Raw genomic sequence first — 230,686 nt, 5'->3', positions numbered from 1 at the left:
TGGTTGTTTGTCCGTTAGCCTGATATTGGCGTAACCGTTCGCTTAAATGTGTTAATCGGCTAACTAAAGCTTCTCTCCACTCTTTATCATTCATCTGTTTGGCAACACCTAACAAATCAAGAGCTATATCTATCTGCTTTTTCAGGCTGTCTACGTAGGAGCCTTGATCTGTCATGGAACAATTTTCAAACAGATGCTCAAATTTAGACGTATCAACAAACTCAGCAAAATCTACCTCTGTTGCTTGGTCCCCCAGAGCATATTCTAGCAAAATATCGTACTCTGCTTCCAGAGCTGGTTGAACTCTTGTACGGTTACATACGGGGCAATACATAATGGGTACATTGTGCACCAAGACGCTCTCATGACGTATCGTCCCTAAAGAACCAATCATTCCTGCTCCACAGCAAAATCCCATAGGTTTCCCCTCCCCATTGTTGCTGTGCTCTCATACGCTTTTTTGTCGAAGAGTAATCGATGTAGTAAATATAAATAGGCGTATGCACACGACATATTTTGTTTCTCGATTGTATCCTACCTGCGTACATTTTACTAGATTTAATTGCTACCAGTTCCACCAGTGAACATCCAATTCGTGATAACTCTAATGGGTTATCCATTACAAATTATAGCGGAAACCATTATTTTTTCAATGATCCAGTCTGTCATAATCGTTCAGTGCTATACTTAATAGCTCTCTTTTTCACCGATTGGTAAGTGAATTATCATCAGTGTACCCTTGTCCACTTCGCTTTGCACATCAAGCCTACCTTGGTGTAATTTTACGATTTCCAGACAAAGGGATAAGCCAATTCCACTCCCCGATTGCTTATGTTTCCCTTTATAAAAACGGTCTGTTACCCTCGGAATGTCTTCTTCATGAATTCCGAGACCCTGGTCTTCCACTTGAAGGATCAGCTCATCTTCTTCACGCATACTTCGCAATGTAATGGCGGTATTCTCTTCACTGAATTTCAATGAATTGTGTAAGAGATTAATGATCACCTGCTTCAGTTTATTCTCGTCTCCCCACATGATCAGGGGTTCCTCTGCTGTCTCAAGAATCAACTTGATATTCTTTTGACCTGCTCGAGCAGAAAATTGCTGTTTTATCTCTGCAAGCAAAGTATTGATGTCTAACTCAGCTTTTTGAATCTCCATACGTCCTGATTGCAACCTCGAAAAATCAAGCAATTGCTCAACCAAGCCTGTAAGTCGGTCCGATTCTTTCAAGATGATCTGCATCGCCATTTTCATTTCATCCTTGTCCTCCATATCACCTGTAAGGACCAGCTCAGACCATCCTTTGATAGAGGTTAATGGCGTACGTAGTTCATGGGATACGGAAGAAATAAAATCATTCTTCATTTCTTCTGTCTTTTCCAATTCACCAGCCATATAGTTAAAAGCCTCTCCCAGCGTTCCTATCTCATCATCGCTTTTTAATAGGGCACGATGTGAAAAATCCCCTTTTGCCATATGCTGTGCTACATCAGTTAACTCCAGTACTGGGCTGATCAGACGCTTAGCTAGCCAGTGATTAATCACAAGAGAGAAGAGAACCAAGCTGCTCCCAATTAGAACCGTGAATAATGTAATCTTTTTAACGACTGTATCTACTTCTTCAATCGAGGTAATATAGCGTAAGACACCTGCATTTGTTCCAGAATAGGTTAGTGAATCCGATACCGCCAGAACCCGTTCACCAGTCTCTGGATTTCGTCCTATCCAAGTACCTGTATTGCCTTCTAAAGCGTCTGTCACATCCTTAGTCTTGACTATCTGACGATCGGTAAAGCCGTTAAAATCGATAATCACATTCCCTTCCAGATCAATTACTTCAATATGTGCTGTGTCGTCCTGGGAAATATGCTCAAAGATATATTTGGCTTTGTCATGCAGATTATAATACTGAATATATTTATTGTAAAAAGTAGTTGCCACCTGAACCCGATTGGTCAATGCCTGTTCCGCCCCACCATAGTAAAAACCTCGCATGCTAATGACAAAGGTTGAACCTGAGACAAGTACTACAAGGAATACGACCAGCGTAAAATTCATGACTAACCGCTTTTTTATTCCATACATGTCTTAGGTACCCTCTTTCCACTCATAGCCGAATCCCCAGATCGTTTCCAGAAAAACCGGATTGGAAGCATCGTCCTCGATTTTTTGTCGAATCCGTCTGATATTTACATCCACTACCTTTAAATCACCAATATAATGTTTACCCCAGACCCGATCCAAAATATCATCCCGGCTCATCGCCTTACCCTTGTTTTCCAGCAATAACTGGACAATCGCATACTCTTTTGGGGTAAAATCGATTTCTTGACCATTCTTCTGGATTTTTCTCTCCAGTCGTTTCATTATAAAAGGTCCGGAGCGAATTGTATCTCCATCTTCTTTCGTTGTATCCAGTAAATCAACACGCCGCTTCAAGGAATGAATTCGGGCTACCAGTTCGCCTGCACTGAACGGTTTCGTTAAATAATCATCTGCACCTAATTGTAAACCTTTAATCTTATCTTCTTCCTGTGCTTTGGCTGTAAGCATGATAATTCCTATTTGAGGATTCTTTTTACGTAATTCTTCGCACACCTCGAGTCCGCTTATTCCAGGTAACATAACGTCAAGTACGGCAATCGCAATGTCATTAACTGTCTCTGCCAGTTCCAACGCTTTTTCCCCGGTCTCTGCCTCATATACTTCAAAACCATTCCGTTTAAGTTGTATCCGTACAAACCCTCGAATTGATTCTTCATCTTCTAACAACAAAATTTTCATGACTCGTTACTCCTCTCTGCCTGACTTTAGACCTCTCTCTAAGCCTCGATTCCCTTCAATCATCATTTCGATCCTGTACCGTTCACTCGATGTTTAACTGATTCTTCGAAATGCCTTCGCGATCTCGTCTAAGGTAAGCATCAATTCTTGATAACGACTCTGTTTGTCTACAAGGGCAGATTCCTCTGGTAATAACGCTATCACTACCTGGCTTCCTCCACCTGCCATTTTTTTAGACGCAGTCGGAGAAATCATCCGTTTCGCTTCTTCCCTCTCCCACTCTTCTCGTTTCATAACCATTAACCGGAATAACTCGCCTTCCTTTTTGCCGTCATCATTTACGTAATAAAAAATCATGGAACCTTGTTGGCGATCAGTTACATAGCTAATGGTGTAGTTATCCTTCCATTTATCAGGAATATCAAAACGGAATCCATGTTGGTAATCAAAATACATTTCATTCGTCTTCGTAAATGTATGATAACCATCCCACTGATGCCACTGAGTAACCCAAGGTGTATCTACCATAGATAAATCACCTGTTCCAACAGGAGCTATCATTGTACCTACTTCTAGAATTCCGTCGTCATTTATATCCTCACTGTATACCTGATATGGCTTAAAGAGCAGATTGTTTGCTTCTTCTCCAAATTTTAGCTGTGTTAACTTCCCTTTTACATTAGTAAATAATAACGTTTCAGCTGAGTGAGCTCCCATACCAACATCCACATAAATACCTTCTGATGTGGGTGCCACTTTTCCGAGTACTGCCTTTTCATACCCATTAAATGCTCCGTCCAAGGGAAGTTCCTCCGTGCGTTTCATACCCTGACCTTCGAATTCGTATACTTCTACCTTTGCTGTATAATTCTCCCGATCATGCTGAAAAAGGTATACTTCCGATTTACCATCTTGTTCTAAATCGCCTGCAACAGCTTCTTGATATGTTGATTGCATAATTGGCTGTAAGGATCCATTCGTCCATCTGTATCCGAATAATTCCTTGCTTAGCTCATCTTCTGAAATAAACCCAAGAAAAACTTCCTGCTTACCGTCCCCACTTACATCCTGAAACGATAGGAAATCGATATCTTTTCCTGCACCTTCTATCTCAGCTATCTTTTTATATCCTGACTGCTGTTTTTCCAGAATTAACAGTCCGTGTACGTAATCGCTCTCGTTATATCGATAAAGGGTTATGATTTCGTTACTGTTATCTCCATTAATATCTTTTTCAATAATGGGCCCGCCATCCTCCTGTTTTTTACGAGGGATCATCATGGTAGATCCAGGGGGCAAATTAGCGAGAACTGCTTCTCGAATGAGCTGTTCATCCTCTTTCATTTTCGGAGACCGCAATAATTCATCAGGAGACGCTACCGGGGTACAACCTACCAGTAATCCTATTGCTACTATCCCCATTCCATAGCGAACAAACCTGTCTCTCATGGTTTTTCTCCTTCCGTATTCCGTATTCCGTATTACATTACTCTTATTTCATTATAAGAGAGGGAGTCCTTCAATAGTTTGCAAAATAGTTACAGGTTACATACTTGAATTCTATACAGCTTGATTACATAAAACATATTGTTTTCTAAATCATTCATGAATTATGATGTATGAAATAATGGAGGTGCCTCAATGGTAAAAAAAATCTTAGATAGTAGTAAAGGATATAATAATATCGATGTACCTTACACGCTGCTTAGTAAAACAGAAGATGCAAAGAACTTAGTAATTCTACTACCTGGAACAGGTTATACGGTACAGTCTCCACTTCTCCATTATTCAACCGGTATTTATCTCAATAAATCCTTTGATGTCCTACATGTGAATTACCAATACAATACTGAGGCTTACCAGAATTGTAGTATAGAGGATGTAAGTGAAGCAATTCGATTTGATGTAAAAACAGTGATTGATAAAGTAATCAGTGAAACCAACTATGAACACTTTCATCTACTTGCTAAATCGTTTGGTACCGTTGCCTTGAGCAGTGAATTACAGAGAGATATCTTTACAAACGCTAAAGCTATATGGTTAACACCGCTTCTACACAGAGATGATGTTTTTGATGCGATGGTTCAAAGCCACCATGATGGATTATGTATGATTGGGGACAATGACCCGTATTATCTTGAAGATAGATACAATCAATTGGCAAACAAATCAAATATGACTACAAGATTGATTCCACAGGCGAATCATAGTTTGGAATATGATGACAGTGCTATTGCATCTATTGATATCTTAAAGAACGTGTTAGAAGATATTGAGGCGTTTTAGATAGATCTTCATCTGACTGCTTGACATAGTAATATATGTAGTGTAAAAATGATAACAAAATGATCCGAATAAATTCATTGACGAGAATGAGTACGCTAATCCCCTTGTCCCCCAGAGAGTTGGCCTTGTGCTGAAAGCCAACGTTCAAGATTTAGCCGAATATCCTCTCCGAGAAGGAAAGCTGAAGGTATTTTAGTAAGCAGACCCGGGATCCCGCCGTTACAAGGGACGCGTATGATGGTACGTAGTATGAGGTGCCGATAGATCAAGCTTTTATGATCAATATCGGAACAAGGGTGGTATTGCGAGTGAAATCTCGTCCCTTAGGGGGCGGGATTTTTTTGTTTTTTTACTTAGCATTACCTCCCACCATTCATGTAGATGAAGAAAGGATGGAAAGAATGAGAAAAGTTGATGTGAAAGAAAAAGCAAGGGTTCGCGAGCTACGTGTCTTGAATCAATGGAAACAAAACGATACGTTTCAAAAATCGATGGAAAACCGTAAAGGTAAACCTAACTTTGTTTTTTATGAAGGACCTCCTACTGCTAACGGAAAGCCTCATATCGGTCACGTACTTGGACGCGTCATAAAAGATTTCGTCGGTCGTTATAAAACGATGACAGGATACCGCGTTGTTCGTAAAGCCGGCTGAGATACTCACGGTCTTCCTGTCGAGCTTGGCGTTGAGAAACAGTTGGGTATCTCAGGTAAACAGGAAATTGAAAAATACGGAGTAGCCGAATTCGTGGAGCAGTGCAAAAGTAGCGTATTCGAATATGAGAAGCAATGGCGTGAACTTACTGAAGCAATCGCTTACTGGACAGACATGGATAATCCCTACATCACGCTGACTAATGATTATATTGAAAGCGTCTGGCACATCTTATCTGATATTCATAACAAAAAGCTGTTGTATAAAGGTCACCGCGTTAGCCCGTATTGTCCTTGCTGCCAAACAACGCTAAGCTCACATGAAGTAGCACAAGGCTACGAGGATGTTAAAGATTTGAGTGCAACGGTGAAATTCAAAAGCAGAGATGGAGCCGAAATCTTTCTCGCTTGGACGACAACTCCATGGACTCTCCCAGCCAATGTGGCTTTAGCGATAAACAAAGATCTCGACTACGTGAGAGTCAAACAGAACGGTGAAGTATACGTGGTCGCAAAAAACCTTGCAGAAAAAGTTTTGAAAGAGAACTACGAAATATTATCTACACACAAAGGTTCGGAATTTGTAGGAACTGCTTATGTGCCACCATTCAGTTTTAGTAGCGTGAACAAAGGACATATCATCGTCGATGCCGACTATGTAAGTGATAGTAGTGGTACCGGCATCGTTCATACAGCACCGGCTCATGGAGAAGACGATTACCGTACTTGCCGTCAACACGGTTTGGATTTTGTAAACGTAGTTAACTTGGCTGGCCGTTATACCGATCAGGTCACGGATTACGCCGGACGCTTCGTCAAAGATTGCGATCTAGATATTGTGAAGAGCTTGTCGCATCGCAACCTGCTGTTCGCAAAAGAACGTTATGAGCATAGCTATCCTTTCTGCTGGCGCTGTAAATCTCCTCTACTCTACTATGCGATGGAAAGCTGGTTCATTAAAACGACCGCAGTTAAAGATCAACTAATCGAAAATAACAACAAAATCGATTGGTATCCTTCTCATTTGAAAGAAGGTCGGTTCGGTAAATTCTTAGAAGAGCTGGTTGATTGGAATATAAGCCGAAATCGCTACTGGGGTACTCCATTGAACATATGGCTATGTCAGGATTGCGGTTTTGAGTATGTACCTACAAGCATGAAAGACCTACAAGCAATGTCAACAGAACCACTCGATGAGAACTTGGAGCTGCATAAACCATATGTGGATGATGTTACATTGCGTTGTTCTTGTGGTGGCACTATGGAAAGAACACCTGAAGTAATCGATGTGTGGTTTGATAGTGGCTCAATGCCATTTGCCCAGTACCATCATCCGTTTGGCGACGATAAATTGTTTCATGAACAATATCCAGCCGATTTGATCTCTGAAGGAATCGACCAAACGAGAGGATGGTTCTTCAGCTTACTCGCGGTATCCACATTGTATAATGGAAAATCGCCATACAAAGCGGTTATTTCAACTGGTCATGTACTAGATGAAAATGGTCAAAAGATGTCCAAAAGTAAAGGGAATGTCATTGATCCGTGGGAAATCATCGAAGAATACGGTGCCGACGCATTCCGTTGGGCAATGTTGTCCGATAGCGCACCATGGAACAGCAAGAGGTTTTCAAAACAGATCGTTGCGGAAGCGAAGTTCAAAGTAATTGATACGATCAACAACATCCATTCTTTCTATTCGTTGTATGCAACGCTTGATCACTATAAGCATGAGGATTATTCATATCAACCTTCAGTGAATGAATTAGACCAATGGATTCTTTCAAGATTACATTCCACCCTTCAACAAGTAACGAAAGGGCTTGAGGTTTACGATTTTCTAAATCCTGCGAAGCAAATAGAAACGTTTGTTGACGACTTGAGCAACTGGTACATCCGCCGCTCTCGAGACCGATTTTGGAGTAGTGGAATGACTGAAGATAAGGTGTGCGCATACCAAACTCTCCACGAAGTGCTACTGACACTTGCACGGATGATCGCTCCGTATGCACCACTCATTGCAGAAGACATCTATCAAAACCTTCATGCTGGTGAAAGCGTACATCTGTCGGATTATCCAAAGGTGAATGAAACAACTATCGATAAAACACTAGAAAGCGACATGGAAACTGCACGTCACATTGTAGAGCTAGCTCGAAACATCCGGAATGAAATAGGTATCAAGACTCGTCAGCCTTTGTCAGAGCTTATTATTTCATTAGACCGTGAATTTAACCTCAATCGGTTCGCGTATATCATCAAAGATGAAATTAACGTAAAAGAGATTAGAGTTGAACATAGCGACAGCGGCTTCGTTACTTACAATCTAAAATTGAATCTAAAAGTTGCAGGAAAAAAATACGGGAAGCTAGTCGGACCCATTCAAAATCATTTAAAACAGCTGTCCGCATTAGAAGCGAAGCAAACAGTCGATCGAGGCTTCTTGAATGTGAATCTTTCGGAAGAAGACATCCAACTTTCACTTGCAGAGTTACTTGTGGAAAAACAAGGGAAACAAGGCTTTGCTTCTGCGTCCGGTTATCAAATGAGCGTTGCTTTGCATACGACGTTAACCGAGGAGCTGATACAGGAAGGTATTGTACGTGAAATCATACGTACCATACAGGATTACCGTAAAAAGTTAGATTTACCGATAGATAAAAGAGTTATTCTTACCCTTGATATCGATGCTCAGTTGAAAGAAGCATTGGTGCGTTTTGATCAAGTATTGCGGGATAACGTATTACTTGCTGATGTTAGATATGATAAGAAGATAGACATGGAAACAGTATCGATAGGGGATAAACAATTCCGTTTACACATCGAATAACAACCATACCAGCTGAACCAAACAAAGAAGACCGGCATCATTGCCGATCTTCTTTGTGTTTACTCTCTATTATTCTTTAACCATTTCTTCGTATTGCTCAGCGTTCATTAGTTTTTCTAATTGGCTTTCGTCGGACAATTCTACAACGATCATCCAAGCTTTATCGTAAGAGGATGTGTTCACTAGCTCTGGCTGATCTTCAAGAGCAGGATTCACTTCCAATACTTTACCGCTTACTGGCGCATAAAGTTCAGAAACTGTTTTTACGGATTCCACGCTGCCGAATGGCTCATCTTGCTGGATGTCGGAACCAACTTCAGGCAGTTCAACAAATACAATGTCTCCTAGCTCAGATTGAGCAAAAGAAGTGATTCCAATATACACTTTGTTTCCTTCTACGCGAACCCATTCATGTTCTTCGCTGTAACGTAACTCTTTTGGAAAATCCATCTAAACTTCCTCCTTTATTTGACAAAGGGATTTTACTGTTCCCATTTACTTTATTGGACAGACAGGAGCCTAATCCTCTTCAATAGCCAAAATTCGATGCAAACGTTTTTTAACCATGTTCAAACCTTTTTCACCAGCCTGGAAGTGGCGAAGCTGCAAGCTTTCATCGAACAGATAATAGGCAGGAACATATTCGTTCTGGAATGCATCTGTTGTCTTCATTTCGTTATCAATCGCAACAGGATGAGTAAGTTCATATTGAGCGATTGTTTCCTTGATTGTATCAATGTTCGTGTCAGATTCAGAACGTGGCATATGAATACCAATTACTTTTAGGCCATGCTCTTTGTATTTTTCACGCCATTCGTTAATCTGTGGCAAAGATTCTTTACACATGTAGCAGCTAACAGACCAAAAATGAACCAATACTGCTTTTTCGCCTTGCAAGTCAGCTTTTGTCACCTGACCGTTTACCCATTCTGTGATGCCAGGAAAATCTGGAAGTTCTTCACGTAAACGCATGGCTCATACCTCCTTTGATATGTAAAAAGGGTCTAACGAGAAGGTTAGACCCTTTACTCAGAAAATCGTCTCGACGTTTTCCAATTACATGTATGACAGCGTACGGCCTGTACGAAAACGGTACGACCGTTAGACTCATATAATGCTTGTTACTGCTAAACTAATTATGCTTACAGGTTAGCTTGTCCTGGACGCCAGTTAGCTGCGCAAAGACCACCGGATTGCAATGCTTGAAGAACGCGTAGAGTTTCGTCATTAGAACGACCTACATTCAGGTCAGTTACTACTTGATATTTAACAACACCTTCTGGATCGATGATGAACAAGCCGCGGAATGCAACGCCTTCTTCTTCATCTAGTACACCATAGTCACGAGCTACAGTTTTGTTAAAGTCAGAAGCTAGTGGATAGTTCAAACCACCTAGTCCGTTATCGTCACGGGAAGTGTTGATCCAAGCTTTGTGAGAGTGAATGGAGTCTACAGATACACCAAGGATTTCGGCATCCAGGTCTTGGAAATCTTCTATTGCTCCGCTTAGAGCCAAGATTTCAGTTGGGCAAACGAATGTGAAATCTAGTGGATAGAAGAAAAGTACCAACCACTTACCTTTATAATCAGAAAGGGATACTTCACCGAATCCAGATCCATCACCCAAAGCTGTTTTCATTTTAAAATCCGGTGCTGGATTTCCAATAATACGTTGTGCCATATATATTACCTCCTTAGGGTTTGTAAACATCAATCACAAGTTTTATGATAACAAGACAGAAAATTGTAGTCAATATTATTTTGGAATAATTTTCATGAAGAATTGTTTATATACTGATAACTATCCTCAATACAATGACATTCGTCATGAATATCTGTTTTCCTTGTGAATCTAACCTATTCTACACCATTTATGTATCTTTTTACTTTCCCCACACGTCTTGCATGTTATCTTCCTTAAAACCTACAGTTGCCTTTTTGCCATCTGTAAGAATCGGACGTTTGATTAGCTTACCATCAGTTGCCAACAATTCTAGCATCTCATCCTCAGACATACCTGGCAGCTTATCCTTTACACCCTGTTCACGATATACTTGTCCACTTGTATTAAACATCTTTTTAATATCAAGCCCGCTTTGCTGCCAAATTTGACGCAATTCTTCTTTAGTAGGCGGCTGTTCCACAATTGGAATCTCTTCGAACGAAATTCCTTCTTTTTCAAGCCATTTCTTCGCTTTTTGACATGTTCCACATTTATTATACAAATATGCTTTCATCGTCATCATTCTCTCCCTTTTCAATAATTCTCTGTCAAAAGCATATCATGGTAAGAGGCTGGTCTCAATCTCGCAATACTATAGGAGAAATCTTAAAAGAGCATACAAGATTAATGTAACTCTATTTAGAGAAAATTATTCAGCGAAATGTTAGATGTCACCATTTTGTCTATTATTAAAATATAAAAAAGACTTCAGGAACTTGTCCCGAAGCCTTTTACATTGCTCTGTTTTTTCTGGAGCATTATTACTAATTCTTGTTCATCATATGACGTTTTCAAAGGGTTAAGCTTCAAACACCACTTGATACCCCGCATGCTTCCTCACCTGAAACACACCAGAGTCCATGATAAGGTATTGTCCTTTAATTCCAAGAAGCTTACCGTTTACTACCTCTAGTTTATCTAGTGATAGAGAAGTAATCTTGGCAAGCGACTCCAGGATCGGGTAAGTGATATCCACCCATTCGTCTTCCCGTAACTGGAACGCCTTAAATTCATCTGGGAAATGAGTAAAAACCTCATCTCTCATCTGAATTAGATCAGCTTCTTTCACATCTCCCTTAAGCATTTTGCGCCAATTGGTTTTGTCCGGCAAAAATTGGCTAAGATGTACTTCAAGCTCTCCTGCCATACGTCTTGTAGGTAATTCTGCAATAGGGATAGCGCGAATGGCTCCCTGATCTACCCAGCGTTTGTTTTGATTGTTTTTTCGTGTTAGTCCCACTTTTACGTCACTGGAAAGCGCCAGATATACGTAATGGGGAATCATGCAATAATTTTCACCGAAGCTCTCATCTCGACAGGTTCCTTGATCAAAATGGCACTCATGAGGCTTCACAATACATAAATCATTTACCGGTAACTTGATAAAACAGGGATAGCAATAGCCACTGTTAAATGTTTTGTTTGTTTTGCGACCACAGTTAATACAGTTTCGTTGGCCCTCAAATTTAATTTGAATCTGCTCACCCAAATATGGATTGAGCGCAATTTTTTGTTCATCTATTTCAAGAAAGTACTCTACCGGTTGATCTTTCCCCTGATACGTATGGGACAACCCATACAATAAACCGCTTGTTTGCACGTTCTGGTACCCCTCCCTAAAAACATCTTTCATCTTGTAACTCTCATCATACCATAGAGAGCGTATGTGCGCTTTTTCTTTCCAGCATGTTCTTCCACAGGTTAGGTGAAACTACTTTTAACTACTTACTGAAAAGGGAGGAGCTTGATGGTAAAGAACAGACGACAGAAGCTTCTTCTACTCCTTCTCCTGTTTGGATTTATTGGTCTCTCTCTTCCTGGGAGTCACCAATCACAACAGGTGTTTGAGCCTATCCACCGCGTACAGACCCATAAAAAAGTGGTAGCACTTACGTTTGACGATGGACCCGATCCAGTTTATACCCCACTTATTCTGGAAACGTTGCATAAAAACAAAATCTCCGCCACGTTTTTTGTTCTGGGTTCGCAAGTGGATCGGTACCCAAAGGTAATGGATTGGATGAAAAAAGCGGGACATGAGATTGGCAATCATGGCTATCATCACTATGATTTGAACAAGTTGACCGAACAGGAAATATATGACGACATCAAACAGGGTGAAAAATCTATTTATCGGCTGACAGGTGTCCTCCCCCAATATTATCGTCCTCCCGGCGGTGTCATTACCACAGATGTCATGAATGCTGTCCAATTATCGGGCTACGATATTATTTTTTGGTCAGTTGATCCCAGGGACTGGTCTCTTACCCGCACTTCTTCTGTTATTGTAAAAAGTGTGAAACAGCATACCTCTAGAGGCGACATCATTCTCTTTCACGATGGAGGTTTGAATCAAAAACAAACCCTCCAAGCACTGCAGCAGCTTATCAATGATCTAAAGTCTCAGGGGTATTCTTTTGTCACTGTAAGCGAACTACTTGATATAGGAGATCGGATCAATTAATAGCAGGAAAAAGGCAGATCAGTTCTCCACCTAAGAGAATAATCTGCCTTTCGTTTATGGAAAAACCTCGTCTATACAAAAACCTTACCTAAAAATGAACGGAGACGCTCATTCGTTGGATTATTAAATACTTCTTGTGGATGTCCCTCAGCCATGATGATTCCCTGGTCCATAAAAATCACACGGTCCGCTACTTCACGAGCAAAATTCATTTCGTGCGTAACTACGACCATTGTCATCCCTTCTTTTGCCAGATCCTTCATAACAGCAAGCACTTCACCTACCAGTTCTGGATCGAGCGCGGAAGTCGGTTCATCAAATAACATGACTTTTGGATTCATAGCCAGCGCACGGGCTATCGCTACACGCTGCATCTGTCCCCCGGATAGTTTGTCAGGATACACATCAGCCTTGTCGGCAAGTCCTACCTTTTCCAAGAGTGCTAAACCCTTTTTTTTCGCCTCTTCAACAGTCGTTTTGCGCACTTTGATAGGCGCAAGAATAACATTTTCGACGACAGTCTTATGTGGAAACAGGTTAAAACGCTGGAACACCATTCCTACTTCTTCTCTCACTTTATTCATGTCGGTCTTGCTGTCGCTTAGATCATGATTATTCACCACGATTTTGCCGCTGGTCATCGTTTCTAACTGGTTGATACATCGTAATAGTGTACTTTTTCCTGATCCAGATGGACCGATGACGCACACCACTTCTCTTTCTGCAATCTCAGTCGTGATACCTTTCAGCACTTCCAACTTGCCATAATACTTGTGGAGATCCGTTATCTGAATGATTGCGCTCATAGTACCCCCCTGTATTACGCCCCACTTTATCCATGGAGGCTCCACTTCCATATTAACGCAAATATCAGAATATTTAAATAACTGTACTTAATTTCATTTCATTTTATTATTGCTGGTGAATTCAAGTAATATACCACGTAGGTAAACCTATCGTCTCTTACATAGCGATAGGTTTTTTTATTTTTCTATAAAAGGAGGATGATAATAATGACAACAACGAATTGGCAAAGAGAAGATGTAACGGAGCATTATCTAAAGCGGGTTCGTGGAGGCATTCCATACGGGGTCGATTAAGCTAAAATCATGCTTCAGGTTGTAAATCATTTTACGCCCAATCCAAAGAAAATGATGGATTTAGGTTGTGGGAACGGATTTTTGGCGGAACTTTTGCTAAAATCATATCCAAAGGCTTCTGCCATATTAATTGATCATTCAAAGCCAATGGTAGAAAAAGCACAGATCCACATGACAGATTATCTAGACCGGTGCGAAATTATTCATGGCTTGTTTATCGACCATCTGGCATCTCATAACGATAGAAAACATGAAGACGTAGCTAACGAATATTACAATCGCTGGTGTTAAATGAATCTCTTATAGCGATCAGTTATTCTCCAAATGAGAAAGTGAGCTGGGACAATGGAAATACTTATCCTTCTTCTAATTATCGCTAGCCCCTATTTATTTTATTACCTCATCAAACTTAGCATTAATGACTCAGCCATCAAAAAACAAAATTTCAACATCCAAAAAACCCTATTAGAAATCAGAGATGAATTGCGAATAAATAATGAATTACTACGTAAACAACAATCGCAATCTTCTGATACAAAGGAGGAAAATGATGCAGACACACAATAACAAATGGCTACCACGCCAAGAGTCATTTTAACGAATGGCTCTTTTTGCTCATTTTTGTTCAGGCAAAAAACTTTTTCTACCCAATTTTCTTTTTTTATGTAGCACTTTCTGACTTAGCATCGTCAGATTATCACAGAACGAGAAGGTGAAGGTGATTCCCTTGAAGCCGCTAGGCAAGACAAATGAGCAAGTGCTAAAAGAATGGATCAGTAACCACCATGACTTAGTGTTTCGAACCGCCTTTTATTACGTCAAAAATAAATCCACTGCGGAAGATATAGCACAAGAAGTATTCGTAAAATCGTATGAAAAGCTCGATTCTTTTCGCGGTGATGCTACCCCATCAACCTGGTTATATCGTATCACCATTAACACCTGTAAGGATTACTTGAAATCATGGACGTATCGAAAAGTTTTATATACCTCTACTTTTTTTGAAAACCGCAGCTCACACTCTGTTGAAAATCAGGTACTTGAGCAATTCCAAAACGATGAACTTCTTCAAACTGTGATGGCACTCCCTACCAAATACAGAGAAGTAATTGTGCTTTACTACTTTGAAGAAATGAAGACATCTGAAATTGCTACTCTCTTGCAATTAAAAGAGTCTACAATTCGTGTCAGAATTGCTCGTGGTATAGAAAAACTTAGAAAATCCTTGAAAGGAGGAGATCACGAATGGATAACCTTGACCAAGAATTAAAACAGCGGAAAATTCTTGTTCACCAGTCTTTCGAATTATCCGAAGAGGAACTCAAACAATTGGAATTGCGAACAATATCCACCATTCGTGCACACAAAAATAAAAGAAATCGTAGTCATCTCCGTATCTTCACTTTTTCAGGGATTGCTGTTGCCATTTTAACCATACTTTTGATCGGACCTAGGTCATTTTTTTTACAAAAAGATGAACCCAATCAGGTGAGCACTCCACTTGGAATATCTGTGACTCAACCACTTGAAGTCCCGACTTCATTTATCCCATTACCAGATATTCAAGCTCCTCCCTTGGCATGGCAAACTGAACAGGACAAACTGGCACTTTTTCAGGTCTTTTCTATTGGTATGACCTATAGCGAAGCGAAGGAACTTTTTCCTGAGCTTGGAGAATTAACCTCAATATTTGGTTCAGATAGCTCTTTAGGTATTGACTTGCAGGAAGCAACCATGCCTGTCTCTCTCGGAAAAAATCAGGCTCTTCTTACACTCTCGTTTAACAAAGGTTCACTTTATGCTGCCAGATATCAAAGGGAGAGCAGAAACGAGCAAGAGATTAATCATGAAAAAGATCGCCTGATCACTTCTTATTCCTCTGTCTTTGGAAATCCCCAAGAAGAACAGATTGAAAATGGAACTTCAGTAACTTGGAGTCCATTTTTCGGTCTTGCTCTTACCAAAAACTATGATGGTCGTTATTTCCTTGGCTGGGGATTACAATTTGATGAGTCCCTTGATGAAATGTATCGTAATAGAATATTTACTGTTCAAGAGGCAATTGAAAAAGCAATGAGTAAAAATTCAAATAACCAGGAAAGTCCTGCTTTCCCTTCTCGTCCTGGTGACAGTTGGAATGAAGAAATGAATGTGACCCTGGGCGGAAAGCAAAAAACTCTTGCAACAGCAACATTGCGAACAAAGGTCAAATTACAAGCTACAGAAACCTATCTAGTCACTTTCGAAAAAGAATGGATTACAACAGAGAAAAAAATAAGTGATAAACCTATAAAAAGTTTCACGACCTATCGTGTTACTAAGGATAAAGTCGAGATGGTTGAGAACAACAATATTGATGAAGAGCTAAAAAGTTTTCTGCTCAGGCAAGAATAGAATGCTACTTGTTCTTAAACAGAAAAAAGCCCGCCACAAGTAGTGTCGGGCTGTCTCATAATCCAAATAATCAACTATCAAGCAATTCTCCTGATTTGGGCTCTCGCTTAAAAAACAACGCAGCCACAAAGAACAAGATGAACATGGTTCCCATTAACACAAAGATCGAAGTGGGTCCCACATTATTAATCACATATCCATTAATTGCAGGTGTAATAATACTTGCAATACTGAAATTCATACTAGCTACAATTCCGGCAATAGGTATTAAACTCATCGGTAGAAGGTCTGCACAGTAAGCAAGTCCCAATGAATAAAAGGAGCCCACCGCAGCACCAGCCATCCCGAGTAGTAACATCATCATCGGTACGGAAGAAATAGCTAATGGGAATAACATGAACGCTATACACCCAACAATTGCACAGGACATCATTATTTTTTTCCGGCCGATTCGATCGCTCAGGGTACCAAGTGGTAATTGCAAAAAGATACTACCGATAACAAATGAAGGTAAGATGATGGAAACTGCCTCAGCCGATAGACCTGTTCGCAATGCTGCGATCGGGAAGCTACCATTCAGGGTAGTCTCCATGAATCCGTATAGGAATGCAGGAATTAATGCAAGCCATGTCATCCGGATGACAGTCTTATATTTAACAGACGCTTTCGTTACTTCCTGTCCATTTGCTTCTTTCACCTTGGCAGGGAATTCATTTTTAAGCCGCAGAAGCATGATAAATGCAATCATATTAAAAACAACCAATACCATGAACGGAGCCCATAGACCATAATCCATTAAATTGATTGCCAGCGGTCCAACACTAAATCCTCCACCGTATGCCAAGCCATACAAGGAAATATCACGTCCACGACGTTCTGGTGGTGAAATTGTAGTTACCCAAATTTGACTCGTATAGTGAAGGGCTGAATCTCCCATCCCCATAATCAGTCGTAATACGAACCATATACTTAACGCACTAAACATCGGGATTAACAGTGTTGATAACGTAACCAAGAAAAGTCCCAGGAACAAACAATTTCGAAAACCAAATCTCCGTAAAAAAATCTCCATCAACGGAGACATAATTAACATACCTAGATATAATGCCGCTGCGTTGATTCCATTAGAAACAGCAGAAACCCCACGTTCTTCTAACAAAATAGCAAGTAAAGGTAACGTTAATCCTTGGGTGATCCCGGCAATGAAGACCACCACGATTAACGTTATAAAAGTAAATCGATACGATTTCATAAGAGTGTTGATCTCCTTTCCACTTAGAAGATCATACCCTCTTACACGCTATCATTTCAACCTCTACTTTTTCACAGTTTGTTTTCCGCTTCCGTTTTGTTGAAGTTGATACATCCGATAATAGATTCCATTTTGCTCCATCAGCTGTTCATGATTTCCTTTTTCGACGATTTCACCATGAGATAGAACAAGGATGACATCCGCTTCCTGAATGGTAGACAACCGATGTGCAATGATAAAGGTTGTTCTGCCCTCTGCCAGCACACGCAGTGCATTCTGAATGGTTGCCTCTGTCTCACTATCTATATTTGCCGTGGCTTCATCCAATATCAGAATGGCAGGATCTGTCGCCAGCGCTCTCGCAAAAGAAAGGAGCTGCCTTTGACCTGCTGAGAGTGTCGCTCCCCTTTCCACCACTTTTTCCTGATATCCGTTAGATAGTTTGTTAATGAATTCATCAGCAGATACGGCTTTTGCTGCCTCCCTCAGTTGTTCATCTGCAATCGTTTCCTGATACAGTCTGATGTTAAATGCCACGTCCCCTGTGAACAGATAGGGATCTTGCAGAACAAGCCCAATATTTTCACGAAGCGAAGCAGGACTGATCTCACGCAAATCCTGTCCATCGATGGTAATTTTCCCTTTATTAATCTCATAGAAACGAAGAAGTACATTCATGAGTGAGCTTTTTCCCGAGCCTGTATGTCCGACAAGGGCAATGGTTTGACCAGGCTGTACGTGGAACGAAATATCTTTTAACACATACTCTTCTTCACGATAGGCAAACGAGACATTCTCAAAAATGACTTCCCCACGTGGTCGATCCATCGGTTTTTCCCCTATTGTCTGCATCGGTTCCGTATCTACTATTTCAAAAACCCTGCCTGCCGATACAGTAGCCTGCTGAAGCTCTCCCATACGAGTCATAATCATATTTATTGGTTCAAAAAATCTTCCCAAATAATCAACAAAAGCATACAAAACCCCGAATGATATAGCCCCTTCCAGAGAAGAAGATCCAAAATACCAGATAACCAGTGTAAGCATCAGCTTTTCTAAAAAACTGACAGCAGGGCGTAATAGCAGTGCATCAAGCTTCGTTTCCCTTGCTCTTACTTTAAAATAAGACTCATTGATCTCATCGAATTCCGCCTGAATTTCTTTCTCTTTTCGGAAAGCCTGCACAACAACCATGTTCTGGATCATCTCGTTAAGTATTCCGTTTAACTCAGACAATTTTGCCCGGATGATGGTAAATGCTTGAGAGCTGTAGTGGCGATACACTCTGATCAATACAAGTATGATCGGCAGGAACGCGAGACAGAACAAGGCCAACGTTGGATCGAGAATATACATGGCAATCAGAATACCGGCCAGATACACAATATTTTGTACAAAGGTGGCAAGTACACTCACATATAATTCGCGAACCGCTTCTGTATCGTTCGTTACCCTGGATACCAATGCACCAACGGGCGTTTTATCAAAAAACGGTATCGGTAACCGTTGTAAATGTCTGAAAATATCAATGCGCATCCGTTGTACGATACGTTGTGCGATCGTCTGCAAACTAATCAATTGTACATAGGTAAGAACTGCCCCTACAACTATGAGTACTGCATACCCGACGAGTAGCCACAGCAATGGATGTAAATCGTAATCATAAAGCGAAAACACTTGTGTCTCATCAAGTAAAATAGCTTTGCTCTGTTTCATTACTTGACCATCTACATCCGTTAATGTAGCTATATATCGATCCTCGCCATCAGGGGTAGAAGTGAATGTCAATTTCCCCTCGCCAGGAAGAGGAGTTTCCAGTAAATAGTATTTCGTTCCCTCTGTAACAATATCTATTTCTTTCAAATCTTGTGACTCACTTGTCTTCCCATGATCGATCAGCCAATCTTCTCGAATCAGGACTACATTCCCATATTCTGCAACGTGTGTCTCCACACTACGTTTTTCATTCACCACTCCGTTAATTCCTTGATCGGTAGGAGTCATATACCAGTTTTTCTGTACGCTTAAAATATGATCATCAATCGCAATTTTAGCTATAATCGGACCTGCCAGATCTGCCGCTGTGCCCAGCAATAACAGAAAGAGTGCGAGCAGGATTTTCCCTTTAAATGGCCCAGCATATCCTACCAGACGACGGAACACGGTTTCATTTTTCATCCTTCATTCCCTCCGCCTGCTTGTATGACTTGCTCTTCCATCTGCTGTCTACGATACTGATCAGCGTACCAGCCATTCTGCTCCATCAACTCTTCATGCGTTCCTCCCTCTACCACAGTGCCCTCTTCCAATACCAAAATGTGATGAGCCCGCACCACTGCTGAGAGTCGATGTGCTGTAATGATAGTCGTTTTCCCTGCACGTTCCTTGCGTAGATGCTGAATGATTTTTTCTTCTGTCCTCGCATCTACCGCAGATAATGAATCGTCGAGAATCAAGATTTCCGCATTGGCTATTAGAGCCCGCGCGATAGAAATCCGTTGTTTTTGACCGCCTGACAGCATGACACCTTTTTCTCCAATCATTGTTTCCAGACCGTCGGTAAACTGTTGAACATCTTTTAACATCTCTGCCTGAAGCAATGCCTTCTCGATTTCTTCTTCAGTCGCATTCTCTTTCCCAAACGCCACGTTCTCCCTGATCGTACGGGAAAAAAGCAAATGCTCCTGTGGCACATAGGCAATCTTTTCACGCAAAGCAGATAGCGAGATTTGTTCAATCGCTAACCCTGAGAAATATACCCGTTCATTCCCTAGTGGATATTGATGAAGAAGAAGGCGACACAATGTTGATTTCCCACTGCCTGTGCGACCAACAATTCCTAATGTCTCTCCTTTGTCTAGATGAAAAGAGACTTGTTTTAAGGCAGGTGTCTCTGCATTTGGATATGTAAACGTAAGCTGTCGCATCTCAATACTACCCGCTTCCACTTTTTGAACCAGGTTATGCTCGCCATCATCTTTTACTTCAGGCTCTTCTTCTAATATGGTGTACAAACGTTTTAGCGAAGCTCTTCCTCGCTGTAACACGTTGACCAAATAGCCAAATGCAAACATCGGCCAAATTAATAAGCCTAGATAAAGCTGAAAAGCAATTAGATCACCAAGGGAAATCTGACTGCTGATTACTAAAAAGGAGCCAAAACCCAAAGCAATCAGAAAACTAAAGTTAATAATGATGCTAACAGTTGGATCAAACAGTGCATCTATTTTAGCCACACTAACATTTCGTTGAAGCGTATGCTCACTCACCTGTTCGAATGCTTCTACATCTTTCTCTTCCTGAACGAAAGATCGTAATACTCTCACTCCGGAAATTGACTGCTGCACATGGTCATTTAGCGTACCGAAAGCTTCCTGCGCCAAAAAATAACGGTCATGGAGCAGTTTACCGTAATAAGCTGTCGCGATTGCAAGAAACGGCATCGGCAATAAGGCTGCAAGCGTTAATTTCCAGTCAACCGCAAAAATCATCATTGAGAGCGAAAGGATTGTCATACAAAGGGAGTCAACAAGCGTAAGTACGCCAAAACCTGCCGTTGCTTCAATGGCTGGAATATCATTCGTAGATACTGCCATTAAGTCTCCACTGCGATTCCGATGGTAAAAAGAAGGGGACATTCTCTCCATGTGACCAAAAAAGCGTTGACGCAACATTTTCTCCAACCGGAGTGATCCACCGAATAGCAAAGTCATCCAGCCATATCGTAGAGCATATAAAAAAATTCCCATACCAAGCATAACGCCAATGAATAACCACAACGTGCTTGCGGTCAGTTCTCCTGTCCGTATCTGATCAACCAGTATCCCAATCAAATAAGGAGGAATAAGCATCATCACACTAATCAAAACCAGGCTGGCGCATCCGAACAGATACCGTTTCCAGTATTTACGGAAAAACCAGCCCAGAAGTTTAAACGTTTCCAAAAAGGGGCACCTTCTCTCCACCGTCCTGCATGTACTTTGCCTATATAAGACGGCTCTGTTTTACTCTCTTCCATTCATGCTGTAGCATCCCATATACAGCGTGATCCACGTAATGGTCATACAGCCATTCATTTTCCCGAATAATTCCTTCTAGCTGAAAACCCAGTCTCTCTGGAATCGCTCGACTTTTCAGATTAATCGTTGCAGCCGCAATCTCTACTCGATGCAGATTCCATTCTCCGAAGATTACACGATCCAAATAAGCTTCTATCGCTTTCGTCATGATTCCTTTTCCTTGATACTCACTTCCAAGCCAGTAGCCAATCGTGGTTTTACAATGAGCCCATTTAATACCGTGAACGGCAATAGTGCCAGCTAAATTACCTTGATACCAGATTCCATAATGAAAACCTTGCTTATTCTTCGCCTGCTCCATTCCGAATCTAATAAATTGACGTGAATCCTCTACTCCCCTTACCGTATCAAGCCAAGGAAGAAATTCCTTTAAAAATTCCCGATTCCGATCTGTTAAATGGAACAAGGCAGAGGCGTCTTCTATTCTACATTGAATTAACATCAAATCAGCGGAAATCTCTATCGTATTCATCGTATCGTCTCCCATCTCGTTATCGCAATTTTTTCTATTCTAAAAGAAGGGTGAACATTTGTATATACTTTTTATGGAGAATCCAAAATAACTTTTCTTGAACAAATTTTCTTGTTCGGCTCTTGGAATGCTACTTCTTTAATTCGATATGCTCCATGCTTTTGATCAAATTTATAAATAGTGACAAACGTACCTAAGTGATCCGTATGCCATAGACCATATACATGCTGATGTGTGTGTATTTCTTTTTGATGATCTCCGTTGCTATCACGGAATTCGTAATGACTTACAGGATCAACCCATGCACGTAATCGCTTCAAAGATTCTTCCCTATTCTCGATGTCCATATATCGTTCTTTGGAAAGGGATAAGTGTGCCTTCAGGTCAGTCAACTTATCATGAAACTGTAGCTGATAACCTCCCAGATAGGTCATTTCGAACCGCTCCGTATCACGAGGATCGTATTGAATGAGGGAAGGGCTATGAAATATTTCAACCCATTTGCCTGTTTTACACGAAAAAACATGTAAGCCAACCGCATAAGAGCTTCCTACATGATAACGATAGACAAGTATTTCTTTTGCGTGGTCCCCTATCATATCTTTTAGTTCCATATCTGCTGCTGCATACCATCTTTCATTGTTTAGGGGGAACACCTGTCTCTCGGTTCTTACTTCCCATGACTTAGCGAATTTTGTAGATTTTTGATAGTGATGGGCAATTAACTTTACGTCACTCTTTGTATCTGTATGACATAAATAATCAGATAGTTGCTGAACCATCCAAATCGGTTCGATTTCCTTATTAACTGGTAGTTCTTGCGTAATAGTAGAAAATGCTAGTAGAGTAATGAAGGGGATGGGGAGTATGTTCATGCTGTTCATTTCCTTTCACCCTAGTTTTTGACTGTATGATTTCTCTAATACAATCTCCTAAACGAAAGAAAACATGCAATCGTTATGTTCAAAACAAGGATATTCATCCTACTTTGGTGGTGAAAACCAGCTTCTCTTTTCAATCTTCGTTGATTCTCCAAAACCCCTATCTCCCCACGATTCTTATATGCATCGCGCCAGCGTTTTAAGCATTTCTTAGGTTTCTCTTTACCGTTGATTTCTATGTTAAATCCAGCTCTAAGAAAGATCTCCATGGGTGTTTGCCTATCTTCGTAAGCCCTTACGGCCGCCAACTTAAAATCTGGGGCATATGTAATGCTTTTGTTCGTTACATTCTGAACATTAGGATTAGATTCTAGTTGTTTCAACTCATGCTCAGTAAAATGCTTTGAAGTACCTCTCGTTTTCTTCATAAATTCTTTCATCGCTCTTTTCTGATCAGTTGATAAAAACGCAAATGACCCGCCAGAGGGTCACAGTTCATCTTTATTAAAAATGGTTTCTTTTTATTTGCTTCTAAATTAAGAATTTACACGATATTTTTTATCAAACTTTATTCCAAAGCTACATTTACACTAAAAAAATGAAACCTAAAGTAAATGGAAAAATTTATATTTTTATATTTACTGTAATTCAGAACTATGTTAGGTTAAATATATAAAAAAATATAAAGAATGGTAAAAATGGAAAAAATTAAAAAAATTAAACTATTTTCATTAGCCACAGCAACAATTATTGGATCTTCTCTAGTAACTTCAGGTGAACTAACTGCAAATGCTAGTTCGGATACTAATACTGATAATATTCAAGGTGCCTACTACTATATTGATGGCGTTGAATATGAAGTTCCAACAGAAGAAATTACTAATTTTGTAAGTAAAGATAATGTTACAAATTTACCACATGATTATTCCATGGATTCAGTATCCCAGAATATAACCCCTACTACAGCGTGTGATCCAACATGGGTATTTAGCGGTAAGAGAACAGATAGTGGTTTTCAACTTGGAAAATCTGGTACTAAAGTGATTAATAAGACAAAAGATAATCTAACTGAAGTATCTTCACTTTCTACTGATACGTCAGTTACAGGGAAAGTAACTGGGAAAAGTGGAGTCAATTGGGGAGTAATAAAAGGAGAAGTAGGGTTTGAAATAGGAGGAAGCGTAACGTGGAAGACACATGAATCAACTAGTATCACTGTAAGACCTGGCGATTGGGGATGGATTGATTATGGTGCACACACTGAGACTTGTAAAGGTGAATACTATTATGTAACAAATACATGTAAAATACAAGATAATGTAAACATAGAAGTTAAAGGTCCAAAATATAAAGCCAAATTAGCAAAAACGGAAAAATATTAATAACAGTTAGGAGGGGAGTTATTTGAATGAGATTTAAATTACTTTTACTTTTATTACTCCTATTTATATTTGTTTTCTTATTAGGATGTCAGCAAGAAAATATAAAAAGCCAAAATATAGAAACAATAATTCAAAATAAAAATATTCCTAATAAAGAATCTGAGGCAACTAAAGATAAAGAAGTGGAGTCGGTAACAGTACTTGAATCACCTGAAAATATCTCCTCCCCTTCGGGAAGCTATAATACATCAGTACGAAGTCACATTTAAGGATGGAAAAAAAGCAAATCCCGAAAAAAATTCTGTAATTTTCGAAACTACACTAGGTAGTAGTAGTATAGTTGCTATTCGTTCCCCTGAAGGGAAAAATAATTATGCGATTTTTCTCTATGAGTTTAATAATAAATGGATTATTAATGGGTTTCAAAGGTTACAAGGAGGTAAAGATTTCTCAGATAAAGAAGGATTAGATTTACCTATGGGAAAGTTCAATGCACTTAACTTAAAAATACCAGAAAAAAATATAAAACTTTGGACATTTGCAGATGAAAAAGTAATAGTTACAATCACCGTATATAATCGAGTTCCTTTTGTTGAAAGTTCTAATTCCGAAAAAATTTCTTTAAGCAATGGGAATGAAGCGTATATTACTACTGATCGGTTAAAAAATAAGTATTTGTATTATTTTGATACCGGAAAAACAATTGTTGTTTCAGGAAATGTAAGTGAACAAAAAATTATTAATTTAGCAAATTCCTTGCCAACTGTTGATTCTACATTTTTCCCCTAGCCCTGAAATAGATCAATCGACTGCCCTACTTTCATGGAGAAGACCAGCTTCTCTTCACTCTTCGCTAAAAGTCTTCGCCCTACGAGGGATTAGACTGTCCGCTCCGTGTGAAAAGAGAAGCTGGTTTTTCATGCTGTAGATTTTGTATCTAGTTTGTTAACCCCCTGAAGCCCTTTGCAGAAGAAGCATATTTTTTGTCCAGAACTATGTAAGGTCCTACTTAGCTACTCGGCAAAGAGTGCGGGTTAAAAAGTGCAATCCTTGGGACACTGCATAGCAATATCTCCATTTTGCACTTTCCGCACTCTTTGCCGAGTAGCGGACAGTCTTCGCCCCCTTGCTGGACCTTAACGAGTTTGCAGACAAAAAATGTGCTTCTTCTGCGCCCACTACAGTAGTACTTTCCTACAGTAAAAAAGGAGCACCTCCCTAAAAACCAGAAAAAAAGCTACCCTTACAGAGCAGCTTACTTTGGGTAGTTTCACCCTTCCCTCATCCTACTACCTATCGTACTGCTATCTGCTTCGCAACTCTACGTACGAGCTCCGTCACATCGGAAATCTCCTCAATCCCATTACGTTCTAACACCAGTGCCTGACCTATTTCCAATGCAAGTCTCTCTGCTTCTGCACGTTTTTCTTCATCAGGAATATTGTTCAGATCTGCCACGCCAGCAAGACCAATGACACGGCGCAATACTTTACATCCCGCGTATCCTACTGCATCCTGCAACAGATTTAGCACATAATCCTGCCATAAATCAGGTACTCGCGCGCTTCTTTCTTCTGCATGAATATGCCATAAACGAACAAATTGGGATACGAACTCATTCCACACAGCTTCTACTGTATCTAGAAGATACTCCCGATATTCCTCACGATCTGCTTCATCATTCTTTAATCCATGCTGACCTGCATAATTAAGTAGTAGATTAGCAATTACTGCCCCAATGTCGAAGCCCATCGGACCATAATAAGCGAATTCAGGATCAATCACCTTGGTAGAGATTTTGGTGACAAAGATGCTTCCTGTATGCAAATCCCCATGCAATAAGGCTTCTGCTTTCGTCAGAAAACCGAATTTCAGCTTCGCAATCTCCTTGCGTAATTCATGATTCTCCCAAATTGCCTCTACCTCAGGTCTAATCAATGGATTAAAGTTATTTGTCTCATGATCCTCATACGGATCTGTAAACACCAAATCTTCTGTTATTTTACATAGCTCTGGGTTGATAAATTGGCTTACGTTAGCCTTTTTCTCATACGGATGTAAGCCTATATCTGAGGTGAAAAATAGCGTTTGGGCGAGAAAAGTACCTATTTGCTTAGCAAATAGTGGATACTTTTCACCTTCAATCAAGCCTTTTCGTAGTAAGGTATGGTTACCCACGTCTTCCATGATGGTAAGGGACAGCTCGCTGTCATGATGGAATACTTCTGGCACTAAATCATTCACCAGTTTTCGTTGAATCTGCAACGCTTCTGCTTCAATCCTAGAACGATCCAGGGTTAACGGCCAGGATTCTCCTACCACACGTGCATAAGGTAGTGCCTGTTTCACAATGACACTCTTGTCCGTCCCATCCTCTTTGATTCGAAAAACAAGATTTAGGTTCCCATCACCGATTTCCTGACTAACCAGATTGCTATTTGCAGGAAAAATCCCATCTATTTTTTGTACGTAATCAACGACTTCTTTTTCTGATAATGCACGATATCCCATCTTCTTTCGCCCCTTTTTCCCATCTACCTTTTTTCTGATACATGTGCAATGATCTTCTCATATGTTGGTAACAGACAGAGTCTTCCATCCATTTCAGCAATCAACCGATATTGAATGAGATCCTGAACATGATAAGGATTAATCCGTTCCCTTACCTCATCCTGAGTAAGTACGCTCCAACCTGATTCCTGTTTGGAAACAAACCAGTCTTTGCCCCGAAAGCGAACCCAGGTATGACTATAATCGCAGCCAGTCGAGAATAACCGGGATCTTACTACATACTCGTCACCATGCTCCATAGCTAATAGAAAAAGAATGCGATATGCTTCTTGCCAGTTTGTAGCAAGCAAAAGATGCCAGGAACCACTTTCCTGTTGTGTTAAATTTGTGCTTATGTGACCAAAGGCATGCTGTAAGGCATTGCGAGCACTTCCTTCTTCCACAGCAATCTGACCAATCTCTTCGAACTGACCAAGTAAATACGAGGCAAAGGAAGTCCAGTCATGATCTCTATTTATCCGTGCCTCCTGGTGTTGAATTCGAAACGCTTTCGCTAATTCCTTGTATCGACGATATGATCGAAGCATCACCCAATATTTATGTTCTGCCCAGATTTGTTCACACCAAGCTTTGCTAATTGAAGAAAAAGAAAACCTCTTTTCCAAAGAAAAGAGGTCATTTGTACACGTTGTAATCACGCTACGTTTCCCCCTTATCTACCAGAATAAATTTGTATCTGCAGGAATTAGCACCGTGCACATCCCAATTATTACTGGGGATATGTCGGTTGCTGGGTTTCATCGGGCCAGTCCCTCCACCGTCTCTGGATAAGGTATCCATTATGAAATTATTCATTATCGATCATGAACTCATCATTGACAAGTCAAAGTCTTTACCAAGAAATATACACATGCACAAACTTTCTGTCAAATATTTTTTCATCCAAGAAGGGATTGACTCTTTCGGAAAAAAGAATTAAGATTTTCAGCAAGCAACTTAAAGTTTCTGAATTTTACCAAATCCATAATACTCTTATTGTGAGAAGGCGGAGGGACTGGCCCTATGATGCCCGGCAACCCTCGCATCTGCTTATTCGGATGCGAAACGGTGCTAAATCCTGCGTATAGTTATTTTTTGCTATACGAGAAATAAGAGAAGAAGCCTGTATATAAACAGATGCCTCCTTCTCTTGAAGGGGGCTTTTTTTCGTATCAGAATGATTACCCTTCCGAACATTCCATATCGAAATCAACTTAATCATAAATAAAGGAGGCGCCTTATGAGTACGGAACGTATTTTGGTCACCTACTTAACGCAAGCAAAAGATTTACAGAAAAAAGCAGAAGGCATTGCGGTTGGCATGACCGTCGGTTCCTGGACCGACCTACCACTCGCTAAACAGGAGCAGCTACGTAGTTATTTGGGAGAAGTAGCTCATATTGCTCCGCTCGATGTACTCGAAACAGGAGAAACACGCGGATTAATCACGATTAGCTATCCTTCCGCTTGTTTTACTCCCGATATCCCCTCTTTGTTAACCGGAGTTTTTGGCAAGCTTTCCATGGATGGCAAAATCAAGCTTCTTGATATATCATTGCCTCCCGCTTTCTTAGAACGTTTCTCTGGCCCAAAATACGGTATTCATGGTGTTCGTGAACGCCTTGGCGTGTTCGATCGACCGTTGTTTATGAGTATTTTCAAGTCATGTACGGGTCTTTCACTTGAGGAACTGGAAGTGCAATTTCGCGCTCAGGCAGAGGGTGGCGTTGACCTGATTAAAGATGATGAGATCTTCTTTCAAGATGATAAAGCACCATTCCTTACCCGAATCAAGCGGTTTAAGGAAATCGGGGAAGATGTAGCACAAAAAACAGGAAAACCCGTCTTATATGCTGCCAACCTGACCGGACCTAGCACGAAACTGATAGATAAAGCAAAGCAAGCGATCGAAGCAGGTGCCTCCTGCCTGCTTTTCAATGGTCTCGTTTACGGTTTAGACCTGTTACAACAGCTTGCAGAAGATCCAGATATTACTGTGCCCATCATGGCTCACCCAGCTTTAGCTGGTGCTTTTTATCCAAGTGCCGATTATGGCATTGCCGCACCTCTACTGCTAGGCACCTTACAACGATTAGCTGGTGCTGATCTTGTTCTTTTCCCATCACCATATGGAAATGTAGCGATGGCCCAGACCGATGCCAGCCAACTTGTTCAACAATTGATCAGCTCATCCGGTTCCTTGAAACCTTCCTTCCCTGTCCCTTCCGCTGGAATTCACCCGGGAATGGTACCGAAGCTTTATCAGGATTTTGGCTTAGATCAGGTTATTAATGCCGGGGGCGGTGTACATGGTCATCCCAAAGGCGCTGCTGCTGGTGGAACTGCTTTTCTAGCTGCCATCGAAGCCACACTGCAAGGAAAAAAATTATCTGACACAGCAACCGAGCATGAAGCATTGCGACTGGCACTAGATAAATGGGGAGGACATTCATGACGAAGCAACTCGTACTCTTTTGTGATTTTGATGGAACTATTACAGAAAAAGATAATATCGTAGCGATCATGCGTCAGTTTAATCCTCCTGGATGGGAAGAGTTAACGGAACAAATTCTCAGCCAAAAAATCTCCATTCAGGAAGGGGTAGGCAGGTTATTTGCCTCGATACCCTCTTCTCAAAAAGAGGAGGTCACACAATTTGCCCTCTCACAAGCAACGGTTCGTGAAGGCTTCGGTCCCTTCGTTCAATACTGTGAGGAGTACGATATTAAACTGCTCATAACAAGCGGAGGCATTAACTTTTTTGTGCACCCAATCCTTGAACCGTTTAACCTGACAGGACCAGTTTTCTGCAACGGAAGTGATTTTAGCGAGGAACAAATCCGCATTACCTGGCCTCACCCATGCGATGAACATTGCCAGAATAACTGTGGTATGTGTAAAACAACCATTTTGCGAAGCTATGATGCAAGCCTATATACACGTGTTGTGATTGGCGACAGTATTACTGATTTGGCAGCATCCCGACTCGCTGATTATGTCATTGCCCGTTCTTTGCTACTGAAAAAATGTGAAGAAGAGAACTTACCATATCAGCCTTTTACAACGTTTTACGAGGTTATTGACGCTGTAAAAAAAAGTCAAGTGAAATTGGGGGTTTCGTGATATGAGTGTGACATTGGAACAACGTAATAAAGCGTTTAAACAGCTAGATGAGGTAAAATTGGAGTTCGCCCGTCGTGATTGGTTCCCAGGAACAAGCGGTAATCTGTCCATTAAGATTTGTGATATACCCTTACAATTCGCCGTAACAGCGAGCGGCAAGGACAAAACAAAATTGACTCCTGAGGATTACCTGATCGTAGATGGTGATGCTACTCCTGTCGAACCTACCACGTTAAAGCCGTCCGCTGAAACCTTGGTTCATGCGGTGGTTTACCAGAACATCCCTGATGCTGGCGCATGCTTTCACGTCCATACCATCCCTAACAATGTCATCTCAGAAATTTATGCGAGTCAGGGCTTCTTTCACATTCGTGGACAGGAATTAATAAAAGGTCTGGGATTATGGGAAGAGAACATTCTTCTTCAAGTGCCAATTGTAGAAAATTATGCTGACATCCCTAAACTCGCAGCAGCAATCAAAGAGGCAATCCGTCCCGGAATACCAGGTGTCTTGATTCGCAATCATGGCATTTATGCCTGGGGACGCAATGATTTTGAGGCTAAGCGTCATGTAGAGGCTTTTGAATTCCTCTTTGAATATCAGCTCCGTCTCTTGCAAGTATCACAAGCTAACTCCGCGGCTACTAGCATAGCCATCTGATCGTTCAATTCAATCATTATCCGAATAATCAAAATACGAAAAGTGAGGGACGCTCCCATGGCAAAAGTACGTTTTCATGACAACAATGAATATCTGGAAGATCAAACAGCAGTTGAGGATTTTCTTGCTTCACAGGAAGTGATTTATGAGCATTGGGGAGTTAATAGACTTGACGCAGAACTGCGTAGCAATTACTCCCCTAGTGAAGAAGATAAGCAACAAATCCTGGATGCCTTTAAACCTGAGATCACAGCAATCAGCGACCGTCGTGGATACAAAACAGCAGATGTAATTGTTCTAAGCGACTTAACACCACAGTTAGATGAAAAGCTGAAAAACTTCGTCAAAGAACACCATCATACGGATGATGAAGTACGTTTCTGTGTAGATGGTCACGGTATCTTTGCTATTAAAGGAAAAGATGGTCGTTACTTCGATGTTCAGCTCTCAGCTGGTGATTTGATTTCTGTCCCACCCTCCTATCGCCACTACTTTACCTTGATGGATGACCGTAAAATTATCGCCATCAGATTATTCGTAACCCCTGCTGGCTGGGAAGCCATTTATTAAATGAAAAAAGAGTCTTGATCGGTTTGTTGATCAAGACTCTTTTTTATGTTTGCTATAAGCTATGCTTGCAATTAAAGAGCTGGCATAGGTTCAATTTCAGGTTTTACTTCAACTACGATTTTCATTGCTTGACCGATTGCAGGGTTACTCTTTGTTACCACTGGACCATAGAAGCCGTATACTTTTGATCCATTGCGCAGTGCTTCCAAATTTAAAGGAGCGTTGTTTTTTGCATCGATGATTTGAGTATCTTCAGTGATAGTTAGAGCGATCGTATCATAGGATTGATCGTTTAGTTTTTCACCTTTGATTACTAGTCTTTGTGTACCATCAGCTAATTTTTTCAAGTCAAAGTCAACTACTTCACCGAATGTACCTAGAACAACTGGTGCAATTTCTTCGTCCATTACCACGATTTTCTCTGCATTGGTCATTGGAGGAAGGCTCATTGTCATAAAGTTAGATGTTACTGTTTCAATAGATTGACCCAATTTCAGATCTTCTACTTTCAACGCTTCATTTTTTTGATTAACGATTACAGTTTCATCTGTGATGTTCAGACGAATACCGTTACTGTTACCATTCATCAAAATTTCGCCTTGTAGCTTGCCATCTTTATTTTCCAGGTTGATGTTTGTAATGCTACCTTTTTTAGCTACTTGTTGCATTTCATCGTTGATTTGGATTGTTCCATCTTCCCCTACGACTACTTGTTTTTGTAATACTTTTTCAAAGAAATCTAGTGGAACATAAGTAGTACCTGCTTTCATAGCCGGTGCTTTTCCAAGTTTAATGCTCATTTTCGCAAAGTTATAGTTATCTTGACCTACTGTAACAGTCGTCCATTGAGCACCCTTTGTCATTTCAGTGGTTTTTGTTTTTTGATTCCAGGTTACTTCATAACCTAGTTTTTCAGTGATCGTACGAAGCGGTACCATGATTACACCTTTATCTCCAAAAACTTCCCCAGTCACTTTTTCACCATTAATTACTATAGAAAAATCTTTATTTGCTCCTTCTTTAATTGTCACTTGTGCAGAAATTGGTGTAACAGCAGCTGGTGCTGCATAAGCAGTAAGAGAACCGGTAGCAACTACCGCTGTTAGCATTGCTGTGCTTAGGATTTTCATAGATTTATTCATTGTGTTTACCTCCAGTGATTGTTGTTTCTATTGTTTTCTTCGTTGCAGCAATGTTGTTTCTTTGTTGCTGTCTAACTCTTTGACGACACGTACTTTTGAAACGTTTCATAGAAAAAATAACTTTTTTTCGTGGTGTTAATTTCTTTATTTCGTGTGTTCAAACTCATTCTATTAAGCGAGAATTACATTTATATTTGAGAATTACATTTATATTTATTGAAAACGACACCAATGTCGTTTAATATGATAACTATAAAAAGAGTATCGTTTCTATTTTATTCCTATCAAAGGAGATGAAATTTTTTGTCACCAAAAGTAAGTGAAGCCTATAAAAAAGAAAAAAAAATAGACTTATTGCGAGCAGCGAAACGTGTGTTTATTAATAAAGGATATACTCACGCTACTATGCAAGATGTTATGGATGAATCCGGAATGTCCAGAGGTGGGCTTTATTCCTACTTTAATCATATCGATCATCTTTTTATGGAAGTGCTCCAGTTTGAGGATCAGGAAGATATCTTATTTTTCGAACCGTCTGATGAGTATCCTTTATGGACTCAGTTAACCGAGTGGCTTCGTCTACAACAAAAAAATATAGAAGGGATCAATAACTCCCTCGTTCGAGCTAAGGCAGAATTTTTTCTTACATCCAATTATGCTCGTGATAAAGAAAACTACCCTTACATCACAGAGCGTTATGACAATATAAAAAATGCGATCAAAGGATTTATACAGAAAGGAATAAAGCAAGGTGAGTTTCAACCTATTTTGGACCCAGAGCACATTGTCCTTTATTTTATTTCTTTTATAGATGGATTAATGTTAGACACCTTTCAGTTAGGTTCACAAAAAACGGATGTTAAGGTACAGCTAACAGCCTTTCAATTTTCATTGAAAGCGATGCTTTTACCCGTAGGCGAAAAATAATGTAGAAAAAGAGGAGTGTCTATTTATGATCTTTCAGTCACCCAAAATCGTGATGAGAAAAATGACAGCAAACGATGCTGAGCTTTATCATGTCTGGCGAAATGACACGGAAGTTATGCAGTCTACCAGCCCTTTTTTAGATTTGTATCATATGGAAGAAACGAGAGATTTTGTGAACCACGTTATACTTGGTTCACATGCTTCCAAGAGCTACATTATACTGGACAAAAAATCAAATACACCTATCGGCATTACTTCATTAGTAAATATCGACTTTAAAAACCGTAACGCCGAATGCATTATTGATATCGGAGAAAAAAGTCATTGGGGGAAGGGATTTGGAACGGAAGCCATGACGTTACTCCTTGATTATGCTTTTCATGAAATGAACCTGCACCGAGTTGCATTACGAGTCTTTTCCTTTAACAAACAAGCTATTACGTTGTATGAAAAATTGGGGTTCAAACATGAGGGGGCATCCAGACAAAGTATGTTTAGAGGCGGTGTTTGGCATGACATCATTTACATGGGACTATTACAAAATGAATACATAGAGAGGAAACCACACGTGGGAGTTTCATTCAAAACTCAATGAAGTCAGCTTTCCTATTTTGCAAACTGTATGAAAAGCAAACAAGCTGCCGAAGTTATCTTCGACAGCTTGTTGCCCATATTTATAAAGCTAACTCTTACACTACATATCCATCTGCTTCAAGAACTTTGGCAGTAATGGTACGTTTTGCTTGAATGATATTGAATGAATCACGGCGAGTTAGTTTTTTCAGGATGGAGAGGCGCATACGTAGGTCGTCGCCTTCTTCCATTGCAGCTAGTGCTTCCTTCGCTCCTGCTTCAATGCGATCAAATGCTTCCTGAACGTAAACAGCGGTCATTGTCAGCTTATGCTGTTCTTTCTCTTCACCGTTTTTCACGAGCGCTTTTTCTGTACGTTTTACTACGCTGTCCATGGAGTATAGCTCAATCAGCATATCTGCAGCGATGGACAAGAGCTCCTGCTCTTTTTCCAACTCTTTTTGGTATTTCATTAAAGCTGAACCCGCTACCATCAGGATGATTTTACGAGTGACATCAATCAGGTGCTTCTCCACAGCAAGGGGTGCATCTTCAATTTCTTCAGGATAGTAGCTCATTAGCTCATCCTGAAGACCAGCAGCTGCTTGCAAAAGAGGTAGTTCACCTTTCATTGCTTTTTTCACCAGCGTACCTGGAATGAGTAGGCGATTAATTTCATTCGTACCCTCGAAAATTCGGTTGATGCGCGAGTCACGGTACATATTTTCAATTTCATATTCAGACATGAAGCCGTACCCACCATGGATTTGCAAGCCTTCATCCACGCAGAAATCAAGAACCTCAGAGCCAAACACCTTATTAATGGAACATTCAATAGCGTATTCAGCGATTGCTTTTGCTACCTCACGACCATCATTTGCTTTTTCACCCAGGCTGGAGAGAGAAATGTCAAACAGACCAACCGTACGGTACACAGAGCTTTCAGCTGCGTATACTTTCGCTGCCATGCTAGCCAGCTTATTTTGGATCAATGGGAAGTTAGCAATCGGTGTCTTAAACTGCTTGCGCTCCTTCGCATATTGAGCTGCGATGTCTACAGCACGCTTGGCTGAGCCTACTGTTCCTACCGCCAGCTTATAGCGTCCCACATTCAGGATATTGAAGGCAATTACGTGCCCTTTCCCAATCTCACCAAGCAGATTTGTTACGGGAACCTGCGCATTATCAAAAATGACTGTACGAGTAGATGAACCCTTGATACCCATTTTTTTCTCTTCTGGACCAAAGGAAACTCCTGGGAAGTCACGTTCCACAATAAATGCTGTGAATTGTTCGCCATCAATCTTTGCATAAACGACAAACACATCAGCAAAACCTGCATTGGTAATCCATTGTTTTTCACCATTCAAAATATAGTGTGTGCCATCCTCTGATAAACGAGCAGTAGTTTTAGCCCCGAGTGCATCAGAACCAGAACCAGGCTCAGTTAAGCAGTATGCTGTCAGGCGATTACCTGTTGCAAGATCTGGCAGATAGCGAGTTTTTTGATCTTCATTTCCAAAATATACAATTGGTAAAGATCCGATTCCTACATGAGCACCGTGACTAAGTCCGAAGCTTCTGGCACGAGCAATTTTTTCCGTAATTAATGCAGAGCTGACTTTGTCCAGGCCGATTCCGCCGTATTCCTCTGGAACATCAGCTCCGAGAAGTCCCAATTCACCAGCTTCCTTTAATAAGCGAACCGTATGTTCAAACTTGTGCTGCTCGATCTCTTCCAGATGAGGTAGAACCTCATTTACTACGAATTCTTCCGTTGTTTTGGCGATCATTATTTGTTCTTCCGTATAATCCTCTGGTGTATATACATCATCCAGCGAGCCTTTTTCTATAAGAAAGCTACCACCGCGCACGATTTCTTTTACATCAGACATGTTCATCTCTCCCTTGCAAATTATTATCGATTCGATATGATTTACACCATTTCAAAAACGCCTGCTGCACCCATACCTCCGCCGATACACATGGTAACGACGCCGTATTTTGATTGACGCCGTTTCATCTCATTCAAGAGAGAAACCGTAATTTTAGCACCTGAGCACCCAAGTGGATGTCCGAGAGCGATTGCTCCACCGTTTACGTTAACCTTCTCCTGATCTAGTCCCAATTCACGAATAACCGCGAGAGACTGGGAAGCGAATGCTTCATTCAGCTCGAACAAGTCCACATCATCTACAGTTAGACCAGCTTGCTTCAAGGCTTTTGGAATCGCTACGACAGGACCAATCCCCATTACATCAGGATCGACGCCACCTACCGTAAAGGAAAGGAGTTTAGCAATTGGCTTGATTCCTAGCTCCTCAGCTTTTTCTCTAGCCATCAGGATAACTGCGGCTGCACCATCGCTGGTTTGCGAAGAATTGCCTGCTGTAACAGAACCCTTCACATGGAAAGCTGGACGTAATTTTCCTAATGTTGCAACATTACTGTCAGCACGAACGCCTTCATCAGTATCGAAGACAAATTCCTTTTCATGACGCTTTCCTTCATCATCTACGTGCACCTGTTTCACTGTAACGGGCACAATTTCATCTTTAAACTTACCTTCTGCTATGGCTGCAGCTGCACGCTGATGGCTTTGTACAGCAAACGCGTCCTGATCCTCACGACTGATATTGTAACGCTCGGCCACACGCTCCGCTGTGTGTCCCATGCTCATATATGCTTCTGGCATAGTCTCCACCAGCGTTTTATTAAGAGCAACCTTATTTCCTACCATTGGTACTAGACTCATGCTCTCCACACCGCCAGCAATAATCACATCGGCTCCTCCACACATGATTTGCTGAGCGCCATAAGCAATGGTTTGCAGACCGGACGAACAGAAGCGATTGATGGTAAGGCCTGAAACATTGGTTGGTAATCCTGCTCGCAGTGCAATCAATCTTGCCATATTCGTCCCTTGCTCTGCTTCTGGTACAGCGTTACCGATAATTACATCTTCTATTAAAGACGGGTCCAATTGCGGAACACGTCGTAATAAATCTTGTATGACATATGCACCCATATCTACGGGATTCACATCTTTTAACGAGCCGCGTTTTGACTTACCGACAGCAGTCCTTGAACCGGCTACGATAACTACTTCTCTCATGCTTTCTCCTCCTTCTGGGTACCGTTATTAATTGCGCAACGGTTTGTTTTTTGTAATCATATGCTGCATACGTTGTTGGGTTTTTTGTGTTTTCACCAAATCAAGAAAGCCTTTTCGCTCCAGTTCCAAAATGTACGTTTCGTTCACAATCGTACCTGCTGGCACGTCTCCACCTGACATGATGTAGGCGATCTTGCTGGCAATTAGCTCATCGTGCTCACTGATCATGCCACTTTGACGTAAGCCGTAAATGTTCTGACGCAATGTTGCGTACCCACTTTCACCAATCACTGGAATCTTGCGTTCTACAGGCGGAGAATAGCCTTGTCTATCCAGCTCGAGAACTGCTTGTTTTGCATCATACAGGAGATGATCCTGATTGATGGAGACACGGTCACTCGATCTCATATATCCTAATTTGATAGCTTCCTTACCACTGGTTGATACCTTCGCCATAGCGATTGTTTCAAATGCACGAGCTACAAAGGGTAACAAATCTACAGGCATTGTTGTGTTGGCTGGAATATTCTCCATGGAACGGAATAACATCTCCTTCGTTCCTGCCGCTCCCGGTAATACGCCTACTCCAACCTCTACAAATCCCAGATACGTTTCTGCAGCCAGTTGCACTTGGTCTGCAAGATAACAAACCTCCACTCCGCCACCCAATGTCATGCCGAATGGTGCTGCTACAACGGGACGTGGCATGGTGCGTACTCGTTTAATCGTTTGGTAGAATTTCTTTTGCAACATTTCTAGCTCGAACCAGTTCTCATCCTGTGCTTCCATGAGAGCCATGCCCAGATTTAGACCAACGGAGAAATTCTTACCTTGATTACCAATCACCATTCCTGTAAAGTTCTTCTCTACTTCATCTGCCGCTTTATTAAACATGTGCAGAATATCTACCCACAAGGTGTTATTCAGGCTGGTAAATTCGAAACAAGCTACTCCATCACCAATATCAATCAGAGAGGCACCTGCATTTTTCACGACAACCTTGCCCTGTTCTTTCAGTGCAGCCAGATTTATGATTTCCTTATTTTCTTCCATTCCTTTATAAGTGCCGCCAATATGGAAAGCTGCTACTATCCCTGCTTCCTTTTGATAAAAGGAAGTCTTACCGCTTGTGAGTAGCTCTTCTACGAGAGCTGGAATTTGCTCTCCTTCTTCTCTCATGCGAGCAACTGATTTTTCAACGCCAATGGCATCCCATGTTTCAAAAGGACCCATTGTCCATCCGAAGCCCCATTTCACTGCTTTGTCGATAGCAACGATGTCATCAGCGATTTCCGGAACTTTGGAAGCTGCATATAGCAATGTCTTCTTCAATACATTCCACACGAATTCGCTGCCTTTATCCTTGCCATACACAAGGGCTTTGTGTTTTTCTGCCAGTGTTTTTCCCTGTTTGGCAGCTTCAAGTGAAGGAAATTTAGATTTTATGCGTGGTCGATACTCTAACGTTTCCTGATCGAGCACCATGATTTCTTTACCTTGTTCTGTTTTTACCTGTTTAAAAAATCCTTGTCCGCTCTTCTGACCGAACCAGCGATTTTCAACCATCTTCGCTAACAGTTCAGGAATCTCAAATACTGCTTGTTCCTCTGGATCGTCAGAGTTATCACGAACGTTTTTAGCAACATGCACATACGTATCAAGTCCAACTACATCTAATGTACGGAACGTTGCACTTTTTGGACGTCCGATAACAGGTCCTGTCAAAGCATCTACTTCATCAGCACCAAGCCCTAAACGAAGCATCTCTTGAATGGAAACCTGCAATCCGTACGTTCCTATGCGGTTAGCGATAAAGTTAGGGGTGTCTTTGCACAGGACTGTTCCTTTTCCTAGTACAAATTCACCGAAGTGCATCATATAATCAACCAAAACGGGATCAGTCTGATCTCCCGGAATGATTTCTAATAACTTCAAATATCGAGGTGGATTGAAGAAATGCGTTCCTAGGAAATTATTTTTGAACTCTTCTGAACAATCCGCTGACATCTCATTGATCGAAACACCTGATGTATTGGAGGAGACGATTGTACCTGGCTTGCGATGCGCTTCAATCTTGGCGAAAACCTGTTTCTTAACAGCCAAATTCTCAACGACAACTTCGATAATCCAGTCTACCTCTGCCAGTTTTTCCAGATCATCTTCCAAGTTACCTACCGTAATGAGTCCGATGGAATCCTTGTCATACAGGGGAGCCGGCTTTTCTTTTAACAAACGGTCTTTCCCTGTCTGAGCAATTCGGTTACGTACCGCTGGATGCTCCAGAGTCAGACCTTTCTTTTGCTCTTCTTCTGTCAACTCACGAGGTACAATATCGAGTAAATATGTAGGGATGCCTACGTTGGCTAGATGAGCAGCGATTCCAGCTCCCATTACCCCTGAGCCCAATACAGCAGCTCTCTGAATTTTGCGTTCCATGAAGTCTCCTCCTTTGTTTCTCATTGGTATAACTGGGGTGAACAGCAATGAATGGTTCATTTTATAAGGAAATCATCAAGTTTATGACACTTGAATGAATACTCATTCATTATCTGTTTACAAAAAAATTCCACTTGTTATTCGCCTTATTTTCGACGCTTGTGGAATGGATGAACACGACAACTGAATGATCGTTCATTTTTTATTGTAAACGAATTTAGAACCTGTTGCAATGAAAAATTCAGAATTTATAAACGATTACTTCAAAATAGACTGATTAGAAAAAGCCATTGTTTTGAAACCGAAATCAATCTAGATTTCGGTTTTTCTTATTGGGCTAAAGGGCGGGTTTAGATGAATAAGAAGCTAGCTATTTGATAGCAAAAGGTACTCTACTTTTGATAAACAAAATTCTTTTTCACTAAATTTAAGCCAAACTAGTAGCCTAATCGTCTAATAGGTATATGACAGAAAATAAAGAAGGTGATGATTATGAATACGCTAGTAAAGAAAGCACAAAAAGGAAATGACAAAGCTTTTTTACAACTATTTCAAATGTATGAACAAGATATTTATAGAATTGCTTATGTATATGTTAAAAATGAAGAAGATGCTTCAGATGTGTTACAAGAAGTGGCTTATCGTTCTTTTAAAAACATCCATACAGTAAGGGAAGCATCGTATTTTAAAACATGGTTAATCAAAATAACCATTAGTTGTGCTATTGATTCATTAAGGAAAAATAAGAATATTGTTCAACTAAATCCAAATTATGAAGAATTTCTTGGAGCAAGTAATGAAGATATACCTCTTACCTTATCCATACAGGAGTTAATTAATGGTTTAAATGAAAACGAAAAAAGTGTAGTGATATTGAAGTATTATAAGGATTTCTCATTTAAGGATATTGCAGAAACCCTTGATATACCTCTAGGTACGGCAAAATCAGTTTTATATCGTGCATTGGATAAGCTTCGAAAAAGTATAAAGGAGGTTGGAGTTAATGAATAACAAGGTCAAACAAGAAATGGAAAGAATTAAAATTCCGGCTGATATACATGAACGTGCTAAGTTAGGAGTGAAAAAAGTGAAATCTGAACAAAGAAGAAGATTCAAAAAACCACTTGTTGCCTTTAGTGCAGCTGCAATTGCAGTAGGTGTATTAGTCGGTTCCGCTTCGGTTTCACCAACAATGGCAAATTTCGCTTCTACCATCATTAATTCAATTTTTAGCGAATCTGGAAATAAAGGATTGGAGCAAGTTAGTAAACTAGGGTTAACAGATATGGTCGGCGAAACAAAGGTTGCAGGAGGAACAGCACTTACAGTCACTGAATTGTTCTATGAGGGTAGTAAGATTACTATTGGATATTCGTTCGAAACAAAAAAACAGTTGAGTGACGATCATCATTTAGGTGTAGAAATCAAGATTAACAATGAAAGTGTAAGTTATTCTGGTGGTCAAAAAGAACAACAAATCGATCCAAACCATAGAACTGGATTAATCGATTTCGAACTACGAGGAAATGATGTAAAGGATAAATTTGATCTTGGTTTGGCTTTCACGGGAGAAAATGGTGAGAAATGGGAATTCACTCTTCCTGTACAAGCTCATACTAACATTAAGACTGTTGCGATTGATACTAAACAGACTGTTAACGGAAATAATGTAACTATTTCTGATTTAAAAATTAGTCCAGCAGGTTTAGTAATAGCTTTCCAGTCGGATTCTGCGATAGATAGTAATCATTTGATGAGCTATTTAGATTTCAAAGTGGTAGATGAAAAAGGAAATGAAATTGGTTCCCATTCTGGGGGAACTATGGGAGAAATAAAAGATGGAAGATATTATTATTCTGGCAATCGTTATTTTGACCCGATTGGTGATGATGTGAAAGAGTTGACAATTACTCCATATTTAGTATTACCTACCGGTGGTGGTGGAGTTGAAATCGATCAAGACGGGAAAGAAAAAGTGATTGAATTTAAACCAATTAAAGACGATATAACATTTAAGACTTTCAAGGTTAAACTACCTTAATAGTGGTAATTTATAGGGCAGTAACTCAATAGAGTATAGAATAATCCAATAGAATATTTTACGAGGGTGTTTTGGTGAATCTATTTCAAAACACCCTCTTTTTTTATCCGATTATCAAGGTTATTAGTATCAATTCGATCAAGCTTTCTTGTAAAGCAACATCAGACCACTTCGTCGGTACGATTCTTCTTTTACTTTAGTAAATTGCTACCTGTTTATTTTTTCAATTCACCTTGCAGCAGCCGAGGTAATTCGGCCATTTTCAATGGTCAATAGAACTGGTGAAGCAAGCTTTCCAATTCCAGAAATAGATCCGTCTACCAGTATTTGACCCGATGCCGTACCTTCTAGTGGTGCAATATATGCTTCTCCCGAAGGCCCAGGATAACCCCTGCCTTATATAAAGATTCTGCCAGTTCCTTTTTTACATCGTCAGTTACGATGAGTATGGACTCTCCAGTCTTCACATCCAAACAACCTTGAAGAACGTTCTTGCAGATCTCAACCATCGATTGTTACATAGTAACCACCTTTCTATAGCATCTCGGATAGAAATGCTCTTTTATATATTGATTCGAAAAATCATTTGGCACTCCTGCTGCTTATCATTAAGATAGTCCTGAAACATATCAATAGCCACTTTACCAGTCACATAGCAATATTTTAGAGTTTCCAACGTATCAGATTGATCTTGTGACCCCCCCTCCACCTACGCTAACGATTAGAGGTGGGGGCTTCTAATGTTAAAAAAACCACTATGTTTCAGCTAATACTGAAACATAGTGGTTTTTGTTTGCTTGTAAGATCTTACATCCTTAGTGTAAAGCTACCATCACGAAGCATCGTTAATTCGCCCATAAAAAATGCCAGATCTTCCGTTTCTTCAATACGGCCTGCTTCTAACAATAATTCAAAACGACGCAGCATCATGTTCGCAAAGTCTTGAATTTGCAGTGGTGTAGCGTTGATGTTATCACGATCGTGGATTACAATTGTCTCCACTCCCTGATAGTGGGTCATGATATTGAAGTTACCCATCTCACCTAGCATTTCTTTGTTGTTATACTTAGATTTTTCTAATTTCAGAATCATACTCATAATGTCGTGCGTGTCACTGGAAGAAAATGCAACCTGAAAAAAGGTACGCTCACTTGCTTCCTTTGTTTCTATAAGTAATACGTCATATGTCTGTACATTTCTTTGCTTTTTCCCAAATCCGAACATGCCGTTTAACCACCTCAAGTAATCGGGGTAGTCCCCCTATATTTACTGACCATCCCTTTTATGATAGAGGGAAATAGTGCAACAAACAACCCCCACTTATTTCTTCTTAGCAAATATTATTTACAAACCCTTCCTGATCCGAATCTATTGTCTGTCCATAAGCTTAAAATCATCCGGAAGTTGAAAGATTGTTACATCAATTTCCAGGAATAAATTTCGTTGAGAGGGTTTATCTTCCTCCCCTATCCAGCACGTGTATAATTCCACTTCTTCCCCTTTGTCCAAATGAATTTGTAAATACTTAAAAAGACTAATAGAGTAAAACGCCCATTTTAACAAACACTACTTCATAGAATGCACATTTTGATGGAGGGACCCGCATGAAGAATAGATGGTTGCTGATCATGGCTCTGCTAGTAGCAATAACAGGCTGTGGCGGCGGGAAGAAGGCAGATCAATCCGCTAAAGGCACGGACGGAGCAAAAAAAACAGAGCAAGTGGCAAAATCCACGACAAACAAAGCAACAGGAGGAAAAGTAACAGGAACCAAAAAAACCGATCACAAAGCGAAGGTAACAGCAGAAAAAGCAGCTCCATCTATCCCCCTTCAGCATATGGAAGGGAACAAGCAGGATGTTGTTATTTTTTTAACTCAAGCTGAACACGTCGTTCATGACTTACAGTATGCTGCAGCCAGCACGCTAGGGAGTAAAGAAGTACAGGACGATGCAATTCTCTATCGGCAATTGCCGGAGATGTACGATACACGCGATAAAATATTGGCTCACATTGAAAATTATTGGAATCGTTCACTTGCTGTCTCTCTTTACAATCATTTAGATACCAAAATTATTGATGACAAAGTATATCTTTCCTTAAATAGCCATCACAAACCTGTCATGATTACTCCTGAAAATACCAAATTAACTCTCGAGGAATCGGGTCTAGTTGCCATCGTGACGGAAAACGGAGGACGTTCTGCACAAACCATTACCTATAAGCTTGAGCGAGATAGAAAGACAGGGTTGTACCAAATCACCAAACGTATCCCAAAAATCTTATAATTTTCCTTTATGAAAAAAGGAAAAGAAGATGCCTTGACATTTACCTTCACTAGCAAGCATAATGTGTAATAAATCGATAAACTTTAACGCACTGAAGGGAAATAGTAAAGTCCGCTTTCTGCTTACAGAGAACGCAATCCATTGGCTGGAAGATTGCGTATGCGAAATGGCTTGAACCCGTCCCCGAGCAGCCAGGGATGACCTGGACAGGATTCTTTCCCCTGTTATCAAGGAAAGCGCTCCGTCTATGTAGCTTAGGAGTGAAAAGTGAGAAGATCGCACCCGCATAAATAAGATATGGGTTCGTGTTCTTCTAAATAAGGTGGTACCGCGAAAGCACAGTCTTTCGTCCTTATGCTCTGGCATAGGACGGAAGGCTTTTTTTTGTGAAAAACGTCTCGACGTTTTTCACAAAATTGGGATGTTACCGCTTGCGGTCTAACAAAACGGTTATGACCGTTTTGTTGTATAGAGATAAAGGAGTGCATACCAACATGAGTCAGAATGGAAAAATGCGTATTGTTGTGAAAGTAGGAAGTAGCTCACTCTCCAAAAAGCATGGAGGCAATGATCCGGAAAAAATGTCATTACTAGTCGATGCAATTGCCGCTCTCAGAAATGAAGGACATGAAGTCGTTCTTGTTTCTTCCGGTGCTGTAGCAAGTGGATATCGTCTTCTTGGCTATGAACAGCGACCCCGTACCGTCGTTGCCAAGCAAGCTGCAGCTGCTATTGGGCAAAGTATCCTTATGGAAAACTATTCAGCAAGATTTGCCACACATCAATACAAAATTGCCCAAATCTTACTCACACGGGATGACTTTTCCAATCAGGAACGGTATCGACATGCGTTTCAAACCATGTCTCTCTTACTTGCCAGAGGGATTACTCCCATCATCAACGAGAATGATACCGTTTCTGTTACAGAACTTACCTTTGGTGATAATGATATGCTAGGCGCACTGGTTGCCGGTATGCTCCATGCGGATTTATATATCATTTTGACAGATACTGATGGCATCTATGATCGTGATCCACGTAACAATCCAGAAGCAAAACGATACGACATGGTTGAGACCATCACAGATGAAATCAAAGCAGTAGCAGGCGGTTCCGGCTCATCGCTTGGCACAGGTGGCATGCAGTCTAAAGTAATTGCCGCAGAAACAGTTCTCAAAGTAGGAACCAAAAGCTTCATTGGTCGATTAAGCAATCAAAAGAGTCTGCTTCAGGTTATTAGTGGTAACGGAGAAGGTACCTATATTGGATGTACCGATCCTAGCACCCTAACAGCACGAAAGGAACAAGTCTCCACGCAAAAGCAGTGGATTGCCCTCCACTCTGCAATTGCAGGACGTTTACATGTAGACGTAGGTGCTGCTCATGCTCTCCTGCATCGTCACAGCAGCTTGCTCCTTGCCGGTATCATTGGTACGGAAGGAGATTTTCACACCGGAGACGTTGTAGAAGTATATGGCCCGGAAGGATTGATCGGGCGTGGTGTTTCTCGAATGTCGAGTGAAGAGATGCGTGTCCTGCTGCTAGATAATGGGCAGGAACCAAAAACAGAAAAACCGTCTGGAGAAGCGATCAATCGTGATCATTGGGTCTCTCTCCCTTCATTTCATACACAATAAATGATTCGTATACAAGGAGGAGGAAATTTCATGAATCAAAACATGACCGTTCAGGAACTGGTTACCAATCAGGCAAAAAAAGCACAGCTTGCCTCAAGAACATTAGGTCTATTAACCAGCGATCAGAAGAACCAGGCGTTACTTGCCATCAAGGATCAACTGTTAACTGACGAAGCATATTTGCTGGCGGAAAATGAAAAGGATGTGGCGACTGCCAGAGAAAACGGACAGCCTGCAAGCATGCTTGACCGTCTCAAGCTGAATCCGGAGCGAATTCGGGGACTTGCTCAAAGTCTAGAAGATTTGGCCACACTAACTGATCCAGTGGGAGAGACTACTGCGGAGTGGGTGCAAAAAGACGGGCTATCAATCAAATCAGTTCGCGTACCTTTAGGGGTTGTAGGCATTATCTATGAAGCACGTCCGAACGTAACGGTAGATGCCGCAGCGATTGCCCTCAAAACAGGAAATGCTGTCGTTCTTCGTGGTAGTGCCTCTACGACACGATCTAATCTGGCTTTGGCTGCAAGTATCCAGAATGCCATGAAAAAACTAGGCTTACCGTACGAAGCAATTCAATATCTCGCAACAGAAGATCGGGAAGCTGTAGATGTGATGTGCCGTTTGCATGGCATCATCGATGTAATTATTCCTCGCGGTGGTGCAGCATTAATTAATCGGGTCGTAAAAAATTCTGTCGTTCCTGTAATTGAAACAGGCGTAGGAAATTGCCACATTTTTATCGATCAGTCTGCTAATGAGAGGATGGCTGAAGCGATTGTTACCAATGCCAAAATGAGTCGTCCTGCCGTTTGCAACGCCTTGGAGACATTGCTGATTCATAGGGAGTATCCTCAAGCAGAGCATCTGCTCTCTTCTCTCCTAGATGCAGGTGTGGAGCTTCGGGCATGTGAGCAAACAATGGCTGCCTATCCATCTCTTCAGGACAAAATGGTTCCTGCAACAGAGGAAGATTTCCAAGTGGAATTCCTCGATCTCGTGCTTGCTGTTCGGACAGTAGCTGATCTAAATGGGGCACTTGATCATATCGCAACATATGGCACGAAGCATTCTGAATGCATTTTGACTGAGAAGCAAGAGAATGCTACCCGCTTCCTGCAAGCTGTTGATGCTGCTGCTGTTTACCACAATGCATCCACTCGTTTTACAGATGGCGGCGAATTCGGTTTCGGAGCTGAGATCGGTATTAGCACACAAAAATTACACGCACGTGGACCAATGGGTCTTCCTGCTCTTACTTCTATCAAATATCTTGTTCAAGGTACAGGACAAATCCGCAAGTAGAAAGGAGAATCTCCCGTGAAAATAGATCAGCAACTACAGAAGGACTTTCGGGCAAGTTTTCTGGGAGCAGGCTCCATTGCTGAAGCATTGCTAAACGGAATGATCAAGCAGAAACTGCTCCTTGCGCCCAATATTTATGTAACCAATCATTCCAATAACGAGCGACTTACTTTCTTACAGATAACATATGGCGTAACACCAATTCGTGATTTATCTGCGATGCTTGCAGAGTCAGATATTATATTTCTGGCGATGAAACCAAAAGATGTTGCTGATGCCTGCAATAGTCTGCGTGGTCTGGTGAAGCCTCACCATCTGGTCATTTCCGTTATAGCTGGAGTGCCACTTTCTGCACTGCAAGACTGGCTTGGTGTAGACTGTCCAATTATCAGAACGATGCCAAATACCTCTTCAGCAATCGGCTTGTCTGCAACAGGCATAGCACGTGGAAAATTCGCTACAGATGAGCATGTAGAGATTGCCACACGATTTTTCCAATCGATCGGTAGTGTATGCCTCGTTCCTGAAGAAGAATTGGATATCATCACTGGACTATCTGGAAGCGGTCCTGCTTATGTCTATTATCTGGTGGAAGCGATGGAGGGTGCTGGGCAGAAAGCTGGACTAACCAAAGAGGTCTCCCGCCAACTAACCGTACAGACACTCCTAGGAGCAGCACAGATGTTACTTGCATCCGACGAGGATCCTGAGATCCTGCGCAAAAAGATAACCAGTCCAGGCGGTACAACACAAGCCGCCCTCGAGGTACTGGAATCCTATGATTTTAAGCAAGCTATTACCAAAGCTATCTTACGTGCAACTGAACGCTCGAAGGAGCTGGGAGCTGTTTATCGATAGCTCCTCTCTTCCCCCTCAACTCGTGATATACTGAATCTACGGTGAAGGACGAGGGGTGAAAATCGTTGCAAGTATATGCATTATTTGGTCCGAGTGGAACAGGAAAAAGTTCGAGTGCATTAAAGGTTGCCAAAGAACGAGAGATTGACGCTATCATCGACGATGGTATCCTGATCTACGAAGGACACAAGGTTGCCGGTTATTCGGCCAAGTATGAAAAAACCAAAATCCGGGCAGTAAAAAGAGCTATCTTCCTATTTCCTGAGCATGCAGAAGAAGTTAAAGGAATCCTGAGCAAATTACCAATTAAACGATTATTGGTGTTAGGAACCTCTACTCGCATGATTAGAAGGATCGTAGAAGCTCTGGAGCTACCTGATGTAGTTGAGTTCATTCCCATTGAATCCATTAAGCCTCAGAAAGAAATAGAAGCGGCTCGCTACATCCGTGAAACAATGGGACAGCATACCATTCCCATCCCCCGTGTTGAGGTGGAAAAAGATTTATTTAAACGAATTGTCGACTCTGCATGGCAGATGTTTTCTACAAAGAAAGCTGGACTTGGCGATACCACGGTAGTACAGCCTTCCTTTTCAGGTGGACATATACAAATTCATGAGCAGGTTCTGCGAAAACTGGTACAACAAACCTGTCTTCGCCATTCCGTAGTAGCTAAGGTCAACAAGGTTTTATACGGGTTTGAATCACTGCCTACCTTACAGATCACTCTGACCTTACAAGCTAATCTTGGCGAAAAGTTACGTCCTCAGCTAGTTGAGTTACAACATCAGCTACAGCAGGACCTGGAGTATTTCCTGTTTATTGCTCCAGCTAGTATTGATATTTATGTAAGTGGAATCAAAATAAACGGGTAAAATAAAAAGACAAATACCAATACCAATGCTTTGATCACGTAGTATGCAGGATTAAAGCGTTGGTATTTGTTATCTGGATACGTAATTTCAGATGTCTCTCGCATATGGAAGATGAATAAATTAATAATATTGATCTGGTAATTCTTTCAGATGCCTTTCGTATTTCCAATATGAATAGATTATGGCATAGACTAAGAGGAGCCAAAATATAACAATCGAAAGAAAAGAGAGATCTCCATTTACCACCTCAACTAATGAAGTCACAATAAACAAACATGCTATTGCAATTACAATAATCCCCCTAAAACCATTTAGTGGACCTAAACCCCTGAAGGATCTGTAACTATCAATTGCAAAGCAGTCTGTATGATAGGGGACAACAGTAAAGAATTTCACTGCGGTTACTAAATCCTCTTTATATGTAATCTCTTCATAACATTTGTGACAAGATATCGATTTTTCCATCTACTACATCCTCCCATCCTGTTAAGAAGTAGAAAAACATTACCGAAAACTTTATCATAATTATTGCAACTATTATTACTATTGTCTATCTTTCTCTTATCGGCTCATCAAGCAGCCTCTCTTCAATCAACTCAATACATTTACTTCTATTTTCGGCATACGTACGAATATAGGAAGCGATATGAGGGAATAACACAATCTCATCAAGTTCCTGAAGCAAAATCCATTTTACATTCGTTTGATGGAGGTCTGGTTGCTAGGGCAGTTTAGGAATGGACCCCTCGCTTCGCTGGCAATCAAATATCATATGTAATCCATGTGGAGTTCCCTGGGCGTACCCAAAGAAAGCTGTTGTCGTATAGTGACAACAGCTTTCTGACATTATCGCTTTCGTATGGCTTCAAAAGTAATGATTTGATCCGCATTCGACGGTAGTTTCTCGTAAACATAATCAGCAGAGCATGTAATATCAGAGAAGCCGATATTTTCTAAAATAAGTTTAAATTCCTCAATTCCATACCAACGCAATGCAAAACGTTGTAACTCGGTTTGAATCAATTTTCCTTGGCGCCATTTCTCATATTTTAAATAGGATACAGTAAATTGATTGAGCCAATCCATTTCAATCGATTTGCTCTCCAACGTGATTCCATCCCCATTAGGTAGAGAAAAAGTTGAAGTAGTAATTTTTCCTGTCTTCCAATCATGAGGTAATTGTAGGTCAACAATCAAGCGTCCACCTGGAACAAGATGTTTATAAAAACATTTCAATGCGTCTAGGGAGTCTTCTCGATTTTCGATCAAACAAAAGGAACCAGTAGGAATAATAATCGCTCCATAATTAAATGGCAATGAAAAATTCTGTAACTTACCTTCATATAAATTAGGTTTTAATCCGCGTTCATCACAACGTTCACGACAAGATTTCAACATTTCAGGAGAATAATCAATTCCATCAATTGTATATCCAGCCTCAAGAAGTGGAATAAGAAAACGCCCTGAACCAACTGCCGCTTCAAGAATACGTCCCTCACAAGTTTTTAAACGTTCTTGATAATATTCAATATCACCGCTTAGAGAATATCCCACAGGTTTTGTAAAATCATAGAGTTCGGTACAAAGTGTACTGTAATAACTAAACATATTTTTTCTTCCTCCATTTTTATGTACGGAAGATTTTTAATAAAAAGAAATCTCTACTATTAATTAATCCTTCCGTACCTCGAATTTAATTGATGAATGGAAAGAGCTGACTGTCATAGTGAATCCCTCGCTTTCAATAAATTATAAAAACATTATACAACAACTCTCTTTTTTTTAATACTGGAACGATGTGAGGGTAAATCCTTTTATTCTCTCTAAATGAGGTGTCTCCCATTATCATTATGAACAATGAAACGAATAACGCATGAAAATTTGCCCCTATGCAAATCCTACTCAAGACACCATGCCCTACGATCGCACATGAAAAAGGAGGAAGTTCTATCATGCAGACAAACGTTGGCTCCATAAATGATATGCTTCAACAGCAACCCCCCATTCCGACTCCACCACAAGTCATTACCACCAAAGATCTCAGTTATCTAAAAGATGCTATGTCATGGGAGCTTGATGCTTTTAAGAAATTCCACTTTTATGCTGAGCATGCCAAGAACCCTGAGACAAAACAGCTACTCAATCAAGTAGGCTCTATGCATCAGAAGCATTACAACACTCTTTTACACCATCTTACCAACGATAATAATAGTGTAATGGCAACCATCCCTGCACCACCTAAACAACAATAAAGAAGAAGTGAAAGGAGGAAAATAGATTATGACACATACATTCCATCACCCAGGAAATCAAGGACAAGGTCAAGCTGGTATGCAGAATAAACAAATTGCTAATCCGCAATCTACTGACGTACCAAAAGTAAAAGGGCCGGAAATGAATGATCGAGATTTTCTAAACGATGCCTTGGCTACCTGTAAATATCTCGCTGAAGGCTTGAACATTGCGGCATGGGAAGCTAGCCACGACCAGCTTCACCAGACTTATATGCAATTACTTACCGAAACGCAGGATTCTGCTCGCGAACTATATAATCAGATGTTCCAAAAAGGATGGTACAAACTGGAGGCAGAAGACCAGCAAAAATTACAGCAAGCCTATCAACAGTTTAGCGGATACTCCACGCAATTCCCTTACTCACACTAAAGAAACCCGATCTAATTAAAGTAAAAGGCTTTCGCAATCAATCATTATGCGAAAGCCTTTTACTTGTTATGGGCAATACTATTTTATACCGTTTACATCATAGGTTTCTTATTCCGAAATGGTCCATAGCAGATTAATAATAGTGGTATAACACCAATAGACGTAGCTACCCCGAAAAATGTGTACGTATATAAAATTCCAAAATTATCCATGATGACTCCTGCAAAGAAATTAGCAAACATGGAACCTAATCCTATTCCTATCGAGGAAAACACTGCCAAGGCAGTAACTTGCAGATTGACTGGTGTGTTTTCTCGTACGAATTGTGCTGCTGTTGCCAGGAATAATCCGACAGAGAGGCCTTGCAAGAAGAAGAAGCCAAGAATAACCGTAGTGCTAGGGGCAGTACCATAAAACAGCCATCTACAAGCGGAGATGGTACATGCCAAGAGTAAGGTTTTCTCAAGTCCCAATCGATTTATAAATCGGTACGCCATCTTCATAGCTGGCACTTCACTACCAGCAAACAGAAGGAATGCAAATCCTAAGGAGGCTAGCTCCCCTCCGATATGTTGATAGTAGATATTAAACCAGGTATTGTGCGCATTAATCGATCCATACATAAAAAAAGCACTCACTAAGAATAGGGAATAACGTGGTATACGTAATAACTCTCCTGCACCTTTAAAACCTGGGGTGACGATTCCCCTGTTCTCCACTTTCTCATCTGGAATCTTGAACAGGAAGAGAATGGCAATTAAAAACGTAGCAGAAGCACTGTAAAAAATAGCAGATGGTCCAAATCGATCAACAGCCAGTGCCGTAAAAAAAGCAGCGATGGAGAATCCAACAGCTCCCCACAGTCGAATATTGCCAAATTGCATTTTACGTTTGGTCGTATAGCTTAATGTCAAACTGTCTGAGATGGGCACCACTGCACATTGAAAAATGGAAAATACGGTAATAAAGAAAAATACCCATGCATAGCTAGTCACTGCCGTAAATGCCAAGAGTGCAAGGGCAGCTAGCATTAAATTTAACAACAGTACCTTTTTACGTATTTGAAATCGGTCACAAACAATCCCCCAGACAGGCTGCAGCAATAGTGACACGACGGGTGTAATCGAGGCAAGTATTCCAATTTGTGTACCAGAAAAACCAATTCCATTAAAATATTCCGTTAATAATGGTGAATACGCTCCCATTGAATAATACAAAAAAAGATATAGGCCACTTAATGCAAAATAAACATTTGCAGGGTTTTGTCCAGATATAGCTGTCTGATTTTCTTGGCTACTCATATGTAGTGTCCCTTCTGCTTATAATCAATTAGTATCATATGCCTCTGGTACGACCTCTCTTTTACTCACCACCCAGAAAGAACAGCTCCCGTCGAGGAATGTTTCCATCCACTCGAAGAAGCTGTTACTGTTATCTAGGTCAGCTGCTTCCTTCTAGTCTTTAACCGTTGGCAGCAACTTATTAAAATTAACCGTACGTTTTTTCTCCCAGGTAGCCGGATTACTCTCCTCATACTGTTCCAGGAATGAAATAACCTCTTTGGTCAGCGGGGTTGGCGTTGAGGCACCAGAAGTAACTGACACCCGTTTTTTCCCTTTCAACCATTCCAAATCCAGCTCAGAAAGGTCAGAAATTCGATAGGCAGGTACCCCTGCAATCTCTTCTGACACCTGCGCCAATCGATTTGAATTGTTACTGCGAGGGTCACCAACCACGATAGTAAGCTCTGCCTCACCAGATCGATTGGCTACTGCTTCTTGTCTCACTTGAGTTGCCATACAAATCTCATTGTGAACTTCCACAGTCGGGTATTTTTCTTTAATCGCATCCATCAAGTGCTTAACATCCCATTGGCTCATCGTCGTTTGATTCGTTACGATAACCTTATCCTTTGGAATCTGCAAAGCATCAACATCGTCCAGACTGTTGATTAGATGAACCTTGTCAGGGGCAATTCCAATTGCACCCTCTGGCTCAGGATGGCTCTTTTTACCAATATAAAGTACTTGATAGCCTTCCTTCACTTTTTGCTCAATCAAATCATGTGTTTTGGTGACATCAGGGCATGTAGCATCTACTACGGTTAGCCCTTTCTCTCTAGCTTTTTTACGCACTTCCGGCGAAACACCGTGCGCAGTGAAAATTACTGTTCCGTGATCTATTTTATCTAAAAGCGCAAGACGATCTTCACCATCCAGCGTAATGATTCCTTCTTTATCAAAGGCATCTGTTACATGAGAATTATGCACAATCATGCCCAAAATATAGATAGGGCGGGGTAGATTCTGGTCTTTTGCTGTTTTAATTGAGAGTACCATTGCATCAACCACGCCATAGCAATAGCCACGAGGCGAAATTTTTACTACTTCCATTAACGAATCGACCTCCTTTACGTCACTTATTATACACTAGTTAAAGGCAATTCGCTTTTGTTAACGGGTCAGAATGTAAAATACTCTGGTCCGTATAAATAGAACCTGTGCCCTACCTTTTTTTAGAGCTTGGCAGATACCAGATTTTCTTCATATATTTTTAGATTGTTGTAGACGATTCTAAGTAGCGGTGTCTCAACTTCTTGCTCCTTAGCCAGTTTAAGCAGATAACCTTGCAAGTGATCCGCCTCTACATATAATCCTTTTTCCATGTCGCGAAGCATAGATGATTTTGTTTTATAGCCCTGCTTCTCAAATGTTACCATCCACTTTTCCAAAATATCTGAAGCGATCGGAGCATCCACTGCCTCCATAACCGCTATACATTCCCGAAACAACTGTTCAACCAATTCCATTCCATTGGGTGCTTCCTTAATAGGTCCTACTGATGATTTCATTAAGGTAGTGATACCAGATAATGTAGTGATGTACAGATATTTATGCCATGCTTCTGTCTGAATCTGTTCCGAAAGATCAAATTGCGCATTGGCATCCGCAAAAAACTCCTGTATTTTCTGAACACGTTCTGATGTCCCACCATTCCATTCCCCATATGCCAGACGGTGTACTTTACTGGTCTGAATGACATCTCCCTCTTGATTTAGCGTGGATTCAATAAAACAAAGCCCTCCCAACACCCGATCTGCTCCGAAACGTTGTTGCAAGCGTTCCATATGTGCCATTCCATTTAACAACGGCATAATCAGGGTCTCTTCTCCCACATATGGAGCCATATCCTCCATGATTTGATCGAGATGATACGCTTTGGGTGATAGTATAATCAAATCAAAAGCTTCTGAATTTTCACCAGCCACTAATAATAGTGGGGTAAGCGTAGCGTCACCATGCACGCTTTCGATGCGAAGGCCTCTCGCTTCAAGCTGTTTCTTCCGTCCTGAACGCACTAAAAATGTGATATCTTTCTTTGCTTCCAATAAGCGCCCTCCATAATAGCCTCCAACCGCCCCAGCACCAACCATTAGAATTCTCATCACTTAGCCCCCGTTTCCCATTTCCTCGAATTAGAACATGCCAGTTTCGCCTGTTAGTATTACGTTTCATTGTAGCCGCTGGTACTAATGAAAAACAACCCTTTACCGCACAATGGCAAAGGGTTGAAACTTACAGTCTTTCTAGCGATCTGCACCAATAATTTGGCTGACCTTATCAAATCCATCCTGTTTCATCAACTGATACAAACGTGCATTAATCTCGCCAGGAGCTCCTGGTCCGATATAGATCATACTCGTATAGATTTGAACCATACTTGCTCCAGCGCGCATCATACGATAAGCGTCATCACCGGTAAAAATACCGCCCACTCCGATGATCGGCAGCTTATCGCCCACTTCCTGATAAATATCACGCACAACTTCCAGTGCTCGCGGGAACAACATTGGTCCACTCAGACCACCTGTCTGTTCCGCCAGTTGGCGATTTGTAACATGTTCTCTGGATAGTGTAGTGTTCGTAGCGATTAATCCGTCCATGCCTTCTTCCAGAGCAACTTGTACGACGTCCTTCATCTGTTCATCAGACATATCAGGCGCTACTTTTAGCAAAATCGGCTTTCTTTTTGCTCCGTTTTTCTCCAGTTCATCTGCCTTTTGACGGATGGTACGAAGTAAATGGCGCAAGCTGTCTACTTGTTGCAAGTCACGTAAGTTAGGAGTGTTAGGTGAGCTTACATTAATTCCAAAGTAATGACCGTAGGGATACAAAGCTTCCAAGCATTTTTCATAGTCACTAGCGGCTTTTTCATTAGGTGTTAGCTTGTTTTTCCCGATGTTAATACCTACTGGCATCGCCGTATCTTGGTAGTGAGCAAGATTTTTGGCTACAATCTGAGTACCGGAGTTATTAAAACCCATACGGTTAATAATGGCATCATCTTCAACTAAACGAAAGAGGCGTGGTTTGTCATTACCTGGCTGAGCCAACGGAGTTATCGTTCCTACTTCTACATGTCCAAAACCAACATGAGCAAGCGGTCGATATACTTCTGCGTTTTTGTCAAATCCAGCAGCTAGTCCCACTGGATTAGGGAATACAATATCCCAAACCTTGTTAGCCAAATGGGGATTCTTATAGCCGTACAGAGAGTCTAGTACTTTGTTTCCTAAAGGTACGCTATCTGCAAGCTTTAGTCCCATGATTGCATTCTCGTGTGCCTTCTCAGGGTCCATTTTGAATACCCATTTTTTCAGGTGCTTATACATAGTTGCCTCTCCACTCCTAACGCATATTCTGTTCTCAATATTTGAGAATACCATAAACATTCTTGTTTGGATAGAAAGAATGCATAAAAAAGATCGTCCTCTTCCTACCATAGTGGAGAAAACCAGCTTCTCTTTTCACCCTTCGCTAAAAGTCTTCGCCCCGCAAGGGGTCGGACTGTCCGCTCCGCACTATTCCTCGGGGAAGCTCACAACGATGTATTCACTGTAAGACTTGCTGGGGTTCGCTTCTTACTCCCGATGAATAGTGCTCCGCTGGGTCGGGCTTCGCCAAGACGCTCTTTGTGAAAAGAGAAGCTGGTTTTTGCAGGCTGTTGGTGTTGTTATTGTTATTGTTATTGTTATTGTTATTGTTATTGTTATTGTTATTGTTTTTTCACCGAAGCTGTTAGCAGAAGAAGCAATCCTATAAAAAAATGCCATACCTTTTGACAAAAAGTATGGCACCTTACAGCATCATATTCTCTTATTTACTGCTTACCAATAATGCTTCTTCCAGCTCACTGTATGGCAAATTGTGCGCTTCGGCAACCGCCTTGAACGTTACGTGACCGTTAATAACGTTCACACCTTTCGCCAAAGCAGCATTGCTTCTGATGGCATCCAGATAACCCTTGTTAGCTAATTGGACAGCGTACGGCACCGTTACGTTCGTTAGTGCAAGCGTAGAAGTACGCGCTACTGCTCCAGGCATGTTGGCTACTGAATAGTGGATAACGCCATGTTTCTCGTAAGTTGGTTGATCATGGGTAGTAATGCGATCGACGGTTTCAATCGAACCACCTTGGTCGATCGCTACGTCTACGATTACAGAACCAGGAGACATCGATTTTACCATTTCTTCTGTTACCAAACGAGGGGCGCGTGCTCCAGGAATTAATACAGCTCCCACTAGCAAATCAGCTTTTTTCACTGCGTTGGCAATGTTAAAGCTATTGGAAATAAGCGTATGAATACGTCCATCGAACTGATCATCTAGCTGGCGTAGACGATCTGCACTGATATCTAAAATTGTAACATTTGCACCTAATCCTAATGCCATCTTAGCTGCATTCGTCCCAACGATACCACCACCGACAATTACTACCTCGCCTTTTGGAACGCCCGGTACGCCACCAAGTAACACACCTTTACCACCGTATGGCTTCTCCAGGAACTGAGCTCCGATTTGAACAGACATTCGTCCCGCAACTTCAGACATTGGCATTAAAAGTGGCAAGGAGCCATTTGGCATTTGAATGGTTTCGTAGGCAATAGCGATTACTTTTTTATCCACAAGTGCTTTCGTCAGCTCTGGTTCTGGCGCTAAGTGCAGGTACGTGAAAAGAATTTGTCCTTCACGGAAGTAACCGTATTCAGAAGAAAGTGGCTCTTTTACCTTCATAACCATGTTTGCATTCCAGGCGTCACTTGCTGTTGGAACAATCTTTGCTCCCACTGCTTCATATTCTTTATCGGTGAAACCGCTTCCAATTCCAGCGGTTGTTTCTATCAATACTTCATGTCCATTTTGCACCAAAGCTGTAACGCCTGCAGGTGTAATTGCGACGCGATTTTCGTTGTTTTTAACCTCTTTTGGAATTCCAATTATCATGACTATTCCTCCTTAAAATGCACCGCTAATATCTTCCTTTTTTTAGTGTAACAGCGATTCGCTTCAAGCAAAATTAGTGATTTTTTTGAGAAATTGTTGACTAATTTGTGAATTTTCACAAATACGCCTTATTTTATTCATATCTTCAACAGTTTCAGATCTGCGTACAGACTAAATCGATCATTGGGATCGTCCAGATTATACCCCGTAATTTCTTCGATTCGCTTTAGGCGATAGCTTAACGTATTAATATGGATATGGAGCTGTGAAGCTGTGACATTTACTTTCCCTACGTGATCAAGAAATACTTCCAATGTCTCCATCAGATTCGTTTGATTCTCCCTGTCATATGCCAAAAGCTTGCCTAAGCCTTCATTCGTATAACCTTGTGCATCATTAATTAAATGCATATGTGCAAGCATGCGATACAAACCTAACTTGTTATAATGAATAAGATGTCTAGTCTCTCGTGGAAATTGGCGTTTGACTTGAACCATTTGCAATGCCTCCTGATAACTTTGTCTGCTATCAGTCAGCGTCTGTACAGGTCTTCCACAACCAACAAATACATTTTCTTCTCCAAATTTATCTACAATCTTGGAAAATGCCTCTTCCATAAACTGATCGACAAGCTGTAATAGGGTACCATCATTACACTGTCCCCCTTTTCGTGAACAGATCAGTAGAATTACCTGTGAACCGTCTGTTACGTTATATACCTTATCTCGCATCAATAAAGGGTACAACAACTGGGTTAGCTGCTCTCCCTGCGGTTCTGTTATATCAACCACACTTATCAGAAAAGGCGGGGGTATTTCCATTTGTAGTTTGGCAGCTTTTTGTAACAGAAGGGATTCATCACGGTGACTCCCTAACAGTAGCTCCCACAAAAACTCCTTGCGTCTACCTTCCTCTGCCTTTCGTTTACCCTGTCGTTGCAAGAACAATGGAACGGCTGCCTTCGCTGCCTGCCGTAATATTTCGTCATCTTCACTCGTTAAAGGTCGATTTACTTCCTGAGCCCAAATGTATCCAAGTATATCCGATCCTCTGCGAATGGCAATCGCTACTCGCTGTCCAAGACCAATTTCTACCTTCTCTGGAATATGAACAGGATCAACTTGACTAAACAAATGCTGAAATACGCCATCTTTCCATAGGCGAGTCAATACTTTCTCAGGAACTCTGCGCCCCATAATCGTTGACCATCGTGCTTGATCCGTACTTTCACTATGAGAACTGTAAGCAAGCAGTCGGTGATCCATATCTTCAATGGTAACGGGATTCTGTAACAATTCACCTATGACATCTGCTAACTCATTTATGTCACTGTGTTGATGTTGATCGAAATATCCATGTGGCACGTATTTTCCCCACCTAACCTTTACTTGATCTCACCATTATTATAGCGAAAAAAGTATCCTTACCGCTACGAATTCATACGGAATTCCTGCATGTCCAGCCATGAAAACATCTTGATTGTATATTGTTCCATATAGGGACTATCAAATAGGTGAGTAGCACCCTCAGCCAGCCACAGTTCATACGTTTTATCTCTGTTTTTCAATTCATTCGCTAAACGGACTGCATGTTCTATTCCTACATTTTCATCTTCCGTTCCGTGTATGATTAAGACAGGACAACTAATATCCTCCGTATAATTAATTGGTGAGCGAATATCATATCCTTCACTCTCCTGATCTGGTTCTCCCACCAGCTTCACGAGCAAAGGGCGTAGGTCTTTTCGTTCTTCATACGTTAGATACATATCGCTAACGCCACTCCATACAACAACAGATGCATAGCGATCTGGAATCATTGCTGCTCGTAGCGCCATCATCCCACCACGTGAAAAACCGTATAAGTGAATCCGGCTGTCATCAACCCAAGACATTTCATGCAGTAGCTCATAAGCTACGTGAACGTCCTCCATATCGTCTCCACCGAATTCATCTTTGCCTGTTCCTCCCTGATTGCCACGATAATGAGGAGCAAGGACCGTGTATCCAAAAGCAGCCATCTGAGAAATGCGTAATGGATTAACTTGTCCAACCTTTTTGTAGCCGCCACGACAATATAAAATAGCCGGAGATTTCGTCTGCTCTCCTAACGCATCAGATTCACTATTGCTATGTATAGCCAATAGCGCCTTCACTTGAAAAGAACCACTCTTATATTGAATCGTGTATAGATTAACGCCATCTACGAGCTGTTTTTCCTCTCGTACAGCAGTTATTATTCCCTCCATGTCTGTAAGTAACCTTATGACTATCGGTTGTTGCACGATCCATTTCCCTCCATATCCAACTTGCTGGACCTTAACGAGTTCGTAGACAAAAAATGTGCTTCTTTTTCATGCGTATCAGGATGAGAAGCTCCGCAGTTTATTCTTTCCGATACAGTAACAAGAAAAGAGGAACCATTATAGTTCCTCTTCCCGTTGTATAACATCGCTGTAATTAATATCCGCGTTTGTTTTGTTTTTTATTAATTGTAGCCAAGTTTTCTTCGCTGTGCTTCATCCACTTTTTCAGCTTGTCTTCAAATGAGTCCTTTGGATTTTCGCGCTTATTGAAACCACGATCGCCGCCACGATTTCCACCGCGGAATCCGCCACGGTCTCCACCACGCTCTTTTTGCTCATCGCGGGCTTCACGTTCTGGTGCTGGCATAGCCGCACGAACGGAAAGGGAGATCTTACCTGCATCATCGATGGAGAGAACCTTTACTTTTACACTATCTCCAACGGAAAAGTGTTCATTGATATCCTTCACAAAACCATTAGCAACCTGGGAGATGTGAACTAACCCTTGTTGCGTTTCGTTTACAGCAACAAACATACCAAACGGTTTAATTGCCGTCACTTTTCCTTCAATGATGCTTCCAACTTCAACTGCCATCCATTTTGCACTCCTTTTATCTTTTCACCAAGTGTCGAGAAACCCATTTTTTATACAGGCTCATTTTATAAGTATAGCAGAGAAAGCGATTCAATGAAAAGCCCATTCTATTGGAATTATGCTAATACCAGTTCCGGTTGATTCAAGTAAAGCTGGTATGCATCGGACGCCATGACTAATTCTTCATCAGTAGGGATTACCATAATTTTCACAGGAGAGTAAATACTGTTAATAAATCCTTCTCCTTTATGATTACGGTTAACATCTTTATCTACAATGATTCCAGCGTATTCTAGACCGTTACAAACCAATTGGCGAGTAAGGACACTATTTTCACCAACACCTGCAGTAAAGATGATTCCATCAATACCATTCAGACGAGCAAGGTATAGTCCAATGAAGTCTTTCAAGCGTTGTGTAAATATTTCCATAGCAACTTTCGCTTGCTCATTTCCTTCATCAATTGCTTTTTCAACATCACGCAAATCGCTGGAAACACCGGATAGTCCTAATAGACCACTCTTTTTGTTCAGAATATCCATAGCGCCTTTTGTATCGATTTGTTCAATATCTGCAATGTATGGAAGGATACCTGGGTCAATATTACCACTACGTGTACCCATCATTACACCAGCAAGAGGTGTCATTCCCATGGATGTATCAATAGATTCACCGTAGCGAACAGCTGTAATACTTGCCCCGCTACCAATATGGCAAGAAATCAGGCGAAGTTTTTCTTTTGGTGTACCAAGCATCTGCTCTGCACGTTGCACCACATAACGGTGAGAAGTTCCGTGGAAGCCGTATTTACGGATACCATACTTCTCATAGTATTCATATGGCAACGGATACAGATAAGATTGTGGTGGCATGGTTTGATGGAAAGCTGTATCAAAAACTGCTACATGAATTGCGTCTGGACGGCATTTTTGAGCAAGCTCAATACCCATCAAATTAACAGGATTGTGAAGAGGAGCAAAACGGGATAAATCACTAATTTTTTGCTTCACTTCGTCAGTAATAACAACGGATTCTTTAAAATCTTCTCCACCATGAACAACACGGTGTGAAACCATTGCGATATCATACTGCTTGTATTTGTCAAAAATGGTATTGATAGTTTTTTCATATTCATTCTGTTTAACTTCTTCGACAATGCCTTTATCCAAAACCTTGCGGGATGGCATTTCATACAACTTATATTTTACTGAAGAGCTTCCGCAGTTAAGAACAATTGCCATTTTTTTCTCTTGAGCTTTAAACTGTTGGTAATTTTCACCACTAGTAACAGGTATAACTACTTCTAGCTCCATACCGTTTTTCAAACCTGCTGCGTTAGCTTCATCTGTATCGATATGCATCTCCAGACGGAAATCTTTGTGAACACGGCAAAGCACGTTTTCAAAAACGATTGAACGTGCACCAGGAACCTCTACAGAAACGATTTGTTTATCTTTTACACCAAACGCTTTTGCTTCTTCTTCAGAGAAGTGAATATGACGGAATGCAATAATAACACCTTCACTGATGTTAATTGTCCCATTCGGCCCTTCAATTGTAATCCCTGGGCTACCTTTAATGTCACCAGAATCGCGTACAGGAGGCTCTACACCTAGAATAAAGCTGTCGGTACGAGATACTTCCAACTGAGTTGCTTTACGAACAGGTCCAAGTACACGAATTTTATTGATGCGACCTTTTGGCCCAATTACGTTTACTACCTCTTCCGCTGCATATTGTCCAACCTGCTTCAGGTCTTTTAATTTTTTCAGTTCGTGACCAGGACCAAATAATAAATCCAGATCCTTTTGCGATAAGTGGATGTGACGATTTGATATACCAACAGGTACCTTCATAATTTCTTTGACTCCCCTTCTTTTATCATTGTCTAAGTTGCATTTATTTTATATAGGATGGGTGATTCCTTAAATTTTATCATCAAAGAATCGAGAAATGTAATGAACACCTATGAATAACCTGTGATCGTTTTGTTACAACTATATTAACCTTTGCTTTTTGTTCACCCACACTAAAAATAGAATCATCAGAAGAATAGCGAATAATGCCCCAGAAAAATCCAATAATACGTCAGATACTAAAGAAGAGCGATCAGGAGTAAAAGATTGATGCCATTCGTCCAACACGGCAAGCAACAAGCTCACCAACAGACTCCAAGGAACCGCAACCTGTAAGGTAGTTGAATAGCGAAAGGTTTGAAATGCAAGGAATCCCAACGTCATAAAACCAAAAAAATGACCTGCTTTTCGTATAAAAAATTCCAGGACACCTTCAACACCATCGTTTTCTACACTTACCTCTTTGTCTACATACTGAAACGAGAGATTGCCTATCCTATCTTCTACTCTGTCGAGATTTACGTAATTTTTAAGATCGTCACGAATATCCTGCTGTCCATATGGTTGTGAAGATAGGATAAATTGAATGCATACACCGATGATCAGGAGTGTGAGATAGATGAGTGCTTTGCGATTCATAGTTCACCTCAATTATGCGCGTTATCTGTATCATTACATTATATACAAGATAAGAAAAACTTCTATCGAAGTCCTTTCGAAGAAGCTGGTTCTTCATAAGCGGATGTTTTTCATGCGTATCAGGAAGTGATCCTTTGAAGTTTATACTTTCTGATACAGTTAGAAAACTTGGCTTTGCCAAGCCTCTGGCGCGGGTAAAGCCTTAGTTGCACTTATGCAGCTAGGTATTTTTATAAATTCCTAGCTGTAAATGCTAAGGCTGCCCATTTATCTAGGCAGCCCATACTTTCTTTATTTGGTGACTGGTAAAAAGTCTTCCTGACGTAAGTGATCCCGATCGATTTTTCCTTGATCTTGCTTCACTTCTTTCTTCTTCGCTGAATAACGTTTGTGAGAACGTGCATGAACGCCTGCATGATTCCACCAGTTTGACCACATTACTCTGATCACCCTCATATACGGTATGATCCGCCCCAGTTGTTCACCTTGGCACAGCTCACGATAAATGGCAGTGACCATATAAAATAGGATGGAAGGGATACATAGCATACCTATTGCCATAACTGCAAAATAGGAACGTGAAAAATTGGTGCCTGTCCATCCCATTGCAAACGGAAAGAAAGAGACTAACATAATGACAGGCAATCCTACAATTATGTCCAAATATTCCCTTGTACCTGCTCTCCCTCTGTACGATTTAATTTCTGTTACATCACGTTCCTCTTGATGTTCATCCATTGAGGCAATTAAAGCAAGACCTTGTTGCCAGATTAAAGCTGCGATTGTCATTGTTCCTAATATAGCTGCATGGTTGGACGGTAAACTCCAAAAAGACAACGCAATCACGGCGGGAACGAGTGCCAACGGAGTCACTAGTATGACAGCGATTACCGTTTTTATCTTCTGTTTCAACATAAAAGCAGACAATACCGTGAGCAAGGAGGCCAGTCCTGCAAAGATAAGCAATGGGCCATTTTGCTCCCAGCCTTTTAATCGTCTTTCCTCTTTCCACTCTACATTAGGATCTACCAATTTGTACCCTACTGGCAGAACCAAATCGCCTCTTTCAATTTCATACTGTAACCCTGCAAAAATCATATCTGCATCTAACGGATACATAGCATCCGGTAGGTCAATAATATCTGCACTCACTTCAATTTTGTATAGACCATTCTCCTGAATAATGGCAGGCGGTATCGATTCCTCCACGATTTCAGCCAGATTCTTCAGGTGTTGCATACCTTTATCTGTCGGAATCATCACATGTTCAAATTGAACCAGATAATCAAGGTACCCTTTCGGATAACTGATGGTGACAGAACTATCTCGGACACCTTCGCGTAGTACTCCGATTTGTTGTGATTGGAGATATCCTTCCGCTCTGCTTTTCACCTCTTCTGGCTTTATTCCATAGCTCTCTACTATCCCCTCTTTTGGCTTTACGCGCATTTGCTTCAGTTTGGGATTTTCATTATTAGTAATGGATACAAGCTGCTTATTTGCCTGTCCCGATCCATTCTTCTCTTCCAATCGCTCCATTACAATATGAGATACTTCTTCTAATTTAGAAAATGATGGTCCTGTAAAAGTAAGGGTAACATCAGAAGTAGTTGCTTTACTTTGCCCGCTGTTCCCCTGGCTTTCCTGATACGTGCTACCAGGAACCAAAAGTAGAAGATCCGTTACTTCCTTTTTTATTTTATAGCTGCTCCTGGTCCAGGATTTCGAATCACTCCAATTGAGATGTAAGGTGATTTTCTCTTTAGCAACCTCCGAATACATATCGCGTAATTCCGGAATTTTTTTCAGGCTTTGTTCCGCTAGCGTTGCAGTCTGAACGGCTTCTGCTAACGTAGTCCCTTCTGGTAGCGACAATTTTTCTTCCCCATTGATATGATTGAGAGCTGTTGACTCCTGACGATCCCAGAGCAGCATTTTATCGATAGGAATAAAAACTATCAGTGAGTGATACAGGATGATGGTCACCCCGATTGCTATCGCATACGGCGTCCATCCTAGTTGCATACGTTTATACCAACTCTTCATCATCCATCCTTTAAGTGCTATAGTCCGCCTTCTCTGCGCAGATAGCTCAGAGGATAATGAGTTTCTGTCAGAAAGACGCAGCCATCTGCTAGCAAGCAAAGGTACGACATATAGATAACTAACCACCACTGCGATAATACCTATTGCTAAAAATGGCAAGGATGCCAGTAAAGCCGGCTTGCTCTCCACGTCCGTAATCGAACTGTACACCAATGGAAGAAAACTAAGTGGCACCATCACAACAGGTAAAAGTATGGCAGCTACTCTGCTCTTGGTCGCCATCCATATATGCGCCCAATTCCAGATTGTTATTCGCCCATATTTTTCAAACAACACCACCCCTGCCCCCATGAAAACAAAGCTCATCAGCGCGAGTGGACCGATAGAACCAAGATGTAATGGTATCCCAGTTAGGTATAAACCAATAAAAATGACTGCCAGTCCAGAAAAAATACCGATTAACGAAATCAAGCCAGCTCGCCATTGACGAAACCGATATGCAATCCAGCAAGAGATCAGCACGGAAACAAGTATGATGATGAAAAACAGTTGGGTAAAAAGATTGATCAGTTCTTGTCCAGCGTTCTGATAAATCTTAAACTGATACATTCCATTTGCCGACTGATTGATCAGTTCTACTTGGTGACGTAGCTCTTGTTGCAGGGTAAATAAAGAAGAACCTTTTGATTGATTCATCTTAAGCATGATTGTTGGCTCGCCTTTATATATCGTAAGTGCTTCTGCTGGCTCATCTCGCATATCTTTTACATCAATAAACTGACGTAGGGCAACCTCGCCCTTGGCAGTTTGAATTGGTAAACGTCCGATCTCCTCTATTGTATCCGGAGCACTTGACCATAAAAATGAGGTGGACTGTTCATTAGTAACAATCGTCCCCAGTTGCTCTGATTTGCCCATATTTTGAAGCTGAGAACTTACATCACCTGGCGTTAATTGATAGGCTTGAAGTGCCTCGGGTCGAAAAATCAATTCGACTTGATTGGCAAGTGTTGAACCAGATTTTTCTACACGTAGAACCCCAGGAATTTGTTCCAATTGTTTTATAATCTCACCATCAGCTATCTGATGTAAGGATGGGAGATCCATTCCCGTTAAATAAAACAGTGCAACTGGCTCTTCCGTAAAGCCTGACTGATTTACGGTAATACTGAACGATTCACCGAGCGAAGCTTTTAATGGCTCAATTTTCTCTTCTAGCTCTTCTTTAAAAAGCGAATCAAAGTGGTTTGTGTTATGGAGCTCTATTGAGGTTTGACCTGCACTGGTTGTACTTTTTACGTCTTCGATTGAAGATAGCTGCTCTATTTGTTTTATAAGTGGCTGGGTTACTTTCTCGTCCATTTCCTTTGCTGTTAAATCAGGATAGGTAGCTACAATCTGATAACGAGACCCTAGCCATTCAGGATACATCTGTAGAGAGAGTGAGTTAGCAGCTACTATACCTCCAATTAGAATGAACAGAACGATTCCATAGATCCAAGCTTTCAAGTTTTTACGAACCCATTTATTGTTCATGTTGCTTCACCTGAACGATTTGTTCATCCGATAAGTGGGAGATGCTTGATTTCACAATGGCTTCCCCCTCTTCTAGTCCCTCTACCACTTCATACAAATTACCTTGGACTGTGCCCAGCTTGACTCGTGCCTTAAAAATTCTGCCATCCACAATGGAAAAAATATATGGTCCTTCATCCTCTATGCCTACAGCAGATACAGGTACGTATACACTGCTCCCTGACTTATTAGCCAAACGCACAGTAACCTCCATTCCCGCATACCAGTCTTTTGGAGCTTCCTGCATACTTATCTCTACCTGATACATATTGCTTTTCTCGTCAGGTGTTGAAGACACATATTGAACCGTTCCTGGCAAAGCTTTGTTCGAACCAGCGACGACCATACTTTTCATTCCTTGTTTCCATTGACCTAGTTGACTTTGGCTCACCTGAAGATGTACTTCCCAATCACCTTCTTCCGTAATTGTCAGAAGGGTTTGACCTGGTCCAGATCGTTCTGATACACGCTGATTAATATCGGCTATCACACCTGAAACAGGTGCAACTACTTTTGAATCCTTTAAATCTTGCTCTGCTTTGATTACCCCAGCTTGTGCCTGCTTAATGCCTGCATCTAACGATATTCTTTGTGCAGGATCAAGCCCTTGATTTATTTTTTTAAATCCATTTTCAGCTTCGCGTAAGCCAAGCGTAGCGTTAGACTCTTCCTGCTTTAGCTTATCAAGCTCATTTCTTGTAATAACACCGCTCTCGAATAACTTTTCGCCTTTTTCTCTTTCCGCTACAGCAGTGCTAAGCTTTTGCTTCGCTCCCTCTATACGCAGTTCCTGTTCTCTTACATCGTGTTGATTCGCACCCAGTTGCCCCTTCTCTCTCTCAGCACTAGCCTGATCCAGTCGGGACTTAGCTACAGAAATATCCTGTTGCCATGCAGTTGTATTTAGACTGGCCAAAAGTTGACCTGCCCCTACACGGTCTCCTTTTTTCACATGTATCTGAGCGATTTGCCCACTTACTCCAAAGGAAACATCAATTTGGTTAGGGGGAGCTACATTTCCTATGACTCCCTGGTCGCTGTTATTTTCTATACTAGTAACCACATAGCTTGTGACTACAGGGGGTTTTGGTTCTGATTCATATGAAAAAGATCGCATCTGACTTTCCGATGAATCTATTTCTGACTGCAACATATCGCAACCAGTTATGGAGATAGCCAAAAACAAACTGGAAATGAGTAACCTTCTCTTCATTACCTTTATCCTCCTTCTAAAAGAAAAAGTGTAACGTACGTCTAGGACGCTACCTTACACGGACTAGCCGTTCATTTGGAAAAACGTTTTTTATTAGTCAAAAAATTATGTATTTTACAAACCTATTATATTCCCCAATCGTAGTAATGAAAAGAAAATCCTTTACATCTGCCATATGACACATGTTTTCGCATTTATGAGAAAACAACGGTAGCCCTGGTTCAGACTTACCGCTCTTTTCGTTTTGCCATTTTATTGGCTATATTGTCTTCCTTGTATCTTTGAACAATTAGCAGAAAGTGTTTATAGTCCTTTGTATAAGGATATATATAAATCAATATCTTTTTTCAGCCAGTTGCTATAATCTTTCACTTTATAAACCTCCCATTCATCCAGTTTAATGGGGTTTTGTACACCAACAAAAACGTCGTTTGGATACTGTCGATCGATATAAAGTACAATATCTTTTCTAGGAAATGCATTTTCACCCACTTCTGGAATATAGGGGGTCTGTATAATTCTAATATAGGTATAGTCGTTCTGACTGGTTCCTTCTTCCTGGCTTTCTTGAAGGAATTCTAATTCTCGTTCGTTTTTCACCACTATATTCTCATCACTTTTTCGATATGTAAGACGAAATAAATCTATAGCATTTACTAAAATCCCCATATTTTGTGATGGTTTTGTGAAAGCAAAAATGTCATGTCCTCTTTGTACAATAAGTTTTTCAACGTTAGATTTATTCGCTTGTTCTTCTTCAGATGTTGTTTCTCTCTGATGAATTTCTCCTTGGGCAGAAACTGCACAGCCACTTACTATTCCAACCAAAACCAGTAAGAGGAAAATTTTTTTCATTACTACACACCTTTCGATCATATTTCGCTATCTAGTTTTTTCTCTCGTCGCTTCCTTCCACTTGCTTGTAATCGCTAGCTGAACGAAGAGGGATTTCTTTAAGGAAAAGAGTGAAGATAACAGCTACAGCCATAACGATTGCCCCCGCTAAAAATGTGCTGGTTAGCCCATAACTAAAGGTTTCACGGACCATATCAACCATTTTTGTTGCAATTTCCTGATACTCTAGCGGTAATTGACTTTGAATCTCTGCTAACTTAGGTTGATCAAGCAGTGTCTCCGGATTCATCAGCTTTTTAAACTGTTCGGCATAAGTGGGATCTATTTGTGCCTGATTTATTTGATTGCCTGAAGCAAGCATCTCCTGCATTTTCCCTGCCATGCGCGAGCTCATTACGGTTCCAAACACAGCAATACCAATCGTACTTCCCAAAGAACGGAACAACTGTGACGATGCCGTAACAACCCCCAATTCCTTCGGATGAGCGGCATTTTGAACCGTTAAGGAAATGACCGGCATGCTAACGCCAAGCCCAATACCGAAAATACACATATAGATGATTATGAAGTAAATAGGAGTGTCCAGATTGATAAAGTGCAAGAGAGACATCGCAATAGTCATAATCGTTAGTCCGGCAATCGCCATCATTTTATATTTGCCCCTCTTTGAGATAACTTGACCTGCAATACCAGTAACCACAGCCATCATAATTGACATCGGCATCATGATATATCCGGAATAAGTCGGAGAAACCCCTTTCACTCCCTGCACAAAAAACGGAACATAAATCATCGCTCCCATCATACCTGCACCTAACAAAAATCCTGCCATATTGGATACCGTAACAATACTGTTTTTAAACAATGAAAGTGGAAGAACAGGGCTTTTTACTTTTGTTTCGATTACGAGAAAAATAACGAGTGTAACTGCTGCACTACCAAACAATCCAAGAATTTGCCATGATATCCAGGCGAATTTTCCAGGACCATTTCCTGCCAAAGAAAATGCAAGTAGTAAAGAAACGATGGTAAGCGTTAAAAATATTGATCCAAAATAATCGATCGACTCCCCGGGTTTACGATCTACTCTAGGGAACATCTTTAAAATCATGATAAAAGCAACAACTCCCAAGGGAAGAAAAACCCAAAACACCCAGTGCCAATCAAAATGATCGACCACGTATCCACCTAAAGCAGGACCGAATACACTGGATAAACCAAATACTCCGCTTAGAATACCAGTCCAACGTGCTCGTTCCCTTGGAGCATACAGGTCTCCAACCGCCATGAACGCCGTTGACATAATAATCCCAGCCCCCATGCCTGATATACCTCTGTACGCAATTAGTTCAAAGATATTTGTGGAAAAACCGGATAAAACTGCACCTATCATAAAAAAACCGATCCCAAATAAAATAAATGGCTTACGACCATAAATGTCTGACAGCTTTCCAACGAGCACTGTAGCCACAGTCGAGGTTAACATATAAATAGAAATGGCCCACGTATAGTAGTCCATTCCACCAAGCTTTGAAATAATCCTCGGCATCGCCACACCAATAATAGTCTGATTAATTGCCGAGAAAAATAAGGCAACTAGAATGGCAATCATTATCATCCCTTTACGTTTATCAGTCAGATGCTCCATTCTTCTCCTCCTCTTGAACTTTTTCAATATTCCCTGATATTTGCTCGAATATTCTAACGATATGTTCAAGATCCGTTTCTGATATGTCGTTACAAATCATTTTCATCTTATTTCTGCCTTCTTTACGCAGCAAGTTCAATGTTTCTTTTCCAGTAGGGGTAATCTCGAGATAAACGACTCTACGGTCCTCTTCATCTCGGTATCGGTTTATATAGCCGTTAGCGATCAGTTTGTCAGATAAGCTCGTTACAGCGCCTGGAGTTAAGTCTATTGCTTCTGCTAATTCCGTCATTTTTTTCGCTCCGTTTTTTTCTAAAAACCACATAATATACGACTGTGAACCAGGAAAGTACTCGGCAAATATTTTTTTCCATATCAAATTCAAGTTTCTTGATACGTGCCAATACAATCCCTCGAATTTATTAAATTGATCTTTTTCCTCCAACATCATCACTCCTTTACTTCAACATCGAAATCGTTTTATTTATTGAATATTTCAATGATTAAAATAATATAAGTTATTTGTGTCATGAGTCAATATTTTTTTGGATAAAAATAGTATTCAATACTCGTACATGTAACATCAGTGGTTAAAACCATCTTATCCTTACAATAAGAAAAGCCATTCTCTCCATTGCAGTGTGATTCGTTCACCTGCATGGCTAAAATGGCTTATTCCATATAATTTTCGGCTATTACTTCTATTTAAACTCTTATTTACAAGCTACTTTTCGAAGATGTTCTACATCCCAAAGGTAATCAATAGCATCTGCAACCGTCTCTACTTCATAACGGGCCGCTTTCTTCACCTCAGGGTAACTATGTGACATCGCGAAGCTATGTTGGACCAGCATCATCATCGATACATCATTGAAGGCATCACCCGCACATGCGCACTCCTCAGGCTCGATTTTAAGCGTTTCGAGCAGGATCTGCAAACCGTTACCCTTGCTGACGTTATGTGGCATATAATCGATGCAATCCTTGTCAGCAATGTAAGAAACATAAGGATCTGATACCTGCTCACTTATATGTGTTCACAGTTCTAAGATTTGATCCAATTCTCCAATGAAGCTGATCTTTCCTGGTACATTCTGCTCATTAATCTTCTCCCATAAATCTGGATCATGGATGAGTGGAACTAACAATCTATCAGCTACAGATGCGGTATGTTTAGTGATTTTAGTGGTATAGATATTTTGTCCAATAGAAACCTGACAAGCAAAATCAAATGGTTTCCCCGCTTCATAAATCTTTTTCGCTGTACGCAAAGAGAAGGCTGCCTCGTACAAAAGCTTGCCATTCTTATCAAAGACATATGCACCATTCTGGCTGATTCGATGCACGGGAAATCCTAGCTGGTTAGCAACATCAAGGATCTCGTCATCCTGTCTTCCAGTTGCAATGCAGATTTCTACACCTTGATCATGCAAGTTGTTTAATGCTGCTTTATCCTCTTCACTCACACCAATCTGACCTTGAAACAATGTACCATCCAGATCACTAACAAACATTTTAATCAACTCTGACATTCCCCTCTGTCTGAACTAGGATGTTATAATGTTATCTTTTTACCAAACATATTATATGCCCCAGCTACAGGAATGAAAAGAAAATCCTTTTTAGTCACTTCATAGTTTGGGTAAAAGCTTATTCACTTTTAGATACCGCTAAAACACCCGCGATATTTCGCGAAGCACTAACGATGTTTCGATACGCATTTTCCAAAGCCACTTCTAGTGTGGTTATTCCAGGGACTACACTAAACACTGCGTCTATTCCATGATTATAGACAGCTTCATAGCCATCAGCAAGTGACCCAGCTAGCGCGATAACACGAACGTTATGCTTTTTGGCTACCCTAGCAACACCAATCGGCGTTTTTCCATAGATTGTTTGGCTGTCGATTTTCCCTTCTCCAGTTATGACAAGGATTGCATCTCGAACATGGTCTTCCAAGCTCGTAGCCTCAACCACAATCTCTATCCCTTTTCTCAAAGAACATGGAAGAAAAGCCAGTAACCCCGCACCTAATCCTCCTGCAGCGCCTGATCCGGGAATGCTACTAACATTCACACCTAAATCTCTTTCTATTACTTTTGCAAAGTGGTCAAGGTTCTGATCGAGGACACTCACTATTTCTTCTGTTGCCCCTTTTTGCGGCCCAAATACAGCAGAAGCACCTGTTGCCCCTAGTAATGGGTTCTCGACATCACATGCTACCTCAAAAGTAATTGCAGACAATCGTGGATCTAATCCCTCATTATTAATAGAATGCAAACTGGACAATGCTCCCCCGCCAAAACCAATTTCATGACCGTCCACATCGAGCAATTTTCCGCCTAAGGCCTAAACCATCCCTGCTCCACCATCATTTGTCGAACTTCCCCCGAGTCCCAAGATAATTCGATCCACATGGAGATCGAGAGCAGCTAAGATTAATTCTCCAACTCCATAGGTTGTTGTGTTCAGTGGATTTCTGTCTTCTCGTGAAACTAAATGTAATCCAGCAGCAGCTGCCATTTCGATCACAGCCATTTTCCCATCATGGATTAATCCAAAGAACCCTTCCACTTTTTTACCGAGCGGGCCGGTTACCTCATGTTTGATCATCTGTCCGTCTAATGAATTGACTAATGAATGGACGAGCCCTTCCCCGCCATCTGCCATCGGAACCTTTACGTAAACAGCGTCAGGAAAAATTTCGCGAAATCCTTCTTCAACAGCATTCGCAACCTCGATAGCAGATAAGCTCTCTTTAAAAGAATCTGGTGCGATAACAACTTTCATAATTATCATTCCTTCTACCTTTACTTTACTGAGTAAAATAGATTGATAAAATCAACGAAATCCTCCTTAGAACAAAGCTCATCAACCAATTTTTTGTTTTGTACGATCTTCCATAAATGATTAAAAAGGTGGCTAAATTCTTCCTTGTCCTTCTCATTCAATGCTAACAATAGTACCAATTGAACCGATTGTTCTCCCCATTTTACTGATTTTTTTAGAATCCCAATAGCGATACAGGACCCGAGAGCATTTGGTTTCAATGGATGAGGAATCGCAACAAGATTACCAATCGATGTAGGGGAGATTTCTTCCCGCTCAAGGACAGATTGTTGAAAGGAATCATCGACATAGCCATTACTATTTAGAATCGTTGATAATGATTTTATAATTTCAGTTGGATTTTTTTGATCAATCTCGGTAAAAAATAACTCGTCACTAAATAATTTTTGCAGTGTATGAAATGACTTTTTTTCATCTTCATGTAAATACTTGCTTGAAATATGCTCTTTAACCTTCTCAATATCCTTTTCCGTTAATAAGGTGTTAATGTGAAGTGCCGGAATTGGAGTTTTTTCATTAATCGGAATGGTACTTAAGATTAAATCTACGGATTCTTTATTAATGTTCTTTATGGAATAGGAAGGATAGGTTCCAACAATGTCTATTCCAGGAAACACACTCTCTACACTTGCTGCTAAGAGCTTGGCAGTACCTAAACCAGAGGCACAAACGATAGCTACCCGTTTCACTTCTCGCCGTTTTTTATTCTTCATTCGCTCAACGGCTGCTTCTAAATGAATTGCAATATAACCAATTTCATCTTCATTAACGATAAGCGTGCTGTTATTCTGAATGATTTCCGCTGCGACAATCCCCAACTCAAAGGAAAACGGATACTTATTTTTTATTTCCTTTAACATTGGATTTCGCAAGTTCATTCGATATTTTAATCGGTTGATGGCCGAACGCAAGTGAAGCCCTAACCCATAAATGAGCTCCTGGTCCTCCAGTAAATCAATCTGGTAAACCTGATTGATTTCTGAAAGAATATCAACCACTAATTGATAGTGACTCTCTCCTACCAAATCAACAGAGTCAGCCTCTGCTAAATTCTGATCTTCAAAATGTTTCGCACCTAGCAAATGAATCGTGATATATGCTTCTTCACCTATAGGTATTTTTATCGAAAATTTCTTTTCAATCGACTCGACAATTCTTTTTGCTACCTCGTATTCAACCTGATCTTCTATTTGATCGAGTTTGATCGTACCTACTTCAACATTTTTACCCTTTTTGATTCTCTGGATCGCAATCGCAATATGCATCACTAAATTATTGAATGGTAGCTCGGCCATACTAATTGGTAGCTCATCAATATGTTTCTTTGTGATCGCTTTTATTTCTTCGACGTTCACATCTGAAATAATAGCGTTAGAATCGATTTCAAGCTGAGCTTGTTCATTTCTCATATTCGCTAGGCTTTCAGACAAACAAAAACGAATATTCATTTCGTTTCCAGTCAATTTGATTCCGTAGTTTTGCTTTTTAAACAATGTTAAGTCGTATTTTTCTAATAGCTTCTCTACTTGTTTCAAGTCATTATCAACAGTTGATTTACTCACAAACAGTTCATTTGCAAGCTTTTCCGTAGCAATGAAATCTTCCGCCATAATAATGCTTTTTAAAATAAATAAAACTCGTTCCTCTGGCAATACAGGTGTATTTCCTTGCTCCTCTTCCTGGAGCATAAAGAGTTCTTCGATTAATTCTATTACAGGCTGTCCAAGCGATGGATCAATAAAATACCCAACACCTCGATTTGCTTCAATTTGGACACCGATTTTTTTCAATTCGAGATTTAATGCTTTCACATCATTTCTTATCGTTCGGGAAGTGACACCGATTACTTTAGCCAAGTATTCACTGGTCACAGGTTTCTTATGTGATAGCAATTCTTTTATCAATGACTTAAGACGGCTGTTTAAAACATACATAACTTCCCCCCCTTACTAAACGAATAAGAACTTTTTATGACACAACTGTTGTGTCTATTTGCTTTCGAATCTCCCGGATAGCATCGATTGCTTCTTCAACACATTCATTTGAAAAAGCCGTAACTAGTGTGATTGCTGCTTTTCGTTTACCAGCTCTGTTAAGAATGGCTGCCTCTTCTTCAATGTCACGTATTAAGGTCATCCATTTCTGCTCTAACCGATCAAAGGTTTTTCTAGCAATTTCCTTATTGTTATTAAATAAATCCCCATTTTCATTACCTTTTATTTCATCAAGCAAATCCCGGAACACCCACCAATACGAGTTTTTTGCCGATTGATCATGTTCAGATTTTGAAGGATCGGCTGTCTTCTCTTTCACCGTTCCGGCATTGGAGAGAATTTCCGGAAACTCCTGTTCACACATAAAAATCGGCAGATATAGCCCTGTACAAGGAGTTGCAGGTGACCACCAAATAAGTGGAAAATGCCATTTATCCTCTGGAAGTTCAAATATCGTCGACGAAGCGGTAATTCCCCATGTAAAATTGGCAGGAGACGAATGCATACAGATTGTTTGGAAATCTGGCAATGCTGCATTAAAAAATGGTCCTTCTAAGAAGGTATCTTCATAATGATCTCGTAAGATACGTTTAAGCCAATTGACATCAATCTGCCCCAATTTATTACTAAGTAATTGTTTCGTACGCTGGACACGAATATGGGAAACCTGCAACGAATTTGTAAAATCAGTATAAGCATAGGAAGCATCAAATTCCTCATGACGACCAATCCAATTCGAATGAACGGCCTTTTCAATAAAGCCCTCACTTTTTAATTCCCACTCATCACGAATACTCATTTCATTCGAGATCGAATGGAACTTATCTTGAATTCTTTTGGCTACCCAATCGTGATCCACTGTTTCAAGAAGCCACGCTTCTGTTGAATCTGCGATAATGAAAGAATTGTTGTAAGGCTTCTCCTCTCCCACGACCGCGCTGCCCCATTGACCATACTCTTCAATTAACGTCGTTATAACTTCCAAGGACTCTTTGGCCGTTTTACCTCTTTCTAGACCAAGGCGAACAAGCTCCATGCCCAAAATCCCTTTTTGTTTATCAGGATCAGCCGCACTTTCTTTCAGATCCTTTGTAAAAATAGCCTCATTCCCAATGGCAACACCGTGCTCATTAATGCCTTGCTCAAAGCCCCAGCACCAAAAAGGCGACGACCCAATGGTTAAAAGCGTTTCATCCACTTGAGGAATCTTCAGATAAGCTAATTCTAACATGTTACCATTTTCATGTGATTGCCGCTGATTATATACAAGTGGCTGACTTTCATAAGCAGGTCGATCACTATTCTTCGCAACAAGCATGCGAGATTGACTAGTGTATTCTGGCAATACAACTAAGTTATCACACATTTATTATCCCTCCGGACATTAGAAAACTTGGCTTTGCCAAGCCTTTGGCGCAGGCAAAGCCTTAGTTGCACTTATGCAGATAAGAATTTTTATAAATTTCATCTGTTAAAAAGAAAGAGATACCCCTAAAAAGAGTTGACTTTATCACTCAATTAATTAGGTATCTCCTTTCATTCTAAGATAATTTGAAACTAAAAATTTCGTTCGAACGAATGTCTTTTAATTGGATTTCATGGTTTTCAATTTGGATTCGCTCATCCATCACTGTGATAAGAGTCTCATTCAAATCAACAAGTTTAATAGCTTTGAAAAGTTCACGATTGATTTCAACTTTTACCGCATCAATTGGTTGATTTGTTGTATTAAATATTCTTAGTAGCAGACTATTATCAAATTCAGATTTTTTTACGGCGCTAATAGCCATACCATTATCATCAATGCGAATAAACATACACTGATGATGTAAAGAAGCAGAGTCTGACTTCACACTTACTGGTACAGTCACAAACGGTGTTGTAAATTCACTGGATTTAATGCCAATGTTTGCTTCCACTTCATTACCAGGGTGCGGAATAATCGAATATTCCATTTCATGCTTGCCCAAAAGGAGACTATCTGGGGTTTCAACATGGAGACCTGAACGTCTTCCAGGGCGATCAACTAAATCTTGTTTACCCATATAATCTGTTCCTGCAAGTAGCGTAAGAGCAATCGTTGGTTCCCCCCCATGTAAAATCTCATATTGCGGCAGACCTTTATTTAGAATTGCGATCCCTTTTTGATCATCTGATACATCAATGAATTTCTGCTGTGGATAAATTGGATAATATTTTTCTTCCCAATTTTCTTGCTCCCAGTATTCAACCTGCTCTAAATAGTTATCACGGCGAATCGTGCCAAATTGTTGGTCAGCGATATGCGTTTTCGTTTTGATGCCTGAATCAAATAATGCGCGAATTCGATGGTTTTTAACTGTATTATCAATCACCGTTTTGATATCGACGCGGTCTTCATAACGATTAACGGTCACATACGACTCGATTGTAGAAGCTTTCATTTCTACTGAACGGCTATTAACATCTGTATTTACAGGAAATTCCAGTTGATAGGATATTTTTACCGTCGAAAAGATTGGACCATTGTGAACAACCGAAATTTCTGGAACCGTTTCTCTTGTAGTGATAATGACATCTTCCCTAGGTGGCGAGAAATCATATTCATCTCCGGCATTTCCACCTTCTTCAAAAACATGTAATCCTTCAAAAATGGCTCCCGATTTTCTTTCTTTTATCGTTAATGCTCCATTTTTTTCGATGATGACTTCCATAAAATCATTTACAAATGTTCCATTTTGGTAAACATCTGCAAACGTATTGGACATTGTCGCTTTTTCTCTTACGTAATAGGTGCTAAACCCAAAGCCCTCTACTTCTGCTACAAATTTAATCGTAGTGGTAAAAACAAATTGATCGTCATTTTTCACACCAATTTCAATCTGTTTATCATTTAAATTCTCTTCTTTTGTTTCAATGATTTGATACGGTACTTCATTACCATTATAATCAACAATCGTAAATTCTTTGGATGTTAGATGCAGCGTTGCTTTCGCAAGATTTTTCCTTTTATGACCAAGTGTATTGAAGACTACTAACGGAACACCATTATCTTGGAACTTAATTTTGCTTAGTAACTCTTCCGTTGCTGTTTTCTGAACGGACTCGCCAATTTGCTTAGCAAATTCATATCTCATATCCATCTCTTGATGAGTGGCATCTGTACAAACATTACAAATAGAATCATGAGCATGATTTTGCATCATGTATTTCCAGCCTTTATTAATGACATCATTATCATAATGACTGCCAAGTAAAAATGATACGGAGTTTAAAGGCTCTACATATTTCTCATATAGATTTTGAACCTCAAAATTTTTCTTTTTCAAATCTAAACGAGTAGATGCAATACTTACATGCACGCGCATATTTTTACCTTTTCTAAATTCCCCTGAAAGGGTCTCTAGTTGTTTTGAATCACGTGAAATTTCTTCAAAATAATCTTGTAAACGACTCAACCTTACTTCAAATTTACTTCCATGCTCAGCATAATGTTTATTTAGCTCATCAATTATTTCAGGGAGATCTTTATTTGCGCTTCTTTGGTCAAATCCACACATCAATAACATGCTTGAAGTGGTGGCCATATCTTTTAATTTGTTGTGATTCTCTTCGATTATTTCTACATTCTGTTCAAAATTGGTTGAAAGCATTCGTCCATTTCCATAGCCTAATGGGAGATGAGTTGTCAGTACCTTTGAACCATCGGGACCTACCCACCAGAAATCGGTTTTTTCTGTTTCTTCGTTGGTAATCCCACGCCAAAACAATGCATAATTCATTCCAAACCCGCTTAAAACCTGAGGAATTTGCGCAGCTTGACCAAATGAATCTGGCAAATAACCGATTTGCATCGACGGACCGAACTCATCACCAATTTTCTGACCAATTAACAAATTTCGAATAAGCGATTCTCCACTTGGAGTAAACTCATCCGGTTGGATGTACCAAGGACCAATAATGAGACGTCCTTCTTTAACAAGCTGTTTAATTCTATCCCGATTGCTCGGTTTAATTTCTAAATAATCCTCTAACACGATCGTTTGTCCATCTAATAAAAATGACGTATAGGTAGGACTAGTTTCTAATAGCTCAAATAATTCATCCATAAAAAGGATTAATTTCACACGATATTGCTGATAGGTTTGGTGCCACTCTCGATCCCAATGTGTATGGGAGATGACATGAAAATTCATATAAAAACCTCCAGAACCATGAGTTTTTAATCTAAAAGAGGGTCCTGTAACAGTCCCCTCAGCGAAATTCGATTTATATTTTTATACAGTTTCTTACGAGTAAGTTACTTCTTCTTCTTCAATATTCTTTTTTAAGAATACTGTCATTAATGCAGTTGTAATAATTCCAGCAGCAAAAGCAAGTAAGAACATGAATGGTTTAATAAAGAACGGTATAACGAATACTCCACCACTAGGTACAGGGGCTGCTGCACCAAGTGCCATTGCTAATGCACCACCTACTGCTGAACCAACAACAATTGCTGGAATGACTTGAAGGGGTGCACTTACGGCAAATGGAATCGCACCTTCGGTAATCCCTGTCGCGCCCATGATCGTTGTAGGAAGAGCACTCTGTCTTTCTCCAACTGTAAATTTCTTTGGTGCAATTCTTGTTGCAAGAGCTAGTCCAATTGGTGGTGTCATAATACCAATCCAACAAGCTGCCATTGGAGCATAAATGCCTTGATTTAACATACCTACACAGAATGCAAACGCTACTTTATTAATCGGTCCACCCATATCAAACGCCATCATCGCACCAATAATAAGTCCAAGTAAAGCTAAATTTCCACCACTCATAGCTGTTAACCAGCCTTCTAAACCTTTCGAAGCAACCGCAATTGGCTGACCAATGATATACATTAATAAGGACACCGCTCCCACACCTAATAGGGGAATCACAATAATTGGTTTTAGAGCAGCTAAATACTGATGCATAGGAAGCTTTTTAATAAAATTAACAATATACCCAGCAAGGAAACCTGCAACGATACCACCTAAAAACCCTGCGCCAATTTCATTTGCAATCAATCCGCCAACCATCCCGGGAGCAATACCTGGGCGATCTGCGATGGAATAAGCCATATAACCAGCCATTGCTGGAACCATTAACGAGAAAATTAATACTCCTGTTTTAACAGTTTGTTTAGCAAAACCTGCCTCTTGTTCACCACCGCCTAGAAGTAGGCCAATGGTTAGGAGCAGACCTCCAGCAACAACAAACGGTAACATATAGGAAACACCGGTCATTAAATGAGTTTTAGCTTCTTCAAGGAATTTTTTCATTTGTGAATTTCTCCCCCTTTTATTTCACTAACTCAAGTGCTTTATTGATGAGTTCTTGCGGATTTTTTACCGCTTCCGCTACTGGAACCTTAATAGTAGGAATTTCATTGAAACGATCAGATTTTGCAATCGCTGTATCAACAGCTAAAATAAGAACATTTGCCTCTGCTACTTCTTTAGCTGAAATAGAATTTTCGATTCCCATTGCACCCTGCTTTTCAACCTTAATTTGAAGGCCCATCTTTTTAGCTGTATTTTCTAATGCAGCTGCAGCCATATTTGTATGCGCTACTCCTGCTGGGCAAGCTGTAATTGCGATAATTTTCATGATAATCTCACCTTTTCTTAGTTTGTTTTTTGAGTAGTTAATTCATCTAATAAGTCCAGAATTTGTTCGGGTTGTGTAGCATTCATGAGCTGATCCCGAAACTCATCGTCCATTAATTTACCAGATAGCGTTGCTAGAATTTGAAGATGAGTAGTTGCACCTTCTGCTGCTGGTATTGCAAGCATGATAATAAAAGTAACAGGGCTATTATCTAATGAATTCCATTCAATCCCGTTTTTCGTCTTCCCGATAATAACGCTCGCCGTTTTCACTGTATCGCTTTTACAGTGCGGAATAGCAAACCCATTGCCAAAACCTGTAGAAAACTCTGATTCTCTTTCAAGAACTCCTTGGATAAATGCAGACTCAGAATCAATTCTTCCTTGTTGTCCTAGTAACGAAGTTAATTGAGAAATCACTTCTTTTTGGGTGGTAGCTTCCAAGTTTAACTCAATCAAGTCTTCATTAATCAATGATATGATTTCCAACTCTTCACCTTCTATCTTGTGTTAAATTTTTTGAACTGAATTTTAATTTTGAAACCCTTTACAATAATAACGTTATCTTCTACACCTTGAATTTTATATATTTTCGAGTTCAAATAAAAATTAATTCTTTTCCTTTTCTTTTAGGAAACGGTTACAAACCGTATCATTGCTAGTATTAGCACCTTATTTAGTTCTTACCTGTATCAGAAAGTATAAAAAGCTGAGTGCTTCTGCCTGGTACGTTTCTAACTAATACAAAAATAAAAAAGCGTAACGATCCAATAATTCAAAGGATCGTCACGCTTTTTTGTTTTTAATATGCTTTAGCACTGAATCACATTCAAGCGATCTTTATGTATGTGAAACAATCAATTCACAAGTTCCGTAAATTTCAAATTCTCCTAATCCCACTGGAACAATGAAATGTGTTCCCTTGTTCAATGGATATTGCTCCCCATCGTGAACAAGTGTCCCCTCACCCTTGATGACACTTAGAAGCAAATATTGATCATGAAATGAAAAAGAAGATTTTCCTCGAACATCCCATTTACATACGGAGAAAAACTTAGACTCCACAAACGTTGTGATGGTTACATTCTCCTGCTCCTGAACTTTAGGAGTAATTTCACTGTCCTGATGAGGCACAGTTGTCACATCAATCGCTTTTTGCAAGTGAAGTTCTCGCAAATTCCCGTCCGCATCCCGACGGTCATAATCATATACCCGGTAGGTTGTATCAGAGCTTTGCTGAGTTTCTAACACCAGCGTTCCTTCACATAATGCGTGGATAGTTCCACTTGGAACGAAGAAAAAGTCGCCTGGCTTGATTTTCACTCGGCGCAGTAGCTCATTCCATTTACCTTCGTTAATTTGCTCGATTAATTCTTCTTTGGTATTGGCATTGTGGCCGAAAATCATGTCGGCCTCTTCTTTACAGTCAAGGATATACCAGCATTCTGTTTTGCCAAGATCACCATTTTCATGAACCTTCGCATAAGAATCTTCTGGATGGACCTGAACAGATAAATCCATGTTCGCATCCAATATCTTCGTTAATAGTGGAAAAACTTCTTCCTTCGGGTTTCCAAACAGCTCTGGATATTCACGCCATAACTCGTCTAAGGCCATACCTGCATACGGTCCATTTTCAATAATAGAAGGTCCATTTGGATGTGCGGAAATTGCCCAACATTCCCCTGTTTGATCATTTGGAATTTCATAGCCGAATTCTTCCTGTAAAGCTATACCGCCCCAAATTCTTTCTTTGAAAACTGGTTTTAAAAATAATGGTTGCAAAATGAATACCTCCAGAAGTATATCCAATTTTTAAAACTATTGTCCTCATTTTTCTTGAAAAAATAGAAAAACACCGCTTTGTTTGGTTACGTGAATGTGATGAGCAAACACTACCATACAGAAGAGGTGTCTTATCTATTTAGAAAGAAATCCGTGCATAGCCGTTTTCTTTGCTAACCCATTCACACGCTTCTCGCACACTTTTCACAATGTGTGTAGCATGCTGTTTCACTTCATCATCGGCATGTTCCATAGCAAAGCTGTTCGTCACCACATTAAACATCGGTATATCATTGTAGGAATCGCCAATACAGACGACTTCATCCTTAGTAAGACCTAATTCTTTCATCAGGAAATTAACCGCATTTCCTTTACTTACATGCAGCGGCATGAGATCAAGGCAATCGCTAAATGAAATATAAGAGTCGAACTGCTCAGGGAACTCTTCATGTAGCTTCTGTTGCAGTCTCTTTAATGTTTCTAATTCCCCCACATATGTGAGTTTGGTAGGGCGAAGCTCATCTCCAAACCGCAGATGAAGATCCAATTCTTCTATAATTGGACTGCTTAAGCCAGGATTAATTTCAGGTCTGTAGCTAGATTTCTGATTTAAGAAAATCTGTTCATTTGCTGAAACGAACCCTAAAGCATCAAATTCTTTTGCCGCTTCACATAATTTATGAGCCATTTCAGGTTCAAAATCTCTTGAATGTAACACCAGACCTTCATAATTAATAATGTGTCCACCGTTTTGGCTGATTCGATGGCTCCTGCAATTCATTTCTTGTATGGCCCATTTAATATCATTGTCAATTCGACCAGAAGCAAAGCAAATATCTACTCCCTTTTCTGCCAAGTAGAGTAATCCCTCACTATCTTCTGTCCTAATAGTCTTGTGATCAGTGAGTAAGGTTCCATCCAGATCACTGATAAACATTTTAATCATATAGTAATTCTCCTTCCAAATCCTCACTCATTTCTCTCTCTTGTGTTATCTTACCCTAAATTTTTGGGTTTTGACAGTGAGCATCAGTTTTACAAGAACTTTTTCAGGTTTGGTCATTTACAGTTGTCCGATACGTTATAACCTTTTATATTTTGCAATGTTCTGATAAAATTAATGTGTAAAACGCTTACATTACATAAACAACTTGTAGAGGAATTATTTGCTTTTTCCAATATGGAGGGAGAGGTGCATCTTGGCAAAAATTTTTCAATCGTATAGCGACATGGTTGCAGATATTCATGACGGAGCTACGCTACTTGTAGGCGGCTTTGGACTCTGTGGAATCCCTGAAAATTTAATTATTGCATTACGTGATAAAGGGGTAAAAGATTTAACTGTTGTTTCCAATAACTGTGGCGTAGATGATTGGGGACTTGGTCTCATGTTACAGGAAAAACAGATTAAAAAAATGGTTAGCTCCTATGTAGGAGAAAACAAGGAATTCGAACGTCAATTCCTTTCAGGAGAGCTGGAGGTTGAATTAACTCCACAAGGTACACTTGCTGAACGCATCCGTGCTGGTGGCGCTGGAATCCCTGCATTTTATACTCCGGCTGGCGTAGGCACTCCGATTGCCGAAGGTCGTGAAACCCGTGTATTCAATGGCAAAGAGTATTTGCTAGAGCCAGCGATTACTGGTGATTTCGCTTTAATTAAGGCTTGGAAGGCAGACAAACTAGGGAATTTAATCTTTGATAAAACTGCTCAGAACTTTAACCCAATGATGGCTTCTGCCGGTAAAATCACGTTGGTTGAAGTAGAAGAAATTGTTGAAGTGGGAGAATTGAATCCTGACCACATTCATACACCAAGTGTGTATGTTCAACGCATTATTCAAGCTCCTTCTTTTGAAAAACGCATTGAACGTCGCACGGTACAAAAAGCCTAACGGGACTAGATAAGGAGGGTATGATCCATGACGCTTTCACGTGAGCAAGTGGCCATGCGTGCCGCACAGGAAATAGAAGATGGTTTTTATGTAAATTTGGGAATTGGCATGCCAACATTAGTAGCTAACTATATAGAAGAAGGTAAAACGGTTGTTCTTCAATCTGAGAACGGACTACTAGGTATTGGCCCGTATCCATATGAGGACGACATTGATCCTGACCTGATCAATGCCGGTAAGGAAACCGTAACAGCAATTCCAGGTGCCTCCTTCTTCTCATCCGCAGAATCGTTTGCGATGATTCGCGGTGGTCACATCGATCTAGCTATCCTTGGAGCGATGGAAGTATCCGAAAAAGGTGATTTGGCTAACTGGATGATTCCTGGCAAGATGGTTAAAGGAATGGGCGGAGCCATGGATCTCGTGCATGGTGCGAAAAAGATCGTCGTAATCATGGACCATGTGAACAAGCACGGGGAGAGCAAAGTGCTACCTGAGTGCACCTTACCGCTTACAGGAAAACAGGTTATTAATCGCATCATCACAGATCGTGCTGTTTTTGATGTAACATCAGAAGGACTGCTATTGATTGAAGTGGTAGATGGTTTTACAGTGGAAGATATTAAAGAATGCACGGCTGCTTCCTTTAAAGTAGCTGAGGGTGTTAAAACAGTATCCGCATCGTAATAAAGCTTGCTATAACGTAAAACGAATTAGAAAACTTGGCTTTGCCAAGCCTTTGGCGCTGGCAAAGCCTTAGTTGCACTTATGCAGATAAGAATTTTTATCAATTCTTATCTGTCAAATACTAAACAGGATCATCAAGCAATATACCGCTTGATGATCCTGTTTTTTCTCCTGCAATCAGGTAAACTATCAGTATAAACCAAAAGGAAAGAAGGAAAGTAAATGCCCTCTCTCGGATTTCTGGTCCTTCACGGTTTTGCCGGAAGTATAGCTGATGTCTCTCCCCTTATCCAATTTTTACGGAACAGGGGTCATCTAGTTGTGGCACCTACTCTGGCTGGCCATGATGGAGATCGACTACACTTGCAACAATCATCTCGTGAGCAGTGGGTTCAAACTGCCGAAGCCTTCTATCAACAGCTGGCTGAACAGGTAGATACCATTGTGGTGATCGGCTTTTCTATGGGGGGTTTACTCTCTTTTCACCTGGCGGCAACCAGACAAGTCGACCTGCTTTTTACACTATGTACCCCTTACCATTATTGGGATGCACGACAAGCCTTCCTTTACATGAAAGATGATTTTATCTCATCTAGCAAAAAATATTGGAACAGTCTGGTTCGAATCCCCTTTTCCAGTATGCTGCATTTCAGACGGTTGCTTTCGGAAACCAAGCCGATTTTGCCACAGATTACCTGTCCTTATTACATCATCCAGGGATTACGCGATGATACTGTTAAGGCAACTAGTGCAGATAAACTACGTCAGCATGTTTCAAGTAAGCATGTTGAGGTTAAGTATTTCAATCACTCTGGTCATGTCATCCTGCTTGGACCGGAAACAGAGCAGGTTATTCACTATATCGATGAGATGCTGATGAGGCAGTTTCCCGACAGCTATGGTAATACCACCGTTTTATTTTGATAAACGAGAACACGATCTTCCAAATGCCAATGAACAGCACGTGCCAGAACAGTACGCTCAATTTGTTTTCCGAGTTGTTTCAGTCCGTTTACATCATCTCGATGCGTCACTCTTTCTACTCCTTGCTCAATAATTGGACCAGCATCCAGCTCCTCTGTTACGTAGTGAGCTGTTGCTCCAATTAATTTTACCCCACGTTCGAACGCTCTTTCATATGGTTTGGCACCCACGAAGGCTGGCAGGAATGAATGATGAATATTAATAATTTGGCACGGGAAATCCTCTAGGAAAGTAGGAGAAAGAATTTGCATATAACGTGCTAGCACGATCATATCTACGTTTCCTTTGATCAGTTCAATTTGCTTGCGCTCTGCTTCTACCTTGTTATCCTTGGTAACAGGGATATGGTAGAATGGAATATTCATACTCTCTACAGTCTCGCGCATATCATTATGATTACTTACCACCATCGCAATGTCAGCATGCAGATATCCAGCTTGATATTGCCACAGAAGCTCTAGTAAGCAATGGTCTTCTTTCGATACAAAAATCGCCATCCGTTTGCGCTTGCACACTTCAATCAGTTGCCACTCCATTTGGAATTTCTCACCGATAGGAGCGAATCCCGTGCGAACCTGCTCCAATTTAGCAGGTAAGCCATTCAGCTTACATTCAATGCGCATAAAAAAACGTCCACCCTCAGGATCTGTGGTGTACTGGTCCGATTGAATGATATTGGCACCCTGCTCATATAAATACTGGGAGACGGTTGAAACAATACCTGGTTGGTCAGGGCAAGTGATTAGCATTCGAGCCGTATCTTCATGTTTTTGCTTATATTCATTCCACTGCGTGTCAGAAACATGTTGCATGATTGGAAACCCTCCACTTTTTTTCTCCAAAGTATAGCACTTTCTATACTGTTCTCCAATTATTCAATTACGATAAAATTATATTGATCGATGAAAGAATTATTACGCTGTTATGTAAAATTGTAACCATTCTTTAATCTAATTCGTAGTTACTTACAACAAAGGAGGAGAACATATGCTAAGGTCATTTGGAATAGGTTTATTGCTCTCTCTTTTGTTCTCTTTGTATGTCCAAGACGATAGGGTACTTTTGCAAATCGCTATAGTCATTGGAACCGTCTGCTGGTTAATCAGTGCACTCTTAACCGTTTATCTTTTTGATCCTTCTGCCAGTGACTCATCTAAATATCCGCAAAAGCCAAAAAATACGATAACCAAAAAGCTGATGGCGGTCAAATTGTTTCTTACTGGTTTGCCATTGATGCTGATGTCGTTTCTTTTGTATATGGAGCTTTACTAATAGAGATGGTATGACAAAATACAAAAAGCATATCACTGTGCGATTGGTTAGCTTCTCATCCTCCCTATCGGAGCGGCGCAGTCTACAGTTGCGATTGTTTCAAAAAACTGTGAGAAAGCGAAGATAACAAAAAACAGGTCAATCATGGTTGTATCTGACCATTATCGACCTATTAAATGTATCGGCATAGCGTTATTTAGGTTATAAAATAAAGCATTCTTGTGCGTACAACAAATTCAAGAAATCATTGTACGGGTATTACATGGGTTAGATGTGTTATTGGTTGAATGACGCATTCATTCCGCACTGGGTAGCCCCCACAGCCTAGATTAATACAAGACGAACGCTACTCAACCAGTAACCTCAACACTCTTAATCTTTGTTTTAAGTGATTCAATACGTAGACTTAAATCCTTAGCATCATCTACGCCTAGCTCACCAACGAAGTTATCAATATCAAAAACCTTAATAATATTTTGTACTTCTTCATAGATTCGGGCGGATAATATTCCTTTGTCAATTTGTAGAAGAGCTAGAAAAATATAAAATATAGTCTTCTCAGTTTCGCCCTCTTCAATTACATTTGCAAACTCATACAAACATCGTCCACCAGCTTGCAGAGCATTTAATCCATCGTTAACTGAATTACTAAATACCTCTTCAACATATTCTATTAGCTCGTTATAGCCCCATTCTTGCATAGTGTTCTCCTCTCTGCCTATTTTACTACCTTACCATCATTTGTGAGTACATTTACTGTAATGTTTGGATATTCTCTTCTAAAAGCCATTATTACATCAGAGCAACTTTGGCAGGTAAGACGCTCAGTAAACAGATTAATTGTACCTTTTGCATTCTTGTTACCTGCAAGTTGTGATGCAATATCATTTAAAATTTTGTACTCCGTGTCATAGTCTCTTAAGTATGCTTCAGGTGTATCAATCCTTGCGTTATCGGGGTCAACCTTCTTAGCATTAAATGTAGGCTCTCCCTGAGGTTTCAAAGAGATACCAGACAGTGCACCCTTGTCTGTAACTTCGTTTACTGAACTATGAGCGAAAAACTCCTTTTTATTAATACCTTGAATATCTACTTCAGCATAACCAAAGTTTCCTGTCTTTTTCAACTTACTAGGTAACTGAGACCGTAATTCTTTAACTCGATCTAGGATACCCGACAAGTATCCACCATTTCCCGTCCCCTCAGCACCATTTCTCACATTCATATATTGCTCTTTCGCATCAGCATACTTCTGCCCAGAGCTAACTATATTCTTTCCTGCTGTTGCTCCTGTCATAGCCATGCCAGCAGCTAAACCAGCAAAAGCAACACTTACTCCTATTCCTGCAACACCCGATCCTGATACCGAAGAAATAGCGGAGGTTTTGGCTGCTTCTATCGAAGATTGCATACCTCGGAGACTTGCAGCAGTAATCACACCATGCATACCTGTATTGGTGTAATAATACAACATTTCTTGTCCTTCTGGTGCAACTCCTGTTATCCCTACTTTATCTGTGAGTCCCCAACTGATATCTTGTAACATCGCGTCAGTTGCCCCAAGTAGCATCGCTTTTCCTTCATCCCACGCCCCTACTTGAAAATATTCCCACATACTAACATCATTACGAGCACCGCTTGCCAACTCATCTGCCATTTGAAATGCATCTGCTTTTACCCTCAGCTCCTCTGAGATCACCTCTAACCTTTGGTATAGAAGCTGAAAATTACTCATGAGTATGGGCCATTCATATTCATACATTTCTTTCATCCGTCTTGACTCTGTATTTTGACAAAGTTCCAAGCAATCAAAAATCTTCTTTTCATAGCTTAGCCAGTGATCATTAACTTCTCTAAACTGTTGGGCTAGATGCCTTAATCGCTCAGGTTCAACGAGAATTCTCACTTATATGCGCTCCTTGCCTCCTTCAATCTGGTGTAACAACATGTTGCAAGGTTCTACGGAATAGAATCCAAAAAAAAACCAATTGACACAACCTTCTATCTTCCTGTTTCTTTAGTCATTTTGATTAGAAAAGAAGGTAATTAGTCATGGGAAGAAAGCGAGGGTCAGCCTTCGACAAATAACCTGATTTTTCAAGATCTAGTTTTTGATTCTATTCTCAAATAAAGGATCACAATATCAGAGCAGGAGATGGCAATGCGGCAACTGAATAAAATGGCAATCAAGCTGATTCTTATCTAAAACATACTTGATCTATCACTTCCTACTAGAAAAACTTCCTACTAAAAAAGAACAAAGGGTAGATTCTCAAGAACATATAATCTTGAGAACCTACCCTTCTTTAATTTTGTTTACTTACGTCGTCACGAGCACCGTCACATCTGCTGATAGACTAACCAAATAGGATCGGTCTACCTGATCAATTCCCCAGCTTGCTTTCAGTGCTTGTGCGTATAAGGCAAGCTGTTTCTGATACCTAGTACGCAGAATCTGACTCGCTTCCTCAAGGTTATCAGACAGTTGATCAGTCTTAAAATCTAGTAAGGTAATTTCATTGCGATCATTGATAAACACACAATCAATAATCCCTTGTACTACTACTCGATCTTCCTCTTGCACACTTGTGGACGTAAGAAGAGTATCATCCATATTCCCCAAGCGATTCTGAATATCTGATAATGGAAGCGAGAACGTAAACGTAAGTTCTCGATATACCTCTGTTGCTGATCGCATTTTCTGCCCCAGTTCGCTCTCAAAAAACCTAGCTATCGAAGCAACAGGGATATATTCGACCGCCTCTTGCACCAGTAGCTGTCTTCTAACCATCTTATCCATCTGTTCTCGAATATCTGCTTCATCCAGGTGTCCATCGAGCGTAAGATGTTGAATGACCAGATGCGTAAAGGTTCCGATTTCTGCACGGGTACATGCACAATTTCGACTAGGAGCCATCTCAGAAGCCTCACTTATGAATCGAGGCTTTCGTGTGATGGAGGCAAGTCCCCTTCCCTTTTTTCGAGACCAATCAATCACCTGAGCTTCTTCAACAGGATTGGTCAACCTCTTCAATTCACTCACGCTCCACTTGGCTGCCACCTCAGTAACACCCTGATGAGAGTAGCTCCAGGAGAGTGCCTGATGAATGTTCTCCCGCCATTCAGGTGCTTCCGGACGGCCTGCTACTGTTTCCCTTCTTTGCAGTGAGATGTATACCTCTTCATTCCAAACCTCTTCTATCTCCTCTCGCGACAAATCGCTAGGCTGGTAGAAATGGAACTTCCAGATAGATTCATCTCTGACAATCGGAACGGCAACATTCGCCTTATCCTCTGGACACAAATCTCGCAAAATGTCTGCACGTGCATGACGAAGAAGTGCTCGTCCTACCCAATCAAGGTAGCTGGTTGCTTGAACCAAATCCTGATCGGCAAGCGCTCCGTTCCCTGTCTCTTGGTCGCACCATGCACCTACTGTTTTGCCTAGATCTTTAACAGATCCAAGTAGAATCAATTTCTCTCTGGCACGAGTTAAAGCAACATAAAGAATTCGCATCTCTTCAGCCAGCATTTCCAGCTGTAGCTTTTGCTTGATGCCCAAATAAGCTAGACTCGGATAACGCAAACGAAGGTCAGGGTCTACCACTTGCGGTCCAAATCCCAAATCTTTATGAAGCAGGAACTGTCCACGACGATCACTTTGATTAAACTGCTTACCCATCCCTGCCACAAAAACAACTGGGAACTCCAATCCCTTACTCTTGTGAATTGTCATCAATCGAACTACGTTTTCACTCTCAGTGATCGTCCGTGCTTCTCCCAGATCACTCTCCTGTTCTTTCATCCGATCGATAAAGCGCAAAAAGCGGAACAGACCTCGATACGTAGTTGATTCATATTGCTTCGCACGATCATAGAGCGCACGTAAATTGGCATGTCTCTGCGCGCCATTCCCCAAAGTGGAAACATAGTCCACATAACCGGTCTCGGCATAGATATCTGATAACAGCTCAGATACTGAACTGCGTCTGCCTTTACTACGCCACCCGTCAATCAGATGGTAAAAACGGCGTAGTCGACGTTGAATTTTCTCATCCACTTCGCTTTCAGTTGTACTTACATATTGCTCAACTGCTTGATAAAACGGGCCTGTAGGCGTTTGAATGCGAAGCTTTGCTAAATCTTCTTCTCTCAATCCTACAATAGGTGATCGAAGAACTGCGGCTAATGGCACATCCTGCTTGGGATTATCAATAATTCGCAAGAGAGAAAGAACAACATCCACTTCATTGGCTGAAAAATAGCCGTTGTTCTGTTCTACGTAAATGGGAATGCCAGCTTGTTTACACTCTTCTGCCATAGCCTGACCCCATCCGGCTGTTGCCCGCAGTAGAATAACGATATCTCTGTACTCAACTGGTCGCATCCCCTGTGTTTTTTTATCAAAAACGAGCAGTGGTTGTCCGCCTACACCTGGTTCCATCCACTCCCTGATCCGTTTTGCAATCAATCTTGCTTCCAGTTGTGCAGCTGTTGCTTCTTCAGTTGCTTGCAAGAGGTCTGTTGAACCATCCTGAGAAGTAGATTGTGTTCCATCACCTTCACTAATAGAGCTAAAAGAAGCCTCGGTAAGGGCCCCATTACCATCTATATCTTCACTATCGCCACTAGCTGCTCGATCAATCAAATGAAGCTCAACAGCCAACTGCTCCGGTTCTATCTCCGGATAGCTTGCTCGCCCAATTAATTCCGCCGAGCGATCGTAATTTATTTCCCCTACCCGTGGTGTCATGATCATTCGGAACAAAAAGTTAACTGCATCCACCACTTCTTTTCTACTGCGGAAGTTGGCTGCCAGGTTAATCAGTTTACCTCTCAGTCGATCTTCAGCGGGAGGTGGGGCAAACGGATCTTGCTCCTCATCAGTAACGTAGTCACGATACTTATCCATAAAAAGCTTCGGTTCTGCCAAACGGAATCGATAAATGGACTGCTTTACATCCCCTACCATAAAACGATTCGCCTTTACCTCTTCTGTCTCTTGACGAGATACAAGGGTAAGAATCGTTTCCTGAACCAGGTTAATATCCTGGTATTCATCTACTAGTACCTCTGCGAATTGTTCCTGCAAATCTCTAGCGATTGAAGAAGGCACTCGCTGTCCATCCTCTTGCTCCGATAAAAGGATTCGTAGAGCAAGATGCTCCAGATCGCTGAAGTCGACCATGGCACGCTCTTGTTTAGCCTCTCGAAACGCTTGACCGAACTGGATCACTAAGCGCGAAAGAGTTTCCATGTACGGAGCCATTCGCTGTAAATCCTCTACGTATTGCTCCACCGACATGCTGAAATACTCTTCCATGATCTTCTTCACTTTTTCTTTCACACCGTTACGTAGCTTCTGTACTTGCGCTTTTCGTATCTCATCTGTTCCTTTTACCCCAGGCAAGCGACCGAATTTGATGGCTCGCATGCTTTGATCCAGCGATTGCCATCCTTCCAAGGCGGACTTTCTTGCTTTTTGAATCATCTCAAGCTCCTGCTCTAAGAGAGGGATATAAGCAGCAGGACCATCAGGCATATCAGCATATTGAATTGCGTTCTGAATATCTGATTCAAGTGATACGAGGTTCAGCGAGATCGTCTGAAGCATCGTATTCATCCAGAGTGAATTACTTACGGTATCCAGTTGTGTCTGGCTAAAGGTAGCCGCTGCATTCCTCAACCATCTATCCGGATCGGGATGGCTCCGTGAAAAGTCATACAGCTTAATGAATAGCCCCAATAGTGCAGCATCGTCCTGACCTTCAACCAATAAATCAGCGAGGGCTGCAAACTGTTCATCCTCCTCGTACCATTCCTCAAATTGTTGCTCCAGTACGTCTTGGCGCAACAATTCTGCTTCCATCTGATCAGCAATTCTAAAATTGGGATCAAGCTCCACCATGTAATAATACTGGCGAAGAATTCCGAGACAGAAAGAATGTAACGTGGTAATGGTCGAACGTTGAAGCATCGCCAGTTGTCTCCGCAGATGCGGAGAGGTTGGATCGCCCTCCAATGCTTTTCTCAAGGCATCCCCAATTCGATGTCTCATCTCGGCAGCAGCCGCATTCGTAAAGGTAACAACCAAGAGCTGATCAACCCCGACCTGTTCAACCAGGTCAGAGATTCGCCGGATAATACGTTCGACCAGAACGGAGGTTTTTCCTGATCCAGCAGCGGCAGCCACCAGTAAATTGTCCCCTTTTTCAATAATTGCTCGCCATTGTTCATCGGTCCAATGGCTTGGCTTCACAAGCGGTGTCTCACTGTTCATGACTCTCCTCCCCCATTTCCTGACGTATTAATCCCCATACCTCTTGATCCTTTTTTCTAGTGATAAGTCGAGGCTGGTTTCCATCCAGCAACTGGTCGAATTGACAGACGGAACGATACGAACAAATCTGACATGCGTTCATCTGTCCTTGTAAATAAGGCTCGATACTAATATCTCCATCCACCAGACGTCGTCCCAGCTTCTTGATACTGCCACGTACGTATTGGCGTAGAATATCAAATTCTTTACGCGAGGCAACTGAAGAATAGCTAGTGAACTCCCCATCTTTTTTAATACCAAATGGCAATAAATCTGATGTTCCTGTCTCAGTCTCATTATCCATCAGACGAGCAAGTTCAGGATCAGCCAGCATCAAGCCTTTCATTTTCAGCTTGGATTGACGTTCTTTGGCAACCTGATCAGGTGTAAGCAGCTGTTTGGCACTAACAAACGGATCAGCTACCTGGTAGTAGAAGACCCCGCCTACCTCTACCTCTTTATTCAGCCATTTATCTGCATTGGTAACCGCCACATCGAGATAAACGAGCAACTGAAGATTAAGACCGTTCCAGACATCTGAGAGAATTAATGCTTTCGGACCTGACTTATAATCGATTACTCGCAAATAGCTGGTCTCGGTATCGAGCGACTGATCAATCCGATCAATTCTGCCCAATAGATGTATGCGCATTCCGTCTTCCAGCTCTATAGTCATTCCTGGTATTTCCCCACCAGGTCCAAATGAAATCTCCAGACCAATCGGGGCAAAATGGCTCCGTCTCGCATGCTCACCTAGTACCGTAATTGCTCGTCCAACAGCTCGTTTCAGCTTACCAGTCACATAGCGATAACGCGCAGTGCGAGCCAAAATACTACTGCGAGTTTGAGGGACCAATTCCTCTACGACATGATCAGCAAGCTTCATGCTGGAAGTCTCATTCATTTGACCCCAATCTAGCTGCTGCTTGTTCATTTCTTCTACTGCCAATTTTAATGAGGCATGAAACAATTCACCTACATCAAAACGTTCCAGTCGAAATTGTTGTCGCTCCATCAGCCTCAGCCCATGTGAGGCAAAATGGGAGTACGGACATGCCTGAAACTTTTCCAGTCTCGAAACACTCATCCGAATCTCTTCCCCGTACAACCGCTTACTTACTTTTTTGGAAAGTGGATATGCTTTGTTCTCGTAGTGAAGCCCTGAAAGTAGCCATTTTTCTCGCTTTTCATCTGTTGAATGCTGCAAATACCAGTCGTACACTTCCCACCAGAATGCAGGTAGGGCGATCCCCTTTTTCACCTGTCGCACCAGCGTTAGCATATGGCGGAAAGCTTGGCGTGGACGCCCCAACAGGATCATGTCCCGATCCGGCTCCGACGTCGGTTCATTATGAAAGTACCCTAATGTTAGTCCAGGCAGTGTTTTTTTCATCTCATTGAAAAGTCCTGATGGTAGCAATGCTTTTCCTTCTTCATCTGCTAGCGGACAGCTAATCCATAATCGCTCGGATGCACGTGTCAGTGCCCGATACAACAGATATTGCTCGCTCATCAGCTTACGTTTGGCATTAGGACCTAGCTCAATTCCTACATTCTCCAGCTTGTCTCGTTCTGTTTCGCTCAGAATGCCTTCTTCTTTAGGACGGAGCGGAATCACGCCCTCTGTTGCCCCCAGAATAAAGAGTGCTTTTACATCTGGTTGTCTGGAACGCTCCATGGAACCAATCAACACTTGATCAAGCGCTGGTGGTACCAATCCCATACGAATACTCTCCATACCCGTTTCCATGATTTTGGAAAAAATCGCTACATCCAGCTTTTCTTCACCCATCACTTCCACAACCTGATCGAGTAGCTCCATGACATCATTCCATACTTGTTCATGTTCTCGGAAGCTTTCTAGATCATGATCCTGCTCAGCCTGTTTCTGCCATTCTTCCAGCTTTTGCGGTACCTGAAGAGCTAGCAAATAATCATAAAGTACGCTAGCCATATGCTTGGTATTCTTCTTAGAAGCTTGCTTGATTTCTCGTTCGAACTCCTGTAATGGCGTCGCGTAACGACCCCTGATTCTACCGATCTCCTCATAAAGAGCCTGATCACCGTGAAAACTCCAAGGATCTGACTGGGACCAGTAACCTCCATGAATACCGTAGCCAATCACGTAATTCTCTAACAGATCAATTTCGCTGCGAGACTCTCTGTGAGAGATATCTATCGGTGAGAGAAGGTCTGTTTTCAACGCCCGAAAAACAGCGTCATATCGCCAGTTTCCTGTTACGGTTTCTAATGACGAACGAATCAGCTCAATTAATGGATGGTGCGTAACTCTACGCTTCTGATCGAGGAAGAATGGAATGCCGTATTCCGTGAATGTACTGGCAATCTCATCCGCATATGGCTCCATGTCCCTGAGCAATACAGCCATGTCTCGATAACGATACCCTTCTGTACGAGTCAGTGAAAGCATATAGAGTGCTAGCCCTTGTACCTCGGCACGTCGATTGGCGGCAGATATCATCACCACTTCATCTTCTTGCCTAGGTGAAGGAAGGGTTCCGGGCTTTTTCCAGTGGAAATAGGATTCCTCCACCTGAGATAGCCAGGGACTATCAACAAAACGCAGCTTGTCTTCAAATATAATCGGCTCATCAATCGGAATTCCTGCTTGTGTAGCAATCTCTTTCAGCTTCTCATAGGTATCGTGTACAGGATAAAAACAGGAAAGATCGTCAATAGGCTTGTTTCTATCATCTGGATCAAAACAGAGTGCAATCGTAACCTGCTTGGCACAGCGCATTACTTGTTCAATCAGCTTATATTCTTGCGTCGTAAAACCACTAAAACCGTCAAGCCAGATCTCTGCATCCTTAATAAAATTAGATTCTGCTAATCGCTCTGCCACAATCGAATATAATTCATCGTTATCAAAATAAGTATCTGTAAGATATTCCTCATAGGCTCGCATGAGTAAGAGCAGATCATGAAGCTTGTTTTCTAACGTCGCATTCTGAATATCTAGCTGCTCTAGTTGCTCTACCGAAACGCCATATGATTTACATTCACTGATCATCTGCGCCAGTTCACCTGCGAAGCCAGGTTGCAAGGCAGAACGATTAAACACCTTTAGCTGTTCCTGATTGCGTTCCAACAAAAGGCGAAGCACCATCTGCTTCCCTCGATCATCAATCGGGATCGTCGTAAGTCCCCCTACTTCTTGCAGAATGCGATGGGAGAGACGCCCAAAACTAAGCACCTGAGCTCTAATATGACCGGTAAAACCAGCAGTTGTTACCAGCCTATGCTCCTCCTGAAAGGTGGCTTGTTCAGGAACCAGATAGATGAGGGGTGCTCCTTTACGATCATTTCGTAACTTCTCTTGTATCTGAGAAAGGATTTTTTCTGTTTTTCCTGTTCCTGCCCGACCCAGGTAAAATTGTAATGCCACGCTATCTCCCCCCTATTCTAGATTCATACGTTCTTATTCTACTTCCAGCGTAATTTTACTTCCTGCTCCCATTGGCTCTGCTGGGGTAACAATCAATCTTCGTGGCATGCGTAATTTCAATTCAGGTACGTGACTGATTAATCCAATGGTAAAATGGTCCATCCGTAATTTTTCTAACGCATCTAGCACGATCTCTAACAGTTCCGAATCTAATGTGCCGAATCCCTCGTCCAGGAAGAAAAATTCCAGGCGACCGCCACGCATTTGGATTTCTACCGATAATGCCAGAGCCAACGCCAGTGAAGTAAGGAACGTTTCTCCACCAGATAATGTCTGTACAGGACGCTTCATTCCACCTGCTGCTTCATCACGCAAGACGAACTCTCCACCGTCTCCGATTTCTAGTGCATATCTACCCTTTGTCATACGAGCTAAATGATACGAGGCATCTCTGGCGATGGTTGTCATTTTCTCCTCGGCAATATATTGGACAAATGCCTTACCTTCAAAAAGCTTCCGTAGTTCATCCAATCTGCTTTGTTCGTCGGTAACCTCTGTCATTTCTTGTGTCATAGACTGCCAGCGTTCATGGTTTTTCTCTAGCTGCATAACCTTTTCTCTCGCAAGGGTACTGCTCTCTCTGATTTGTGTCAGCGCTTCTTCGTCTCCTGTGCAAACGATTAGCAACTCCTGCCACTCTTCTTCCTTGACTTCCCGCCCGTCCAGACGTTCTTCCAACCGTGTCAGTGCATACCTTACTTCTGTCAATTGTGTCATATATGCTTCTACATCAGCTTTGAATGTAGTAAGTTGTGGTCTCAAATTATAGTAAGCTTGTACGCTATTACGATCGACTAGCCTTGCTTCTGCTAACGCCTGCTCCATTTCAGCTTCTGCCTCTTTGGTTTGTCTGCCCAAGCGTCCGTATGTTTCTTCTAGTGCAACGGCTGTCTCCATGATTTGTTGTCGTTCTAAAGCAACCTGATGCATCTCTTTTTCAGCCTGCTCTGAGCGCTGATGCAGATCAGCAATCGCCTCATTCACCTTTTTCAACAGCACCTCAGCCGACTCTCCACCTGTACGTTTTTGCCATTGTTCCTGCTTCTTGGTCCACTGCTCTTTACGATCTAGCACTTTTTCTTGCAAGGCAATACTTTGAGCCTGTAAATGAGACCATTCTTCCTTCTTAGTCTGGATGAGAGCTTGCAGCTCTTGATGACGTTGCTCCTGCGCAAGACGCAGACGACGTAATTCCTCTTGACGTTGCTCCAGTTGCTCCATGTTGTGAAACAGACTTTCAATCTGCTCTATACCAATTTCGCCACGTGCTTGATTAAGCTTATTACTTGCCTGGAGGGCTGATTGTCGGGACATCTCTAATCTGGTAGCTATGCTCTCACCTTGCTCACGCTGTCCCTCTGCCCAGCTCTTCCATTTTTCCCACTCTGCTTTTTTCTCCAGCTCATCGTCACGTTTGTGGCGAAGCTCTTTCTGTTTTTCCTCCATTTTTTTGGAGTGACGTGTGCGTAACTCTGTCTGTTCCCTCACCTGCTGGTCACACTGTTTATAGGCAATGCCAAGTCCTTCAATAGAGGAAACACGCCATTCTTCCCCTAGTTCATGTAACTGGCTAAGTATCTCTTGTTTACGCGTAACCAGCCCTGCCTGCTCTTCCTGTAGCATCTCTTTTCTCTGTCCGATTTGTGCGAGATCCACTTTTGCCTTCTGCACATCTTCACTTGCTGTCCGAAGAATTTTTTCCGCCTCTATCAGAGCTTGCTCCAGCTTCTCCTTCTCTAGCGTCAGCTCTTTTTCCTCATTCTCCACATTCCCAATTGGCTGTGTATCCTCATGTTGTTCCTCGGATAAAGGATGGTGCAAGGACCCACAGACAGGACATTCGTGATCAGGCTGCAACTCATTACGTAGCGCATGTGCCATGTTTGCTTTTTGCCAGCTGTTCCATCTCACTGTCCAAGCATCTTGCTGTTCTTTACAAGCATTGCGATTAGCTTCTGCCTGTACTGCACTTGTCTCTTTCCCCGTTGTAATCTGGATAGCTGTATGAAGGAGCTTTTCTGTATCAATCCAGCGTACATCCCAATCTGTCTTTGCCTTGACCTGATCGCGCCATTCTTTTCCAATACCCATTACTTTGACCAGGGTTTCCCTTGCCTGACCCGTTTCCTCTTCACTCCAAAAATCAAGCTTCGTGAGCTGCACGATCTCTTGCTCCAGCTCGTTTCTTAGCCCGGTTGCTCCAGCAAATGCCACTTCATGCTGAGCAAGAGCTTTCAATCCCTGATTCAGCTTTTCCTGACTTTCCTGCCATTCTTTCTCTGTTTCCTGCAACCGAGTGTTTTCCTGATCACATAGCTGCTTCGCCTGCAACATAGTGCGAATCGATTTTCTCTCTTCCACACTCATTGCAGATTGGTGCCATTCCTCATCTAATTTATTCAGGACAGCTGTTGCCTCTAGTCGTTCCTGCTCCAGCTTTTTGTACTCTTGATCTGCCTGGTTCAACTTCTGTTGTAACAGATTTTGTTCGTTCTGTACCTGCTGAAGCTGAGAAGAAAGCTGAGCCATTTCCCGCTCCCATTCCAGTGCCTGCGTCCATTCACTTTTCCGCTCTAAGTGTATTGGCTCTTCCTGGCGTAGCTTAGACTTCGCTTCAAGAGATGTTCGCTCTACCAGTTCCCATTTTTCCTGGACCTGCTTTCTCTCTTCCCTCGTTCTGAGCAACCGCCCTTCCGTCTCCTGCCATTCCTGCTGCAATTGAATCTCCCTGCTAAAAAACGGCCAGAGTGCTAGACTTGTTTCAATATTGGCTATCTCATGCTTACGTGCAATCATTTCCTCTTCACGCTCGGAAAGCAGGTTCAATTGGCTTTGGACGTCATTTCGCTCCATTTGCCATTGTCTGATCTGTTCCCACTCTTTTTTACGAAGTGTTAGTGCTTCAAAACGAACCGTTATTTCCTGTATCTGGTTCTCCAACTGTTCTGCCTCGTTCTGAGCCTGTTCCAACGCTTCCTGACTCGCATCTCCTAAACGAGCCTGTTCCACTTCCAATTGGTGAATGGTCTGCTTGTTACGCTCCAATTGGCCTTTCACTTTTTGCATGAGCTTTTCCCCGTATTCATGCAGGTGAAAAATCCGTTGCAGCATCTCGTTTCTTTCACTGCCTTTTAGGGTCAGGAACTTGGAGAACTGTCCTTGTGGCAAGACTACTGCTCGGGTAAAATCATGGATGGTCAGCCCTATCAACTGCTCGATCATTGCTGTTGCCGCTGTTGCTTTCGATTCCAGCACCTGATCCGGGATGTCTTCTACCTTACTTCGTTCAATCAGTCGTACCTCTGGTTGCTTTCTATTTCCACCCTTGGTCAGGCCGAATTCTCGTTCAATCGTGTATCTCGTGCGATTTTGCTCTTGTCCCAGTTCAAATGTAAACGAGACATACAGCGTAGATTCCAGTTGGTTTAAGACCTCCTGCGGGTGTGATCCCCCACCAGTCCGTACCACCTGTCCGTATAACGCTAGGGTAATCGCATCGAGAATACTCGATTTCCCGCTCCCAGTGGGTCCAAAAATCCCGAATAATCCCGCTTCACATAAAGTCTCAAAATCTATTTCCTGCAATTCCCGATAACTGTTTAATCCAGACATTTTTAGTTCAATCGGTCTCATTCGTCCCTTCCTCCTTCTGACTCTTTCTCTTCTACCGACATGAGTCTGGAAAAAAGCTGAATGACAGTATCGTCTGGTGTAGTTCCTCGTTTTCGTTCATAAAAGTTACAAAACAGCTGAACAGGACCTAACTCCTCCCGCTTTTCCTGCTCTGTTACTTGTTCTGTTTCCAAAGCGATACGTACCCGCTGGACTTTAACAAACTGATCACTTAATTTGCGAATTCGCTGAAACTCAGCCGGGTCAATGGTATCCGTAACGTGTATCTCTAAATCAATCCACGCGTTAGCATCCTTTCCTTCCGCTAACCATTCCTCTACTTGAGCTATACCTTGAGTCGCCTTCCAACGTGCCAGTGGGCGACCGCTTTGCAAATAAATGATTTCCTCTTTCTTTTCTTCTCCCGGAACAATCTCGATCAATACTACTGCCTTGCTTTGTCCCGCTTCAGAAAAACTATAAGCAAGAGGCGATCCGCTATATCGAATGAGCGGGGAATCTGATAATTTTTGCAAGCGGTGTAAGTGGCCTAGCGCCACATAATCAGCCTTTTTGGGAAAAGCATGAAGGGAAACCGTGTGCGTTCCTCCAATCTGAATCGGACGCTCTGAATCACTTTCACTTCCTCCCATGGCAAATAAATGACTGGTCACCAGATTGACCGTGTCATCACGAAAATGTCCTTCCAGGTCGTCAAACAACCCTTTTATCCGTTCACTAAACGCTTCCTGCATTTGTTCCTGACTTAAGCTCTCACTAATCAGTTCTTTTAACCGTGCTTCTGAAGGGTATGGCAACGCTAAAATAACAGCGTGATGCTCTACACCGGGAATAGCCATCTCCAACCACGCTTGTCCCGCTTTCATGATTCTTACTTTATCTATTGATGCATGCGCTTCACTGATAAATGGGGTTTCTTTAGGTAGCCCAAGCAAAACGATGCCATGCTTTGTCGCTAACGGTGATGCCGCTCTTACTCGCTCTGGCTGATCATGATTCCCCGCAATCACAACCACTCCACGTCTCCCCTCATCAGAAAGACGTTCCAAGGCATGATAAAATAATTCCTCTGCCCACGCAGGCGGATTAACAGAATCATAGATATCTCCAGCTATCAATACCAGATCCACCTGCTTCTCTGTCGCAATTTGACATAATTCTTCTACAAAGGCTTCCTGTTCTGTCCGTCTATCCCGACCTTCGAGCAGTCTCCCGAAATGCCAGTCAGCAGTATGTAAAATACGCATGCTTCCACCTCAATCGATCATTTGTTCTATTTTCATTGTACCAGATGGCGGCAACTGCTTCGACCTGGTTCCAGCATGAAAGTTTTGGTTCATGATATCTTGTAGCTATGTTATACATAGAATAGAGAATAGAAAAAATTATCAAAAAAAGGAGTTTGACGCCAAACGTGAATACTTATCCTGTTCTCATTACAAAACGACTCATGCTCCTCCATCTTTCCATGCATCATGTGGACGATTTATTTGAGATATTTTCCAATGAAAAAACAACGGACCATGTTCCCCGTGAAGTCCATGTATCAAAATCAGAAACCGTCTCGTATCTGGAAAAAAAGCTTGCCGATTCCGTTGAGGGTAAATCCTTTATCTGGGCGGTATCATTAAAAGAGACTGGGAAAATAATCGGAGTCGCTGGCATGTTTAACTACTCTCTAAAAGATCGGAGCGCGTCGCTTGGTTCTGTCATCAATCCCGAATATCGCGGTAACGGATATATCTCGGAAGCGTTCAAAGAAATCATACGGTATGCTTTTACAGAACTGGGCCTTGCCCGTATTGAGGGAAAATGTGAATCAAGTAATCATGCTTCCGAGCGTCTCATTCATAAATTAGGTATGGTACATGAAGGGACCCTTCGAAAAAACATTCTCATCAAAGGAACATTACGTGACACCAAAATTTATTCCATATTACAAGAAGAGTACAAGGATTTTTGAAGTTCGTCTTGATCCTACTTCAGTGGAGAAAACCAGCTTCTCTTTTCACCCTTCGCTTAGGGTCTTCGCCCCGCAAGGGGTTAAACTGTCCGCTACGTACTAATCGTCGGGGAAGCTCTCAACGATGTATTCACTGTAAGACTTGCTGGGGTTCGCTTCTTTTTCCCGATGAATAATACTCCGCTGGGTCGGGCTTCGCCAAGACGCTCTGTGTGAAAAGAGAAGCTGGTTTTTCATGTCTTTGGTTTTGATTCTAGCTTTTTTATCGTCTACAACACTTGGCAGAAGAAGCACATTTTTTGTTCAGAACTATTTAAGGTCCAACCTAGCTACACAGCAAAGAGTGCGGATTAAAAAGTGCAACCCATGAGACACTTCGTAGAATGGCTTCTTTTTGCACTTTCCGCACTCTTTACTGTGTAGCGGAGAGTATTCGCTCCCTTGCGGGACCTTAACGAGTTCGTAAGCAAAAAATGTGCTTCTTCTGCGCGACCACTACAGTAGTCAATTAAAGTCCACAAAAAGAGGACCTCTATAGTTGAGGTCCTCATCCTATTCACGGTTTCTTTAATGTTTGCAACCCTAAATAGGTCAGTATACCAAATAAGATTGTAATGATTGCAGAGTGTATAAGAGTCGCATAGAGTTGCAGTTTCGCAAAAACAACCAGCCCTCCGCTAAAAATCTGTAAAATGACAAGAATCAGACATAACAGACTACAAATATACATGTCTCGTCTCGACTCTTTATAATGGCGTACTACATGAATGAACAGTATGATAATAAAAACCAATAAGAGTGCAGCTGCCACACGATGCATAAACTGGATTCCAGTCTGACCCGTTAGTGGAGGAATGATCTCCCCATTACAAAGTGGCCAATCCGTACATCCCATGCTTGATCCTGTATGACGCACGTACGCACCCAGATAAATAACACCGTAAGCGTACACGCAGATAAATAGTACAAAATTTCGAAACCCTTTTGATACAGAGGCCTTCACTAGCGATTTCATCTTATCCTTCAACATCACATACATGGTGAGCATGAAGACACCGCTATAAGCAAGTAGTGAAAATCCAAAGTGCAGCGCTAGTACTGGGGATGATTGTGGAGAGATAACAGCAGAAGCTCCAAGTGCAGATTCAACCAAAATAAAACTAATTCCAAGTAAAGCTAACCCCAGAACTTCCCTATTCTTTTTGTATATCTTAATGGCATATAAAGAAAAAGCAATGACAACAATCCCCGCCACACCTGTAGTAAGACGGTGAGTATACTCAACTATTGAATCAAATGCATAGGACGGTACCCATTTTCCATTGCACAATGGCCAATCATTACCACAGCCTAGCCCCGAATCCGTTTTTGTTACGAGTGACCCGGCTATCATCACGATAAACATGAATACTGTGGAGGCAATCGCTAAACGCTTTACATTATTCTCCATTCGTATACCTCTTTTGTATTTTACAAAACTTTTCTGAATAAAAAGACACACTATCTTAACAGTAAAGAAACATCCCCTGCTTGGCAAGAGGATGTTCCCTGACAAATGTGTTGCAGAATTGGTAAAAATCCAAAATCTTGGTTTTTCGATTAGATAGCACTAATAATCATGGCTGCACACATTACTGTCAAGTAAATGAGTGAGTATCCAAACAGTTTTCTCGCCCAGGCGATATCATCCTTGGTGTTAAATCCTTGCAAAAGCAATACGATGTACACAATTCCAAGGATAGCAGCCACTATGAAATAAAAGATTCCTACATTCCCATACAAGAAAAGAAAGAGTGATGCAGGAAGAAGTGCTGCACCCCAGAAAAACATCTGGCGTTTCGTTTCATAGAAGCCACGAACAACTGGTAACATCGGAATGCCACCTGCACGATAATCCTCTACTTTCAGCATCGCTAACGCTAAAAAGTGTGGCGACTGCCATAAGAAAACAATTAAGAAAAGAATCCATGCACCTAATGGAAGATCATTACTTACCGCAGCCCACCCGATTAACGGTGGCATCGCTCCAGAAACAGCACCAACTACTGTATTTAAGGAACTAATGCGTTTCATAGGAGTGTAGATTAACACGTAAAAAATATGTCCAATCAATGCACAAACGGCAGCTAACGAATTGGAGGTGAAGTTCAGAAGAGTTAATCCAATAAGTAATAAGACGATACCGTAGACCAATGCTGTTGTGGGATGAATCACTCCCGTTACAAGAGCACGATTTTTCGTACGTCCCATCTTGGAATCAAGGTCCCGATCAATATAATTATTTAGAACCGCTCCAGAACCAATCACAAGGGAAGTACCAACCAAGGTATAAATCGTCAACAGAAAATTAAAATTCTCAAAACCCTTCGAAGCAAGCCATATTCCGGCAAATGCTGTCAGCAGGTTGGAAATGATTATACCTGGTTTAGCTAGTTGTACAAAATCAGATAATGTGGCAGATCGTCGTTGCTCTTCAATGTTTAGGTCATCCATATCCTCAAGGAATGAGGTTCTAGCGTCTTTTAAGCCCACCTCATGTTCCATATTTATGCTCCTTCCCAATATTGAATTTGTTCGTTGAAATTGATCTATTTTCCATAGCAAATTAGTACTGATGGAGAAGATTTATTCAGTTCCAAAATCACACTATCATCAGAATGTGAAAAATCTTACATAATAAGTCTAGTCGAGTTCATTGTAGCTAAAGTCGTATCTTTCAGTCAACTCAAGAAAAGTAATTATATTCATTTCTGCACATTGCTTTTTCTTGGAATCTAATGTGTCAGCTACCAAACATAAAAAATTTTAATCTAACATTCATTACATTTTACAATTTCATACAATAAAGGAAATTCTCATGATATAATAGTACTCAAGCACAATAGTGAATCCATTCGGTGAGGTTGGCCATATTCCCCAAAGAAGGGGGGTGGGCATATGTCAGTTTATGAAGGCTTGTCGTTGATGATCACGTTTGGGTCACTCATCATAGCCTTACTGACCGCCTCTGCCAAAAGGAAATGACCACCACTCTGTCTGAAGATACAGAGCAGTGGTCATGGTGTACCAAACGGCCGCCCCATCAGGACGACTATTGGCTGTATTACCGCAGGTGATTGCCGCACCTGCGGTTTTTTATTTTACATATCATAACTTTGTCATATCCTGTCGAAACAGGTTTTTATTCCCAACAATTCATATGTTATCACAAAAGATTCAGGAGATGAAACCCCTTTTTCAGTTTTTTGTGACAACATTTTAACTACTTGTCCTACTTGGAGCGTTTTCGACTGACTTCTATAACACCGTTTCTAAAATCGTCATCTACTTCAATTAGTTCTATCATTAATCCTACTTCCGGTAAAACTTTTCCTACTTCTGGCAGACCAGGCATCGTAAAGTCATCCTTATCGCGGAATAAGGTGACACCTTTTTCTGATCTTCCCGTTAATGTCCCGAAAATATAATTAAGGCTCAAGCTTCTCGTTTTTTTAGGACTGAATGCGGCATCCCTCACTTGGTAACGGGAGTCAGCAGGTAAATCCTCATTTCCATTCCAATAAGCAACTTTTTGATGAGAATCAACTACTCCAAGCATTCCATATCCTGGATGATTACTTGTATTGTTATCTTCATTTCTGCCGTATCCGCCATCGTAATACCAAATCACCATACCTGGATCATAAGTAAAGTACGTATCACCACGACGGAAATATTTCAGTCCCGCGTCTACACCTTTATGGGAACGAAGCTCTACCAGATAAAAAGCAGGATATTCCTTACCCGTTCCATCAAAAACAGAAAATCCATCTGTTTCAAAAAGCGAATCCCTTTCAACATCGTCTTTAAATATTTCTTGTCCATCAGCCGTTACAACAATGTTATCCAAATAAACACCTTCATGCGCCACCGCTACATCTGTATAGTAGGTAAATTCGAGCACAAGCTTCTTCCCTGCGTAGTCGGACAGATCAAACTCTTCCTCTACCCACTCATCAGTTACATCACTCCAGGTTGAAAGCTCTTCAACTTCATCTGCTTCAACATCAATGACATCTAGGTAAAGAAAATCGTAGCCTTCCTCAATGTCTCTCCAGCTGTCGAATGTTAACGTTGCTGAGTTTGCGTTTGTTAAGTCAATCTCTTTAGAGATCATGCTTGTAGTAATGCTATTTCCCATATCAGAATAATACGACTTTTTACCGATTGGTTTTGTTCCGGGCTCAACCTCTACGTCAGGCATGTTAATTTTTAATAATTTCCCGTACGCATCTTTATCAACTGCATGATTTAGTTCAAATTGTCTTGCCTTCTTGGTATCTCTGAAATTAATTACTTTTGGATCAACCCAATTGCCACCATATAATTCTTGCAATACCATCTTAGACCACGGGTCAAAACCAGTTGGTTGCGTTTGGAATACATAGCCGGTATGACTTCCAGATGACATCAGCGACCATGCGCCTACAGGAGAGTCATAGTTATTATCATTGGATGAAGTATCGTATAAATCAGGTAATCCTAAATTATGCCCGTACTCATGACTAAACACGCCGGATGCTCCATCTTCTGGCTGAATCATATAATCATAGGCAAGTAAACTAGTTCCAGGTATTTCGACTGGCTCTTCCAACGTCCAGCGGTGAGACCAGATCGCATCATCGTTTTCCCCAGTTTCTTCACCAATTCCAGCATGAACAACCATCAGATTATCAAGGTATCCATCTGGCTCATTTAAATCTCCATCCCCGTCCATGTCATATGGGTCACGTTGATCGTACAGATCTTCCTTGCCTTCTATCAGTTTACCCACTTGCTCCAAGGTCTCAATAACAAGTTCTCGTGGATTAGAATCATCACCCTTGTAATTTTCACCGTAGTAGCTAAAAGATTTCTTAGCTACTTGCCAAGGAGTTACTACCCCATCAACTGACCATGTGCCACCTGATTGTTCTTCAAATAATTGACGCATGGTAGTCATTTCTACCCCGTCTGGCAGCGTATACTCAGAAGGAGAAAATAACATTTTTTCATAATGCTCTTCGTTAAAATCTGATAGCCAAATGGAGTCACTTTGCTTCTCAATTTGATTACGCGGTAAGTCAGGAAACTCAATCAGACTTACTACAATGTTATCCGTAAACGGATCATCCTTGGAACGTTTTTTACCATCTGAATATTCCGCCACTTTCGCCACTGCTTCTTCTTGCGCTACTTCCTGACTCATTCTCATTTTGGCACCAAATGTAGTGGATGTGTCATTACCTTGAGGTACTTTTTTGTTAGCAAGGTAATCATCTAGTGCTGCTTGTAGTTTTTCTCCCTCAGCATCTTCATCAATGATGCCGCGAGCTTTTAGATTTTTTGCCAAGCGTTCCAAGTTAATGGTAGCCTTATCGACAGAATGATTGTTCGAATCCTTTTTCTCGCCTCGCTTCGATTTCTTTTGCTTTTTCTCACGTTCCTTCTTTAACTCGTTTCCTGTCTTTGCTTCCCCCAGCTCTGGTGCCACTGTAACTGAGCCTGCTACGAGAGCCGTGATTAGAAACAATGACATTACTTTACTTTTTCTCATATTCTACTCTTCCTTTCCCCCCACTATTTCCTAAAAATAAAAACTAAAAACTTGCTATTTTTCTCATTTTTCACAAAATTATATTTTATTTTACCATATTTTCTCTTATTTAAAATAATATTAATCGAAAAAAAAGGAGTGTTTCCTTTGGATACCAATCAAGTCCTTAAACTGTTGTGTCATGCAAGCACCTTTTTTATGCCTATTCTCATTCCTCTGATTGTATGGATTCTAGCAGTTGACACCATAGTGAAAAACGTAGCCCTACAAGCCCTTCTCTTTCACATTCTGATAAGTATCCTGATCTTCCTTTCCGCCCTGTTCTCCTTTATTCTCATCGGAATCCCCTTTCTTATCTTTTTCAGTCTTGCCGCAATCATCTGTCCCATTATGGGGATATGGTATTCGATTGAGGGAAGAACGTACAATTATCCAATAATAAGCCGTATGATTCGATCCTAAAAAAATGGAAAGCCAGTACCTCAATACTGCCTGAGATCACTGGCTTTTGTGTTGTTATTATTTCAAGATTTCCTTTGCTTCTTTTCGTAATTCTTCTGAGATCGTTAGTCCAAAGGTTTGAACTGCCTTCTCATTAATCGTAAGCTCAGTATCTTTTCCAATTTCTACTGGTGTATCAGCAACTTTTTGACCCTTAAGGATACGGGCGATCATATCCCCAGTCTGCTTGCCCATTTTGTAGTAATCAATACCGTAAGTGGCTACCGCTCCCTTTTGAACAGAACCGGTATCGGATGCAAAAACAGGTACTTTCACCTTCTCTGCAACACTTAGCACACCTTCAATAGCAGAAACAACAGTATTGTCAATTGGGATGAAAATCACATCTACCTTTTTCGCTAGCAAGGATTGGGCTCCTAATTGCACTTCGGTCTGAGCACTTATTCCTGCTTCTTCAATTGTAATTCCCATTGACTGTGCAGCCTTTTTCAAATCTTCCACTTGCACCTGGGCATTGATTTCTGAGGTGGTATAGATAACTCCTACCTTTTTCAATTCGGGCATAAATTTTTTAATAAGTTCTAATTGCGTTTCCATAGACATTTTGTCAGAGGTTCCCGTGATGTTCTTATCCGGTTTTTCCATGCTTGTTACCAGTCCTGCTGCAACCGGATCTGTAACCGTACTAAAAACGAGTGGGACATCTGTGATCGACTTAGCTGCTGCTTGTGCAGATGGGGTTGCAATGGCGACGACCAAATCTTTTTTGTCTCCGGCAAAGTTCTGAGCAATGGTAATCGTGTTATTCATTTCAGCGTTGGCATTTTTCAGATCAATTTCGATCTGCTCACCATCCTTGAACCCGTTATCTGCCAGACCATCAACGATTCCCTTTTGCACGGCATCAAGTGACGGATGCTGGACGAATTGGGATATCCCGATTTTAAATACCTTTGTTTCTGGCTGTTTAGTAGGTTCAGTCGTTGCTGGTGCTGGTGTTGCTGAGGTACTTGGTGCAGACTGCTGCGCACCACAAGCTGCTAATGAAAACGTCATTCCTAAAGCTAGTAAAAGTCCTAATCCTTTTCTCATCTCTACTCTCCCCCATACTCTCTCTCACTCATCTTATCTCTCTATCGCCTTACAAAATATTTCTTTTGTATACAATAGCCCATTTTGAATAAACTGTAAATGTTAATTTCAAATAATTCTAATTACTGAAAACTTTGCACAAAGCTTCATAATCTTTTTCATAACTGACTAGAGATTGTTATATTTTTCTATATGTTTTTTAAAATACGCAGGCTGCCAGGCTTGCATAATCGGTGTTCGCGAAAATGTATATAAAGCAAGCGCTACCCAAATGCAGGCGAAGCTTAATATGTGACTATTCGTGAATGATTCCTTATATAAAAGCACACCTATTGCTAACTGTATCGTAGGTGCGAGATATTGGATGAAGCCCATCATGGAGAGTGGGATTCTTCGTGCTGCAGAAGCAAATGCCAGTAGTGGCAAACCCGTCGCTATACCTGAGGCAATTAATAAAACATCTGTCCATATGCTTACTTCACCAATAGATCCTGTTCCTTGGCTCTGCAAAAAGATTATGTAGACAAGCGAAATAGGAGCTACCGGTATAGTCTCCAGCGTAAGAGACGTAATGGAATCTGTTTGAATTAGTTTTTTCACAACACCATAAATGCCAAAGGTCAGTGCGAGAGAGAGTGAAATCCACGGAAACTGTCCGAAGTTGGTTGCCATCCAGAGAACTCCAACAGCTGCAAACACTAGCGAAACAATCTGCCAAAAATCTAGCCTCTCCCTAAAAAAGAGCATACCAAGCGCCACATTAAGAAGCGGATTGATATAATAACCAAGACTCGTTTCCACGATATGACCAGAATTAACTGCCCATATGAAAATGATCCAGTTTGCGCTAATCAAAATTGACGCAATCATAAAAAGCAGCAAGCTCTTTGGATTTTTTAAAAACCCCACCACCTGCTTACTATGCTTACTTGCAAACACCAATATTATTGCAAAAATAAACGACCAGAAGATGCGATGTGCCAAAATCTCATCGGACGGGATGTAACTAAGACTTTTCCAATAAATCGGTAAGAACCCCCACATTCCATATGCAGCTATTGCATACAGAATCCCTAATCTTTGCTCACTCCGCATGATCTCCCCATCTCTTTTCTTATAGAATTGCTCCTAATCATACAAGAATATTTTGATTTTTAAAAGGAATTGTTCCCTTCATTTACACTTTCTCCCGCTAAAAAAATTGTCTTCTTCCAGCCATAGTGGAGAAAACCAGCTTCTTCTGCCTGCCACTATAGTAGAAATTATATGTAAGTCTTAATACAAAAAAAAGAGGGCGAGCCACTGGGGCTCGCCTAAAGTAAAAGTATAAAGGGAAGGTTCGGTTAACTAATGAAGGTGTTACTTTGAATCTTGTTGCAGATATGCTTACACGCCTTTGAAAGCTTTACGGTAGATCTCAGCCAATTCACTAACAAGGGGCATTTTTGGATTAGCTGTTGTACATTGGTCTTCAAAGGCTAGTAATGCCAAACGGTCAACTTGTGCTTCAAAGTGCTCTTTGGATACGCCATTCGCTTCAATACTCATTGGGATATCCAATTCTTTTGCCAAGCGAATTACTTCTTTAATCAGGCTCTCTACGCCTTCTTCAGTCGTTTTTGCTGGCAGATTCAACAAGCGAGCGATGTCTGCATAACGCTCATGCGCTACGAAACGTCCATATCTCGGGAATGAAGCAAATTTATTAGGCACAGTCGCATTATAACGAATGACGTGTGGCATCAGGATCGTATTGGAGCGACCATGTGGAATATGGAATTCCGCACCCAGTTTATGCGCCAAGCTGTGGTTGATTCCAAGGAAAGCATTGGCAAACGCCATACCAGCCATGCAAGAAGCGTGATGTACTTTCTCACGAGCAACTGCGTCAGAACCATCCTTGTAAGCGCGTGGCAGATATTCAGAGATCAATTGGATTGCTTTTAGAGCTAAACCATCTGTGAAGTCATTAGCCATTACAGATACATAGGCTTCCATCGCATGAGTCAGAACGTCCATACCTGTATCAGCAGTGATTGCTTTTGGTACAGTCATTACAAACTGTGGATCAAGAATAACTACGTCAGGAGTCAATTCATAGTCAGCGATTGGGTACTTCAGGTTTTTCTCTTTATCAGTGATTACAGCAAACGGTGTAACCTCAGAACCTGTACCAGATGTAGTTGGAATCGCTACGAACTGAGCCAGACGTCCCAATTTAGGGAATTTGTATACACGTTTGCGGATATCTAAGAATTTTTGACGCAGGTTAGAGAACTCTTCATTTGGATATTCATAGAACAGCCACATTGCTTTCGCTGCGTCCATTGCGGAACCCCCACCAAGTGCGATGATTACATCTGGTTGGAATTGCGCCATCAATTCTGTACCTTTTTGTACAGTAGTTGTAGATGGATCAGGTTCTACCTGATCAAATACTTTGCAATGTACATATTGAGAGCGAGCGCGAAGGTTATCCAATACTTTATCAACATAACCTAATTTCACCATCGCTGGGTCCGTTACGATAACTGCTTTCGAAATGTTTTCCATGGATTGCAAGTACTGAATGCAATCTTTGTACATGTAGATTTTTTCTGGAATCTTGAACCATTGCATGTTCACGCGTCGCTTCGCCACCTTTTTGACGTTGATCATATGCACTGCACTAACGTTGGTAGAGATGGAGTTACGTCCATAAGAACCGCAACCAAGAGTTAGAGATGGAATCATTTCGTTGTAAAGGTCACCAATCGCACCTTGGGAAGATGGAGAGTTAACAACGATACGGCAAGCTTTCATGCGTTTTCCGTATGCTTCGATCAAGTCATCATTTTCAGTGTGAATAACCGCTGTGTGACCAAGTCCGCCGAATTCCAGCATTTCTTCTGCACGCTTGAATCCTTCATCAGAGTTTTTCACTTTGTAGCAAGCAAGTACTGGACTCAGTTTTTCACGGGATAGTGGATGATCTGGACCTACACCAGTTAATTCTGCTACCAAAATTTTAGTATCTTCAGGTACTTTAACCCCTGCAAGCTTAGCGATTTCATAAGCTGGTTTACCTACTATAGTAGGGTTAACTGCACATTTATTTTCGTCAATTACCAATTTCTCAACTTTTGCTTTTTCATCTGGAGTTAAGAAGTGGCATTTGCTAGCTATCATTAGTTTTTTAGCACGGTCATAGATTTGTTCATCGAAGATTACTGCTTGCTCAGAAGCACAAATCATACCATTATCAAATGATTTAGATAGAATCAGGTCAGTTACTGCACGTTCTAGTTGAGCTGTTTTTTCGATGTAGCAAGGTACGTTACCAGGACCTACACCAAGTGCTGGTTTACCAGTGCTGTATGCGGATTTAACCATCGCAGATCCACCTGTTGCCAGAACTAGAGCAGTACCTGGGTGGTTCATCAATTGTTTTGTTCCTTCTAGAGATGGTTTTTCAACCCATTGAATACAATGTTCAGGAGCGCCTGCTTTTACTGCTGCTTCATAAAGAACGCGAGCTGCTGCCGCACTGCTGTTTTGAGCAGATGGATGGAAAGCGAAAATGATTGGGTTTCTAGTTTTAATAGAGATAAGTGCTTTAAACATGGTAGTGGAAGTTGGGTTTGTAACAGGCGTTACCCCAGCAATTACACCAATTGGTTCTGCAATTTCCATCAAACCGTTTTGTTCATCAACATTAATAACGCCAACTGTTTTATTCTTTTTAATGCTGTTATAGATATATTCAGTAGCGAAAATGTTTTTAATCATCTTGTCTTCAAAAACACCTCGACCAGTTTCTTCATGTGCATGTTTTGCTAATTCAATATGTTTGTCGAGACCTGCCAATGCCATCGCTTTGATAATCTGATCAATTTGTTCTTGATCATAATTCGCAAATTCTTGAAGTGCTTGATTCCCTTTGGAAACTAGACTGTCGATTTCCTGTTTAACAATCTCTTCCTCAGTTAATACCTGCATCTGTGTTTCTTTGGCCATGGTTACGCTTCCTCCTTTAACATATGAACCCTTTTTCTCTAACTACCAGCTATTTGTGAATTATTTCACATGAGTACTCAAAAAAAACTTCATCACAAGAAGCTGCCCCCCAATTTTCGTTTATCATTTCTGATAATCCATTGAAGCTGTGAGACAACAAACCATTTACTGATAGTAACTAAGTCGGCATTTCTTTAAAACTTTGTAGTAAACTTGAATCATGTTTTCTACACTTCCAATCTTATACCACGCAAAATTGATTGCATATGATAATAATCACATATAATAAAAAATAATGTTACCTATTTTTTCTTGCAATAAAAGAGTTGTTCATTTTTAACACTTTGCGCCTTTTTCCTGCTTACACGTCACCCTCTGCATTTGTTATGCTACTACTATAGGAAACAGCATACTATACAAGTCTTTTTTCAAGGCTCACATAAAGGAGTGGCTTTCATTATGAAAATAACAATTACACCACAGGCCCTCTCATGGTTTAAGAAAGACTGGGGATTTGCACATGGTGATTTTGTGCGTTTCTTCGTCCGCTATGGAGGTGGTACCAGCTTACATACCAGTTATTCCATGGGCGTTATGAAAGCTGATCCGAAAGAGATAGCCGTATCTGTACTAGCAGATGATATTACATTCTTCTTTGAACAAGATGATCTCTGGTTTGTAGAAGGAAAAAACATGAAGGTCGACTTCGATGCAGAAAAAGAAGAGATTACCTTCCATTTTGATTAACATAAGTTTTTAAAAAAAGCAGGCTTGTGGTGAACAAAAAATTACCATAGCCTGCTTTTTTTTGATCTCTACCTTAGCTATTCTTAGCTAGGTGGAGAGCGATCAATGGTTGTATACTGTAACTCATATTTTTGCAGACATAGATAAGTAATTCAATCTTTGTTAAATGTAAATCTCCATTTTTTTGAATAGTTCTTTTACAGATTCATGTACATTATCGCGGTATTATTGGCAAAAGTACCGCTGATGGATATTGATGATTGTGATAAATCGTCTGATCGGCAACAATCATCCTGCTACCGTGTCCCAAATGTTCACCCGTATTTAGATTTCGATCGTATTTCGGGAATGCACTGGAGGCTACCTCAATTCGAATCTGGTGTCCTTTTTTAAATACATGACAAGTATTCCAGCAGTCCACCGTATATTCATATACCTTGTCAGGTTCAATTAGCTCTGGATGCTCCATTCCCTTCCGAAAGCGTGCCCGCACCATTCCATCCGTCAGTCGCTGCACTACTCCGTTTGGCCATACATCAAGTAACTTGACCATATAATCGGTATCTGTTGCACTAGAAGCAGCAAACAGCTGCATTTTGATTGGACCTGTTACTTCGACATCCTCTGTCAGTACTTCTGTTGAATATACAAGAACATCATCCCGACGCTCTATCGCTGAATAATCATCTGGTCCCCCAATCTGTGATGAGGTGGCTTCAGTAATAAAAGGAACGGGATTAGCTGGATCATACTGATATCGGTCTACCTCGGCTTCTCCATTCTCTGCGTCAGGTAGTTCTCTAGACAACCATCCATCTCCGAATTTGCTATTTGCTTTTCCTTTGCTGTGCAGATAGAATTTTTGCCAATTTGTCCGGGCAAGCGGCCACTCCTGTTCTTTGCGCCACACATTCTCCCCCATTATGAAAATATCTACTGGAGGCTCTTCCATAAGATCATTCTCTTCTTTTTTCAACCAGTAATCAAAGAAACGAAGCTGATATCCTTCCAGATCAATCAGTGCATCAGGACCAAATTCTGTATCCCCCACTTTGGTGGAAGCGTTGATCTGATGTCCCCACGGGCCCATTAGTAGCTTTTGACTCGCTCTTGTTTGCTCACTAGCCCCATGCTGGGTCACTCCATGAAAATTAAGCGGTGTTCCAATTTGTTCATCATCATACCAACCGGAAATATGTAAGATAGGCAAATCTATCTGATCGAATTTGTCCTGGTAGGATATTTGTTTCCACCAGTCATCCAATCTATCGTGCTCGCATTCTTCCTCCCAAAGAGGAAACTTTTTACCTACCTGCTCTCCCATAGAGGAGAGTGGAAGCTGTTCATAAATCTTTTCCCAATCGATCACATCTACATTTTGCATCATTCGTCCACTTACCATATGGAGCCAGCAAATATGATGGGGAGTAGGAACGCCAGTAGGCCACTCTACGAACGGATCAGATGGGGTGACCGAGCATATCATGGCTTTTAGATGAGGAGGCTTTTGCAGAGCAGTTAACCACTGAATTCTACCCAGATATGACCCACCCATTGTTCCTACAGCACCATTACACCAAGGCTGGTTCGCCATCCATTCAATGCTGTCGTATCCATCTATCCCTTCATTTCGATAAGGAATGAACTCTCCATCAGAATCACCTCTTCCCCTAACGTCCATGTACATGACAGCATATCCTTGCTCGGCATATAACGAGGCTCTTTTATGGATAAATGTCTGTCCCTTAAGGTATGGGGTTCTTACAACAATAGCAGGATAGGTTTCCTCTCCCTCAGGTCGATAAATATCAGCAGACAAGGTAATACCATCTCTCATCGGTACACGTACATCACGATCAATTCGAACCTTGTGTTTAGGACTGTGGTTAGCCATTCTCTTACCTCCGTTTTCTGATTTTTCTTTATATTTGCTGATTCTATTATAGCCAATCTACTTACGAATGTATTTGAAACTTTTGCAAATAAAAAAGATCGTTTTCTTCCTACTGTCGGGGAGAAAACCAGCTTTTTTATTTGTCTACCGCCCGTTGCAGAAGAAGCTCAGTTTTTGTCCAGAACTATTTAAGGTCCTACCTAGCTACTGGGTAAAGAGTGCGGATTAAAAAGTGCAACCCATGAGATACTGCGTAGCAATTCCATCTTTTTGCACTTTCCGCACTCTTTGCCCAGTAGCGGACAGTCATTGCTTTCTTGCGGGACCTTAACGAGTTCGCAGACAAAAACTGAGCTTCTTCTGCATGCCCACTTCAGTAGTCATTTATAGGTCTTCATACCTGAAAATTATATACTCTCTGATCTTATAAAAAAGACTGCTCCTTATACATAGGAGCAATCTCTCTACTTTTTATTGCACGGTATAACCACCGTCAATGACAGCAGCAGTACCTGTTACGCCTCTTAGCTTATCGCTTACCAAAACCGCCGCATAGTCTGCGATTTCCTCTACTGACAAGAGACGTTTTTGTGGAACGAGCGGGTAAATGATTTCTTCTAGTACGCTCTCCAGTGGAACTTGACGAGTTTTTGCCAGATCCTCCAACTGATTGCGAACCAGCGGAGTATCGACATAGCCTGGGCAGATCGCATTAACGGTAATACCATCTGTTGCTCCTTCCAGCGCAGCTACTTTTGTCAGACCAATTACGCCATGCTTGGAGCTGTTATAGGCTGCTTTCCCTGCAAATCCAATTAGACCATTGATAGAAGATACATTCAGGATGCGACCGTACCCTTGTTTTTTCATAATCGGGAAGGCGTGCTTGATTCCAATAAACGGCCCTACCAGCATTACCCGAAGCATGAACTCAAATTTATCTGTAGGAAAATCTTCAATAGGAGAAACATGTTGAAGACCTGCATTATTCACCAGAATATCCAATTTTCCGTATTGTTTGACTACTTCATTGATACCAAGAGAAAACTGTTCTTCACTAGTTACATCAATCCCTATTCCCATGGCACGGTGACCTTCGGAACGGAGTTGTTCAGCAGCTTTCTCTGCCGCTTCTACACGGTTGTCGGTAATAGCAATAATGGCGCCTTCGGAAGCAAAATGTTTCGCCATTTCAAACCCAATTCCACTTGCTGCCCCTGTAATTAGAGCGACACGATCTTGTAAGATCCCCATATGTTCGTCTCCTCCTGTCTGTAGATTTATAGTAATGAGATAGCAAACGCCAGCAAGAATACCGTAACGGTTTTTAGAACAGTAATCGCAAAAATATCTTTATAGGATTGACGGTGTGTCAAGCCAGTAATGGCAAGAAGTGTGATAACCGCACCATTATGAGGCAACGTGTCCATACCACCGGAAGCCATAGAAGCGATACGGTGAAGCATTTCAGGACCAATTCCTACTGCTGCTGCCATTTCCATATAACGTTGTCCCATTACTTCCAGCGCAATGGACAAACCACCTGATGCCGAACCAGTAATACCAGCCAGCACGTTAACAGCTACTGCTTCAGAGACCAATGGATGACTACTTGCGTTAAGCACCCATTCCTGAATTGCTTTAAAACCAGGTAGAGTTTTTACAACGTTACCGAATCCAACCTCGGACGCGGTGTTAAAAATGGCAAGAAGAGCACCAGCTGCTGCTGTTGTCAGACCTGTAGCCAGTTTATTGCTTACTCCCTTAGCATTGATCAGAAGAGCCGCAATCGTACCTACAAGCAGCGCAATGATAAGAGACCAGGAGGATGCAACGGTTTTAACATTGGCAATCTTAAACTGATCGTTCAACATAGTGGCATCGTACCAAGAATCTACAGGGAAAAATCCTCTGCTAAGCATATAGTTCGTAATGAGAACAAGCGCCAGTGGCAACACTGCTAATGTAATGTGTGGATACTTTTGATCCTCTTTCACCAATTCTGGTTCATTCTTATGTTTATCACCATAACCTTCTCCAGCCAATTCAGCTTGTTTACGTCTTCTCTCCAACCACCACATACCACCTACAAAAATGATTAATCCACCAATAATCCCAACCCATGGAGCAGCATACGCGTCTGTTCCAAAATAGTTTGTTGGAATGATGTTTTGAATTTGAGGAGTACCTGGAAGAGCATCCATTGTAAATGTGAAGGCACCTAGTGCGATCGTACCCGGGATTAATCGCTTAGGAATATTTGCTTCTCTAAACAGAGCCGCAGCAAATGGATATACAGCAAAGGCAACAACAAACAGGGAAACCCCGCCATACGTTAATACTGCACAAGCAAGTACAATGGATAGTATGGCACGTTTGGAGCCAAGTCCTTTAACAAAGGTTTGTGCAATAGAGGATGCTGCTCCATTTAGCTCCATCACTTTCCCAAATACAGCCCCAAGTAGGAAGATCGGGAAGAATGATTTTACGTAGTTAGCAGCATTCGTCATAAAGACCTCTGTATAGCTTGGTAACAATGCAATTCCTGATAAAGCTACTGCCAACATGGTAAAAATAGGAGCAAAAATAATGACTGGATAGCCCCGATAAGCAAAAACCATTAACAGACCAAGGGCCAGAACAATTGCAATGATTTCAATAAACATGAATAAAACCTCACTTTCCTTGTGACTTAATCGCCACCATACTCTTTCATTAAGCAGAAACCATGCCAAAAACACACAAATTGTTCAAATCCATTAAAATGTAAGCGATATCAAACCAATCGAAGATTCCTGAATGCTCTTTCAAAAATGCACCATTCACAAAATGTCCATATTTATGGAAAAATCAAATGAGTCCACAATCGAACGACCAGATATAACAAGATAAAAAAGGCCATTGTTGCTTACTCTTATTAAAAAAAAATAAAGAGTCCAGAAATGTGGACTCTTTCCTGATTTTCGGACTTATTTTTGGGGTTGTATCGTTATTTTATCCCATTTTTGATAAAAGCTAGATTTTCCGATGCCTAACATTTTGGCTGCCTTTCGTTTGTTGCCACCTGCTGCTTGTACGGCTCGAAGCACTGCCTCTTTCTCTGCTTCAGCTAATACCTCTTTTAATGTCGGTACTTGATTATCTTGTTGCTTAACGCCTGGAACAGGAAGAATAACATGCTCTAGCTCTAATCTTTTACCGTCCATCATATGTAAGGCACGCTCAAGCATGTTTCTCAATTCCCTAACATTCCCTGGCCATGTGTGATAACGAATTAATTCCCACGCACGTTCGTCAATTTCTTTCACGATAATTCCGGTTGATTCCATTAACTGGTCAAGCAGAACATTTACCAGCTCTGGCAAATCTTCTATTCGTTTTCGGATCGGAGGAATATGAATAGACACCACATGCAACCGATAAAATAAATCCTCACGAAAGTGACCTTCTTTCATTAAGGTAGTCAAATCTCTGTTCGTTGAGGCAATTACTCTTACATTAATGGGGATAGGATGACTTCCGCCTATTCTCTCCACTTCTTTTTCCTGTAAGATACGAAGCAGCTTTGCCTGTAAGTTATGAGGCATGTCCCCTATTTCATCCAGTAATAAAGTTCCACGATCAGCCAGTTCGAATTTACCTTTCTTCCCCTTACGCAGTGCCCCTGTAAAAGCCCCTTCTTCATAACCAAATAGTTCAGATTCCAAAAGGCTGTCGGGGATCGCCGCACAGTTCACGCGGATAAACGGACCCATAGCTCTTCTGCTGGCTGCGTGAATAGCGTGAGCGAACAGTTCTTTGCCCGTACCACTTTCTCCCGTAATCAGTACGGTAGTATCGCTATTTGCAACCTTCTCCGCCAATGCTTTACATTGTTGCATCTCGTGGCTAATGCTGACGATTTGGTCGAATGTATATGCAGCACCTAGCTTCCTGTGTAGCTCACCCTTGTAGTACGCCAATTCCTGTTTCAGTTGATCTATATTGGCTGCTAAAGCATGTAATTGACGCACATCCTGAAACATAACCGTCCCCAGAACTGCAACCATAGTATCCCCGTTATAGATTGGCACTCGATTCGCAATCATTTCTCTGCCATTAATCTTTTGAATCTCGGCAATCTCCTGTTTTCCTGTTTTCGCTACAATATGCATCCGTGTATTTTCAATTACCTGCGTGATATGTTTTCCAACAGGGTCTACTGCTCCCAAAAAGTCACGATAGCTATTGTTCATAAACAAAATGATTCCTTCTGGATCAGTTATAACCATACATTCATAAGCCTTTTCAAAAACCGCTTCCAAAAGGGTTGTATAAAAAGTGGGATCAGATGACACGTTGCTTCCCCCTCTTTCCGATGTCGTTTCAAAATAAACTGCTTACTAAAATAATTGCATATTTTAAAGATTATGAAAACATTTCAAACTGTTAACGACTTTAAGGAGATAGAAAAATGTTTATGTTCCTCATATCTTCACGCAAAGAGCCTGTATCTTACCGAAAATTTCTCATAAACGGTACGACACAGACTCACTTTCACGAAATCAGTTTTATTACTATTTTCTGTTCACCCATGTCGGCTGGCATACTCCAATCTCATAGCCGTCTGGGTCGATATAACAAAACATCCTATTTCCTTCAGTTGTTTCGTACAGCTCTGTCACTTCTACTCCAGAACCCTTAAGATGCTCGTAATCAGCTTCGATATTGGTAGTACGAATCGTACATTGCCGATGAACAAGTTGAGAGATTGGTGACTCTACCAATGAAATAGGCAAATTATGAAACGTAACAGCTCTAGTATTAGTAGCCACAAGAGAATTCATAGTGAAGTCGTATTCCACATCTGCTCCAAAATGTTTTTCATACCACGCTAACGTGCGTTCCAAATTGCTCACAGCAAAAAAGTTCCCTTGCATAATGATCATATCATTATCTTTATACCCTTCCAGCTGTTCTCCAGTTATCTCTATTGGATTACCATCGGGATCTATCAGTGAGAAACACCAGTAATGATAGAATTCTTCCACCGGAGTAGTCTCTACACTATTCTCTGTCAAACGCTTATGACATGCCTTTCCATCTACCGTTTTGATCATAAAAGGAGCTACCGAATATTGATTCACATTTTCACACTGAAACAATTGCAGTGTTGGACCCGTCAAAAGAGATAAGATTACATGTTGCTCCTCTTCCTGGTGCAATTTCATACCAAGATGATTGCAGTACCACTCTTTAGCTTTTTGCCTGTCTTGTACAGGTAAATAAAACCGAAAAACCCCTTCAAAATTTACATATTCTTTCATTTTCACACCTCTTTTCTTTCTTCTTTTTTTAGTTATTTATTTCTTCTACTTCCTGATTCCCCCTCTTTTTCTTCCCAATAATGCTATTTTTTGCCCATATCACACCCAACTAAGGAAGGACCACCCTTTTTTATAGGTAAATTATTGTAATATTACCAAAAAACGAAGGTTTTTACCTTGGTATAATTTTGTTATTCTAGGGGTGCCGAAACTTCCAAAACCAACAAGGAAGTGCGGGGGAATTCTTCACTGGCGAAAATCTACTATTGCTTTTTTAGTAGACTCGCATGGGGTGAATCGTTTTAATACATAGCGTAGGTTTGTATCCTCAATCCGAACCCGACAACTAACCTCGTAGGTAACTAAAAGGAGATATACGTAATGAAAAAAAGAAGCATTATGTCTAAAACTATTTTTTCCCTAGCAATTGGTATGGCTATAGCAGGAATGTCTACCTCTGCCTTTGCTGCAACGCCAGTTGTTATGACAAAAGCTATTCCTGTGTCCCAGCTTAATTCCAACCAACAGGATGCACTATCTACTTTGTTGAATCTGAATCTTGATGCAGAAACTACAAAGAAGTGTCTGTCTTCTGACACAGTTTTGTCTCTTCTGAAGAAACAAAATAATGCTACTACTAAAGACACTACTAAAAAGGATAAGAATGATCTGGTACAACAGATTTGTGATGTCTTGAAAAAAGAAAAACCATCTACAGATAAAAATACGAAGCCTGAAATGAACAAGCCTGAAAAGCCACAGGAAAAACCAGAAATCAATAAACCAGAAAAGCCTGAGAAACCTGAGACCATCCCTGGTGAAATACCTGGGAACAAACCAGAGGGCGAAATTAACCCAGGTGACAAACCTGCTGTTGAACAACCAGGAACTGATTCCTCAGTAGATAAAGAAGCTCAAGAAGTTCTAACAATAGTTAATGCGGAACGAGCTAAAGCAGGCCTGCAACCATTGAAACTAGATTCAAAACTATCCAAAATGGCAAAAGATAAAGCAATCGATATGGCTAAAAACAACTACTTCGACCACAACAGCCCTACGTATGGTTCTCCATTTGACATGATGGACAAATACGGAATTAAATACAAAACAGCAGGTGAAAACATCGCCGAAGGTCAACGTAACGCAGAGGAAGTAATGAAAGACTGGATGAACAGCAGCGGACACCGTGAAAACATCATGAATCCATCCTTCACTACGATTGGAATTGGTTTCCATGAAGGTTACTGGGTACAAGCATTCACTGGCTAATTTAACTTAATTTAATATATGTAGATATGTAACACGTTTCATTAAAAGAGGTGTGGCGCAGAGCTTACTTATAACTCATGCGCTACACCTCTTTTTTTTGATACAGATCTGTTACTCATGCCGGATAATTCATATCTTAGCTGTAGTTTTGTTAGCAATCCTCATCAGGTATTCCCGCTGCTCGTTGCAATCTCTTGGCAATCTTCATAAAATCCTCCTGCGAGATTCCTGGAGCAAACTCCTCCGGCAAGTCTTCCAAATCTGGGATAGGCCCTCCCTCAGGTGTACCGATTATTACTTCAAGAGGTTCACCAGTCTTAGGGTTATTCCCATTCCAAATCAGTTTAATATCACGATAATCATATTCACTAAAGGTAAACAGCTTATTGGCAAGACCCATGTCTTCAAACTTACGCGCTGTTTCAAATGCACGATTGTCCAGATTAGGGATAGGTAGCATTTTGGTCATATCTACTCCCGTTGCAATCTCAAGTGCTTTGGCATAAGCCATGATATGTGTGCCACCTCTAACCAGTAAATAACCGATCATCTCACGTGCAGTTGGATGCTCTGACATCTCGTATACCCGCATCTTATGAGTTCTGGCGCCACACTCCAAAAAGAAGTTGTGCAACAAATCAAGAACCAAGTTGCCACTGTTAAATACATACGAGCCCTCCCACGCTTTTCCCATGGAATCACCTACTATGGCGGTCTGGGCATTGACGATATAATGGTAGGTATTTCTTTTGTCTTTTCCTTCTTGCAAAGGTGCGACATTTGGATTTGCTGCAAAGGTAGTTCCAGTCAAGCAGAGATTGATTGCATTGGTTACAAGCTCTACATGCCCCATCTCTTCTGCCGTAATACTAGCAACAAGATCATAAAACGGTTTCAGCTTTCTCTTTTGACGAAAATTATGCGATTGAAACATATAATTATTAAGTGTGGACATTTCCCCGAACCGTCCGCCCAGCAATTCCTGTACAGCTGCCGCTGCGTTTGCATCTGCATATTTCGATCTGGGTAATTCAATCTGAAGTTTGGCTATCCGTGTGAACAACTCTCCATCCCCCCAACCGTGAGTAGTAGATAACATTTTATTTCCCACTATGGATGTATGAGGGTAAAAGGTTGTTTCATACCCCTTTAATAAGAAGGCATGACCCAGACAATCTCAGGAAGCCTGACAAAGAACATTGTGTCCGCTTTCTCTATCACAACATGATCAGGTAAAACATTGCATACAACTCCTTGTACGATTCCTCTCGTTGTCAGAATGGTCACCGAATTACTCATTAACGATTGCAGTGTCTGAAATACATACGGCTCTGTTATCGTTACCATTCCGGGAGTAGCTCCATAATATCCGTGTTGATCATAGGTGTTCATGAAAACACTTCCTCTCTAGGTATTCGCCCTATAGTATGAATGAGCTTATATGATGGTGACATTAATGAAAGGAGTATAGGAAGGCAGGAATTGAACCACTGCATGTTCATTGCAAATTGTCGGTACACTCAATCATAAATTATTCCTTTTCCTTTTCCACGTATCTTGGTAGGATAATGATTGACTCATCAAGAACCACAAGGAGGTACCATGCAGACACATCTCGTCCGTGGCTATAATTTGTTCTACTTTTCTACATTAGCCATTTTTATTTCTTTCCTACCTGTTTATCTCGCATCACAAGGTTTTTCTAACACGACAATTGGCTCTCTACTCGCTGTTGGATCGTTTATTGGAATTATTTCTCAACCTTTATGGGGAATTGTTAGTGATAAGGTAAAAACGATTAAAAAGATTCTAGTAGGGCTGCTTTTCATCTCTTTGTTGGTTGGAACATTATTATTTCAATCTTCAAATATGTTGAGTGTTTCTATTCTTGTAGGTCTTATGTACTTTTTCTTCATGCCTACAGATCCACTTACGGAAAGCCTTAATTTCCAGACAGCAGAAAAGCGAAATATCAGCTTTGGTTCTATTCGGATGTTCGGTCCCATTGGATATGCTACTTCTTCCCTTTTGGTAGGAATATTCGCAGAAAAGATGGGGATGGATAGTATCTGGATACTGTATTTGTTCTTTGGCGCTATATCAATTCTTCTCGTTGCAACATTGGAGGATTCGTCTAGCACATCTAAGCCCATTTCCTGGCAAACTCTGAAACAATTTTTGTTATATGGACCTAGTCTGCGATTCTTTCTACTTGTACTCTTAATCGCCATTCCTCATCGAATGAACGATTCATTTCTGGGTATCTACATACAATCTTCTGGTGGCTCTACCGGTCTGATTGGGCAAGGTTGGTTCGTAGCAGCAGTCAGCGAAATTATCTTGTTTGCCTTCAGTCATAAGTTTTTAAAGCCTGGTAAAGAATGGACACTCATCTCATTTGCTGCCGTAATGTATATCATTCGTTATATTGCATCGGCACTCGCTCCTTCTCCAGAGTGGATTGTTGTAACACAGCTTTTACATGGTATTTCATTTGTTATCTTTTATACAGCTTCCATTCAATATCTGTACACCATTATTCCAGAAGAGTGGAAAGCAACCGGGCAAACCGTTTTAGCTATTCTTTTCTTCGGTGTTTCTAGCATTATTGGTTCTATACTAGGAGGAGTTGTATTAGACTGGGGCGGTGGCTCAGCTCTGTACTTCTTTATGGCTGGATTGTCTGCTGTGGGATTACTATATGCGGTGTTTAGTAGAAAAGCGTAGCTACCTTAGAAATTACGATCAATATTATACAAGTCATGTAACATAACCTGTGCAACTGATGAATGTCTGCTTAGCAGAGTCATGGGTTGCACTTTTTTATATGGAAGAAAACCAGCTATTTTGTTTTTGAATTTAGGTTTGCTTTTCCCCTGCAAACCCACTACAGTAGCAAACCAAAAAAGCTGATAGTTTCTATAAGAAGAAACCACCAGCCACTCATTCATTTTCTGGCTAAAACCTGAACATTATTCCTCTTGCGCTGCTTGTTTTCTAACAATAAACAAACAGATCGTGATGATAACAAATGCGACCAACGCCAAGAATGGTATCGTGATAAAACCAAGCCAATTAATATACTCACCAGAACACGGTACACCATCTCCGCACATTGGACTTTCCTTTAAAAAAGGTACCTTTTGTACTCCATAGTGATAGAGAGAGGTTAGCATACCAATTATCGAAAATGGTAAAGCATACCTATATATGAGCGTATCATTACGGAATGCTGCGATCCCAAGCACAATGACCAATGGGTACATCAATATACGCTGATACCAACAAAGATTACAAGGTATGAATTTCATCACTTCACTAAAATAAAGGCTTCCCAACATCGCAACCGTGGATGTTATCCAGGATATGAGCAAAGGAATGTTCATCAATTATTGCCCCTTTACACTTGATTCAGTAAAAGCCTTGTCTACCATCTTTTTCAGATCTGCAAAAGAGTTTCCTTTATATCGCTCACCATTAACGAAAATAACTGGGGTTCCATTTATACCAGCTGCTTCTGCCATGGTCATATCAGCCTGGAACGCTCCTTCATATTTCCCTTCTTTATAAGCCTTTATAACCTGAGCCGTTTGGGCCTCATCCGTGACTTCAAGCACTGTTTTTTCTAAAAACTCGTCTGTGAATACATCCTGTTTTTCAAGTTCAAGGTTATCAGGCTGTTTGGTAAATAAATGATCGTGGAACTTCCAGAACGTATCATTTCCTAATTCGCCAAATACTACTTCAGCAAATTTAGCAGAACGTGTGGAATCAACACTTAAAAATGCGTAATTCATGAAGATGATTTGGGCTTGTCCTGAATCCACAAATTCCTTTTTCATAGTTGGGATTGCTTGTTCATTGTAGCTTTTACATGCCGGGCACTTATAATCTCCGAACTCAATGATTTTGACTGGTGCATCCGGATTTCCTACGTAAGGCTGATTGCTGTAATCAAACGTTGCAACTTCAGGTGCTTTAGGCATGAACAAAATAAATGCCAGAATAATCACTGCAATTAAAGCAGTACCGCCGATAATCCATTTTGCTATGTCATTAGTAGCATTGGAAACATTCTGTCTTGCTTTTTGATTCCTCTGTTTCTTACTTTTCTGCTTCCCCTTCAAAATTTCATCACCTCATACATTTTTATAGTCACTTATTCATTTCAAGTTATTTTCTTTCCTATAATCGTAGTAGATTGTAAGGATAGTTGGCAATGGGGCTTTGCAGTTATACACCTCTATTATTAGAAACAATTCTATTATTTTTTTATTATACTAGAATTTGTAAATATAATACTAGAAAAATCATTCTACCATCTAACTTTATGCTATGTTTACCTTCTCATTAGAAATTTCTAGGAAGTAACTAGATGGTAGAACTCTTCACCATGTAGAGAGTTGGAATAAAACGATTCCAAAACAAGCTGCATTCACAAGAAATGTAACTACCGCTCCAATAATAACTCCTTGAAACAAGCCAGTATTCTTCATTGTTAGAATCATCAATGGAATGATATAGATAAGTTGAGCTACACCAATTACGAACGATCCTCCTATTCCTGCAACAAGAAAAAATAGTGTATGCAAAATAAGCGTAAGCCCAATCCCTTTCCAAACCTGAATGGTATGTTTACGATTCTCTTCTGACGTTCGATCTGTTTTCCCCGATTTATCAGGGTCATCCGTTTTTATCTCCATCTCACCCACCTCTTTTCATCTCATTGCGGATTTCTTCCAAAAGATTCTCTTTATCATCCCGATAAAAAAGATTATAGGTATCAAAGGGAATAATTCTTCCATCTGGGTGAGCAATATGTACACATGATTTTTTAACGGAACGAACATCAAAATTATGCTGATCTAGAAACTGCATAATAATCACTCGGAACACATTCTGATAAGTAACCGATTCCGGGATAGAGACCTTGGGAAGGCAACAAAGAAGTTCTTTTAACGACATAGCTGATGATTCTGGAGAATGATTAGTAGAAAACAGAGTAAAAATCTGATCTCTCAGTGACTGATCCTGCTCAAAAACGATGGTGTTACGTCCACCTTCCAATAAGATTTGAGGATCAATCAAGCCAGTCAGTGGAATGACCTGTTCTCCCTGCTTTAACGCATAGCCCATCGCAAGACAATCAGGATGACACGGTACCGGGATAATATCCTCAGCAGCAAATATACCTGATTGATCAATAATCATTTGCCTTACTTCACTTAGAGTCAGTCTATTTATGGATGGATCAAAGTTCTCGATACGTCCTGCATGCTGAACAGGTTGAAATGTAACCCCTCTGACAGCAGGTTGGTTTAATCCATACTGAATAATACTACCTACTTCCCCATCATTTAGCCCCTTTTTCAAGGTAACCACCAATGTAGTCGATATGTTATATTCATTCAGATTTTCAATTGCTTTCTTCCGTATTTCTCGCAAATCACGGCCTCGTAGTTCCTGTAAGGCTTCCTTTTCAAAGCTATCAAACTGTAGATAGATCTCAAAGCCAGGCAAATAATTTGCAAGTCTCTTTACAAAAGCCTTATCCTGAGCAATACGAATTCCGTTGGTATTAACCATGATATGCTTGATTGGTTTAGATTTTGCCATATCTAATATCTCAAAAAGCTGCGGATGTAAGGTAGGTTCTCCCCCACTTATCTGAACAATATCTGGCTCCTGTTCATTTTGTACAATCGCATCCAGCATTTTCTCAATTGTCTCCATGGAACGATAATTACTTCGCTCTGGGGAAGACTCTGCATAGCATATCGGGCACTCAAGATTACAATGGTCGGTGATCTCTAACAAAGTCAGGCAGCTATGCTGCTCATGATCGGGACATAGACCGCAGTCATAGGGACAGCCGTACTTGATGGGCGTGTTCCACACATAAGGCATCTCGGCTGGTTTAATGAATTCACGGCATCTTTTGTAATACTCGACGTCTGTTGAAATCAGTACTTTTTCACGACCATGCTGCATGCAATACTTCATTAAATATACGAGATCATCCTGAATAATTACCTTCGCCTCTACTTTTCGATAACAGGTGGAGCAAATGCTATTTGTCAGCTCGTAAAAGAGATAGGGTCTATTCTTTGGCATGGTTAGTTCATCCTTTCTTGAAACAATTTCGGCGTCCATTTTTTCATACAAATTACGTAATAGAGGAGTCCGAACAAGCATGCCCACTGCATGTTGTTCATGTTACCCAGCAATTCTGGCGTTGGTTTAATGAAGTCAATGAAAAATCGAAACAAAAGATATCCTGTCATGAACAACTGGAACTGCGCTCCTTCTGGTAATTGAAAGGCGCCTCTCTTTTGTTTTAATCGAAGCATGTAAAATCCTACACCTAAGAGAGCTAAAAATACGATTTCATACAATTGCGTAGGATGACGGAGTATACCATCTCCAAAATCCACACCAAAAGGACTTGTTGTCGGCGTACCATATGTATGATCATCTAAGCCAGTTAAAAAGCAGCCAATCCTTCCAAGCATCATGCCCGTCAGTAAGGGAAATACAAGATCATCCCCTGTAGATTCCTGATGCCCTATCCATTTTTTAGTTACCTCTACACCAATTAATCCACCAAGCAGTCCACCCACAATTGTTTTACCACCCATGAGATAGCTGTAGTTATTCCAATTGGCTATTATCTTAGCTGGATCTTCCATAAGAAATAATAGTTTGGAGCCTGCTGCTGCGCCAATAATTGCCCCTATTACTACCCAGATTGCGCGCTTAGGAGAAAGTCGCTCCTTACGCCTCGTATAAAGATACAATCGAAAACCAATAAAGTACGCAAGCAATTCAAATAATAAATGAGGATGAACCTGTAAGCTGCCAATATTGAAGTAATAAGGAAAGGTCAAATCTACTCACTCCATCATGTAAACCTTCATTTTTTTCTGATTTTTGTGTTAAATATATTTTTATTTTACCTTTTTTATCCATATTGTGGTAGTGACTACCCTAGTTCCTTTGATTCATTTCTCCAAACTAAAATACTAAAAGGCATTTGCTCTACGATGCTTACCCGAGCAACGTACTAGAAAATGCCTTATATCTTCATTACCATTCATTTTTCCCCCTTACTATTCTCCTCACGTTTGATCCCGGAGTTTTGCCTGTTTAAATAAGGTAAACGACTTCATTCCCTTTGCATCGCAATAAATGCATCAATTTGTGCTTTGTGCTTCAAATCATGTTCAATTAATCCACCGAAATATTCATGTAATGCTAACCTTTCATTCCCAAGATAAGGTTGATTAAACTTTTCAGCTGGTATGGAGTTTATTTGGGCAATTAGCTCTGTTCTAGTGGAAATAAATAGATCGATCAACTCTTCTTTAGATATACCCGACCTTGCAAAAATAGAAGCTGCCTTGTTCATTGCCTGTACGTCTAGCTGAATTTCTGGAAATTTTGAATTCGCTATGATGTACGTGATCCGGTAATCGATCAAAAATTTATCCCATGTAATGAAATGAGAAATCACATCAGCAATTCCCCAGGAACCTTCTCGAAAAGAAGTGAACCATAATTCGTTAGATATCTGTTTTAAAGATGTGGTCCATTCCAGTACATCCAGCTTTTCTTTTACTACCCATTCTTTGTCCATATTTTCCCCCTTTGAATTGCTATTTGTGGTTATTTCTTTCTCTTTTACAATAGGTCTTCAATTACTTGTAACGTTTGTTTGTGTATATTATTTTTCATAAATATTGGATACTCTCCTCAGTATTATTGAATCACTACGAAATGATTTATAGTTTATCAGTGAACAATAATACTATCAATAAAAGCATCGTGATTAATGTTATATAGACACGAGAAAAATTATCACCACCAATAGAAAAATCCTTTAAATATAGTATTTTTCTGATTCTAATGGTATGTACATTAGAAAATTAAACGTAAATATTTTATAACTAATTGACAATTCATTACATTCTAATTTTATTCTATATTTAGTTTGTATAAGTGCTTTTTTTGCATCTTTAAATCAAAATATTTACTCTCCAATCATCCCATTAATTAGAGATGATTTTCAAGTTTCTATAACAATGGTAAACCTATCAGTGTCGTTGTTTATCTTCATTACCGCTATTATGCAAATAGTTTTTGGATCACTAGTTGATTGTAAGGGTGCTCGATTTATTCTTATTCCTAGCATAATAGTAACTATTGTTTCTAGCATTGGTTGTGCAATTACAAATAATTTTACGTTATTTCTTATTTTTAGGGTTTTACAAGCTGTAGGAACTGCTGCCATTCCGCTAATTGCAGCAACTACAATTGGTCAACTTTTTCAAGGAATCCAAAGCGGAAGTGCGATGGGAACTTATCAAATGCTATTATCAATAGCTCCAGCTATAGCTCCTGTGCTTGGGGGATTTATAGGTGAGCAGTATAGCTTTTCTGGCGTGTTCTGGTTCCTTGTAGGAGTATCAGCAATATTATTTTTAATGAATTGGATGTACTTCCCTAAAGATAATGCAGATGAAAAAAAGGCAATACGTATAAAAACACTCCTATTACACTACACCTCTGTATGTAAAAATAAAGTAGGAAGTTCCGTTCTACTCTTAAGTTTTGGTATTTTCTTTGTTTATTTTTCAATTATTGTTTATCTACCTATTTTGTTAACAGATCATTATCATTTAAGTTTAAAAATAGTAGGATTACTTTATTTACCCCTTGCTTTAAGTTTAATAATTGGCAGTATGTTGTTTACATATATTCAAGCTAAAATTCCACTTAAAAAATTATTTGTATTTGGAAATATTATGGTTTCCTTAAGTATTATTTTGTTTGCTGTGACTAATTGGTTTACTCTAGTGGGTATGTCTATTATTCTAGTTTTTCATGGGATATCCATAGGTATATTAACGCCTCTATATGCTACTATGATAACGAATGAGTTTGAACATAACAGAGGAAGCGCAATTGGTATGTTTAACTTTATTAGGTATATGGGAATGGCCGTGGGACCAGTTATTTCTGGTCTGTTGTTAGCTGTATTTCACTCAACGTTTGTATTCGGAGTGTTTGGAGTGTTATTTACTATAGTAAGCATTATGATGCTAATACGACTTAAGGAAAAAACGAATAAAATAGCAAGACAAACGTAATCCCTTAAGTGAGATAAATCCCTAGAAAGCATTTTTGGACGACTTACACTCCTTGTAAATCATAATCCAACATGGTAAAATTCTTCCAAACCTATTTGGACGGAAAGGACACGTTATACGTATGCCATCTAACTCCTTGTAATGGCCCACTAAACTGGATAGCACGTCCCTTCGAAAAAGAATTTCTTTTTTGATACGGGATACGTCTGCCCATTTTTCCCATTACAAGGAGCGTATAACGATATCTGCAGAATGTATGATACCGGGGAATCGCTATAACAGGGATTCCCTTTTTTGTATGAAAAACGTCTCGACGTTTTTCATAAAACTGGATGTGACCGCTTGCGGTCCAACAAAACGGTCATGACCGTTTTGTTGCAAAATTCTGCAACTATGTCCGAATAGACGTTTACGTTCCTTTATCCCATACGAGGTGAAGGAATATGTCTACACATAAAATAAATTGGTCACTACATGAAGCAACCGCTCAACTAAAAATCAGAAGGTACTGCAAAAATTGTTCTGATACCGTACTTTTCACTGACACCATGATCCGCAGGCATAATGCAAACGGAAAAAATATATTCCGCTTTGCTATTTATAAGTGCGAACGAGATCATACCTGGAATAAAAAACTGGCTGTCTACAAAGCATTTACAGATCATGTGCTGGAATCAGACTTCATGCAGGAGCATGCGGGGAAAACTGGAAAACGTCATGTAGCAGAATCTTTTCCAACGATGCATAATGACATCGCTTGGCTGGGCTCAACCGTAAACCTCTCTTGGCTTCAGCAAGCAGGAATCTCACAACTTCATATCTCTCTTGAGGAAGTGATTGGAGCGCATCGGCTTGATAAAGTACTGGCAGAGCGTTTTACGGATTGGAGCCGAGCACAAATCACAGAGAAAATTAAATCGGGACAAATCCTCGTAAACCAAACATGTACCAAACCTAGCAAGAAGATGGTAGCTAAGGATTGCATCACTATCGTTCTTACATGCGACACATAGGGGCTTGTTAGACGCTTTGTTAATAAAAATTTCCCGAAATAGCAAAAAAGGTGCCGAGACATATCTTATCTCGGCACCTTCTTATCTGTTACCTTGCATGCTTAGTGCATGACTTGTCCACCCGTTACATTTACGGATTGACCTGTCATATAAGATGCTTTGTCAGAACTGTAGAAAATAACAGCGTTTGCTACGTCATCATATGTGCATCCGCGTTTCAACGGTACTTTATCAATGTATACTTGTTCTACTTCAGACTCAGCAATACCTAATTTTTTCGCATATTGTGGAATCAAGCTTTGGAACATTGGAGATTCCAATAGGTTCCCTGGCAAGATCGAGTTTACCCGGATATTGTGTTCAGCCAAATCTAGTGCCAAGCTTTGTGTCAGACCCATGCATGCGAATTTTGAAGCAGAGTATGCAGAATTATGCTTGCTACCTACTTTACCTGACTTGGAGCTGATGTTGATGATATTACCAAATCCTTGAGGAATCATTACTTTCGATACTTCACGAGCTGCTAGGAAGTAACCTGTCGTATTTACTGTCAGTGTCATATTCCAATCTTTCAAATCGAAAGCATCAATTTTTGCAGCCTTTGCAACACCTGCACTGTAAACGAGCAAGTCAATTTGTCCAAACTCGTCAACAGCTGTTTTCACCATGTTTGCTACATCTGCTTCAACTGTCAGATTAACACCTACACCGATTGCTTTTACAGCGCCTTGTGCCGTAATTTCCTCAGCAACTTTATTGGCATTCTCTTTATTCAGGTCAGCAACAACTACATGATAGCCTTCACCAGCCAAACGTCGGCAAATTTGAGCCCCTAGATTTTGTCCTCCACCTGCGACAATTGCTACTTTTTTATTATTGATTTCCATGATAGTAGACCTCCAGTTATGGTTTCTCCTGCCTGTAATTTCTCTCTCTAATGTACACTACGATTATTTTATGATTGTAATCGTTTCACCTGGCTCGAACTTGTCTAGTTGAATAGCCTCCATGTGCAAGCAACCTGGTAATTCAGCTTCTACTAGTCCATCAAAACGAAGGGTAATGTGACCTAGTTCCTTCAAATTAGTATTTACTGCATCACCTACCGCAGTAATTTTTGCTACATTTTTCCCAATGGAAAATGTTTGACCTACCTCGATCGTGTCAGTCAGTTCATTCTCTGTATGCAGGACACAAAACATAGCTAAATCCTCAGGCGCACCAGTTTTGAACAAGATCAACATGCCATCCTCGATGAAATCTAAAGCAGAATCTCCTAAATCACTGATTGTTGTACGATAGATCATAGACATAGTTTTCTCTCCCTAGTTGTTTTGATAAAGACCGAAGCTTGCCAGCCATGCAACAAATACGGTTGGTGCCCCTGTGAGGAAGCGTGAGTAAAGGACGGAAGGAACTCCGACCTCAACCGTCTCTGGTTCTGCTTCTGCTAGACCTAGTCCAACTGGTACGAAGTCACAAGCAGCCTGAGAGTTGATTGCAAACAAAGCTGGAAGAGCCATTTGTGGTGGGATACGTCCTTGTGCAATCTCTACACCAATCAAAGTACCGATTACCTGCGCAATAACTGCACCAGGGCCTAAGAAAGGTGATAAGAATGGGAAGGAACAGATTAGAGATATAACAAGCAATCCACCGATAGAACCTGCAAACGGTGTAAGGAAGCTAGCCATGAAGTCACCAATACCTGATTCCAGGATAAGTCCGATGAGCATCGCTACGAATGCCATGAATGGCAGAATGGTTTTGATAACAGTGTCTACCGCATCACGACCCGCTTGATAGAATACGTTGACGATTCCACCCATTGCCATACCGATTCTCACCATCAGATTATTCTTATCAGTTTGTTCCGTAATTTTTTTATCTGTGCTATACTTTCTAGTAGCTTTTGGTGCTTCCGAGGTGTCAGCTGTAGCAGTTTCTGTTGGCGCAGTTGTAGCTGCAGCTGGACCTTCTAATGCTTCAATTTGTGCCTCTTTTACTGCGGATACATAAATATCTTCAGTGATATGTTTTGCTAGAGGACCACTTTTGCCTGTCGGCATGATATTGATTGTATTTATACGTTTTTGAGGATAAATTCCGCAACGCAATGTTCCACCGCAATCAATAATAACTACTACAATTTCTTCGTCTGGAACCTTCGTTTTAAATCCATCTACCAATTCACAACCAGTAATTTCTGCTAACTTATTTGCGATAGCTGGTTTCGTACCCGCTGTAATGTATACGATCTTGTTCTTTTTCTCATCTGGCGTAATGGTTAATGGTCCACCAAATCCTCCAGGTCCCGCTTTTACTAGTGCACTTTTATATTGACTCATCTGCGAATCTACCTCCTTACACGTCTACCGTATCTTTTAATACCACTTTTTGTTGTCTTGCAACATACGCAGTTGTAAAGTCTGTAACCCATCCTCTAAAGAAGTTGGTAACAATACCTACCAAGAAGTAAAAGAATGCTAACTCCCCTACTGGCAGTCCCAGTGCGGTAATACCACTGGCTACTCCCAAGAATACGAACAATTCACCTGGATTAACGTGTGGGAATAAACCGTTATGTGTGTGACAAGAAAACGATGCTGCTGCATAGTAACTTGGCTTGTATTTTTCTGGCAAGAACTTCCCAAGTGACAATGTCATTGGATTACAGAAGAAGAATGTCCCAATAACCGGTAGTATGAAGTAACGTGAGAACGGATTGTTGGCAGATTTAGCAGCTAGACGCTCTACTTTATCTTCCCCAATGAAACGAATTAACGCATTCATTGCAATTAATAGCATCAGTAGCAGTGGAACAATGCCTGTTGCTAAGCTAAGGAATTGCTCTGCTCCTCTTTCAAAAAGACCAATAAACTTGTCCGCAAGATTAGTAAAAAATTCCATACTTTCACCTCTCCATTTATGCTTTTTTCTTTCTCACAAAAATCTTTTCAAATAAGCTCGGTTTTGGTTTAATTTCTTCACCTCTCATTACTGTTTTCAAATTATCTTTAGCATCATTGACAGCGGATTTTGTCAATTTGTCGTATTTAGCAATATCTTCTTCTTTAATCTTTGATAGATTTAATCCTACTAAGCCATCTAAAGGCCTCATGCGAGAGAAAACTGTGACACCCTGCATTCTTAACGCCTTTGTTATTTTGTTACCTGAATCGAGAGCTAGCATAACAACCGTACCTGAACGAAACCATCCACGCTGTCTTCCAATTGCTACTCTCCCATTTCTTCGAAGTAACATGTAATGGTGATTAAAATTTTTCACCTGATAAAACCCAAGAAATCCTTGTATAAGCCAGGCCAATGCCACAATCACGATAATTAGAAAAAAATTCATACCGCGTATCTCCTTCCCTTCCAATTGAAACGCTTTCATTTTTGACCTTTTTATTGCTTCTCTTCATCTCTTTTTCGCTTTTTATCAGCTCGAAGTAATGCTTTAGCTGTCTCTTCGGTCGTCACAAGCGTATTGATATACCCTCCGCGTAACGCCCCAAGGATTGAATTAACCTTTGCTGACGATTCAGCAACCCCAATGGAATAGCGCATTTGTTTCATTTGTTGCAACTCAATTCCCACGGTGCGCTCATATACGTCACTATTGACTATGTGACCATCCACATCATAAAAGCGTGAACAGATATCTCCTACAGCCTGGAATTTTTTCAGCTCTTCAATCGTTTCTTCTCCGAAAAATCCTTGCCAGATTAAGTTGGAGTTACTGATTGGTGCTCCAATTCCCACAATACTTATATCTATTTCATTCCACAGCTCACGTATTTTTTGCAAATACTTGGATTGATAGATTTGATCTCTAATTTCTTTCGTCTCTGCAGTGGAAGCAGCATCGATATAATAGGCTTCTCCGCCAAAATTACTTGCTAATCCATGCAAAATTTCACTCAGATGCTTTTGATCTCCTCGTTCAAAATTCCCCTGTCCACCTACTAGAGGAACTACTCGTATCTTACGTTTTCTAGAAATCGGTTTTGCATTAACAAGAGATGACATTGTGCTACCCCAAGCAATTCCGAGAGTATCGCCATCTTTTACAATCCGATCAAGTAGATCCATTGCCGCTTCGGCAATCAACTGGACTTTGTCCCGATTACTTCTTAAGACCGTCTCTTTTGATACTAAAATCACTTCTTTTAAACCAAAGTGACTTTCCACTTGATATGCCAGATTTACACTGCTGTCAAAATCATCATGAATAATGATCTCAACAATTCCATCTTCTCGTGCTTTTTTAATCATTCGCCCAATCGTTGTCCGATAAATTCCTAATTCCTGGGCAATCTGGTTCTGGGTTAGATTCTGGTCGTAATACATACGAGCTACCCGAGCCAGTAGTTTGCGTTCGTCTGTATTTATTTTTTGCAGATCCACATTTTCACTCCTTAGCCGGAAATAACTCGCTTGCTCATTTGAGCAAATGGATAACAAATGTATACGTTTGCACATATGAGATCGTTTTGCTCATTTGTTATTTATAACCCAAGTATATTTCTGTAATGTTAATAAATCAATAACAAAATTATTACGATAATGATAAGTTAATTATTGATATTTTATGGAAAAATATTGCTTCTTCTTCTGCTGCTAGCTCACTGACAAAAAAATAGACACCCACCGTCCACTATGTGACGAGGGTGCCCACTATGCTCTTGTCCATTATTTTTTCATTCGTGCGAAGCGCTGTGAAACCTTTTGCAATCTGGCATGGTATTCTAAAATATCTATTCTCGCCTTTTCAGCTAATGGAGCAATCGGACGTAAATCTTTTAAGCCCCAATAATCAACAACTACGTCAAGCACCTGATCAAAATATTGAAGCGGTCCATAATTAGCTTCCTTGGCAATGATGCTCATTCGATCCTCAAAGTCCGGCATAACCGCACCCGGCATTTTGAAGTTCATAATCACATGAGCAAGATGATAACAATAGTTAGGCTCTAGCTCCAAGTGAACGCGAATGACATCCCGATAAAATGCATAATGCAGCGTTTCATCCTTTGCCAATCGACGTAAGAGAGTTGCTAGCTCAGGATCATGTGCCCCTGCTACTTTCGCTACATTATTATAAAACACCATCGTCGCTAGCTCTTGTAGCGTCGTATAAGCCATCGCTTCAATTGGTGTATGGAAATCTGGTTCAAAACCTGTTTCAACTACTGATTTTCTCAGCATATGCAAACGTGCTGGATCTGCATTTCGAGTTAATAATAAATACGTTTCTAGTAAATTGGAGTGTTGATCTTCTTCAGCAGTCCAGGTATGAATAAAATCAGTTATGACCGATAGAGAACCTCTAAACGTTTGGGATAAATACGTGGTGAACCACGGTAGATTAACCTCTGTTAACAAAGCTGTTTCAATAGCAGTCACCACACCTGATGGCAGAGTAACCTGACTTTGGTCCCATGGCTCCTTTTGGAAATTCCGTCCCTTTTCCCAAGGTAAGAAATCATGGTACCCCCAATCGATTCGACTCGCTCTTTCCTTATGAAGCTCATACAGTTCCTTGATTCGCGATTCGAGTCGAAAGTCCAAATCGTTCGTAAGCATTCTCCGCTCCCCCTGTTACCTCGTATTTTATGTTCGCCTCACATGAATACAGAAATAACTAGCTTCACTCTTTAGCTAGTTTTTCTTAAACAACTAATATTACCATGAATAATCTACTAATTCAAATATTCTAAAAATAATCTTTACTAGGTATTTAAACCTGTTACATGCAGGTAAAGAAAAGGAAAATAGACTAATTGTCAGTCTTCTCTAATAATTGTTACCATTAGTTATATAATTATACTTTGATAAGTGCAGGTGTTGGAAAAATGGGTACTCGCTTATTAATTACGCCAGAACAGATCAGGGGTGTATCAGATCAGTTCAGATCTGGTAGAGAATCGTCTGAACAAATCATCAATCGTCTCACCAATCAAATGACTCAGATGAATTCGCAGTGGGAAGGGATGACCAGCCAAAGATTTTATCAAGAATTCGAGCAATCCAAAGTAAATATGCAGTATTTTATCATACTGCTTGAATCCATTCAAGAGCAGCTAAAAGAAATCGCCCATCGCTTTGAGACCGTTGATCAAAACTCTCCAGCCATCATGCAGGGTTCTCTTGGATTAGCTCTAGGACTTGCCGGTACGGCAGCGTTAGGTGAGCACGTACGTAATCAACCTGGAGGTTTCAAAGGCATAGATAAAAATTGGGAAGCGTATCTAGCACAGGAGAAAGGTGCATACGGGTTTTATGGTAAAGCTGTAGGCGCAGAAGCAGGCGTCTACATCCCTGGCAGTATAGATAAATTTATGGAAGACTTTTCTGGGCGCAAATTTATTGGAGGAGAAGCTTCTTTTGTCGGTGTTGAGGGTGGCATTGAAGGAAAATATGGCAATAGTAATGTAACCATTTTTGATGGGGAGGCCAAGCTGGGACTTGAAGGCTGGGGTTTCGTAGCTGGGGCAGAGGTATCTGTAGCAAAGTATTCTGGTGAGCTCAATATTCCTTTGCCTTTTACTGATAAAGAACTAGTAATTGGCGGTGAAGCTGCATTGGGTACCATTGGTGCTGAAGTAGAAGTGAATACAAGTGGAGCTAGTGCTTACCTCGGAATTGGTCCTTATGGCTTAGGAGGAAAAATCGCTGTCGAATAAGGAGTTGTCTAATGTTATTTTCCTATCAATTTGTAAGAAAATTTTTGATCTGCTTTGCTATTTTGGGAACAATCATTCCTGTCGTTGGCACTTGGCTGAAGCCTGACCTGACTTTACAGGAAAGAATCCTATTTTCTGTACTCTTTTTAATACTGGTGCCATTACTTAGTTTTGTTTTACTCCAAGGGTTTACCTTCATTTATCAGAAAATGAAATAGAGAGGAAGAATATTACATGAGCCAATCTACTCAAATACAATCAGAAGTAAAGGAAATCGTCGATCTGCTCCCCATCGGCTCAGTAGTTAAATTGGTGGGCTGGGACCAAAAAATTATGATATATGGTCGTATGCAAATTCAGGCTAATACGGAAGAAATATTTGACTATGTAGGCTGTCCGCATCCTCATGGCAATATCTCTAAAGAATATAATGTTTTTTTCCGTCAAAACCAGATCAATGAGATCCTCTTCCGTGGTTATGAAGATGAAGAGGAGCTTCAATTACGTAAAAAATTGATAGAATTAGAAGCGGCAAAAAAGGATTCCCCACCCGCTCAATAGTTTAAATACCATAGCATGTTTCTTACACTTGGAGTCATCCAGTCATAAGAAGCATGCTTTTTTGCTTTTGTAACCTTTTCGTTACCATTCTTTATTTTCAATCAGTTATGCTTACTATAACAACAAAAGACCATTTTGAAAGTTTCTCATCAACTTACGCAACGAAAAAGCCCTTTTGAAAGACGGAACTGCCTCCCCCGGCCTGTTCGGTCTCTTTTTTTTGTATAAAAAAGTTATGTCTTCCTTCTCAAGTGAAAAACTGCCAGTTCAGGAATACTACCATACCGAATCTTTAACCTCGTCGTGCCTATCCCTCTATTCACATAAAGATGAGTGTTAGAGTCCGTTGGTAATACATACATTCCCTCCACATATTTTCTACCTAATGAGGGGGTAATTACTGGACCAAGGAAAGGTAGCTGCACTTGACCGGCATGCGTGTGCCCTGACAATTGCAAGTGAACAGGATAAGCTTTCACTCTATCTACAATATCTGGTTCGTGGACAAGCAATAGATTAAATCGATCAGGTTGAAGTTGGGTTAAGGTACGTTCGATATCTGGTTTTCCTAACAAAAAATCGTCTAGCCCTGCTATCGTCATTTCGTTCCCGTTCTCAAGTGTTATGTCACAAACTTCATTAACCAGTACACGAAAGCCTGCTTCACTAAGATACTCTTTATACAGCTCACTTCCCCTTCCATCATAATCATGGTTTCCATAGACTGCGAATTTGCCCAATGGAGCATGTAATCGGGACAATGCCATGATTACCTCCTCTTTTTTAAGAACCGTCTGATCATATCGATCAAACAGATCTCCCGTAAAGGTAATAATGGAAGGTTCTAACCTGTTTATCGAATCTACTAACTCTTCCAGATGGCCAAGCAAATAATGACGCCCCAGATGAGTATCACTAAATTGGAGAATTGAGATATCCTGGAAATCTTCTGTAAGGAGCGGAGAAACGATATCTTTATGTGTAACACTTATTTTATGAGGAAGAACGTATCTTCCGTACCAATAGATCACGGCTACCATTACTATCAGAGCGATTACGACTCCCCATATCACGATACTCACAACCTTTTTCGTTATGATGAAGATAGCTATCCTTACTTTTGTAAAATACATTTGCTACAATCACAGCAAATAGCCTACTCATACTTATTAATCATACGTTATAGCACTTCATACCGTTACAGCCCTCTTACAGTAACAGTCCTCTAAGCTGTATGTAACCAAATAAAAAAACAGCCATCTCTTAGTTGAGTGATGACTGCCTTTCACCTATAAAACAATCGTTTGACAAACATATTTTATGACTACTTATTTCTGATACAGTAAAAAATCCCCTCCAAGTAAAACAGTAACGGAATCTCCAAATTACTGTCTACCTAAAGGGGATACAATCAAACATCAACTACCCAGTGAAGAGTGGTGATTACTCCGCTTCTTTCTTTTGATGATAAGGCAATGTTTTTTCGACTTGGCTTACTTTCTCGTAAATAACTTCCATATCCTTCAAATCTTTTGCATAGTCATAGGTTTTTAGTTCATTAGCTTCTACAATCATTTTCCCATTAACGATAACATCCGTAACGTTTTGTGGACCTGCTGCATAAGTTATGGTCGCATATGGATCGTAACTTGGGAAAGTATTCGGAGCATGGACATCTACAATAATGATGTCAGCTAATTTTCCTGTTTCCAACGAACCGATTTTATCATCCATACCAAGCACCTTCGCACCGCCGATTGTTGCCAATTCTACTGCTTTACTTGGTGGCATTAGACTCTGATCTTTATTTACCAATTTATGCACACGAGCAGCATAGCCCATCGTTCCAAAAACGTCCATCGTATTGGAACTCATTGGTCCGTCTGTTCCTAAACCAATATCAATCCCTACTTGGTCCATCTTAATGGCAGGAGATACTCCTGTAGCACCTTTTGTATTGGCAATTGGATTGTGTGCAATTTTAGCATTTCTCTCTTTAATAATGGAAATATCTTTATCGCTTAGATGAATCGCATGAGCAAGAATGGTGTTTTCATCCAAAACTCCGAGTGAATCTAAATAAGAAATGACAGATTCAGATTTTACGCCAAATTTTTTCTCAACACGCTCTGCTTCATCTGCAAATTCTGCTGCATGAATAATAAATGGAACCTTATATTTATCTGCAAGTGCTTTTGTTTCTTTAATTTTTTCTGGGCTTACGGTATATGGAGCGTGTGGTGCAACAGCAGGGGTGATTAGCTCACTATCTTTGTATTTCTTAATGTAATCTTCCGCATATTTTATTCCGCCATATGGCTCTTTTGCATCTACTACGGGAAAGCTGATAACTGATTCTGCCAATACGCCACGAATACCTACTTTTTCAGTAGCTTTAGCAATTTCGTCTTCGTGGTAATACATATCAGCATAGGTTGTTACCCCACCCTTTGCCATTTCAATAGCGCCGTGAACGGAAGCGGTATAAATAAGATCACGTGACAACAGCTTCTCTTCTAACGGAAAGAAAACATCAAATAAGCGATTGCCTACACCTTCTTCGCCAATACTACGAAAAGCCACCATTGGCACATGGTTGTGGGTATTGATCATACCTGGCATAACAATATCTCCACCAGCATCGATTACTTTTTTGGCATTGTATTGTGCTGCTACCTTATCGTCGCCCACTGCAATAATTTTGTTATCTTTGACGACAACTGTACCCTGCGAATAGACATCTTTCTGCTCATTCATTGTGAGGACTTGTCCATTCTTGATCACAATATCTGCGTCTAATTTTGTTGGCGTGGCAGCCCAACCAATTGCTACTTGGGCAGTTAAAGCTGTTGCAACTGCTATTGTACTTAAAACTGACAATTTCTGTTTCATAGTACCCCCCTGAAAGTATATGTATGATCACTTTCATTCTAGTATTTTACGATAATTTTGTAAATTATCTTTTATATAATTTTTATGTTGATTTTAAATTTGTTACAAATACTTCGTTCTTACGTTCTATTTGTAACAATGGGTATGTAGCCAAATAATAAAAACAGCCATCTCCTTGTTAAGTGATGACTGCATTTTACCTACAAAATAATCGTTTCACAACCATTTTTTATGACTACTACTTAACCGTGTCAGACAATTATGATTGGACAGTTTGCTCACGAGCGAAAGAGAATAGAACCTCTATATCTACAGGTTCTCCCCACTCACTATTGTCCCTATTCGCACCACAAGTTGGACATTCTGGGACCGCATCCCATGTTTTGATTCTATTTTCTGTCGCCTGCATTGTGTTGAAAGTGACAACAGTTCCTGATTGAAGCGCTTCTTCAAACCCAAGGATCGTTTTGGCAGCTTCCTGCGCAAGCTGGCCACATAACATCGCAATGATAGGGGCAAAAGCCGTATTTCTTCTTTCAAACGTCTGGTTATAAAGCATACGTAACTGACTTTCCATAAAAGGATCCGTTCGCAGCATCTGGATTAGTGTGCAATCATAGCAGCAACCTTTGCTCGGATGGAACTTTTGAATGAAATACTCCAGATTTCCTACTCCCCCCTGAATAACAGGAATACCAGCATGAACACATGCAGAGTTAACCCAACGTGTAGCCGTGATAGCAGGTTGATCTATCATATTTATTACTAAATCAGCATCTTCTAACAGGTCAATTAATGAACTGACTCCTGTTATCAAGCGATTAACCACTTCTACCTTCATAGTCTTGTTGACCTGATAAAGCCTATTTTTAGATGCTTCCGTCTTTAACATTCCAATTTCCTGTTCGCTAAAAAGAAACTGCCTGTTCAAATTGCTTATTTCAACAATATCATAATCAACACCCACCAAGCTGCCTACCCCCATCCCGGCAAAACAACTTGCTACTAAGCTGGAACCACCCAATCCTAGTACAACAATCTTCGAATCTCTCAGTTTTTGTTGAAAGTGATATTTGCTAGTTTCTAAATCAGCGAAATTAGAAAAATAGGTTAGATTTGCCCGATATCTTTCCTGCTCTTCTTCAGATAACTGCGTAACCGCATCAAGATCCTCAAGGAGTTTATTTTCATTTAACTCTGTAAGAGCTGCCCATACCTCTTCTTCTGTCATTCCAGAGAGAGCCACGATTTCTTCTATCGTGTGTGAACCATCTATCAATTGCAGAAAAGTAAGGATCTGTCCGTCAGCGTCCTCTACTTCAAATATACTTTTTTCATATCCAATTCGAAGTACATTTCCACTTCTATTGATTGGGGTTAAAATCGTCTTAATTTTGGGTCTCAAATGAAAACACTCCTTTCCTTACCATATCAATTTTCTTCCTAAAGGAAAAAAGGCCGCGCTTGTCGTGACAATGCTGGTCACTTTACAATTACACGGCTCTTTTTCTACTACTAATTTTTTACAATTGTACAACTACTATTTAGGTTAAGAAGCATGTGGAACTTGCATAGTTGGAATCAGGTTTTCTACTTTTTTTAGTTTGATTTTCATAGATACTACCTCCTTCTTGTTTTAGTTTCTCGTTCAAATTAGGAAGAGTGAAGCAATAATGTTGTGTTTAGGCTTTCTACTTTTTTTAGTTTGATTTTCATCATTGTTACCTCCTCTTCAATTTTTTCGTTATATAGTCTCACTGGGATGTCCGATTCTCAACCTTGCTACTTCAATGTAAATAAATCAGAAAAATCTGAATTTTATATAGAAACATTCAGATTTTTACAATAAGTGAAGCTAACGATTCTGCAAATGTTGCTTTCCTCTGAAGTGAATGGTCTTTCGGAACAAAACCCACTGCCAGTGCAAAATGATCATTTTATTAAATGAAAGTCTCATCCCCCTTTCATTTAGTAAATCGCTCATTTCCATCAACAGCATTCCATTGGAAATATTCGTTATATGGAAATGATTACCATAATGATATAAGTAATTTTATCATATGTAAAGTCAAATTTTTATTTTTTATTTAATTATTAGTAACGTATATATCATTATATCTATATGAATAATTTTGTAATTATTTATTATTAGTAATATTTTTTATAAACATACCATATTATTATTAATTCTTTCCTGTACACAAAAATACAGGTAATCCACGTTGAACTGTGTTTTACCTGCATTCATTATTTTTATCAGCTTTTATGTAATACGGTAAGCACATGGCGTAATTCAGATACATGTAATTGACCTGGTGCAGACGCTTTATTGATAGCCCCAAAGGTTAGCGCTGATCCAAAGACTTCTCCTGCCACCCGACTAATAACACCCTTGCTCCCCATTGACATGGTAATAATGGGACGATCAGCATACTGCTCCTTCATAATGAGAGTCGCCTCTAATAACGTTAGTACGTCCATCGTTTCATTGGGCATAACAGCGATTTTTGGTAAATCACCCCCCATTTCCTGAGCTTTACGCAATCGGGACACGATTTCTTCTTTGGGTGGTGTTTTATCAAAATCATGATTGGAGATTATGACGTACACACCATGTATATGAGCTACTTCCACCAGTTTCTTCACATTCATTTCATCATGAAAAAGTTCAACATCAATGATTTCAACAAGGCTGGTTTCAACAATTGCTGTGTTCAATGCCACATAAAAGTCTGGGCTAACTTCTTTTTCTCCGCCTTCTTTTGCGCTACGGAAGGTAAATATAAGCGGAACATCAGGGATGATGCTGCGGATCTCTCTTAAAGCAATAACTACTTTTTCAATATTCTCAACATATTCAAAAAAATCGACTCGCCATTCTACAATGTCAAATTCGAGTGATTGTAAGGAGCCTGCTTCCACTTTTAATTGTTCCAGTGTTTCTCCCACCAAGGGTACACAGATTTTCGGAGCACCTTCACCGATAGTTATTCCTTTAACCCTCACTACTTTTCCCATACTTTCACCTCGTCTTCATATAACAGTCTTACAAGATAAGAAACCGACTATGTACATACATGTTAGTAAGTACCTTCTACTTAGATTATTATACGCATGTAATGATGATCTTTGAATGATTGACACTTCAATATGCGCATTTTTATGCAAATCTGTCACTAACAATAACGAGCAGGGCTACTGTTATCGCCCTGCTCGTTTATACTCTTCCTTATTTTTTTTGCTTCCTCGACTTAATAAACCAGTACGCGCCCCCAACAAATAATACGATTAATACCACATACATAATATTAGAATACGTATCTAAATAACCAACTACGTCATGCCAGGACTCTCCAAACGCTGCACCAACATAGACCAGAACAGAATTCCAAATTAACGTTCCGATCGTCGTTAAAAAGAGAAACAGCCAAAAATTCATGTTTGACATACCAGCCGGAATAGAGATTAGACTCCTAATGACCGGAACAAATCTACAGAAAAACACTGTCCAGACACCATACTTATCAAACCAGGCATCTGCCTTATGAATATCTTCTTTTTTTAAACGGAGAATATGGCCCCATTTAGCCACAATTTTCTCGAGATTTTCCACGTCAAGAAGTAACCCTATGCCATATAGAATGACTGCTCCCACAATTGATCCCAATGTTGAAGCTGCAATGACACCAAGTATATGCAAATCTGTGGTTGTGGTCATGAATCCCCCAAATGTCAGAATTACTTCTGATGGAATGGGAGGAAATAGGTTTTCTATTGCAACCAATAGAAAAATTCCCAAGTAACCGTATTGATTCATTATCTCCGTGATCCAATTTTCCATGTAACAATCCTCTTTGATTAGTATTTACACGTCTGTTTTATATCAAAAATAATACAACAGAGCATGTACCAAAGGCAAAAATCAAGAAAAGTACCCAATCAATTCGCCTATTCATTCATCCCTAAACATGTACTTTCCTGAAAATTATACCATATGAAAATATATGTGGTACAAAGCCAGCTTATAACAAACGGTCATGACCGTTTTGTTGGACCGCAAGCGGTTACATCCCAATTTTATAAAAAACGTCGAGACATTTTCCACAGAAAAAACCACCTCAAAGTGGTATTTATACAAGTAATGACGGTAATGAAAGAATAACCGTTACACTTACCATTCGTATACAATTATAAGTAAAAAAACAGGAGAAGCTGGACGCGATTCATGTCCAGCCTCTCCTGTCTCTATATAGCCCTATTCACCTGATAGACCCGTTATTACTTCAACAAAACGGTCATGACCGTTTTGTTAGACCGCAAGCGGTCATATCCAATTTCATGAAAAACGTCGAGACGTTTTTCACAGAAAATAGCCTTCCAATTCATCCAGAACTTTGTTCGCTGCAATTACACCACCAGATGTATTCCAAATCACATCGTCCACTTTGAACACCTTGTTGGCCTTTACGACGTTCAGATTTTTCCAAAGGGAATCATTGGTCCATTCTTGTTCAAGCTTGCTAGCTTCACCATCTCCTGTTTCATAGGAGAAGTAGAACATAATATCGCCATCCATCTCAGGAATTCGTTCTTTGGTAACTTCATCTGCGAATTCGTCTTTATCTTGAGAAGCTGGACGGGCTACACCCAGTTCTTTTAAGATCGTACCTAAAAACGTATTTTTATAATAGATGCGTACACGTCCTGGCATAAAGCGCACGACTGATACTTCTGTTGTCAGTTTATCTCCTGCTTTTACTTTGAAATCAGCTACACGCTTCTCCCAGCCAGCCAGAATTTTTTCTCCTTCTGCCTTTTTATTAACAGCTTCTGCAAATAAGGAGAAGTTTTCTTTCCAGTCACCACGTGGTTCTTCTACGAAGACCGTTGGAGCAATTGCGCTTAGCTGTTGGTAGATCTTTTCATGACGGAACTTCATACCTAAAATCAAGTCAGGCTTCAAGGATGCAATTGCCTCTAAGCTAGGCTGGGATTCAGAACCGACGACAGTAACGCCTTCCAGTTCCGGTTTTACGAAGTCATAAAATTTTGTTGGATCAGTGAAAGAACCAACCGCTCCAACTGGTTTAACCCCCAAGGCAATCATTGTTTCTACACCTTGTGTTGTCAAAACAACAACTCGTTTAGGAGTCCCTGGAATTGATGTCTCACCCATGGCGTGTTTTACTGTATAAGCTTTATCGGAACTGCCGGTCGTACCTGTTGGTTGATCCCCAGGTTTTTGATTAACTGGCTGTTGTCCTGCGCACCCTGTAACAAGGAGGAAAAGTGACATGAGAACAAGAAAAAATGCTTTACCACTAAAAGACCGTAACGTACGTACAAACATGATGAAGTCTCCCTTCAATATCCGAATGAGAATGATAATTACATTCATTTTCTGTGAATATCCTACATTCAAAAAACCCCCTAAGTCAAGCGTTAATTGATAACGAATATCAACCTCATTGACAAAAAAACACTTTTTATCCTAAACTTATTTGTATCAAGCACTGTAACCATTGGATATTTACGAGATAGAGATTGAGATAAGGATGTAGACCTTTATGAGAGCTTTGTTGCCTAATTCTTTTAGTAAAATTTCGGGAATTTTTATTATTCTACTATTCATGGCATATCTGGCATATGCCAGCCTGATATTCGGTGTTATCGATACTAGTTGGCAGAATGCTGTTGAGGCTTATACCAACTATAACGGCACGAACGAACACATTATTATTAAGGAAGTACGTGTTCCTCGTGTACTGAATGCAATTGCAGTAGGCTTCTCTCTAGGAATTGCAGGAACTCTCTTGCAATCCCTCACACGAAATCCAGTTGCTGACTCAGAACTGTTTGGACTCAACGCTGGAGCTGCCTTGTTTGTTGTTATTGCCATCACGTTTTTTGGGATCAGCTCTCTCACCCTTTTCACATGGATCGCCTTTGCCGGATCTGCTATAGCTGGAATCATTGTCTACATTCTTGGTTCATTTGGTAGAGAAGGTTTATCCCCCGTTAAGCTAACATTAGCGGGTGCAGCTATTACCGCTTTTGCTGCCTCTATGCGTCATGGCATGCTGGTTATTAATGAAAAAGCGCTGGATGAGGTACTTTTTTGGTTATCTGGCTCTGTTGGCGGACGTAATGTAGACTATTTGATTTCTGTACTACCTTATATGTTACTCGCTTGGATCGCTGCTTTTCTGCTTGCTCGCCCGATTCAAACCTTATTAATGGGAGAAGACGTGGCAAAAGGATTGGGGCAACGAACCATGCTGGTTAAAATCATAACGGGTGTTGTTATTGTTTTACTTTCAGGTAGTGCAGTCGCGGTAGCTGGTCCCATCGGATTTGTAGGATTAATAACGCCTCATCTTGCCCGCTATCTCGTCGGGAATGATACACGATGGATTATGCTGTACAGTGGGTTACTCGGTTCTATCCTGTTGCTTGCGGCCGATCTTGGCGCCCGCTTTATCGCCATGCCTGCGGAAGTGCCTATCGGCGTCATGACTGCCCTTATTGGCATTCCGTTCTTTATCTATGTGGCCAGAAAGGGGCTCAGCAAAGGATGAGAAATTACCACGCACTGCGTACAAAAAAAGACCTTTTATCTCTGCATCTACATAATAAGACGCTCTGGGTATCGGTAATCTTCGCCTTCCTTACAGTTATTGTTGCTGTAATCAGTCTGGGTATGGGCGAGATGAACATTCATCCAATTGATGTGGTAAAAGTATTCCTCGGTATGGGAAGCGAACAACACGCATTAATTGTTCAGCAATTTCGATTACCTCGCATCGTCATCGCTATCCTTGTAGGTGCTTCTCTTGCCGCTGCCGGTTCGATTATGCAAGGCATTGTTCGCAATCCGCTGGCTGCACCTGATATTCTTGGTATATCTGGTGGCGCTTCTGTTGCCGCCGTTGCCTTTTTACTCTGGTTTGAAACATCCAGTATTACATGGCTTCCACCCATTGCATTTCTTGGAGCTACTCTGGCTACCTTACTTTTGTATGTAGTCGCTTGGAAAAAGGGAGTCACCCCATTCCGGCTGGTTCTGATCGGTGTGGGGATAAAAATAGCTGCCAGCGCCATTGTGACTGTTCTCATTATGTTCAGCCCGTTTATGCTCCAGAACAAAGCGGTTCTTTGGTTAACGGGAAGTATCTATGGTGTTGACTGGTCAGATGTGATCATGATTCTCCCTTGGTCAGCAGGCCTGATTTTGCTTGCAGGTCTTCTTGGACGCAGAGTAAACATTCAACACTTAGGCGACGATATCGCGGTAAGTGTTGGTAGCCGTTTGCAAATAGATCGATTTTTATTACTAATTATTTGCGCAGCCTTGACTGGGACTGCTGTCTCTGTAGGTGGTGAAATCAGCTTTGTCGCTCTGTTAGCCCCTCATATTGCAAAACAAATCATTGGACCATCGTTTGGTGGAGTCCTCGTTGTTTCTACTTTTATTGGGTCAATCATTATGCTGGTAGCTGATCTGATTGGCCGAGTAGCTTTTGCCCCTGTCGATGTTCCTGTTGGTGTTTTCACTTCGGCGGTTGGTGCACCGTTTTTCATTTATCTACTATATAAAAACCGGAATCGCTAAATGAAAGGAGACGGATAACTCGTGAATGCTCTGGAAACCCGTCAGTTAACCTTGTCCTATGGTGAAAAAAATATAATAGAATCGCTTGATTTAACCATTCCTCGCGGTAAGATTACTGTATTCATTGGCAGTAATGGTTGTGGCAAATCGACTTTACTAAGGTCCCTTGCACGTTTGCTGAAACCAAAGGAAGGGGCTATCTTGTTAGACGGCAGCTCTATTGCCAAATGCTCTACAAAGGAAGTAGCAAAACGTTTATCCATTTTGCCACAAGGTCCAACTGCTCCAGAAGGATTAACCGTCTTTCAATTAGTGAAACAAGGACGATATCCGTACCAAAACTGGTTGCAACAATGGTCAGAGGAAGATGAGAAAATGGTAAATAAAGCTCTGGAAGCTACGCAGCTATCCGAACTTGCTCATCGGCCAGTTGATTCCTTATCCGGTGGTCAAAGACAACGAGCATGGATTGCCATGACTTTGGCACAAGGTACAGAAACAATTCTTTTAGATGAACCAACTACCTATTTAGATATGTCTCACCAAATTGAGATACTTGATCTGTTAGATGAATTAAACCAAACTGAACAGCGTACAATCATTATGGTCCTGCATGATTTGAACTTGGCTTGCCGCTATGCCCATCACATTATTGCTGTTCATGATCAGACTGTTTATGCAGAGGGTCCCCCAGAAGAGGTAATGACGGAGGAATTAGTACGTACTGTATTTGATATGGATTGTCAGATCACGCTCGATCCCTTATACGACACGCCAATGTGTATTCCATATAGTAAAAATCGGTTGGCAAATATCCCTCGCAAAAAAGCTGAGGTTATCTAAGGCTTGCGAATCCTACCAAAAAAGGTGCTCATCCCTTATTGGGACAGCACCTTTTTTTATGTAAATCTATAATAGGCAAGCTATCATTTATCTTCCTTGTTCTACCACCTAACAACGACTATACGACAGCATTCACTGCCTGCTTTTGGTCTTGAATAAATCGTATTGAAATTCGATTAAATTCCTCCGGCTGATCTACGTTCACAACATGACCCGAGTTAGAAACCAAAACTAATTTTGAAAATACCATTTTATTTGTATACGCTTGAACAGACGGCAAAAACATATGATCCTCATTCCCCATGATGTACAAGGTAGGAATAGGAAGCTCTTTTGATAGCAGACCGTGTAAAAACGAATTAACACCTTTGGTCAGTTTAAACCATCTCTTGAACTCATTTTGGCATAGTTTTTTAGCTTCTCTGACAAATAGAGACCTCGACTCTTTATGTCTTTTACTAGGCATGATCACCCAAGCAAAAAGACGGTATAGCCACATATATGGAACGAAGTGTTTCACCGTGTTACCAAGCGTAATTAACACCTGAGAACGAAAATTTAACCTTGTAACAGCGCCACCCAATACCATAGAACATATTTTAGAAGGATATTTCTTCGCAATTATCTGAATCATAATCGTACCTAGAGATATGCCAACAAAATGCGTGGATTGGATTTGCAAATGGTTTAGTACCTCAATGATATCTTTACTCAAGTCAGCAAACGTATATTTCGTAGCCCAGTTCCGTTTCGCATTTTTAGATTTGCCATGACCTCTAAGGTCTACTAATAAAATGTTGTAATCCTCTCTGAAAGCTTTAATCTGTTTATACCAAATTGATGAACTACCTCCTGCTCCATGCACAAAGGTAACCCATTCACAGTTTTCTCCACGTATGTATGTTTTGTAATGAATCAATGTGCTAACCCCCTACGCGTTATTATACAGGAGGGGACATCATGTCGAAAAGCTTGCTACTCTCTACGTACAAAAAAGATGAGCTAAACTCGGTAGAGTAGCTCATCTTCATTGTAATTCTACTCCTGTTTCTTCACTTGCTTGCTAATAGAAAATTCCTGAATGATCTCCTGCATGTCTTCTGCCATTTGAGACAGAGAACCCGCTGCGGAGGCAATCTCCTGTGTTGAACCTAGCTGTTCCTCTGTTGCTGCCGACACTTGTTCTGTGCTCGCTGCAGCATCATCCGCCACTTGTGAGAACTTCCCAACTGATTCCACTACAATTACTGCGTTATTCGTAATATTTTGCATGGCTACCGTAATATTTTCAAACTGGGTCGAAGCCTCACTGATGGCTTCATGAATCATAGCAAACATAACTGAGCTAATGTCTACAGCTGCAATCCCCTCTAGGACCTCTTTATTGGTTGTCTGCATTGATTTAACCGCTTCTCTCATTTCTTCTTGAACCACTGTGAGCACTTCGTCTATTTCCATTGTCGCGTTTTCTGATTGCTCGGCAAGTTTACGTACTTCATCAGCTACAACGGCGAAGCCTCTTCCATGCTCGCCTGCCCTTGCCGCTTCAATCGCAGCATTTAGAGATAAGAGATTGGTTTGAGAAGATATGCTAGATATTGCTTCAATTATTTTGGCAATCTCGGCAGATTTATTACTCAGAGATTGAATGACTTTTTCCAATAACTTCATCGATGTTTGAATCAATTCCATTTGTTGTGTTACTTTTTGTACAAGTGCATTCCCTTCTGCTGCTTGTCCAACAGTACTTTGATTATGCTCATTGATTGCTTGAATGGACGAATCAATCTGTTGCACATTGGCAAAAAGCTCTTGAATCTGCTCAGATATTCCTGCAATACTACTTCCCTGTTCGATTGCTCCTTCAGCGATTTCACTAATTTTCTCAGCGATATGTTCATTAACAAGGCTAGATTGCTCGGAACTGGCTGTTAGCTGTTCAGACGATGCAGCTAATTGTTGAGAGTGATGCGTAATTTGAGTGATGACTTGTCTAATAGACGACAACATCATGTTAAAGGAGTAAGAAAGACAACCAATCTCATCCTTCGATATATATGTTCCTTCTACACTCAAATCCCCATTTTCTGCTTCTTTCATTACAGCCTGTAATTCTTTCAATGGTTTCGAAATCGATCGGGCAATGCTTATTCCTACGATAACCAAAATAACAAGAATGACCAGAATTGCCCCACCAAAAACGGAGTTTGCTTCAAAGACCTTTGAGTTAATCGAGTCTTTTAGGCTCTTAATGAGATTCCGATTTTCATTTATCAGTTCAGAGAGGCTTCCATCTAGCTTCTCTCTGGCCTCTCGAACGTTTTGATTATAATAGAGATACGCTTCTTCATTTTGATTGGTGCTTCCCATTTGGATAACACGATTTATTTCCTCTCGATAAACATTTTTCAGTTCATCGTATTTGGCTAGAATCTCTTTTTCCCTAGAAGTTAACACTTTTAAACTGTATTTCTGCATTAGCTCATCATTTCGTTCACGTAATGCTGAGACTTGTTCAATAAACATTGTTCCTTTTTCATCAGAGGTATCGAGCATCAAGTCCATCGCTAGGGATTCAGTAATCTGATGATTAAGTCGAATCTCATCTAACCATTCCAAAGGCAAGTAACGATCGGTATACATAACCTCTGATTTATCTGCCATACTGCCCATGTAATAAAGTCCTGTTCCGCCAATTGCGATAATAAAGAATAATACCATTGTAATCAGAATCAAGATTCTCCTAAAAATTGAAACGTTACGTAAGAGATTATTCATACCTATGTGTTTCTCCCTTCCTTACGCACTTACTTTTATCTTATCTACTCAGTAAACTACCATAAGAAAGGAAGCGTTTTCAGTGAATATCATTACAAATTAAGTAACACTGCTTTAAATTTAATTGATTTGTTGTAATTTTGTATCTTTTTTCCACAAGTAGAATTAAATGCTGGAACATGCATTTTACCCAAGATTCTCTTGTTATATCCTGATATATCAGCATACTTTGGCTACTCAGACTTGATTCCCCTGATCTGCAAAGCGAATCGCCCGACCAATAAGAGGTGTAACTATAGATAGGTGCCCCTCATCTTCGAAGCAACGATACTGGACACTGAAGCCAGGTATGTCCGCAGCGCTCAATCGTTCATACATGAGCCTTGCATCGCGAACCATATGAGGCTTCTCTAAACTCCCTACCCCAATGAAGAGTGAGGAATGCAAGGGAGAACGCTGTGCTTCTGCGATCAGTTGCTCCGTATACGGGACAATATGTTCATTTTTCCACCAGATTGAAGGACTGCCCGCAACATAAAACTGAAAAGCTTCCCCCTTCATAAACAATGTATACAAGGCAAACAATCCACCGAGTGAATGTCCAAACAGCATTTGGCGACTTCGATTCACTGTATACGTTTGTTCAATCAAAGGCTTAAGTTCTTGCTCAATGAACTGCAGAAAGTGTTCTGCACCGCCTGTTAGAGGCCACGGAGACTTATCCTTACGCGGAGGTAGTTCGTCTTCACTGGCATAGACAGTATAATCATAAAATCTTCGCTCTGTATGGAGAGGTTGATCAATATTATAACCAATGCCGACCACGATAGACGGCTCAATTCGATAAGGCCCCATACTGAGTAAACGAACGGTCTCCGCCATCGTTCCGAAGGCTGCATTCGCATCCAACATATAGATGATCGGAAATCCATCCTCTGGCACAGCGGTTTCTGGTGTCCATACCATGATTCGATAATCATCACCGGCTTGGCTTGTCAGCTCCCATTGCTCCGCTCCCGGAATGGCGAATGCCGAGCGACCTCGTTCATTGTTCATGCGTGATCTCCCCTATTCATGGATGATTCGAGTGTGATGACTAAAAGATTACCTTTTTCTAGCCTGATACAGCAGGTAAAGAAAATAAGGAACTCCGATGATGGAAATGACAATTCCGACCGGGAGCTGGGCAGGGGCAAAAATAGTTTTGCCTATCAAATCCCCGATGATGACCATCAACATTCCAATTAATCCACAGGCTGGAACGATATATTTGTAGTGGATCCCGACTAATCGCCTCGCAATATGTGGGGCAATCAATCCGACGAAGCCAATACTCCCAGAGACAGCTACGCAAGCACTGACCAATCCAACACAGCACAAGAGCAGAATTTGTCTTTCCTTGTTAGGCTGAACGCCCACTCCCTTCAAGCTTATTTCACCCAATTGCATGATATCGAGGATATACGCTCTTCTCCATATAATCGGTACCAATATCACAATCCATGGCAATGTCGTCACTACATGCTTCCAAGTAGCGCTATATATGCTGCCCGACAGCCACACCGTCGCCATCTCGAAATCTTGCGGGTTCATTTTTAATGAGATAAAGATTGTAAGCGCCCCGAAACCTGAACCTAGCGCAATTCCCACCAATATTAATCGCTCGGGATCAAATTCACCATGACGCCTTGCGAACATATACAGCAGGACAACAGCTGCGATCCCACCAATCCATCCGAACATTGGCATTGTCATCACTGCCATCCAGCTAGAACCCTTAAACGTTCCATGAAACAAAAACATACCTATGACAACCGATGCTCCTGCCGCCGCATGAATTCCTAGAATGCCTGGATCGGCAAGCGGATTTTTTGTAATACCTTGTAGTACTGCACCTGCGATACCCAAACCAAAGCCCACCAAAGCACCAATGAGAATACGAGGTAACCTAAAATCGAAAATGACAAGGTCATACTCTTTCGTTGGATGAATCCGAAGTAATGTTCGAATAACATCGGCAGCAGATAAATCGAACGTTCCATTCGTGAGACTCACGTATATCCCGCAAATAATCAAAACACAAGCCACAAGGATAACGTTCCTGAATCGTCTTTCCTGTGATAAATTAATCAAGTTGCTTGCCCCCTCCCCTCGTCTTAATTAAGTAGAGGAAATAAGGCACACCAAATAGCGCAGTCACAACACCGATCGGCGTTTCAAACGGATAATTCACAAACCGGCTAATCAGATCGCACCATGCGAGGAAAAGCGCTCCAAGTAAAGCACCATAAAGGACAATTCGTCTATAATCCTGTCCGACCAAAAAGCGTGTAATGTGTGGAATAATCAATCCGATAAAAGCGACCTTTCCTGCGATCGCAACGGAAATACCGGTCAATATAATGACACTTAGCATCGTTAACGCTTTAATTAGATTAATCTTTACACCAAGTCCTATCGCCAACTCATCACCAAGCGACAGCGCCGTAATCCAGCGAGCCACCAAGAATGCGATTGCAAGACCAACAATCGCAAACGGTATTGATAGTTTGATGATTTCTGGATCTATCTGATGCAGGCGAGCATTGTACCAGAAGCTTATATTTTGTGACACCTGATAATAAGTCGATAACGCTTGTGAGATCCCACTTAGAAACGTGCCTATTATTGTACCCAGAACCGCTAACGTAATGGGTGACATTCCTCCCGGCAACAGTCGCGCCGCTCCAAACACAAGAAACGCTCCAAACGCAGAACCAATCAAGGAATACATAATCATCGACATGGAAGAACTACCAGGTATGAAAATCATACATAACGTGATAACGAATGCGGACCCATCCGACACTCCCATAATGGAAGGGGATGCAAGATAATTTCTTGTCATCCCCTGCATTAAAGCACCCGATACAGCTAAGAAAGCTCCTATTAATAAGGCTCCAACTACACGTGGTATTCTGGAGGTACGAATGATAAGATGCTCTAAATTTTCCGAGTCATAATGAAATATAGCGTTCCACACCGTTTCAGCATCAATCGATTTCGTCCCAAAGAGTACTGACGTGATAATAGTCATGACGATTAAAATAATCCCCATTCCTATCAACCTGATAGATTTGATTCCTGAACTCGTGGGCATCACTGGACAAGTTTTTCCATCATCGCATTCAAGAATTGTGTCCGGCTCCATACAGGACCACCTTCAGCGAGCGGATCAATAATATTTACGTATACATGTTTTTCTTTAATAGCCTTAATCTTTTGTACGATAGGATTATCAAGCACATCTGGGAGGGCATTCTGTGAATCCTTATTCTCATTCGTTAAGAATTGAATGAACAAATAATCTGGGTTCATCGCTGCCAGCTGTTCAACCGAGATCGCTTCCTGAGATTTAGAAGCCGCTACCGTTTCAGGCACCTTTAGACCAAGGTCCTCATACAAAATGGGATTCAAGAAAACGGGCGGAGAATACATGAATAATTGACTTGAGCGAACACGGAGTGCAACCACCTGCTTATCCTTCAGCTTGTCTGACAGCGTTCGTTTAGCTGACTCAATACTCGTTTTATATTTGGAAATTTCCTGTTCAGCTTGAGCACGTTTCCCGGTTAATTCACCAAGCATCAGTAGATTATTCTCCCAATCTGTTGCAATGTGGGATACGGGAATCGTAGGGGCAATTTTATTTAATTGCTCGACAGTTTCTTTTGGAAATTTCGTTGTGCCCAGAATCACATCCGGCTTGAGCTTCAAAATAGTCTCAAAATTAGGCTCTGACTTCTCTCCGATCGATTCTGCCTGATCGGTAATAGCTGCGTAGCGCTCCGGAAACTTGCCCGTAACCGTAACCGCTCCAACTGGATGCACATCGAGAACAAGCGCATCTTCATGTGCTTCCATCGAACCAGTAATGACGATTCGTTCTACTTTCATAGGGACTGTATAGGTTTTCCCCAAATACTCAATCGTTCGTTCGCTTGTCCCCTCGCTTGCGGAAGTCGATTGTTCGCTACTTGCCGCACCCTCAATCGCTGTCGAAGCCGGCTGGCTAGCTGTATTGTTGTTTCCGCACGCTGTCAGAATAACCATGAATAATGCCAGCATACTTATCATGCTAAGTAACTTTTTCATCTTTCTAGTAATACCCCTCTCGTTAAACCAGTTTACGACACACTATATTTGATAATGATTATCATTATCTTAAGTATAGAGATAGGGTTTATTCTCATCCATGGACAAAATCCTGAAATGTGATGGATGATCTTCTGTTAACAGTTGAATAAGCTGATCCAGCATGCGAAGCTGTGCATGTGCAGAATATTCTCGCCAAGGATCAGAAGAAATGAGATGAACACGTTTGCGATGGACAGCAGTAACCGCTTGCCATTGCGGGTTGTTCTGCAGGTGCACCCAATGCTCCAACGTATCGCTATCCTGACGAACCAGCAGTAGAATATGATCTGGATTCAAGCAATGAATCTCCTCTAGCGTTATGCTCTTAGTATAGATCGTCACCTCACATTCATAAGCCGGAGCTAGTTCTAAGTCCTGATAGAGAATACTGGCCATGCCTCGGTTACAATATAAGCTCAGCTGCTTGTTGGCCAAGCGAAGTACTAAGAACGTGTCCTGATGCATGGACTGCTTAAGTCGTTTCTTCGCTTCCTGCACTTTATGATCAAACTCTCTGAGCCACTTCTCCGCCTGCCATGTCTCTCCTAACCTTTTTGCTATGAACCGCAGCTGTTCCCGCCAATTCATATTCGTTTGAACAAAGCAGAGTTCAGTGGTAATATGCTCAAGTGCTTGTCGCTCTGACTCTTCTAGTTCATCCAATGCAATAATGAGATCGGCAGAGAGCTGATGTAGTTGATTAATATTCTGTTGCCAGTCCTGATTATATCGATATGCGCTCAAATGGATTGGAATCTCATCTCGATAGTTTCGATAATAGTTTTCCGACCACTTCGGATGAAGCGGTGCTGCATACGGAATGATGTTAAGCGCAATCATATGGCCGATAAGTCCCGACTGATAAGTAACCAACTTACGACGGCGGTGGTTCATATACTGAGTTGGCGTTACACCGATCTCCTTCTTGAATTTACGACTGAAATAGAATTCATCCGCGTAACCTACCCTGTGTGCAATCTCTCGCAACTTGGCATCCGATTGTGCCATTAGCCGCTTCGCTTCCTGCAATCGGAGCTCTGCTACGTATTCCATCGAGCTTTTTCCATAGCGCTTTTTGAACAAATCGACAAAATACTTGGGACTAAGCTTCGCCACCTGTGCCAGCTGCTCGATCAATAACGATTCTGTGTAATGATCTTCAATATACTGCTTGGCTTGCTCTAGTGCTGAGAATGAATTTGTTGCCGCGTGCAATTGAAATTTATAGATGTAATGAAGAATCTCCTGAAAATCGATCTGACAACGAAATATCTCTCGATTTTCTTTATGATTCCATCTTCGGTACAGCTCTTCACACATAGCCGCAAGCCCATTGAGTGGATTTATCACGATCTTTCCCCGAGGCCAAAACAGCTGAGCATCCTTGATCTGCTGTAAGCTGCTCGTATCGTCACCCCTATACCGGTACACATCAAAATGAAAAATGTACATCTCCAATCCCGCACTGGAAACGACAGCTCCATAGGTATTCTCCGGCAAACCAACATATACAGAATGACGATCAATCACGGCGTGCTGGTGGTCCAGAACCAATTCCACTTCTCCGCTCGTCACAACGAAAAGCGAATAAGATAATGGAAATTGTTGCGTGATCTGCGTCTCTTTGTTAAACCCCTGTACATGCTCCACCGAGCGCAATCTATACATATAGTCATCCAAGCAAGTGTTGCTTATGACATCATCCATTCGGGTATCACCACCAATATCGTCATGATAAAGATCACATGTCCTATTATATTGATAATGACTATCATTCGCAATATTTGGTAGAGATAATAAATATATATAATCAGTTCTTTATCTAGCATTTTCACATAAAAAAAGATTGGTTACTTATCTAACAGTACCAATCTTTTTTACTACTCTTATTCAAGTTCATTAGAGGAAAATTTACACTTTAGAAGATAAATGTGATCATACTCCTTAAGAGTTTCGGGGCTTTCCACATAGTATTGTGGGGAGTATACAGATACACTGTTTCCAGTCTCCAAAATATGTACGGCTAACACAATTTCTTGATCTGGTTTTATCTCAACTCGTTCTGCTAGTTTGGTACTGCTCATGGAAAAATCTTGTTCTTTCGTGGAAGGTTTTTGCCCATCCAAATTATACGTAGAACGAGAACTCCCTTTCTTATCCTGTATGGTAATCATCCATTCGAATTTGTCGGTTGTATCAACTTTGATAGCTATTTTTCCTTGTCGCTCTATGAGTTCATTCGAAGTAACTAGATCTTCTTTTACACCATTATGATAGGCTTCAAGCCAAAATGTAACACTTTTAAGTTGATCATCACCTGTATACTCGAAGATAGAAATATTCGACTCATCAAATCCCACTAAATCTAACAATGCTTTTTCATTCTCTGTTAACTCTATTGGCGCTATTTCACTGGAAGGTATACTAATTTTTTCTTGCGAGCAAGCTGATAAGACTAGAATCATAAGTACACAAAAGAAGGCTTTCATCAGTTTCTTCATGGCTTCCCCCTTCTCCCCTCTACATCTATCATTCCTTCCATTATAGCGAATAAAAGAATAGAAGTATGAATCTATCTTACTCTCTCCCTATTATTTCTTGTACCCTCCCAACTAGCCCATTGGTTAATCGTACTTTTATTCCATGTGGATGCGTGCTGGAATTTGTCAAAATATCTTTCACAATTCCTCTTGTTCGTTTTCCTGTTCGTTGATCCTCTTTTAAAACGATCTCCACTTCTAAACCGCTCACGATATCTTTTCGATTTTTCCCATTCATATCTTCACAACCTTTCACTTCTATTTTGTATGATTACCTGTTCATCAATCAAATCATAACGGTATCACCTATATTTTATATCTCCTCAAAATAAACATTGTTTCTATATAGTAAACCTCTATTAACGACACCACAATATGCAGAGTATGTGGACAGAACAATTAAGCATTAGACAATCTAGAGAATGATGCACCTTTTTCAGATATGACAGGAATATGATACATCTATTATTAATTTTTTATTTTTTTCTTCTCTCCATAATGACATAATGAAGGGAGTGAAATAAATTTTTGGAAATATGGGAGAAGATCACATGAAAAAAATAATACTAGCATTCCTGTCGCTCCTTCTGTTTATTACAGGAAGCGCCTCAGGTTCTTTGGTGTTTGCCGCATCGGCACCTAAAACTATTTCCGTATTAATCGATGGATTACCTGTGGAATTTGACGTTGCACCCCTTATCAAAAATGGCAGGGTTATGGTTCCTTTTAAGGCTGTAGCAGACGCCCTTCATGTACCCGTAACCTGGGACAACCAAAATCAAATGGTACATGCCAAAACCGATACCATAAACATTCAACTTCAGATCAACAACTCAACAGCTTATGTCAATGGGAACGCAATGAAGCTGGATGCAGCTCCATTTACCCTAAAAGGAAGAACTTTAATTCCGCTCAGTTTCTTCACTGGAGCATTTGGCGCACGCGCTGAATGGGACGGAGCTTTACAACAGGTTCGTATTTTTACAGCTCCTGCCTCCATGGAAGTGACGGGTTACTATGGACTAGGTAATTTGACAACTGGTTCCAGTAGCTGGACAAATCTGTTTCGTCAGGATTACCCAAATACCTCTGTTGGGAACACTGATTTGGTTAGCAGACTCGCATTCTGTTGGTACTACATGGACCAGAACGGAAATTTTGTCACCAACAATAAATACGGATGGCAAAAACCTGGTGATTGGCAGAACGTTCCTGCCGTAGCTCAGCAATACAGAATGAAAACGGAAATGACTATTTTCATGGCGGATGGTAACGGAGAGCTGACTGCTCTATTAGCTAACGATCAAGCCAAAGCAGCGGCCATTGCCAATATCGTTCAAGAGGCGAGGAATTTTCAAGGGGTCAATATTGATTTTGAAGGGCTCGGCTTAACGGAAAGCGGTGCCGAACTCAAAAAGGTACAGGACAGTTATACAAACTTCATTCGTATACTATCTCAGCAGCTTAAACAAGAAAATCTCACGCTAAGTCTTAGCTTACCTCCCCTCAATGGAGCCTATAGCGGATACGATTATGCAGCGTTGGGTAGTATTGCTGATCAAATCATAATTATGGCTTATGACTACAACCAACAGGGCAACTCTCCTGAGCCGGACAATCGCGTCATGCAGGCTGTTACGATGGCAAAAGCAGTTGTACCAAAAGAAAAGCTACTTCTTGGGATCAATCTGGCACACGAAAACGAAAAATCAATCATAAATAAGGTAGGCATTGCAAAAAGAACGGATATCAAAGGAATTGCCCTCTGGCGCCTTGGTCTTTTATCCGATCAAGTGTGGAATGCATTGCGAACCACTGTGAAGGTAGAAAACTAGTAACGTGTTTTTATCAGGTTGGTATGTGCTGATATAGTTATAATGGCCGTGTAACAGAGATATCGTTGCACGGCTTTTTTTGTATGCATGAATCTCGTAATTTCAACAATTCGTTCCGTAATTAGAATCTTAGTATAGGTATACGGTGTTACAATGGAGATGCATTTTGTATGGTGAGTATTACTATGAAACTATTTCACTAGTTTATCGTAATCATAAAGATCAGAAGTTATGTTAAACGGTATCAAACCGATAGTAGATTCAAAAGCCAGTTGGAGGAATGAAGAGTGTATACGGAGATAGTAATTCTCGGCGCATTAATATTGCTAAATGCTTTTTTTGCCGCTTCGGAAATCGCCTTAATATCATTAAACGATAACAAAGTAAAAAAGATGGCGGAATCCGGAAATAAAAAAGCAATTATGTTGCTTAACCTATTAAAAGAACCAAGTCGATTTTTAGCTACGATACAAATTGGAATAACACTTGCAGGTTTCCTTGCCAGTGCATTTGCTGCCGATAGCTTTTCCCATCAATTGGCTACTTTTTTATCTAATTTGGGAGTTCCCCTCCCTATGAAGGTGCTCGATAGTATTTCCGTTATTATGATTACCTTGGTCCTATCCTATTTTACGCTCGTATTTGGGGAACTTGTTCCTAAGAGGATAGCCATGCAAAAGGCGGAGCCTATCTCCATGGTTGTCGTAGGACCGTTAACGATTCTTTCTAAAGTAACCAACCCGTTTGTAAAATTCCTTACGTTTTCCACAAACTTTTTAGTAAGGCTATTTGGTATCGATCCTAATGCCAACAACGAGGAAGTTACAGAGGAAGAAATACGTATTATGGTTGATGTAGGAGAAGAATCGGGAGCCATACAAAATACCGAAAAAATGATGATCAACAATATCTTTGATTTCGATAATAAAACGGTATCTGATATCATGACCCATCGAACGAAAATTATCGGTATTCCCATAACCGCTCCATTACATGAGGTACTTCAAATCATAAATGAGGAGAAATACTCCAGGTTACCTGTATACGCTGATACCATTGATGAGATTGTTGGGATTTTGTATGTAAAAGACGTGCTTCAATTTATGGAAAAAGGAACAAAAGAAGATTTTCATTTGAAAAATATGATTCGGAAACCTTATTTTGTACCTGAATCAAGAAAAACAGATATTTTATTCAAAGATCTACAAAAGAGAAAGGTACATCTGGCTGTTGCCATAGACGAATATGGAGGAATTGCTGGTATTGTCACGATGGAAGACTTGCTGGAAGAAATCGTCGGGAACATCTCTGACGAGTTCGACATGGATGAGCCTGAGGTAATTGAAATAGATACGGATACCTATATAGTTAAAGGTTTTCTGAGTCTATATGATATGGAAAAATTATTGGATATTAAATTTCCAACCAATCAATACGATACACTGAGCGGGTTCCTCATTGGTCAACTGGGTGGCATGCCAACCGTGCAAGACAGAATGCATATCGTTGAATATAACGGCTATCATTTTGCGATCGAAGAAGCAGATGATCGCCGAATTACTAAAGTGAAAGTGTACAAGTGACATAGAGGATATTATCGATTTTCAATACAAAGGAGATCCCACAGATTTTACTGTGGGATCTCCTTTGTTGATACATCATGCGAATTTTTTCCCATCATGTTGCTTACTACTCAACCTCTTCTATCATGGTATAAATAATTGCGGAACCGTGTACAGAGCTGGTGCCCCTCCTGTATGTAGGAACAATACGTTGTCATTTTTAGTAAACTGTCCCTCCCGAATCATCCCGATCAGACCAGCCATCGCTTTTCCAGTATATACGGGGTCGAGCAAAATCCCTTCTGTTCGGGCAACAAGTTGCACAGCTTCAATCATTTCTTTTGTTGGAATGGCGTAGCCGGGTCCTACATACTCGTCTTCGCAACGAACTGTAGTAGCTAATATATCTCCTTGCAGCCCCACCAGCGTAGCTGTGCTGTGAAGCAACTCACGCACGATGGCTTCCTGATTTTCTCTTTTACGACTTACGTTAACTCCAATGACTTTGGTGTTCGATTGACGTGCCAAAAATCCAGCAATGAGACCAGCCTGCGTACCACCACTCCCTGTAGCTGTCACCAGGTAGTCATACGGAGTACATGTTTCCCATGCTTGCTGCTCGATTTCTTCTGCGCACGCCATGTAACCCAATGATCCTATCTCGGTAGAACCACCAACCGGGATCAAGTACCCTTTGCGTCCCTCATTCATGAGGTTTTGCGCCATGTATTCCATCGCTTCCTGCATGTTCCCATCTGCTGGAATGCTTTCGATTTTTTCTACTCCCAGCAAGTGAAACAGCAGATGATTCCCACTGGCATAAGGATCGAATCCTCCTGTCGTAGGTTCGGTCAGCACTAACTGACAGCGCAAGCCTTCGCGTACAGCTGCAGCAAGTGTCAACCGACAATGGTTAGATTGAACCGCTCCACATGTAATGAGTGTATCGGCGCCTTGTTTCAAGGCATCTGCTACCAGATACTCCAACTTCCTTGTCTTGTTGCCCCCTGCGGTTAATCCTAGCTGATCATCGCGTTTGATCGAGATCGTGGGTCCTCCCAACGCCTTGGACAACCGTTCCAGTTTTTCAATCGGAGTTTTGCCATTCGTGTAAGATCTTCGTTCGTAGCGGATGTAATTCATTGGGTATTACTCCTCTCTTACTCTTAAATGCGATACTTTCTACATAAATAACTACACCCCTGATCAACTAATTCCTCCAGCATTATTCACGCAGTTAGCCTTCCTCTGTGATGTATAACATATCGGATAGTCCCGTTTTTATTTTCAGTCCCCAGCCAAAACTGTTTTGCAGATCTCGATAATACTTTATATTTCTTCCGCTAATAAATAGGAATTTCCCCTTAAATTATCGCTCATTTTAGCCGTTACGACTTTTATATAGAAGATACATAAAAAACGGAGCTCCAATTGCTGCAGTAAATACACCTGCCGGGATGTCCAAAGGTACAAACAAAGTGCGGGCAGCCAAATCAGCAAGAAGTACAAACATCGCACCCAGTATGCCAGATGCCGGAAGCAGTGCGCCATAAGAAGAGCCGACGAGCTTACGTGCCATGTGTGGAGCCATTAATCCAACAAAGCTGATACCGCCAGCAATACCTACAGCCGCACCCGCTAATGCTACACTGATGGCAATCAGCGATAGTCGCTTTTTCTCAATTGGCATACCTATTCCCTGTGCCACGTCATCACCCAGTTCCTGCGCATTCAAATGACGGATCTGGTGACAGGCAAGAAGTAAAAATGCCAACGTCCAAGGCAGCAAGGTTACTACGTGCTGCCAGGCACTCCCGTACACGGTACCTGTCATCCATCCCAATGCTTGCTGAGCCTTTTGCAATGGACTGGCAAGCATGAAAAAGACTGTGAGTGCCCCCATCCCAGACGAAATGGAAACCCCGATCAAGGCAAGGCGAAACGGAGACATTCCTTTTCTCCAAGCGGCTAAATAGGTAAGGCTGGCAGTAAAAAGGCCTCCAAGAAGTGCAATCAATGGCATCCAGTGAATGCTATATGTTCCATCGGTAAAGGTAATAAACGCCACCGCAGCAGCAGTTGCTCCTGTCGTCGTCCCAATCAGATCCGGTGAAGCCAGTGGGTTGCGTATCAACGCCTGCAAAATAGCTCCTGAAACGGCCAGTGAGGCACCAACCATTATGGAGACTACAATTCGCGGCAGTCTCAGATTGAGGACTACTATCTCGTATGTACTCTCCCCCCACCCGAGCAAGACCTTCAGAACATCCGCGACCGGAATCTGAATACTGCCTAATCCAATACTAAAAATAATTCCGATAATTAAAGCGATTATGAGAAGCAGATTAACGTACATTGCCTTTTGATCGAGATGAAACGAGAACGCTGGTTTTTTTTTGCGAACGACTATAAATCTACTCATACGCCCTCCTTCTCACCAAGGAAATGACGAATGGTACGCCTACCACTGCCGTAGCAACCCCAACCGGCACCTCTTCCGGCATCAGTAAAAATCTTGATAGCAAATCAGCCGTAACCAAGAAAAGAGCTCCCAGCACTGCGCTGTAAATAATCAGCCAGCGATGATCAATCCCAATGATAAATCGGCACATATGTGGAATGATAATTCCGACAAATCCGATTGGACCAGCTAACGCTACGCTTCCTCCTGAAAGTAGCACAGCCACAAAAATCACGGTAGCTTTCACCCAGACTGTTTTTTGTCCCATGCTAATTGCCACATCATCGCCGAGAGCCATCAGATTTAACGAGCGTGCCATCAACCAAGCTACCACCCATCCACACAACAGGTATGGAGTAATCATCGCCGCATGCTTCAAATCGCGACCAGAGACTGAACCCATCAGCCAATACATCGCGTCCTCCATCGATTTACTGTCCACAAGCATCAGTAACGAGGTAAGAGAGGAGGTAAAAGCTGCAACCGCTGCACCTGACAGCATAAGCTTGATCGGAATCATGCCACCACGTCCTGCAGACCCCAAGAGATAAACCAGTACGGCGGTCACCCCTGCCCCAAGAAAGCCAATCCACATCATATCTGTAAACGAAAACACCGATCCAAACAAATAGAGAGCTAACACTATGGTAAAGGCTGCCCCTGCATTCACACCCATAATCGAAGAATCAGCAAGTGGATTACGGGTCAAAGACTGTAGCAAAACACCTGCTACAGCCAGGCTGCTCCCCACAACAGCAGCCGTTATTGCACGAGGCACACGCGTATGTTTAATAATCAAATGATCGTTACCACCATCAAAACTTGTATAGGCAGTAACTACAGTAGACAGATCAAAATTATGTAAACCGAACAAAACACTCGATATCATGGCAATCACAAGTAATATCATTGCTACTAGCAAAACAACCGACTTTTGAAGACGGTTAGACAGGAGAGAATCCACTCTTTTCCCTTCTTTCTCCAAAAAATGAATCGTTTACATTGTAATCTGACCGAACACGCTCCGTCAATGATAATGATTTTTATTATCAAATTATTCTTGACACCAGCCTTTTCCAAATTTAAATTAATGATTATACACGTGTATACTGATAATCAATATCAATGTGAAGAGATGGAGGTTTTTTTATCATGCTTTTTCGTCGTAAAAAATCGATGCAGTTTGCGTTGGGGGCTATGCTTTCAGCTGTTCTATTAGTAACAGGTTGTGGCACTAGCCAAAACACGACTTCCGGGGCACCCGCTACCGATAAACCTGCTACACAGACTACTACTCCAGCTCCTACTTCCGGTACCAAGAGCGAAGTACGTAAAGTAAAACACGCCATGGGTGAAACAGAAATGAAAGGAACCCCCGAACGTGTTGTCATCCTCACGAGCGAAGGAACAGAAGCTTTACTTGCTATGGGTGTGAAGCCTGTTGGTGCGGTAAAAGGTGGTATGGGTAATCCTTGGCACGACCACATTAAAGACAAAATGGAAGGTGTAACGGAGCTTGGTGAAGAAAGTCAACCAAACATCGAGCTCATCGCAAGCCTACAACCTGATTTGATCATCGGTAACAAGACTCGTCAGGAGAAAGTCTACGCTCAGCTTTCTAGTATCGCGCCAACTGTATTCTCAGAAGATATCGTGGGCGACTGGCAAATCAACTTCAAGCTGTATGCTGAGGCGCTGAACAAGCAAGCAGAAGGCGATAAAATCATGGCAGACTTTGATAAAAAAGTTGCCGATGCAAAAGTAAAACTAGGTGACAAAACAAAGAACAAAGTTTCTCTCGCTCGCTTCCTGCCTGGTAAAGTTCGTCTATACATGAAAGATACATTTGCAGGGGTACTGTTACAAGACCTCGGTATTGCCCGTCCTACTGCCCAGGATAAGGATGAATTCATGCAGGTAATTCAAAAAGAACAGATGGCTGACATGGATGGCGACGTACTGTTTTTCTGGGTATCTGACTACGAGGCTGACAAAGCTGCTGCGAAGTTCAAGGATGAATGGATGAATGATCCACTGTACAAAAATCTGAACGTTGCAAAAAATGATAAAGCATTTGAAGTAAACGAGGTAATCTGGAACGTAGGTGGCGGTATTCTCTCTGCTGAACTGCTTCTGGAAGACATCGTGAAACGCTTCGAAACATGGTAAGCAACTTTTTGCGAGGAGCAGCTGGTAGATACAGCTGTTTCTCGCTTTTTTTAGGACTTAATCACAGAATCAATCAATTTATGGTTAATTTTGTGTTTTGTTAATTTTAACAATAATAACACTCTCTTTTTATGGATCTACCCGAAGAATTAAAGCGCTTACATTGTTATACTGAACATGCAACAATCGATCAACACAATTTACTCAAGGGGGCACATCTTAATGATTATTGGCGTACCTAAGGAAATTAAAAACAATGAAAATCGCGTGGCAATTACACCTGCAGGGGTGGTAGCTTTTAAGAACGCTGGACATTCTGTTCTTGTTGAGCACGATGCGGGTCTTGGAAGTGGTTTCACTAACGAAGACTACAGCAGTGTAGGTGCTGAAATTGTTCCGACAGCCAAAGATGCTTGGGCTGCCGATATGGTAATAAAGGTAAAAGAACCATTGTCTTCTGAGTACGGATATTTCAGAGAAGGTCTTATCTTGTTCACTTACTTACATTTAGCAGCAGAACCAGATTTAACTAAAGCTCTTGTAGATAAAGGCGTAACTGCCATCGCTTACGAAACAGTACAAATAGGACGTTCTCTTCCACTACTAACTCCTATGAGCGAAGTTGCAGGTCGCATGTCCGCTCAGATTGGAGCTCAATTCTTAGAGAAACCACACGGTGGTATGGGTATTCTATTAGGCGGCGTACCTGGTGTGAAACGCGGTAAGGTAACGGTCATTGGTGGCGGTGCCGTTGGTACTAACGCGGCCAAGATTGCAGTCGGTCTCGGCGCAGACGTGACAATTATTGATATGAACCCAGACCGTTTACGTGAATTGGATGACCTCTTCGATAAGAGCGTTCAAACTATGATGTCCAATCCACTCAACATTTCAGAAGCTGTGCGAGATTCCGATCTTGTTATCGGTGCAGTTCTTATCCCTGGTGCCAAAGCACCTAAGCTGGTAAAAGAAGAAATGATTAAATCCATGAAGCCTGGTTCCGTAGTCGTTGACGTTGCGATTGACCAAGGCGGTATCATTGAAACAAGTGATCGCATTACAACACATGACAATCCAACATATGTGAAGCATGGCGTTGTTCATTATGCTGTTGCTAACATGCCTGGTGCAGTACCTCGTACATCTACCATTGCACTTACAAATGTGACAATCCCTTATGCGCTTCAAATTGCGAATAAAGGCGCACAGCAAGCCCTTCTGGACAACCCTGCACTTATGCTAGGATTAAACGCAGCTTCTGGGTCCGTTACTTATGAAGCGGTAGCACGTGACCTTGGCTATGAATATGTACCTGCACAAGATGCTCTGAAGAAAATCCCAACTCACGCATAAAATACGATATTTATACATTCAGATACAGTACAATTAGCTGCAAATAACGCAATCTATATTTTATGAGATGTCAAAATAGTGAACGTATGGTTCCACAAATCATCACGTTCCTGATCATATCATGCAAAAAGCCCCGACACGCAACCCTATCCCGCGTGCGGGGCTTCTTTTTTTTATATCGAGTACATAACAGTCTCTTGGCTACCCACATTAGAAAAGCTTCTATGCAGAGTCTTTTGAAAAAGCGGGTTCTTCTATCTTAGGATGTTTATCTTGGCTTTTAGGGAGGTACCCCTCGCCTACCATAGATTAATACTTTCTTAAACGGTAGGCTCTGTTAAAGGTAAATGTTGATATTTGAAACCTGTCCGAAATGTTAGTATAACCAATATTAGAACAAACATTCGGGAGGTGGAAAGGTTGAGCAAAGCGGTTTGAATGCCCTCATTGTACATCTGAACACGTTGTAAGGTTCGGTAAATACAATGGTCGCCAACGCTATCGTTGTAAGTGTTGTAATAAGACCTTTACTGATACAACTAATACAGTTCTTTATCGCACTCGAAAGGGTGATGAATGGATTACATTTGTTGATTGTATGTTCAAAGGCTATCCCTGCGAAAATCTACCGAAATCGTAGGGGTTACTTGGGTTACACTTTTTTATTGGAGACACAAATTGTTAAGCGCATTAAAACAAATGGATTTTAAGCAATTTGAAGGTATCGTTGAAGTTGACGAGACCTATTTCTTATACTCTGAAAAGGGTAAGCGTGGCATTTCTTACCGCAAACCTCGCAAGCGTGGTGGAAAGTCTAAACACAGAGGGATTAGTCACGAACAAGTCTGCGTTCTTGTTGCCAGAGACCGTACAAAAGCAACTGTGTCCAAAGTTGCTTGTATGGGGCGTATCGTTAAAACGAAGGTTGACACTATGATTGGTTCTAAACTGTCATCAGAAAATGTACTTGTTACAGATGCTTGGAGAGCCTACAAGACCTATGCAACAGAAAAAGGATTAGAACATTACAGAATTAAATCGAACGATGGCAAACACGTTATTAAGGGCTTGTACCACATCCAGAACGTCAATGGTCTCCACTCTCGTGTGAAACAATGGATAGACCGTTTTAAAGGTGTGGCTACAAAGTACCTCGATAACTACCTTGCTTGGTTCTTATTTGTAGATAGTCGTAGTAACGAAGGCACTAAGCACAATATAAAGGAATTCTTACTATCTTCATTTATATTTGAAATGACCGATACCTATGAAAGTTTACGTTTGTCAAAATTTAATGCTTAAGCCTTGTTCAACTAAGGTTAGTAAATATACAAGATAGGTGGTGAACTACTGTGATTGATTGGCGTTGGACGGAAGTTGATACATTAGAAAGTCAAAAAAGATGGAATGAAGCAAAATCGCTCCTAATAAAAAATTGGCGGCAAAATCCCAATGACTTAAAAGTTATTATTCGACTTGGTTTCTTTTGCTGGTACGTCTTAGTCGAAGAGGGACCTCAGGGGATTAAAGATGTAGATTTTGATGAGTTAGAGACTGTGTTAAATGAAGTTACGCATTTTGGATTGGCTAATTTTATGACAAATGAGGATTTTCCTTGGTGTTTTGGTTATATGATTTCGCTGTTCCCGTATTACTTCGGTGACTACGAATATTGGGAAGAAAAAGGTATTTCGATGTTAAAACGTGCTTATGAACTATGCCCAGATGAACCAGTGTATAGATATTCGTATTTAGCGTCCTTCCCTAATACTGAGGGAAAACTTAAAGATGAATTTTATCAGGTGCAAGCTGTTCTTGAAGATAGATTTCAAGGAGAAGGTTTATTATCCGAATATTTTAAAAGTGTGTGGCATAGTTGGCATGAAAATTAAAATTTAACAGAGCCAATGGTAAAAAAACGATGCCCTACTAAGAGGGCATCGTGATCAAAATCATGCAATTCGTTTCATTGTGTAGTTACTCTTTGTTGTTAGAAGATTGGTTCTGTAGATTACTGTGCCGTTTCGAATACGCGAAGTAGACAATTACACCTAGTACCATCCAAATGGAGAATAATATCCATGTCTGAAGAGGAAGATTCATCATCAAGAAGATAATACTAGCTACCGAAATTATCGGAAGGACAGGTACAAACGGTACTTTGAAGCCGCGCTTCATGTTCGGATGCGATTTTCTCAAGATAATGACAGTAATGGAAACCATCGCAAATGTAAGCAGTGCCCCTATGTTTGCCAAGTTAGCAAGCTCCTTCAGATCGATAAAGCCCGAAATGAACGCACTGACAATACCTGTCAACCATAAGGCCGCCGTCGGAGCTTCCTTCTTGTTCATTTTTGCGAACATCTTTGGAAGTAATCCGTCGCGGCTCATCGAATAGAATACGCGGGTTGTAGCATAGATGTAAGCAAACACAACCGCCATAATACCGATGATGGCCCCTGCAGCAATAACGCCTGCAACCGCATCTTGTCCTACTGCGTGAAGCACATACGCCATTGCTTCAGGCACATTCAGCTCCGTATAAGATACCATCCCCGTCATAACCAAACACACAACTACATAAATCAAGGTACATATCACCAGTGAGGAAATAATACCAATCGGAAGATCCCGTTGTGGATTTTTTACTTCCTCTGCTGATGTCGCCAGAGCGTCAAATCCTAGAAATGCGAAAAATACGGCTGCCGCTCCTGCCATCACGCCTTCAAAGCCAAAAGGCATAAAGGGAGTCCAGTTAACAGGCTTTACATAAAACACACCTACACCGATAAACAGAAGAATAACACCAAGCTTGATCGCCACCATTATGTTGTTTACCTTCTTGCTCTCCTTCGTACCTAGTGAGAGAAGCAAAGTAATAAAGATAACGAGGATCATAGCTGGTAGATTGACCAGTCCACCTTGGCTCGGTATCAAAAGTAACTCTTGTGGCAGATCTATTCCGAAACCGGCAAGAAAATTACTTACATATCCAGTCCATCCGCTTGCCACTGCCGAGGTTGTTAGGACATAAACGGATAACAGGGTCCATCCCATGAGATGGGCAACGAATTCACCTATCGTGGCGTATGAATATGTATACACACTTCCACTAACTGGAATAGCAGACGAGATCTCCGCATAGCACAGCGCTGCCAAGCCGCATACAAAAGCTGCTATCATGAATGAAAATATAACGGCAGGGCCGGCATCTCTCGCTGCGACAAGCCCAGTCAACACGAGTACGCCAGTTCCAATGGTGGCTCCAATACCAAGCAGCATTAAATCCATCGCACCTAAAGACTTTGTTATATTATTGCCCTGCGACAGCATCTGTTCTACATTTTTCTTCCTAAATAGTCCCGACACCTAGTTCACTCCTCACTAGACGCCAAAACGTCAACATAAGGTTCCACACTAATATTCTACCATGTGATGTAAGATTTAGCCGTATGTAAGTTTTGGAAGCGGTTACATTTTTGTGACAGTTCGGAGTTTTTAGATTCCTACACAGTAGAAAAATTCATTACGGACATGCCCTCTACGCCGTTCGACAGTATGATCTTTATCTTGTTTTCCAACGCACTCTAGCCTTAGCCGACGTTAACCCTTTCACTCGGAGGACCTCCTCAAAGGATTCGGATAATATCACGCTATCCTACACATTTTGATTAATATAAATAGACAAAATTGAATATCGTCTATTATAATAAAAACAAACAACGAATTAGTTTGAAAAAATATTATGGGAGGTAAATCATGAAACAGTTTGCAAGCAAGGTAGCAGTCATTACCGGAGCCGCTAGTGGAATTGGTCGTGCCTTTGCAACACGTTGCGCACAGGAAGGTATGCAGGTTGTGCTTGCCGATGTAGAAGAAGCCGCACTCGTAAAAGCCGAACAGGAATTGAAAATGTCTGGCGCAACCGCACTCGCTGTCGTGACCGATGTAGCTAAAGAGGGTGACATCCAAGCCCTGGCACAAAAAACAGTGGACTCGTTTGGCGCCGTCCATCTGTTGTTTAACAATGCTGGAGTCGGGGCAGGCTCTACCGTGTGGAACAGTACCTCTGCCGATTGGCATTGGGTCATGAACGTGAATCTATGGGGCGCCATTCACGCCACCCGGATTTTTGTCCCAATCATGCTCGAGCAGCAAACTGATTGCCACATCGTGAACACAGCCTCCCGAGCAGGCCTCGAATCGGGGCCGGGTACTGGCATCTACCGTGTAAGCAAGCATGCACTAGTCAGTTTGACTGAAACGCTCTACCACGAATTGAAGATGGTCCAAGCACGTATCGGAGTCTCCGTCCTCTGCCCCGGATATGTGCGAACACAAATATGCGATGCTCACCGTAATCGCTCTTCCGAATTCAGTAAGCCAGGTGATATCGTGACACCATCACCACAGGAAAACAAAATCGCCCAATTCATTCGGGCAAGCGTCGAACAAGGAATATCCCCCGACGAAGTAGCTGAACTAACCTTTACTGCCATCAAAAATAATCAGTTTTACATTATGCCCGATCCGGACTATAAACAGGCCGTGCAGCAACGAATGGAAGACATTCTGCATCAACAAAACCCGACATTCGTCATTCCGGCTTCCTTTTGAGTAATAAGACAATTATCAACCTAAACCTAAATCGAAGAGCCACGTTCTTGAGCGAAGCGTGGCTTTTCTATGTTTAGATAGGCTAAACTTAACTGGAAAGATAAATGAAGATCAAACGAATTACTGACACGATATTTTGGAGGGAAATCTACAATCATACAGTAGTGTTACTTTTCCTTCAAACACTTCTTTGGATCAATTTCAATAAGTTCCCACTTACTATTCCGTGTTTTTTTATATTGGGCTATAAGTATATCTGTTCCATTAGTTAATTGAAAAAATATAAAACAGTAATCGTTTCCATCCGTTCCTAGGAAGTAAATGTATTTTATATAACCTTCTTGTTGAGTAGGATATCTTCGCTTTACAAGTTTGCACCAGCCACCATATTCTATGTCTACCACTGCTTCTGCATTATGATGCCATCCATGGTAGGCCGCACATAAAAAGTCTTCTCCGTGTATCTCTATATCATCAATTTTATAAAGGCTACCCTCTTTTTTTATATAAATAAATCCATAATAGTAGGCAAAATAGGTAAGCTTTTTGGTAGAACCTTCAATGGTTTCAATCTCTATAAAATACCGGGCAATGTCAGGCTGCGTTTGGTCAGCAGGTACTTTATTTAGCTTGATAAGATTGATATGTCCGATATCCTGAAAAGTTTGAACATACGACTGAAAGGGTAACCTGTTCTGATACGATGTTGTCAGGAATTGATACGCTATCGGATACGGAAGCGATGCCATACCTACTGTTCCGCATCCCCCTGACTTTTCACCAGTAAAATTCGCAGCCTCTTGCAGGATATAAAAATAGTTACGTATTGTATCTTTTGGGGCAGCCATTAGCCAAGATGGAATAACAATTTCTGAAAGAGTCTTTCCATAGTATGGGTCGAAAGAAAATGGAGGTTTTGTTGGTTGATTATTTAAAACGGGCAAACAGGATGGACGAAAGTATTTTTCAACTTTCTCTTGATCAGACAGGTCCCATGTATGTGAACGTACATCAGTCATCCCTAAGCACTCCTATAGTGGGTTTTTATGCTATTGTATTCCCCTAGTAAGGTATGTGCCTTGGTAAACAGCTTTTGATTAGAGAGTACAAACTGACTATGAAAAGGACCGTTTCAATGTTTCTAGACATGTAACGTTTGACCATGCATGCGTTTTTATAATCTGCCTACACTACATTTTTTTCAAATAACGCATCGATTAACCCATCAAAAATCTCAATATGTTTTCCCTGAAATTGTTCTGAACTTGTAATATTTTTAAGCCAGTTTCCTTGATCATACTCTCGAAATAACAACCCATATTACATGCGGCAGCTTGTGGAATAGATTGGGATGAAGTATACAAGTTAGAAGAGAAACAAGAAACTGTGCTATTAAACAAACGGGCAGTTATGTTCAATATCTATAAATACATGCGAAAAAAATTGGATATCAATTATTTGTTTTTGTCTTGTCGTCGTTTTTAGGCCACAGGCTCTTGCCCATTTTGCGTTCCTTTAAATAGGCAACTGCATAGGATAAAAGGTAAACAATGATATCAGGAGAGGAGAATGATTATGCACCGTAAATCGTGCTATCACTATCAATGGCATAATCCTATGCATAACAATTGGAATAACAACAATTGGAGTTATAATTGGAATCCTCATTGTTACAATTGGAATCCTTATTATGGAAACATCAAATTAAGAGATTATGGGCCAAGACCATTTGTAGTGAATATTGACCAAGCTTCTAAGCAAAACAATACTTACCGCACCGCTTTATGGACAGGGGAACACTTTCAAGTGACTCTGATGAGTATTAATGTTGGAGATGACATTGGTTTAGAAGTCCATCCGACGACTGATCAATTTATACGTATTGAAGAAGGTCAGGGACTTGTTCAAATGGGTGATAGCAAAGAAAAATTAGATTTTCAAGAAATGGCCTATGATGGCTATGCAATTATGATACCTGCTGGAAAATGGCACAATGTAACCAATACAGGTAATACACCACTAAAAATTTACGTTATCTATGCGCCGCCTCAGCATCCACATGGTACAGTTCATGAAACAAAAGCAGATGCCATGTCTGCTGAAGAAAACTACCATTACTAATGAATCGAGTAAATAATATTGATGGGGATGAAATTATATCTCAAAAGTATTGAACTAACGGGAGCTTTTCTTGAATAAGCGAAGAATATTATTCATTCCCTAAGTCTATTAAAAATCAAAAAATCCCAACTTTTTTCTAGAAAGTAGGGATTTTTTTCGTATCGAATATTCCATAATGGACCCAAAATTTTAATTATTGGAATTTATTTTTTTATCTAATTCCTGAAATTCTTTGCTATCAATCATAGGAGGTTCAGTATCATTTTCCTTTAATTTCAGACTAATAAGCCCACTTATCAGAGCAAATATTAGTGTGCCCTGCCAAGAAATCGTGATGGTTGCCATAAAATAATCAATCGTTCTAATTAATATATAAGCTATTCCCATATCTAATAGAAATGATAACCAACCTCTGCTCGATTTAATTATTCCAACAGTTTTTAAAGCTTTTGGTAAATTATCTGTAATAAGCGAAAGAGGCACTTCAAGGAATAAATAAATCACAAAGAAAGTAGCTAAAGCACCAAACGATTGATATTGTAATCCCAATAATCGTAACAACACGAATTCAAACAAAACAAACCCAAGCAAAAGGATAGCTACTATAAACGCACATATTACTATTGTTTTAAATTTTTTCACATTTCTTCCCCAAAATAATATACTTCCCTTTGGTTGAATATTCGACTGGCGAATATTCCTTACTTATTATTATAAATGATATGGAAAAAACTATCACTAAGCCTTAGTTTTTGTTTCATTTTTAAATAACTTTATTTGTTTTTTTAAACGATTTTATTATCACTGGAAAAAAAGGAACATAAACCCTTTCACTATGAAGCATAATATTTCCGCTGTGGAAATTATTTACTTCAAAGCAAAGCCAGTCCGCGTGAGAACTGGGCCTTCATTACCTGTATATAGAATGCTGACACCATGCCACGTTTACATAATATGTTGCATCCAAACATTCGGCTCAACATAACATCCACTATTCTTCTCAACATCAATTGTGACTGGGACAAGCGCGCCGGGAACATGATAAGTACCTGACTCTAGAAACTTCATCTCTGTCCATATTTCCCAATCTGCAACTGTTCCTTTGATAATCATTGATTCTGGAGCAATTTTAAGAATATTAGCTCCTATTTTCCAATGGGTCCGTATCCACGGATCGAATGGAGACCCATCATCCTTTTTCCAATAAGCGTATTCGTGCATAGGAATGTGAGGGTATTTATGTTTAAAAGAAGGTCTTACAGGTGCGATCAATTGCTTCATTTGTTGATTCTTTACTAGCTCCTTCAGGGCTATTATCATTAGCCTGCTTATTCCTTTACCACGTAACGCAGGATCTATCACGATGGAAAGAGCAGATACTGCATTTGGCTTTGGTTCACTTCGATACTCCTCTATTCCTCTGATTAATACACGATCCCATCCGCTTGGTAGCCCTTCAACTGTACCGTCCCAACAGAATGGTATAGAATTGCAACCTGCAATTACGTCCCCTTCTTCATTCACGAGACAAAATTGAAATTGCGGGAATAATTCCTCTAATTGATGAAAATACGTATCGGCTACTTCATCATGCAACATGAATTCTGGCCAACCTATCGTGTGCAATGTATCAAAATGTCTAGCCAACTCAGGCCGTTTGGCCAATGTGAAAATTTTGTACTTCATTCTTTATTCCCCCCAAAGTATTCATGTTTTTATGAATGCTTTGGGGGGAACTCAATTAGAAGTATCATGTATGAACACATCCTTTACTCGGAAGTGAAACAACCCCCGAAATCACCTAATCATTTCCAATTATATCATATAAAAAAGCTGACGCCTCGTGAATTTAAGGCGTCAGCTATTGGCTTAAAGGCCGGGGTTTTTCTTACTGTCTACAAAATGCGGTCTTGACCAAAATTAGGGAACGGTCTTTTACGTATCGATATTTATTACTTGCTTGGAAGTAGTTCAGCTTTCGTGCTACCTACTTTAATTGTTGACTCAGTAGGAATCCACATTCCTGTGTTTTCATCGCGACCTTGTAATACAAATTTAGGATCTTGTTTTTTCATATCTTCAACTGCTAATTTAGAGGCTTCACCGATAGTGCCGCCTTTTAGACGATTTAGAATTAGAACTATTTTAGTATCAGGGAATTGAGTCATCATCTCATAATCGCCATTGCTATCCCCAGCTACAAGTACAGGACCATTTCCACCATGTTTTTTCGCAATTTCAGCTTTAATTACTTCTGGTTTTCCATCATATACTGTTTGGAACCAATCTTTTTTGTAGACAGGTTGAACGATACCTTTAGCATCTTTCTCTAATTGCATCCCAATTACGTTTTCTTTTGGAATGTTATAGCCATACTTAGGATTTGTTGCAAATACTTCAACTACCTCTTCCATAGATGCAGACACAACGTATACATCAATGCCGTTAGAACGTAAGGTATTCATCAAGTTAGCGATTTCTGGAGATAGACGCAGACCGGATGTATATGTAACGCTGATTACGCCAGATTTTCCGCTAAGGGATTTTGGACTTGTATAGTTAATTTTACGAATGGAATCACCTAGACCATAGTCATTGGAAGCTTCCGCTAGTGTTTGAATTTCATCAACACTCATGTTAATTAGGAAGTAAAGAACCCAAGGATAGCCTACATCGCTGCCGTGAGAACCGTTGATTGCTTCATACAAGAAGTACATTTTTGTGCGGAAGTCGATGAATTTGTCAGTCTGAGTGACTTCCTCTAAGGATTTTTTACCTTTGAATCCTTTATAATTTTCATATAAGAATTTGTAGTCAGAATTGATATCAGCAGCAACATTTTCTAATGTAATCGCTTTGCCATCTTCAGTTTTGTACTCAGCAGCAAACGGACCCTTTGGAACGTTCATAACCAAAACCTTTGCAAATTCTTCTGGTGTTAATTTGAAAGCAAGATGGTTGATTTGATAAATAAATAGGGCTTCTTGAGTATCATGCATGATGCTAGTGTTATCCCAGTCAAAAACAGCATAAGGCTTTTTATCTGCTTTGTAATTAGGGCTTTTCACACCATATTGATCAATCATTTTTTGAACGGCATCATGAGTTTTTTCAGCCCATTTACCTTGGTCAAGTACTTGTAATTGCTTTTGAGCACTTTGTGCAGCAGGAGCTTGTGTTTGAGGAGCAGCGAATGTCGGCGCGACACCTAGCATAAGTGATAAGGATAAAACAGCACTTAGAATTACTTTTGTTTTTTTCATGATTTTTTCTCCTTTAGTGGTGTATGTTGTTTATATAAACAATCGGAAATAGCATGGATACTCCCGACTATTTGCAATGGGAATCCTACTTCATAGAGAGTGTGGAATGTTATACCCGGAAACGTTCAATCAATCCGGCTAATTCTTGAGAGATCTGACGTAGTTCCTCAGATGATCCTTGAAGAGCTAGCATCGATGTTACCTGAGACTCAGAGGATACATACACATTTTGCATGTAATCAGCAGAAAGCTTAGCGATTTGTGCTGTCTCATCAACAGAAGAAGCAATCTCTTCACTGGCAGCAGACATTTCCTCTGAAATTGCAGAGTTATCATGAATTTGTTCCGTTATATTTTTAATTTGTTGTAGGATGCGCTGGAAGGCTTCACCTGAATCTTGTACCAATTGAACACCGCTAGCGACGCTAAGGTTTACATCATTCATAGATTCCATTGCACGATTTGTCTCTGTGTGTACTTCATTGATTAGGATAGCGATTTTACCAGCAGATTCTGAAGATTGTTCTGCAAGCTTCCTTACCTCATCTGCAACCACAGCAAATCCTCTACCATGTTCTCCTGCACGGGCAGCCTCTATGCTTGCATTAAGAGCAAGCAGATTGGTCTGGGAAGAGATGTCAGTTATCATATCTACAATTTTTACAATCTCGTTAGAACGATCTTGCAAGACTCTCACGACAGAGAGGGAATGCTCGACAGATACACCGATGTTGTTCATTTGGTTTACTGCGTACTGTACCGTGTTATTCCCACTCTCAGCTTCTTGGGTCGTATCAAGTGAGAATTCCGCAATTGAGGTGGTAGATTCAGCAATTCGTTGAATACCCACTGCCATCTCTTCCATTCCTTTGGCACTTTCCTCTGTACGCATGAGCTGATTATCTGCTCCACCTGCCACTTCTTTTACATTTTCAGTAATCTTGTCAATAGCAATAATATTAGTCTCCACATGGGAGGTTACTTGGTCTGAGGATGCTATCAGCTTTTTGGATGCTGATAAAATCTCTGAAATTAGATAATTAATGGACAATTGCATAGATTGCAGAGAATTTGCCAGGGTGCCCAGCTCGTCTTTGCGTTGAAGCAATTGAGTTGGTACTTCATTGGTTAAATTACCTTCCCCGATTTCTTTCATGTGATCATTTAAGGTTGTAATTGGTCTAGAGAATTTACCAGCTAGAATAATTGAGGCTATCAAAGCACTAGCACCTAAGATTACGCTTATGATAAGAATCAGGAAGAAGATATGATCAATGCTTTTAGTAAGCTCATGTTGTTCAATGAATGAAATGTATTTCCAGCCTGTTTTTGGTGAGGTATAGATATTCGTTAAAAAATCCTGATTTTCCATAACGACATCCAGTTGACCTGTCGACATATCACTTAGTTGGGCCAATGTATCATTTTCTAAGTCTTTCACATTTTTGGAGATCATCTCCGGGTATTGAGGATTAGCTAGTACAGTACCCTCAGGTGAAATCATCATCACATAACCGGTTTCCCCAATTTTCATTTCTTTTAAGACTTCCGTTAAATTTAGTAGATTCGTATCAATACCAAGTACACCTACTGCTTTACCGCTCATATCACGAAGTTGTGTAACGATACTAACTGCAATTGTATCTGTTCCTGACAAGATATAAGGATCAGTGATCACTGCTTGTTCCGGTTCCTGCATGGCATCTTTATACCAAGGACGATCGCGTGGGTCATAATGTGGGCTCATATCTTTTTCTGGATACTGTGTATATCCGCTAAACTCAGTACCTACAAATAAAGATGAAGTATTTGGATGGGCCTGAATGTAGCGTTTAAATTCCTGGCTCAGTTCAGCTTCTATACCGCCATTTGCCATGGCATTTATTTTAACTGTGCCAGATTCATTCTTATATGACTTAATCGTTGCATCTGTTTTTTTCAACAGAGCCGAGTTGGCAAGCATAGTCACATTCTCTCGGATGGAATTAAAATAAATAGATACGCCATTATCCACTTGGGCTACTTCCTTGGTGTTAGCCTCCAAGAAATCCTGGTGAATTTGTTTTTTCATATCCAAGTAAACAACGCTACTAATAAGGGCAATCGGGATTGTGGTACATAAAACAAATGCAATAATTAGCTTGGCTTTTATTGTATGAAACAAAGGCGTTCCCTCCCACATGCTAGTAACCCCTATCAACTTTTTACAAATAATAGGAGGTAGAGGCGAAATTTTATTTATGTTCAATTAATTAATCGGATGATTATGGAATAAAGTGAAGGATTTTCGCAAAAAAATCATAATCTAGTTAATTGTTAATGAAGATATTGTTAAGTTTGCGTAAAGGTTTAAAAACAAAGATACTGGTGGGGATTTTTAGATTATTTTCAGGTGAAGAATGCCGTTTTTTGAACGATTTATAAAGTGAAATTGAAACTTTATTGTCACAAAGTGGATTCTTCAGGGGTATAGCGCTATGGGGAAAGGTAATCGTGAACAGACGGCCAGGGTCCAGTCGGCTGTCGTTTCACTGTTAAAAGTGGGGCTGCAAAAATCAGATAATGACTTTTGAGACAGCCCCTCATTGGAATGCACTTGGTTATTTTTTTAGTCTATATGGTACGGTTGCTATTTTTACATCTTGTCGAGCAAACAAATGAGCTCGTAGAAAGATACTTGTTTGGTTATGAAGCAGATTATGCCACCAACGTTTTGTAATAAACTGTGGAATCATTACCGTCACGTGGTCAGTCTCTGCCGTTTTCCATTCAACTGTATCAATAAACTTAAATAAGGGTTTTATGATACTGCGGTAATGTGAACGTAGAACAATCAAGCGTACACCTGGATTCCACTGTTCCCATTTTTCTTCCATTATTTTCATATCTTCATCACTGAACCCAACATACACGGCAACTATGTCATCTGACAATGATTGAGCATAACTAATCGTATTTTTAACTACCTGTGAGATTCCAGCAACAGGGATCACAATCACACTACCTTTTGGTTGCGGTTTGTCGGTTTCAAAATCAAGTCGTAACTCATCAGCCAAACCTTTATAATGCTTATTAATCTTCCGAAAAATAAAAATAACAGTAGGAAGGAATATGAAAATCGCCCAAACCTGTGAAAATTTTGTAATCAAGAAAATAAGGCAAATTGTAAATGTGGTCAGCATTCCAATGGTATTGATAATAAAAGGAGTAAACCATCCTGGCGGCTTTTTCGTCATCCATCGCTTCATCATGCCTGCTTGAGACAACGTAAAAGGGATAAATACACCAAGAGCATATAACGGAATTAAATTCTCCGTGTCTCCTCCAAAAGATATAACCAAGATTGCTGAGAGGACGCCCAAGAAAATGATTCCATTTGAGAAACCTAGACGGTCTCCACGTGCCATAAACATATTTGGCATAAATCTGTCTTTGGCTAACATAAAAGCAAGCAAAGGGAAGGCAGCAAAAGCAGTATTGGCAGCGAGGAATAAAATCAGAGCTGTGACAGCTTGAATAAAATAATAAATGATTCCTCGTCCAAATACAGCTAATGCGATTTGAGAAACTACCGTTTCCTCAGGTTTTGGAACGATACCATATATATAAGCCAACAGACTAATGCCCATGAACATAATACCGAGGATAAGCCCCATCATCATAAGGGTCAAAGCAGCATTTCTCGGTGCTGGGTTCCTAAAATTAGGTATTGCATTCGATACGGCTTCTACCCCTGTTAACGCTGAACACCCAGAACTAAATGCCCTCAAAAGAAGAAATAACGTAATCCCTGGGACAGCAGTGCCTAAAACGGGAGCTTTAGCATGCACATTACCTACCATCCATTGAAATCCTCCACCAATAATCAATAGCAAAATAGCAAAAACAAACAGATAAACAGGATACATTAAAATGGTGGCTAATTCTGTGATGCCCCTTAAATTTAATAACGTTACCGTTGCAATCATTATAAGAGCAATCAGTATTCGATGCTCATGCAGCACTGGAAAAGCTGAGGTAATGGCATCTGTTGAAGCTGACGTACTCACCGCCACGGTTAGAATGTAATCCACCAGTAGAGAGCCACCCGCAACTAATCCTGAAGAGGTTCCAAAATTGTCTTTGGCCACAATGTACGCTCCACCACCTGTTGTATAAGCAAAGATAGTTTGGCGGTAGGACAAAACGAGTATCGTTAATAGACCAATAACCGCAACTGATATTGGTATTGAATACCATAACGCTACTGCACCCAAAGTAACTAACACGAGAAGAATTTGTTCAGTTCCGTAAGCTACAGAAGATAAAGCATCAGAAGAAAGCACAGCTAATGCTTTTAGCTTATTTAATTTTTCTTCTCCAAGCTCAGTTGATTTCATCGGTCTGCCTAATAATATTCTTTTTAAAACCGATATCATACTAACTCTCCTTACAAACATTTTAGGTTAGTTAGTTTCTCCTCTTATCATCATAATTAACAAGTGAAATTTTTCTTGTAAGACCTCCCGCTACAAATTAATGTTTCCTCGTGTTTACTCACTCATTCAACTAACGACAATCTAGAGAGATGGAGAAATCATGTAACTTTTACACTGATTTTCCAAAAATAAAAAAGCCTGCTTGAAAAAATCAAAAAACAGGCTTTTCGGCGTATGTGAAACGATTACCTCCAGATGTACGTTCTACCTGTTGATTTCTTCCTGAAGTGCTTGTTTTGCAAGCAAAAGGGAACCAATTACTCCGGCATTATCCCCTAAACCAGGCCTTACAATATAATCACTAAGATCTGGTAAGGAAACATAATTGTTGATCAACTCTAGCAAATATTTATAAATATACGGGAATATCTGTATTTGGTTCATGACTCCACCGCCAAGTATAATTTTTTTCGGTGAGAGGATTAATACATATTGCATGAGAGCCTGAGCTATATAGTATCCTTCTAGATCCCACACTTCAGATCGTTCAGTTAGGTTAACCCCTTTATCAGCCCAGCGTTCTTCAATGGCGGGACCTGAGGCAAGTCCTTCTAAGCAATCATGGTGATACGAGCACTTCCCCTGATACTCATCATTCGGATGACGTCTAACAAGGGTATGCCCCATTTCCGGATGCGATAGCCCCTGAAGGAGTTTACCTTGCACAACCGCTCCTGCACCAATGCCTGTTCCAACCGTTATATACAAACAGCTATCCAAGCCTTTTGCTGCACCAAAGGTTGCTTCTCCTAATGCTGCAGCATTCACATCAGTATTGAACCCAACTGGAACAGGAAATGCATCTTTGATTGTTTGGACAAACGGATAATCCTTCCACCCAGTTTTAGGTGTAGAAGTAATATAACCGTATGTAGGACTTTCCGGATTTACATCAATCGGTCCAAACGAACCAATCCCAATGGCTTTAATACCATATTGGTTAAAAAAGGCAATCACTCTCGGAATGGTATCCTCAGGATTTGTCGTTGGAATCTGAATTCTATCTATTATTTTGCCCATTTCATCTCCGACAGCACAGACAAATTTCGTTCCTCCAGCTTCAATTGCACCTAACACATAAACCCCTCCCTATTTTCACAATATAATTGGACTTTAGCCCGGGACATTCACTCAAAGAAGGGTCTTTAAGATAACTTAAAGACCCCTCAAATTATTATAGTTTAGAAAACTCGCGACGCAAGGGGTTTCTACAAATGGTGGCGCCTTTGCTTTAGGTCCCACTGCGGGGTTAGTAAATAAGGTAGGGAAACACAATATCACATCAAAAATAATACTTTTTTCTATTGAAAAACCATGAAAAGAGATAGCAGACAAACTGGGGATTGAGGATGAGTATATCTACAAAATTATTCGTTCGCGTCATATATTTTATGTTTCGTCTTACTTGTGGTTTTCTCTTTTTAGACCGGATGCTGCCAGGTATGATTTAAGCATGAAACACCCCTGAATGGTTGCCGTTTGGAAATACATACTTCATTCCTTTAACTCCCCCTTATGCTGATTCGTAATTCCGATCGGCTTGTCCAAAGCTTTACACAGCCTTTCACTTAATTTAAACGGGTTGCTAGTAAAGAAATCTTGATATAACGGATTTACCTCGGTACTCTCAAAAAGCTGAGATCAGAGATGAGGAGCCACGTATGACATTTTGAATGCATGAAGATAACTGGTCACTTATTGATGAATAACTTCAATCCATGAAATAGTTCTAATCAAAAGTGAAAAATGGGAGACCCAACAGATAAAGTCTGTTGGAATCTCCCATTCATTCGTTATAGGGCCCAGGTTTCCCCAACGCCCTGCTTTTCATCATTAGTAGATTGTGCTAACAACAGTTTATTCTGTTTCGTCCGCGTCGCCGTTGTTACCTTCAACACTCTCGCCCGCTTGGTTGCCTAACGCTGCTCCTACGGCTCCACCTACAACGGTGCCAATTGGACCCAACATGGAACCCACGACAGCGCCTGCTGCACCACCACCCACGGTTCCTACAGCTTCTCCAGTGTCAACGTCAGTTGCGTTGCTCATGTTGCGATCGTTTTTATTGCGGTCGTTATTATTAGCCATCCGTCTCACTCCTTCATTTTGTGATTGGAAAGGCTGCTACTTAACCAGCACAGTTCCAATACATATCTTGCCCTAACTGGTCTGAAAGGATTCTCAAATTAATCCATTACCATGAAGACTTCCAAGACTTAACTCTTCACCAAAAAGAAAATAACTTATGAACAATTGGCTGTAGAATTAGGAACAGCTAGAGAGGTTATTAGCCGCTCTTTAAAAGACTTCGCAAAAAAGAAAATCATCTTATTGCGTAGGTCCCAGATACAAATTTTGGACCGTACCCCCCTGTTTCAAATCCTCGATAACCATTAACTGTGACTTTGTCACGGAAAACCTTTCAAGAGACCGTTACTATAAGTACAAATCCTAATTCGAGGAGGAATTGTATGAAAAATCTTGGTAACCAGGATAGGGCTAGGGAGAATGATTCCCGAGACAAACCAAATTGTTTCTGCTAAGATGGGGAACTTTTCAAACATATGATTTCCCTTAAAATATTTCAATTACGTTTTCATGAAAACATCAAGCCACCTTCATCAGGTGGCTTGATGTTTTACGTATTTATTTTCCCCATTCCACATTCCCATATGCACCGCAAAGGATGGGTAGGCCCAGCACTTGAGATTATTTGTTTTCTGTTGACAATGAATTGATTATGTTACTAAGTGCATCTGTATTAAAATTCTCTTCTGCCATCTGGAACAATTCATAGGTGAATCCTTCGTATTCCCAAAGTACAGTTCCATTTGCAAAATAGACCTTTTTGCCGCCGATTGTCTCTGTTTTGACCTCTTCTGTGGTGCTGATACCGTTTTCTCCACCACGTGAAATCAACAATGAGATAAACTCTCCTTCTTTCTTATATTGCACCTCAACCGCACTGTCGCTATGAATCACACTATTTTCGTATTGATAATGATCCGACAGCCATGTCGACGCCGGAAAATCGATTCCCATAGCTACACGTGCTTCTTCCAATGTCATTTGCGGAGGTGTTTCTCCTTGAGTTATTTCGATTTCGCTTCCTTGTTCTTTCAGTTCTATTTGGTTTACTGGTATCTCTTTATCGTATTGCGTAATTTCCATATTTCCAACCTGGAAACGTGCCAGGATGGATTGGAGCATTCCTTGCGCAAATGATGTAGTCGAGAATGTACTGAATAGTAAACCCACAATAACGGCACTAACTGTGATAGACTTCCACTTGTTTTTTTTCATATAGATACCCTCCGTTTTCGTATACTTTGGTTGAATTGTTCCTGTTTCCATTTTAAATTTTAAACGATTAAAAATTTTGTCTTTAGAAGCTGTGTCATCTAGCTCTACATTTGTAAGTAAGTTTGTTACGTCACGAAATTCATCTATATCTTGCTTATTCTTCATACTGAAATCCTCCCTTTTCCAATTCTTTGTGCAGTTTTTTTAAACATCTGTAGAGAACGACACCGATATTTGAATCACTGACACCAAATAGGTCTGCTATTTCCGTATTTTTCAAGCATGCTCCAAATTTCATTGCAATGATATTGCGTTCTTTGTCACTCAGCTTTGCAATCGCTTTAAATAAGGCTTGATTATTTTCACCTCGGATCACAATTTCTTCGGGGGATGATTTTGGCTGAATAATGTTCAAAATGGAATCCAATGAAAATTTCACTCTTTTTTTCTGTGAGCGGAAATAATCAGTAACGGTATTTCGTGCGATAGCAAACAACCATACTTCAAATTTTGATTTGTCCGGGGAGAAGCTATAATATTTTGAAATCACCACTTCAAATACATGGCTGCATATCTCTTCTGCCGTATAGTGATTGTTAATTCGATAGTAAATATACTTATAGACACGCCTATAGTACACATCGTATATTTGGGCAAATTTTTCTGTCGACATGATTCCATTATGGATATCGCTTGTTTTGTATTGGCAAATTGTAGTGCTCACTTTGACACTCTCCACTCTACTTTCCCTCCCTTCAATGATTACATTTTTTAAAACTCAACAAATTGCGCAATTTGTTTTGATAAGTTTTACGATAGTTAATACGGAAGAAGGAGTATTGTATTAACAAGTCTATCATTTTTATTTTCTACTAAGGACTCGAATAGTAATGCTTCCCTTCAATTTCTTCATTGAAGGTTTATCTACTTTCGCCTTGTCCACTTCTGAGCTAAAATTTCAATTTGAAAGAGAATTGGACTTTCATCAAGCCAGAACCCAAAAGTAGTTGATGTAATCAATATTTTTTCGTGAAATTGTTATCGAGATAAAAAAACAAATGGGCGATTCAGATGGGTGTATCTGCATAAAAAAGAGGCACTTTGAAATTCCAGATTAAATTGCTGGGACATTCAAAGTACCTATATTTCAATATGAATATCTTTTACATCATCTGCTTAAGCCCCTACGTGATGTCACTTGGTCTTTAGAACAGTCCAGTCTTATATAAGAATACGGTTTGTTTCAACAGATTAAGTCAAAACCTTAATCTCTTTAAAATTTTTTAATGCGTATTGGGCTTACCATCAATATAGCGAGCAAAATTGTTACGAAAGAATTGCTGTAGAGAAATAACCCCATACCTGCCATGATAAGTCCTGAGAGAGTAATGGGAATACCCATAAAGTACCCGATTGTCGGTTTCGTGCTAAATCTCGCTAATCGTAAGGCTCCCATTGCCGGATAAAGAACAAATGCAAGTGAGGTTAGCAAAGAATGCGGGGATAGTGTGTGGAAAAGCAAAGCGGGGGCAATCCCGAAACTGACCACATCTGCGAGTGAGTCCAATTGAACTCCCAGCTCACTATTCACTTTCAATTTTCTTGCAATTCTCCCGTCGAATAAATCGAGAAAAGCGGCTAAAAAAATAAGAAGGGCCGCCATTCGCGAATAACCATTCATCGTAAAAGTAATCGAGAATAGACCGCTTATTAAATTTCCCATTGTAAATAAATTAGGTAGCCATTTGACAAATCGAGAGGACAATATAAGTCCACCTTTCCACAACTATAAAATCCAAGAATGAATTGTATCTCATAGTTATTGTATCTAATACGCATTAGAGTATTCATTGTGGGGATAGCGGTCATAAATGTTCGTTTGTATATTTATCATGATGTTGAATTAGATACATTCACTTTTTCGGATCACATATTCCTGATGATTTCTTTAGAATAGGATCATTCATGTGTTACATTATTATTGGTAATTGGTATGTAAACTTCCTGATAAAACAAAAAAACCACCTTCATCAGGTGGTTGCCTCGCATATGTATGGTGGAGGCGGGTCGTGGCTGTGCAAAACCACAATTCGCCGGAGCGTTATGATTCGGATGTTGGAAGAGGTTAATTAGAGATTCATACGCCTTTGCGGGTGAAGAGGTATGATTCTACAGTCGTTTGCTTCATCAAAGCACCCGTTTTGCGTATGGTAACATTCGGATCATTCTTGCAACAACAAAACAAATTACGACAGAAAGGGCCGATACGAGAATCCATTTAATTATCGCAGGCAAATCAATTCCACGAAGAGCAAGTGTCCATGCTACGATAATCGGCGGGTGTATCAAATAGACTGTATAGGCATTTTCCGATAACCATTTAGAAAAAACACTTATGGTATTTAATCGTTTTTGGAACCAAGAAAGCAGAGATAAAATAATTCCTAAACAGACGAATGGCTCCCACATCGCGTAGATGAATGCCTGTAAGTTTAAACCACCCTCAAAATTAATGTGTCCATCTAATCCTCCAGTTAGTATAAGTCCAAGAGGCATTATGGGAATCATACAAATTGCGATCCATTTCCAAGTTTGTTGCAATTTCTCCGGAATTTTATCCAGCCATGCTTGCCTTTGTGCTATGATCCCCGCAATAAACAGCAGTATGTAGGAAGGAAAGTATCCAAGCTGCAATTCCAAAGGTCCCTCGCCGGTGGGATAAACCATACGCACTAAGAAAGCAGTGAAACCGACAACAGCCGCTACTATAAACAATGTCTTACCACTAGGAAACGGAATGGATTTCTTTTGTTCGAGCCTATTTTTTGTAACAAATCGAAATAGCATATATAGCAATGCGAAGTAAATGGAGGCTTCTAAAAACCAAGTAGGACCAAAGAATGTCTCACGAAAACTCCAAACATTGTCATTGTAAAACTGAATGATAGTTTGTTTATTTCGAAATTTTGCAAACCATACAGTCATCGGACCGATTACAAAGTAATAAAAGAGAAGGGGAATACCTAAGCGCACAAGCCTATCCCTTAGAAACCTGATACTTCCTTTTCTCTCATACGATGTCGGAATAAAAAAAGAAGAAATAAAAAAGAAAAGCCCCATAAAAAAAGATTGGCATACAGCTGTAAAGATCGTTAGAAGAACCATAGTTACATTAACCTGACTTTTATCCACGTCCTCTAAAATCCAAGACCCAGCTGCTCCATAAGCAATAGAAGTATGAAACACAATAAGCAGTATGGTTAGAAACACTCGCAAGCTATCTAAGTATGCTAGCCTCTGATACATTCTAAATAAGCCCCCTTCTACTATTTACATATTATACCATGAAATAAGAAAAGGACCGTACTTATATGATTATAGAATTATGTTGTACCTGTACCATTTAAAAACATTAGAGTTATTTGAAAATTTTATTAAGACTCCAAATTTTGATGTATATGTAGCAAAAACCCCAACCTCTCGCGTTTGGGGTTTCACTTATTGATGGAGGCAGTGGGGATTCGAACCCCTGTCCGAAGATAACGTAACACATGCTTCTACGGGTGTAGTCACAGATTTAATGTCACCTAAGAAAGCCCTTCTTCGCAGTATCTCCTAGAGCCAGAGCATACTTCTTCAAAAGCACATAACTCATTTGTAATATCGACCGTAAACTCTGCCGCGTATTTACGTTCCATATATAGATGATACCCAATCAGCAGCAATTTTCGTTACTGTACCCCTAAATGAAACCGTAACTACAGACTATATTATGAAAATGTATAATTTATCACGTATTTTTAATACTAAAGCAGGAAAATCCAATGAAAAAACATAATTAAGGGAAAACGATAGCCAACACGCAGGAGGTAATTATGAGCAGATTAATTCATTTTGAGATTCATGTCGATGACATGGAGCGTGCCAAGAAGTTTTATGGAGAGGTATTCGGATGGACATTTGAGGATTGGAGCAGTTATGCTGGTATGCCTTATTTTGGAGCTGTGACGGGCGTTACAAATGAACCTGGAATTAACGGAGCTTTGATGCAACGCCAAGGACCTTCCCCGGAACCAGGCCAGCTTTTGAATGGCTATGCATGTACAATGGGAGTAGAGGACTATGATTCTACTGAAGCAAAAATTCTTAATCATGGAGGCAAGGTCGCATTGCCTAAGTACGCCCTTCCTGGTATGGCGTGGCAAGGCTATTATTTAGACACAGAAGGCAATATTTTTGGTATTCATCAACCAGATGAGAATGCAAAATAGACTTTACTTTATATATCCTTTTCCACATCGTAAAACCCAGTCCTAATGCGGACTTTCCTTCACTAAAGTAAAATCAAAATAAAAAAATTGCCTTCAAAAATGAAAAATGAGAAATCCAACAGATTAAGTCTGTTGGATTTCTCATTAATTCAGTACTTTTATGGAGGCGGGTCGTGGCAGTTCAAATCCACGATCCTTTTCATTCAGCTAATTGAAGGACTCCATTGTGATGACCCCTTCCCCACAAATCAAATCCTGCTCACCTTTTATCAAAAGCGCTCCTCCAAAAATCGAACTGGCCGAACCAGAGACAAATCCCGCAAAGCCGGATCATACAGTTTCTTTAAAAATGAATTCCCGTCCGAAAATTTCACAATTTGACGGAGCTTGGATGAGGCAGAGATGGCGTATTAGATAAATCAATTAGTCCGAAAATGCTCCTCCGTGCAAAGAAGATCCATTCGAAATCAGAATACCGAAACCGAAAGATAAATGGCCAAGCCAATCGCTACGACATTCCCAAGGATGATATACCATTTCAGCATGGCCTTGTTGCGTCGCTCTGACTTAAAAACATCTCAACTCATGGAAAAAAAAACTGGGATTACCCATGCGATCATGACAATCAAATACGTGATCACACCTGTCGCTTGCCGGGATAGCGTCGAACGGAACGCCATGCTGTTCCATGGGGTTTCCAATGACCTATTGGGGAGCAGACGGTGATCAGCTGAAATTTCGTTGTCCTCATGCAATAGGCAAAGTGGATTGTCCACTTGGCATGGCAGCTTGCTCCTCCTCCAACTATGGGATGGTCCTCAAGATCGATGTGAGAGATGATCTACGCAGATATAGCAACCCACATCGAGACACGAAACGTTGGAAAGAACTATACAACGAAAGAACCAGTGTCGAGCGATGCAATTCTAGAATGAAAACATATTTAACCGCAGACGCTTTGCATGTTTGGAGCATAAAGAAGGTGACCACACACCAGTATCTGAATGCGATCGTCTTGTTAGCTTCCGCACTTGCTACCACTCGTCAAACCAAAAGAGAAGCAGCTTAAAAAAGATCATTGTGAAAATTCTGCAGGTCTGCCCATTTTCATGATAATCTCACACGAAAACCAGGTTTTACGCTAGAAACCCAAGTGTTCCTTTTGAGCTTTTGAAAAAAGGACAATTATGCAAAGTGCTCAAATAAAAAACTCCCGCCTCACACAACCATGCGGTGACAATGAAATTCATCCAATGTTCGACCGATTGGTTGCTGAGGCGAGAGTATCGCGGTACCACTCAGCTTCTCTACCCTTTTTGCAAAAGGCAGACTAAAGAGGATCGTCCCTGACAGATCGCCAGTTCAGACTTCGGTTCCGTAACGAGAACCATGTCGTTGTCCACTACTGCTACACCATTGTGTCGTTCGCAGACAAAGCTCAGAGGTGATATTCGAATAAGGGTAATGACCGTCCTTTCAGCTCACGGGACGGCGTTCTTGCATCAGAGCCTGATTCTACTTGTCCTCTTCTACGCCATCTATGGGGGAATTTGTTTGTTTATGTTTGAACTGATTGTAAGGATTAGAATTCGTGCTTGTCAAGCGGGCAACAAAAAAATTGTCTGGGTGGAAGTTGAGAACGCGATCCCGTCCTCATTGAAAAAAATAGGGGGCAACTTGATGTGGCAAAGCCCGTGAAGTATTCCAAATCAAGGAGTTGGAAGCAATACAAGGAACAGTCATCAGAGAGAACATTCTGAGACAATTGTTCGTTACCCGCTGTTTCAGCCCACATGGTCTGAGCGGGAATATACGTTCGAATGAGTAATTCGGCAAATGTATGAAGGTTCCTGATGCATTTGCTGTGACAAGAAAGGTTGTAGAATTGACAAAGGAGTTCCTTTTTTGGTATAATCATGAAAATCATTTCCATCTCCAACGGTTAAACCAGTACGAGAAATCACTGGATTATGAGTTCCTCTACGGACAGCCTCCTCCATAACCGTCAGTTGATCTGACATTTTTTCAATAAGCGGTCTCTCTTGATAAACCGCTCTGTTCCGCTTCCATATTACTGCGCACAAAAAAGGGTATCCAATAGCCGAACATTCGACTTATTTGAAAACCCTGTTCATATATTTATTATGTTCTTAATTTCACTTAATCAGTCTTGCTGTCCTCATTCCAATTTTGGATGAGCGATGTGTAGCAAGACCATCAGCAGATTTGGGCTTCAATTTAATTAGAACAATGATTTAATACTTGCTAGGACAGTGAGCACGCCCACAATAATGACAAACGCATTGCTCAGTTTCCCTCTGTATTTAGCTAGTACAGGAATTTTACGGATCGCATACATTGGTAATAGACATAAAATAGCAGCAACTAAAGGTCCGCTGAGGCTATCGATAATTCCAAGAATGCTTGGATTTGTATAAGCAGTAAGCCAGCATGTTAATACGACAAAAACAAGGATCGTTGTCTTAATTGTTTTTTCATTAACGTCTTTTCCGCGCGCTCTACTAGACTCTACAATCATGTCACGCATTACCTCGTATGCTCCTACATAATGGCCAAGAAAGGACTTTGTTACGGCCACAAAAGCAATGATAGGACCTGCAATAGCGAGTATTGGCGAATTAAGCTCATTAGCAAGATAGGAAAGGATTGACAAATTCTGTTCTTTTGCCATTACTAGATCATTTGGAGTCAAACTCATGACACTGCTCCAAACAAAGAACATGACAACAGTAAAAGTTAGAATATAACAGACTTTTTGTATTTGGCCACATTTGGCATCAGTAGCTTCGATTCCATAGGTTGCCCTCTGTTTGATAACAAAAGACGAAATAATAGGAGAATGATTAAACGAAAATACTATGATGGGCAAAATCAACCATATCCTTCCGAAATAACTCCATGGTGAAGCAGTAGAAATACTTGCAGAACTAAAAATCGCCGTATTCCAATATGGAATTAAAGATATTGCGATAAAAAGCAGAGAAGCGATAAAAGGATATACAAGCATGCTCATTACCTTTACAGTAATATCTTGACCAAAATTCAGTATAACTATAAGACCAAGTACCAATACAAGCGATAAAATTGCTCTTGGTGGCTCATTCATGCCCAATTGATTCACCATAAAACTACTTGCAGTATTTGTTAGTGCAACTGAATACATCAGCACGATCACATAAATTGAGATGAAAAATACTAGGTTAAAAATTTTACTTGCCTTATTTCCAAAATACTCTCTAATCGTACCTGTGATTCCCTCATCAGCAGAATCAGAAGCGTATATCATTTTAGCTAGCGCCCTATGCGAATAGAACATGATTGGAAATGAAAGTATGGTAATGAGGAGTAATGATATTAAACCTCCTGCACCTGCATTAATTGGTAAAAAGAGTACTCCTGCTCCAATCGCTGTTCCAAAAAGGCTCAATGCCCAGGTGGTATCTTGTTTATGCCATTTTTTAGGGTCTAGAAATTTTCCATTTTCTTCTGCGGTATTTTCAGCTTGTACATCAATTTTTTTAGCTGTATTTCCATGCATATTATAATTCCTCCTTGTATACTTAAATCTTATTACTTTTCTCCAAATATTTTATTTTTAATAGCAACTCCTGTGGGTGTGGCTGCAACTCCGCCTAGACCTGTCTCTCTTAATTCGCGAGGCATCTGTCTCCCTACTCTATACATCGCTTCAATGACTTCGTCAGCATTGATGATATTCGTTACGCCTGCTAATGCAATATCCGCTGCTACTAAAGCATTGGACGTTCCAATGGCATTTCTCTTTACACAAGGAATTTCTACCAAACCTGCAACCGGATCACAAACTAAACCGAGTAAATTTTGTAGTGCGGTTGAGAAGGCCTCAGAAGATTGCTGTGGTGTTCCCCCAGCAGCTTCCACCGCTGCTGCAGCTGCCATTGCCGAGGCACTGCCTACTTCAGCTTGACATCCCCCTAATGCTCCAGCAATACAAGCGTTATTTGCTACTATCATTCCTAATAAAGATGTAGTGAATAGAAAATGGACCATTTCTTCATGACTTAACTGGAGCGTATCTTTAATACTAAATAGTACTCCCGGGATCGTACCACTCGCGCCTGCTGTTGGAGTTGCACAAATAACCCCTAACGCAGCATTTACCTCATTAACACCGATAGCATTTTGGACCCCGAACACCATCAAATCTCCAGAAAGGACTTTTGCACTTTCACGATATTTTTTTATTTTAACAGCATCTCCTCCGGTTAATCCTGTTGGAGAAAATACTCCGTTGCCCTCAATGCTTTTCTTTATAGCGTTTTCCATGCACACTAAATTTTTTTCCATTTTACTCCAAACTTCTTCATAAGAAGTTTTCGATTGTTCTATTTCCTGCTCGATTGCTAATTCATAAATCGACTTTTGTCTTTTATTAGCTGCATCTACAATTTCTTTTATGGTCATGTACATAAAAATTTTATCACCTCCCTAGTTATAATTAGAGTATAATGACATTAGCTACGCTGCCAAAAACAGCCAATTTCTTCTGAATATCACTAGGTAATTGTGAATCCAAAGCAAATTCATATAAATACTTTCCGCCTTTTTCTAAACAATTTAAGTAGTTAATTTCGACATTATTTTCTTTAAAAACCCTGCGCAAACCAAATTCAAGGTCATTTCTTTCGGAAATTGCTATAATAATCGGCAATGGCCCTTCAAAATTTAAGCTAAACCCGTCAATTTCAATATGTTTGACTTCAATTAATCCACCACCAATAGAAATACCCAATGTTCTAATACTTCGACTTTCATCCTCCATATATACATCAGCAGTATTCGGATGACCTGCAGGACTATTACCCGCTTTTTCTATAAAGGTAATGTCAATTCCTTTAGATTCTGCTATTTCAATAGCACTAGGCACTCTAGTATCATCAGAGGCAAATCCTAATATACCAGCAATGATTGCAAAATCAGTTCCGTGTCCTTTATGGGTTTCAGCAAATGATTCGTAATACTTTACCACAATTTTTTTGGGAAGGCCTTGGAATAATTTATTAGCAACTGATCCAATAGCTAAGGCACCTGCAGTATGCGAACTGGATGGACCTATCATAATCGGTCCAATCACATCAAAACAACTTTTGTAACTTACTACCTTTTTTTCTTTAATAGGTACTACGGTTATACTCATATAAAATTCCTCCTCATTGTTACCATACCAATTACTAGAATTATCAATTTGGGAACCGGATTAGCTACGATAATGTCTGCTTGAGTAAGAAGTTCAATAGCAACAGTGGAATTATTACCAAATCCCCCCCTTGGTGTAAGGGCTTTCATTAATAGCAGTAATAAATTCTATTACATATACACCACCTTTAGCGTAATTTAGTAAGGCCTCAGATCAGAAGGTTACGCAAGCTGCTCCAGAAAGAGCATTTAATGTTTTTTCATAGGTGCTTTAAACTCAAATGCCTACATTAAACCACTGACTCCCGCGATTGTAGGAACCTCCTCTGAGATGTTGATCAAATTTTATAAAAATTTATTACAGTAACTATTTTTTATTACATGTTCAAAATATCACAAGCTAAGTCATGCTGTCAACGCGTTGATAATAAATTACTTTAATAATAATAAGAATATATTTTTTGTGTCTTGGAATGTTACCAAACTCTGTTATAATTTTTTTAAACGGAACAAGTTTCACAGTGAATTTAACTTTTAATACTGACGATGTTGACTTGAAAAGGAAAATACTACGTCGAAGGAGGAATACTAAATTGGATAATGAACTATTTCGACACTATAAAAATATAATGAATTATTTCGGGGAAATTTTAGGACCTAATTATGAATTTGTATTACATGTTTTAAATCCTAATGGAGGTTCTCATATCGGTCATATAGTCAATGGAGAATTAAGTGGAAGATCTTTAAATGGCCCATTAACTAACTATGCAAAAAAGTTAATCAATGAAAAAGAATATTTATATAAGGATCATGTTGTAAATTATGTTGGAGAAGGACCAAAAAGTAAAAAATTTCGTTCATCTACTTTATTTATTAAAGATCATGAAGGTCAATTACAGGGCCTTTTTTGTATAAACTTTGATGCCGATGCCTATAGGAAAGTCGCAATGGATGTTTTAGAGTTGGCTAATCTAAGTTTAGATATAAAGCATATCGAAAAGAATACTAATCAGGAACAACCTGTTGAAAAACTTACTGATAATGTTCGTAATATCATTTATACAGTAATAGATAAAGATATATTAGAATCTGGTGCTCAATTATCACCTGAACAAAAGAAACTCGCTATTTCCAAATTAAAGGAATTTGGGGTATTTGATATTAAAGGTACAATAAATGAAGTTGCTGAAATAATGGGAATATCTGAATCAAGTGTCTATCGTTATCTTCAAATGATATCACGGGACGAAGGCAAGCTACTTAGACCCAGGTAATATCCATTACTCTATTGGAAATGAACTTGGGTTTAAAATCAAAAATAATTCGAACAAATTTCCCGATCATATCGCATACACAATTATGAACCAAATCATAATCGGGTAGGAGGCTACCCATTAGTTGAGTAGCCGACCTCCCACACCATCGTACGTACCGTCCGGTATACGGCGGTTCCTTAGTTCACGCAGTTACTTGTCGATAATAATCTGAAAAGTAGAGGAATCCTAATCCTTTGAGGGTATTATTGCCGAGGGATGTAGCGAGGATAGGGCTATTGGATGTTCTCCAATAGCTCTTTCTTGTGTTTGCGTATTCCCATGCTTTCTGTTTGTGGACTCCGAGTGTTTTCAATTGCTCAAACCTTGTCTTCACTCGTTTCCACTGTTTCCAGTAGACCATGCAAATCCTTCTTCTCATCCATTCATCCGTAGATTGGAGTAGTTTCTTCATATCCGCTATTTTGAAGTAATTTACCCACCCCATAATATAGCGTCTCAGTTTCTCCGCTCTTTCTGCATTTCCTATTCCATTGCTTCTCGATGTGAGTTCCTTTACTCTAGTTTTCATCTTTACAATGGATTTTGGATGAATTCTGATTCTCGTTTCTTCTTTATGCTGATAAAATGAGAATCCAAGAAATTTGACTCTTCTCGCCTCATCTACCACCGTTTTCTCCCGATTGATTCGAAGAAACAGTTTCTTTTCGATGAAAGGGATTATGTTTTCTAGTGCCCTTTCGGCACTTCTTTTGCTTTTGCAGAAGATGAGAAGGTCATCCGCATAACGCACAAATCTATGTCCTCGCTTCTCCAGTTCCTTATCCAGCTCGTTTAGCATGATATTGCTGAGAATTGGACTCAAGTTGCCACCCTGCGGCACACCGACTTCTGTTTCTTCAAAGTGGTGTTTCATGACAACCCCAGCTTTCAGGTACTTGTGTATGAGTGAGATGACTCGTCCATCTTTGATGGTTCTCGATAATACCTCGACCAGCTTACTTTGATTCACCGTATCGAAGTATTTCTCCAGGTCCATGTCGACCACATATTTGTACCCTTCCTGTATGTTGCGCTGGCTCTTTCGAATAGCGTCATGTGCACTCCGCTTGGGGCGGAAACCGTAGCTGTTCACTGAAAACTGTTCCTCGTAAAGGGGTGTGAGTACTTGGGCTATTGCCTGTTGTATCACTCGATCCACAACGGTTGGGATTCCAAGATTTCTTCTCTTTCCGTTCTCTTTCGGTATTTCTACCCTTCGAACGGGATTTGGACGGTGCTTCCCATCCAGAATGGCTTGCCTGATGGTTTTTCCGTTTTCTTTGAGATATTGTAGAAGTTCATCTACTGTCATCCCATCAATCCCGTGAGAGCATTTGTTCGCTTTGACTCTCTTGAACGCTTGGTTCATATTGTCTCTGCTCACGATTTCTTCAAGCAAGCCCTTCCTCGACTCGTTTGCGTTGGTGTTGTTGTTTTCAGCTATCCTTACAGGACTGTGCGCTCCCGCATACCCTTCGTGTTCCGCACTATCTATCTGCGTGGAGCCTTCCGTTGGAAGTTGGCTGCCCTTTACTCCTGTGTTGGTAGCATTCATTGACTAACACCTCCTAAGGTTCAACCCTTCCCTCATGTCGTCGACTACATGAAGTACTATGGCTTCTGCTGACTTCTCATGGTAAATCTTGTTTCAACCGTGATTTGAAGTGGATCTCCTCACGTCCATGAGACCTCCCGCGGTAAGACGATTCACTTTCCCTCCATGTACCCACATCATTTACATTGGTATGTCCGTGTAGTTGATTGGACTTCGCTTTGTGTTGCAAGCTCATCCCATAAGCCTATGCCTAATGATGTTCGTGTTCCTTGGGTCGGAGTTTTGCCTCCAGCTTCCTCCAGCTTCCTTCAGATTCCATCTCACGATGGACACCCTTGCTCTTGGCTAGTGGTTGGTAACTACAAACCCCCACAGTGGACTTTCACCACCTAGTTAATCGCCATGCGTGGCACACAACAAAAAGGTGACCATAACTGGTCACCATTTTTTTAAACTACTCGATTTACTTGGAGGAGTTCGACACACTATACAAATGTTGTCTACAAGATTTACGGAAATCCAGTTCATTAAAGACCCTTGTCTACTAGTCGTCTACAATTTCAGGCATTAAAAAAGCCCAAACCGCATTAGGTCGGGCTTTTCTTGATGGAGGCGGGGGGATTCGAACCCCCGTCCGAAAACAGCGATACATGAGCATCTCCGAGCGCAGTCACTCATTTAAATTTCGGTAGTGGATTCGCGGAGTGACGCGCTGACCCGCTACCTAGTCTGATTGATCTTCTTCCATCAGCTCCAGACGGAAGCCTTAGGCGTATCCCACTAAGTTTGAGTGCTAGTCACGCCACATGGGCGATGGAGTGGTAGCACCTAGCTGAGATTAGGCAGCTAGAGAAAGTTGTTTGTTGCCAGTTAATGGCTATCCGCGTTGATGACGAGGTCCGCAGCCCCCCGGCTCGCTTCTCATGCTCTACCATCCCCGTCGAATCCAAAACGCCCCCAGGATAGAAATTAGAGCAAGTAGAAAGTAAAACTATGAAGTTATACCACCAAAAATTACATCTTGTAAAACAATACTTTCTAAAACAACCAGTAATCCTCAATAACAAGCTTGTGACTTTCAGAGACAGAACAGACGACCGGGATCCAATCGGTCGCCTGTTCAACTCCGAGGCGCTTTACCCATCTCAGTTCTACACGATACTAAGATGATGAAAAGAGTGTTAATATGTGCACCTGTAGACCACAGTGTATTACCAACTTGTTATAGCTATATATTATCATAACCACATTCAGTTCTCAATGAAGCATCTTGGTAACAGAGGAAATAGAATGGAAGTATCCCGACCTTTTCCAATATTACTCGCCTTCAACGTTACAGAACCGAAAATATAGCTATATATGAAGAAAATGGCATAATCCTTAGAAACTAATACTTCTGCCGATCACGTAGAGCACGCTCCACTTCACGCTGAGCATCCTTCTTCTTCAGGTCTTCTCTCTTATCGTAGTTTTTCTTACCACGAACGAGTGCCAGTTCCACCTTAGCCCATCCGTTTTTCAGATAGATACTAAGAGGTACAAGCGAGTAGCCCTGTTCACGAACCAAACTGTTCAGCTTCAAGATCTCCAGACGCTTCACCAACAGTGTACGATTGCGTTCAGGTTCATGGTTAAAGCGGTTCCCTTGTTCATACGGGCTGATATGCACGTTGTACAAGATAAGCTCCCCATCTGTTACCTTAGCAAAACTGTCTTTAAGCTGTACGCGTCCTCCCCGAATCGACTTGATTTCCGTTCCAGTAAGGGCAATTCCTGTTTCTATCACTTCTTCAATGTGATAGTCATGTCTTGCTTTTTTGTTCTGTGCTACGGTCTTGGTTCCTTTTTTTGAAACGGTCACGGAAATCACCTCATCTTCGCAAGAAATCGTACATCCTAGTATAGCAAAAATGAAGCATTCAGGCAATTACTTACGCTTGCGCTTAGCTGATTTAGCCACAGATTTCTTCTTCTTTTTCTTAGCTCCAACGTAATCTTCCCAGAAGCCTTTCTGTTTGTTGCTCACGGTCTCCTCACTACCTTGACCACCAGATTCAGGAATGCTCACCTTGCGACCACCATTTCCTGATTTTTCACCAGCTCCACGGGAACCATCCCCTGCTCCACCACGAGAATCACCGCGTTCCGAGCGTTTGCGTTTACCAGCACCGAACCCTGTATCTTTCGTTGCTTTGGATCTCTTTTGTCCGCGGTTACCGTTATCTCGGTCTCGACCGGCACGTTGATCATTACGCCCACGGCCACCTTCGATTACCCGTGAGCCGCGCGTATTGCCTAACCGGATTTCGCTTGGTTTTTTCATACCCACTATCTCAAAATCAATCGTGTGTTCATCTACATTTACATTCGCTACCCGAACAAGTACCTCATCACCAATGCGGTACTGTTTACCCGTACGCTCACCAATCATGGCATACATCTTTTCGTGGTAGTTATAATAGTCGTCTGTCATATAGCTGACGTGGACCAAGCCCTCGATTGTGTTAGGCAGTTCCACGAAGATACCAAAGGAAGTAACACTAGAGATTACACCCTCGAACTCTTCGCCGATATGTTGAAGCATATATTCTGCTTTCTTCAGATCGTCTGTCTCACGTTCTGCATCTACTGCTACTCGTTCTCTATGAGATGTATGTTCCGCAATAATCGGCATCTCTTCTGTCCAGTAGGCTTCTTCTTTAGGATCAAGCACTTTTTTCTCTAGCCACAGACGGATCATTCGATGCACGATCAGGTCAGGATATCTGCGAATTGGAGAAGTGAAGTGCGTGTAAAAATCGGTGGACAGCCCAAAGTGTCCCAGACTCTCCGCATCGTACTTCGCTTGCTTCATGGAACGAAGCAATACCGTGCTGATAATAATCTCTTCCGGCGTTCCTTTTACTTCTTCTAAAAGCTGCTGCAAGGCACGTGGATGAACCGAATTTCCTTTTCCTCGAACCGAGTAGCCGAAGTTGGTAATGAACTCCATGAAATTCTGTAGCTTCTCTTCCTTCGGATCATCATGGATGCGATAAATAAACGGACGATGCAGTCTGTGAAAATGCTCGGCAACCGTTTCGTTGGCAGCCAGCATGAATTCCTCAATGATTTGTTCCGCTATGGTGCGAGTACGGAATCCAATATTAGTCGGTTCGCCTTCTTCATTTACATAAATCTTGGCTTCACGGAAATCAAAATCGATCGCGCCACGCTTCATACGCTTATTGCGCAGTTTCAGGCATAGCTCTTTCATATCTTCAAACATTGGGACTAGCTCTTTATATTTTTCAAGCAGCTGTTCATCCTGATCTTCCAAAATACTGCGTACATCAGCGTAAGTCATACGTTCATTCGTACGAATCACACTTAGGAAAATATCATGATCTACCACATTCCCGCCGGCGTCCATCTCCATATCACTGGAAATCGTCAACCGGTCTACCTGTGGATTCAAGCTACAAATCCCATTGGAGAGGCGATGAGGAATCATGGGAATAACCCGATCTACGAGGTATACACTGTTTCCCCGACGGTACGCTTCCTGATCGAGTGACGACTTGTGCTTCACATAGTAACTAACGTCAGCGATATGTACGCCCAGTCGAATATTACCGTTTTCCAGACGTTCCAAGGATACCGCGTCATCAAGGTCCTTCGCATCTGCGCCATCAATGGTGACCATCATGCGATCACGTAAGTCACGTCGATCTTTTATCTCATCTTCCGAAATTTGATCCGGCACAGTTTCCGCCTCTTCCATTACATCGGCAGGAAAGCCTTCGGGCAAGTTATACTTACGGATTATTGAGAGAATATCTACTCCTGGATCATTTTTATGGCCCAGAATCTCTACAACCTCTCCTTCTGGATTACCTCTGCCCTCAGGGAACTTCACAATTTTCACTACTACTTTATGGCCATCTGCTGCCCCATTGTTAGCTTCTTTTGGAATAAAAATATCCTTGCCAATACGCTTGTCATCTGGAATCACAAAACCATAAAAATTCTCATCCTGATACGTACCTACTATCGTACTCGAACTGCGTTCACAAACACGAATAATCCGCCCTTCCAGACGGTTTCCATTCATTTCTTTTTCTACACGAACCAGAACGGTATCACCATGCATGGCTCCGTTCATATCATTAGCGTGTACATACACATCATCAAGACCTTCTGCTTCCGCAATTACAAAGCCAAAACCTTTGGGATGGTTTTGTAATCTACCTCGAATCAGATTCATCTTTTCTGGTACCCCATACCGATTGGTACGTGTTCGAATAATTTCACCGCGAGTTTCTAATTGATTAAGGGTTTTTACCAGGTCCTTGAACTCATTCGAACCTGAGAGACTGAATGCCTCTTCCAGTTCATTTATTGTCATCGGATGATAAACTTGTTCCCGCATAAAGGAAAGAATATCGATTTCTTTCATCTGTTTGCTCCTTTTTTATGATTATCTATAGTATGCCACGATATCGACATGGAAAAACATCTTTATCATATAGTGTACTAATCTTATGAAAAATTACCTATTTTCTCTTTGTTTGTACCAAAGAAAAATAGATATCCTGTGAATTATGTAGGAGAATAGAATAGTAAAGCTAGAATTTCTGAATTAATGAGCCCATTAATGGCACATCTACGTACTTCGTAAAATCTAATAGAAATGAAAGCTTCCATTCATCAAGAAAAAAAGACAGCCGATGTAACATCCGCTGTCTTTATACTCAATTCAATTTACCCTTGTAGGAAGAATGCAAGCAATACTGCAGATACCATAAACAAAACAGCAAAAACTACTGTTACTTTGTTCAATACTGCATCCATACCTCTTGCTTTTTGTTTTCCTACCATCTGTTCATTACCGCCGCCAATAACTCCGCCTAATCCAGGGCTTTTACCTGACTGCAGTAGCACAGCGATAATCAAGGCAATCGCTGAGATTACTAAAATGATCTTTGCAACTAATGCCATTTTCTCTTTCACCTCAATACAATGTCAGTACGCGAACCCATCATTGTCCATAATCTATACTTTACCACAACTAGATCTGAACAACAACTTAGATTACCCTACTTCCCATACACTTCCTTTACATTCCAGACCTATATATGCAACCAAAAAAACATCTATACTAGAAAAATGAATATATTCGCACTTTTTATGGTATAATTTTCCTTATCATCCATTCGCCTCCTTGATTTTACCTACTCTTTTTCCAAGTATTTAAAAATCCTGTTAATATAAGTCACTTTCGAAATATTGTCAGAATTGTGTACAATTACTTTTGGTGTGTCCGTTTTGTTGCAACTGTTATAATTTTCCCTTACAATGCAAGTAGGTTTCATTACAGGTATTATTCTTATACTAGGAGGTTCCTCTCGCATGGCTGGTTCAAAATTCAAGAAAGACATGAATCAAAATGACATTATTGACTCGGCGAAAGCATTTGGTTTTTCTTTCGGTCTATTGTTTTTAATTTTCATACTCTTCGTTGTAGCCACAATATTCTATCCACCAAAACACGACACAGGTGAAGCTAGCGGCGGTGCAGGCGGAGGAGCAACTGCTGAAATTAACGCAGAACAACTCGTTCAAAAAAGCTGTATTGCCTGTCACGGTCAAAATCTAGAAGGTATGTCTGGTCCTGCTCTAGCTAATATTGGATCTAAATTAAGTGCTGATGACATTAGTAAAGTTATTAAAGAAGGTAGAGGTATAATGCCTCCTGGACTAATTAATAATCCGAAAGAAGTAGCTGCAGTAGCTAAATGGTTATCTGAAAAGAAATAAAAAACTCACTATTCCAACATTAAAACTACTATGAAAAACCGATTGTTTATAGAGTCAAAAAGCTCTGTTGGTCCTAAGGACTGGCAGAGCTTTTTTTGTGTGTTACGACATTTGTTCTAGCCTTGTTTTCTGAAGGAAATGATGGCGAAAATGCATTTCGACCAAAGCGTACCACTCTTTGGCATGTAAAAACCCTAGTCCTGGATGTTGAATTTTACTGTCATGTGTACCTTCATGTAGCTTCGGTTCTAAATCTCGCATTCTTTCTAACACCTTCTCAAGCCCTTTTCGGATTTGCTCCTTGCTTTCAGGCTCTGCTGGCGTATACTCAGGTGAAGCTGGAACTTGAATTTGAATCGGCGGAAAACTCCCCTGAGCATAAACGCGCTTACCCTGCTCTGTTTTTTCTCCTGAGTAATGAACATTCGGATCTTCCTTGTTCTGTATCATACAAAGTTCCACATTGCGCAGTTGCATGTAAAGTGCAGATTGGATAAGATGCATGTACATCTGGCCCAAAGACCACTCCCCTGCGCTTGGTTTGTATGTAAGACGTTCCCAGTCATAGCTCTCCAAAGCTTCTAAATAATCCGTTACTACGACCTCAAACTGTTGTAAAACTACCTTCGTATTCATAAACCACTGCTCCTTTTCTATTTGAATACAACTAGTATAGAAAAACACTACTGACACCAGTATGTCAGTAGTGCTTCAACATTTTTGTAATTTCTTTTCTAACAAGTTGTTTCAGTTCTTCAGGCTCCAGTACTCTGGCGTCGGCCCCCCATCCAAGCACCCAGGAAAGGATTTCTTCTAATCGACGAACTCGTAGCGTAACGAGTACACCAGTTGAATCCTCAGAAAACGAATCGATATAATAAAAATCATCTTCTTTTACCAGGTTCCTTGATTTGCCTGATAGATGGATGCGAACCACTGTGTGCCGATCATCCACAGGTTTATAAGTCTCCAGATAAAAATCAGATGGACGCTCAAATTTTTTCTCTGTCATGTCAAGACCAGTAATCCGACTTAATCGAAAGTGTCGAATCTCTCCACGCAAATGACAAAACGCTAAAAGAGCCCATTTATCCCGTACCAAAACTAGACCGTACGGATTAACAGTGCGCTCTGTTTCTTTGTTTTTGTCAGGTTTATTAGCTGGTTTTTGGTAATGAATACGCACCTGCTTTTGTTCCAGTACTGCTCTACGAAGTACCCCCAGAATTTCTTCTTCATGTTCGTTTGCTGCACTTGCTCTCTGTAGAATAAATCGGATGCCAGACCGAGTCTTGTCAACGTCTCCTCTTACTTCTTCGGATAAGATACCTTCTAACTTTCTACTAGCAGTCTCTACATGGTTACGATAACTTTCATCAAACTGCTGTTGGATATAAGTAGCACCCAACAGTAACGCAGATGCTTCCTCTGCTTTAAAACAAACTGGCGGCAAAAAGTAACCTTCCATCAACGAATATCCCTGTCCCGGTATCCCGATGAGTGGAACACCTGCTTCACTGAGTGCTTGAACATCCCTGTAAATAGTTCGTACACTTGTTTCAAAAGCAGCAGCCAAATCTTCCGCACGACAACTGCCTTTTCGTTGAATCTCTACTATAATAGCCAACATGCGGTCTGTTTTGTTCATTCACATACTCCCTATATGAAACTATATATTAGTTAAATTATAAAATATTTTCTGAACCATACGCTATAATAGAAGTAGCAAAGCAGTACATAAAGGGTATATAACTTCTAAAGTTGCTTTCATTGCTTTAGTCAGTTCATCTTATATCACAAAAGGAGGAGTCTTTCATGTATGATGTAATAATTATTGGTGCTGGTCCTTCAGGAGCAAGTGCAGCAATCTTCACTGCAAAAGCAGGAAAGAAAACGTTGCTAATCGACAACGATAAAGGTGTTACCAAACGCGCTTGGGTTGAAAATCACTATGGTGTATCAGAAATCAGCGGTCCTGACCTTGTAGAAACAGGTCTGAAACAAGCTGAAAAATTCGGTACTGAGGTCGTAGAAGATACAGCAACTGCAGTATCCAAAGAAGGCGATGTCATTACTGTTACAACAGAAAACGGCTCTTATCAAGGTGGTCATTTGATCATCGCTTCCGGTATGATGACTACACTTGCTGAAGCAGCTGGAATCGCTACAAAAGACGGTACAGAGCCTCGCATCAAAACCGTATTTGATGTAAACGCACAAGGTAAAACCAACATAGAAGGTATCTGGGCAGCCGGTACATGCGCTGGAGTTAGCATGCACACCATCATCACTGCCGGAGATGGTGCCAAGGTAGCGATTAATGTAATTAGTGAGCTGAACGGAGATCGCTACGTGGACCACGATGTATTGAAAGCATAACTAGCTTCATCTCTACTAGAGCCATCTCTCCCTTAGGGAGGATGGCTTTTTCATTGTTCATTTTTATTTATTCCCTATCCAAAGTGGCGTAGAAGGAGCAAAATAGTGGGATACGTAGCATCTGGCGTAGCCTCACCCAGCGGAGGGTGAAAATCTGGGAAAAAGAATCGCAACCCATGATTACGCTTCCTAGCAACTACCTCTTTTTGCGATTCCCCAGATTTCCATCCGGAGCGAGCACCCCATACCCCCAGTAAGGCGAAGACGAATGCGGAGTATCCCACTATTTTGCTCCTTCCCCCCAAAGCCACGATTTACTCACGGAGCGGACAGTCCATCCCCCCAGCAAGGCGCAGACCGAATGCGGAGTAGCCAACTGTTTTGCTCCTTCTCCCCCACAGCCACGCCAAAGAAAAACCACCCTCCCCTTACGGGAAGGATGGCTTCTTCTTTATTCATTATTAATTCTTCATTGATTATTTTAGGTTATAGAATGCTGCACGTCCGCCGTAACGAGCTGTGTCACCCAATTCATCTTCCAAACGAAGAAGTTGGTTGTATTTCGCAACACGGTCAGTACGAGAAGGAGCACCTGTTTTGATTTGACCAGCGTTAGTTGCAACCGCGATGTCAGCGATTGTGGAGTCTTCTGTTTCACCAGAACGGTGAGAGATAACTGCTGTGTAACCAGCGCGTTTAGCCATTTCGATTGCATCGAAAGTTTCAGTAAGCGTACCGATTTGGTTAACTTTTACCAAGATAGAGTTAGCTGTATCGGATTCAATACCTTTAGACAGACGCTCAGTGTTTGTAACGAACAAATCGTCACCAACCAGTTGAACTTTGCTACCAAGACGGTCAGTCATCAGTTTCCAACCAGTCCAGTCATCTTCAGCCAAACCGTCTTCGATAGAGATGATTGGATATTTGCTTACTAGATCCTCGTAGAAAGCAACCATTTCTTCAGTTGTTTTCACTACGCCTTCACCAGTGAAGTGGTATTTACCATCTTTGAACATTTCAGTAGCAGCTACGTCAAGAGCGATGAATACGTCTTTACCAGCTTCGTATCCAGCAGCTTTGATAGCTTCAAGAATTGTAGTGATCGCTTCTTCGTTAGATTTCAAGTTAGGAGCGAAACCACCTTCGTCACCTACAGCTGTGTTCAAACCTTTTTCGTTTAGAACTTTTTTCAGAGAGTGGAAGATTTCAGAACCCATACGAAGCGCTTCTTTGAAAGAAGGAGCGTTTACTGGCATAACCATGAATTCTTGAATATCTACTGTATTATCAGCATGCTCTCCACCGTTCAAGATGTTCATCATTGGAACTGGAAGAGTTTTTGCGTTGAATCCACCCAGGTAGTTGTACAAAGAAACACCTAGAGAAGATGCTGATGCACGAGCTGCCGCCATAGATACACCAAGGATAGCGTTAGCGCCTAGTTTACCTTTGTTAGGAGTACCATCTAATTGGATCATAGCCATATCGATACCAACTTGATCAGTTGCATCCATACCGATTAATTCATCAGCGATAATATCGTTAACGTTGGAAACGGCTTGAGTTACACCTTTACCAAGGTAACGAGATTTATCACCGTCGCGAAGCTCAACAGCTTCGTGAGCACCAGTAGATGCACCGGATGGAACTGCTGCACGGCCCATAGAACCGTCTTCCAAATATACTTCAACCTCTAGAGTTGGGTTACCGCGGGAATCTAGAATTTCGCGTGCATATACATCAGTAATAATTGTAGTCATTTAGGCCATCTCCTTTGATCTTGTTCCTATGTGTGAAGAACTTTATTACTTCATGAGGGATTTACCCATCATTTCAGCCGGTTTTTCTAAATCTAGTAACTCAAGGATTGTTGGTGCAAGATCAGCAAGAATACCATCTTCACGAAGTTCAACACCCTGTTTTGTCACGATAAAAGGTACTGGGTTCGTGCTGTGCGAGGTAATTGGGTTACCTTGTTCCGTCAGCATTTGGTCAGCATTACCATGGTCAGCTGTAATAAGGGCTACCCCGCCTTTTGCTGTAATCGCATCAACGACACGACCTACGCAAGTATCGGTTGTTTCAACAGCTTTGATTGTTGGTTCCATCATACCAGAGTGACCCACCATGTCGCAGTTAGCGAAATTCAGAATGATCACATCGAAGTTCTCTTCTTCAATCTCTTTTACTACTGCATCTGTTAATTCATATGCGCTCATTTCTGGCTTCAAATCGTATGTCGGAACTTTTGGAGATGGGATCAAAATACGTTGTTCACCCGGGAACTCCTTCTCACGACCACCATTGAAGAAGAACGTAACATGTGGGTATTTCTCTGTTTCAGCAATACGCAATTGTTTCAATCCGTTTTGAGAAACAACTTCACCTAATGTGTTATCCAGATTGGATGGTTGGTATGCAACATACCCCCCAACTGTTTCTGAGAAATGAGTCAAGCATACGAAGTGTAGATTGCGTGGGTGGTTCTCTCCACGATCAAATCCACGGAAATCTTCGTTTGTGAATGCTTGAGATGTTTGGATCGCACGGTCAGGCCGGAAGTTAAAGAAGATAATAGAATCTCCTTCTTCTACCTTACCAATAGGCTGGTCGTTCTCATCTACCATAACGGTAGGCATTACGAATTCATCCATAATGGATTTTTCATAGGATTCCTTAACAGCTTTGATCGGATCTGTGTAATGTGGAGCATCACCATATACCATCGCACGGTACGCTTTTTCTACACGCTCCCAACGCTTGTCACGGTCCATCGCATAGTAACGACCTTGAACGGTAGCAATACGCCCTACACCTAATTCATTCATTTTTTCTTGTAGTTCTTCGATGTACGTAACAGCACTATCAGGAGCTACGTCACGTCCATCCAGGAAACCATGAACAAACACGTCTTGCATGTTTTCTTTTTTCGCCAGTTCAAGCAAAGCGAACAAGTGTTTAATATGACTGTGTACACCACCATCGGAAAGTAAGCCGAAGAAGTGAACTTTCTTGTTGTTTTCTTTTGCATGGTTGAAAGCATTTAAAAGTGTTTGGTTATCAAAGAATGAACCTTCCGTGATTGACTTCGTAATACGAGTAAGATCCTGGTATACGACACGCCCTGCACCGATATTCAGGTGACCCACCTCAGAATTACCCATTTGTCCATCTGGCAAGCCTACAGATAGTCCAGAGGCTTTCAATGTAGCGTTCGGATATTCTTTCATGAAACGATCGTAGTTTGGTTTTTTCGCTTGATTAACAGCATTACCGTAATCGCTACCGCGAAGACCAAACCCGTCCATGATAATTAATGCAACTGGTTTCGGTCTGTTAGACATCTTTCTTTCCTCCTACTTCTGTGCACCCTTGATAAGACCCATGTATCCATCTACTGTCAAGCTAGCGCCACCAACCAACGCGCCATCAATGTCAGATTCACCAAGATAACTAGCTACATTTTCAGGTTTTACACTGCCACCGTATTGAATGCGCACTTGATTAGCTGACCCTTGCCCAAATACGTTTGCCACCACGTTACGGATGTAAGCAATTGTTTTGTTAGCATTTTCTGCTGTTGAAGATTTACCTGTTCCGATTGCCCAGATTGGTTCGTAGGCAATAACAACATCCTTCACTTGTTCAGCAGTAAGTCCTTCTAGAGCCGCTTCAGTTTGCGTGCGAACGACATCTTCTGTTTTGTTAGCTTCATATTCCTCAAGAGACTCTCCCACACATACGATCGGCTTGATTCCATGAGCAAGAGCTGCTTTCGTCTTCTTGTTCACAGTCTCATCTGTCTCGTTAAAATATTGTCGGCGTTCGGAGTGTCCGATAATTACATAGTCAACACCCAACTCTTTAAGCATCAACGGGCTGATTTCACCGGTAAAAGCTCCGGATTCTTCAAAATGCATGTTTTGTGCGCCCAATTTATATGGCGTACCTTTTAATTGCTCTGCCAACGCTTGCAGATTTGTAAAAGGTGCGCAGATTACTTTCTCAATTTGTGCTGCCTCGTCTTGTTTTGGTAGATCGGAAGCAAAAGCAGTCGCTTCTGCAATATTTTTAAACATCTTCCAGTTACCAGCAATAATTGGTGTTCTCATCGTTACTCTCCTTTTCCAATCTGTAAGAAGCTTACTTGTCTTCTAGTGCAGTTACACCTGGAAGTTCTTTACCTTCCATAAATTCAAGGGAAGCTCCGCCACCCGTAGAAATATGAGTCATCTTATCAGCTACGCCTGCTTTTTCAACAGCCGCTACAGAATCACCACCACCGATGATGGTAATGCCTTCACATTTTTCCATTGCCTTCGCAACCGCGATTGTACCTTCTGCAAATGCGTCCATTTCAAATACGCCCATTGGTCCGTTCCATACCACTGTTTTGGATGGAATAACCGCTTCACTGTAATTGGCGATTGTATTCGGTCCAATATCTAGTGCCATCCAGCCTTCTGGAATCGCATCAATTGATACAACTTGCTTATTAGCGTCAGGAGCGAACTTGTCAGCCACTACTACGTCAACAGGCATCAGCAAATTCACTTTATGTTCTTTTGCTTGTTCCATCAATGTGCGAGCCAGATCCAGCTTGTCTTCTTCGCAAAGGGAAGCTCCTACACTGTAGCCTTGTGCTTTGATAAAAGTATTAGCCATACCGCCACCAATGATCAACGTATCCACCTTGGTCAATAGGTTTTCGATTACACCAATCTTATCTTTTACTTTTGCACCACCTACGATTGCAGTGAAAGGACGCTCTGGATTGCTTAATGCTCCACCCATGAACTCAAGTTCTTTCTCCATCAACAGACCAGCAACTGCAGGGATATACGCTGCAATTCCTGCTGTAGAAGAGTGAGCACGATGAGCAGTACCGAATGCGTCATTCACGAACAGATCAGCTAAATTAGCAAAGCTTTTTGCCAATTCTGGATCGTTCTTTTCTTCCCCTTTATGGAAGCGGACATTTTCAAGAAGAACAACGTCTCCTTCCTTCATGTCATGAACTGCCGCTTCCACTTCAGTCCCGGTGGAATCATTCAGTTTGTTAACTGGTTTGCCAAGAAGAGAAGCTAGATGTTCCCCTACAGCAGTCAGGCGCATTTCTTCTACCACTTCACCTTTAGGACGACCAAAATGGCAAGCCAAAATGACTTTTGCCTTGTTATCGACCATATGTTGAATGGTTGGCAGAGCAGCACGGATACGTGTGTCGTCTGTAATAACGCCATCTTTCATTGGTACGTTAAAATCTACACGGCAAAAAACTCGTTTTCCAGCTAACTCTATATCGCGGATGGACTTCTTGTTCACAGCAGGTACCTCCTCAGTCTTGTTCCTTCATCATATCAAAGTTTACCAATCAATCGTATATTTTCATGTGTAAGGAGAAAAAGGGAGAGAATCTCTCCCCTTCCCCTCAAGACTATATTTTATGGCTTACAGACCTTTTTTTGCAATGAAATCGCAAAGATCTACAACACGGTTGGAGTAACCAGACTCGTTGTCATACCAAGAAACTACTTTTACCATGTTTCCTTCGATAACCATTGTGGACAATGCATCGATTATAGAAGAATCAGGGTTTCCGTTGTAGTCACTAGATACTAGTGGCTCTTCAGAGTAGCCCATGATACCTTTCAATGGACCTTCAGCTGCTGCTTTAAGAGCTGCGTTTACTTCTTCAGCAGTTACAGCTTTTGTAGTTTCAACAACTAGGTCAACTACAGATACGTTTGGAGTTGGTACACGCATAGAGAAACCGTTTAGTTTTCCTTTTAGCTCAGGAAGTACCAAGGATACCGCTTTAGCCGCACCAGTAGAAGTTGGGATGATGTTCTCAGCTGCTGCACGAGCACGACGAAGGTCTTTGTGAGGCAGGTCAAGAATTTGTTGGTCATTTGTGTAAGAGTGAACAGTAGTCATCAGACCTTTTACGATTCCGAAGTTGTCGTTCAATACTTTTGCAAATGGAGCCAAGCAGTTTGTTGTGCAAGATGCGTTAGAAATTACGTGGTGGCTAGCCGCATCATATTTATCATCATTAACACCCATAACGATTGTAACATCTTCATTAGAAGCTGGTGCAGAGATGATTACTTTCTTAGCTCCACCTTCTAGGTGTTTCGCAGCATCTTCGCGTTTTGTGAAACGACCAGTAGATTCAACTACGATCTCAATTCCTAGGTCGCCCCAAGGCAAGTTAGCTGGTTCGCGCTCAGCAAGTACTTTGATTTCTTTACCGTTTACAACTAGGTTGTTTCCGTTTACTTCAACAGTAGCATCAAGCTTACCGTGAACAGAGTCATATTTCAAAAGATGTGCTAGAGTTTTAGCATCTGTCAAATCGTTTACAGCTACAATTTCTACAGCTGGGTTTTTAAGAGCTGCGCGGAATACGTTACGTCCAATACGACCAAAACCGTTAATACCTACTTTTACCATCGTAGATTCCCTCCTGGATTCAATCACATGTATGATATATTTTTAATCTATATCGAACCAATTCGCGATAAGCATCGGAACCGGACGATGACATCTCAAGCCTGTATGCTACTTTAGCGAGCATGTTATATACACCTATGGAGGAGCGCACCTATGCTAGTATGCCACTCCTAAACTTTAGTAATTCTAGGAAACCTGTTTATCCTGAATTCCTATTGAATCATTCTGAGCGTGAAACATTCTGTTAGGTTTGAAAAACATGTGCTAAAGAATAACCAGTGTCTTAGATTTGACTTCTATATTTTATAGAAGCTTTTCTTATAACAGCTGGGCATCAGGGTGTCTAGCTTGACGAAATTGCCCTACGATTGCCCGGGCAGCTCCCTCATCTGTAATCAGTACGGTTTGACAAGATTGTTTAGCAAAAGACATGATCGCCTTAGCCTTACTGCTCCCACCTGCTAGGGAGAGAACAACATCTGCTTGCCTCACATTATCCAAGGTGATACCTATGGTAGGCATTCGATGGACAATTTCTCCTGCAGCATTAAAATAATAACCAAATGCTTCCCCTACAGCTCCCAATTCAGTTAGCTCGGAGATTTCCAAATCGGTGTACTTTCTTCGTTTTGCCATAGCCACTGCATCACCAATCCCATGCATAATGACTCGTGAGCGCTTCAGAAGCTGTAATACTTCCGATACTTGCTCTTCACCCATCAGCGACTGTACGGCATCAGGGCCTAGTCTGTCTGGAACGTGAAGCAAGCGATACTGGGCTCCTGTTTTGGCTGCAAAGATGGAGGCTAGCGTATTTGCTTGCAACTCTACCTTCTCACCTAGTCCACCGCGCCCCGGAACAAACTGAACTCCGCGAAAATGTGGGGAAGGTGTAAGGTGTTCAGAGACGGCTGCTATGGTAGAACCACCTGTAATGGCAATTACATCGTCTTCTTCAGCATGTAACTTTAATAAGGCGGCACCAACACGACCTAACTCTTTTTTTCCCCACTCTGATACATCCATATCACCGGCAACCACAATTACTTTGTTAATATGGAGCAATCGTTCCAGCTGTATGGCTAGATCACTAAATCCAAATAACTCATCAGCCATACTTTCCATATTACTTAGTAACTGCAAGCCCTCTTCCGTGCAGCTCATTCCGATTGGGGATACATGGATCAAACCCCAGTCTTTCAGAAGATCTACCTCTGCACGTAATATCCGTTCGGTGGTTTGCAAATTCTGAGCTAAGGCTCTTCTGCCCACAGGCTGCAAATATCGAATGGATTGCATCAAATCGTAGCGTTTGCGCATGATATGAATTAAATCAGGCACTAACTGCTTTTGTATATCAAGTAAGCTCCGCATTCTGCTCTCATCCTCAATCAAAATTACCAGGGACACCAAGTGTCCCGGACTATACAAATTATGTCCCACTTAGCTGAAAAAAAATAAGCAGAGTGCTTACTCTTACTTTAGCATACCCTCTGCTTAGTGACAAGTTAAGTCAAATTTATCCCTAATCTGTTCACAATTTTTATTTTTCAATTGTGAGTGAGTCGGTTCAATTCCTGCCTTAACTCCTCTTCTGTTACCACCGAATGAATGGAGACAAAAGCCTCTACTCCATTTATCTCTACTACCGGAATGGTAAACATGTACTTTTCTTCAAGCGCCAGATCACTTGTAATATCCACTACCTTTAATTGAATCGGATACTCTACAGAAAGCTTCTTAATAAACCCTTCCACCTCATCACACAGATGACATCTTGCTCTGCCATAGAGTGTCAAGGAAATTGGAGATTGATTCGTTTTCTGATCTTTCCTATTCAACAATGGCATAATTCCCTCTCCATTTATTTCTAACCTTATTTAAAACGTTTCCGCTTGGCAGATGAAGGAATGAGCATCTCTTCCCGATACTTTGCAACCGTTCTTCTAGATATCTCAATCCCTTCCCCTTCCAGCATCTCCGCCAGTTTTTGATCGGAATAGGGTTTTCCACTGTCTTCTTGTTCAATCAACAGCTTAATTCGTTTTTTCACGCTCTCCGATGATGTTGCCTCTCCACTCGTCGTAGACAAGGCTGACGTAAAGAAATACTTCAGTTCAAAAACACCACGTGGTGTCTGAACATATTTATTGCTTGTTGCACGACTTACCGTTGATTCATGTAGCTGGACACGTTCTGCAATATCCTTCTGTGTCATTGGCTTCAAGTGATGAATGCCATGTTCAAAGAAGTCATATTGGAGGTCAACAATTGCTTGCGTAACCCGCAGCAAGGTTAATCGACGTTGCTCCATACTTTTTGCTAGCCACATAGCTGCATTTAACTTTTCATTAATAAATATTCGAGTCTCATCCTGAGAACTTTTCTCTTGGAGCATTCTTTCATAAAAACGATTGATCGATAGTCGAGGTAAGGAGGAATCATTCACGATAACGATGTACTCACCCATTACCTTCTCTACGGAAACATCTGGAATGATATATCTCGTGTCTGTATTCTGAAAACTGGCTCCTGGTCGGGGGTTTAACGTACGTACCAAATCAGCAATACGTTGTACATCTAGCACGGTTATTCCCAATTTCTCTGCAATTTTAGCATAGCGATGATTAGCTAGATCGAGTAAATGTTCTGAAATTACTTTAACCGTCTGTTCATCATCCAGACCTTCATGCTCTAATTGCAACAGAAGACACTCTTCAAGGCTACGTGCACCGACCCCTGCTGGTTCTAAATGGTGAATGACACATAGAACATCTTCTACATCTTCCTGTGAAACACCCAGATTCCCAGCAATCGTCATCGGAGGAATCTCCAAATAGCCACGTTCGTCCAGATTACCAATTATATATTGGGCGATTTGTCGTTGTGTTGAAGTCAGCCTTTTCACGAATCCCAGTTGTTCTTCTAAATGTGTATATAGCGTACCGCTTGAATCGCTTACATGATCCAGTGGATTGTAGGCGCTTTCATCTTTATTCACAGAATAATCGGTGTTACTTTGATTGTTTAATAATTCTTTCCAATCAACCTCGGTTGTTGCTTCTTTTTTTTCTTTTACGGGAATCTCAGCTTCCTGGAGATCAATAACAGGGTTTTCTAATGCTTGTTCCTGTAGATACGTCATTAGATCTACCGCTGAAAATTGTAGAATCGTAATCGCTTGACGCAACTCAGGCGTCATCACCAGTTTTAGCGTTTGCTCTTGGTACAATCCCAAGCCCATATTCATGTATGCATCCCCCTCTCGATACAGAAAACGTTGCAGGTCTTGTGGTCTTCTCAATAAAAGCTATGCCAGCTCTTCTCTTAAGTAGCGAACTCCCATCATCATAATTCAAAGAACTCTTTTTTTCATTATAACGTTCTTGCAATTTTCCTGCCAAGGTTTATTTCACTCAACCTTTTTTCATCATTATATAAAACAAAGCTTGGCAATCATTCCAGAAGTTATCAGAAAACTTGAAAACATCTTTCCCGAAATTGCAAGTTGTCCTGCTACAGCTTTTCGTATATAATAAGCTTTGTTCTTTTAATTTTGCGCCCGTAGCTCAGTGGATAGAGCAGTGGTCTCCGGAACCACGTGCGTAGGTTCGATTCCTATCGGGCGTACCATTTATAACAATACCTCCGCCATTCAGCGGAGGTTTTTTATTTGGGCAATTGTAAACTACTTACATGTAGTTACTTCGTATTTTCCATATACCATGCCCGATTCTTGTTTATACATCTCTCGCCATTTATCTTCATATGGAATCACATCAATTTTCCTGATACTATTCCCCTCCATCTCTATCAAATTATAAAAAACCTCGAAAAATAGATACAAGGTCCGATATTTTTTTTACCTGTATAATTTGTATCTCCCAGTCCCCAAGCTAGGATCCCCATTCCAGGTCCATTCATTAGGGATAACTTCCTATTACCCCTGCCTTTTGTCAGCTTGTCTCTTCATTGCCATAATAATATATATATCATTATGAATTGAAGGTAGGGCACGACTTTATGGGAAAATGGAATTATAAATCTTTGGTAGCAGGAATAATTATCGGAACGGTATTAACTTCCTCAGTTGGTTATGCAGCTGTCGAATTGGCTGTGAAACCAGATATGGAAAAACCTCTCACCTTTTATTTTGACGGTGTACCAAAATCTCCACCACAACAAACCCAAGGCTTCCTATACAAAAATACTGCTTATGTCCCAGCTCGTTTTGTAGCCGAAAACATGGGAAAACCAGTAGTATATGACGGGAAATCCTTATCCATTTTTATTGGGAAACTCCCCGTTTCCAAAACCTACTCTAAATATCAGGCTGTCGAGCTCGTTCGTCAAAAGTACGGTCATTTGGTACCGTCACATTTTACTGTAGCTTACAGTCATGATGATGAGAGTGGCAATTATGTCATACATATCTTTGAAGAAGTAGTAAACAACTTCCAAACCGGCGATTCTTACGTAAATTCATTCGGTTGGTACATTGTTAATCCTAATTCAGGAATAATTAAGCCATTATTTGATTAGTAGAACATAACCTCAAGCGAAATAGTAAGACCCAGAGTCTCGACGACAATGGGTCTTATTCATTGTTAATTGTTAATTGTTAATTGTTAATTGTTAATTGATTCTTCTATGGTTCATCGATCTTGTCTATTTCATTTTTATGAGAATATCCTTTATTGATCGCCCAGATGGAACAACCTATAACTATTACTACGATAGCCACTATTGCTACTATGATTCCCGTCGTCATGTCATACCTCCTATCATCCGTGCTGTATACTATTTCTTTTTCTTATTGTACAGAATTTTCATGCTCTTAAAAAGGTTATGGCTTGTATGATATAATCTTCTCCGTCACATACTACCTCCAACGAGTATCCCACGAACAAATGTTTTTGTGCACAACCTGTTGATAATTCTGTGGATAACTGGGGAGGTATGTGGATATGCAGAAAAACGACCAGTTTTATTTAATCTATCAGGAAGCTTCGGAGGATGATTGCTTATTAACCATCCAACCCTACCAGACGACTGATGAACTCACTATGGCACTACGTCAATTAGAGAAGCTTGCGATCGATGACTATACCATTATTAAAGGTAAAAAAATGAAAGCCACTATGCGTGTTATGATTGATTTGGAAGAAGAGATTGACCAAAAGAGCAAACAGACACCCGAGAAAGAAGAAAACCCGGGCTTTCTTGAAGAATAATGACAAGAAGAGAGAAATTTTTTACGAAGTCAATCGTACTACTACATGGGAGGAGGAAAAGACATGGAGGATCATTCACAAATTGAGTTATATGCACTTAACTCACAAGCTGCAGAACATATCCGTGAATTCCTTAAAGGGGATGCAGATTCCTTCCGCTTATTAATTAACTTGTTTGACCAACGCGTGCAACGCATTGTTAGTAAAATGGTGTACTCCTACCACGACGCACAGGATTTGTGTAATGATATTTGGCTGAAGGTAGCTCAAAATCTGCACAAGTTTGATCAGGCATATCCGTTTCATGCTTGGTTGTATCGACTAACCTCTAATACTTGTATTGATTTTCTTCGTAAAAAAAGAGAAATAACGATAAAAGATGATCAGTTGTATCACCAGGTTAATAAACAGCAAAAAATGATGGATACACCTGAATCACTCTTTATGAAAAAAGAGTTCTATACTCAGATGAATGAGTTAATGATGCATCTAGATGAAGTCGATCGAATTATTGTAACCTTGCGTTTTATGGATGATTGTAGCTATGAAGAGATTGGTTCCATTGTGGGGATGAGTAAAAACACTGTAGGAACACGCCTTTTCCGCGCCCGTAAACAGTTAAAAGACCAACTCGCAAAAACTGCGCAAGAAAGGAGAATGGACGATGCAACATCCGGATGAATTTACATTTATGATGTATGCGGACAATGAATTATCACCGGAAGAGCATCAGTCGGTGAATGCTCATCTACAAAACTGCTCAGAATGTCAGCATCTATATGCGACATTTTTTGAAGACCACCTGGAGATTTCAGAGGCGGTACAACGTATCAATCCTCCCCTGCCCTCACTGTGTCTAAGTGCGTTTACGACTAAACAAATTAGTAAGATAGCATGTCTCCATAGAAGAAACTATTTATCAACGATGGGGCGCGTTCGCTTTTTAGCTGGTACGTTTGTCGGATTTGTTGTCTTTTACTTTGTTATGATTTGGGGACAATTTGGTGTAATCCTCGATAATATCTCATCTTTTCTAAGATTCGAAACGCTTATCAGTGCGCTCTTCTGGGTGCTTGATTTGCTAGATAATATGGGAAGTTGGCTACAAAACATGTACGTAGTAGGGTTTACTTTTTCCCTTCTCTTTGCTTGTCTCATCCTGATATATACGATTCGCCTTTCCTCTCGTCCAGAGTCAAATGAATGGAGGGCGCGTTCGTGAAACCCAGGGCGTTACTTGTCATCCTCTTGATTTGTAGCCTCTTTATAGCAGCAGGTGCCGCTCATGCATTAGGATCTTATAATCAGGATTATTACAACTTGCCTGTAAATGAGCACCATGAGGGAGATCTATTCATCTATGCAACGACCGCTGTCATTGATGGAACGGTTGAGGGGGATCTTTACGTATTCGCTGACACCCTCATTATAAAAGGTAAAGTAACCGGAGACGTTATCTCATTTACCAACAAAATAACAGTTGAAGGAATTGTAGAAGGAAATCTGCGATCCGCTTCTCAATTCGTTATCATCCCAGGGCAAGTCAAGAAAAATGCTTCTACCTTTGCAAACAACTTCCGCATTCCTGCATCAGGTAATCTGAACGGCAGTCTAGTGGGATTTACTCATGACTTGTTCGTCGATGGAAAAATCGGCAAAGAGACAAATGGATTTTATCGATATATCACCATTTCAGGTACATTAGAGCAAGGAACATCGTGGATTCGGACCGAAAGAATGCAACTGACTCCAACGTCGGTAGTAAATGGCGATCTGAACTATAATGCACTAAGCCAAGCAATCGTAGAACCAGGAGCTACGATTAACGGGGAGCACCAATATACGGCCATAGAAGAACAATCTAAAATAAAGCCGTTTTTGATGATGACGCTCACATCTGCCATCAGTACATTAATCTTCTGGTTATTAATTCGCTACTTTTTTACCAGTACACTTCAAACCGTTACGAATAAACTATCCGAACGACCACTTAAACTGTTCCTCAAAGGGTTAATTATATTGATCGTCACACCAATCATCTGTATTAGCATATTATTTACTGTAGTAGGCATTCCAATAGGTGTTGTTGGTCTCATCTCCTTCTTCCTGCTTTATTATCTGGCTAAAATATATGTAGGCAGTTGGCTAGGACATTGGATCATTACGCGCTTACATTATAAATGGAAACCGCTAGTAGCAGAGTTCGTAGGTGTCTTACTTCTGGTTCTTCTCCTGCAAATCCCTTATTTGGGATGGGGAATTAGTCTAGTCGTCAGTACGCTGTTCTTGGGAGCAGTTGGTAGCTCTGTTCGTGACAGTAACAGACAAACTTACACCTAACTATTCAACCTACACATTCTTTAGATGCTCTCTAGGTTTAGATTTCCTTATTTTGTGGTTACATTAAGGAAGAATATGTTTGTTTTTGTTTGACCTTTTTTGACCAATTGTGTATTATATTTTTATAACAAGGGAGGAGGAAAAGTATGAATATGAACTTGATCCCAACAGTTATCGAACAAACAAATCGTGGAGAACGAGCTTACGATATCTACTCTCGCCTATTGAAAGATCGTATTATCTTTCTTGGAACACCGATAAACGATGTGGTTGCCAATAGCGTAGTGGCTCAATTGCTTTTCCTGGAATCAGATGATCCTACCAAAGACATCAGTATCTACATAAACAGTCCAGGGGGTTCCATTACAGCTGGTATGGCAATCTATGATACCATTCAGTTTATCAAGCCTGACGTATCCACTATTTGTATAGGTATGGCTGCTTCTATGGGTTCCTTCCTACTATGTGCAGGAACAAAAGGAAAACGTTATGCTCTTCCAAACAGTGAAATCATGATCCATCAGCCACTAGGCGGTGCTCAAGGTCAAGCTAGTGATATCGAAATTGCAGCTCGCCGCATTATTAAAATGCGTGAGCACTTGAATCGTATCTACGCAGAGCGTACAGGTCAACCATATGATCGTATTGCAAAAGATACAGATCGTGATAACTTCCTGTCTGCACAAGAAGCGAAAGAGTACGGTTTGATCGATGAGGTCATTACGAAAAAGTAATTCCATGTATTAGAAAACTTGGCTTTGCCAAGCCTTTGGCGCAGGCAAAGCCTTAGTTGCACTTATGCAGATAAGAATTTCGATAAATTTTTATCTGTTGAAAAAGGGCATTCACACTTGGTGAAATGCCCTTTTTCTTATTCGTAAAAAACGATTATCCAGCTATATATGCTAAAGGTAACGTTTTCATTTTTCATTCTTCTTTATTTACAAGCCCTGTCAATTTTTCCACTGCATCCATCTCATCTGGCCCCTCAGCCATAATGGTGATCTCTGAACCCGAACTGATTGCCAAACTCATGATTCCCATAATACTTTTTGCATTTACCTTTTTGTTATCTTTTGCAACATAAATATCTGAGCGATATCGATTCGCTTCCTGTACAAAAAATGCTGCTGGGCGAGCCTGTAACCCGGTCTTTAGTTTAACTACCACTCGCTCTTGTACCATCTTGTGCCTCCCTACTACATCCTTTCTTTTCATTATAGCATGTCAGTAGAAAGATTTAATTCTGTTTTTCGCGCAAATTGTCTGCAATTTCATTTATTTTACGCAATCTGTGATTAATTCCTGATTTACTAACCGGTCCACTAGGGATCATTTCGCCTAATTCCTTTAAATTAATATCAGGATTTTGCAAGCGAATCTCTGCTACCTCCCGTAATCGAGGAGGTAAATTCTCCAATCCCATGACTTTCTCGATCAACTGAATGCTCTCCATTTGCCGGGTTGCTGCATTAACGGTTTTATTGATATTAGCGATTTCACAATTATGAAGACGATTTACGGAGTTACGCATATCTTTAACAATCCGAACGTCCTCGAAATACAACAAGGCCTGGTGAGCACCAATCACACTGAGAAAATCAGTGATCTTTTCACCTTCTTTAATATACATGACAAAACCTTTTTTCCGCTCAATACATTTGGCATTGAGATAATAACGGTTAGCGAGTTCAGTCAACGCTTCACAATAATCCTGATAGGAAGAGAAAATCTCTAGATGGTAACTGGATGCCTCTGGATGATTCACAGATCCACCCGCCAGGAAGGCTCCACGTAAAAAGGCACGTGCACAACATTCATTTTCAATTAAGTCAGGAGAAATACCCGGATAAAAGTCGAGACTCTTATCCATGATACGAAGATCTTCCAAAATTTCCATTGCTCTATGTGGAAGACGAACAATGTATACATTGTTCTTTTTCAATCGCATCTTTTTACGTACTAACAGCTCTGCATGAATCTGAAAAATCTCTTTGACTAACGAATAAATTCTTCTCGCAATCGCCGCATTTTCTGTTGTAATGTCCAAAACAAATTTGCCTGTTCCGAATTGAATGGTACCATTCATCCGAATCAAAGCGGCTAATTCTGCTCGATTACAGCAAGTTTTTCCTTCAATCATTGTTAATTCTTTTTTCGTAAGTGCAGCAAATGACATGCCTCATCGTTTCCCTTCCTGTTGCGAAATGATTTGGCGAAGGATGGTGACGACTTCTTTACTCACCTTTCTGGCATCATGGCGTAAATACATTTCCCCGAATGTAATCATCGGCTCAGCCACGATAGTCAAATCCAGTTCCTTGAGCTTATCCATGTTACATACTACAGGATAAGCACCCTTTGCCGCATATTTTGCTAAAAATGCTTCCGGTACCTCTTGTGTATTTACCACAACCGTCGTTAAAAACTCCACGCCTACATGATCATATAACGCGCGTACATGATCATATGCCGTATAGTTATCAGTTTCCCCAGGTTGTGTCATCACATTGCAAATATATACTTTTGGTACATCAGATTCCATGATTGTCTCAAAGATACCCTTTACCAATAAATTCGGCAAAATACTGGTATAGAGGCTACCTGGCCCCAAAAGAATGGCATCTGCATCTTTGATTGCATCCAAAGCCTCAATTAGAGGACGTGCATCTTCAGGTTCCAAAAAGACACGTTTTATTCTTTTGCCTGCTAACGGGATCTGTGATTCACCCGTCACTATTGTGCCATCTTCCATTTCTGCTTTTAAGAGGATCGACTGTGTGGAAGAAGGCAACACTTCGCCGCGTACCGCTAAAACCCCGCTTAATGCCTTAACAGCTGTTACAAAGTCACCAGTAATATCATACAACGCAGCTAGTAGCAGGTTGCCTACATTATGTCCTGCCAATCCTGTCCCATTCGTAAAACGGTATTGCATCAATTTTTTCATGAGCGGTTCCGTATCAGCCAATGCTGTAATAACATTTCGTATATCACCTGGTGGGAGCATATCCATCTCTTGCCGCAGCCTTCCTGAACTTCCTCCATCATCTGCAACGGTTACGATCGCGGTGATATGAACATTTTCTTCTTTCAAACCACGCAACAAAACAGAGAGCCCCGTGCCTCCCCCAATTACTACGATCTTCAGCTCCTCTTCAAGCAGCGGCGTTCTTCCTACAGCCATATGTCACCTCTTTTCTTCATGATGAGCTCTTCTAGATGTAGTTATCCCTCGATTAAATTATTATGTCTACTTGTTTTTTTCCATGTCACGGTGTGTTACTCGGACATGATAATCATTACGGAATGTTTCACCAATATGCTCAGCAATTGCTACTGATCGATGCTTCCCACCTGTACATCCAATAGCTATAACAAGTTGGCTTTTTCCTTCCCGCTGATAATGCGGAATAGTAAAACGCAGAAAATCAATCAGACGAGTCAGAAACTCTTGTGTATCTGTCCATTTCATTACATATTTCGCTACTTCACTATCACAGCCTGTTTTCGGTCTCAGGTCATCTACATAATGCGGATTGGGTAAAAAGCGTACATCAAATACAAGATCAGCATCAATTGGAATTCCGTATTTAAATCCAAAAGATTGTACATTTATTGTCCATTCCCTATTTTGATGCGAATATTGGTTAATGATTTTATCACGTAATTGCATAGGCTTCATTTGACTGGTATCAATGATTTGATTCGCTCTACCTTTCAAATCCTGTAATAAACTACGTTCAGCCATAATCCCTTCCAATGGTGTTCCACCTGTGGAAAGTGGATGACGTCTACGTGTTTCCTTATAACGTTGAACCAGAATCTGATCATTTGAATCTAGGAAAAGTATTTGAAAATGGATACCTTCCCGTTCAGATAATCCATCAATCGCTTCAAACAGGCTATCAAAAAATTCTCTCCCGCGCAAATCAATAACTAATGCTACACGTTCAATTCCTCTACCTGATTGGATGATAAGCTCAGCAAACTTTGGAATGAGAATTGGAGGTAAATTATCTACACAAAAAAAACCCAAGTCCTCCAGACTCTGTACGGCAGTCGTCTTCCCTGCTCCAGACATTCCTGTAATAATGAGCAGATTTACAGTTTTTTGTTTATTGTTTTCACCCATGTTCCCGCCTCCATCCTATTCTAAGAATACCACATGGTATAGCATTCCTGTATGCTTTTTAAGTCTATTGCTATTATTTTCCCTACAAAATATTTATCTGTTTATTCAGAAAAAACTTAATCTTTGCTAACAAAAAAAATACGCGATCTGAGCACCAGACCACGCAAAAAATGGTTTATAGAAAAAGGGGGCAATTCACAATCAAAAAAGTAACTGTCTAAATTGTAGCCCCCCAATATTTCAATACTATTACAATGGAGTTAAGAAATTGTTACATCTTTTTGTTTCAACATTTCTTCCAGGTCTTCCACGTATACCTGTGCATTTTGAGCCGCAATTGATCCATCACCTGTAGCTGTAACTACCTGGCGAAGTAATTTTTCACGAACATCACCTGCTGCAAGAATACCTGGGATCTTCGTACGCATTAATTCATCAGTAGGAATGTAGCCTGCCTCGTTGGTGATTCCCAATGGTTTTACTGCTTCTGTAAGTGGGTCCATCCCTACATAGATAAATACACCATTTGCAGGTAATTCTGTTTGCTTACCTGTTTTTACATTCTCCAAAAGAACGTTCGTAACCAAATTTTCTCCACGAATTTCTTTTAAAACAGTATCCCAGATGATTTCAATTTTTTCATTTTCAAATGCACGGTTCTGAATAATTTTTTGTGCACGGAACTCATCACGTCTGTGAACGATCGTCACTTTAGAAGCAAAACGAGTTAAGAAGATAGCCTCTTCAACAGCAGAGTCGCCACCACCGATAACAAAAAGTTCTCTATTGCGGAAGAAAGCACCATCACATACTGCGCAATAAGAAACACCGCGTCCAGAGTATTCTTTTTCACCTGGAACACCTAACATACGGTGTTCAGCACCTGTAGCAATGATAACTGATTTTGCTTTAAATTCTTTATCGCCTACAACTACTGTTTTATATGGATTGCCATCACGAACCTCTTTGATGTCTCCATATTGGTATTCAGCACCAAATTTTTTCGCGTGCTCAAACATTTTATTAGATAGGTCAGGACCTAAAATGCTTTCAAATCCTGGGTAGTTCTCGATATCTTCCGTGTTAGCCATCTGTCCACCAGGTACTCCACGTTCTAGCAGTAGTGTTGACATATTAGCACGTGACGTATAAACTGCTGCAGTCATTCCAGCAGGACCTGCTCCTGCGATAATTACATCATATACTTTTTGATCACTCATAATTGCAACTCCTCCTCTATCTATAGGCATCTACAGAGTTCAAAAATGCCTTTACTAGTAAGTTTGCTTGTATTTTTACCCTATATCAACCTGCGTGTAACAGATAGTTCATTCTTACTTGATACTTATTATAAAATAAGAATGTGTTTTAATCAAGAGAAGCTAGTGCTTGCAAGCACTTGGATAGCGTACCTTTTGATACACCATAGTTTTCAGCAGCCTTGCTTTGAGTCAGTTGACCTGAATTTTTTTCAAACAAATATTCCAAAGCAGCTACCCATGTTTCTTCTTTTCTAATACGTGTTGGAAGTTGTGCACGTAAGCAATAATCCTTCCAACGTGCCATCATCCATTCCCTTTTTTCCTGATCGTTAGGTTTCGGAAACGCATTTGTAATTAGTTGAAGAACATATTCCTCTTCAGAGAGAGTCAGGTAGTCATTCTTTTCTATATCACAGTCAGCAAAATTGTCTTCCATTCCTATTGTAGGATATTTCTTCTCATTCCATTCTGAGGCTTCTGGTAAGTGAGCTATTTGCTGTTCTTCTTTGAGTAATTTTTTCTGTAGATCAGCAATTACTTTATGAGCTAATACCTTCAATTCCTCGTTAGGAGTCTGCTCTATAAAATAAGTAAGGGTACTAATAGCCTCTTCGTCACCTATCATACCCAGGGTGCGAATGACGCTTTCTTTCGATTCTTCTTTTCCATGTTGCAATGCCCAAAGAAGAGAAGCTCGAATCATCGGATTAGCTTTAAAATCTTCATCAGATACCGGTGTTTGGCTCAGTTCAACCTCGCGCATGGGGTGCTGATAATGATATGGGATCGTTTCCGGTGGCATTCCTTTCATTGCTTGATCTGCTTTATTCAAATAATAATCTGCAATTCCAGACTCTTCATCCAACTGGCGAACTTTTTTCCACCAATTCTTTGCCTGATTATATTTTCCTGATAAATACGCTGATGTTGCCGCATAGTGATAGGTGGAAACATCATGCATGATAGGCTGTTTAAGTATTTTTGAATACATTTGATAGGCTTCTTCATGCTGTCCTAGAACACCCATTGTGGTTGCCAGTTTGTACATATGCTCGTAATGGAATGGTCTTACTTTCTTCAAACGAGCAATAACAGGAACCAACTCTTTCCAGCGATTATGATGTGAGAGAAGGACAGCCATATTACAAATGGCATGCAAATTACCTGGTTCCTTTTCCAGGGCCAGTTCTATTGTTTCCATTGCTTTATCGAAATTACCAATGTAGTAGTATGCTAGTGCGAGATTATTCCATGCTGGCATAAAATCCGGTTGTTCTTTTATAAGAAGCTTCAAATTATCAACGGCTTGCATAAATCTTCCTGCTTCTAGTTGTTTGCGAGCTTCTTCATGTTTATCTGTTACTGGATCATCTTCCATATTCTCTAACGGATCACGTGGAGGCATATCCAGTTCAAAATATATATAGTGAAGTAGTTCCTGAGCTTCTACTGCATAAGCTCCTTCTTCATCTTTTTTCAAGTATTTCAGAGCCATATCGGCTGCCATTTCAAACTCATCCATATTCGCAAAGTTATTAGCAAGATAGAAATATACCTCTAGCAACGATGGGTCTATTTCTTCTATTACAGTAAAAAGAAGATCATTTGAATCCTCAAATTTTCCCATTTCAGCCAAAACACTTGCAGTGTTGCAGTAATAATTTGCATTACTCGGCTCCATTTCCATTGCCCGCTTGAAACATTGTAATGCTTTTGTGTGGTTGTTACGTTGCAGAGCACGCATTCCCCATTCAGCAAAAAAATCGGCTTCTCGGTGAAAAGCAGTAACGATGCCGCGGCTCTTCTGCTCTCTTGTATTCATAAAACCTCCTCTTTGATCTAGGAGCTTATCAAAGCTAGTAGTGATCTCAACATATCGTATCAAATCACAGCTTACCGCTCAACCCGGAAAACACTTGTAAACGATGAAGTGATCGATGAAACACAGAAAAAAACGTGCAGACACTCTCCCTTTCGGCAATTTGTCTACACGTTGTACATGTAATAGTTATGGAGCGGACGAAGGGTCTCGAACCCTCGACCTTCGCCTTGGCAAGGCGACGCTCTACCAATTGAGCTACGTCCGCAAAAAAAAATGGTGCGGGTGGAGGGACTTGAACCCCCACGGTCGCCCGCCAGAACCTAAATCTGGTGCGTCTGCCAATTCCGCCACACCCGCATGTGGAAAATGGTGAGCCATGAAGGACTCGAACCTTCGACCCTCTGATTAAAAGTCAGATGCTCTACCAACTGAGCTAATGGCTCGTACTAAAAATGAATGGTGGCTCGGGACGGAATCGAACCGCCGACACGAGGATTTTCAGTCCTCTGCTCTACCGACTGAGCTACCGAGCCAAACATAATTAAATTGAATCACCATTTATCAAAAAAATAAATGGCGGAGCTGACGGGACTCGAACCCGCGACCTCCGGT

The 230,686-nt window shown here is 40.8% G+C and carries 195 protein-coding genes, 5 tRNA genes, 1 other RNA gene, 9 pseudogenes, 3 riboswitches and 2 other annotated features (1 of these 215 cut by a window edge); of the genes and pseudogenes, 63 read left to right on the top strand and 147 right to left on the bottom strand.

Annotated elements, in window-relative coordinates; all coding sequences use genetic code 11:
• The 4 genes from LM917_RS06895 to LM917_RS06880 form a co-directional block, all read right to left on the bottom strand.
• Positions 1 to 418, bottom strand: partial view of a hypothetical protein gene (locus LM917_RS06895; RefSeq protein ID WP_232696749.1) — the 5' portion only. It extends 14 nt beyond the left edge of the window; 418 of the gene's 432 nt are visible here — the first part of the coding sequence; it begins with the start codon at positions 416 to 418; the stop codon falls past the left edge of the window.
• Positions 419 to 687: 269 nt separating this feature from the next.
• The gene (locus tag LM917_RS06890; protein WP_232696748.1) at positions 688 to 2,088 is read right to left on the bottom strand and encodes a sensor histidine kinase; all 1,401 of its coding nucleotides are present in this window, start codon (positions 2,086 to 2,088) and stop codon (positions 688 to 690) included.
• A 3-nt stretch (positions 2,089 to 2,091) separates the two neighbouring features.
• A complete protein-coding gene (locus tag LM917_RS06885; RefSeq protein ID WP_232696747.1) occupies positions 2,092 to 2,787 on the bottom strand; it encodes a response regulator transcription factor in 696 nt (231 codons plus the stop codon).
• A 93-nt stretch (positions 2,788 to 2,880) separates the two neighbouring features.
• The gene (locus LM917_RS06880) at positions 2,881 to 4,236 is read right to left on the bottom strand and encodes a hypothetical protein (RefSeq protein ID WP_232696746.1); all 1,356 of its coding nucleotides are present in this window, start codon (positions 4,234 to 4,236) and stop codon (positions 2,881 to 2,883) included.
• Positions 4,237 to 4,428: 192 nt separating this feature from the next.
• On the opposite strand from LM917_RS06880, the gene LM917_RS06875 reads away from it, so the two are divergent.
• Complete coding sequence (locus LM917_RS06875; RefSeq protein ID WP_232696745.1) at positions 4,429 to 5,073, top strand: alpha/beta hydrolase; 645 nt, start codon at positions 4,429 to 4,431, stop codon at positions 5,071 to 5,073.
• A gap of 68 nt (positions 5,074 to 5,141) precedes the next feature.
• Positions 5,142 to 5,400 (top strand) — a binding site (T-box leader).
• 74 nt (positions 5,401 to 5,474) lie between these two features.
• Positions 5,475 to 8,555 (top strand): annotated as a pseudogene (ileS, locus tag LM917_RS06870) (isoleucine--tRNA ligase).
• Positions 8,556 to 8,624: 69 nt separating this feature from the next.
• Here the strand turns inward: ileS and gcvH are convergent.
• The 5 genes from gcvH to LM917_RS06845 all read right to left on the bottom strand — a co-directional run bounded on the left by gcvH (position 8,625) and on the right by LM917_RS06845 (position 11,879).
• On the bottom strand, positions 8,625 to 9,005 hold the full coding sequence (gene gcvH / locus LM917_RS06865) for a glycine cleavage system protein GcvH (RefSeq protein ID WP_232696744.1): 381 nt from the start codon (positions 9,003 to 9,005) through the stop codon (positions 8,625 to 8,627).
• A 69-nt stretch (positions 9,006 to 9,074) separates the two neighbouring features.
• On the bottom strand, positions 9,075 to 9,527 hold the full coding sequence (locus tag LM917_RS06860; protein WP_232696743.1) for a redoxin domain-containing protein: 453 nt from the start codon (positions 9,525 to 9,527) through the stop codon (positions 9,075 to 9,077).
• A 170-nt stretch (positions 9,528 to 9,697) separates the two neighbouring features.
• Complete coding sequence (locus LM917_RS06855) at positions 9,698 to 10,237, bottom strand: peroxiredoxin (protein WP_232696742.1); 540 nt, start codon at positions 10,235 to 10,237, stop codon at positions 9,698 to 9,700.
• A gap of 202 nt (positions 10,238 to 10,439) precedes the next feature.
• Positions 10,440 to 10,799, bottom strand: coding sequence for an arsenate reductase family protein (locus LM917_RS06850; RefSeq protein ID WP_232696741.1), 360 nt, complete (start codon positions 10,797 to 10,799; stop codon positions 10,440 to 10,442).
• A gap of 279 nt (positions 10,800 to 11,078) precedes the next feature.
• On the bottom strand, positions 11,079 to 11,879 hold the full coding sequence (locus tag LM917_RS06845) for a DUF2797 domain-containing protein (protein WP_232696740.1): 801 nt from the start codon (positions 11,877 to 11,879) through the stop codon (positions 11,079 to 11,081).
• 147 nt (positions 11,880 to 12,026) lie between these two features.
• Here LM917_RS06845 and LM917_RS06840 point away from each other — a divergent pair, with 147 nt between their 5' ends.
• The gene (locus tag LM917_RS06840; RefSeq protein ID WP_232696739.1) at positions 12,027 to 12,743 is read left to right on the top strand and encodes a polysaccharide deacetylase family protein; all 717 of its coding nucleotides are present in this window, start codon (positions 12,027 to 12,029) and stop codon (positions 12,741 to 12,743) included.
• A 71-nt stretch (positions 12,744 to 12,814) separates the two neighbouring features.
• Here the strand turns inward: LM917_RS06840 and LM917_RS06835 are convergent, their stop codons facing one another.
• Positions 12,815 to 13,549 carry an amino acid ABC transporter ATP-binding protein gene (locus LM917_RS06835; RefSeq protein ID WP_255667961.1) on the bottom strand — a complete coding sequence of 245 codons (735 nt, stop codon included), beginning with the start codon at positions 13,547 to 13,549 and terminating at the stop codon, positions 12,815 to 12,817.
• Between the two features lie 303 nt (positions 13,550 to 13,852).
• On the opposite strand from LM917_RS06835, the gene LM917_RS06830 reads away from it, so the two are divergent.
• The 3 genes from LM917_RS06830 (at position 13,853) to LM917_RS06820 (ending at position 16,237) form a co-directional block, all read left to right on the top strand.
• The gene (locus LM917_RS06830) at positions 13,853 to 14,134 is read left to right on the top strand and encodes a class I SAM-dependent methyltransferase (protein WP_232696738.1); all 282 of its coding nucleotides are present in this window, start codon (positions 13,853 to 13,855) and stop codon (positions 14,132 to 14,134) included.
• A 427-nt stretch (positions 14,135 to 14,561) separates the two neighbouring features.
• Positions 14,562 to 15,113 carry a sigma-70 family RNA polymerase sigma factor gene (locus LM917_RS06825; protein ID WP_309241939.1) on the top strand — a complete coding sequence of 184 codons (552 nt, stop codon included), beginning with the start codon at positions 14,562 to 14,564 and terminating at the stop codon, positions 15,111 to 15,113.
• Positions 15,089 to 16,237 carry a hypothetical protein gene (locus tag LM917_RS06820; protein WP_232696737.1) on the top strand — a complete coding sequence of 383 codons (1,149 nt, stop codon included), beginning with the start codon at positions 15,089 to 15,091 and terminating at the stop codon, positions 16,235 to 16,237. The genes LM917_RS06825 and LM917_RS06820 overlap by 25 nt, the downstream gene beginning before the upstream one ends.
• A 70-nt stretch (positions 16,238 to 16,307) precedes the next feature.
• Here LM917_RS06820 and LM917_RS06815 read toward each other — a convergent pair whose 3' ends face one another.
• The 5 genes from LM917_RS06815 to LM917_RS06795 form a co-directional block, all read right to left on the bottom strand.
• Complete coding sequence (locus tag LM917_RS06815; protein WP_232696736.1) at positions 16,308 to 17,489, bottom strand: MFS transporter; 1,182 nt, start codon at positions 17,487 to 17,489, stop codon at positions 16,308 to 16,310.
• A gap of 63 nt (positions 17,490 to 17,552) precedes the next feature.
• On the bottom strand, positions 17,553 to 19,667 hold the full coding sequence (locus LM917_RS06810) for an ABC transporter ATP-binding protein (RefSeq protein WP_232696735.1): 2,115 nt from the start codon (positions 19,665 to 19,667) through the stop codon (positions 17,553 to 17,555).
• Positions 19,664 to 21,433 carry an ABC transporter ATP-binding protein gene (locus LM917_RS06805; protein ID WP_232696734.1) on the bottom strand — a complete coding sequence of 590 codons (1,770 nt, stop codon included), beginning with the start codon at positions 21,431 to 21,433 and terminating at the stop codon, positions 19,664 to 19,666. The genes LM917_RS06810 and LM917_RS06805 overlap by 4 nt, the downstream gene beginning before the upstream one ends.
• 40 nt (positions 21,434 to 21,473) lie before the next feature.
• Positions 21,474 to 22,040, bottom strand: coding sequence for a GNAT family N-acetyltransferase (locus LM917_RS06800; RefSeq protein ID WP_232696733.1), 567 nt, complete (start codon positions 22,038 to 22,040; stop codon positions 21,474 to 21,476).
• 71 nt (positions 22,041 to 22,111) lie between these two features.
• The gene (locus tag LM917_RS06795; protein WP_232696732.1) at positions 22,112 to 22,924 is read right to left on the bottom strand and encodes a YybI family spore inner coat protein; all 813 of its coding nucleotides are present in this window, start codon (positions 22,922 to 22,924) and stop codon (positions 22,112 to 22,114) included.
• A 695-nt stretch (positions 22,925 to 23,619) separates the two neighbouring features.
• Between LM917_RS06795 and LM917_RS06790 the strand changes: the two genes are divergently transcribed.
• The 3 genes from LM917_RS06790 to LM917_RS06780 are packed head-to-tail and all read left to right on the top strand — an operon-like array spanning position 23,620 to position 25,092.
• Positions 23,620 to 24,303, top strand: coding sequence for a hypothetical protein (locus LM917_RS06790; RefSeq protein WP_232696731.1), 684 nt, complete (start codon positions 23,620 to 23,622; stop codon positions 24,301 to 24,303).
• 26 nt (positions 24,304 to 24,329) lie between these two features.
• Positions 24,330 to 24,572 carry a hypothetical protein gene (locus LM917_RS06785; RefSeq protein WP_232696730.1) on the top strand — a complete coding sequence of 81 codons (243 nt, stop codon included), beginning with the start codon at positions 24,330 to 24,332 and terminating at the stop codon, positions 24,570 to 24,572.
• On the top strand, positions 24,505 to 25,092 hold the full coding sequence (locus tag LM917_RS06780; protein WP_232696729.1) for a hypothetical protein: 588 nt from the start codon (positions 24,505 to 24,507) through the stop codon (positions 25,090 to 25,092). Before LM917_RS06785 ends, LM917_RS06780 begins: the two co-directional genes overlap by 68 nt.
• 504 nt (positions 25,093 to 25,596) lie before the next feature.
• Here the strand turns inward: LM917_RS06780 and mtnK are convergent.
• Together mtnK and LM917_RS06770 are read right to left on the bottom strand one after the other, a co-directional pair.
• Positions 25,597 to 26,814, bottom strand: a complete 1,218-nt coding sequence (gene mtnK / locus LM917_RS06775) for an S-methyl-5-thioribose kinase (protein WP_232696728.1) — start codon at positions 26,812 to 26,814, stop codon at positions 25,597 to 25,599.
• 23 nt (positions 26,815 to 26,837) lie between these two features.
• Positions 26,838 to 27,512: a DUF1722 domain-containing protein gene (locus LM917_RS06770; protein WP_232696727.1), complete on the bottom strand. Its 675-nt coding sequence runs from the start codon at positions 27,510 to 27,512 to the stop codon at positions 26,838 to 26,840.
• A gap of 11 nt (positions 27,513 to 27,523) precedes the next feature.
• A riboswitch (SAM riboswitch) is annotated at positions 27,524 to 27,648 on the bottom strand.
• Between the two features lie 195 nt (positions 27,649 to 27,843).
• A riboswitch (SAM riboswitch) is annotated at positions 27,844 to 27,969 on the top strand.
• Positions 27,970 to 28,093: 124 nt separating this feature from the next.
• Here LM917_RS06770 and LM917_RS06765 point away from each other — a divergent pair.
• Genes LM917_RS06765 through mtnD form a run of 4 tightly spaced genes read left to right on the top strand, consistent with a single transcriptional unit; the run spans position 28,094 to position 31,207 of the window.
• Positions 28,094 to 29,308, top strand: coding sequence for a 2,3-diketo-5-methylthiopentyl-1-phosphate enolase (locus tag LM917_RS06765; RefSeq protein ID WP_232696726.1), 1,215 nt, complete (start codon positions 28,094 to 28,096; stop codon positions 29,306 to 29,308).
• The gene (locus tag LM917_RS06760; RefSeq protein ID WP_232696725.1) at positions 29,305 to 29,976 is read left to right on the top strand and encodes a 2-hydroxy-3-keto-5-methylthiopentenyl-1-phosphate phosphatase; all 672 of its coding nucleotides are present in this window, start codon (positions 29,305 to 29,307) and stop codon (positions 29,974 to 29,976) included. Before LM917_RS06765 ends, LM917_RS06760 begins: the two co-directional genes overlap by 4 nt.
• Position 29,977: 1 nt before the next feature.
• Positions 29,978 to 30,637 carry a methylthioribulose 1-phosphate dehydratase gene (locus LM917_RS06755; RefSeq protein WP_232696724.1) on the top strand — a complete coding sequence of 220 codons (660 nt, stop codon included), beginning with the start codon at positions 29,978 to 29,980 and terminating at the stop codon, positions 30,635 to 30,637.
• Between the two features lie 57 nt (positions 30,638 to 30,694).
• A complete protein-coding gene (gene mtnD / locus LM917_RS06750) occupies positions 30,695 to 31,207 on the top strand; it encodes an acireductone dioxygenase (protein ID WP_232696723.1) in 513 nt (170 codons plus the stop codon).
• A 71-nt stretch (positions 31,208 to 31,278) separates the two neighbouring features.
• Here mtnD and LM917_RS06745 read toward each other — a convergent pair whose 3' ends face one another.
• Positions 31,279 to 32,349 (bottom strand): stalk domain-containing protein, encoded by a 1,071-nt coding sequence (locus LM917_RS06745; protein WP_232696722.1) that lies wholly within the window; start codon positions 32,347 to 32,349, stop codon positions 31,279 to 31,281.
• Between the two features lie 303 nt (positions 32,350 to 32,652).
• Here LM917_RS06745 and LM917_RS06740 point away from each other — a divergent pair, with 303 nt between their 5' ends.
• Both LM917_RS06740 and LM917_RS06735 read left to right on the top strand, forming a co-directional pair.
• Complete coding sequence (locus tag LM917_RS06740; RefSeq protein WP_232696721.1) at positions 32,653 to 33,276, top strand: TetR/AcrR family transcriptional regulator; 624 nt, start codon at positions 32,653 to 32,655, stop codon at positions 33,274 to 33,276.
• A gap of 25 nt (positions 33,277 to 33,301) precedes the next feature.
• Positions 33,302 to 33,871 (top strand): GNAT family N-acetyltransferase, encoded by a 570-nt coding sequence (locus LM917_RS06735; RefSeq protein ID WP_232696720.1) that lies wholly within the window; start codon positions 33,302 to 33,304, stop codon positions 33,869 to 33,871.
• Between the two features lie 94 nt (positions 33,872 to 33,965).
• Here the strand turns inward: LM917_RS06735 and LM917_RS06730 are convergent, their stop codons facing one another.
• Genes LM917_RS06730 through LM917_RS06720 form a run of 3 tightly spaced genes read right to left on the bottom strand, consistent with a single transcriptional unit; the run spans position 33,966 to position 39,400 of the window.
• On the bottom strand, positions 33,966 to 35,744 hold the full coding sequence (locus LM917_RS06730; protein WP_232696719.1) for an acyl-CoA dehydrogenase FadE: 1,779 nt from the start codon (positions 35,742 to 35,744) through the stop codon (positions 33,966 to 33,968).
• 41 nt (positions 35,745 to 35,785) lie between these two features.
• Positions 35,786 to 36,964: an acetyl-CoA C-acetyltransferase gene (locus LM917_RS06725; RefSeq protein WP_232696718.1), complete on the bottom strand. Its 1,179-nt coding sequence runs from the start codon at positions 36,962 to 36,964 to the stop codon at positions 35,786 to 35,788.
• Positions 36,965 to 36,991: 27 nt separating this feature from the next.
• Positions 36,992 to 39,400, bottom strand: a complete 2,409-nt coding sequence (locus tag LM917_RS06720) for a 3-hydroxyacyl-CoA dehydrogenase/enoyl-CoA hydratase family protein (protein ID WP_232696717.1) — start codon at positions 39,398 to 39,400, stop codon at positions 36,992 to 36,994.
• Between the two features lie 492 nt (positions 39,401 to 39,892).
• Between LM917_RS06720 and LM917_RS06715 the strand changes: the two genes are divergently transcribed.
• Positions 39,893 to 40,411 (top strand): RNA polymerase sigma factor, encoded by a 519-nt coding sequence (locus LM917_RS06715; protein ID WP_232696716.1) that lies wholly within the window; start codon positions 39,893 to 39,895, stop codon positions 40,409 to 40,411.
• On the top strand, positions 40,404 to 41,441 hold the full coding sequence (locus LM917_RS06710; protein ID WP_232696715.1) for a DUF4179 domain-containing protein: 1,038 nt from the start codon (positions 40,404 to 40,406) through the stop codon (positions 41,439 to 41,441). The genes LM917_RS06715 and LM917_RS06710 overlap by 8 nt, the downstream gene beginning before the upstream one ends.
• A gap of 240 nt (positions 41,442 to 41,681) precedes the next feature.
• On the opposite strand, the pseudogene LM917_RS24615 reads toward LM917_RS06710, so the two are convergent.
• Both LM917_RS24615 and LM917_RS06705 read right to left on the bottom strand, forming a co-directional pair.
• Positions 41,682 to 41,819, bottom strand: a pseudogene (locus LM917_RS24615) (aminopeptidase); the annotation flags it as partial.
• A gap of 429 nt (positions 41,820 to 42,248) precedes the next feature.
• Complete coding sequence (locus LM917_RS06705; protein WP_232696863.1) at positions 42,249 to 42,665, bottom strand: hypothetical protein; 417 nt, start codon at positions 42,663 to 42,665, stop codon at positions 42,249 to 42,251.
• A 380-nt stretch (positions 42,666 to 43,045) separates the two neighbouring features.
• Between LM917_RS06705 and LM917_RS06700 the strand changes: the two genes are divergently transcribed.
• The 5 genes from LM917_RS06700 to LM917_RS06680 all read left to right on the top strand — a co-directional run bounded on the left by LM917_RS06700 (position 43,046) and on the right by LM917_RS06680 (position 48,404).
• Positions 43,046 to 43,729, top strand: a complete 684-nt coding sequence (locus tag LM917_RS06700; RefSeq protein WP_232696714.1) for a hypothetical protein — start codon at positions 43,046 to 43,048, stop codon at positions 43,727 to 43,729.
• Between the two features lie 82 nt (positions 43,730 to 43,811).
• Positions 43,812 to 44,086, top strand: a binding site (T-box leader).
• 137 nt (positions 44,087 to 44,223) lie between these two features.
• Positions 44,224 to 45,366, top strand: a complete 1,143-nt coding sequence (proB, locus tag LM917_RS06695; RefSeq protein WP_232696713.1) for a glutamate 5-kinase — start codon at positions 44,224 to 44,226, stop codon at positions 45,364 to 45,366.
• 30 nt (positions 45,367 to 45,396) lie between these two features.
• Positions 45,397 to 46,671, top strand: coding sequence for a glutamate-5-semialdehyde dehydrogenase (locus LM917_RS06690; protein ID WP_232696712.1), 1,275 nt, complete (start codon positions 45,397 to 45,399; stop codon positions 46,669 to 46,671).
• Between the two features lie 15 nt (positions 46,672 to 46,686).
• Positions 46,687 to 47,529, top strand: coding sequence for a pyrroline-5-carboxylate reductase (gene proC / locus LM917_RS06685; RefSeq protein WP_232696711.1), 843 nt, complete (start codon positions 46,687 to 46,689; stop codon positions 47,527 to 47,529).
• Positions 47,530 to 47,594: 65 nt separating this feature from the next.
• Complete coding sequence (locus tag LM917_RS06680) at positions 47,595 to 48,404, top strand: isopentenyl transferase family protein (RefSeq protein ID WP_232696710.1); 810 nt, start codon at positions 47,595 to 47,597, stop codon at positions 48,402 to 48,404.
• A gap of 120 nt (positions 48,405 to 48,524) precedes the next feature.
• On the opposite strand, the gene LM917_RS06675 is transcribed toward LM917_RS06680, so the two are convergent.
• Complete coding sequence (locus tag LM917_RS06675) at positions 48,525 to 48,869, bottom strand: hypothetical protein (protein ID WP_232696709.1); 345 nt, start codon at positions 48,867 to 48,869, stop codon at positions 48,525 to 48,527.
• 381 nt (positions 48,870 to 49,250) lie between these two features.
• Entirely contained in the window at positions 49,251 to 50,012 is a 762-nt protein-coding gene (locus LM917_RS06670; RefSeq protein WP_232696708.1) for a class I SAM-dependent methyltransferase, read from the bottom strand.
• A gap of 344 nt (positions 50,013 to 50,356) precedes the next feature.
• Here LM917_RS06670 and LM917_RS06665 point away from each other — a divergent pair, with 344 nt between their 5' ends.
• Together LM917_RS06665 and LM917_RS06660 are read left to right on the top strand one after the other, a co-directional pair.
• Complete coding sequence (locus LM917_RS06665) at positions 50,357 to 50,656, top strand: ferritin family protein (protein WP_232696707.1); 300 nt, start codon at positions 50,357 to 50,359, stop codon at positions 50,654 to 50,656.
• A gap of 79 nt (positions 50,657 to 50,735) precedes the next feature.
• A complete protein-coding gene (locus LM917_RS06660) occupies positions 50,736 to 51,068 on the top strand; it encodes a spore coat protein (RefSeq protein WP_232696862.1) in 333 nt (110 codons plus the stop codon).
• A 92-nt stretch (positions 51,069 to 51,160) separates the two neighbouring features.
• Here the strand turns inward: LM917_RS06660 and LM917_RS06655 are convergent, their stop codons facing one another.
• The 26 genes and pseudogenes from LM917_RS06655 to LM917_RS06530 all read right to left on the bottom strand — a co-directional run bounded on the left by LM917_RS06655 (position 51,161) and on the right by LM917_RS06530 (position 83,268).
• Positions 51,161 to 52,369 (bottom strand): MFS transporter, encoded by a 1,209-nt coding sequence (locus LM917_RS06655; protein ID WP_232696706.1) that lies wholly within the window; start codon positions 52,367 to 52,369, stop codon positions 51,161 to 51,163.
• A gap of 153 nt (positions 52,370 to 52,522) precedes the next feature.
• Entirely contained in the window at positions 52,523 to 53,461 is a 939-nt protein-coding gene (locus LM917_RS06650) for a 4-hydroxy-3-methylbut-2-enyl diphosphate reductase (protein WP_232696705.1), read from the bottom strand.
• Between the two features lie 122 nt (positions 53,462 to 53,583).
• The gene (panE, locus tag LM917_RS06645) at positions 53,584 to 54,513 is read right to left on the bottom strand and encodes a 2-dehydropantoate 2-reductase (protein ID WP_232696704.1); all 930 of its coding nucleotides are present in this window, start codon (positions 54,511 to 54,513) and stop codon (positions 53,584 to 53,586) included.
• Between the two features lie 141 nt (positions 54,514 to 54,654).
• Positions 54,655 to 55,740: a quinone-dependent dihydroorotate dehydrogenase gene (locus LM917_RS06640; protein ID WP_232696703.1), complete on the bottom strand. Its 1,086-nt coding sequence runs from the start codon at positions 55,738 to 55,740 to the stop codon at positions 54,655 to 54,657.
• A 484-nt stretch (positions 55,741 to 56,224) separates the two neighbouring features.
• Positions 56,225 to 57,352, bottom strand: a complete 1,128-nt coding sequence (gene ald / locus LM917_RS06635) for an alanine dehydrogenase (RefSeq protein ID WP_232696702.1) — start codon at positions 57,350 to 57,352, stop codon at positions 56,225 to 56,227.
• 137 nt (positions 57,353 to 57,489) lie between these two features.
• Entirely contained in the window at positions 57,490 to 58,716 is a 1,227-nt protein-coding gene (locus LM917_RS06630; protein WP_232696701.1) for a PucR family transcriptional regulator, read from the bottom strand.
• 65 nt (positions 58,717 to 58,781) lie between these two features.
• A complete protein-coding gene (locus LM917_RS06625; protein WP_232696861.1) occupies positions 58,782 to 59,600 on the bottom strand; it encodes an alpha/beta hydrolase family protein in 819 nt (272 codons plus the stop codon).
• Positions 59,601 to 59,811: 211 nt separating this feature from the next.
• Positions 59,812 to 60,261, bottom strand: a pseudogene (locus LM917_RS06620) (S1 RNA-binding domain-containing protein); the annotation flags it as partial.
• Between the two features lie 107 nt (positions 60,262 to 60,368).
• Positions 60,369 to 61,493, bottom strand: coding sequence for an acetate/propionate family kinase (locus tag LM917_RS24755; RefSeq protein WP_232696860.1), 1,125 nt, complete (start codon positions 61,491 to 61,493; stop codon positions 60,369 to 60,371).
• Between the two features lie 69 nt (positions 61,494 to 61,562).
• A pseudogene (gene pduL, locus LM917_RS24750) lies at positions 61,563 to 62,108 on the bottom strand (phosphate propanoyltransferase); the annotation flags it as partial.
• 141 nt (positions 62,109 to 62,249) lie between these two features.
• Positions 62,250 to 62,747 carry a VanZ family protein gene (locus LM917_RS06605; protein WP_232696699.1) on the bottom strand — a complete coding sequence of 166 codons (498 nt, stop codon included), beginning with the start codon at positions 62,745 to 62,747 and terminating at the stop codon, positions 62,250 to 62,252.
• 291 nt (positions 62,748 to 63,038) lie between these two features.
• The gene (locus LM917_RS06600) at positions 63,039 to 66,329 is read right to left on the bottom strand and encodes an efflux RND transporter permease subunit (protein WP_232696698.1); all 3,291 of its coding nucleotides are present in this window, start codon (positions 66,327 to 66,329) and stop codon (positions 63,039 to 63,041) included.
• The gene (locus tag LM917_RS06595) at positions 66,319 to 67,581 is read right to left on the bottom strand and encodes an efflux RND transporter periplasmic adaptor subunit (protein ID WP_232696697.1); all 1,263 of its coding nucleotides are present in this window, start codon (positions 67,579 to 67,581) and stop codon (positions 66,319 to 66,321) included. Before LM917_RS06595 ends, LM917_RS06600 begins: the two co-directional genes overlap by 11 nt.
• Positions 67,582 to 67,884: 303 nt before the next feature.
• Entirely contained in the window at positions 67,885 to 68,436 is a 552-nt protein-coding gene (locus LM917_RS06590) for a membrane lipoprotein lipid attachment site-containing protein (RefSeq protein WP_232696696.1), read from the bottom strand.
• 31 nt (positions 68,437 to 68,467) lie between these two features.
• The gene (locus LM917_RS06585; RefSeq protein ID WP_232696695.1) at positions 68,468 to 70,084 is read right to left on the bottom strand and encodes an MDR family MFS transporter; all 1,617 of its coding nucleotides are present in this window, start codon (positions 70,082 to 70,084) and stop codon (positions 68,468 to 68,470) included.
• Positions 70,068 to 70,529: a MarR family winged helix-turn-helix transcriptional regulator gene (locus LM917_RS06580; RefSeq protein ID WP_232696694.1), complete on the bottom strand. Its 462-nt coding sequence runs from the start codon at positions 70,527 to 70,529 to the stop codon at positions 70,068 to 70,070. The genes LM917_RS06585 and LM917_RS06580 overlap by 17 nt, the downstream gene beginning before the upstream one ends.
• Before the next feature lie 268 nt (positions 70,530 to 70,797).
• Positions 70,798 to 71,598: pseudogene (locus LM917_RS06575) on the bottom strand (HAD family hydrolase).
• A 136-nt stretch (positions 71,599 to 71,734) separates the two neighbouring features.
• Positions 71,735 to 72,874: pseudogene (locus tag LM917_RS06570) on the bottom strand (glycerate kinase).
• A gap of 20 nt (positions 72,875 to 72,894) precedes the next feature.
• Entirely contained in the window at positions 72,895 to 74,868 is a 1,974-nt protein-coding gene (locus LM917_RS06565) for a BglG family transcription antiterminator (protein WP_232696693.1), read from the bottom strand.
• Positions 74,869 to 74,902: 34 nt separating this feature from the next.
• A complete protein-coding gene (locus LM917_RS06560) occupies positions 74,903 to 76,294 on the bottom strand; it encodes a C69 family dipeptidase (RefSeq protein ID WP_232696692.1) in 1,392 nt (463 codons plus the stop codon).
• A gap of 175 nt (positions 76,295 to 76,469) precedes the next feature.
• A complete protein-coding gene (locus LM917_RS06555) occupies positions 76,470 to 79,103 on the bottom strand; it encodes a glycoside hydrolase family 38 N-terminal domain-containing protein (RefSeq protein WP_232696691.1) in 2,634 nt (877 codons plus the stop codon).
• 93 nt (positions 79,104 to 79,196) lie between these two features.
• Positions 79,197 to 80,210: a PTS fructose transporter subunit IIC gene (locus LM917_RS06550; RefSeq protein WP_232696690.1), complete on the bottom strand. Its 1,014-nt coding sequence runs from the start codon at positions 80,208 to 80,210 to the stop codon at positions 79,197 to 79,199.
• Positions 80,211 to 80,229: 19 nt separating this feature from the next.
• Positions 80,230 to 80,538 (bottom strand): PTS fructose transporter subunit IIB, encoded by a 309-nt coding sequence (locus tag LM917_RS06545; RefSeq protein WP_232696689.1) that lies wholly within the window; start codon positions 80,536 to 80,538, stop codon positions 80,230 to 80,232.
• Between the two features lie 17 nt (positions 80,539 to 80,555).
• Positions 80,556 to 81,026: a PTS sugar transporter subunit IIA gene (locus LM917_RS06540; protein ID WP_232696688.1), complete on the bottom strand. Its 471-nt coding sequence runs from the start codon at positions 81,024 to 81,026 to the stop codon at positions 80,556 to 80,558.
• Positions 81,027 to 81,377: 351 nt separating this feature from the next.
• A complete protein-coding gene (gene manA, locus LM917_RS06535; RefSeq protein ID WP_232696859.1) occupies positions 81,378 to 82,325 on the bottom strand; it encodes a mannose-6-phosphate isomerase, class I in 948 nt (315 codons plus the stop codon).
• A gap of 136 nt (positions 82,326 to 82,461) precedes the next feature.
• Positions 82,462 to 83,268 carry an HAD family hydrolase gene (locus LM917_RS06530; RefSeq protein ID WP_232696687.1) on the bottom strand — a complete coding sequence of 269 codons (807 nt, stop codon included), beginning with the start codon at positions 83,266 to 83,268 and terminating at the stop codon, positions 82,462 to 82,464.
• A gap of 253 nt (positions 83,269 to 83,521) precedes the next feature.
• On the opposite strand from LM917_RS06530, the gene LM917_RS06525 reads away from it, so the two are divergent.
• The 3 genes from LM917_RS06525 to LM917_RS06515 all read left to right on the top strand — a co-directional run bounded on the left by LM917_RS06525 (position 83,522) and on the right by LM917_RS06515 (position 85,828).
• On the top strand, positions 83,522 to 84,217 hold the full coding sequence (locus LM917_RS06525) for a CoA transferase subunit A (RefSeq protein ID WP_232696686.1): 696 nt from the start codon (positions 83,522 to 83,524) through the stop codon (positions 84,215 to 84,217).
• Positions 84,218 to 84,244: 27 nt separating this feature from the next.
• The gene (locus LM917_RS06520) at positions 84,245 to 84,904 is read left to right on the top strand and encodes a CoA transferase subunit B (protein WP_232696685.1); all 660 of its coding nucleotides are present in this window, start codon (positions 84,245 to 84,247) and stop codon (positions 84,902 to 84,904) included.
• A 222-nt stretch (positions 84,905 to 85,126) separates the two neighbouring features.
• On the top strand, positions 85,127 to 85,828 hold the full coding sequence (locus tag LM917_RS06515) for an alpha/beta hydrolase (RefSeq protein WP_232696684.1): 702 nt from the start codon (positions 85,127 to 85,129) through the stop codon (positions 85,826 to 85,828).
• Here the strand turns inward: LM917_RS06515 and purU are convergent.
• Positions 85,801 to 86,700 carry a formyltetrahydrofolate deformylase gene (gene purU / locus LM917_RS06510; protein WP_232696683.1) on the bottom strand — a complete coding sequence of 300 codons (900 nt, stop codon included), beginning with the start codon at positions 86,698 to 86,700 and terminating at the stop codon, positions 85,801 to 85,803. The genes LM917_RS06515 and purU overlap by 28 nt on opposite strands.
• Positions 86,701 to 86,875: 175 nt before the next feature.
• On the opposite strand from purU, the gene LM917_RS06505 reads away from it, so the two are divergent.
• Positions 86,876 to 87,160: a hypothetical protein gene (locus tag LM917_RS06505; protein WP_232696682.1), complete on the top strand. Its 285-nt coding sequence runs from the start codon at positions 86,876 to 86,878 to the stop codon at positions 87,158 to 87,160.
• Positions 87,161 to 87,510: 350 nt separating this feature from the next.
• On the opposite strand, the gene LM917_RS06500 is transcribed toward LM917_RS06505, so the two are convergent.
• The 6 genes from LM917_RS06500 to LM917_RS06475 form a co-directional block, all read right to left on the bottom strand.
• The gene (locus LM917_RS06500) at positions 87,511 to 87,861 is read right to left on the bottom strand and encodes an Imm3 family immunity protein (RefSeq protein WP_232696681.1); all 351 of its coding nucleotides are present in this window, start codon (positions 87,859 to 87,861) and stop codon (positions 87,511 to 87,513) included.
• 17 nt (positions 87,862 to 87,878) lie between these two features.
• On the bottom strand, positions 87,879 to 89,066 hold the full coding sequence (locus LM917_RS24605; protein WP_232696680.1) for a deaminase domain-containing protein: 1,188 nt from the start codon (positions 89,064 to 89,066) through the stop codon (positions 87,879 to 87,881).
• A 414-nt stretch (positions 89,067 to 89,480) separates the two neighbouring features.
• A complete protein-coding gene (gene addA, locus LM917_RS06490; protein WP_232696679.1) occupies positions 89,481 to 93,440 on the bottom strand; it encodes a helicase-exonuclease AddAB subunit AddA in 3,960 nt (1,319 codons plus the stop codon).
• Positions 93,430 to 96,888: a helicase-exonuclease AddAB subunit AddB gene (gene addB, locus LM917_RS06485; protein ID WP_232696678.1), complete on the bottom strand. Its 3,459-nt coding sequence runs from the start codon at positions 96,886 to 96,888 to the stop codon at positions 93,430 to 93,432. Before addB ends, addA begins: the two co-directional genes overlap by 11 nt.
• A 33-nt stretch (positions 96,889 to 96,921) precedes the next feature.
• Positions 96,922 to 100,581, bottom strand: a complete 3,660-nt coding sequence (locus LM917_RS06480) for an AAA family ATPase (protein ID WP_232696677.1) — start codon at positions 100,579 to 100,581, stop codon at positions 96,922 to 96,924.
• Complete coding sequence (locus LM917_RS06475; RefSeq protein WP_232696676.1) at positions 100,578 to 101,828, bottom strand: exonuclease SbcCD subunit D; 1,251 nt, start codon at positions 101,826 to 101,828, stop codon at positions 100,578 to 100,580. The genes LM917_RS06480 and LM917_RS06475 overlap by 4 nt, the downstream gene beginning before the upstream one ends.
• 167 nt (positions 101,829 to 101,995) lie before the next feature.
• Between LM917_RS06475 and LM917_RS06470 the strand changes: the two genes are divergently transcribed.
• Entirely contained in the window at positions 101,996 to 102,544 is a 549-nt protein-coding gene (locus LM917_RS06470) for a GNAT family N-acetyltransferase (RefSeq protein ID WP_309241936.1), read from the top strand.
• 556 nt (positions 102,545 to 103,100) lie between these two features.
• Here LM917_RS06470 and LM917_RS06465 read toward each other — a convergent pair.
• Positions 103,101 to 103,994: a COX15/CtaA family protein gene (locus tag LM917_RS06465; RefSeq protein WP_232696675.1), complete on the bottom strand. Its 894-nt coding sequence runs from the start codon at positions 103,992 to 103,994 to the stop codon at positions 103,101 to 103,103.
• Between the two features lie 149 nt (positions 103,995 to 104,143).
• Complete coding sequence (cyoE, locus tag LM917_RS06460; RefSeq protein WP_232696674.1) at positions 104,144 to 105,088, bottom strand: heme o synthase; 945 nt, start codon at positions 105,086 to 105,088, stop codon at positions 104,144 to 104,146.
• Between the two features lie 393 nt (positions 105,089 to 105,481).
• Here cyoE and LM917_RS06455 point away from each other — a divergent pair, with 393 nt between their 5' ends.
• Positions 105,482 to 105,568, top strand: a complete 87-nt coding sequence (locus tag LM917_RS06455; protein ID WP_255667972.1) for a putative holin-like toxin — start codon at positions 105,482 to 105,484, stop codon at positions 105,566 to 105,568.
• Positions 105,569 to 105,815: 247 nt separating this feature from the next.
• Here the strand turns inward: LM917_RS06455 and LM917_RS06450 are convergent, their stop codons facing one another.
• Positions 105,816 to 108,119: an immune inhibitor A domain-containing protein gene (locus LM917_RS06450; protein WP_232696673.1), complete on the bottom strand. Its 2,304-nt coding sequence runs from the start codon at positions 108,117 to 108,119 to the stop codon at positions 105,816 to 105,818.
• 147 nt (positions 108,120 to 108,266) lie between these two features.
• Here LM917_RS06450 and LM917_RS06445 point away from each other — a divergent pair, with 147 nt between their 5' ends.
• Positions 108,267 to 108,581, top strand: coding sequence for a DUF4870 domain-containing protein (locus tag LM917_RS06445; RefSeq protein ID WP_232696672.1), 315 nt, complete (start codon positions 108,267 to 108,269; stop codon positions 108,579 to 108,581).
• Between the two features lie 57 nt (positions 108,582 to 108,638).
• Here the strand turns inward: LM917_RS06445 and LM917_RS06440 are convergent, their stop codons facing one another.
• The 3 genes from LM917_RS06440 to adhE all read right to left on the bottom strand — a co-directional run bounded on the left by LM917_RS06440 (position 108,639) and on the right by adhE (position 113,669).
• On the bottom strand, positions 108,639 to 109,673 hold the full coding sequence (locus LM917_RS06440; RefSeq protein ID WP_232696671.1) for an ABC transporter substrate-binding protein: 1,035 nt from the start codon (positions 109,671 to 109,673) through the stop codon (positions 108,639 to 108,641).
• A gap of 168 nt (positions 109,674 to 109,841) precedes the next feature.
• Positions 109,842 to 110,768 (bottom strand): EamA family transporter RarD, encoded by a 927-nt coding sequence (gene rarD, locus LM917_RS06435; RefSeq protein WP_232696670.1) that lies wholly within the window; start codon positions 110,766 to 110,768, stop codon positions 109,842 to 109,844.
• A 291-nt stretch (positions 110,769 to 111,059) separates the two neighbouring features.
• Positions 111,060 to 113,669, bottom strand: coding sequence for a bifunctional acetaldehyde-CoA/alcohol dehydrogenase (adhE, locus tag LM917_RS06430; protein WP_232696669.1), 2,610 nt, complete (start codon positions 113,667 to 113,669; stop codon positions 111,060 to 111,062).
• A 459-nt stretch (positions 113,670 to 114,128) separates the two neighbouring features.
• Here adhE and LM917_RS06425 point away from each other — a divergent pair, with 459 nt between their 5' ends.
• Positions 114,129 to 114,416 (top strand): HesB/YadR/YfhF family protein, encoded by a 288-nt coding sequence (locus LM917_RS06425; RefSeq protein WP_232696668.1) that lies wholly within the window; start codon positions 114,129 to 114,131, stop codon positions 114,414 to 114,416.
• Positions 114,417 to 114,630: 214 nt separating this feature from the next.
• On the opposite strand, the gene LM917_RS06420 is transcribed toward LM917_RS06425, so the two are convergent.
• The 5 genes from LM917_RS06420 to LM917_RS06400 form a co-directional block, all read right to left on the bottom strand.
• Positions 114,631 to 116,310, bottom strand: coding sequence for a CocE/NonD family hydrolase (locus LM917_RS06420; RefSeq protein ID WP_232696667.1), 1,680 nt, complete (start codon positions 116,308 to 116,310; stop codon positions 114,631 to 114,633).
• A 471-nt stretch (positions 116,311 to 116,781) separates the two neighbouring features.
• Positions 116,782 to 117,564, bottom strand: a complete 783-nt coding sequence (locus LM917_RS06415; RefSeq protein WP_255667959.1) for a 3-hydroxybutyrate dehydrogenase — start codon at positions 117,562 to 117,564, stop codon at positions 116,782 to 116,784.
• Between the two features lie 26 nt (positions 117,565 to 117,590).
• Entirely contained in the window at positions 117,591 to 118,976 is a 1,386-nt protein-coding gene (locus tag LM917_RS06410) for a GntP family permease (protein WP_232696666.1), read from the bottom strand.
• Between the two features lie 303 nt (positions 118,977 to 119,279).
• Positions 119,280 to 120,581, bottom strand: coding sequence for a sigma-54 interaction domain-containing protein (locus LM917_RS06405; protein WP_232696855.1), 1,302 nt, complete (start codon positions 120,579 to 120,581; stop codon positions 119,280 to 119,282).
• A 285-nt stretch (positions 120,582 to 120,866) separates the two neighbouring features.
• Positions 120,867 to 121,616, bottom strand: coding sequence for a VOC family protein (locus LM917_RS06400; RefSeq protein ID WP_232696665.1), 750 nt, complete (start codon positions 121,614 to 121,616; stop codon positions 120,867 to 120,869).
• Between the two features lie 193 nt (positions 121,617 to 121,809).
• A riboswitch (cyclic di-AMP (ydaO/yuaA leader) is annotated at positions 121,810 to 121,992 on the top strand.
• Positions 121,993 to 121,997: 5 nt separating this feature from the next.
• Here LM917_RS06400 and LM917_RS06395 point away from each other — a divergent pair.
• Positions 121,998 to 122,885 (top strand): CAP domain-containing protein, encoded by an 888-nt coding sequence (locus tag LM917_RS06395; RefSeq protein WP_232696664.1) that lies wholly within the window; start codon positions 121,998 to 122,000, stop codon positions 122,883 to 122,885.
• A gap of 151 nt (positions 122,886 to 123,036) precedes the next feature.
• On the opposite strand, the gene LM917_RS06390 is transcribed toward LM917_RS06395, so the two are convergent.
• Entirely contained in the window at positions 123,037 to 123,948 is a 912-nt protein-coding gene (locus LM917_RS06390; protein ID WP_232696663.1) for a manganese catalase family protein, read from the bottom strand.
• 86 nt (positions 123,949 to 124,034) lie between these two features.
• On the bottom strand, positions 124,035 to 124,277 hold the full coding sequence (locus LM917_RS06385) for a DUF2642 domain-containing protein (RefSeq protein ID WP_232696662.1): 243 nt from the start codon (positions 124,275 to 124,277) through the stop codon (positions 124,035 to 124,037).
• A 210-nt stretch (positions 124,278 to 124,487) separates the two neighbouring features.
• Here LM917_RS06385 and LM917_RS06380 point away from each other — a divergent pair, with 210 nt between their 5' ends.
• A complete protein-coding gene (locus LM917_RS06380; RefSeq protein ID WP_232696661.1) occupies positions 124,488 to 125,612 on the top strand; it encodes an MFS transporter in 1,125 nt (374 codons plus the stop codon).
• Positions 125,613 to 125,617: 5 nt separating this feature from the next.
• Here the strand turns inward: LM917_RS06380 and LM917_RS06375 are convergent, their stop codons facing one another.
• The 7 genes from LM917_RS06375 to LM917_RS06345 all read right to left on the bottom strand — a co-directional run bounded on the left by LM917_RS06375 (position 125,618) and on the right by LM917_RS06345 (position 130,521).
• The gene (locus LM917_RS06375; protein WP_232696660.1) at positions 125,618 to 125,836 is read right to left on the bottom strand and encodes a hypothetical protein; all 219 of its coding nucleotides are present in this window, start codon (positions 125,834 to 125,836) and stop codon (positions 125,618 to 125,620) included.
• A gap of 21 nt (positions 125,837 to 125,857) precedes the next feature.
• Positions 125,858 to 126,271, bottom strand: a complete 414-nt coding sequence (locus tag LM917_RS06370) for a disulfide oxidoreductase (protein WP_232696659.1) — start codon at positions 126,269 to 126,271, stop codon at positions 125,858 to 125,860.
• A 3-nt stretch (positions 126,272 to 126,274) separates the two neighbouring features.
• On the bottom strand, positions 126,275 to 127,012 hold the full coding sequence (locus tag LM917_RS06365) for a DsbA family protein (RefSeq protein ID WP_232696658.1): 738 nt from the start codon (positions 127,010 to 127,012) through the stop codon (positions 126,275 to 126,277).
• A 261-nt stretch (positions 127,013 to 127,273) separates the two neighbouring features.
• Entirely contained in the window at positions 127,274 to 127,588 is a 315-nt protein-coding gene (locus tag LM917_RS06360; protein ID WP_232696657.1) for a hypothetical protein, read from the bottom strand.
• A 1-nt stretch (position 127,589) separates the two neighbouring features.
• Positions 127,590 to 128,999: a radical SAM protein gene (locus tag LM917_RS06355; RefSeq protein WP_232696656.1), complete on the bottom strand. Its 1,410-nt coding sequence runs from the start codon at positions 128,997 to 128,999 to the stop codon at positions 127,590 to 127,592.
• 2 nt (positions 129,000 to 129,001) lie between these two features.
• Entirely contained in the window at positions 129,002 to 129,772 is a 771-nt protein-coding gene (locus LM917_RS06350) for a prolipoprotein diacylglyceryl transferase (RefSeq protein ID WP_232696655.1), read from the bottom strand.
• Between the two features lie 278 nt (positions 129,773 to 130,050).
• On the bottom strand, positions 130,051 to 130,521 hold the full coding sequence (locus LM917_RS06345) for a DinB family protein (protein WP_232696654.1): 471 nt from the start codon (positions 130,519 to 130,521) through the stop codon (positions 130,051 to 130,053).
• A 313-nt stretch (positions 130,522 to 130,834) separates the two neighbouring features.
• On the opposite strand from LM917_RS06345, the gene LM917_RS06340 reads away from it, so the two are divergent.
• Together LM917_RS06340 and LM917_RS06335 are read left to right on the top strand one after the other, a co-directional pair.
• Positions 130,835 to 132,034 carry an MFS transporter gene (locus LM917_RS06340; RefSeq protein ID WP_232696854.1) on the top strand — a complete coding sequence of 400 codons (1,200 nt, stop codon included), beginning with the start codon at positions 130,835 to 130,837 and terminating at the stop codon, positions 132,032 to 132,034.
• A 443-nt stretch (positions 132,035 to 132,477) separates the two neighbouring features.
• Positions 132,478 to 133,047, top strand: coding sequence for a S4 domain-containing protein (locus tag LM917_RS06335; protein WP_232696653.1), 570 nt, complete (start codon positions 132,478 to 132,480; stop codon positions 133,045 to 133,047).
• 101 nt (positions 133,048 to 133,148) lie between these two features.
• Here LM917_RS06335 and srlD read toward each other — a convergent pair whose 3' ends face one another.
• The 7 genes from srlD to LM917_RS06300 all read right to left on the bottom strand — a co-directional run bounded on the left by srlD (position 133,149) and on the right by LM917_RS06300 (position 138,639).
• Entirely contained in the window at positions 133,149 to 133,934 is a 786-nt protein-coding gene (srlD, locus tag LM917_RS06330; RefSeq protein WP_232696652.1) for a sorbitol-6-phosphate dehydrogenase, read from the bottom strand.
• Positions 133,935 to 133,997: 63 nt separating this feature from the next.
• The gene (locus LM917_RS06325) at positions 133,998 to 134,360 is read right to left on the bottom strand and encodes a PTS glucitol/sorbitol transporter subunit IIA (protein ID WP_232696651.1); all 363 of its coding nucleotides are present in this window, start codon (positions 134,358 to 134,360) and stop codon (positions 133,998 to 134,000) included.
• A 12-nt stretch (positions 134,361 to 134,372) separates the two neighbouring features.
• Positions 134,373 to 135,395, bottom strand: a complete 1,023-nt coding sequence (gene srlE / locus LM917_RS06320) for a PTS glucitol/sorbitol transporter subunit IIB (RefSeq protein ID WP_232696650.1) — start codon at positions 135,393 to 135,395, stop codon at positions 134,373 to 134,375.
• A gap of 16 nt (positions 135,396 to 135,411) precedes the next feature.
• On the bottom strand, positions 135,412 to 135,957 hold the full coding sequence (srlA, locus tag LM917_RS06315) for a PTS glucitol/sorbitol transporter subunit IIC (RefSeq protein ID WP_232696649.1): 546 nt from the start codon (positions 135,955 to 135,957) through the stop codon (positions 135,412 to 135,414).
• A 16-nt stretch (positions 135,958 to 135,973) separates the two neighbouring features.
• On the bottom strand, positions 135,974 to 136,408 hold the full coding sequence (locus LM917_RS06310; protein ID WP_232696648.1) for a transcriptional regulator GutM: 435 nt from the start codon (positions 136,406 to 136,408) through the stop codon (positions 135,974 to 135,976).
• Between the two features lie 50 nt (positions 136,409 to 136,458).
• A complete protein-coding gene (locus LM917_RS06305; protein WP_232696647.1) occupies positions 136,459 to 137,460 on the bottom strand; it encodes a sugar-binding transcriptional regulator in 1,002 nt (333 codons plus the stop codon).
• Positions 137,461 to 137,745: 285 nt separating this feature from the next.
• Entirely contained in the window at positions 137,746 to 138,639 is an 894-nt protein-coding gene (locus LM917_RS06300; RefSeq protein WP_232696646.1) for an acyl-ACP desaturase, read from the bottom strand.
• Positions 138,640 to 138,908: 269 nt separating this feature from the next.
• On the opposite strand from LM917_RS06300, the gene LM917_RS06295 reads away from it, so the two are divergent.
• Positions 138,909 to 139,739: a WXG100 family type VII secretion target gene (locus tag LM917_RS06295; RefSeq protein WP_232696645.1), complete on the top strand. Its 831-nt coding sequence runs from the start codon at positions 138,909 to 138,911 to the stop codon at positions 139,737 to 139,739.
• 234 nt (positions 139,740 to 139,973) lie between these two features.
• Complete coding sequence (locus LM917_RS06290; RefSeq protein ID WP_232696644.1) at positions 139,974 to 140,300, top strand: DUF4176 domain-containing protein; 327 nt, start codon at positions 139,974 to 139,976, stop codon at positions 140,298 to 140,300.
• Positions 140,301 to 140,533: 233 nt separating this feature from the next.
• Here LM917_RS06290 and LM917_RS06285 read toward each other — a convergent pair whose 3' ends face one another.
• The 6 genes from LM917_RS06285 to LM917_RS06260 form a co-directional block, all read right to left on the bottom strand.
• The gene (locus LM917_RS06285) at positions 140,534 to 141,433 is read right to left on the bottom strand and encodes a metallophosphoesterase (RefSeq protein WP_373688766.1); all 900 of its coding nucleotides are present in this window, start codon (positions 141,431 to 141,433) and stop codon (positions 140,534 to 140,536) included.
• A 310-nt stretch (positions 141,434 to 141,743) separates the two neighbouring features.
• Entirely contained in the window at positions 141,744 to 143,192 is a 1,449-nt protein-coding gene (locus tag LM917_RS06280; RefSeq protein WP_232696642.1) for an amidohydrolase, read from the bottom strand.
• Positions 143,193 to 143,451: 259 nt separating this feature from the next.
• Positions 143,452 to 144,597, bottom strand: a complete 1,146-nt coding sequence (locus tag LM917_RS06275; protein ID WP_232696641.1) for a ThiF family adenylyltransferase — start codon at positions 144,595 to 144,597, stop codon at positions 143,452 to 143,454.
• An 851-nt stretch (positions 144,598 to 145,448) separates the two neighbouring features.
• Complete coding sequence (gene aroD / locus LM917_RS06270; protein ID WP_232696640.1) at positions 145,449 to 146,210, bottom strand: type I 3-dehydroquinate dehydratase; 762 nt, start codon at positions 146,208 to 146,210, stop codon at positions 145,449 to 145,451.
• Between the two features lie 211 nt (positions 146,211 to 146,421).
• Positions 146,422 to 147,033 (bottom strand): DedA family protein, encoded by a 612-nt coding sequence (locus LM917_RS06265; RefSeq protein WP_232696639.1) that lies wholly within the window; start codon positions 147,031 to 147,033, stop codon positions 146,422 to 146,424.
• 519 nt (positions 147,034 to 147,552) lie between these two features.
• Positions 147,553 to 148,542 (bottom strand): ABC transporter substrate-binding protein, encoded by a 990-nt coding sequence (locus LM917_RS06260; RefSeq protein ID WP_232696638.1) that lies wholly within the window; start codon positions 148,540 to 148,542, stop codon positions 147,553 to 147,555.
• A 217-nt stretch (positions 148,543 to 148,759) separates the two neighbouring features.
• On the opposite strand from LM917_RS06260, the gene LM917_RS06255 reads away from it, so the two are divergent.
• From LM917_RS06255 to LM917_RS06245, 3 genes are read left to right on the top strand one after another with little or no spacing between them, the layout of a single operon-like run.
• Positions 148,760 to 149,770 (top strand): FecCD family ABC transporter permease, encoded by a 1,011-nt coding sequence (locus LM917_RS06255; RefSeq protein WP_232696637.1) that lies wholly within the window; start codon positions 148,760 to 148,762, stop codon positions 149,768 to 149,770.
• Entirely contained in the window at positions 149,767 to 150,804 is a 1,038-nt protein-coding gene (locus LM917_RS06250) for a FecCD family ABC transporter permease (RefSeq protein ID WP_232696636.1), read from the top strand. The genes LM917_RS06255 and LM917_RS06250 overlap by 4 nt, the downstream gene beginning before the upstream one ends.
• A 21-nt stretch (positions 150,805 to 150,825) precedes the next feature.
• Complete coding sequence (locus LM917_RS06245; protein WP_232696635.1) at positions 150,826 to 151,647, top strand: ABC transporter ATP-binding protein; 822 nt, start codon at positions 150,826 to 150,828, stop codon at positions 151,645 to 151,647.
• Between the two features lie 118 nt (positions 151,648 to 151,765).
• Here the strand turns inward: LM917_RS06245 and LM917_RS06240 are convergent, their stop codons facing one another.
• The 9 genes from LM917_RS06240 to LM917_RS06200 all read right to left on the bottom strand — a co-directional run bounded on the left by LM917_RS06240 (position 151,766) and on the right by LM917_RS06200 (position 161,379).
• Positions 151,766 to 152,566 (bottom strand): alpha/beta fold hydrolase, encoded by an 801-nt coding sequence (locus tag LM917_RS06240; protein ID WP_232696634.1) that lies wholly within the window; start codon positions 152,564 to 152,566, stop codon positions 151,766 to 151,768.
• Positions 152,567 to 152,685: 119 nt separating this feature from the next.
• The gene (locus LM917_RS06235) at positions 152,686 to 154,425 is read right to left on the bottom strand and encodes a methyl-accepting chemotaxis protein (protein WP_232696633.1); all 1,740 of its coding nucleotides are present in this window, start codon (positions 154,423 to 154,425) and stop codon (positions 152,686 to 152,688) included.
• 237 nt (positions 154,426 to 154,662) lie between these two features.
• A complete protein-coding gene (locus tag LM917_RS06230) occupies positions 154,663 to 155,481 on the bottom strand; it encodes an alpha/beta hydrolase (protein ID WP_232696632.1) in 819 nt (272 codons plus the stop codon).
• Between the two features lie 48 nt (positions 155,482 to 155,529).
• Entirely contained in the window at positions 155,530 to 156,558 is a 1,029-nt protein-coding gene (locus LM917_RS06225; RefSeq protein ID WP_232696631.1) for a FecCD family ABC transporter permease, read from the bottom strand.
• Entirely contained in the window at positions 156,551 to 157,564 is a 1,014-nt protein-coding gene (locus LM917_RS06220; protein ID WP_232696853.1) for a FecCD family ABC transporter permease, read from the bottom strand. The genes LM917_RS06225 and LM917_RS06220 overlap by 8 nt, the downstream gene beginning before the upstream one ends.
• Entirely contained in the window at positions 157,564 to 158,559 is a 996-nt protein-coding gene (locus tag LM917_RS06215) for an ABC transporter substrate-binding protein (protein ID WP_232696630.1), read from the bottom strand. Before LM917_RS06215 ends, LM917_RS06220 begins: the two co-directional genes overlap by 1 nt.
• Before the next feature lie 69 nt (positions 158,560 to 158,628).
• Positions 158,629 to 160,308 (bottom strand): AraC family transcriptional regulator, encoded by a 1,680-nt coding sequence (locus tag LM917_RS06210; protein ID WP_232696629.1) that lies wholly within the window; start codon positions 160,306 to 160,308, stop codon positions 158,629 to 158,631.
• 179 nt (positions 160,309 to 160,487) lie between these two features.
• Positions 160,488 to 161,102 carry a YgaN family protein gene (locus LM917_RS06205; protein WP_232696628.1) on the bottom strand — a complete coding sequence of 205 codons (615 nt, stop codon included), beginning with the start codon at positions 161,100 to 161,102 and terminating at the stop codon, positions 160,488 to 160,490.
• 76 nt (positions 161,103 to 161,178) lie between these two features.
• A complete protein-coding gene (locus LM917_RS06200) occupies positions 161,179 to 161,379 on the bottom strand; it encodes a YwbE family protein (RefSeq protein WP_232696627.1) in 201 nt (66 codons plus the stop codon).
• A gap of 313 nt (positions 161,380 to 161,692) precedes the next feature.
• Here LM917_RS06200 and LM917_RS06195 point away from each other — a divergent pair, with 313 nt between their 5' ends.
• Positions 161,693 to 162,976, top strand: coding sequence for a stalk domain-containing protein (locus tag LM917_RS06195; protein WP_232696626.1), 1,284 nt, complete (start codon positions 161,693 to 161,695; stop codon positions 162,974 to 162,976).
• 287 nt (positions 162,977 to 163,263) lie between these two features.
• Entirely contained in the window at positions 163,264 to 164,559 is a 1,296-nt protein-coding gene (locus tag LM917_RS06190; RefSeq protein WP_232696625.1) for a hemolysin family protein, read from the top strand.
• A gap of 123 nt (positions 164,560 to 164,682) precedes the next feature.
• On the opposite strand, the gene cuyA is transcribed toward LM917_RS06190, so the two are convergent.
• From cuyA to LM917_RS06175, 3 genes are all read right to left on the bottom strand, one after another.
• Positions 164,683 to 165,681: a D-cysteate sulfo-lyase gene (gene cuyA, locus LM917_RS06185; RefSeq protein ID WP_232696624.1), complete on the bottom strand. Its 999-nt coding sequence runs from the start codon at positions 165,679 to 165,681 to the stop codon at positions 164,683 to 164,685.
• A 238-nt stretch (positions 165,682 to 165,919) separates the two neighbouring features.
• Complete coding sequence (locus LM917_RS06180) at positions 165,920 to 166,960, bottom strand: FecCD family ABC transporter permease (protein ID WP_232696623.1); 1,041 nt, start codon at positions 166,958 to 166,960, stop codon at positions 165,920 to 165,922.
• Entirely contained in the window at positions 166,953 to 167,963 is a 1,011-nt protein-coding gene (locus LM917_RS06175) for a FecCD family ABC transporter permease (protein WP_232696622.1), read from the bottom strand. Before LM917_RS06175 ends, LM917_RS06180 begins: the two co-directional genes overlap by 8 nt.
• Before the next feature lie 188 nt (positions 167,964 to 168,151).
• On the opposite strand from LM917_RS06175, the gene LM917_RS06170 reads away from it, so the two are divergent.
• The 4 genes and pseudogenes from LM917_RS06170 (at position 168,152) to LM917_RS06155 (ending at position 172,413) form a co-directional block, all read left to right on the top strand.
• Complete coding sequence (locus tag LM917_RS06170; RefSeq protein ID WP_232696621.1) at positions 168,152 to 169,168, top strand: ABC transporter substrate-binding protein; 1,017 nt, start codon at positions 168,152 to 168,154, stop codon at positions 169,166 to 169,168.
• A 222-nt stretch (positions 169,169 to 169,390) separates the two neighbouring features.
• Positions 169,391 to 170,521 (top strand): alanine dehydrogenase, encoded by a 1,131-nt coding sequence (ald, locus tag LM917_RS06165; RefSeq protein WP_232696620.1) that lies wholly within the window; start codon positions 169,391 to 169,393, stop codon positions 170,519 to 170,521.
• Between the two features lie 433 nt (positions 170,522 to 170,954).
• A pseudogene (locus LM917_RS06160) lies at positions 170,955 to 171,823 on the top strand (IS1595 family transposase); the annotation flags it as partial.
• A gap of 50 nt (positions 171,824 to 171,873) precedes the next feature.
• Complete coding sequence (locus LM917_RS06155) at positions 171,874 to 172,413, top strand: hypothetical protein (RefSeq protein WP_232696619.1); 540 nt, start codon at positions 171,874 to 171,876, stop codon at positions 172,411 to 172,413.
• Positions 172,414 to 172,498: 85 nt separating this feature from the next.
• On the opposite strand, the gene LM917_RS06150 is transcribed toward LM917_RS06155, so the two are convergent.
• Complete coding sequence (locus LM917_RS06150; RefSeq protein WP_232696618.1) at positions 172,499 to 173,890, bottom strand: amino acid permease; 1,392 nt, start codon at positions 173,888 to 173,890, stop codon at positions 172,499 to 172,501.
• Between the two features lie 390 nt (positions 173,891 to 174,280).
• Here LM917_RS06150 and LM917_RS06145 point away from each other — a divergent pair, with 390 nt between their 5' ends.
• A complete protein-coding gene (locus LM917_RS06145) occupies positions 174,281 to 175,138 on the top strand; it encodes an SDR family NAD(P)-dependent oxidoreductase (protein ID WP_232696617.1) in 858 nt (285 codons plus the stop codon).
• Positions 175,139 to 175,305: 167 nt separating this feature from the next.
• Here LM917_RS06145 and LM917_RS06140 read toward each other — a convergent pair whose 3' ends face one another.
• Entirely contained in the window at positions 175,306 to 176,157 is an 852-nt protein-coding gene (locus LM917_RS06140) for a hypothetical protein (protein WP_232696616.1), read from the bottom strand.
• A 556-nt stretch (positions 176,158 to 176,713) separates the two neighbouring features.
• Between LM917_RS06140 and LM917_RS06135 the strand changes: the two genes are divergently transcribed.
• A complete protein-coding gene (locus LM917_RS06135) occupies positions 176,714 to 177,259 on the top strand; it encodes a cupin domain-containing protein (protein ID WP_232696852.1) in 546 nt (181 codons plus the stop codon).
• A 189-nt stretch (positions 177,260 to 177,448) separates the two neighbouring features.
• Here LM917_RS06135 and LM917_RS06130 read toward each other — a convergent pair whose 3' ends face one another.
• The 6 genes from LM917_RS06130 to LM917_RS06105 all read right to left on the bottom strand — a co-directional run bounded on the left by LM917_RS06130 (position 177,449) and on the right by LM917_RS06105 (position 186,077).
• Positions 177,449 to 177,901 carry a YrvL family regulatory protein gene (locus LM917_RS06130; RefSeq protein ID WP_232696615.1) on the bottom strand — a complete coding sequence of 151 codons (453 nt, stop codon included), beginning with the start codon at positions 177,899 to 177,901 and terminating at the stop codon, positions 177,449 to 177,451.
• Between the two features lie 303 nt (positions 177,902 to 178,204).
• Complete coding sequence (locus LM917_RS06125) at positions 178,205 to 178,945, bottom strand: GNAT family N-acetyltransferase (RefSeq protein ID WP_232696614.1); 741 nt, start codon at positions 178,943 to 178,945, stop codon at positions 178,205 to 178,207.
• A 266-nt stretch (positions 178,946 to 179,211) separates the two neighbouring features.
• Positions 179,212 to 180,522, bottom strand: coding sequence for a haloacid dehalogenase-like hydrolase (locus LM917_RS06120; protein WP_232696613.1), 1,311 nt, complete (start codon positions 180,520 to 180,522; stop codon positions 179,212 to 179,214).
• Between the two features lie 109 nt (positions 180,523 to 180,631).
• On the bottom strand, positions 180,632 to 182,686 hold the full coding sequence (locus tag LM917_RS06115; protein ID WP_232696612.1) for a methyl-accepting chemotaxis protein: 2,055 nt from the start codon (positions 182,684 to 182,686) through the stop codon (positions 180,632 to 180,634).
• Between the two features lie 436 nt (positions 182,687 to 183,122).
• Positions 183,123 to 184,940, bottom strand: a complete 1,818-nt coding sequence (kimA, locus tag LM917_RS06110; RefSeq protein WP_232696611.1) for a potassium transporter KimA — start codon at positions 184,938 to 184,940, stop codon at positions 183,123 to 183,125.
• 264 nt (positions 184,941 to 185,204) lie between these two features.
• Positions 185,205 to 186,077: an ROK family protein gene (locus LM917_RS06105; protein ID WP_232696610.1), complete on the bottom strand. Its 873-nt coding sequence runs from the start codon at positions 186,075 to 186,077 to the stop codon at positions 185,205 to 185,207.
• Positions 186,078 to 186,207: 130 nt separating this feature from the next.
• Here LM917_RS06105 and LM917_RS06100 point away from each other — a divergent pair.
• Positions 186,208 to 186,387, top strand: a pseudogene (locus tag LM917_RS06100) (GntR family transcriptional regulator); the annotation flags it as partial.
• A gap of 470 nt (positions 186,388 to 186,857) precedes the next feature.
• On the opposite strand, the gene LM917_RS06095 reads toward LM917_RS06100, so the two are convergent.
• Entirely contained in the window at positions 186,858 to 187,088 is a 231-nt protein-coding gene (locus tag LM917_RS06095) for a glycine zipper domain-containing protein (RefSeq protein ID WP_232696609.1), read from the bottom strand.
• Between the two features lie 150 nt (positions 187,089 to 187,238).
• Between LM917_RS06095 and LM917_RS06090 the strand changes: the two genes are divergently transcribed.
• Positions 187,239 to 187,397: a helix-turn-helix domain-containing protein gene (locus LM917_RS06090; RefSeq protein WP_309241942.1), complete on the top strand. Its 159-nt coding sequence runs from the start codon at positions 187,239 to 187,241 to the stop codon at positions 187,395 to 187,397.
• Positions 187,398 to 187,709: 312 nt separating this feature from the next.
• On the opposite strand, the gene LM917_RS06085 is transcribed toward LM917_RS06090, so the two are convergent.
• The 4 genes from LM917_RS06085 to LM917_RS06070 all read right to left on the bottom strand — a co-directional run bounded on the left by LM917_RS06085 (position 187,710) and on the right by LM917_RS06070 (position 191,609).
• Entirely contained in the window at positions 187,710 to 188,468 is a 759-nt protein-coding gene (locus tag LM917_RS06085; RefSeq protein ID WP_232696607.1) for a hypothetical protein, read from the bottom strand.
• Entirely contained in the window at positions 188,458 to 189,042 is a 585-nt protein-coding gene (locus LM917_RS06080; RefSeq protein ID WP_232696606.1) for a sigma-70 family RNA polymerase sigma factor, read from the bottom strand. The genes LM917_RS06085 and LM917_RS06080 overlap by 11 nt, the downstream gene beginning before the upstream one ends.
• Before the next feature lie 534 nt (positions 189,043 to 189,576).
• Positions 189,577 to 190,068 (bottom strand): CDP-diacylglycerol--serine O-phosphatidyltransferase, encoded by a 492-nt coding sequence (pssA, locus tag LM917_RS06075; protein WP_232696605.1) that lies wholly within the window; start codon positions 190,066 to 190,068, stop codon positions 189,577 to 189,579.
• 422 nt (positions 190,069 to 190,490) lie between these two features.
• Entirely contained in the window at positions 190,491 to 191,609 is a 1,119-nt protein-coding gene (locus LM917_RS06070) for an acyltransferase family protein (protein WP_232696604.1), read from the bottom strand.
• Positions 191,610 to 192,178: 569 nt separating this feature from the next.
• Here LM917_RS06070 and LM917_RS06065 point away from each other — a divergent pair.
• Positions 192,179 to 192,574 (top strand): VOC family protein, encoded by a 396-nt coding sequence (locus tag LM917_RS06065; protein WP_232696603.1) that lies wholly within the window; start codon positions 192,179 to 192,181, stop codon positions 192,572 to 192,574.
• A 652-nt stretch (positions 192,575 to 193,226) separates the two neighbouring features.
• Positions 193,227 to 193,643 (top strand): annotated as a pseudogene (locus LM917_RS06060) (transposase); the annotation flags it as partial.
• 715 nt (positions 193,644 to 194,358) lie between these two features.
• Here the strand turns inward: LM917_RS06060 and LM917_RS06055 are convergent.
• The 4 genes from LM917_RS06055 to sdaAB form a co-directional block, all read right to left on the bottom strand.
• Complete coding sequence (locus LM917_RS06055; RefSeq protein WP_232696602.1) at positions 194,359 to 194,658, bottom strand: hypothetical protein; 300 nt, start codon at positions 194,656 to 194,658, stop codon at positions 194,359 to 194,361.
• A 158-nt stretch (positions 194,659 to 194,816) separates the two neighbouring features.
• Entirely contained in the window at positions 194,817 to 196,133 is a 1,317-nt protein-coding gene (locus LM917_RS06050) for an aromatic amino acid transport family protein (RefSeq protein ID WP_232696601.1), read from the bottom strand.
• Positions 196,134 to 196,165: 32 nt separating this feature from the next.
• Complete coding sequence (sdaAA, locus tag LM917_RS06045) at positions 196,166 to 197,044, bottom strand: L-serine ammonia-lyase, iron-sulfur-dependent, subunit alpha (protein WP_232696600.1); 879 nt, start codon at positions 197,042 to 197,044, stop codon at positions 196,166 to 196,168.
• Between the two features lie 28 nt (positions 197,045 to 197,072).
• Entirely contained in the window at positions 197,073 to 197,771 is a 699-nt protein-coding gene (gene sdaAB, locus LM917_RS06040) for an L-serine ammonia-lyase, iron-sulfur-dependent subunit beta (RefSeq protein WP_232696599.1), read from the bottom strand.
• A gap of 592 nt (positions 197,772 to 198,363) precedes the next feature.
• Here sdaAB and LM917_RS06035 point away from each other — a divergent pair.
• Positions 198,364 to 199,047 (top strand): helix-turn-helix transcriptional regulator, encoded by a 684-nt coding sequence (locus LM917_RS06035; RefSeq protein WP_232696598.1) that lies wholly within the window; start codon positions 198,364 to 198,366, stop codon positions 199,045 to 199,047.
• Between the two features lie 184 nt (positions 199,048 to 199,231).
• Here LM917_RS06035 and ltrA read toward each other — a convergent pair whose 3' ends face one another.
• From ltrA to secG, 5 genes are all read right to left on the bottom strand, one after another.
• Entirely contained in the window at positions 199,232 to 200,644 is a 1,413-nt protein-coding gene (ltrA, locus tag LM917_RS06030; RefSeq protein ID WP_232696597.1) for a group II intron reverse transcriptase/maturase, read from the bottom strand.
• A gap of 604 nt (positions 200,645 to 201,248) precedes the next feature.
• Positions 201,249 to 201,603, bottom strand: a transfer-messenger RNA (tmRNA) gene (ssrA, locus tag LM917_RS06025).
• Positions 201,604 to 202,031: 428 nt separating this feature from the next.
• Positions 202,032 to 202,505, bottom strand: coding sequence for an SsrA-binding protein SmpB (gene smpB, locus LM917_RS06020; RefSeq protein WP_232696596.1), 474 nt, complete (start codon positions 202,503 to 202,505; stop codon positions 202,032 to 202,034).
• Between the two features lie 66 nt (positions 202,506 to 202,571).
• Complete coding sequence (rnr, locus tag LM917_RS06015; RefSeq protein ID WP_232696595.1) at positions 202,572 to 205,082, bottom strand: ribonuclease R; 2,511 nt, start codon at positions 205,080 to 205,082, stop codon at positions 202,572 to 202,574.
• Positions 205,083 to 205,387: 305 nt separating this feature from the next.
• A complete protein-coding gene (gene secG / locus LM917_RS06010) occupies positions 205,388 to 205,624 on the bottom strand; it encodes a preprotein translocase subunit SecG (RefSeq protein ID WP_232696594.1) in 237 nt (78 codons plus the stop codon).
• A 411-nt stretch (positions 205,625 to 206,035) separates the two neighbouring features.
• Here secG and LM917_RS06005 point away from each other — a divergent pair, with 411 nt between their 5' ends.
• Entirely contained in the window at positions 206,036 to 206,443 is a 408-nt protein-coding gene (locus LM917_RS06005) for a c-type cytochrome (RefSeq protein ID WP_232696593.1), read from the top strand.
• 102 nt (positions 206,444 to 206,545) lie between these two features.
• On the opposite strand, the gene LM917_RS06000 is transcribed toward LM917_RS06005, so the two are convergent.
• Both LM917_RS06000 and LM917_RS05995 read right to left on the bottom strand, forming a co-directional pair.
• Positions 206,546 to 207,079: a DinB family protein gene (locus tag LM917_RS06000; protein ID WP_232696592.1), complete on the bottom strand. Its 534-nt coding sequence runs from the start codon at positions 207,077 to 207,079 to the stop codon at positions 206,546 to 206,548.
• 64 nt (positions 207,080 to 207,143) lie between these two features.
• Positions 207,144 to 208,091, bottom strand: a complete 948-nt coding sequence (locus LM917_RS05995; protein WP_232696591.1) for a helix-turn-helix transcriptional regulator — start codon at positions 208,089 to 208,091, stop codon at positions 207,144 to 207,146.
• A gap of 167 nt (positions 208,092 to 208,258) precedes the next feature.
• On the opposite strand from LM917_RS05995, the gene LM917_RS05990 reads away from it, so the two are divergent.
• The gene (locus tag LM917_RS05990) at positions 208,259 to 208,822 is read left to right on the top strand and encodes an NAD(P)/FAD-dependent oxidoreductase (protein ID WP_232696590.1); all 564 of its coding nucleotides are present in this window, start codon (positions 208,259 to 208,261) and stop codon (positions 208,820 to 208,822) included.
• A 74-nt stretch (positions 208,823 to 208,896) separates the two neighbouring features.
• Here the strand turns inward: LM917_RS05990 and LM917_RS05985 are convergent, their stop codons facing one another.
• The 9 genes from LM917_RS05985 to rpoN form a co-directional block, all read right to left on the bottom strand.
• Positions 208,897 to 209,106 carry a hypothetical protein gene (locus LM917_RS05985; RefSeq protein ID WP_232696589.1) on the bottom strand — a complete coding sequence of 70 codons (210 nt, stop codon included), beginning with the start codon at positions 209,104 to 209,106 and terminating at the stop codon, positions 208,897 to 208,899.
• A 192-nt stretch (positions 209,107 to 209,298) separates the two neighbouring features.
• A complete protein-coding gene (gene eno / locus LM917_RS05980) occupies positions 209,299 to 210,585 on the bottom strand; it encodes a phosphopyruvate hydratase (protein ID WP_232696588.1) in 1,287 nt (428 codons plus the stop codon).
• Positions 210,586 to 210,630: 45 nt separating this feature from the next.
• A complete protein-coding gene (gene gpmI, locus LM917_RS05975; RefSeq protein ID WP_232696587.1) occupies positions 210,631 to 212,169 on the bottom strand; it encodes a 2,3-bisphosphoglycerate-independent phosphoglycerate mutase in 1,539 nt (512 codons plus the stop codon).
• Positions 212,170 to 212,181: 12 nt separating this feature from the next.
• Positions 212,182 to 212,937 carry a triose-phosphate isomerase gene (tpiA, locus tag LM917_RS05970; protein ID WP_232696586.1) on the bottom strand — a complete coding sequence of 252 codons (756 nt, stop codon included), beginning with the start codon at positions 212,935 to 212,937 and terminating at the stop codon, positions 212,182 to 212,184.
• Between the two features lie 31 nt (positions 212,938 to 212,968).
• Entirely contained in the window at positions 212,969 to 214,150 is a 1,182-nt protein-coding gene (locus LM917_RS05965; protein ID WP_232696585.1) for a phosphoglycerate kinase, read from the bottom strand.
• Positions 214,151 to 214,276: 126 nt separating this feature from the next.
• Positions 214,277 to 215,281: a type I glyceraldehyde-3-phosphate dehydrogenase gene (gene gap, locus LM917_RS05960; protein ID WP_232696584.1), complete on the bottom strand. Its 1,005-nt coding sequence runs from the start codon at positions 215,279 to 215,281 to the stop codon at positions 214,277 to 214,279.
• Between the two features lie 318 nt (positions 215,282 to 215,599).
• Complete coding sequence (locus LM917_RS05955) at positions 215,600 to 216,655, bottom strand: sugar-binding transcriptional regulator (RefSeq protein WP_232696583.1); 1,056 nt, start codon at positions 216,653 to 216,655, stop codon at positions 215,600 to 215,602.
• Between the two features lie 176 nt (positions 216,656 to 216,831).
• Positions 216,832 to 217,131 carry a glutaredoxin family protein gene (locus LM917_RS05950; protein ID WP_232696582.1) on the bottom strand — a complete coding sequence of 100 codons (300 nt, stop codon included), beginning with the start codon at positions 217,129 to 217,131 and terminating at the stop codon, positions 216,832 to 216,834.
• Between the two features lie 26 nt (positions 217,132 to 217,157).
• Positions 217,158 to 218,531 (bottom strand): RNA polymerase factor sigma-54, encoded by a 1,374-nt coding sequence (gene rpoN, locus LM917_RS05945; protein ID WP_232696581.1) that lies wholly within the window; start codon positions 218,529 to 218,531, stop codon positions 217,158 to 217,160.
• Between the two features lie 308 nt (positions 218,532 to 218,839).
• Here rpoN and LM917_RS05940 point away from each other — a divergent pair.
• Positions 218,840 to 218,914 (top strand) — tRNA-Arg (locus tag LM917_RS05940).
• Positions 218,915 to 219,304: 390 nt separating this feature from the next.
• Positions 219,305 to 219,823: a stalk domain-containing protein gene (locus LM917_RS05935; RefSeq protein ID WP_232696580.1), complete on the top strand. Its 519-nt coding sequence runs from the start codon at positions 219,305 to 219,307 to the stop codon at positions 219,821 to 219,823.
• 106 nt (positions 219,824 to 219,929) lie between these two features.
• Here the strand turns inward: LM917_RS05935 and ytzI are convergent, their stop codons facing one another.
• A complete protein-coding gene (gene ytzI / locus LM917_RS05930; protein ID WP_232696579.1) occupies positions 219,930 to 220,052 on the bottom strand; it encodes a YtzI protein in 123 nt (40 codons plus the stop codon).
• Between the two features lie 196 nt (positions 220,053 to 220,248).
• Here ytzI and LM917_RS05925 point away from each other — a divergent pair, with 196 nt between their 5' ends.
• The 5 genes from LM917_RS05925 (at position 220,249) to clpP (ending at position 223,589) form a co-directional block, all read left to right on the top strand.
• Entirely contained in the window at positions 220,249 to 220,515 is a 267-nt protein-coding gene (locus LM917_RS05925; protein ID WP_232696578.1) for a hypothetical protein, read from the top strand.
• 63 nt (positions 220,516 to 220,578) lie between these two features.
• Positions 220,579 to 221,196 (top strand): RNA polymerase sigma factor, encoded by a 618-nt coding sequence (locus tag LM917_RS05920; protein ID WP_232696577.1) that lies wholly within the window; start codon positions 220,579 to 220,581, stop codon positions 221,194 to 221,196.
• A complete protein-coding gene (locus LM917_RS05915) occupies positions 221,180 to 221,737 on the top strand; it encodes an anti-sigma factor family protein (protein WP_232696576.1) in 558 nt (185 codons plus the stop codon). Before LM917_RS05920 ends, LM917_RS05915 begins: the two co-directional genes overlap by 17 nt.
• Positions 221,734 to 222,855 (top strand): bactofilin family protein, encoded by a 1,122-nt coding sequence (locus LM917_RS05910; protein WP_232696575.1) that lies wholly within the window; start codon positions 221,734 to 221,736, stop codon positions 222,853 to 222,855. The genes LM917_RS05915 and LM917_RS05910 overlap by 4 nt, the downstream gene beginning before the upstream one ends.
• Positions 222,856 to 223,001: 146 nt before the next feature.
• Entirely contained in the window at positions 223,002 to 223,589 is a 588-nt protein-coding gene (gene clpP, locus LM917_RS05905; RefSeq protein WP_304502581.1) for an ATP-dependent Clp endopeptidase proteolytic subunit ClpP, read from the top strand.
• A 193-nt stretch (positions 223,590 to 223,782) separates the two neighbouring features.
• On the opposite strand, the gene LM917_RS05900 is transcribed toward clpP, so the two are convergent.
• The 10 genes from LM917_RS05900 to LM917_RS05855 all read right to left on the bottom strand — a co-directional run bounded on the left by LM917_RS05900 (position 223,783) and on the right by LM917_RS05855 (position 230,607).
• Positions 223,783 to 224,040 (bottom strand): HPr family phosphocarrier protein, encoded by a 258-nt coding sequence (locus LM917_RS05900; protein ID WP_232696574.1) that lies wholly within the window; start codon positions 224,038 to 224,040, stop codon positions 223,783 to 223,785.
• Positions 224,041 to 224,095: 55 nt separating this feature from the next.
• Positions 224,096 to 225,034, bottom strand: coding sequence for a DNA-binding protein WhiA (whiA, locus tag LM917_RS05895; RefSeq protein ID WP_232696573.1), 939 nt, complete (start codon positions 225,032 to 225,034; stop codon positions 224,096 to 224,098).
• 3 nt (positions 225,035 to 225,037) lie between these two features.
• A complete protein-coding gene (gene mgfK, locus LM917_RS05890; RefSeq protein WP_232696572.1) occupies positions 225,038 to 226,042 on the bottom strand; it encodes a gluconeogenesis morphogenetic factor MgfK in 1,005 nt (334 codons plus the stop codon).
• 66 nt (positions 226,043 to 226,108) lie between these two features.
• On the bottom strand, positions 226,109 to 226,990 hold the full coding sequence (gene rapZ / locus LM917_RS05885; protein ID WP_232696571.1) for an RNase adapter RapZ: 882 nt from the start codon (positions 226,988 to 226,990) through the stop codon (positions 226,109 to 226,111).
• Between the two features lie 260 nt (positions 226,991 to 227,250).
• Positions 227,251 to 228,210, bottom strand: coding sequence for a thioredoxin-disulfide reductase (gene trxB / locus LM917_RS05880; protein WP_232696570.1), 960 nt, complete (start codon positions 228,208 to 228,210; stop codon positions 227,251 to 227,253).
• Between the two features lie 148 nt (positions 228,211 to 228,358).
• On the bottom strand, positions 228,359 to 230,074 hold the full coding sequence (locus LM917_RS05875) for a tetratricopeptide repeat protein (protein WP_232696569.1): 1,716 nt from the start codon (positions 230,072 to 230,074) through the stop codon (positions 228,359 to 228,361).
• A gap of 189 nt (positions 230,075 to 230,263) precedes the next feature.
• Positions 230,264 to 230,339, bottom strand: a tRNA-Gly gene (locus LM917_RS05870).
• 9 nt (positions 230,340 to 230,348) lie between these two features.
• Positions 230,349 to 230,431: transfer RNA gene (locus LM917_RS05865), tRNA-Leu, on the bottom strand.
• Positions 230,432 to 230,441: 10 nt separating this feature from the next.
• Positions 230,442 to 230,517 (bottom strand) — tRNA-Lys (locus LM917_RS05860).
• 14 nt (positions 230,518 to 230,531) lie between these two features.
• A tRNA-Phe gene (locus tag LM917_RS05855) sits at positions 230,532 to 230,607 on the bottom strand.
• Positions 230,608 to 230,686: the final 79 nt, after the last annotated feature.

Origin of the sequence: Brevibacillus daliensis, from assembly GCF_021245735.1 — a bacterium.
GTDB lineage: Bacteria > Bacillota > Bacilli > Brevibacillales > Brevibacillaceae > Brevibacillus_B > Brevibacillus_B daliensis.
This window is presented reverse-complemented; position numbering and strand designations above follow the sequence as displayed.

Excerpts from the sequence above, each read along its gene's own strand:
- LM917_RS06265 (WP_232696639.1), bottom strand. The coding sequence starts at position 147,033 with ATGGAAAATTGGATCACGGAGATAATGAATCAATACGGTTACTTGGGA.
- LM917_RS06655 (WP_232696706.1), bottom strand. The coding sequence starts at position 52,369 with ATGAGTAGCCAAGAAAATCAGACAGCTATATCTGGACAAAACCCTGCA.
- LM917_RS06790 (WP_232696731.1), top strand. The coding sequence starts at position 23,620 with ATGGAAAAAATTAAAAAAATTAAACTATTTTCATTAGCCACAGCAACA.
- LM917_RS06180 (WP_232696623.1), bottom strand. The coding sequence starts at position 166,960 with ATGAGTAGATTTATAGTCGTTCGCAAAAAAAAACCAGCGTTCTCGTTT.
- sdaAA (WP_232696600.1), bottom strand. The coding sequence starts at position 197,044 with ATGTACATGACCATAAAAGAAATTGTAGATGCAGCTAATAAAAGACAA.
- LM917_RS06765 (WP_232696726.1), top strand. The coding sequence starts at position 28,094 with ATGAGTACGGAACGTATTTTGGTCACCTACTTAACGCAAGCAAAAGAT.
- LM917_RS06405 (WP_232696855.1), bottom strand. The coding sequence starts at position 120,581 with ATGGTTATAACTGATCCAGAAGGAATCATTTTGTTTATGAACAATAGC.
- rnr (WP_232696595.1), bottom strand. The coding sequence starts at position 205,082 with ATGAAAGAAATCGATATTCTTTCCTTTATGCGGGAACAAGTTTATCAT.
- purU (WP_232696683.1), bottom strand. The coding sequence starts at position 86,700 with ATGCAACATGTTTCTGACACGCAGTGGAATGAATATAAGCAAAAACAT.
- mtnD (WP_232696723.1), top strand. The coding sequence starts at position 30,695 with ATGGCAAAAGTACGTTTTCATGACAACAATGAATATCTGGAAGATCAA.
- LM917_RS06230 (WP_232696632.1), bottom strand. The coding sequence starts at position 155,481 with ATGAACAATGAACGAGGTCGCTCGGCATTCGCCATTCCGGGAGCGGAG.
- LM917_RS06520 (WP_232696685.1), top strand. The coding sequence starts at position 84,245 with ATGACGCTTTCACGTGAGCAAGTGGCCATGCGTGCCGCACAGGAAATA.
- LM917_RS06195 (WP_232696626.1), top strand. The coding sequence starts at position 161,693 with ATGAAAAAAATAATACTAGCATTCCTGTCGCTCCTTCTGTTTATTACA.
- LM917_RS06300 (WP_232696646.1), bottom strand. The coding sequence starts at position 138,639 with ATGCTTACGAACGATTTGGACTTTCGACTCGAATCGCGAATCAAGGAA.
- LM917_RS06760 (WP_232696725.1), top strand. The coding sequence starts at position 29,305 with ATGACGAAGCAACTCGTACTCTTTTGTGATTTTGATGGAACTATTACA.
- mgfK (WP_232696572.1), bottom strand. The coding sequence starts at position 226,042 with ATGGCTGTAGGAAGAACGCCGCTGCTTGAAGAGGAGCTGAAGATCGTA.
- LM917_RS06675 (WP_232696709.1), bottom strand. The coding sequence starts at position 48,869 with ATGGAAAAATCGATATCTTGTCACAAATGTTATGAAGAGATTACATAT.
- LM917_RS06050 (WP_232696601.1), bottom strand. The coding sequence starts at position 196,133 with ATGCATGGAAATACAGCTAAAAAAATTGATGTACAAGCTGAAAATACC.
- LM917_RS06420 (WP_232696667.1), bottom strand. The coding sequence starts at position 116,310 with ATGGCTAACCACAGTCCTAAACACAAGGTTCGAATTGATCGTGATGTA.
- LM917_RS06250 (WP_232696636.1), top strand. The coding sequence starts at position 149,767 with ATGAGAAATTACCACGCACTGCGTACAAAAAAAGACCTTTTATCTCTG.
- kimA (WP_232696611.1), bottom strand. The coding sequence starts at position 184,940 with ATGATATCGGTTTTAAAAAGAATATTATTAGGCAGACCGATGAAATCA.
- LM917_RS06385 (WP_232696662.1), bottom strand. The coding sequence starts at position 124,277 with ATGAACACCTATGATCAACACGGATATTATGGAGCTACTCCCGGAATG.
- LM917_RS05875 (WP_232696569.1), bottom strand. The coding sequence starts at position 230,074 with ATGAATACAAGAGAGCAGAAGAGCCGCGGCATCGTTACTGCTTTTCAC.
- LM917_RS06730 (WP_232696719.1), bottom strand. The coding sequence starts at position 35,744 with ATGTCTGATGTAAAAGAAATCGTGCGCGGTGGTAGCTTTCTTATAGAA.
- LM917_RS06725 (WP_232696718.1), bottom strand. The coding sequence starts at position 36,964 with ATGAGAGAAGTAGTTATCGTAGCCGGTTCAAGGACTGCTGTCGGTAAG.
- sdaAB (WP_232696599.1), bottom strand. The coding sequence starts at position 197,771 with ATGAGTATAACCGTAGTACCTATTAAAGAAAAAAAGGTAGTAAGTTAC.
- LM917_RS06145 (WP_232696617.1), top strand. The coding sequence starts at position 174,281 with ATGAAACAGTTTGCAAGCAAGGTAGCAGTCATTACCGGAGCCGCTAGT.
- LM917_RS06690 (WP_232696712.1), top strand. The coding sequence starts at position 45,397 with ATGAATCAAAACATGACCGTTCAGGAACTGGTTACCAATCAGGCAAAA.
- LM917_RS06335 (WP_232696653.1), top strand. The coding sequence starts at position 132,478 with ATGTCTACACATAAAATAAATTGGTCACTACATGAAGCAACCGCTCAA.
- LM917_RS06650 (WP_232696705.1), bottom strand. The coding sequence starts at position 53,461 with ATGGAAGTAGTAAAAATTTCGCCTCGTGGCTATTGCTATGGCGTGGTT.
- LM917_RS06210 (WP_232696629.1), bottom strand. The coding sequence starts at position 160,308 with ATGGATGATGTCATAAGCAACACTTGCTTGGATGACTATATGTATAGA.
- LM917_RS06795 (WP_232696732.1), bottom strand. The coding sequence starts at position 22,924 with ATGAACAGCATGAACATACTCCCCATCCCCTTCATTACTCTACTAGCA.
- mtnK (WP_232696728.1), bottom strand. The coding sequence starts at position 26,814 with ATGGGATATCGTGCATTATCAGAAAAAGAAGTCGTTGATTACGTACAA.
- LM917_RS06835 (WP_255667961.1), bottom strand. The coding sequence starts at position 13,549 with ATGAGCGCAATCATTCAGATAACGGATCTCCACAAGTATTATGGCAAG.
- LM917_RS06480 (WP_232696677.1), bottom strand. The coding sequence starts at position 100,581 with ATGAGACCGATTGAACTAAAAATGTCTGGATTAAACAGTTATCGGGAA.
- LM917_RS06260 (WP_232696638.1), bottom strand. The coding sequence starts at position 148,542 with ATGTTTGTACGTACGTTACGGTCTTTTAGTGGTAAAGCATTTTTTCTT.
- LM917_RS05925 (WP_232696578.1), top strand. The coding sequence starts at position 220,249 with ATGCAGAAAAACGACCAGTTTTATTTAATCTATCAGGAAGCTTCGGAG.
- LM917_RS06625 (WP_232696861.1), bottom strand. The coding sequence starts at position 59,600 with ATGGAGGGAATAATAACTGCTGTACGAGAGGAAAAACAGCTCGTAGAT.
- cuyA (WP_232696624.1), bottom strand. The coding sequence starts at position 165,681 with ATGAATTACATCCGCTACGAACGAAGATCTTACACGAATGGCAAAACT.
- srlA (WP_232696649.1), bottom strand. The coding sequence starts at position 135,957 with ATGGAATTTTTTACTAATCTTGCGGACAAGTTTATTGGTCTTTTTGAA.
- LM917_RS06530 (WP_232696687.1), bottom strand. The coding sequence starts at position 83,268 with ATGATTAAAATGTTTATCAGTGATCTGGATGGAACCTTACTCACTGAT.
- LM917_RS06855 (WP_232696742.1), bottom strand. The coding sequence starts at position 10,237 with ATGGCACAACGTATTATTGGAAATCCAGCACCGGATTTTAAAATGAAA.
- LM917_RS06070 (WP_232696604.1), bottom strand. The coding sequence starts at position 191,609 with ATGTATCAGAGGCTAGCATACTTAGATAGCTTGCGAGTGTTTCTAACC.
- gap (WP_232696584.1), bottom strand. The coding sequence starts at position 215,281 with ATGGTAAAAGTAGGTATTAACGGTTTTGGTCGTATTGGACGTAACGTA.
- aroD (WP_232696640.1), bottom strand. The coding sequence starts at position 146,210 with ATGGGAAAAGTAGTGAGGGTTAAAGGAATAACTATCGGTGAAGGTGCT.
- ytzI (WP_232696579.1), bottom strand. The coding sequence starts at position 220,052 with ATGACGACGGGAATCATAGTAGCAATAGTGGCTATCGTAGTAATAGTT.
- LM917_RS06255 (WP_232696637.1), top strand. The coding sequence starts at position 148,760 with ATGAGAGCTTTGTTGCCTAATTCTTTTAGTAAAATTTCGGGAATTTTT.
- LM917_RS06205 (WP_232696628.1), bottom strand. The coding sequence starts at position 161,102 with ATGAAGAAACTGATGAAAGCCTTCTTTTGTGTACTTATGATTCTAGTC.
- gpmI (WP_232696587.1), bottom strand. The coding sequence starts at position 212,169 with ATGTCTAACAGACCGAAACCAGTTGCATTAATTATCATGGACGGGTTT.
- LM917_RS06505 (WP_232696682.1), top strand. The coding sequence starts at position 86,876 with ATGCTAAGGTCATTTGGAATAGGTTTATTGCTCTCTCTTTTGTTCTCT.
- LM917_RS06000 (WP_232696592.1), bottom strand. The coding sequence starts at position 207,079 with ATGAATACGAAGGTAGTTTTACAACAGTTTGAGGTCGTAGTAACGGAT.
- LM917_RS06850 (WP_232696741.1), bottom strand. The coding sequence starts at position 10,799 with ATGACGATGAAAGCATATTTGTATAATAAATGTGGAACATGTCAAAAA.
- LM917_RS06285 (WP_373688766.1), bottom strand. The coding sequence starts at position 141,433 with ATGTATTTTACAAAAGTAAGGATAGCTATCTTCATCATAACGAAAAAG.
- LM917_RS06545 (WP_232696689.1), bottom strand. The coding sequence starts at position 80,538 with ATGAAAATTATCGCAATTACAGCTTGCCCAGCAGGAGTAGCGCATACA.
- LM917_RS05915 (WP_232696576.1), top strand. The coding sequence starts at position 221,180 with ATGCAACATCCGGATGAATTTACATTTATGATGTATGCGGACAATGAA.
- LM917_RS06005 (WP_232696593.1), top strand. The coding sequence starts at position 206,036 with ATGGCTGGTTCAAAATTCAAGAAAGACATGAATCAAAATGACATTATT.
- addA (WP_232696679.1), bottom strand. The coding sequence starts at position 93,440 with ATGAACAGTGAGACACCGCTTGTGAAGCCAAGCCATTGGACCGATGAA.
- LM917_RS06875 (WP_232696745.1), top strand. The coding sequence starts at position 4,429 with ATGGTAAAAAAAATCTTAGATAGTAGTAAAGGATATAATAATATCGAT.
- rapZ (WP_232696571.1), bottom strand. The coding sequence starts at position 226,990 with ATGGGTGAAAACAATAAACAAAAAACTGTAAATCTGCTCATTATTACA.
- LM917_RS06360 (WP_232696657.1), bottom strand. The coding sequence starts at position 127,588 with ATGGAGATAAAAACGGATGACCCTGATAAATCGGGGAAAACAGATCGA.
- LM917_RS06585 (WP_232696695.1), bottom strand. The coding sequence starts at position 70,084 with ATGGAGCATCTGACTGATAAACGTAAAGGGATGATAATGATTGCCATT.
- LM917_RS06215 (WP_232696630.1), bottom strand. The coding sequence starts at position 158,559 with ATGAAAAAGTTACTTAGCATGATAAGTATGCTGGCATTATTCATGGTT.
- ald (WP_232696702.1), bottom strand. The coding sequence starts at position 57,352 with ATGATAATTGGAATTCCAAAAGAGGTTAAAAACAACGAAAATCGCGTC.
- LM917_RS06280 (WP_232696642.1), bottom strand. The coding sequence starts at position 143,192 with ATGAAACAGAAATTGTCAGTTTTAAGTACAATAGCAGTTGCAACAGCT.
- LM917_RS06220 (WP_232696853.1), bottom strand. The coding sequence starts at position 157,564 with ATGCCCACGAGTTCAGGAATCAAATCTATCAGGTTGATAGGAATGGGG.
- LM917_RS06355 (WP_232696656.1), bottom strand. The coding sequence starts at position 128,999 with ATGCCAAAGAATAGACCCTATCTCTTTTACGAGCTGACAAATAGCATT.
- LM917_RS06380 (WP_232696661.1), top strand. The coding sequence starts at position 124,488 with ATGCAGACACATCTCGTCCGTGGCTATAATTTGTTCTACTTTTCTACA.
- LM917_RS24755 (WP_232696860.1), bottom strand. The coding sequence starts at position 61,493 with ATGGCAATTGTTCTTAACTGCGGAAGCTCTTCAGTAAAATATAAGTTG.
- LM917_RS05995 (WP_232696591.1), bottom strand. The coding sequence starts at position 208,091 with ATGAACAAAACAGACCGCATGTTGGCTATTATAGTAGAGATTCAACGA.
- LM917_RS06345 (WP_232696654.1), bottom strand. The coding sequence starts at position 130,521 with ATGGACAAAGAATGGGTAGTAAAAGAAAAGCTGGATGTACTGGAATGG.
- LM917_RS06135 (WP_232696852.1), top strand. The coding sequence starts at position 176,714 with ATGCACCGTAAATCGTGCTATCACTATCAATGGCATAATCCTATGCAT.
- LM917_RS06140 (WP_232696616.1), bottom strand. The coding sequence starts at position 176,157 with ATGACTGATGTACGTTCACATACATGGGACCTGTCTGATCAAGAGAAA.
- LM917_RS06415 (WP_255667959.1), bottom strand. The coding sequence starts at position 117,564 with ATGGGGATCTTACAAGATCGTGTCGCTCTAATTACAGGGGCAGCAAGT.
- LM917_RS05920 (WP_232696577.1), top strand. The coding sequence starts at position 220,579 with ATGGAGGATCATTCACAAATTGAGTTATATGCACTTAACTCACAAGCT.
- LM917_RS06425 (WP_232696668.1), top strand. The coding sequence starts at position 114,129 with ATGAAAATAACAATTACACCACAGGCCCTCTCATGGTTTAAGAAAGAC.
- LM917_RS06830 (WP_232696738.1), top strand. The coding sequence starts at position 13,853 with ATGCTTCAGGTTGTAAATCATTTTACGCCCAATCCAAAGAAAATGATG.
- proB (WP_232696713.1), top strand. The coding sequence starts at position 44,224 with ATGAGTCAGAATGGAAAAATGCGTATTGTTGTGAAAGTAGGAAGTAGC.
- clpP (WP_304502581.1), top strand. The coding sequence starts at position 223,002 with ATGAATATGAACTTGATCCCAACAGTTATCGAACAAACAAATCGTGGA.
- LM917_RS06880 (WP_232696746.1), bottom strand. The coding sequence starts at position 4,236 with ATGAGAGACAGGTTTGTTCGCTATGGAATGGGGATAGTAGCAATAGGA.
- srlE (WP_232696650.1), bottom strand. The coding sequence starts at position 135,395 with ATGAGTCAATATAAAAGTGCACTAGTAAAAGCGGGACCTGGAGGATTT.
- LM917_RS06290 (WP_232696644.1), top strand. The coding sequence starts at position 139,974 with ATGAGCCAATCTACTCAAATACAATCAGAAGTAAAGGAAATCGTCGAT.
- LM917_RS06500 (WP_232696681.1), bottom strand. The coding sequence starts at position 87,861 with ATGCAAGAATGGGGCTATAACGAGCTAATAGAATATGTTGAAGAGGTA.
- LM917_RS05990 (WP_232696590.1), top strand. The coding sequence starts at position 208,259 with ATGTATGATGTAATAATTATTGGTGCTGGTCCTTCAGGAGCAAGTGCA.
- secG (WP_232696594.1), bottom strand. The coding sequence starts at position 205,624 with ATGGCATTAGTTGCAAAGATCATTTTAGTAATCTCAGCGATTGCCTTG.
- LM917_RS06065 (WP_232696603.1), top strand. The coding sequence starts at position 192,179 with ATGAGCAGATTAATTCATTTTGAGATTCATGTCGATGACATGGAGCGT.
- LM917_RS06755 (WP_232696724.1), top strand. The coding sequence starts at position 29,978 with ATGAGTGTGACATTGGAACAACGTAATAAAGCGTTTAAACAGCTAGAT.
- LM917_RS06665 (WP_232696707.1), top strand. The coding sequence starts at position 50,357 with ATGCAGACAAACGTTGGCTCCATAAATGATATGCTTCAACAGCAACCC.
- LM917_RS06370 (WP_232696659.1), bottom strand. The coding sequence starts at position 126,271 with ATGAACATTCCTTTGCTCATATCCTGGATAACATCCACGGTTGCGATG.
- gcvH (WP_232696744.1), bottom strand. The coding sequence starts at position 9,005 with ATGGATTTTCCAAAAGAGTTACGTTACAGCGAAGAACATGAATGGGTT.
- LM917_RS06375 (WP_232696660.1), bottom strand. The coding sequence starts at position 125,836 with ATGAATGAGTGGCTGGTGGTTTCTTCTTATAGAAACTATCAGCTTTTT.
- LM917_RS06560 (WP_232696692.1), bottom strand. The coding sequence starts at position 76,294 with ATGTGTGATAACTTAGTTGTATTGCCAGAATACACTAGTCAATCTCGC.
- ltrA (WP_232696597.1), bottom strand. The coding sequence starts at position 200,644 with ATGAATGCTACCAACACAGGAGTAAAGGGCAGCCAACTTCCAACGGAA.
- LM917_RS06200 (WP_232696627.1), bottom strand. The coding sequence starts at position 161,379 with ATGAATGGGAAAAATCGAAAAGATATCGTGAGCGGTTTAGAAGTGGAG.
- LM917_RS05950 (WP_232696582.1), bottom strand. The coding sequence starts at position 217,131 with ATGCCATTGTTGAATAGGAAAGATCAGAAAACGAATCAATCTCCAATT.
- srlD (WP_232696652.1), bottom strand. The coding sequence starts at position 133,934 with ATGGAAATCAATAATAAAAAAGTAGCAATTGTCGCAGGTGGAGGACAA.
- cyoE (WP_232696674.1), bottom strand. The coding sequence starts at position 105,088 with ATGGAACATGAGGTGGGCTTAAAAGACGCTAGAACCTCATTCCTTGAG.
- LM917_RS06600 (WP_232696698.1), bottom strand. The coding sequence starts at position 66,329 with ATGAACAATAAATGGGTTCGTAAAAACTTGAAAGCTTGGATCTATGGA.
- LM917_RS06395 (WP_232696664.1), top strand. The coding sequence starts at position 121,998 with ATGAAAAAAAGAAGCATTATGTCTAAAACTATTTTTTCCCTAGCAATT.
- LM917_RS06860 (WP_232696743.1), bottom strand. The coding sequence starts at position 9,527 with ATGCGTTTACGTGAAGAACTTCCAGATTTTCCTGGCATCACAGAATGG.
- LM917_RS06705 (WP_232696863.1), bottom strand. The coding sequence starts at position 42,665 with ATGTTCGGATTTGGGAAAAAGCAAAGAAATGTACAGACATATGACGTA.
- LM917_RS06785 (WP_232696730.1), top strand. The coding sequence starts at position 24,330 with ATGAGATTTAAATTACTTTTACTTTTATTACTCCTATTTATATTTGTT.
- LM917_RS06410 (WP_232696666.1), bottom strand. The coding sequence starts at position 118,976 with ATGTTTATTGAAATCATTGCAATTGTTCTGGCCCTTGGTCTGTTAATG.
- LM917_RS06815 (WP_232696736.1), bottom strand. The coding sequence starts at position 17,489 with ATGAAATCGTATCGATTTACTTTTATAACGTTAATCGTGGTGGTCTTC.
- LM917_RS06440 (WP_232696671.1), bottom strand. The coding sequence starts at position 109,673 with ATGAGAAAAGGATTAGGACTTTTACTAGCTTTAGGAATGACGTTTTCA.
- LM917_RS06885 (WP_232696747.1), bottom strand. The coding sequence starts at position 2,787 with ATGAAAATTTTGTTGTTAGAAGATGAAGAATCAATTCGAGGGTTTGTA.
- LM917_RS06400 (WP_232696665.1), bottom strand. The coding sequence starts at position 121,616 with ATGAAAGAATATGTAAATTTTGAAGGGGTTTTTCGGTTTTATTTACCT.
- LM917_RS06555 (WP_232696691.1), bottom strand. The coding sequence starts at position 79,103 with ATGAATTTTCATGTCATCTCCCATACACATTGGGATCGAGAGTGGCAC.
- LM917_RS06085 (WP_232696607.1), bottom strand. The coding sequence starts at position 188,468 with ATGAAGAATAAGCAAGATATAGATGAATTTCGTGACGTAACAAACTTA.
- panE (WP_232696704.1), bottom strand. The coding sequence starts at position 54,513 with ATGAGAATTCTAATGGTTGGTGCTGGGGCGGTTGGAGGCTATTATGGA.
- LM917_RS06310 (WP_232696648.1), bottom strand. The coding sequence starts at position 136,408 with ATGAATTTTTTTCTAATTATCGTGATTGTGGCATTGGCCTGGCTTATA.
- LM917_RS06700 (WP_232696714.1), top strand. The coding sequence starts at position 43,046 with ATGAAGAATAGATGGTTGCTGATCATGGCTCTGCTAGTAGCAATAACA.
- LM917_RS06605 (WP_232696699.1), bottom strand. The coding sequence starts at position 62,747 with ATGAATCGCAAAGCACTCATCTATCTCACACTCCTGATCATCGGTGTA.
- LM917_RS06595 (WP_232696697.1), bottom strand. The coding sequence starts at position 67,581 with ATGAAGAGAAGGTTACTCATTTCCAGTTTGTTTTTGGCTATCTCCATA.
- LM917_RS06640 (WP_232696703.1), bottom strand. The coding sequence starts at position 55,740 with ATGTATAAGCACCTGAAAAAATGGGTATTCAAAATGGACCCTGAGAAG.
- LM917_RS06450 (WP_232696673.1), bottom strand. The coding sequence starts at position 108,119 with ATGAGAAAAAGTAAAGTAATGTCATTGTTTCTAATCACGGCTCTCGTA.
- LM917_RS06590 (WP_232696696.1), bottom strand. The coding sequence starts at position 68,436 with ATGAAAAAAATTTTCCTCTTACTGGTTTTGGTTGGAATAGTAAGTGGC.
- LM917_RS06745 (WP_232696722.1), bottom strand. The coding sequence starts at position 32,349 with ATGAATAAATCTATGAAAATCCTAAGCACAGCAATGCTAACAGCGGTA.
- LM917_RS06710 (WP_232696715.1), top strand. The coding sequence starts at position 40,404 with ATGAATAACAAGGTCAAACAAGAAATGGAAAGAATTAAAATTCCGGCT.
- LM917_RS06235 (WP_232696633.1), bottom strand. The coding sequence starts at position 154,425 with ATGAATAATCTCTTACGTAACGTTTCAATTTTTAGGAGAATCTTGATT.
- LM917_RS06475 (WP_232696676.1), bottom strand. The coding sequence starts at position 101,828 with ATGCGTATTTTACATACTGCTGACTGGCATTTCGGGAGACTGCTCGAA.
- adhE (WP_232696669.1), bottom strand. The coding sequence starts at position 113,669 with ATGGCCAAAGAAACACAGATGCAGGTATTAACTGAGGAAGAGATTGTT.
- LM917_RS06820 (WP_232696737.1), top strand. The coding sequence starts at position 15,089 with ATGGATAACCTTGACCAAGAATTAAAACAGCGGAAAATTCTTGTTCAC.
- LM917_RS06120 (WP_232696613.1), bottom strand. The coding sequence starts at position 180,522 with ATGAAAAAAACAAAAGTAATTCTAAGTGCTGTTTTATCCTTATCACTT.
- ald (WP_232696620.1), top strand. The coding sequence starts at position 169,391 with ATGATTATTGGCGTACCTAAGGAAATTAAAAACAATGAAAATCGCGTG.
- LM917_RS06095 (WP_232696609.1), bottom strand. The coding sequence starts at position 187,088 with ATGGCTAATAATAACGACCGCAATAAAAACGATCGCAACATGAGCAAC.
- LM917_RS05935 (WP_232696580.1), top strand. The coding sequence starts at position 219,305 with ATGGGAAAATGGAATTATAAATCTTTGGTAGCAGGAATAATTATCGGA.
- LM917_RS06515 (WP_232696684.1), top strand. The coding sequence starts at position 85,127 with ATGCCCTCTCTCGGATTTCTGGTCCTTCACGGTTTTGCCGGAAGTATA.
- LM917_RS06810 (WP_232696735.1), bottom strand. The coding sequence starts at position 19,667 with ATGAAAAATGAAACCGTGTTCCGTCGTCTGGTAGGATATGCTGGGCCA.
- LM917_RS06295 (WP_232696645.1), top strand. The coding sequence starts at position 138,909 with ATGGGTACTCGCTTATTAATTACGCCAGAACAGATCAGGGGTGTATCA.
- whiA (WP_232696573.1), bottom strand. The coding sequence starts at position 225,034 with ATGTCATTTGCTGCACTTACGAAAAAAGAATTAACAATGATTGAAGGA.
- LM917_RS06890 (WP_232696748.1), bottom strand. The coding sequence starts at position 2,088 with ATGTATGGAATAAAAAAGCGGTTAGTCATGAATTTTACGCTGGTCGTA.
- rpoN (WP_232696581.1), bottom strand. The coding sequence starts at position 218,531 with ATGAATATGGGCTTGGGATTGTACCAAGAGCAAACGCTAAAACTGGTG.
- LM917_RS05955 (WP_232696583.1), bottom strand. The coding sequence starts at position 216,655 with ATGCGGAGCTTACTTGATATACAAAAGCAGTTAGTGCCTGATTTAATT.
- LM917_RS06660 (WP_232696862.1), top strand. The coding sequence starts at position 50,736 with ATGCAGAATAAACAAATTGCTAATCCGCAATCTACTGACGTACCAAAA.
- rarD (WP_232696670.1), bottom strand. The coding sequence starts at position 110,768 with ATGCGGAGTGAGCAAAGATTAGGGATTCTGTATGCAATAGCTGCATAT.
- LM917_RS06325 (WP_232696651.1), bottom strand. The coding sequence starts at position 134,360 with ATGTCTATGATCTATCGTACAACAATCAGTGATTTAGGAGATTCTGCT.
- LM917_RS06550 (WP_232696690.1), bottom strand. The coding sequence starts at position 80,210 with ATGAAAAAATTCCTTGAAGAAGCTAAAACTCATTTAATGACCGGTGTT.
- trxB (WP_232696570.1), bottom strand. The coding sequence starts at position 228,210 with ATGAGTGATCAAAAAGTATATGATGTAATTATCGCAGGAGCAGGTCCT.
- LM917_RS06565 (WP_232696693.1), bottom strand. The coding sequence starts at position 74,868 with ATGTATGTTTTAAACAGCCGTCTTAAGTCATTGATAAAAGAATTGCTA.
- LM917_RS06455 (WP_255667972.1), top strand. The coding sequence starts at position 105,482 with ATGTCAGTTTATGAAGGCTTGTCGTTGATGATCACGTTTGGGTCACTC.
- LM917_RS06840 (WP_232696739.1), top strand. The coding sequence starts at position 12,027 with ATGGTAAAGAACAGACGACAGAAGCTTCTTCTACTCCTTCTCCTGTTT.
- LM917_RS06670 (WP_232696708.1), bottom strand. The coding sequence starts at position 50,012 with ATGTTTAGTTATTACAGTACACTTTGTACCGAACTCTATGATTTTACA.
- LM917_RS06125 (WP_232696614.1), bottom strand. The coding sequence starts at position 178,945 with ATGAAGTACAAAATTTTCACATTGGCCAAACGGCCTGAGTTGGCTAGA.
- LM917_RS06715 (WP_232696716.1), top strand. The coding sequence starts at position 39,893 with ATGAATACGCTAGTAAAGAAAGCACAAAAAGGAAATGACAAAGCTTTT.
- LM917_RS05900 (WP_232696574.1), bottom strand. The coding sequence starts at position 224,040 with ATGGTACAAGAGCGAGTGGTAGTTAAACTAAAGACCGGGTTACAGGCT.
- LM917_RS06800 (WP_232696733.1), bottom strand. The coding sequence starts at position 22,040 with ATGAATACGATAGAGATTTCCGCTGATTTGATGTTAATTCAATGTAGA.
- LM917_RS06720 (WP_232696717.1), bottom strand. The coding sequence starts at position 39,400 with ATGGAACGCAAAATTCAGAGAGCTGCTGTATTGGGCTCAGGGGTAATG.
- LM917_RS06465 (WP_232696675.1), bottom strand. The coding sequence starts at position 103,994 with ATGGAGAATAATGTAAAGCGTTTAGCGATTGCCTCCACAGTATTCATG.
- LM917_RS06170 (WP_232696621.1), top strand. The coding sequence starts at position 168,152 with ATGCTTTTTCGTCGTAAAAAATCGATGCAGTTTGCGTTGGGGGCTATG.
- LM917_RS06735 (WP_232696720.1), top strand. The coding sequence starts at position 33,302 with ATGATCTTTCAGTCACCCAAAATCGTGATGAGAAAAATGACAGCAAAC.
- eno (WP_232696588.1), bottom strand. The coding sequence starts at position 210,585 with ATGACTACAATTATTACTGATGTATATGCACGCGAAATTCTAGATTCC.
- tpiA (WP_232696586.1), bottom strand. The coding sequence starts at position 212,937 with ATGAGAACACCAATTATTGCTGGTAACTGGAAGATGTTTAAAAATATT.